The 230686-nt window shown below is 35.7% G+C and carries 224 protein-coding genes, 5 tRNA genes and 1 pseudogene (2 of these 230 running past the window's edge); 151 read left to right on the forward strand and 79 right to left on the reverse strand.

Translation table 11 applies throughout. From position 1 onward, the window contains the following. The 6 genes from ABXT44_RS01750 to ABXT44_RS01775 form a co-directional block, all read left to right on the forward strand. A protein-coding gene (locus ABXT44_RS01750; RefSeq protein ID WP_416687643.1) for a glycosyl transferase crosses the window boundary here: on the forward strand, positions 1-752 show its 3' portion. Its footprint begins 202 nt before the window's first position; the window shows 752 of its 954 coding nt (coding positions 203-954); its start codon lies beyond the left edge, outside the window; it ends in the stop codon at positions 750-752. Between the two features lie 2 nt (positions 753-754). Next, a complete protein-coding gene (locus ABXT44_RS01755) occupies positions 755-1114 on the forward strand; it encodes a sugar 3,4-ketoisomerase (protein WP_416687645.1) in 360 nt (119 codons plus the stop codon). After that, a complete protein-coding gene (locus ABXT44_RS01760) occupies positions 1114-2208 on the forward strand; it encodes a DegT/DnrJ/EryC1/StrS family aminotransferase (protein WP_416687648.1) in 1095 nt (364 codons plus the stop codon). Before ABXT44_RS01755 ends, ABXT44_RS01760 begins: the two co-directional genes overlap by 1 nt. A 102-nt stretch (positions 2209-2310) precedes the next feature. After that, on the forward strand, positions 2311-3108 hold the full coding sequence (locus tag ABXT44_RS01765) for a DUF268 domain-containing protein (RefSeq protein WP_416687651.1): 798 nt from the start codon (positions 2311-2313) through the stop codon (positions 3106-3108). 9 nt (positions 3109-3117) lie between these two features. Next, positions 3118-4005, forward strand: a complete 888-nt coding sequence (locus tag ABXT44_RS01770) for an alpha-1,2-fucosyltransferase (protein ID WP_416687654.1) — start codon at positions 3118-3120, stop codon at positions 4003-4005. A 206-nt stretch (positions 4006-4211) separates the two neighbouring features. Then, positions 4212-6092, forward strand: a complete 1881-nt coding sequence (locus ABXT44_RS01775; protein ID WP_416687656.1) for a polysaccharide biosynthesis protein — start codon at positions 4212-4214, stop codon at positions 6090-6092. Positions 6093-6180: 88 nt separating this feature from the next. Here ABXT44_RS01775 and galU read toward each other — a convergent pair whose 3' ends face one another. Then, positions 6181-7017, reverse strand: a complete 837-nt coding sequence (galU, locus tag ABXT44_RS01780; protein ID WP_416687659.1) for a UTP--glucose-1-phosphate uridylyltransferase GalU — start codon at positions 7015-7017, stop codon at positions 6181-6183. 190 nt (positions 7018-7207) lie between these two features. Between galU and ABXT44_RS01785 the strand changes: the two genes are divergently transcribed. Beyond that, entirely contained in the window at positions 7208-8221 is a 1014-nt protein-coding gene (locus tag ABXT44_RS01785) for a glycosyltransferase family 10 domain-containing protein (RefSeq protein WP_416687661.1), read from the forward strand. Positions 8222-8243: 22 nt separating this feature from the next. Here ABXT44_RS01785 and ABXT44_RS01790 read toward each other — a convergent pair whose 3' ends face one another. The 3 genes from ABXT44_RS01790 to ABXT44_RS01800 all read right to left on the reverse strand — a co-directional run bounded on the left by ABXT44_RS01790 (position 8244) and on the right by ABXT44_RS01800 (position 11794). Further along, positions 8244-10505 (reverse strand): hypothetical protein, encoded by a 2262-nt coding sequence (locus ABXT44_RS01790; protein WP_416687662.1) that lies wholly within the window; start codon positions 10503-10505, stop codon positions 8244-8246. 13 nt (positions 10506-10518) lie between these two features. Then, positions 10519-11115: a VTC domain-containing protein gene (locus ABXT44_RS01795; protein WP_416687664.1), complete on the reverse strand. Its 597-nt coding sequence runs from the start codon at positions 11113-11115 to the stop codon at positions 10519-10521. 103 nt (positions 11116-11218) lie between these two features. After that, entirely contained in the window at positions 11219-11794 is a 576-nt protein-coding gene (locus tag ABXT44_RS01800; RefSeq protein ID WP_416687666.1) for a DUF4956 domain-containing protein, read from the reverse strand. A gap of 348 nt (positions 11795-12142) precedes the next feature. Here ABXT44_RS01800 and rfbF point away from each other — a divergent pair, with 348 nt between their 5' ends. The 6 genes from rfbF (at position 12143) to ABXT44_RS01830 (ending at position 17648) form a co-directional block, all read left to right on the forward strand. Continuing rightward, positions 12143-12913, forward strand: a complete 771-nt coding sequence (gene rfbF, locus ABXT44_RS01805; protein ID WP_416687669.1) for a glucose-1-phosphate cytidylyltransferase — start codon at positions 12143-12145, stop codon at positions 12911-12913. Positions 12914-12919: 6 nt separating this feature from the next. Next, complete coding sequence (gene rfbG / locus ABXT44_RS01810) at positions 12920-13978, forward strand: CDP-glucose 4,6-dehydratase (protein ID WP_416687670.1); 1059 nt, start codon at positions 12920-12922, stop codon at positions 13976-13978. Continuing rightward, entirely contained in the window at positions 13975-15192 is a 1218-nt protein-coding gene (locus ABXT44_RS01815) for a DegT/DnrJ/EryC1/StrS family aminotransferase (protein ID WP_416687672.1), read from the forward strand. Before rfbG ends, ABXT44_RS01815 begins: the two co-directional genes overlap by 4 nt. A gap of 3 nt (positions 15193-15195) precedes the next feature. Then, positions 15196-15948 (forward strand): class I SAM-dependent methyltransferase, encoded by a 753-nt coding sequence (locus ABXT44_RS01820; RefSeq protein WP_416687674.1) that lies wholly within the window; start codon positions 15196-15198, stop codon positions 15946-15948. Between the two features lie 163 nt (positions 15949-16111). After that, positions 16112-17089, forward strand: a complete 978-nt coding sequence (locus ABXT44_RS01825) for a GHMP kinase (protein WP_416687677.1) — start codon at positions 16112-16114, stop codon at positions 17087-17089. A gap of 4 nt (positions 17090-17093) precedes the next feature. After that, positions 17094-17648, forward strand: a complete 555-nt coding sequence (locus tag ABXT44_RS01830) for a D-sedoheptulose-7-phosphate isomerase (protein ID WP_416687679.1) — start codon at positions 17094-17096, stop codon at positions 17646-17648. A gap of 14 nt (positions 17649-17662) precedes the next feature. Here ABXT44_RS01830 and ABXT44_RS01835 read toward each other — a convergent pair whose 3' ends face one another. Further along, positions 17663-18208, reverse strand: coding sequence for a D-glycero-alpha-D-manno-heptose-1,7-bisphosphate 7-phosphatase (locus tag ABXT44_RS01835; protein WP_416687682.1), 546 nt, complete (start codon positions 18206-18208; stop codon positions 17663-17665). 20 nt (positions 18209-18228) lie between these two features. Between ABXT44_RS01835 and ABXT44_RS01840 the strand changes: the two genes are divergently transcribed. The 4 genes from ABXT44_RS01840 (at position 18229) to ABXT44_RS01855 (ending at position 21334) form a co-directional block, all read left to right on the forward strand. Further along, complete coding sequence (locus tag ABXT44_RS01840; RefSeq protein ID WP_416687683.1) at positions 18229-18942, forward strand: nucleotidyltransferase family protein; 714 nt, start codon at positions 18229-18231, stop codon at positions 18940-18942. Positions 18943-19002: 60 nt separating this feature from the next. Then, positions 19003-19950: a glycosyltransferase family 2 protein gene (locus ABXT44_RS01845; protein ID WP_416687686.1), complete on the forward strand. Its 948-nt coding sequence runs from the start codon at positions 19003-19005 to the stop codon at positions 19948-19950. 147 nt (positions 19951-20097) lie between these two features. Next, positions 20098-20736, forward strand: a complete 639-nt coding sequence (locus ABXT44_RS01850) for a class I SAM-dependent methyltransferase (protein ID WP_416687688.1) — start codon at positions 20098-20100, stop codon at positions 20734-20736. A 58-nt stretch (positions 20737-20794) separates the two neighbouring features. Continuing rightward, complete coding sequence (locus ABXT44_RS01855; protein ID WP_416687690.1) at positions 20795-21334, forward strand: hypothetical protein; 540 nt, start codon at positions 20795-20797, stop codon at positions 21332-21334. A 139-nt stretch (positions 21335-21473) separates the two neighbouring features. Here ABXT44_RS01855 and ABXT44_RS01860 read toward each other — a convergent pair whose 3' ends face one another. Then, positions 21474-22136 (reverse strand): hypothetical protein, encoded by a 663-nt coding sequence (locus tag ABXT44_RS01860; protein WP_416687693.1) that lies wholly within the window; start codon positions 22134-22136, stop codon positions 21474-21476. A 458-nt stretch (positions 22137-22594) separates the two neighbouring features. On the opposite strand from ABXT44_RS01860, the gene ABXT44_RS01865 reads away from it, so the two are divergent. The 12 genes from ABXT44_RS01865 to ABXT44_RS01920 all read left to right on the forward strand — a co-directional run bounded on the left by ABXT44_RS01865 (position 22595) and on the right by ABXT44_RS01920 (position 34006). Then, positions 22595-23110, forward strand: a complete 516-nt coding sequence (locus tag ABXT44_RS01865; protein ID WP_416687696.1) for an HAD hydrolase family protein — start codon at positions 22595-22597, stop codon at positions 23108-23110. A gap of 5 nt (positions 23111-23115) precedes the next feature. Continuing rightward, the gene (locus ABXT44_RS01870; RefSeq protein ID WP_416687697.1) at positions 23116-24270 is read left to right on the forward strand and encodes a class II D-tagatose-bisphosphate aldolase non-catalytic subunit; all 1155 of its coding nucleotides are present in this window, start codon (positions 23116-23118) and stop codon (positions 24268-24270) included. A gap of 1 nt (position 24271) precedes the next feature. Further along, positions 24272-25099, forward strand: coding sequence for a hypothetical protein (locus ABXT44_RS01875; protein WP_416687699.1), 828 nt, complete (start codon positions 24272-24274; stop codon positions 25097-25099). Positions 25100-25110: 11 nt separating this feature from the next. Further along, positions 25111-25452 carry a cupin domain-containing protein gene (locus ABXT44_RS01880; protein WP_416687701.1) on the forward strand — a complete coding sequence of 114 codons (342 nt, stop codon included), beginning with the start codon at positions 25111-25113 and terminating at the stop codon, positions 25450-25452. Positions 25453-25456: 4 nt separating this feature from the next. Further along, positions 25457-27049 carry a phosphotransferase gene (locus ABXT44_RS01885; protein WP_416687704.1) on the forward strand — a complete coding sequence of 531 codons (1593 nt, stop codon included), beginning with the start codon at positions 25457-25459 and terminating at the stop codon, positions 27047-27049. After that, positions 27027-28169 carry a class I SAM-dependent methyltransferase gene (locus tag ABXT44_RS01890; protein ID WP_416687708.1) on the forward strand — a complete coding sequence of 381 codons (1143 nt, stop codon included), beginning with the start codon at positions 27027-27029 and terminating at the stop codon, positions 28167-28169. The genes ABXT44_RS01885 and ABXT44_RS01890 overlap by 23 nt, the downstream gene beginning before the upstream one ends. Then, positions 28170-29051 (forward strand): hypothetical protein, encoded by an 882-nt coding sequence (locus ABXT44_RS01895; protein WP_416687710.1) that lies wholly within the window; start codon positions 28170-28172, stop codon positions 29049-29051. A gap of 125 nt (positions 29052-29176) precedes the next feature. Further along, complete coding sequence (locus ABXT44_RS01900; protein ID WP_416687712.1) at positions 29177-30352, forward strand: pyridoxal phosphate-dependent aminotransferase; 1176 nt, start codon at positions 29177-29179, stop codon at positions 30350-30352. Between the two features lie 3 nt (positions 30353-30355). Continuing rightward, positions 30356-30826, forward strand: coding sequence for a thiamine pyrophosphate-binding protein (locus ABXT44_RS01905; RefSeq protein ID WP_416687714.1), 471 nt, complete (start codon positions 30356-30358; stop codon positions 30824-30826). Beyond that, complete coding sequence (locus ABXT44_RS01910) at positions 30817-32139, forward strand: thiamine pyrophosphate-binding protein (RefSeq protein ID WP_416687717.1); 1323 nt, start codon at positions 30817-30819, stop codon at positions 32137-32139. Before ABXT44_RS01905 ends, ABXT44_RS01910 begins: the two co-directional genes overlap by 10 nt. 137 nt (positions 32140-32276) lie before the next feature. Then, positions 32277-33335, forward strand: a complete 1059-nt coding sequence (locus ABXT44_RS01915) for an NAD-dependent epimerase/dehydratase family protein (RefSeq protein ID WP_416687720.1) — start codon at positions 32277-32279, stop codon at positions 33333-33335. A gap of 323 nt (positions 33336-33658) precedes the next feature. Further along, entirely contained in the window at positions 33659-34006 is a 348-nt protein-coding gene (locus ABXT44_RS01920; RefSeq protein WP_416687723.1) for a recombinase family protein, read from the forward strand. 9 nt (positions 34007-34015) lie between these two features. Here ABXT44_RS01920 and ABXT44_RS01925 read toward each other — a convergent pair whose 3' ends face one another. After that, complete coding sequence (locus ABXT44_RS01925) at positions 34016-34405, reverse strand: DUF2306 domain-containing protein (protein WP_416687725.1); 390 nt, start codon at positions 34403-34405, stop codon at positions 34016-34018. A gap of 35 nt (positions 34406-34440) precedes the next feature. Continuing rightward, a complete protein-coding gene (glmS, locus tag ABXT44_RS01930; protein ID WP_416687727.1) occupies positions 34441-36288 on the reverse strand; it encodes a glutamine--fructose-6-phosphate transaminase (isomerizing) in 1848 nt (615 codons plus the stop codon). A 158-nt stretch (positions 36289-36446) separates the two neighbouring features. Between glmS and ABXT44_RS01935 the strand changes: the two genes are divergently transcribed. Genes ABXT44_RS01935 through prmA form a run of 6 tightly spaced genes read left to right on the forward strand, consistent with a single transcriptional unit; the run spans position 36447 to position 42018 of the window. Then, a complete protein-coding gene (locus ABXT44_RS01935) occupies positions 36447-37271 on the forward strand; it encodes a PHP domain-containing protein (RefSeq protein WP_416687729.1) in 825 nt (274 codons plus the stop codon). Next, positions 37271-37885 (forward strand): L-threonylcarbamoyladenylate synthase, encoded by a 615-nt coding sequence (locus ABXT44_RS01940; RefSeq protein WP_416687731.1) that lies wholly within the window; start codon positions 37271-37273, stop codon positions 37883-37885. Before ABXT44_RS01935 ends, ABXT44_RS01940 begins: the two co-directional genes overlap by 1 nt. Before the next feature lie 41 nt (positions 37886-37926). After that, the gene (locus tag ABXT44_RS01945) at positions 37927-38139 is read left to right on the forward strand and encodes an AbrB/MazE/SpoVT family DNA-binding domain-containing protein (protein ID WP_416687734.1); all 213 of its coding nucleotides are present in this window, start codon (positions 37927-37929) and stop codon (positions 38137-38139) included. Continuing rightward, positions 38121-38450, forward strand: coding sequence for a type II toxin-antitoxin system PemK/MazF family toxin (locus tag ABXT44_RS01950; protein WP_416687736.1), 330 nt, complete (start codon positions 38121-38123; stop codon positions 38448-38450). Before ABXT44_RS01945 ends, ABXT44_RS01950 begins: the two co-directional genes overlap by 19 nt. Before the next feature lie 48 nt (positions 38451-38498). Then, the gene (alaS, locus tag ABXT44_RS01955) at positions 38499-41096 is read left to right on the forward strand and encodes an alanine--tRNA ligase (RefSeq protein WP_416687739.1); all 2598 of its coding nucleotides are present in this window, start codon (positions 38499-38501) and stop codon (positions 41094-41096) included. Between the two features lie 43 nt (positions 41097-41139). Then, the gene (gene prmA / locus ABXT44_RS01960; RefSeq protein ID WP_416687742.1) at positions 41140-42018 is read left to right on the forward strand and encodes a 50S ribosomal protein L11 methyltransferase; all 879 of its coding nucleotides are present in this window, start codon (positions 41140-41142) and stop codon (positions 42016-42018) included. A 28-nt stretch (positions 42019-42046) separates the two neighbouring features. Here prmA and thiS read toward each other — a convergent pair whose 3' ends face one another. Further along, positions 42047-42247 carry a sulfur carrier protein ThiS gene (gene thiS / locus ABXT44_RS01965; RefSeq protein ID WP_416687744.1) on the reverse strand — a complete coding sequence of 67 codons (201 nt, stop codon included), beginning with the start codon at positions 42245-42247 and terminating at the stop codon, positions 42047-42049. Positions 42248-42369: 122 nt separating this feature from the next. Here thiS and carA point away from each other — a divergent pair, with 122 nt between their 5' ends. The 6 genes from carA to ABXT44_RS01995 all read left to right on the forward strand — a co-directional run bounded on the left by carA (position 42370) and on the right by ABXT44_RS01995 (position 49626). After that, a complete protein-coding gene (gene carA, locus ABXT44_RS01970) occupies positions 42370-43491 on the forward strand; it encodes a glutamine-hydrolyzing carbamoyl-phosphate synthase small subunit (protein WP_416687746.1) in 1122 nt (373 codons plus the stop codon). A 25-nt stretch (positions 43492-43516) separates the two neighbouring features. After that, positions 43517-46726, forward strand: coding sequence for a carbamoyl-phosphate synthase large subunit (gene carB / locus ABXT44_RS01975; protein ID WP_416687748.1), 3210 nt, complete (start codon positions 43517-43519; stop codon positions 46724-46726). 5 nt (positions 46727-46731) lie between these two features. Beyond that, positions 46732-47208, forward strand: a complete 477-nt coding sequence (gene greA, locus ABXT44_RS01980) for a transcription elongation factor GreA (protein WP_416687749.1) — start codon at positions 46732-46734, stop codon at positions 47206-47208. 114 nt (positions 47209-47322) lie between these two features. Continuing rightward, positions 47323-48453, forward strand: coding sequence for an aminotransferase class V-fold PLP-dependent enzyme (locus tag ABXT44_RS01985; protein WP_416687751.1), 1131 nt, complete (start codon positions 47323-47325; stop codon positions 48451-48453). Then, positions 48453-48896, forward strand: coding sequence for a GNAT family N-acetyltransferase (locus tag ABXT44_RS01990; RefSeq protein WP_416687753.1), 444 nt, complete (start codon positions 48453-48455; stop codon positions 48894-48896). The genes ABXT44_RS01985 and ABXT44_RS01990 overlap by 1 nt, the downstream gene beginning before the upstream one ends. 16 nt (positions 48897-48912) lie before the next feature. Next, positions 48913-49626, forward strand: coding sequence for a GNAT family N-acetyltransferase (locus tag ABXT44_RS01995; RefSeq protein WP_416687755.1), 714 nt, complete (start codon positions 48913-48915; stop codon positions 49624-49626). 16 nt (positions 49627-49642) lie between these two features. On the opposite strand, the gene xerD is transcribed toward ABXT44_RS01995, so the two are convergent. After that, positions 49643-50524 (reverse strand): site-specific tyrosine recombinase XerD, encoded by an 882-nt coding sequence (xerD, locus tag ABXT44_RS02000; protein ID WP_416687756.1) that lies wholly within the window; start codon positions 50522-50524, stop codon positions 49643-49645. 83 nt (positions 50525-50607) lie between these two features. After that, positions 50608-50958: a 50S ribosomal protein L19 gene (rplS, locus tag ABXT44_RS02005; protein ID WP_271541566.1), complete on the reverse strand. Its 351-nt coding sequence runs from the start codon at positions 50956-50958 to the stop codon at positions 50608-50610. Positions 50959-51120: 162 nt separating this feature from the next. Here rplS and ABXT44_RS02010 point away from each other — a divergent pair, with 162 nt between their 5' ends. The 4 genes from ABXT44_RS02010 to dsrK are packed head-to-tail and all read left to right on the forward strand — an operon-like array spanning position 51121 to position 55257. After that, the gene (locus ABXT44_RS02010) at positions 51121-52560 is read left to right on the forward strand and encodes a glutamate synthase subunit beta (RefSeq protein WP_416687758.1); all 1440 of its coding nucleotides are present in this window, start codon (positions 51121-51123) and stop codon (positions 52558-52560) included. Positions 52561-52576: 16 nt separating this feature from the next. Further along, on the forward strand, positions 52577-52900 hold the full coding sequence (locus ABXT44_RS02015; protein ID WP_271541570.1) for a TusE/DsrC/DsvC family sulfur relay protein: 324 nt from the start codon (positions 52577-52579) through the stop codon (positions 52898-52900). A gap of 48 nt (positions 52901-52948) precedes the next feature. Then, positions 52949-53722 (forward strand): respiratory nitrate reductase subunit gamma, encoded by a 774-nt coding sequence (locus tag ABXT44_RS02020; protein WP_271541572.1) that lies wholly within the window; start codon positions 52949-52951, stop codon positions 53720-53722. Between the two features lie 2 nt (positions 53723-53724). After that, positions 53725-55257, forward strand: coding sequence for a sulfate reduction electron transfer complex DsrMKJOP subunit DsrK (dsrK, locus tag ABXT44_RS02025; protein WP_416687760.1), 1533 nt, complete (start codon positions 53725-53727; stop codon positions 55255-55257). Positions 55258-55275: 18 nt separating this feature from the next. Here the strand turns inward: dsrK and ABXT44_RS02030 are convergent, their stop codons facing one another. The 3 genes from ABXT44_RS02030 to ABXT44_RS02040 are packed head-to-tail and all read right to left on the reverse strand — an operon-like array spanning position 55276 to position 57796. Beyond that, positions 55276-56418 (reverse strand): N-acetylmuramoyl-L-alanine amidase family protein, encoded by a 1143-nt coding sequence (locus tag ABXT44_RS02030; RefSeq protein WP_271541577.1) that lies wholly within the window; start codon positions 56416-56418, stop codon positions 55276-55278. After that, a complete protein-coding gene (gene tsaE, locus ABXT44_RS02035) occupies positions 56403-56861 on the reverse strand; it encodes a tRNA (adenosine(37)-N6)-threonylcarbamoyltransferase complex ATPase subunit type 1 TsaE (protein ID WP_271541579.1) in 459 nt (152 codons plus the stop codon). The genes ABXT44_RS02030 and tsaE overlap by 16 nt, the downstream gene beginning before the upstream one ends. Next, positions 56852-57796, reverse strand: a complete 945-nt coding sequence (locus ABXT44_RS02040) for a calcium/sodium antiporter (protein WP_416687761.1) — start codon at positions 57794-57796, stop codon at positions 56852-56854. The genes tsaE and ABXT44_RS02040 overlap by 10 nt, the downstream gene beginning before the upstream one ends. Before the next feature lie 147 nt (positions 57797-57943). Here ABXT44_RS02040 and ABXT44_RS02045 point away from each other — a divergent pair, with 147 nt between their 5' ends. The 7 genes from ABXT44_RS02045 to ABXT44_RS02075 all read left to right on the forward strand — a co-directional run bounded on the left by ABXT44_RS02045 (position 57944) and on the right by ABXT44_RS02075 (position 62894). After that, positions 57944-58663, forward strand: a complete 720-nt coding sequence (locus ABXT44_RS02045) for a uroporphyrinogen-III synthase (RefSeq protein ID WP_416687763.1) — start codon at positions 57944-57946, stop codon at positions 58661-58663. Between the two features lie 60 nt (positions 58664-58723). Continuing rightward, complete coding sequence (locus ABXT44_RS02050; RefSeq protein ID WP_416687765.1) at positions 58724-59164, forward strand: hypothetical protein; 441 nt, start codon at positions 58724-58726, stop codon at positions 59162-59164. A 124-nt stretch (positions 59165-59288) separates the two neighbouring features. Beyond that, complete coding sequence (gene infA / locus ABXT44_RS02055; RefSeq protein ID WP_018402165.1) at positions 59289-59507, forward strand: translation initiation factor IF-1; 219 nt, start codon at positions 59289-59291, stop codon at positions 59505-59507. A gap of 110 nt (positions 59508-59617) precedes the next feature. Next, positions 59618-59704, forward strand: a tRNA-Leu gene (locus ABXT44_RS02060). A gap of 22 nt (positions 59705-59726) precedes the next feature. Then, a complete protein-coding gene (locus tag ABXT44_RS02065; protein WP_416652782.1) occupies positions 59727-59960 on the forward strand; it encodes an OadG family protein in 234 nt (77 codons plus the stop codon). Positions 59961-59964: 4 nt separating this feature from the next. Then, entirely contained in the window at positions 59965-61761 is a 1797-nt protein-coding gene (gene oadA, locus ABXT44_RS02070; protein WP_416687766.1) for a sodium-extruding oxaloacetate decarboxylase subunit alpha, read from the forward strand. 2 nt (positions 61762-61763) lie between these two features. Further along, on the forward strand, positions 61764-62894 hold the full coding sequence (locus ABXT44_RS02075) for a sodium ion-translocating decarboxylase subunit beta (protein WP_416687768.1): 1131 nt from the start codon (positions 61764-61766) through the stop codon (positions 62892-62894). Positions 62895-62941: 47 nt separating this feature from the next. Here the strand turns inward: ABXT44_RS02075 and ABXT44_RS02080 are convergent, their stop codons facing one another. Together ABXT44_RS02080 and ABXT44_RS02085 are read right to left on the reverse strand one after the other, a co-directional pair. Beyond that, positions 62942-63619: an ABC transporter ATP-binding protein gene (locus ABXT44_RS02080; protein ID WP_416687770.1), complete on the reverse strand. Its 678-nt coding sequence runs from the start codon at positions 63617-63619 to the stop codon at positions 62942-62944. Continuing rightward, a complete protein-coding gene (locus tag ABXT44_RS02085) occupies positions 63612-64847 on the reverse strand; it encodes a lipoprotein-releasing ABC transporter permease subunit (protein WP_416687771.1) in 1236 nt (411 codons plus the stop codon). The genes ABXT44_RS02080 and ABXT44_RS02085 overlap by 8 nt, the downstream gene beginning before the upstream one ends. Positions 64848-64900: 53 nt before the next feature. Here ABXT44_RS02085 and lpxK point away from each other — a divergent pair, with 53 nt between their 5' ends. The 6 genes from lpxK to ABXT44_RS02115 are packed head-to-tail and all read left to right on the forward strand — an operon-like array spanning position 64901 to position 68370. Beyond that, on the forward strand, positions 64901-65869 hold the full coding sequence (gene lpxK / locus ABXT44_RS02090; RefSeq protein ID WP_416687772.1) for a tetraacyldisaccharide 4'-kinase: 969 nt from the start codon (positions 64901-64903) through the stop codon (positions 65867-65869). After that, the gene (locus ABXT44_RS02095; RefSeq protein WP_416652793.1) at positions 65866-66036 is read left to right on the forward strand and encodes a Trm112 family protein; all 171 of its coding nucleotides are present in this window, start codon (positions 65866-65868) and stop codon (positions 66034-66036) included. The genes lpxK and ABXT44_RS02095 overlap by 4 nt, the downstream gene beginning before the upstream one ends. Further along, the gene (gene kdsB, locus ABXT44_RS02100; protein ID WP_416687773.1) at positions 66036-66773 is read left to right on the forward strand and encodes a 3-deoxy-manno-octulosonate cytidylyltransferase; all 738 of its coding nucleotides are present in this window, start codon (positions 66036-66038) and stop codon (positions 66771-66773) included. Before ABXT44_RS02095 ends, kdsB begins: the two co-directional genes overlap by 1 nt. After that, the gene (gene folD / locus ABXT44_RS02105) at positions 66770-67603 is read left to right on the forward strand and encodes a bifunctional methylenetetrahydrofolate dehydrogenase/methenyltetrahydrofolate cyclohydrolase FolD (RefSeq protein WP_416652795.1); all 834 of its coding nucleotides are present in this window, start codon (positions 66770-66772) and stop codon (positions 67601-67603) included. Before kdsB ends, folD begins: the two co-directional genes overlap by 4 nt. After that, a complete protein-coding gene (locus ABXT44_RS02110; RefSeq protein ID WP_416652796.1) occupies positions 67600-67971 on the forward strand; it encodes a glutathione S-transferase N-terminal domain-containing protein in 372 nt (123 codons plus the stop codon). The genes folD and ABXT44_RS02110 overlap by 4 nt, the downstream gene beginning before the upstream one ends. Positions 67972-67992: 21 nt before the next feature. Further along, the gene (locus ABXT44_RS02115; protein ID WP_416652798.1) at positions 67993-68370 is read left to right on the forward strand and encodes a hypothetical protein; all 378 of its coding nucleotides are present in this window, start codon (positions 67993-67995) and stop codon (positions 68368-68370) included. On the opposite strand, the gene ABXT44_RS02120 is transcribed toward ABXT44_RS02115, so the two are convergent. The 6 genes from ABXT44_RS02120 to ABXT44_RS02145 all read right to left on the reverse strand — a co-directional run bounded on the left by ABXT44_RS02120 (position 68367) and on the right by ABXT44_RS02145 (position 73644). Next, a complete protein-coding gene (locus ABXT44_RS02120; protein ID WP_416687775.1) occupies positions 68367-69452 on the reverse strand; it encodes a 5-(carboxyamino)imidazole ribonucleotide synthase in 1086 nt (361 codons plus the stop codon). The two genes, ABXT44_RS02115 and ABXT44_RS02120, sit on opposite strands and share 4 nt — an antisense overlap. A 3-nt stretch (positions 69453-69455) precedes the next feature. After that, positions 69456-69944 carry a 5-(carboxyamino)imidazole ribonucleotide mutase gene (gene purE, locus ABXT44_RS02125; RefSeq protein ID WP_416687776.1) on the reverse strand — a complete coding sequence of 163 codons (489 nt, stop codon included), beginning with the start codon at positions 69942-69944 and terminating at the stop codon, positions 69456-69458. An 85-nt stretch (positions 69945-70029) separates the two neighbouring features. Beyond that, complete coding sequence (locus ABXT44_RS02130) at positions 70030-70728, reverse strand: alpha/beta fold hydrolase (RefSeq protein WP_416687777.1); 699 nt, start codon at positions 70726-70728, stop codon at positions 70030-70032. Then, the gene (locus ABXT44_RS02135) at positions 70715-71824 is read right to left on the reverse strand and encodes an aminotransferase class I/II-fold pyridoxal phosphate-dependent enzyme (protein WP_416687779.1); all 1110 of its coding nucleotides are present in this window, start codon (positions 71822-71824) and stop codon (positions 70715-70717) included. The genes ABXT44_RS02130 and ABXT44_RS02135 overlap by 14 nt, the downstream gene beginning before the upstream one ends. A gap of 18 nt (positions 71825-71842) precedes the next feature. Continuing rightward, on the reverse strand, positions 71843-72625 hold the full coding sequence (locus tag ABXT44_RS02140; protein WP_416687781.1) for a thiazole synthase: 783 nt from the start codon (positions 72623-72625) through the stop codon (positions 71843-71845). 77 nt (positions 72626-72702) lie between these two features. Then, on the reverse strand, positions 72703-73644 hold the full coding sequence (locus ABXT44_RS02145; protein WP_416687783.1) for a Gfo/Idh/MocA family protein: 942 nt from the start codon (positions 73642-73644) through the stop codon (positions 72703-72705). A gap of 130 nt (positions 73645-73774) precedes the next feature. On the opposite strand from ABXT44_RS02145, the gene upp reads away from it, so the two are divergent. Beyond that, a complete protein-coding gene (upp, locus tag ABXT44_RS02150) occupies positions 73775-74404 on the forward strand; it encodes a uracil phosphoribosyltransferase (RefSeq protein ID WP_416687785.1) in 630 nt (209 codons plus the stop codon). Positions 74405-74410: 6 nt separating this feature from the next. After that, complete coding sequence (locus ABXT44_RS02155) at positions 74411-75319, forward strand: aminotransferase class IV (protein ID WP_416687787.1); 909 nt, start codon at positions 74411-74413, stop codon at positions 75317-75319. 23 nt (positions 75320-75342) lie between these two features. Here the strand turns inward: ABXT44_RS02155 and ABXT44_RS02160 are convergent, their stop codons facing one another. The 4 genes from ABXT44_RS02160 to trpC all read right to left on the reverse strand — a co-directional run bounded on the left by ABXT44_RS02160 (position 75343) and on the right by trpC (position 78152). After that, entirely contained in the window at positions 75343-76767 is a 1425-nt protein-coding gene (locus tag ABXT44_RS02160; RefSeq protein WP_416687789.1) for a cryptochrome/photolyase family protein, read from the reverse strand. A gap of 16 nt (positions 76768-76783) precedes the next feature. Beyond that, positions 76784-76875: transfer RNA gene (locus ABXT44_RS02165), tRNA-Ser, on the reverse strand. Between the two features lie 66 nt (positions 76876-76941). Continuing rightward, the gene (locus ABXT44_RS02170) at positions 76942-77355 is read right to left on the reverse strand and encodes an OsmC family protein (RefSeq protein WP_416687791.1); all 414 of its coding nucleotides are present in this window, start codon (positions 77353-77355) and stop codon (positions 76942-76944) included. Beyond that, positions 77352-78152: an indole-3-glycerol phosphate synthase TrpC gene (gene trpC / locus ABXT44_RS02175; RefSeq protein WP_416687792.1), complete on the reverse strand. Its 801-nt coding sequence runs from the start codon at positions 78150-78152 to the stop codon at positions 77352-77354. Before trpC ends, ABXT44_RS02170 begins: the two co-directional genes overlap by 4 nt. Positions 78153-78229: 77 nt before the next feature. On the opposite strand from trpC, the gene kdsA reads away from it, so the two are divergent. The 11 genes from kdsA (at position 78230) to ABXT44_RS02230 (ending at position 87528) form a co-directional block, all read left to right on the forward strand. Then, a complete protein-coding gene (gene kdsA / locus ABXT44_RS02180; protein ID WP_416687794.1) occupies positions 78230-79069 on the forward strand; it encodes a 3-deoxy-8-phosphooctulonate synthase in 840 nt (279 codons plus the stop codon). Then, positions 79062-79793: a 4-hydroxy-tetrahydrodipicolinate reductase gene (dapB, locus tag ABXT44_RS02185; protein WP_416687795.1), complete on the forward strand. Its 732-nt coding sequence runs from the start codon at positions 79062-79064 to the stop codon at positions 79791-79793. Before kdsA ends, dapB begins: the two co-directional genes overlap by 8 nt. 9 nt (positions 79794-79802) lie before the next feature. Beyond that, on the forward strand, positions 79803-80102 hold the full coding sequence (locus ABXT44_RS02190; RefSeq protein WP_416687796.1) for a YciI family protein: 300 nt from the start codon (positions 79803-79805) through the stop codon (positions 80100-80102). A gap of 78 nt (positions 80103-80180) precedes the next feature. Beyond that, complete coding sequence (locus ABXT44_RS02195; RefSeq protein WP_416687797.1) at positions 80181-80957, forward strand: ABC transporter ATP-binding protein; 777 nt, start codon at positions 80181-80183, stop codon at positions 80955-80957. Then, a complete protein-coding gene (locus ABXT44_RS02200) occupies positions 80957-81661 on the forward strand; it encodes an ABC transporter ATP-binding protein (protein ID WP_271557194.1) in 705 nt (234 codons plus the stop codon). Before ABXT44_RS02195 ends, ABXT44_RS02200 begins: the two co-directional genes overlap by 1 nt. Beyond that, positions 81662-82696: a branched-chain amino acid ABC transporter permease gene (locus ABXT44_RS02205; protein ID WP_416687798.1), complete on the forward strand. Its 1035-nt coding sequence runs from the start codon at positions 81662-81664 to the stop codon at positions 82694-82696. Next, on the forward strand, positions 82689-84062 hold the full coding sequence (locus ABXT44_RS02210) for a branched-chain amino acid ABC transporter permease (RefSeq protein ID WP_416687800.1): 1374 nt from the start codon (positions 82689-82691) through the stop codon (positions 84060-84062). The genes ABXT44_RS02205 and ABXT44_RS02210 overlap by 8 nt, the downstream gene beginning before the upstream one ends. 177 nt (positions 84063-84239) lie before the next feature. Continuing rightward, complete coding sequence (locus tag ABXT44_RS02215; RefSeq protein ID WP_416687801.1) at positions 84240-85421, forward strand: ABC transporter substrate-binding protein; 1182 nt, start codon at positions 84240-84242, stop codon at positions 85419-85421. Positions 85422-85563: 142 nt separating this feature from the next. Continuing rightward, on the forward strand, positions 85564-85923 hold the full coding sequence (locus ABXT44_RS02220; RefSeq protein WP_416652833.1) for a DUF4282 domain-containing protein: 360 nt from the start codon (positions 85564-85566) through the stop codon (positions 85921-85923). Positions 85924-85985: 62 nt separating this feature from the next. Then, on the forward strand, positions 85986-86849 hold the full coding sequence (gene rarD, locus ABXT44_RS02225) for an EamA family transporter RarD (protein ID WP_416687803.1): 864 nt from the start codon (positions 85986-85988) through the stop codon (positions 86847-86849). A gap of 46 nt (positions 86850-86895) precedes the next feature. Beyond that, positions 86896-87528, forward strand: coding sequence for a class I SAM-dependent DNA methyltransferase (locus ABXT44_RS02230; protein ID WP_416687805.1), 633 nt, complete (start codon positions 86896-86898; stop codon positions 87526-87528). Positions 87529-87564: 36 nt separating this feature from the next. Here the strand turns inward: ABXT44_RS02230 and ABXT44_RS02235 are convergent, their stop codons facing one another. Next, positions 87565-88428 carry an NAD(P)-dependent oxidoreductase gene (locus ABXT44_RS02235; RefSeq protein WP_416687807.1) on the reverse strand — a complete coding sequence of 288 codons (864 nt, stop codon included), beginning with the start codon at positions 88426-88428 and terminating at the stop codon, positions 87565-87567. Between the two features lie 18 nt (positions 88429-88446). Next, positions 88447-89190, reverse strand: coding sequence for an SDR family oxidoreductase (locus tag ABXT44_RS02240; RefSeq protein WP_416688398.1), 744 nt, complete (start codon positions 89188-89190; stop codon positions 88447-88449). Positions 89191-89306: 116 nt separating this feature from the next. Between ABXT44_RS02240 and ABXT44_RS02245 the strand changes: the two genes are divergently transcribed. Then, positions 89307-89837 (forward strand): HPP family protein, encoded by a 531-nt coding sequence (locus tag ABXT44_RS02245; RefSeq protein WP_416687809.1) that lies wholly within the window; start codon positions 89307-89309, stop codon positions 89835-89837. A gap of 32 nt (positions 89838-89869) precedes the next feature. Here the strand turns inward: ABXT44_RS02245 and ABXT44_RS02250 are convergent, their stop codons facing one another. Continuing rightward, positions 89870-90451, reverse strand: a complete 582-nt coding sequence (locus tag ABXT44_RS02250) for a malonic semialdehyde reductase (protein ID WP_416687811.1) — start codon at positions 90449-90451, stop codon at positions 89870-89872. A gap of 90 nt (positions 90452-90541) precedes the next feature. Here ABXT44_RS02250 and ABXT44_RS02255 point away from each other — a divergent pair, with 90 nt between their 5' ends. The 9 genes from ABXT44_RS02255 to ABXT44_RS02295 all read left to right on the forward strand — a co-directional run bounded on the left by ABXT44_RS02255 (position 90542) and on the right by ABXT44_RS02295 (position 103001). Further along, the gene (locus ABXT44_RS02255) at positions 90542-90880 is read left to right on the forward strand and encodes a histidine triad nucleotide-binding protein (protein WP_416687813.1); all 339 of its coding nucleotides are present in this window, start codon (positions 90542-90544) and stop codon (positions 90878-90880) included. Between the two features lie 113 nt (positions 90881-90993). Beyond that, complete coding sequence (parC, locus tag ABXT44_RS02260) at positions 90994-93231, forward strand: DNA topoisomerase IV subunit A (protein ID WP_416687815.1); 2238 nt, start codon at positions 90994-90996, stop codon at positions 93229-93231. Between the two features lie 127 nt (positions 93232-93358). Beyond that, the gene (gene queD, locus ABXT44_RS02265) at positions 93359-93727 is read left to right on the forward strand and encodes a 6-carboxytetrahydropterin synthase QueD (RefSeq protein WP_416687816.1); all 369 of its coding nucleotides are present in this window, start codon (positions 93359-93361) and stop codon (positions 93725-93727) included. A 6-nt stretch (positions 93728-93733) separates the two neighbouring features. Continuing rightward, positions 93734-94525, forward strand: a complete 792-nt coding sequence (gene folE2 / locus ABXT44_RS02270; protein WP_416687818.1) for a GTP cyclohydrolase FolE2 — start codon at positions 93734-93736, stop codon at positions 94523-94525. Positions 94526-94530: 5 nt separating this feature from the next. Next, positions 94531-95586 carry a 3-deoxy-7-phosphoheptulonate synthase gene (locus ABXT44_RS02275; RefSeq protein ID WP_416687819.1) on the forward strand — a complete coding sequence of 352 codons (1056 nt, stop codon included), beginning with the start codon at positions 94531-94533 and terminating at the stop codon, positions 95584-95586. Between the two features lie 104 nt (positions 95587-95690). Then, the gene (gene gyrA / locus ABXT44_RS02280; protein WP_416687821.1) at positions 95691-98351 is read left to right on the forward strand and encodes a DNA gyrase subunit A; all 2661 of its coding nucleotides are present in this window, start codon (positions 95691-95693) and stop codon (positions 98349-98351) included. Positions 98352-98548: 197 nt separating this feature from the next. Beyond that, the gene (locus ABXT44_RS02285; protein ID WP_416687822.1) at positions 98549-99559 is read left to right on the forward strand and encodes a glycine betaine ABC transporter substrate-binding protein; all 1011 of its coding nucleotides are present in this window, start codon (positions 98549-98551) and stop codon (positions 99557-99559) included. A 242-nt stretch (positions 99560-99801) separates the two neighbouring features. Further along, on the forward strand, positions 99802-101970 hold the full coding sequence (locus ABXT44_RS02290) for an ABC transporter permease subunit (RefSeq protein WP_416687823.1): 2169 nt from the start codon (positions 99802-99804) through the stop codon (positions 101968-101970). Next, positions 101967-103001: a quaternary amine ABC transporter ATP-binding protein gene (locus ABXT44_RS02295; protein WP_416687825.1), complete on the forward strand. Its 1035-nt coding sequence runs from the start codon at positions 101967-101969 to the stop codon at positions 102999-103001. The genes ABXT44_RS02290 and ABXT44_RS02295 overlap by 4 nt, the downstream gene beginning before the upstream one ends. Before the next feature lie 3 nt (positions 103002-103004). Here the strand turns inward: ABXT44_RS02295 and ABXT44_RS02300 are convergent, their stop codons facing one another. From ABXT44_RS02300 to ABXT44_RS02315, 4 genes are read right to left on the reverse strand one after another with little or no spacing between them, the layout of a single operon-like run. Next, positions 103005-104573 carry a peptide chain release factor 3 gene (locus ABXT44_RS02300; protein ID WP_416687827.1) on the reverse strand — a complete coding sequence of 523 codons (1569 nt, stop codon included), beginning with the start codon at positions 104571-104573 and terminating at the stop codon, positions 103005-103007. Positions 104574-104578: 5 nt separating this feature from the next. After that, positions 104579-105145 (reverse strand): dCTP deaminase, encoded by a 567-nt coding sequence (gene dcd, locus ABXT44_RS02305; protein ID WP_271537365.1) that lies wholly within the window; start codon positions 105143-105145, stop codon positions 104579-104581. Between the two features lie 33 nt (positions 105146-105178). After that, positions 105179-106264, reverse strand: a complete 1086-nt coding sequence (gene mraY / locus ABXT44_RS02310; protein ID WP_416687829.1) for a phospho-N-acetylmuramoyl-pentapeptide-transferase — start codon at positions 106262-106264, stop codon at positions 105179-105181. Positions 106265-106266: 2 nt separating this feature from the next. Further along, positions 106267-107259, reverse strand: a complete 993-nt coding sequence (locus ABXT44_RS02315; protein ID WP_416687830.1) for a peptidylprolyl isomerase — start codon at positions 107257-107259, stop codon at positions 106267-106269. Between the two features lie 140 nt (positions 107260-107399). On the opposite strand from ABXT44_RS02315, the gene ABXT44_RS02320 reads away from it, so the two are divergent. Continuing rightward, positions 107400-107645 (forward strand): YfhL family 4Fe-4S dicluster ferredoxin, encoded by a 246-nt coding sequence (locus tag ABXT44_RS02320; RefSeq protein WP_271537370.1) that lies wholly within the window; start codon positions 107400-107402, stop codon positions 107643-107645. 4 nt (positions 107646-107649) lie between these two features. Here ABXT44_RS02320 and ABXT44_RS02325 read toward each other — a convergent pair whose 3' ends face one another. Further along, entirely contained in the window at positions 107650-108759 is a 1110-nt protein-coding gene (locus ABXT44_RS02325; protein ID WP_416687832.1) for a pyridoxal-phosphate-dependent aminotransferase family protein, read from the reverse strand. Positions 108760-108961: 202 nt separating this feature from the next. On the opposite strand from ABXT44_RS02325, the gene ABXT44_RS02330 reads away from it, so the two are divergent. From ABXT44_RS02330 to ABXT44_RS02350, 5 genes are read left to right on the forward strand one after another with little or no spacing between them, the layout of a single operon-like run. Next, a complete protein-coding gene (locus tag ABXT44_RS02330; protein WP_416687834.1) occupies positions 108962-110392 on the forward strand; it encodes an FAD-linked oxidase C-terminal domain-containing protein in 1431 nt (476 codons plus the stop codon). Positions 110393-110394: 2 nt separating this feature from the next. After that, positions 110395-110958: an FAD-binding protein gene (locus tag ABXT44_RS02335; protein ID WP_416687836.1), complete on the forward strand. Its 564-nt coding sequence runs from the start codon at positions 110395-110397 to the stop codon at positions 110956-110958. Continuing rightward, complete coding sequence (gene glcF / locus ABXT44_RS02340) at positions 110958-112112, forward strand: glycolate oxidase subunit GlcF (RefSeq protein ID WP_416687838.1); 1155 nt, start codon at positions 110958-110960, stop codon at positions 112110-112112. Before ABXT44_RS02335 ends, glcF begins: the two co-directional genes overlap by 1 nt. Next, the gene (gene rlmD / locus ABXT44_RS02345; protein ID WP_416687840.1) at positions 112105-113427 is read left to right on the forward strand and encodes a 23S rRNA (uracil(1939)-C(5))-methyltransferase RlmD; all 1323 of its coding nucleotides are present in this window, start codon (positions 112105-112107) and stop codon (positions 113425-113427) included. Before glcF ends, rlmD begins: the two co-directional genes overlap by 8 nt. Before the next feature lie 53 nt (positions 113428-113480). Next, positions 113481-113894, forward strand: coding sequence for a rhodanese-like domain-containing protein (locus tag ABXT44_RS02350; RefSeq protein ID WP_416687841.1), 414 nt, complete (start codon positions 113481-113483; stop codon positions 113892-113894). Here ABXT44_RS02350 and ABXT44_RS02355 read toward each other — a convergent pair. Beyond that, entirely contained in the window at positions 113891-116059 is a 2169-nt protein-coding gene (locus ABXT44_RS02355; protein WP_416687843.1) for a UvrD-helicase domain-containing protein, read from the reverse strand. The genes ABXT44_RS02350 and ABXT44_RS02355 overlap by 4 nt on opposite strands. Positions 116060-116217: 158 nt before the next feature. On the opposite strand from ABXT44_RS02355, the gene ABXT44_RS02360 reads away from it, so the two are divergent. Continuing rightward, the gene (locus tag ABXT44_RS02360; protein WP_416687845.1) at positions 116218-117159 is read left to right on the forward strand and encodes a KamA family radical SAM protein; all 942 of its coding nucleotides are present in this window, start codon (positions 116218-116220) and stop codon (positions 117157-117159) included. Here the strand turns inward: ABXT44_RS02360 and ABXT44_RS02365 are convergent. Next, positions 117140-117667 (reverse strand): TlpA family protein disulfide reductase, encoded by a 528-nt coding sequence (locus ABXT44_RS02365; RefSeq protein ID WP_416687846.1) that lies wholly within the window; start codon positions 117665-117667, stop codon positions 117140-117142. The two genes, ABXT44_RS02360 and ABXT44_RS02365, sit on opposite strands and share 20 nt — an antisense overlap. Positions 117668-117678: 11 nt before the next feature. Here ABXT44_RS02365 and arsC point away from each other — a divergent pair, with 11 nt between their 5' ends. Continuing rightward, complete coding sequence (gene arsC, locus ABXT44_RS02370) at positions 117679-118026, forward strand: arsenate reductase (glutaredoxin) (RefSeq protein ID WP_416687848.1); 348 nt, start codon at positions 117679-117681, stop codon at positions 118024-118026. Between the two features lie 2 nt (positions 118027-118028). On the opposite strand, the gene rlmH is transcribed toward arsC, so the two are convergent. From rlmH to ABXT44_RS02390, 4 genes are read right to left on the reverse strand one after another with little or no spacing between them, the layout of a single operon-like run. Then, a complete protein-coding gene (gene rlmH, locus ABXT44_RS02375) occupies positions 118029-118496 on the reverse strand; it encodes a 23S rRNA (pseudouridine(1915)-N(3))-methyltransferase RlmH (RefSeq protein WP_416687850.1) in 468 nt (155 codons plus the stop codon). Continuing rightward, positions 118486-118821, reverse strand: a complete 336-nt coding sequence (rsfS, locus tag ABXT44_RS02380) for a ribosome silencing factor (RefSeq protein WP_271537391.1) — start codon at positions 118819-118821, stop codon at positions 118486-118488. The genes rlmH and rsfS overlap by 11 nt, the downstream gene beginning before the upstream one ends. Further along, positions 118811-119419 (reverse strand): nicotinate (nicotinamide) nucleotide adenylyltransferase, encoded by a 609-nt coding sequence (gene nadD, locus ABXT44_RS02385; protein WP_416687852.1) that lies wholly within the window; start codon positions 119417-119419, stop codon positions 118811-118813. Before nadD ends, rsfS begins: the two co-directional genes overlap by 11 nt. Continuing rightward, positions 119416-120138 (reverse strand): MBL fold metallo-hydrolase, encoded by a 723-nt coding sequence (locus ABXT44_RS02390; RefSeq protein ID WP_416687853.1) that lies wholly within the window; start codon positions 120136-120138, stop codon positions 119416-119418. Before ABXT44_RS02390 ends, nadD begins: the two co-directional genes overlap by 4 nt. 83 nt (positions 120139-120221) lie before the next feature. Here ABXT44_RS02390 and ABXT44_RS02395 point away from each other — a divergent pair. The 7 genes from ABXT44_RS02395 to cysC all read left to right on the forward strand — a co-directional run bounded on the left by ABXT44_RS02395 (position 120222) and on the right by cysC (position 124434). Continuing rightward, positions 120222-120297: transfer RNA gene (locus ABXT44_RS02395), tRNA-Ala, on the forward strand. A 17-nt stretch (positions 120298-120314) separates the two neighbouring features. Continuing rightward, positions 120315-120389: transfer RNA gene (locus ABXT44_RS02400), tRNA-Glu, on the forward strand. Between the two features lie 68 nt (positions 120390-120457). Further along, positions 120458-120534 (forward strand) — tRNA-Glu (locus tag ABXT44_RS02405). A gap of 197 nt (positions 120535-120731) precedes the next feature. After that, positions 120732-121685, forward strand: a complete 954-nt coding sequence (locus ABXT44_RS02410) for an HpcH/HpaI aldolase/citrate lyase family protein (protein ID WP_416687855.1) — start codon at positions 120732-120734, stop codon at positions 121683-121685. A gap of 2 nt (positions 121686-121687) precedes the next feature. Continuing rightward, positions 121688-122869 carry a malate--CoA ligase subunit beta gene (locus tag ABXT44_RS02415; RefSeq protein ID WP_416687856.1) on the forward strand — a complete coding sequence of 394 codons (1182 nt, stop codon included), beginning with the start codon at positions 121688-121690 and terminating at the stop codon, positions 122867-122869. A 2-nt stretch (positions 122870-122871) separates the two neighbouring features. After that, complete coding sequence (sucD, locus tag ABXT44_RS02420; protein ID WP_416687858.1) at positions 122872-123759, forward strand: succinate--CoA ligase subunit alpha; 888 nt, start codon at positions 122872-122874, stop codon at positions 123757-123759. Between the two features lie 75 nt (positions 123760-123834). Continuing rightward, positions 123835-124434, forward strand: a complete 600-nt coding sequence (gene cysC, locus ABXT44_RS02425) for an adenylyl-sulfate kinase (protein WP_416687860.1) — start codon at positions 123835-123837, stop codon at positions 124432-124434. Positions 124435-124442: 8 nt separating this feature from the next. Here the strand turns inward: cysC and ABXT44_RS02430 are convergent, their stop codons facing one another. Genes ABXT44_RS02430 through ABXT44_RS02445 form a run of 4 tightly spaced genes read right to left on the reverse strand, consistent with a single transcriptional unit; the run spans position 124443 to position 131542 of the window. Next, positions 124443-126263: a tetratricopeptide repeat-containing sulfotransferase family protein gene (locus tag ABXT44_RS02430; RefSeq protein ID WP_416687862.1), complete on the reverse strand. Its 1821-nt coding sequence runs from the start codon at positions 126261-126263 to the stop codon at positions 124443-124445. Positions 126264-126308: 45 nt separating this feature from the next. Next, a complete protein-coding gene (locus tag ABXT44_RS02435) occupies positions 126309-128780 on the reverse strand; it encodes a tetratricopeptide repeat protein (RefSeq protein ID WP_416687864.1) in 2472 nt (823 codons plus the stop codon). After that, positions 128780-130843, reverse strand: a complete 2064-nt coding sequence (locus ABXT44_RS02440; protein WP_416687865.1) for a tetratricopeptide repeat-containing sulfotransferase family protein — start codon at positions 130841-130843, stop codon at positions 128780-128782. The genes ABXT44_RS02435 and ABXT44_RS02440 overlap by 1 nt, the downstream gene beginning before the upstream one ends. A 9-nt stretch (positions 130844-130852) precedes the next feature. Beyond that, positions 130853-131542: a tetratricopeptide repeat protein gene (locus ABXT44_RS02445; RefSeq protein WP_416687867.1), complete on the reverse strand. Its 690-nt coding sequence runs from the start codon at positions 131540-131542 to the stop codon at positions 130853-130855. 195 nt (positions 131543-131737) lie between these two features. On the opposite strand from ABXT44_RS02445, the gene rluD reads away from it, so the two are divergent. Next, the gene (rluD, locus tag ABXT44_RS02450) at positions 131738-132679 is read left to right on the forward strand and encodes a 23S rRNA pseudouridine(1911/1915/1917) synthase RluD (protein ID WP_416687869.1); all 942 of its coding nucleotides are present in this window, start codon (positions 131738-131740) and stop codon (positions 132677-132679) included. Between the two features lie 22 nt (positions 132680-132701). Next, positions 132702-133424, forward strand: a complete 723-nt coding sequence (gene pgeF, locus ABXT44_RS02455) for a peptidoglycan editing factor PgeF (RefSeq protein WP_416687870.1) — start codon at positions 132702-132704, stop codon at positions 133422-133424. On the opposite strand, the gene ABXT44_RS02460 is transcribed toward pgeF, so the two are convergent. The 3 genes from ABXT44_RS02460 to ABXT44_RS02470 all read right to left on the reverse strand — a co-directional run bounded on the left by ABXT44_RS02460 (position 133421) and on the right by ABXT44_RS02470 (position 135409). Beyond that, positions 133421-133828, reverse strand: a complete 408-nt coding sequence (locus ABXT44_RS02460) for a S24 family peptidase (protein ID WP_416687872.1) — start codon at positions 133826-133828, stop codon at positions 133421-133423. The two genes, pgeF and ABXT44_RS02460, sit on opposite strands and share 4 nt — an antisense overlap. After that, positions 133816-134628 carry a bifunctional DNA-formamidopyrimidine glycosylase/DNA-(apurinic or apyrimidinic site) lyase gene (mutM, locus tag ABXT44_RS02465; RefSeq protein ID WP_416687874.1) on the reverse strand — a complete coding sequence of 271 codons (813 nt, stop codon included), beginning with the start codon at positions 134626-134628 and terminating at the stop codon, positions 133816-133818. Before mutM ends, ABXT44_RS02460 begins: the two co-directional genes overlap by 13 nt. 220 nt (positions 134629-134848) lie before the next feature. Beyond that, on the reverse strand, positions 134849-135409 hold the full coding sequence (locus tag ABXT44_RS02470; RefSeq protein WP_416687876.1) for a chalcone isomerase family protein: 561 nt from the start codon (positions 135407-135409) through the stop codon (positions 134849-134851). A gap of 125 nt (positions 135410-135534) precedes the next feature. On the opposite strand from ABXT44_RS02470, the gene ABXT44_RS02475 reads away from it, so the two are divergent. The 13 genes from ABXT44_RS02475 to ABXT44_RS02535 all read left to right on the forward strand — a co-directional run bounded on the left by ABXT44_RS02475 (position 135535) and on the right by ABXT44_RS02535 (position 150894). Beyond that, positions 135535-136125 carry a urate hydroxylase PuuD gene (locus tag ABXT44_RS02475; protein ID WP_416687877.1) on the forward strand — a complete coding sequence of 197 codons (591 nt, stop codon included), beginning with the start codon at positions 135535-135537 and terminating at the stop codon, positions 136123-136125. Between the two features lie 365 nt (positions 136126-136490). Next, positions 136491-137360 (forward strand): hypothetical protein, encoded by an 870-nt coding sequence (locus ABXT44_RS02480; RefSeq protein ID WP_416687879.1) that lies wholly within the window; start codon positions 136491-136493, stop codon positions 137358-137360. A gap of 141 nt (positions 137361-137501) precedes the next feature. Then, the gene (locus ABXT44_RS02485) at positions 137502-138326 is read left to right on the forward strand and encodes a YgfZ/GcvT domain-containing protein (protein ID WP_416687881.1); all 825 of its coding nucleotides are present in this window, start codon (positions 137502-137504) and stop codon (positions 138324-138326) included. Further along, a complete protein-coding gene (nhaD, locus tag ABXT44_RS02490; RefSeq protein ID WP_416687883.1) occupies positions 138323-139702 on the forward strand; it encodes a sodium:proton antiporter NhaD in 1380 nt (459 codons plus the stop codon). The genes ABXT44_RS02485 and nhaD overlap by 4 nt, the downstream gene beginning before the upstream one ends. Continuing rightward, positions 139689-140381, forward strand: a complete 693-nt coding sequence (locus ABXT44_RS02495) for a type III pantothenate kinase (RefSeq protein ID WP_416687885.1) — start codon at positions 139689-139691, stop codon at positions 140379-140381. Before nhaD ends, ABXT44_RS02495 begins: the two co-directional genes overlap by 14 nt. Before the next feature lie 36 nt (positions 140382-140417). Next, complete coding sequence (locus tag ABXT44_RS02500; RefSeq protein ID WP_416687887.1) at positions 140418-141617, forward strand: tryptophan--tRNA ligase; 1200 nt, start codon at positions 140418-140420, stop codon at positions 141615-141617. Between the two features lie 16 nt (positions 141618-141633). Then, positions 141634-142368: a pseudouridine synthase gene (locus tag ABXT44_RS02505; RefSeq protein WP_271537910.1), complete on the forward strand. Its 735-nt coding sequence runs from the start codon at positions 141634-141636 to the stop codon at positions 142366-142368. 111 nt (positions 142369-142479) lie between these two features. Beyond that, positions 142480-145248, forward strand: a complete 2769-nt coding sequence (gene ileS / locus ABXT44_RS02510; protein WP_416687889.1) for an isoleucine--tRNA ligase — start codon at positions 142480-142482, stop codon at positions 145246-145248. Continuing rightward, the gene (gene aroB / locus ABXT44_RS02515; protein WP_416687891.1) at positions 145248-146336 is read left to right on the forward strand and encodes a 3-dehydroquinate synthase; all 1089 of its coding nucleotides are present in this window, start codon (positions 145248-145250) and stop codon (positions 146334-146336) included. Before ileS ends, aroB begins: the two co-directional genes overlap by 1 nt. A gap of 16 nt (positions 146337-146352) precedes the next feature. Further along, complete coding sequence (gene gatC, locus ABXT44_RS02520; RefSeq protein ID WP_416687893.1) at positions 146353-146640, forward strand: Asp-tRNA(Asn)/Glu-tRNA(Gln) amidotransferase subunit GatC; 288 nt, start codon at positions 146353-146355, stop codon at positions 146638-146640. A gap of 2 nt (positions 146641-146642) precedes the next feature. Then, positions 146643-148085: an Asp-tRNA(Asn)/Glu-tRNA(Gln) amidotransferase subunit GatA gene (gene gatA / locus ABXT44_RS02525; RefSeq protein ID WP_416688399.1), complete on the forward strand. Its 1443-nt coding sequence runs from the start codon at positions 146643-146645 to the stop codon at positions 148083-148085. Positions 148086-148097: 12 nt separating this feature from the next. Further along, positions 148098-149525, forward strand: coding sequence for an Asp-tRNA(Asn)/Glu-tRNA(Gln) amidotransferase subunit GatB (gene gatB, locus ABXT44_RS02530; protein ID WP_416687895.1), 1428 nt, complete (start codon positions 148098-148100; stop codon positions 149523-149525). Continuing rightward, positions 149509-150894, forward strand: a complete 1386-nt coding sequence (locus ABXT44_RS02535; protein WP_416687897.1) for a protein adenylyltransferase SelO — start codon at positions 149509-149511, stop codon at positions 150892-150894. The genes gatB and ABXT44_RS02535 overlap by 17 nt, the downstream gene beginning before the upstream one ends. Here the strand turns inward: ABXT44_RS02535 and ABXT44_RS02540 are convergent. Beyond that, on the reverse strand, positions 150886-151521 hold the full coding sequence (locus ABXT44_RS02540; protein WP_416688400.1) for a site-2 protease family protein: 636 nt from the start codon (positions 151519-151521) through the stop codon (positions 150886-150888). The genes ABXT44_RS02535 and ABXT44_RS02540 overlap by 9 nt on opposite strands. Before the next feature lie 42 nt (positions 151522-151563). Here ABXT44_RS02540 and ABXT44_RS02545 point away from each other — a divergent pair, with 42 nt between their 5' ends. Together ABXT44_RS02545 and asd are read left to right on the forward strand one after the other, a co-directional pair. After that, positions 151564-153267: a proline--tRNA ligase gene (locus ABXT44_RS02545; protein ID WP_416687899.1), complete on the forward strand. Its 1704-nt coding sequence runs from the start codon at positions 151564-151566 to the stop codon at positions 153265-153267. A gap of 47 nt (positions 153268-153314) precedes the next feature. Beyond that, complete coding sequence (asd, locus tag ABXT44_RS02550) at positions 153315-154079, forward strand: archaetidylserine decarboxylase (RefSeq protein WP_416688403.1); 765 nt, start codon at positions 153315-153317, stop codon at positions 154077-154079. Here asd and ABXT44_RS02555 read toward each other — a convergent pair whose 3' ends face one another. From ABXT44_RS02555 to ABXT44_RS02590, 8 genes are all read right to left on the reverse strand, one after another. Next, entirely contained in the window at positions 154080-155069 is a 990-nt protein-coding gene (locus ABXT44_RS02555) for a putative transporter (protein ID WP_416687900.1), read from the reverse strand. A 50-nt stretch (positions 155070-155119) separates the two neighbouring features. Next, positions 155120-156367, reverse strand: coding sequence for an HlyC/CorC family transporter (locus ABXT44_RS02560; protein WP_416687902.1), 1248 nt, complete (start codon positions 156365-156367; stop codon positions 155120-155122). 81 nt (positions 156368-156448) lie between these two features. After that, positions 156449-157726: a phosphopyruvate hydratase gene (gene eno, locus ABXT44_RS02565; protein WP_416687905.1), complete on the reverse strand. Its 1278-nt coding sequence runs from the start codon at positions 157724-157726 to the stop codon at positions 156449-156451. An 81-nt stretch (positions 157727-157807) separates the two neighbouring features. Then, positions 157808-158914 (reverse strand): molecular chaperone DnaJ, encoded by a 1107-nt coding sequence (gene dnaJ, locus ABXT44_RS02570; protein WP_416687907.1) that lies wholly within the window; start codon positions 158912-158914, stop codon positions 157808-157810. A gap of 75 nt (positions 158915-158989) precedes the next feature. Beyond that, complete coding sequence (gene dnaK, locus ABXT44_RS02575; RefSeq protein WP_416687909.1) at positions 158990-160897, reverse strand: molecular chaperone DnaK; 1908 nt, start codon at positions 160895-160897, stop codon at positions 158990-158992. A gap of 73 nt (positions 160898-160970) precedes the next feature. Continuing rightward, on the reverse strand, positions 160971-161453 hold the full coding sequence (gene coaD / locus ABXT44_RS02580) for a pantetheine-phosphate adenylyltransferase (RefSeq protein ID WP_416687911.1): 483 nt from the start codon (positions 161451-161453) through the stop codon (positions 160971-160973). Further along, positions 161450-162025 carry a 16S rRNA (guanine(966)-N(2))-methyltransferase RsmD gene (gene rsmD / locus ABXT44_RS02585; RefSeq protein WP_416688406.1) on the reverse strand — a complete coding sequence of 192 codons (576 nt, stop codon included), beginning with the start codon at positions 162023-162025 and terminating at the stop codon, positions 161450-161452. Before rsmD ends, coaD begins: the two co-directional genes overlap by 4 nt. 25 nt (positions 162026-162050) lie before the next feature. Further along, on the reverse strand, positions 162051-163124 hold the full coding sequence (locus tag ABXT44_RS02590; RefSeq protein ID WP_416687913.1) for a ribonuclease D: 1074 nt from the start codon (positions 163122-163124) through the stop codon (positions 162051-162053). Positions 163125-163192: 68 nt separating this feature from the next. Between ABXT44_RS02590 and ABXT44_RS02595 the strand changes: the two genes are divergently transcribed. Genes ABXT44_RS02595 through ABXT44_RS02610 form a run of 4 tightly spaced genes read left to right on the forward strand, consistent with a single transcriptional unit; the run spans position 163193 to position 168701 of the window. After that, positions 163193-165271, forward strand: coding sequence for a sensor histidine kinase (locus ABXT44_RS02595; protein ID WP_416687915.1), 2079 nt, complete (start codon positions 163193-163195; stop codon positions 165269-165271). After that, positions 165268-165843, forward strand: a complete 576-nt coding sequence (locus ABXT44_RS02600; protein WP_416687917.1) for a response regulator — start codon at positions 165268-165270, stop codon at positions 165841-165843. Before ABXT44_RS02595 ends, ABXT44_RS02600 begins: the two co-directional genes overlap by 4 nt. Beyond that, entirely contained in the window at positions 165840-167210 is a 1371-nt protein-coding gene (gene trkA / locus ABXT44_RS02605) for a Trk system potassium transporter TrkA (RefSeq protein ID WP_416687919.1), read from the forward strand. Before ABXT44_RS02600 ends, trkA begins: the two co-directional genes overlap by 4 nt. A 39-nt stretch (positions 167211-167249) precedes the next feature. Then, complete coding sequence (locus ABXT44_RS02610; protein ID WP_416687921.1) at positions 167250-168701, forward strand: TrkH family potassium uptake protein; 1452 nt, start codon at positions 167250-167252, stop codon at positions 168699-168701. Positions 168702-168748: 47 nt separating this feature from the next. Here ABXT44_RS02610 and ABXT44_RS02615 read toward each other — a convergent pair. Next, positions 168749-170763: pseudogene (locus ABXT44_RS02615) on the reverse strand (sodium-translocating pyrophosphatase). 154 nt (positions 170764-170917) lie between these two features. Here ABXT44_RS02615 and ABXT44_RS02620 point away from each other — a divergent pair. Then, positions 170918-171790, forward strand: coding sequence for a DMT family transporter (locus ABXT44_RS02620; protein ID WP_416687923.1), 873 nt, complete (start codon positions 170918-170920; stop codon positions 171788-171790). A 50-nt stretch (positions 171791-171840) separates the two neighbouring features. Here ABXT44_RS02620 and ABXT44_RS02625 read toward each other — a convergent pair whose 3' ends face one another. Continuing rightward, entirely contained in the window at positions 171841-172305 is a 465-nt protein-coding gene (locus ABXT44_RS02625; RefSeq protein WP_271556742.1) for an Lrp/AsnC family transcriptional regulator, read from the reverse strand. 136 nt (positions 172306-172441) lie between these two features. On the opposite strand from ABXT44_RS02625, the gene ehuB reads away from it, so the two are divergent. The 13 genes from ehuB to argJ all read left to right on the forward strand — a co-directional run bounded on the left by ehuB (position 172442) and on the right by argJ (position 187325). Next, positions 172442-173284, forward strand: coding sequence for an ectoine/hydroxyectoine ABC transporter substrate-binding protein EhuB (ehuB, locus tag ABXT44_RS02630; protein WP_271541642.1), 843 nt, complete (start codon positions 172442-172444; stop codon positions 173282-173284). A gap of 121 nt (positions 173285-173405) precedes the next feature. Next, positions 173406-174074 carry an ectoine/hydroxyectoine ABC transporter permease subunit EhuC gene (ehuC, locus tag ABXT44_RS02635; RefSeq protein ID WP_416687925.1) on the forward strand — a complete coding sequence of 223 codons (669 nt, stop codon included), beginning with the start codon at positions 173406-173408 and terminating at the stop codon, positions 174072-174074. Positions 174075-174076: 2 nt separating this feature from the next. Then, positions 174077-174742: an ectoine/hydroxyectoine ABC transporter permease subunit EhuD gene (gene ehuD, locus ABXT44_RS02640; protein ID WP_271541644.1), complete on the forward strand. Its 666-nt coding sequence runs from the start codon at positions 174077-174079 to the stop codon at positions 174740-174742. Beyond that, positions 174739-177021 carry a molybdopterin-dependent oxidoreductase gene (locus ABXT44_RS02645; protein ID WP_416687927.1) on the forward strand — a complete coding sequence of 761 codons (2283 nt, stop codon included), beginning with the start codon at positions 174739-174741 and terminating at the stop codon, positions 177019-177021. Before ehuD ends, ABXT44_RS02645 begins: the two co-directional genes overlap by 4 nt. Before the next feature lie 46 nt (positions 177022-177067). Then, positions 177068-177844, forward strand: coding sequence for an ectoine/hydroxyectoine ABC transporter ATP-binding protein EhuA (gene ehuA / locus ABXT44_RS02650; RefSeq protein WP_271537677.1), 777 nt, complete (start codon positions 177068-177070; stop codon positions 177842-177844). Between the two features lie 29 nt (positions 177845-177873). Then, the gene (locus tag ABXT44_RS02655) at positions 177874-179082 is read left to right on the forward strand and encodes a diaminopropionate ammonia-lyase (RefSeq protein WP_416687928.1); all 1209 of its coding nucleotides are present in this window, start codon (positions 177874-177876) and stop codon (positions 179080-179082) included. Between the two features lie 19 nt (positions 179083-179101). Then, on the forward strand, positions 179102-180268 hold the full coding sequence (locus ABXT44_RS02660) for a M24 family metallopeptidase (protein ID WP_416687930.1): 1167 nt from the start codon (positions 179102-179104) through the stop codon (positions 180266-180268). A gap of 83 nt (positions 180269-180351) precedes the next feature. Next, entirely contained in the window at positions 180352-181002 is a 651-nt protein-coding gene (locus tag ABXT44_RS02665; protein WP_416687932.1) for an ABC transporter ATP-binding protein, read from the forward strand. A gap of 83 nt (positions 181003-181085) precedes the next feature. Then, positions 181086-182483 carry a DUF4856 domain-containing protein gene (locus ABXT44_RS02670; protein ID WP_416687934.1) on the forward strand — a complete coding sequence of 466 codons (1398 nt, stop codon included), beginning with the start codon at positions 181086-181088 and terminating at the stop codon, positions 182481-182483. Then, entirely contained in the window at positions 182476-183357 is an 882-nt protein-coding gene (locus tag ABXT44_RS02675) for a sterol desaturase family protein (protein ID WP_416687936.1), read from the forward strand. Before ABXT44_RS02670 ends, ABXT44_RS02675 begins: the two co-directional genes overlap by 8 nt. 45 nt (positions 183358-183402) lie before the next feature. Then, positions 183403-184422, forward strand: a complete 1020-nt coding sequence (locus ABXT44_RS02680) for an extracellular solute-binding protein (protein ID WP_416687937.1) — start codon at positions 183403-183405, stop codon at positions 184420-184422. 30 nt (positions 184423-184452) lie between these two features. Continuing rightward, positions 184453-186051 (forward strand): ABC transporter permease, encoded by a 1599-nt coding sequence (locus ABXT44_RS02685; RefSeq protein WP_416687938.1) that lies wholly within the window; start codon positions 184453-184455, stop codon positions 186049-186051. A gap of 89 nt (positions 186052-186140) precedes the next feature. Beyond that, on the forward strand, positions 186141-187325 hold the full coding sequence (argJ, locus tag ABXT44_RS02690) for a bifunctional glutamate N-acetyltransferase/amino-acid acetyltransferase ArgJ (protein ID WP_416687940.1): 1185 nt from the start codon (positions 186141-186143) through the stop codon (positions 187323-187325). Positions 187326-187328: 3 nt separating this feature from the next. Here the strand turns inward: argJ and ABXT44_RS02695 are convergent, their stop codons facing one another. Next, complete coding sequence (locus ABXT44_RS02695; RefSeq protein WP_416687942.1) at positions 187329-188225, reverse strand: LysR family transcriptional regulator; 897 nt, start codon at positions 188223-188225, stop codon at positions 187329-187331. 103 nt (positions 188226-188328) lie between these two features. On the opposite strand from ABXT44_RS02695, the gene ABXT44_RS02700 reads away from it, so the two are divergent. The 7 genes from ABXT44_RS02700 to ABXT44_RS02730 all read left to right on the forward strand — a co-directional run bounded on the left by ABXT44_RS02700 (position 188329) and on the right by ABXT44_RS02730 (position 195621). Next, positions 188329-189750: a form I ribulose bisphosphate carboxylase large subunit gene (locus tag ABXT44_RS02700; protein ID WP_271537666.1), complete on the forward strand. Its 1422-nt coding sequence runs from the start codon at positions 188329-188331 to the stop codon at positions 189748-189750. A gap of 49 nt (positions 189751-189799) precedes the next feature. Next, positions 189800-190159 (forward strand): ribulose bisphosphate carboxylase small subunit, encoded by a 360-nt coding sequence (locus ABXT44_RS02705; RefSeq protein WP_271537665.1) that lies wholly within the window; start codon positions 189800-189802, stop codon positions 190157-190159. A 78-nt stretch (positions 190160-190237) separates the two neighbouring features. Further along, a complete protein-coding gene (locus ABXT44_RS02710) occupies positions 190238-191041 on the forward strand; it encodes a CbbQ/NirQ/NorQ/GpvN family protein (protein WP_271556431.1) in 804 nt (267 codons plus the stop codon). A 9-nt stretch (positions 191042-191050) separates the two neighbouring features. Beyond that, positions 191051-193414, forward strand: a complete 2364-nt coding sequence (locus ABXT44_RS02715; protein WP_416687944.1) for a nitric oxide reductase activation protein NorD — start codon at positions 191051-191053, stop codon at positions 193412-193414. After that, complete coding sequence (locus ABXT44_RS02720; RefSeq protein WP_416687946.1) at positions 193411-193671, forward strand: hypothetical protein; 261 nt, start codon at positions 193411-193413, stop codon at positions 193669-193671. The genes ABXT44_RS02715 and ABXT44_RS02720 overlap by 4 nt, the downstream gene beginning before the upstream one ends. Before the next feature lie 12 nt (positions 193672-193683). After that, positions 193684-194217 (forward strand): hypothetical protein, encoded by a 534-nt coding sequence (locus tag ABXT44_RS02725; protein WP_416687948.1) that lies wholly within the window; start codon positions 193684-193686, stop codon positions 194215-194217. A gap of 96 nt (positions 194218-194313) precedes the next feature. Beyond that, the gene (locus ABXT44_RS02730; protein WP_416687949.1) at positions 194314-195621 is read left to right on the forward strand and encodes a malonyl-CoA decarboxylase domain-containing protein; all 1308 of its coding nucleotides are present in this window, start codon (positions 194314-194316) and stop codon (positions 195619-195621) included. Here ABXT44_RS02730 and ABXT44_RS02735 read toward each other — a convergent pair. From ABXT44_RS02735 to ABXT44_RS02750, 4 genes are read right to left on the reverse strand one after another with little or no spacing between them, the layout of a single operon-like run. Next, positions 195615-197543 carry a sodium:solute symporter family protein gene (locus ABXT44_RS02735; protein ID WP_416687950.1) on the reverse strand — a complete coding sequence of 643 codons (1929 nt, stop codon included), beginning with the start codon at positions 197541-197543 and terminating at the stop codon, positions 195615-195617. The genes ABXT44_RS02730 and ABXT44_RS02735 overlap by 7 nt on opposite strands. A 48-nt stretch (positions 197544-197591) precedes the next feature. Beyond that, positions 197592-199007, reverse strand: coding sequence for an ABC transporter permease (locus ABXT44_RS02740; protein WP_416653008.1), 1416 nt, complete (start codon positions 199005-199007; stop codon positions 197592-197594). Positions 199008-199041: 34 nt separating this feature from the next. Further along, positions 199042-201195 carry an ABC transporter permease gene (locus ABXT44_RS02745; RefSeq protein ID WP_416687952.1) on the reverse strand — a complete coding sequence of 718 codons (2154 nt, stop codon included), beginning with the start codon at positions 201193-201195 and terminating at the stop codon, positions 199042-199044. 42 nt (positions 201196-201237) lie between these two features. Further along, positions 201238-203391: a sugar ABC transporter ATP-binding protein gene (locus tag ABXT44_RS02750; RefSeq protein WP_416687954.1), complete on the reverse strand. Its 2154-nt coding sequence runs from the start codon at positions 203389-203391 to the stop codon at positions 201238-201240. Positions 203392-203689: 298 nt separating this feature from the next. On the opposite strand from ABXT44_RS02750, the gene ABXT44_RS02755 reads away from it, so the two are divergent. Together ABXT44_RS02755 and ABXT44_RS02760 are read left to right on the forward strand one after the other, a co-directional pair. After that, on the forward strand, positions 203690-204703 hold the full coding sequence (locus ABXT44_RS02755; RefSeq protein ID WP_416687956.1) for an ABC transporter permease: 1014 nt from the start codon (positions 203690-203692) through the stop codon (positions 204701-204703). 84 nt (positions 204704-204787) lie between these two features. Further along, positions 204788-206848 carry an ATP-binding protein gene (locus ABXT44_RS02760; protein WP_416687957.1) on the forward strand — a complete coding sequence of 687 codons (2061 nt, stop codon included), beginning with the start codon at positions 204788-204790 and terminating at the stop codon, positions 206846-206848. Between the two features lie 21 nt (positions 206849-206869). On the opposite strand, the gene ABXT44_RS02765 is transcribed toward ABXT44_RS02760, so the two are convergent. From ABXT44_RS02765 to ABXT44_RS02775, 3 genes are read right to left on the reverse strand one after another with little or no spacing between them, the layout of a single operon-like run. After that, positions 206870-208411: a sugar ABC transporter ATP-binding protein gene (locus ABXT44_RS02765; protein ID WP_416687959.1), complete on the reverse strand. Its 1542-nt coding sequence runs from the start codon at positions 208409-208411 to the stop codon at positions 206870-206872. 32 nt (positions 208412-208443) lie between these two features. After that, positions 208444-209688: a TMAO reductase system periplasmic protein TorT gene (gene torT / locus ABXT44_RS02770; protein ID WP_416687961.1), complete on the reverse strand. Its 1245-nt coding sequence runs from the start codon at positions 209686-209688 to the stop codon at positions 208444-208446. A gap of 11 nt (positions 209689-209699) precedes the next feature. Continuing rightward, entirely contained in the window at positions 209700-210392 is a 693-nt protein-coding gene (locus ABXT44_RS02775; RefSeq protein ID WP_416687963.1) for a response regulator, read from the reverse strand. Positions 210393-210690: 298 nt separating this feature from the next. Here ABXT44_RS02775 and ABXT44_RS02780 point away from each other — a divergent pair, with 298 nt between their 5' ends. The 6 genes from ABXT44_RS02780 (at position 210691) to ABXT44_RS02805 (ending at position 218000) form a co-directional block, all read left to right on the forward strand. After that, positions 210691-211863, forward strand: a complete 1173-nt coding sequence (locus ABXT44_RS02780; protein ID WP_416687965.1) for an ABC transporter substrate-binding protein — start codon at positions 210691-210693, stop codon at positions 211861-211863. 149 nt (positions 211864-212012) lie between these two features. Continuing rightward, positions 212013-212720: a bacteriorhodopsin gene (locus ABXT44_RS02785; RefSeq protein WP_271556574.1), complete on the forward strand. Its 708-nt coding sequence runs from the start codon at positions 212013-212015 to the stop codon at positions 212718-212720. A gap of 43 nt (positions 212721-212763) precedes the next feature. Continuing rightward, a complete protein-coding gene (locus ABXT44_RS02790; RefSeq protein WP_271556576.1) occupies positions 212764-214758 on the forward strand; it encodes a flotillin domain-containing protein in 1995 nt (664 codons plus the stop codon). Positions 214759-214798: 40 nt separating this feature from the next. Next, a complete protein-coding gene (locus ABXT44_RS02795; protein ID WP_416687967.1) occupies positions 214799-217177 on the forward strand; it encodes a N,N-dimethylformamidase beta subunit family domain-containing protein in 2379 nt (792 codons plus the stop codon). Between the two features lie 26 nt (positions 217178-217203). Continuing rightward, positions 217204-217572, forward strand: a complete 369-nt coding sequence (locus ABXT44_RS02800) for a hypothetical protein (protein WP_271541123.1) — start codon at positions 217204-217206, stop codon at positions 217570-217572. Positions 217573-217592: 20 nt separating this feature from the next. Further along, positions 217593-218000, forward strand: coding sequence for an inner-membrane translocator (locus ABXT44_RS02805; protein ID WP_271541124.1), 408 nt, complete (start codon positions 217593-217595; stop codon positions 217998-218000). A 157-nt stretch (positions 218001-218157) separates the two neighbouring features. On the opposite strand, the gene ABXT44_RS02810 is transcribed toward ABXT44_RS02805, so the two are convergent. From ABXT44_RS02810 to glp, 6 genes are read right to left on the reverse strand one after another with little or no spacing between them, the layout of a single operon-like run. Continuing rightward, a complete protein-coding gene (locus ABXT44_RS02810) occupies positions 218158-218844 on the reverse strand; it encodes a heparan-alpha-glucosaminide N-acetyltransferase (RefSeq protein WP_416687968.1) in 687 nt (228 codons plus the stop codon). A gap of 9 nt (positions 218845-218853) precedes the next feature. Then, the gene (gene mog, locus ABXT44_RS02815; protein WP_416687970.1) at positions 218854-219384 is read right to left on the reverse strand and encodes a molybdopterin adenylyltransferase; all 531 of its coding nucleotides are present in this window, start codon (positions 219382-219384) and stop codon (positions 218854-218856) included. A gap of 8 nt (positions 219385-219392) precedes the next feature. Continuing rightward, on the reverse strand, positions 219393-219629 hold the full coding sequence (locus ABXT44_RS02820) for a MoaD/ThiS family protein (RefSeq protein WP_416653028.1): 237 nt from the start codon (positions 219627-219629) through the stop codon (positions 219393-219395). Then, positions 219626-220621: a GTP 3',8-cyclase MoaA gene (gene moaA, locus ABXT44_RS02825; protein ID WP_416687971.1), complete on the reverse strand. Its 996-nt coding sequence runs from the start codon at positions 220619-220621 to the stop codon at positions 219626-219628. Before moaA ends, ABXT44_RS02820 begins: the two co-directional genes overlap by 4 nt. Further along, the gene (gene moaC, locus ABXT44_RS02830) at positions 220618-221097 is read right to left on the reverse strand and encodes a cyclic pyranopterin monophosphate synthase MoaC (protein ID WP_416687973.1); all 480 of its coding nucleotides are present in this window, start codon (positions 221095-221097) and stop codon (positions 220618-220620) included. Before moaC ends, moaA begins: the two co-directional genes overlap by 4 nt. Continuing rightward, positions 221094-222356 (reverse strand): gephyrin-like molybdotransferase Glp, encoded by a 1263-nt coding sequence (gene glp / locus ABXT44_RS02835; RefSeq protein ID WP_416687975.1) that lies wholly within the window; start codon positions 222354-222356, stop codon positions 221094-221096. Before glp ends, moaC begins: the two co-directional genes overlap by 4 nt. 93 nt (positions 222357-222449) lie before the next feature. Here glp and mobA point away from each other — a divergent pair, with 93 nt between their 5' ends. Then, positions 222450-223028: a molybdenum cofactor guanylyltransferase MobA gene (gene mobA / locus ABXT44_RS02840; RefSeq protein WP_416687977.1), complete on the forward strand. Its 579-nt coding sequence runs from the start codon at positions 222450-222452 to the stop codon at positions 223026-223028. Here the strand turns inward: mobA and ABXT44_RS02845 are convergent. Together ABXT44_RS02845 and ABXT44_RS02850 are read right to left on the reverse strand one after the other, a co-directional pair. Next, positions 223025-223477 carry a molybdenum cofactor biosynthesis protein MoaE gene (locus ABXT44_RS02845; RefSeq protein ID WP_416687979.1) on the reverse strand — a complete coding sequence of 151 codons (453 nt, stop codon included), beginning with the start codon at positions 223475-223477 and terminating at the stop codon, positions 223025-223027. The genes mobA and ABXT44_RS02845 overlap by 4 nt on opposite strands. A 60-nt stretch (positions 223478-223537) precedes the next feature. After that, complete coding sequence (locus tag ABXT44_RS02850; protein WP_416687981.1) at positions 223538-224233, reverse strand: YczE/YyaS/YitT family protein; 696 nt, start codon at positions 224231-224233, stop codon at positions 223538-223540. A gap of 167 nt (positions 224234-224400) precedes the next feature. On the opposite strand from ABXT44_RS02850, the gene ABXT44_RS02855 reads away from it, so the two are divergent. From ABXT44_RS02855 to ABXT44_RS02865, 3 genes are all read left to right on the forward strand, one after another. Next, the gene (locus ABXT44_RS02855; RefSeq protein ID WP_416687982.1) at positions 224401-225198 is read left to right on the forward strand and encodes a phytanoyl-CoA dioxygenase family protein; all 798 of its coding nucleotides are present in this window, start codon (positions 224401-224403) and stop codon (positions 225196-225198) included. A 4-nt stretch (positions 225199-225202) separates the two neighbouring features. Beyond that, entirely contained in the window at positions 225203-225964 is a 762-nt protein-coding gene (locus ABXT44_RS02860; RefSeq protein ID WP_416687984.1) for a TSUP family transporter, read from the forward strand. Positions 225965-226051: 87 nt separating this feature from the next. Continuing rightward, the gene (locus ABXT44_RS02865) at positions 226052-227449 is read left to right on the forward strand and encodes an aspartate ammonia-lyase (RefSeq protein WP_271541147.1); all 1398 of its coding nucleotides are present in this window, start codon (positions 226052-226054) and stop codon (positions 227447-227449) included. Positions 227450-227489: 40 nt separating this feature from the next. Here ABXT44_RS02865 and ABXT44_RS02870 read toward each other — a convergent pair whose 3' ends face one another. From ABXT44_RS02870 to ung, 5 genes are all read right to left on the reverse strand, one after another. Then, positions 227490-228059, reverse strand: a complete 570-nt coding sequence (locus tag ABXT44_RS02870) for a DUF4389 domain-containing protein (RefSeq protein WP_416687986.1) — start codon at positions 228057-228059, stop codon at positions 227490-227492. 19 nt (positions 228060-228078) lie between these two features. After that, on the reverse strand, positions 228079-228297 hold the full coding sequence (locus tag ABXT44_RS02875) for a helix-turn-helix transcriptional regulator (protein WP_416653046.1): 219 nt from the start codon (positions 228295-228297) through the stop codon (positions 228079-228081). A gap of 9 nt (positions 228298-228306) precedes the next feature. Beyond that, positions 228307-228726, reverse strand: coding sequence for a hypothetical protein (locus ABXT44_RS02880; protein WP_416687987.1), 420 nt, complete (start codon positions 228724-228726; stop codon positions 228307-228309). Between the two features lie 100 nt (positions 228727-228826). Continuing rightward, positions 228827-229870, reverse strand: coding sequence for a 4-phosphoerythronate dehydrogenase (locus tag ABXT44_RS02885; protein ID WP_416687989.1), 1044 nt, complete (start codon positions 229868-229870; stop codon positions 228827-228829). Then, positions 229867-230538: a uracil-DNA glycosylase gene (gene ung / locus ABXT44_RS02890; RefSeq protein WP_416687991.1), complete on the reverse strand. Its 672-nt coding sequence runs from the start codon at positions 230536-230538 to the stop codon at positions 229867-229869. Before ung ends, ABXT44_RS02885 begins: the two co-directional genes overlap by 4 nt. Before the next feature lie 50 nt (positions 230539-230588). Between ung and ABXT44_RS02895 the strand changes: the two genes are divergently transcribed. Then, positions 230589-230686: the beginning of a thiopurine S-methyltransferase gene (locus ABXT44_RS02895; protein WP_416687993.1), read on the forward strand. 559 nt of this gene lie beyond the right edge of the window; the window shows 98 of its 657 coding nt (coding positions 1-98); it begins with the start codon at positions 230589-230591; the stop codon falls past the right edge of the window.

Raw genomic sequence — 230686 nt, forward strand, 5'->3', positions numbered from 1 at the left:
ACGTCAAGGGTGATAGATCTATAGCCGAATACTGTTGGACATGCACACCTTCTATTATTAAATACTCCATAGAGAATTATGGGCTAGATAACTGTACTTATGTCGATGCAGATATATACTTTTTTAGTAACCCATCTGTACTCATTGATGAAATGGGAGGCAAGTCTATACTGATTACGGAGCATAGGTTTACACCTAAGTATGATGCAACTAAGGCAAGTGGTAAGTATTGTGTACAGTTTATGACATTTAAAGATGATGTAAATGGAATGCTAGCTTTAAATTGGTGGCGTGAAGCATGTCTTGACTGGTGTTACGCTAAATTTGAAGATGGGAAAATTGGAGATCAGGGGTATCTAAATGATTGGATGACAAGATTTGAAGGAGTTCATGAGCTGCAGAATTTGGGTGGTGGTGTTGCGCCTTGGAATGTGCAACAATATGATTTAAGTGATAAATCTTTTGGACTTGTGTTCTATCATTTTCAAGGCTATAGAATGTGGAGTGGTAATAAAATCGCTTTGAGCGTTTATAAGCTTAGTGATAATGACATTAATCTACTATATAGACCATATACAAAACACCTTGATCGAATAACACAAGATTTACTTAAATTTGACAATGTTAGTGATTACAATGGAATTGCAAAAAAGAGGTTTAGTTATTTAAGGGTATTTGTAAGGTGGCTGTACTTTAAGAGTAAGGGTTTTGAAAGTACTGTTGTTAGTAAAAAGTATTTATTAAAGGGCTGAGAATGGCATATATTATTGATTTACCAACATTTTCAGATGAGCGGGGTAGTTTGACAGTTATCGAAAATTTACTTCCATTTGATGTAAAAAGATTTTATTATATTTATAATGCCGTGGTGAAGAGAGGTGGGCATCGACATAAGAAAAATATGCAAGCTTTGATATGTTTAAGTGGCAGTTGTGAAGTATATGTAAACATCAGAGGTGATGAAGAAATTTTTTTGCTAAATGTCCCTGATAAATGCTTAATATTGAATCCTGAAGATTGGCATATTATGGACAAATTTTCTGAGAGTGCAACACTCCTAGTTTTTGCCTCTGAGTTTTATAATTCTGATGATTATATTGACGAGCCATATTGATGATTGAGTATGAAAATCTCAAGAAAGTAAACGAGAAATTATTTGATAAATATAATAATTGCTTTAATGAATTTATTGAGAGTGGTTGGTATATATTAGGCGGACAAGTTGATAAGTTTGAAAGTGAGTTTTCAAGGTTTATTGGTACAAATCATTGTATTGGTGTAGCATCAGGATTAGATGCTTTAATACTGGCAATTGATGCATTTGATTTCCCTTGTGGCAGCGAGATAATCGTTCCATCTAATTCTTACATAGCAGCTATTTTAGCAATTGTTCGGAATGGTTATACACCTATATTAGTAGAGCCAGATATTGCGACATATAATATTGATCCAAGTTTGATAGAAGATAAAATCACAGAAGATACAGTGGCTATATTGGTAGTACATCTTTATGGAAAGTCTTGTGAGATGGATAGAATCAGTCAAATTGCTAGTATGTTCGGCTTGGAGGTTATTGAGGATTGTGCACAGGCTCATGGTGCGGAGTTTAAAAGTCAAAAGGTTGGTAGCTTTGGTGTAGGTTGTTTTAGTTTCTACCCAACAAAGAATTTAGGAGCTTTAGGCGATGCTGGTGCTATTACTTGTAATAATCAACAGTATAGCAATAAGATAAAGTCTTTGAGAAATTATGGAAGCTCAAAAAAATATTATAATAATGACTTGGGATATAATTCAAGATTGGATGAAATACAAGCTGGATTTTTGTCTAAAAAGTTAGAAATTTTGGACGACATTACAGCCCATAAAAGAGAATTGGCAAGGACTTACTTTAATAACTTGGATGATAGGTTTATCAAGCCTATTGTTAACGAGAATTATTTTGATGTTTATCATATATTTAATATACGACATCAGCAAAGAGATGAGTTAAAAGAGTATCTATTAGAGAACGGTATAAAAACAGAAATACACTATCCTATTCCACCGCATAAACAGAAGGCAATGGATGGCATGTTTTTGGATAAGTACCCTATAAGTGAAGAGATTCATGCTACAACATTAAGTCTTCCTATATCTTATTTCCATACAAAAAAAGATATACTAAAGGTCTGTGAGATTGCAAACAGTTGGATAGCACGTATATTATGAAAGGAATAATTTTAGCTGGAGGCTCAGGCAACTATCTCTATGATGACGGGCATGAAAGAACATTACTCTATGTTGCATTAAAAGATAGAAACTAGGATTGTCATGAAATACTTTTTCAATACAATGTTCATCTTACTAGTTAAATTTGGTATAAATCCAATTTCTATGTGGAGGTTTTTTTTGGGGTTGCCATTTTTTGTTAAGGATGCTTTTGTGTTTTACTGGCAGAAGCGAGAGAGTAATGAAAAACAACATTTTTCTTTTGGTTTATTATTTCCAATTTTAGATGAGAGATTCAAGTCAAGCGGTTCTGCTAGTGGGCATTATTTTCATCAAGATTTGTTGGTGGCTCGTAGGATTTATGAAAACAAACCTGATGTTCATTTGGATATAGGTTCGAGAGTTGATGGCTTTGTGGCACATGTTGCTTCATTTAGAAAAATCGAAGTTTTAGATGTTCGACCAATAGGACAAAAAGTTCAGAATATTACTTTTAAAAGAGCAGATTTAATGCAGCTTGATGACAGTATGTCAGAGTATTGTGATTCATTATCTTGCTTACATGCTTTGGAGCATTTTGGGTTAGGTAGATACAATGATCCAGTCAACTATGATGGCTATCTTGATGGCTTAAATAGTATATATCAGATCTTAAAAGCAGGCGGTAAGTTTTATCTTTCAGTTCCAATTGGAAAACAGAGGGTTGAGTTTAATGCACATAGGGTTTTTTCAGTAGAGTATTTGTTAGGGTTGTTTGATGATAAATATACTGTTGATTATTTTTCTTATGTTGATGATAGTGGTGATTTACACACAAATATTGCGTTAGGAAAAGTAGATATAAGTGAAAGTTTTGGGTGTAGTTATGGTTGTGGTATTTTTGAAATGACCAAAATATAATAAATTTAGATGATAATAGTCAATATTGTTGGTGGGCTTGGCAATCAAATGTTCCAATATGCATTTGGGTATGCTATGTCAAAGGAAAATAATACAAAGATCAAGCTTGATATTCGTGGTTTTGATGCTTATAGCCTTCGTACCTATGAATTAGACTTATTTAATATTGAAGAAAATCTAGAGCTTCAATCGACATATAGTTTTCTTTTGAATCAGCTTAATGGTAAAAATAATTCCCCCCTAAGTAAGGCTTCTCGTAAGGTGTTAAGAAGGTTGTTAAGATTTACTAAATTTTATTACCAAGAGAATAAAGATTATACTTTTGATGAAGGTGTTTTTAATATAAAAATAGATACTTATTTTCATGGATATTGGCAAAATGAAAAGTATTTTAAGAAATATCGTAAAGAGCTTTTAGAGGTGTTTACGTTAAAGAATATTCATTCTAAAACTATAGAATACCAGCAACAAATTATCAAAAGTGATGCAGTAAGTTTGCATATTAGGCGCGGTGACTATGTAACTGATGCTTTCACAAATAGTGTTCATGGAGCTTGTGATATAGAATATTACAAGAGGGCAGTAGCGGAAGTTCTAATAAGTAAAAAACAGGCGCACTTTTTTATTTTTAGTGATGATTTGGATTGGACGAAAGGTAATCTCGATTTTATTGAAAATAAAACATTTGTAAGACTTGAATCTAATATTTCAGATCACGAGGAGATGTATTTAATGAGCCAATGTAAGTATAATATTATTGCAAATAGTTCATTTAGTTGGTGGGGTGCTTGGCTTAATCAGAATTCAGATAAAAAGGTAATTGCACCAAAAAAATGGTTCAAGGAAGGCAAGCTTAATTCAAAGAATATTATTCCTAATTCATGGATGCGATTATGAGTAATTCAAAAATTTTTAGAAGTAATATCTTTGTTCGATTAATACAAAAAAAATGCTTAAAAGATTAAAAAAACTATGCACGCTAGAGCAGTTTAATCCAAAGATAATTGGATTAGTCCTTAATCCATTTTATTTTGCAAGAAAAAGTTTGTGGGTAAATACCCTTATCAACTTTAAAATAACTCATTTAAACTGACTGATATACTGTGTTAAATAAAATCATTAATTTGTCACGGCGTATCAAGCAGCTTGTTTTAGTTTTTATTGATTCTTTGCTTCTTGTGTTAGTTCTTTTGATATCGTTTTCGATTCGTCTCGGACACCTTTACTTTCCAAGTGGTGATTTGATTTGGCTAATATTTGGTGCGCCTGTTATTGCCATTCCTATCTTTGCTAACTTTGGGCTGTATCGAACAATTATTCGTTATATTGGCCTTAAGGCCCTATGGATGGTTGTTCAGGCGTCAACGTTATATGCCTTGATTTGGAGTGTGCTTGGGGTTTTAGTTGCGATTGAGGGCTTACCACGTTCAGTTATATTAATAAATTGGCTATTGATCATGATAGCTATAGCTGGTTCGCGGATGTTCGGGCGCTGGCTTCTCTCAGAGACTCACTATAGAACAAATATTGCAGAGACCAGTAATGTAATGATATATGGTGCTGGCTCCGCTGGCAGGCAGTTGTCGATTGCCTTAACACAGTCGACTGAGTACAATCCAGTGGCTTTTATTGATGACAACAGTGAACTGCAACGTCAATCCATTAATGGCATTATTATTATCTCTAGGGGTGACTTAGATCAACTGATTGAGAAAAAAAATGTCACTGAAGTGTTGATAGCGATTCCGTCATTGAGTCGCATTAAGCGTAATGAGGTTATCAATTTTTTGGAATATTATCCGGTACTTGTTCGCTCATTGCCAGGTGTGGCAGAGTTAGCGCAGGGTAAGTTTAGAATTTCTAATCTAAGGGATGTGAGCATTATAGACTTGCTAGGCCGTGATTCTGTTACTGCCAACAAGGAGTTATTGAGTAAAAATATTACTAATAAAGTGGTAATGGTAACTGGAGCTGGGGGCTCTATCGGTTCTGAGCTTAGTCGGCAGATATTGGTTTTAAAGCCAAAAGTGTTGCTACTGTTTGAGCAGAGTGAGTTCGGCCTGTACAGAGTTAATCAAGAACTCATAAATGTTGGTATGCCCAATGTTGAGATATTGCCAATGTTGGGCTCTGTTACCAACAGAAAACGCTTAAATCATATCATGCAGCGCTTAGATGTAAATACAATTTATCATGCGGCAGCTTACAAGCATGTGCCGATGGTTGAGTCGAATAATGCCGAAGGGGTGAGTAATAATATTTTTGGCACCCTTACTTGTGCCCAGGTTGCAATTGAGAATGGGGTTGAGGCTTTTGTATCGATTTCTACTGACAAAGCCGTGCGACCAACCAACACCATGGGGGCAACAAAGCGCGTGGCTGAGATGGTATTGCAGGCCCTGGCAGGGCAACACAGAACTCGCTTTAGCATGGTAAGATTCGGCAATGTTTTGGATTCCAGTGGATCGGTGGTGCCGCTGTTCAAAGAACAGATTAAAAGGGGTGGGCCGATTACAGTGACCGACCCTGAAATTTTGCGTTATTTCATGAGCATACCCGAGGCTGTTGAGCTAGTTATTCAGGCAGGTGCTATGAGCAAGGGGGGAGATATGTTTGTACTTAATATGGGTGAACCTGTGCGCATTGTTGATCTGGCTAGAAAGATGGTTCGTTTAAGCGGCCTAGAGATTAAGGATAAGCTTCACCCGGATGGCGATATTGAGATTCAATTCACCGGACTAAGGCCAGGTGAAAAGCTTTATGAGGAGCTGCTGATTGGTGAAAATGTTTTTGAAACCGATAATCCAATGATCATGCGCGCAGAGGAAGAGATGATGGTGTGGGATGATTTAAAGTTAATTATTGATGAGTTGGAAAAGGCTGTTGATAACAACGATCAGAATATGCTGCGGCAGTTATTAATAAAAGCTGTGCCGAGTTTTAAGCCACAATGTGATATTACTGATATTTTATATAACGATTAAGCGCTGGACGATAAGAGATTTCCAAAGCTAGGGTTGAGCATTTTCTTTAGTTGTTATACTGCACTTGCCATTTTTTTTTGTTTAAGGCTTAGATCAGATCCTGTTGCTTGGCAAAGTAATTTGTAGCCTCTACAAAGCCCTTAATTCCTCCGCAATCATAGCGCGTTCCTTTAAACTTATAGGCAATCACCTTGCCTTTTTTAGCTTGAGTGAGAAGTGCATCGGTGATTTGAATCTCACCGCCTTTGCTCGGCTTCGTATTTCTAAGAATATCAAAAATATCTGGCGTTAGTATGTAACGTCCAATAATTGCCATGTTGGTTGGGGCATCTTTTGACTCAGGTTTTTCGACCATATTCGTTACACGAAATGTATCCTCCATCTCATTGACTAAGTTACCAGCGATAATTCCATATTTGCTAGTTTGATCCATTGGGATTTCTTCAATGGCCACGATTGAACATTTATGTTGGTTGTATACTTCAATCAATTGCGAAATAACTCCACTTTCATCGTCATCATTCACGCACAGATCATCTGCAAGAATTACAGCAAAGGGCTCATCACCAATTAGAGGCTCACTAGTTAGTATAGCGTGACCTAGCCCAAGCATTTCTTGTTGGCGAACATAAGTAAAAGTAGATTTTTTTAGAATTTCTTTTATTTCTGTTAAATAGTGTTCTTTTGGAGTTCCTTGAAGTTGTGATTCTAATTCAAATGAGTTGTCGAAGTGATCTTCTATTGCACGTTTACCTCTACCAGTCACTATAGCCATATTGTTGATCCCAGCTGATAAAGCTTCCTCCACTCCATATTGAAGTAGTGGTTTTGTAAGAATGGGTAACATTTCTTTAGGAACTGCTTTTGTAGCTGGTAAAAATCGAGTTCCATATCCTGCAGCAGGAAAAAGACATTTATTAATCAATTTAATTACCTATTGTTTCAAAAATTCAATTATAACTAAACTAAGTGATAGTAATAGAATGACTAGTAATATTTAATATGATTTATAAATATATACGATGATGATGTTTTTATATAATATATTCAATAGTCTTTTTCTTAGGTTAAAATAAACAATAGTAATTCTTAAAACCATCTAAATCCTAACTTTTATGTTAAGAATTAAAGTTTCTGCAGCTAGTCAGCCTAATAATTTATATCTTAGACACACCCCTGGAATGAGTGGTATTTGGGGAGATTGCGAGTTTTTTATTAATACTGATGTTGAAGAGTGTGATTGGTGGTTTGTATTGCATGGCTCGGGACTAGCTAATACTGAAGAATGCTTATGTGATCCAAATCATATAGTTTATGTCTCCATGGAGCCAAATGAGACAATTAGCTCAGTTTCAAATAAATTTATGGATCAATTTTCACATTTGGTAATTTGTGATCGCCATATCAAACATCCAAATATAACATACATGAATTGGCTTACTTGGTGGGTAGGAATATCTGTGAAAATAGGTAAAGGCCATCATTTTTCTAAAAATTATAAATATAATTATGATGATTTTAGTAATATGAAGCCATTTACTAAAGAAAATAAGGTGTCAGTTGTTTATTCACCTAGAAATGTTTCAAGTGGACATCAAAAAAGAATTAATTTTTTAGATAAATTAATTAGCTCCTCTATTTCAAAATATATAGACGTTTATGGCGTTGGCTATAAGCCAATTTCTGATAAATGGGATGCTATAGCTAGATACAAATATCATTTAGTAATAGAAAATACCAGATCTAAAGATTATTGGTCAGAAAAATTAGCTGATGCCTATATTGGTTTTGCTCTTCCAATATATTTCGGATGCGAAAATATCCATGATTACTTTTCAAAAGATTCGATAATACTAATTGATATTGATGATTATGATAAGTCAATTGCATCAATAAAAAATGCAATTGAAGGGTGTCTTTACGATACAAAAATTGATTCAATCAAAGATGCTAGAAATATGGTTTTAAATAAATATAATATATTTCAATTGATGGCAAACATGGCTGTCACTAAATCAAATAAAGCTAAAAAAGTCAAGCTCTATACAAATTATTATTTTAAAGATAATTGGTTAAAGAAGATTGCAAGATATTCTCTGAATTTTTTTAAAAATATAAGGAAATCTTAAAATAAAAAAAAGCATCATTCAATTAATAAATGCGAGAATTTTTTTGGATAAATGATGGTGCTCCGTCACATTTTATATCATTGCCAACTTTAATCGATCCTCCTCCATACTCTTGCTTTTTGCGATAAGCAGACAAACATATTTTAACGCCGGTAATTGCTGCCTCATTAACCTCTATTTCAGAACTATCTTTAGAAACTATGCCAAAGAGTGCTTCATTCAATACTAGACTACTAATTTGTACTTTAGCTCCTTCACCTGCAGACACTCCTTTATCCCCACAATAAGCAAGTTGAGCTTCTTGAAATCTATAGAGGCCAGAAGAAACATCTAAGCAATCATTTCCTGCATTTGTAACTTGTATTTTTTCAAATGCTAATTGTGAAAAATCTGCATCAATAGCATCAGATTTTGCATCAACAACAATCAAGTTATTAAGGCTGCCAGTCGATCTTACAAAATGAACTGCATCTTCACATTTTGATTCGCTCAATTGAATTGTCATGTTTATCAAATTTATATCATTAAAAGTGATACACCCAGTCAATCCAAACTCGGATGATCTATCACCTTCTTGTTTAATATAACCAAGATTAGCATCTTCATCAATAACCAATATCCAATTTTTAAGTGTTCCTCCAGATATCTTTATTTGAGCTGTTTGGTCGTTAAATTCTAGACGTCTAATAAATATACTTTTATTCACCTTATCTATTTTTGGTTCTAGATTCGAAGTATGCTCCAGAACTGCCCCACTAAAACCTATATTAACGGAATTTTTTTCTAATGGATTGAAGTACATTTTATTTTTTGCTACTATATCAAAACCATGAATGAACAGCCCATCATTAAGGTTTTGTGGGTGAAATGGATAATCTTTAGAGAAAAATGAACCATCTACTTTTTCTAACGCACATTCAAAGTAATCATTATTAATTAAACACGTTTTCAACTCACTTTCATTATGTTTCCAAGAAACTTCGATCTTTCGACCAATTTTTTTAGCAGCTTTTTTGAGGTAACTATCCCCATTAAACTCCTCAAGCAGTTTTTTATGTTCCTTGTAGCTACTTGCTATGCTTACATTTTCTAAAAAAATAACAGCATCATTAATAAGTTTGATGATTTCATTATCTTTAAAACTTACGCCACGATCTTTCAGCAATGATGACAGCTCTTTTATGTTTATTTTTTTTAAATTATTCGATACAAAGTCTTTTTGGATTTTTGTAAATTTAAAATTAACATCGACAGGATGGCGGGCATTATGATGCCCATCATAGTATATTGGGAAGAATTCACGAGATATAAGATCATAGATAATTCGATGATCATCTCGACTTAATCCATCCGCATTTTTTAGAGCAAAATTAAGTAAATGAAAATGTATGAATCTATTTTGACTATTGCTTGGCAAGAAATCTATCGTTAAAGCAGGGTCAGAGTAATCAATTAAGGACAACCTATTTGTTTTTAAATAAACTGGACTAATTAGATCTAACATGTCTCTAGCAATTCTATTAACATTTTCACTTTTAATAAGCTTAGTGTTGACGATTTTTGGATTTGCAAGCTCGTAGTACCCTTCATCACCTTCAATAATAAATCCGTCATGAAAGTCATTGGTTTCAAGTAGTGATTTTGAAATATCTTCTTGAAATAATGCTTGAAACATTTCACCTCCAATTTGCACATTAACCATTGCAGTTTTAGGCGCCATAAATCCCATTTTTTTGTGTATGAGTGCGATTAGTATTTCATACTTAAACGCCCGTGAACGTGGTACTAGAAGTTTAAATTTAGTAATATTATGAATCCTTCCATTTTTTAGTTTAATTTTGATAGAGTGTTTAATTGCTCCACCTCTTCCCATGTGATCATGCATATCTCCAGTCAGTCTATATTCCCCAATAAGCTTGCATTGAGAGTTATTGAATTGCACTTCAACTTTTCGGTATTTTGACCATCCTCTGTTAGTCAGATTGCTTACGCCTTCGACCTCTCTGAATTTCTTTAAGATACTCTTATAGAATTTTTCTTCATTCAAATTTAATTTTATTACTTTAACCTGTTCTAGCCATCTATTTGAATTTAAGTCTTCATAAATCTCCTCACATTCTGGTTCGATATTTGGAACGACAGTCAATATTTTCTGAAATTCATCATCAGATAGGAGTTGACTTTCCAAAAATATCTCTTGGGCACTTACTGCTATTGGAGCAATCAAAAACAAAATTAAAAAGCCATAAATAAGTAAAATTACTTTATTAATTGATTTAATCACAATCCCTGTCTTATTAGTTTCTATCAAAGCACAACAAGCCACGTGAGTACTTTGAAAACCTTGATGTAGGTTGTGAAATAATGCTTTTGATATAATCATCACCATAGTTAATAGGTGATTTCACCTCCATGACGTCCTCATTGTCCCTAGCAACAATATTAGTCTTATACTTAAGAGATTTGTAAGAAATATTTCGATCAAAAGTAATGCGCAATGATTTAAAACTGAAATAATGTCGCTCATAACTTACTATCAAGGATGGCTTTAAAATACCATAAGAACTATCAAAATACCGAGTCTTTAGTACAGCATCAAGATGTTGTAATTTAGGCTTTTTTTGTACAGATTTAAAGCGCCCTTCAATAGACGAAATTTTGGTTTCTTTTGTGAAATCTTGCCTATTATCATACCATCTAATACGTATTTTTTTTCTTGGCAAAACACCTTCTTCTGATTCCTGGAAGAGCGATAGACTTTCATTGTCAAAATAACAACTGTTAACAACTCTACATGGATATAACTCTTCCATACCAAGAGTTATTAACTGATCTTGTAGTTGTGCCATATCACTATGAGAAAGTCGAAACTTATTTTCTTTTCTAAAGCTCATTAGTTATATTAGGAAAATTAAAAGTTCCATATTTTACTAATCCATAATAAGTAATTATTAAATAGTCTTTAAAATGCTAAAGAATTAAAACCTAAAATTTAACTTATTTAGAAAGTTGATAGCTAATAATATCATTATTATCTTTAAAACTTTTTTGGATATTTAATAAATCGCTAAATTTATGTGCAGTTAAAATATATTCAACATTTTCTTCTGAAACACGTTTAAGCGTGAGATGTTCATTGTGCTCTAGAATAGCGAGAGTTTTTGTAGACGTTATTTCAAGAGTACTTAAGGCATTTCCTTCTATGAACGACGTTGTAAAAAATGGCTTTCGAAATATCATAAGTGACAGATAATAACAAAAGACAAGGGCTATCGTAGCAAGAATAATGGAGCCAGCTAAAAAGAAAAGCCATTTAATGCTAACTGACGCAGCAATACCCATCGTAATTGCACCAAAGTAAACTGAAAGCTCAAATGGAGAGCGAACTGGATGTCGAAATCGAACAATCGAGAGAGCTCCAACCATACCAAGTGAAAGTGCAATATTACCAGCAATCACATTAGTTATAACGTAAGTTAAAATTGGCAGCAATACCAAAGTGGCTGTGTGTGCAGTAGTTGTAATCCATCGCTGCCCAAGTAATTGAAGTGCAAGTCTTATTGCTATTGACATTAAAATCAATAGTAAAATTTCTGTTAACTTTTCGCCTTGTTGTAGCAGTATGTCATTCATATGTGTCAAAAATTATACTGATTTTTCAATCATACGATAATTAATATACTATTAATATATAAAAGAGAAATAATAATTTATAATTACTCAATATCTGATCAAGCTTTATCAATATTAATGAGATGTCTTAATGAATGATATGATAAATTGGGATAGATGGATTTTGTTGACGCGACTTGTGGAGATTTTAATCCCCAAACATAATGCACCCAATGAAATTAATTGTATTAATTGAAATGGTATTTAAGATTTTATTATTCAAAATTTTTAAGAATTAATGGGTAAATTATGAAAGCAGTTATATTAGCAGGTGGTCTTGGTACTCGCTTAAGTGAAGAAACAACTTTTAAGCCAAAACCGATGATTGAAATTGGTGGTAAACCAGTTTTATGGCATATTATGAAAATGTATTCTTCACATGGTATTAATGACTTTGTAATTTGCTGTGGCTATAAAGGCTATGTTATTAAAGAATATTTTGCAAACTATTTTCTGCACCAATCAGATGTAACCTTTGAAATGAAAAGTAATTCTATGGAAGTTCATCATAAGCGTGCAGAACCTTGGACAGTTACTTTAATTGATACAGGTGAAAAATCAATGACTGGAGGTAGATTGCTTAGAGTTTCTGAATATATAAAAAATGAAGAGGCTTTTTGCTTCACTTATGGTGATGGTGTTTCAGATATTGACATAACAAAATTGATTAAATTTCATAAAGCTCATGGTAAGGATGCAACACTTACTGCAACATATTCTCCAGCAAGGTTTGGTGCTTTAGAAATACAAGATAATAAAATAATGAAGTTTACTGAAAAACCCATAGGCGATGGCGCCTTAATCAATGGTGGTTTTTTTGTACTTTCTCCAAATGTTTTAGACCGCATTTCAGGAGATGATTGTATATGGGAGCAAGCGCCATTAAAAAGTCTATCAACTGATCTTAGTCTTATGGCATTTAAACATGAAGGTTTTTGGCAACCAATGGACACACAAAGGGATATGGCATATTTACAGGAATTATGGGATAAAGATGAAGCACCATGGAAAACCTGGTAGATCAGAATGGTTGATAAAGAATTCTGGAATGGTAAGAGAGTATTTTTAACTGGGCATACAGGATTTAAAGGAAGCTGGCTCTCTATTTGGCTAAATCACTTAGGATCCTCTGTTAAGGGCTTCGCATTAAATCCTCCCACATCACCATCTCTATACGAAACTGCAAAAATAGATAGTCTAGTTGATTCAAAAATTGGAGATATAAGAGACCAAGAGCTGCTGCATAAAAGTATGGTGAGTTTTAATCCTGATATTTTAATCCATATGGCCGCTCAGCCATTAGTTAGACTCTCTTATGATGAGCCAATTGAGACTTATGAAGTAAATATAATAGGTACTGCTAAAGTACTAGAAGTTGCCCGCTATTGCTCAAATTTAAAAGCTATTATTAATATTACATCAGATAAATGCTATGAAAATGTAGGGTTTGACAAAAGTTATAGTGAAACTGATCCTATGGGCGGTTTTGATCCTTATAGTTCCAGTAAAGGGTGTGCAGAATTAGTTGCATCATCATACAGACGTTCTTTTTTGAATGATGCAGGGATTGGGATTGCGTCAGTCCGTTCGGGAAATGTAATTGGTGGAGGTGATTGGGCTGCTGATAGACTAATTCCAGACATCTTAAGGTCTTTTGAATTAAATAAATCAGTTGTAATTCGAAACCCTAATGCTACACGCCCATGGCAGCATGTTCTTGAGCCACTATCAGGTTATCTTTTGCTTGCACAGAAATTATATGATGACAAGGCATATTCAGAAGGCTGGAACTTTGGTCCTGATGAGAAAGATATAAAGCCAGTTAACTGGATTTTAGATAAAATGATTTTAAACTGGCCAAATTCAAGCTGGAGTTTGGACGATAATGTGAATCCTCATGAGGCTAGTTTTTTAAAATTAAATATATCTAAAGCTTCGGAACTCCTGGGCTGGACTCCAACTTGGGATTTACAAATGACGCTGGGAAACATAATTCGATGGCATAAACTCTGGCTGGATGATGCTGATATGCAAAAAGTATGTATTAACGAAATTGATAATTTTACTAAGGATATGAATAAATGAAGAATGATACTGGTGATTTAGAACAAATCTCTTATGCAAAAACTGTTTATGGCCAGGAAGAAATTAATGCTGTAGTTAAGTGTTTGTCCGAATCAACCCAGTTTGGTAATTACTCTAGGCAGTTTGAGCGAAAGATTGCTGATCTATTTAATAAGAAGCATTGTCTATATGTTAACTCTGGATCTTCTGCGCTCTTTATTGGAGTAGAGGCGTTTAGCTTTTCCAAAGGTGGAGAAGTTATAACTCCTGCACTGACTTTTTCTACATCCATTGGATGTTTGGTTAAAAATGATTTAATTCCTGTTTTCGTTGATGTTGAGCCATTAACTTACTGTATAGATGTTAGTCAAATTGAAGCGCAAATTACTGAAAAAACTGTGGCTATTTTAGCGCCAAATTTGATGGGTAATCTTTGTGATTGGCCTGCAATTAGGGAAATAGCGGATAGATTCAATTTAATAGTCATTGAGGACTCTGCTGACACCCTTGGAGCAACAATAAATGGTCAAGGATCTGGCTTCTATTCTGATATGTCAATAACTAGTTTTTATGGTTCTCACATAATTAACTGCGCTGGTAATGGTGGAGCTTTAGCGATTAATGATGAAAAAGCTATGGAAAAAGCAAAGTTATTGAGATCTTGGGGTCGAAGTTCTTCATTGTTCGATGAAAAAAGTGAAGCTATTGAAAATAGGTTCAATGTTGATCTTGATGGCATTGATTATGATGCTAAGTTTGTTTTTGAGACTGTTGGTTATAATCTTGAAGGTAATGAGCTTGGTGCATCTTTTGGGATGGTTCAGCTTGAAAAGTTGGATCAAAATATTACTTCACGACAAGCCAACTTTGAAAGGCAGTGTAAGTTTTTTGATAACTACCCTGACTATTTTTCAAATCCTCAAGAGATTCGAAGTTGTAATACAGCCTGGTTGGCTTTCCCCATTCTTATTAAAGATGATGCGCCATTTACTCGTAAGGAATTCCAAATTTTCTTAGAAAAGAGGAATATTCAAACTAGAGTCGTTTTCACTGGCAACATCTTAAGACAGCCAATGTGTCAGAATATCTCCAAAAAGGTTTTGGAGGAGGGCTATCCAAATGCAGATAGAGTTATGGCTAGAGGTGTTTTACTTCCATTACATCATGGTATGACAGAATCTATGTTTAACCGTTTACACGCTACTATTGATAGGTTTATTGAGCAATATGACTAGTTAATGATATTAAGTAAACTAAATGCCACATTAAGAAGCAACGGCATGGTAGAAACTTTAAAAATAATAATGAAATATCCATTTCATTTGTGGAAGATAAAAAACTTTGAAAAGCTTTTAGGAACTATGAGTAATCCAGAAGATAAATTTACCTGGATTTATAAAAATAATTATTGGGGCATTGATGAGAGTTTAAGTGGACCAGGCTCAACATTAGAATATACTGAAAATCTCCGCCTAGAACTTCCTAAGCTCTTAAAGGATTTTAATATCTCTAGTATTCTTGATCTTCCGTGCGGTGATTTTAATTGGATGAAAATTTTAATGCCAACATTAAATGTGAATTATATTGGAGGAGATATAGTTCAAGATTTGGTTGATTCAAATAATTCAAACTATAAGAATGATTCAATTGAATTTATTAAATTAAATTTAACGAAGGATAGCTTGCCTTATTCAGATTTAATGATTTGTAGGGATTGTTTATTCCACTTATCATTCGAAGATATTCAGAAATTTTTGATGAATTATGTGGATTCAAAAATACCTTACTTACTAACTACAACCCATAAAAATAATAACAATTTTCAAAATACAGATATTCAAACTGGGGACCATAGAAGTATTGACTTATTTCTTCATCCATTTAATTTTCCAAAAACACCACTAGTGAGGATAGATGACTTTTTATTGCCAGAGCCAGAAAGGGAAATGTGTCTTTTTAGTAGAGAACAAATACTATCAGTAATAAAGTAATTTAAAATATCATTTACTTATGAAAATAAGGTTGTTTATTTGAAGTTTTATATTATTGATTGGATTAATAATCGGGGCATAGTTGCATCGGTTATAATTTAAAAATATTTTTTTATCATTTTTTTATTTTTTAGATGTTTCGTCTTTTTCCATATATGTGGTTATGATTTTAAGTAGAACCCCTTTTAGAGTTAGTTTTGTTGGTGGTGGTAGTGATTTGCCTTTTTACTTTCAAAAACATGGTGGTGCAGTCATTAGCACCACAATCAATAAATATATGTATATTACTCTTCATCAAAGGTTTGATAAGGGTTATAGAGTTTGTTATTCAACGACTGAAGATTGTGAGTCTGTAGATTTAATCAAACATGATATTGTTAGAGAATTAATAAAAAAAAGTGGAATTGTTGATAGTCTTGAAGTTACATCTATTGCTGATATACCAGCTGGAAGTGGATTAGGCTCCTCTAGCAGCTATACTGTTGGATTGGTAAGTGTTTTAAGAGCCTATAACCATAAATTGGCATTAAAAAATGAACTGGCAGAGATTGCATGTGATTTAGAAATAAATATCTTAAGAAAGCCGATTGGAAGACAAGATCAATATGCGGCTTCTTATGGAGGTCTTAATCTTATAGAGTTTAAAAAAAATAATCAAGTTTCTGTATCACCAATAGTAATGGAGAAAGGTCATCTTAAGGAAATGGAAAGTAGGTTTTTAATGTTTTATACAGGTGAAAAGAGGTCAGCAGACGATATATTAAGTGAGCAGGCTTCAAATCTTGAAAAAAATCAGTCTTACATTGATTCTACAACTAAGCTTGTTAAGTTGACTTATGAATTATTTGATCAATTAAATAATAATAACATTAATAATATAGGCAATATACTGGACCAAGGTTGGCAAATCAAAAAAAGTTTGGCTAATGGTATAACAAATGACTATGTTAATAGCCTTTATGATAGAGCTATGAATGCAGGGGCTGATGGTGGGAAGTTACTTGGTGCAGGAAAGTCAGGGTTTATTTTGCTTTATGCCAATAAAAAATATCATGCATCCATTAGGAATGCATTAAAATTGCGCGAACTAGTCTTTAGTTTTGAAAATCAAGGCTCTTCTATTATCTACAATCAAAATTAATATTATGAAAATAATTAACCCACAGGATTACATTGCTAATTATATTAAGGCCCAAAGTGAGGTTGATTATAGTGAAGTTGTTAATGCCGTTGAGTTAATTAGAAAAACATGGATTGCAGGCCATAAAATAATTGCATTTGGAAATGGTGGTAGTGCTTTAAATGTCCAACACTTTATGAATGATTGGGTAAAAAGCTCTTTTGTTAATAAAAATATCCCCTTTAATGGAGTTAGTCTTGTTGATAATGTGGGTTTGTTATCAGCATATGCGAATGATTTTTCTTACGAGGAGGTTTTTCTAATGCAATTAAAAGCAATCCTTGCTCCTGGTGATATTATCATTGCCGTATCAGGAAGTGGAAGCTCTGAAAATGTTATAAAAGCAGTTGAGTTTGCGAATGAAAGAAAAAATAAGGTAATATCGTTAACTGGATTCAATGGAGGGTCTTTAATAAAGTTATCCAACTTTGCTGTTCATTTTCCTTTGAATGATATGCAAATGACTGAGGATTTTCATTTACAATTTGGCCATATTGTGATGAAAAGTCTTTTTGAGTAATAGAGGTCTTTTTTTTAAGTATTTTGATGTGAGGTTTCAATAAATTTTTCAATTTTTAGTACCCTAAGTAATTGCATTGGGTTCTTTGCATGATAGGTTGGAAGGATATTTATTTTACTTTTTCCTATATATATACTTTTGCATTTTGCATTTCTCGCACACTGAATATCAGTTTCTGAATCTCCTATAAATATTGATTCTTTTAGATCTATTAAATAATCCCTGGCAATCTTTAAAATCATTTCTGGTTTAGGTTTTCTACAACTACAGTTATCACTCGCTAAATGTGTACAACTATAGATTTTTTTAATGTAAATATTACGTGACTCTAAATGGTTTAAAATTTTTTGATTTATTGTGTTAAGTTCTTTTTTTAACATCAAGCCTTTTCCAACTCCCTGTTGATTTGTAATGATAAAGATTGGAATATTTTTTTTTAGCTTACTAAATATTTCAATATTTTCTTCTAAATAATCAACTTCAATCAATTTTGTAATATATTCATGAGGAGGCATACATTTGTTAATGACACCATCTCTGTCTAATATAATTGCTTTCATAATACTTTATAATTAAATTTATGATTAAAAAATGTATATTACTAGCTGCAGGTCGAGGAACTAGGTTGCAACCAATTACTAATTCTACTCCTAAATGTCTTGTAAAAATAAAGGGAAGACCTTTACTTGAGTATTGGTTAGTGCTTCTAGAAAAACATGGAATTAAAGAAGTCTTAATAAATACTCACCATCTTCATCAGCAAGTTTCAGATTATATAGATTCAATTACCACTTCTATTAACATTACAATATCTTATGAGGAAAATTTACTAGGGAGTTATAGTACATTAGTAAAAAACAAAGCATATTATAAAGACCAAGAAAGTGTTCTTATTGCAAATGCAGATAATTTAACCAACGTTAATTTATCAAATCTCTTTGAATTTCACTATTCTAATTCTTTTGGTGCAACGCTAGCTTTAATTAAAGCTAAAAATCCAACTGAAGTTGGAGTTGTAGAAATAGACTCTAATAATAAAATTGTAAGCTATGCAGAAAAGCCAAGTTACCCGAAGTCTAATTTATCAAATGCTGGGATATATATTTTTGATACAGCATTATTAAGTAAGTTTGAAAAAAATGCTCTTTTGCAAGATATAGGGTACAATCTTTTGCCCAGAATAGTTGGGTTTTCTGGTGGGTATGTTTTAAATGAGTTATTAATAGATGTCGGCTCTCACTTATCACTTGATATAGCGAATAAATTACAATATGACCCCATTGTAAAAATTTGAATCTTAATGCATTTTTTGAATAAAATTTTTAATAAAATAAAAACTATATAGGCTAACAATATGGCTAATAAAGCCCCAGTTGTATTAATCATATTCAATAGGCCTGACCTTTTAAAAAAAACTTTCGAGAAGGTACGACAATATCAGCCTAAAGAATTGTTTATTATTGCTGATGGGCCTCGTACAGACCACCCTGGTGAAGCTGAGAAATGTATTGAAACTAGAAATGTTGTATCTAATATAGACTGGGAATGTAAGGTCTACCAAAACTATAGTGCTGATAATATGACGAGCGCTAAAAGAGTTCGTACTGGGTTAAGTTGGGTTTTTAAAAAGGTAGATCGTGCAATTATTCTTGAAGATGATTGTGTTGCAAATTCTGATTTTTTTGATTATTGTTCAACTTTACTTGAATTGTATAAAAATGAAGAAAAAGTATGGACAATTACAGGTGATAATTTTCAATCTGGTAGGAAAAGAGGTTCTGCAAGTTATTATTTTTCAAAGTACTTCCATGGTTGGGGGTGGGCAACGTGGGCAAGATGTTGGAATATCGCAATTGATGAAAATCTTTCATTTTGGCCATCTTTAAAAAGCTCAAAGGATTGGGAAATGATGCATCCCAATAAAAATGAGAGGAAATATTGGGGTGATATCTATGAGGATATGTATAACGGCAAGGTTGATTATTGGGACTACTGGTTTTCAGCATCAATAACGAATAACTATGGGCTTAATGCAACACCCAACGTTAACTTAGTTACCAATGAAGGTTTTGGACCCAATGCTACTAATACATTATTTGCTAAAAAAATGCCTGGGCTAAAAAACTATTCAATTGGTAATTTAACTCATCCTGAAGTAATAAAAAAAGATAAAAAGGCAGATTCCTATGTGTTCAACTATCATTATGGTGGGAAAAGTCAGTTCTTCTTCAGAAAGCTATTAAGGTTTTTTATGGTAGAGAAATTTGTGAAAAATATTTATTCAGTCTACTTCAAACATTAGATTGTCTTAAGTTGAAATTATTTTCATTTTATATATAATTAAAATGAGCAGTTTTTGTTAGAAACACTTAACATTGTTCAAAAATAAAATGACAAATTAGCTGTATTAACGCTAAATTTGATTATGCAAAAAAAAAAGGATTAATAAATGAATTTTAAATCAAATCTCAAAGAATTATTGGTATTCGAGTTACAGAGTTTCGTTGGTAGAAATTTTTTTAGGAAGAGGCCAATACTATTCAATGAAAAGAATTATTTGAATTTAGGCTGTGGGCATAATTTAATTGATGGCTTTGTGAATGCTGATTTTTTTTATAAAGTATGGAACAAAAAAATACCAAAAAGGCAATGGATGTTAGATTTAAGATACAACTTAGAATGTGAAGATGAAACTTTTGATGGTGTATATTCTGAGCATACTTTTGAGCATCTAACATATTTGACAGTAGATAATCTTTTAAAAGAACTTCATAGGACAGTTAAAAAAGGGGGAATTATTAGAATTACAGTTCCTGATTGTGATAAGTTTGTGAAATATTATAATGGAGACTATCAAAATAATAATTTTAGTGGTGCTTTTGATTCAAAATGTTTAGCTATGCATCATTTAACACAAGCCAGTGGACATATGTCAATCTGGTGCTTTGAAGAAATGAAATCTGCATTAGAAAAAGCAGGTTTTACACAGGTAAAAGAAATGTCGTTTCAGAAAAGTCAAGATAATATGTTAATGCATGATATTCAAGAAAGAGAATGGGAGACGGTTTACGTAGAGGCTAAAAAATAATAAGCATGAACTTCAATACTCAATCAAGTAATAGCTAAATTCCTCAGTAAACTTACTTATGAAAATAAAGTTATTTATTTGTATTTTTATATTATTTATTGGATTAATAATCGGTGCACAGTGGCATCGTTTATATATTTTTCCTTTTCCACAGCTGCATGAATGGAAGTATGGACCTTCAGTTAAGGTAAGTAATAAATTAGTTACCACTATTTATTCAAAACACACACCTGTATTTCTTGACAGGTTGTATTTTGATTCAATTAGCGATCATCGTTTAGAAGGCTTATATCTTTTGCAAATTCCTAGGCACTATAATGACAATATAAGAATTCAATCAAATAAGGATTTGGTTATTTATAGGGCAATATCAGATACTAATAATAATTTATATTATGATAATAATAATTGGGATTCATCAGATATTCAAATCAACATTGAAGGTATTTCTACTTCTCATATTAAAGTTATAAAAAAACTTTTCCCTGCCAATAATTTAATTGATCTGATCCCAGGTGGGCCGATTGCATCTGACCCTATTTTTATTATGGTCAAAAATTATGTTACACCTTCTTTAAAATTTAAAATTTTGAATTGATTAGTTAGAGGCTATTTTTAGCCTACCTCAATTAAGTGTAAAGCCGAAATCATTTTACATTAACGTAGTAGTATTGAGGATATTCTTAACATTCCCCACTGATAAACTCACAAATAAATATAAACCGCTCTTTCTATTTTCATTTTTTACACTTTACAAAATCTCCCTTATTTTGTTCTTTCCCAACAACGTAGGTTCCATCCGGATTTTGTTTCCAACTATTGTACATTCCACCTAGAACGTAGGTTCCATCTGGATCTTGTTTCCAACTATTGTACATTCCACCTAGAACGTAGGTTCCATCTGGATTTTGTTTCCATCTATCGAACATTCCCCCAACAATGTAGGTTCCACCCAAATTTTGTTTCCATCTATTGAACATTCCCCCAACAACGTAGGTTCCATCTGGATTTTGTTTCCAACTATCGTACATTCCACCTAGAACGTAGGTTCCATCTGGATTTTGTTTCCAACTATCGTACATTCCACCTAGAACGTAGGTTCCATCCGGATTTTGTTTCCAACTATTGTACATTCCACCTAGAACGTAGGTTCCATCTGGATTTTGTTTCCAACTATCGTACATTCCACCTAGAACGTAGGTTCCATCTGGATTTTGTTTCCATCTATCGAACATTCCCCCAACAACGTAGGTTCCATCTGGATTTTGTTTCCAACTATTGTAACAAGATCCTAATTCATAGGTTCCATCTGGATTTTGTTTCCAACTATTGTAGTTACCAAAAACAGAGGTTGAACTAAGAAAGATTAGTGAGGATAGAAGTATGAGTAGCTTTTTCATTATTATTACTATTTTAACTTTAATTTGACTCTACTTCTGAAGTTCTTCAAAAGTTTAGTATTTGACTGAGAGCTTGCCTATCTTGACTGGGAAGACCTTGTCTCTTATCGCTTTGACTATTAGACTCTATCTCAATAGTGAACTCTAGATGTGGAATTGCTCCCTCTAAATACGTACACCCAATTCTATTCCACAGTCGCGGAGTAGAACAGTTCGTTTCTGTTTGTGACCACCCTAAATCCGATGGTTTTTTTTAGCAGTATTTCCACGACTACCTTTTTGTATTTAAAGCATTCCAATATCAAGTTTCTTCTTTCCATTGAAATCATTGTATCCATCCGACTTCTTATCAGTAAGGTATTCAATCCCATCATCAACTATTGGTTGATTGAAGTTAATCATTAGTTTGAGACCAACTTGTTTCTCTATAATTATAATTTTATAAGTCTAAGTCAATTATGAAAAATAATCCAAAATGTTTTATATTAGATGTTGACGGTGTTATGACAACTGGCCATTTTTTATATTCTGCCGATGGAAAGCAAATGAAAATATTTGGTCCTGATGATAATGATGGACTAGCATTACTTAATCCTCATATTGAGATTAGATTTATTACTGGTGATAGAAAAGGTTTCCCAATAAGTAATAAACGTATTAAAGAGGATATGAAGTTTGACCTTGATCTAGTTAGTACTATAAAAAGAGTGGAATGGATTAAAGAGCGCTATGACCCAAAAGAAGTGATCTATATGGGTGATGGAATTTTTGACCATTATGTTATGAATGAAGTTGGATATTCTATCGCTCCAGCAAATTCTGATAGAGTTGCTAAAGAGTCTGCAGACTTTGTAACAGAGCGAACTGGTGGTGATCGAGCTGTTGCTGAAGCTTGTCTCCATATTATGAGTGAATTTTTTAATGCATATGAGCCAGATAAATTACCAGCTGATCAACTTGATCAAGGCGAATAGACAATATGAAGCTCCAAAAACGTTTAGAAGATTACAGAAAAAATAAAAACTGTACCCTCCTTGGAGTTGGTCCAATGAGTAAAAATTGTGTCGATGCCTCTATTGAACTAGCAGATCAATATAAGACACCATTGATGTTAATAGCAAGTCGAAGGCAGATTGATTCTGAGCAATTTGGTGGTGGGTATGTAGAAAACTGGACAACAAATGAGTTTTCAAATTATGTAATAGCAAAAGACACTAATCAAAATATTATTCTGGCCAGAGACCATGGTGGGCCCTGGCAAAACGAGATCGAAAAAAATAAAAAAATGAGCTTAAAAGATGCTATGCAATCAGCCAAAGACTCTTATCGTTCAGATATTGATTCAGGATTTCACATGTTGCATATAGATCCAAGTATTGATATACATTCTCAACCTTCAGCAGATCAAGTTTTAGAAAGAGTATACGAGTTGTATGATTTTTGCTGGACATACGCTCAACAAAAAAAAAGAGATATTATCTTTGAGATTGGCACAGAAGAACAGAGTGGTGGAAATAATTCCAAAGACGAAGTTGAATATACTCTTGAATGTATGCGTAAATTTTGCAAAAAAAATACTATTCCATATCCAACATTTATTGTTATTCAAGTAGGAACAAGAGTAATGGAAACTTCTAATGTAGGATCTTTTGATTCACCAATAAGAGTAGCCAATGAACTTCCACCTGAAATTCAAATTCCTAAAATGATAGAAATGTGCAATAAGTATGGTATTTATATGAAAGAGCATAATACTGATTATCTTTCAACTGATTCTCTGAGTTGGCAACCTAAGCTAGGTATTCATGCTGCAAACATTGCACCTGAATTTGGAGTTGCTGAAACGAAAGCTTTTATTGAATTATTGGAAAGAAATAATGAGAATAAACTTTTAGAAGAGTTTTTAACTATTGCTTATGATTCTATGAAGTGGAAAAAATGGATGCTAAAAAATTCAACTGCAACCTATAGAGATAAGGCAATTATTGCTGGCCATTATGTTTTTTCATCAACTCATTTTATTGAATTGAAAGAAAAGGCTAGTCATAAAATTAATAACCTTGAACTATATCTAAAACAAGAAGTAAAAAAAAGTATTTTTAGATATATAAAAGCTTTTAATCTATCTAACTGATATGAAAAAAACAGCAACAATCATATTGAATAGAAATTTACCCAAAGAAACAGATGCTTTAGTTGAACATCTAATCGAAAATGATGGGGAATGTACTGATATTTTTGTAGTTGAGGCAGGATCGGATAAAAATAATTTATCAAAATACTCTACTTGGCACATCAACACCAAGGATGTTTCAAAATATGGCCTAAGATACCTCAGAGGTATGAATTATGGCTTATTAGAATTATGGAAGGGTAATAATTGGGATAATTATGAATCATTTTTTCTTCTTACTAATGACACTAAATTTCCTGCAGGCCAAGAAACTATTAAAACTCTTCAGGGCCTATTAAATAAAGACCATAGACTTGGTCTTGTATCGCCTTGCTCAGAAAAATGGGGTGAAAAAAACTTGATAGGAGAAAATTCAACTAGATATTTTTGGTTTATTCATAACAATGCTTATTTTTTACGTCGAGAATTTATCGACCAAATAATAAATACTAAAGATACGTCTTATATGGATTTTTTATTTGATGGTAATAACTTTAGAGGTTATTTATCTGAAAGTGAGTTTATTGCTAAAACTTATGCTAATAACTGGGCAGCTGCAATTACAACTAAAGTATTTGCTGAGGAGGATGAGTCATACTTACTCGACAAAAATTCTATTATTAAAACAGAGTCATATGAAGAGAATTTGCATCTTTATATCGATGAAGGCATGATGTGGATGAAGAAAAAATATGGCTTCAATAGCAGATGGCAAATGATGCAATATGCGAAGCTATTCTATGAAAAATTTTTTGAGTATTATCCAGATAGTAAAAAATATAAAATATAAAAGGTAATTTTATGAAAATAATTGAAAAACCATGGGGATGTGAAGAAGTCATTGAGATTAATGAGAATTATATGATGAAGAAGCTTACAATGTTGAAAGGACATCGGTGTAGTCTTCAGCTACATAATATTAAAAAAGAAACTATTTATGTCCTAAGTGGTAAGTTAAATATAATTTCAGGACCAGATAAAGACAATCTTACAGAGCGCATATATTCATCAGGTGATACTATTACTATTGATCCTGGAACTGTTCACCGAATGGAAGGAGCTGAAGATAGTGTTTATTTAGAGGCTAGCACTCCAGAGGTGGATGATGTCGTTCGCTTAGTAGACGACTACCAAAGGGATTAAATAGGTGGGTTATCGTGTTGTTATTCCGACTGCTGGTATAGGCTCTAGACTTGGTAGACTGACAAAATATATAAATAAATCATTAGTAAGCATTGCTAATCGACCAACTATTTCTCATGTAATAGAACAGTTTCCAGATGATTGTGAGTTTGTTATTGCTCTGGGTCATAAAGGTAAACTTGTCCAAGATTTCCTTGAGCTTACTTATCCTGATAAAGTGTTTTACTTCGAAAATGTTGTACCTTTTGAGGGGCCTGGATCAGGACTAGGTTTAAGTCTTATTGCATGTAAAAAATATTTACAGGAACCCTTTGTATTTATCTCATGTGATACATTAGTAAAGGGAATAATAAAAAAACCTGACCATAACTGGATGGGATTCACAAAACTAAATAATCATTCACAATACAGAACCATATCAATTGATAAAAATATTGTAGCTGAAATTTGTGAAAAAGGCATTGTGAAAAAAAATAATTATGCTTATATCGGCCTTGCTGGAATTTATAACTATAAACTTTTCTGGGATAAAATGCTAACTAATAATCCTGATGTAATTGAACAAGGTGAATCATATGCCATGAGGTTTCTTATAGAAGATTCAAAGGTGTTACCCTATGAATTTAAATGGTTCGATACTGGAAATACTTCAGCTTTAACTAAAACACGAAAAGCGTATATTGAGCCTCATTCACCTAATATTCTTGAAAAGGAAAATGAAGCAATTTGGTTTATTGGTAGCAGTGTAGTCAAATACTCTGACGACAAAAGTTTTATTTCTAATAGAGTAAAAAGGGCAAATGAGTTAAAAGGATTTGTACCAGAGATATATAGTTTTAGAGAAAATATGTACTGCTATAAAAAAATAGAAGCCAAGGTGTTGTCAGATGTAGTTACTATTCCTATTTTTGATAAACTTATGAAATTTTCTGAAACATTTTGGACTAGGAAAATACTTGATAAGAATCAAGAAAGAGAATTTAGAAAAAACTGCTCAAAATTTTATAAAGATAAGACAAATGAAAGGATTGAATTATTTTATAAAAATTTTAATAAATTTGACAATACTTTGCCGATAAATGGTGAAAAAATGCCACTACTTGATGATATTCTTAATACAATTGATTGGGAGTCACTTAGCAGAGGATTGGCAGGGCGATTTCATGGAGATTTTCATTTTGAAAATATTTTATGGTCAGCAAAAGAAAATAAATTCACTTTTTTAGATTGGCGACAAGATTTTGCTGGCGATTTAGAGATTGGGGATATTTATTATGATCTAGCTAAATTATTACATGGCATTATTGTTAATCATGGTGTTATTGCTTCAGAAAGATATAATGCTACCTGGGAAGATAATCAGATAAATTACCAATTTGACAGAAAAAAAATTTTAGTCGAATGTGAATATAAATTCGCTAAATTTATATTATCTATGGGGTATGATTTAAAAAGAGTTCGAGTTTTAACTGCTTTAATTTATTTAAATATAGCAGCACTGCATCATTATCCTTACTCAGTTCTTTTATATGGGCTAGGTAAAAAAATGTTAAAAAACGAAATGGAAGTTGATTATGGAATTAATTCCAAGAACTAAAAATGTTGTAGATGGGAACGAAGATCTTTTAACGCTTCATAATCTAAAAAATTTTCCAGTATTCATGGGATGTATTAATCATGAATCAGATAACGATTTACGTGCTGACATGTCGTGGGCTATTTCAAGAAATACTGGTGTTATTCAATTAAAATCATTGATACCTCTCAATATATTGTACCAATCAGAACACGATTCAGGTGTTATTGGAAATATATGGCTTCAACATCATCAAGAATTTGCTACTTTCATTCAAAAATTTCGGCCAGAGTCAATATTAGAGATTGGAGGTGCGCATGGAATATTAAGTAGAGAGTATAGAAAAGAAAATTATATTGATTGGTCAATTCTGGAGCCAAATCCCTCACCAGCTGAAGGAGTAGATGCAACCTTTATTAAAGGATTTTTTGATGATAAATTTACATTTGATAAGAACGTTGACACAATAGTTCATTCTCACTTATTTGAGCATGTCTATTATCCTGATAAATTTATAAACCATATTTCAAGATTTTTAAGTGAAGGTCAAAATTTGATTTTTAGTTTGCCAAATATGGAAGAAATGCTTAAACGTAATTATACAAATTGCCTTAATTTTGAACATACTGTCTTTATTACAGAGCCTTACATTGAGTTTTTTTTATCAAAATACGGTTTTCGTCTAATTGAAAAAAAGTATTTTAAAGATGATCATAGTATCTTTTATGCCTATGTGAAAGATAAAAAGATCAAGAAAACTGATTTACCTAAAATGTTATATGAACATAATAAAAAGATTTTTCTTGATTATATTCATTATCATCAAAAACTAATATCAGATCTCAATATAAAAATTTCTAACACTAAAATCAATCAACCAATATATTTATTTGGAGCACATGTTTTTGCTCAATCATTAATTCAATTTGGATTAAACACTTCTCGAATTATCAACCTTCTTGATAATGACATTAATAAGCAAGACTTAAGACTTTACGGTACTAATTTGGAAGTAAAGTCACCAAAAATATTAGCTAAAATTAAAAATCCGATTGTAATTATGAAAGCTGGTATTTATAATAATGAAATAATTGAGGATATTTTAAAAAATATCAATTCTAATACAATTTTTTGGGATTAAATGAGCTATTCTTCTTTAACAGTTTTTGCAAACTTCAGAATAGATAATAAAGAAAGATTTGAAATTATGAAGATTTCATTTAATTCATTTAGTAAGATTTCTACTTCCAAATGGGTAATTAATGTTAGGGGTAAATTTAAGAATGAAGTTGTTGAATTTCTTAGAAGAGAACTTGGGGAGAAATTATCTGCAAACCAGCTTGAATCTAAAAAAGGGTGGTTTAGTGATTCAGCTAAAATATTGCCACAAATAGAAACTGAATATATTCTTTTTTGGGTTGAAGATCATATAAATTTAGTTAGCGTATCAAAGTATGAGACTATTTTAAAAGACATGAAAGAATTTGATGTTGATTATTTACTTTATAGTTGGTTTCATAAAGAAATTAAAGATATATATTCACATATTGATAAAATAGATACCAATAATATTAGCATTTATAAAATGAATAAAGAAAATGCTAATATTGTTAAAAAGAAACGTGGCAGCTTGTTCTATATGATATCAATGCAAAGTATTACCACATCAAAGTTTTTTAAAAATATTATCTTAAAGCCACCAAAATTTAGAAGTTGGCCTAAAGAAACACCTTTCGATTTTGAAAAAATTTCTAGTGTTAATAGTTTCTATCCCTTTAAGTCGGCACTTCCAAAGTTTGAATTATTTGCTTGTCTTGATGATGATAATGGGGTTCATGGATATTCATTAAAAAGTCGAGGTTATTATGAGGAAATTGAGAGCAATGATTCCTTGAGAGAACTTAGATTAAGTCAGTCTAAGGGAAGAAATGTTTTATTAAAAAAAATAGTTCCTAATTTAATCTATGTTTACTTAAGTAAATTTAAACAAATAATCAATAGAATTATATATTCATTGAATTAACCTTATTAAAATTTAATCTTTGCAATTCTTCTATAACCATAACTCTTATCGTGCAATTGTTTGCATAAGTCATAGAGAAATTGTTGATATAATGACTGTTGAAACCTTTAAATAATTTTATATTTATGCTAAAACTTTCAAATGCAGCATATCAAATTGATGGTCAACCAATGTTTAAAGTACTTGACCAGGTTCAAAAACTTGAGAGAGAAGGAAAGAAAATTCTTCATTTTGAGCTAGGTGAGCCTGATTTTGACACCCCTACAAACATAGTTGATGTAGGTATTGAATCTTTAAGAAATGGTGATACTCACTATACTAACTCAATGGGACTTTTTGAGCTGCGAGAGAGTGTTGCTGAAACTACTTTAAAATCTAGAGGCTTTAAGCCAGATTTAAGCCAAGTTCTTATAACCCCTGGTGCAAATGCAATAATATACTATGCTATAAGATGTATAGTTAATGAGGGAGAGGAGGTCATAGTCCCTGATCCAGGTTTTCCAACTTATTTCTCTGCCATTAAGTTTTGTGGCGCAAAGGCAATCCCAGTTCCATTAAGAGAGAAAAATAAACATCAATTAAAGTTCGATGATTTAAAAAAATTAATTACTGAAAAGACTAAACTTATTATTATTAATTCTCCAAGTAATCCCACTGGTTCAGTTATAGCCAAGGATGATATTAGCAAAATTTATGAACTATGTCATGAAAAAGGTATTTTTATTCTCTCTGATGAAATCTATTCACGCTCAGTTTTTAAAGATCAAGGAGAATTCTATAGCCCTTCAATGATTGATCATTGTAATAATAATGTACTTATTCTTAATGGTTTTAGTAAAGCTTTTGCAATGACTGGATGGCGAATTGGAGTTGCGATTGGCCCACAGCACTTAATTAAAAAAATGGGTTTGTTATTGCAAACAATTAATTCTTGTGTTCCTCCATTTATTCAAAAAGCTGCAATCGAAGCTATTAATGGTGATCAGTCTTCAGTTAGAATGATGACTGAAGAGTATTCAGAAAGGCGAAAGGTATTAGTTAATGGGCTAAACTCTATTGATGGTATAAGGTGTCATATGCCTAGTGGTTCGATATATGCTTTTCCCAATGTATCAGGACTTGGAATGACAGGAGAAGAATTTGTAGATCTTATGTTAAATAATGCCGGTATAGCACTATTACCAGGAAGTAGTTTTGGTAAGAATGCAGATGATTTTGTGAGGATTTGTTACGTAAATTCAATTAAAAATATTCAGCTTGCTCTTTCTAAGATGAAAGAGACTTTAAAAAATAGAGGGTAGATAATGAGAAAAAGAGTTGCAGATATTGTTGCTTCATTCCTTGTTGAAAAAGGTATCAAGGATGTTTTTACACTTACAGGTGGTGGAGCAATGTTTTTAAATGATGGTATAGAGTTGAATAGAGATATTAATGCTATTTGCAATCATCATGAACAAGCATGTGCAATGGGCGCAGTGGGTTATGCGAAGTATAAAAATGGATTGGCTGCAGTAATGCTTACTACAGGTTGTGGAGCTACTAACTCAATTACCGGACTTCTAGATGCCTGGCAAGACAATACTCCTATAATATTTATATCAGGCCAAATTAAACGAAAAGAAACATCAAGGAATTCAAAAACTGATCTTAGACAGTTTGGAGTTCAAGAGGCTGATATAGTTTCTATAGTAAATCCAATAACTAAATATACAGTAATGATTAATGAGCCAAATGATATTTTATATCATTTAGAAAAGCATCATATTTGGCTTTAAATGGAAGACAAGGGCCAGTTTGGATTGATATACCACTTGATGTTCAGGGTGCTTTTGTAGTCGAAGAAAGTTTAAGGCATTTTATGCCAGATAATTCTATTTCTAATAAAGAGATCCTGGGCATAGATAAGTTTATTAATCTTTACAATAATGCTAAACGACCATTAATATTGGCGGGTAATGGAGTTCGGCTTTCAGGATCAATTGATAAACTTAGAAATTTTTCCAGAAAAAATAATATCCCTTGTGTAGTTTCTTACTTAGCAATAGATTTTTTTGAGCAAGATAACCCAAGTTATGTTGGAAGACTTGGGATTAAAGGTGATCGAGCGGGAAATTTTGCAATACAGAATAGTGATTTAATCATTTGCTTGGGTTCTAGACTTAGTGTCTGTTTAACTGGTTTTGAGTATGATTTGTTTGCAAGAGATGCCAAGCTTATAGTTATAGATATTGATGAGAATGAACATAAAAAAGATACAGTGAGTATCGATCAATTTATAGATGCTGATGTTGGTAATTTTTTAAACCAAGTAGATCAAAAAAATGTAAAAAAACAGCCAAATGATTGGCAAAAAAAATGTATTCATTGGAAAAATAAATGGCCAGTTTATCAAAAAGGCTATGATGTTAATTCAGTGAATATGTATGAATTTATAAAGGCATTGTCTGAATTGGTGAATGAAGACTCGATTGTTGTTGCAGATGCTGGCTCTTCATTCTATGTTACTTCTCAATCTTTTACGTTTAAGAATATTAAACAGCGATATATTACTTCTGGAGGTCAGGCTGATATGGGCTTTTCATTGCCAGCAGCAATTGGAGCTTGCGTATCTTCAAATAAGCCAGTAATTGGAATTACTGGAGATGGGTCTTTCCAACTTAATATCCAAGAGCTGCAGACAGTAAAACATTACAACCTCCCAGTCAAACTTTTTGTTTGGAATAATAATGGTTATTTATCGATAAGATCTACTCAAGATAAATTTTTTGAAGGCCGAAGAATTGGAACAGATCCAACTTCAGGGGTTTCATTTCCAGAGGTAGAAAAAATTGCTTATGCCTATGATCTGCCTTATGTAAAAATTAATAATGTTTCTGAGCTCAGAAAAAAAATTGCTGAAATTATTGATTCAGAAGGACCAGTCCTTTGTGAAGTAATGTGTCCTGAATTCCAAGAGATAATTCCTGCAGTTAGTGCTATAAAAAATGATGATGGATCAATGACATCCAAACCAATTGAAGATATGTACCCCTACCTTTCTAGAGATGAGTTTCTTCATGAGATGATTAATAAGCCTTTACCTGATTGAAATAGACAGATAAAAGATTGTACAATATAATCCATTATGACCTGTATTTAAAAACATAGTTTTCTCAACAAATCGCAGTAAAGTAATACTGTATATTTGCAAAAAATTCTTTTTTTAAATAAAAATTAAAGTTAAATATGACATTAAAAGTTAATAATATAATCAATAATGACTTAGAGTCTATATCACAATCTTCATTGCCATGGGAAAGATTGCATAGTAAGACAATTATGATAACTGGAGGAGGCGGCTTTATTGGCTCTTATTTAATAAAATCTCTTCTTTATGTTAATAAAAAATATAATTTAAACCTCCGTGTAATTTGTGTAGCAAGGAAAATAGAAAGTGTAAATTATCGATTGATTGATTACTTAGATAACGAAAATTTAAAAGTTTTCTTACAAGATGTTTCAAAACCACTTTTAAGCAACTTTCCTAAGGCAAACATCATAATCCATGCAGCTAGTCAGGCTAGTCCAAAGTTTTATGGTATTGATCCTGTTGGAACATTATTAGCTAATTCAATAGGCACCATGCATCTTCTTGACAATGCTTTAAAAAATAAATCAGAAAATTTTTTATTTATTAGTAGTGGAGAAGTTTATGGCACTCCAATAAACTCTAATTTGCTTGTTAATGAGAAAGACTATGGTTATCTTGATCCTATGAATGTTAGATCTTGTTATGCAGAATCTAAACGTCTTGGTGAGACAATGATAGTTGCTTGGGGGAATCAATATAATATTCATGCGAACGTTGTTCGTCCATTTCATACTTATGGCCCTGGACTATCTTTTAATGATGGAAGAGTATTTTGTGACTTTGTTTCAGATATTGTTAATAATAGAGATATTGTTTTAAAAAGTAATGGAGATGCGCAGAGATCATTTTGCTATTTAAGTGATGCAGTAATAGGTATTTTTACAGTACTTCTGAATGGTAAAAAAAATGAAGCCTACAATATAGGTAATCCAAAAACTGAAATAGCTATAAAAGATTTAGCATCTATTCTTATTAATTTATTTCCTGAAAAGAAGCTTAAAGTTAAATTTGAAATACAAACTGAAAATATTAATTATTTAAAAAGCAATGTATCGCGCTGTTGTCCTTCGATAGATAAATTAAATGAGTTAGGATGGAATCCTGAAGTTGGTATTAAAGAAGGCTTTAAAAGAACAGTGGAGTCATACTTTTAGGCATGCTTCATAAAAGATGCTATTAATGCTGATAAATCAGCATATTAGATATAACTTGTTATCTAAAATTAAAAATAAGATTTCCTTTTTTTGGCAATTCTTCTATAACCATAACCCTTATCGTGCAATTGTTTGCATAAGTCATAGAGAAATTGTTGATACTTTGTGTAAGTGTTCCCTTGATAGGTAAGGTTATTAGACTATATTTCTAATGTGAATTGTAAGTGTGGAATTATTCCAGAGAGAACGACATCTTTATTTGAGGCTGGTGTTGAACGAAATTTTGTAAAGGGGAACGAGCGAAACTACTCAACAGTTACAGAATGAATTTGGATGGACCCTTTAATGAAAACGTTATCCCTTGTCTTGAATTCACAATGGAATTTCAATCCAACCAACTCATTTACCAAAAAGAATACACGAAACGACAACAGATCATTTATGTTCTTATACAATATCTTCATGATAGAGAAGGGTGGGGTTACAGAAAGATATCACAATGGTTGAATCAGACTGGAATAAAGACCCTTAGAGGGAAGAAGTGGTTCTCTTCATCAGTTATCTCAGTCTTAAAGAGAAAACACGAAAGAGACCTAATGAATGAACAGATTAGAAATCAATATTTTCCAAGTAAGGTCTCAAAGTTTGAGGTGAATTACTATATTTTTTGATTGATTCTACTAAAGAAATAATAAACTATGAATTATTCTTCCTGGCATTAATGTAAATGTTCCAGCAGTTATTAATGCACCTAAATAAACCCCAATCATTGTGTATATGTGAGAATAACGGTATTTTATTTTTTTTGTTTCCTTAAATTTTCTTATACTCCATATAGCATATATTAATGAAATTAAAGTAAATGGTATTAGCAAATGAATTGTTGAAAATTGACCAGGATTTAATGTTTGAATAAAAACTGCTGATATTGAAACAATTACTAAGAAAAGTATCCAAATCCATCCTAAACGTTTATGTAAAAAAGTACCTTTCTTTTTTAAGAAAATTAATAAACCAAGAGGTATTGCTAGTATTGCAAAAATTGCATGAAAAAAGATTATTGAATTCATAACTTATTAATCAACTAATAGGGTGCCATAAGGAGTCACTCAACAGTGACAGATTTAGCTAAATTTCTTGGCCTATCTACATCAGTTCCTTTAGATAATGCAACATGATAGCTAAGTAATTGAAGAGGAATAGTAAAAATAATAGGAGCAGTAATTCGTCCCACGTTAGAAGTAATTGAAATTACCTCCATGGCTTCCATTGGCTCTATCAAAGAGTTTTCATCCTCAAAAACAATCATTTGAGAGCCTCTAGATTTAACTTCTTGTAAATTTGATTTTAATTTTTCTAGAAGTTCATCATTTGGCGCAATGGCAATTACTGGCATATCTTTATCGATTAGTGCAATTGGCCCATGTTTCAATTCACCAGCAGGGTATGCTTCAGCGTGAATATAGCTAATTTCTTTTAGTTTAAGAGCTCCTTCCATGGCAATAGCATGCATAGTCCCTCTTCCAAGGAAGAGCGCACTATTTTTGTTTTGAAAGCGTGTTGCTAGCTTTTTAATTTTTTCTTCTTGATGTAATGCTTTATGAATTAGGCCAGGCAATTTTTTTAATCCATTAATAATGCTTTTTTCTTGACTCCTATTTATTGTATTTTGTAATTTACCAATAGAGCAAGCCAAGAGTGCTAAAGAAACTAGCTGAGTAGTAAATGCCTTTGTGCTTGCAACTCCAATTTCAGGGCCAGCATGTGTTAAAAAGGTTAAATCAGAAAGCCTGGTAAGACTAGATTCTGCAGAATTTGTAATACAAAGAGTGCAAATATTGCAATTAATTATCTTGGCAGCTTTTAGGGCTTCAACTGTGTCTGCGGTTTCACCACTTTGAGACAGTGTAACAAAGAGAGTGTCATTCAAAATAATAGGGCGACGATAGCGATATTCACTTGCCACTTCAACATTGCATGGTATTTTTGCTATATCTTCTAACCAGTATTTTGCTACCAAGCCTGCGTTATAGCTTGAACCACAGGCAATAATTTGAACTTGCTTCACTTTATTAAATTTTTTCTCAGCCTTGAATCCAAAAGCAGAAATCACAATAGAATCATTTGTTATGCGCGACTCTAATGTATCTCTTATTGCCTGTGGCTGCTCAAAAATTTCTTTTTGCATAAAGTGATCATAATTACCTAAATCTACTGATCCCGCCTTTAGCATAGAAATTTTAATTGGGCGAACCACCAAATTACCATTCAAATCATAAATCGTAATTTTGTCTATTTTTATTTCAGCTACATCCCCCTCTTCAAGAAAAATAAATTCTTTGGTTACGGAGAGAAGAGCCATTTGATCTGAGGCAATGTAATTTCCGTTAGTTCCAATACCAATTACTAGAGGAGAGCCTTTCCTTGTAGCAATAATCTGATCTGGGTATTTAGATGAAATCACTCCTAGTCCATAAGATCCAGAAAAAGATTTAATCGCCAGCTGGACTGATGAGATTAGGGTGTTGCATGATTTCATTGCGAAATCAATCGCATGAGCAATTACTTCAGTATCTGTTTCAGAAGAAAATGAGTAGCCTCTATTTAATTGCTCATTTTTAAGATCAATGTAATTTTCAATAATTCCGTTATGAACTAAGCTTACTGAATTCATTGATATATGAGGATGAGCATTGTCAATAGAAGGTTCTCCATGAGTTGCCCAACGAGTATGAGCAATTCCAATATTCCCACTAATTTTTTGTTCTCTTGCTTTTAAAATATTTTCAAGGTTTCTAACCTTACCAACTGATCGTATCCTATCAAAAGAATTATTTTTAGATAAGACTATAAGTCCAGAGGAGTCATAGCCTCTATATTCTAAGCGGTTTAATCCTTCTAATAATAGTGCTGTAATGTCTTTATTTGTAACGCCACCAACAATTCCACACATAATATAATATTAATAAAATAATGATTAGTATTATAGTTAATAATAAGTTTTTGGAGCTATTGTAAATTAATTTGAAGTTTTTTAGTTTTTTAGCTGCATCCTCAGAAATTAAAGGGCTTCCGAGCTAAATCAACTTTTAGATTATAATAAATCACATAATGAAAGCAGACCTTCATAATCATTCATACTATTCAGATGGCGTATTGTCTCCAAGCGAGGTTGTTAGGCTGGCTAGCCAAACTGGGTGTGATTTATTTTCATTAACAGATCATGACACTACTGATGGAATTGCAGAAGCTCAATTAGAGGCGGATTCATTAAACTTAAGTCTTATTAATGGCGTTGAAATATCTGCATTTTGGCGAAATATGGCCATTCATATTTTAGGGCTCGGAATAGACATTAATAATGATATCTTACAAACTGGCTTAGAGCATAATCAAAAATTACGAAAAGAAAGAGCAGAAAAAATAGCTCTTAGCCTTTGGCGCTCTGGAATTAAGGATGCACTAGAGAAAACTCAAAGCTTTAGTAAAACTGAAATGCTAACCCGCACACATTTTGCTCAGATGTTAATTAGTGAGGGTTATTGCAAAGACATGAAAGCAGTATTTAGGCGCTATTTAACGGGTAAAAAGCCTGGGGGAGTTAGCGTTGAGTGGAAAGGTTTTGATGAGGTTGTTCATTGGATTCATGCTGCTGGTGGTAAAGCCCTTATTGCTCATCCCTTAAGATATAGAATGACAAATACTAAAATTAAAAAGTTGCTAATTGATTTCAAAGGGGTTCTAGGCGATGGTCTAGAAGTTGTTACTGGTACAAGTACTGAAGAAGAGGTTAAATTGAGTAGTCAATGGGCAAAAGACTATAATTTGTTAGCATCTTGTGGATCTGACTTTCATGGATGGCCAAATCAAAGAGTTCGGATAGGTAGTTTAAGAGATTTACCGGACCCTGAAAAGGCTATTTGGAGATACCTATAATGTCAGCTGTTATTAGTATTCACTCTGAAAACCCTCAGTCACGATTCATTAAGCAGGTTATTGATATTTTAGAAAGGGGAGGCGTTATAGCTTACCCCACAGATTCAGGTTACGCCTTGGGCTGCACCCTTGGAAATAAAAAAGCTATGGATCAAATTGTTAATATACGAAAGTTGAGTAAGCATCACCACTTTACTTTGATGCTAAAAGACTTGTCTCACGTTGGCGAATACGCAAAATTAAATAATGCAGGTTTTAGACTATTAAAAAAAATATTACCTGGCGCTTATACGTTTATTTTGGAAGGGTCAAAAGATATTCCTAATCGTTTACTCAATGGAAAAAGTAAAACTATTGGCATTCGAGTATCAAATAACCCCATAGTTCAGGCAATACTCGAAAATTTGACGGAACCTATGATGAGTGTTTCATTAATAATCAAGGGCTATGAGTTTTATAATTGTAATGATGTTAAGGTTGCTCTTAATGGTTCGACCGATCTTATAATTGATGCAGGTCATTGCCCGCCAGAGCCTACTACTGTCATTGACTTGACAGGTAATGGAGTTGTAATTTTAAGAGAAGGCGCCGGTAGTATTGATTTTTTAAATTAATTCAACTTGTCTTTGCAATGTAATTACAATATAATTACATTATGGCAAAAATAATTAAAATAGGCAACTCACAGGGGATAAGGATTCCTAAGCCAATAATTGCGCTGGCTAATCTGGAAAACATTGAGTTAGATTTTGTTGTTTTGGACAGCGGATTACTGATTACTCCTGATAAGAAAGCACGTGTAGGGTGGAAAAATAATAGTAATCAAGATCAGTTAACTGCCACTTGGGAATGGCGAAAAAACCAATGAAACGTTTTGATGTTTGGCTAGTCATGAAAAACCCTGAACATGGCAGGGTGGTTGATAATCTTGGCTTATGCACCATTGTCACTCCTGATGAATTAATTGACTTGCCAAGCCTTATGGTTGCTCCAATGACAACTTCGAGTGAAGAGCTTCCAAGCAGAGTTGAATGCCAATTTGAAGGCTTAAAAGGGTATATTATGGTTGACCAGATTAGAGCTGTAGAAAAATTTTGCTTCATCAAGAAATTAGGCAAGCTTGAATTAGGTGTTCAGGTAAATCTATGTGACTGTCTTCAAGAGTTTTTTGCCCTCTAATAGAGCCGTGAGTATAATAATCTTTATTTTTAATAAATCAATTTTGAAATGAAAACTGATGAAATAAGACAGAAATTTTTAAGCTACTTCGAAAGTCATGGCCATTCAATTCAGCAGAGCGCTTCGTTGGTGCCGCATAACGATAATACTTTGTTATTTGTTAATGCCGGGATGGTGCCCTTTAAAGACATTTTTACTGGAGCGACAAAAAGCTCATTCAATCGCGCGGTATCATCTCAAAGGTGCGTTAGGGCAGGCGGAAAGCACAATGATTTAGATAATGTTGGCTATACAGCTCGCCACCACACATTTTTTGAAATGCTTGGTAATTTTAGCTTTGGTGACTATTTTAAAAGTGAGGCGATTCGCTTTGCCTGGGACTTTTTAACAGTAGAGCTTGAACTCCCAAAAGATAAGCTTTGGGTTAGCGTCTTTGAGGATGATGATGAGGCAGCCGATATTTGGGTCAACGAGATAGGCTTCCCTAGAGAGAGAATTTCACGCTGCGGAGCTAAAGATAATTTTTGGCAGATGGGCGATACGGGTCCATGCGGACCATGCAGTGAGATTTTTTATGACCACGGTGAACATATACAGGGCGGACCTCCAGGAACGCCAGAGGAAGATGGTGACAGATTTATTGAGATTTGGAATTTGGTCTTTATGCAGTTTAATCGCCAGCAAGACGGAGAATTGGCGCCCCTTAAGTCAACAGGAGTTGATACAGGAATGGGTCTTGAAAGATTAGCCGCTGTTTTGCAACACGAAAATAATAACTATGATATTGATGTTTTTAAAGAGCTAACAAGTGCGATTGTAAATCTTATACCCAAGGCGCAAAAAATCCAAGCTAGTAATGCATCCGTTAGAGTAATTGCGGATCATATCCGCTCTACTGCATTTATGATTGTTGATGGTATCATTCCTTCTAACGAAGGCAGAGGCTACGTACTTCGAAGAATAATTCGAAGGGCGATAAGGCATGGCCATAAGTTAGGAATTGAAGAAATATTTTTTTATAAACTCGCTTTAGTCCTAGCAAAACAAAATGAGAACGCCTATCCAGAATTGAGCGCTAATCAATCTCACGTTGAAAAAGTTCTCAAAAAGGAAGAAGACAGATTTATACAAACTTTAGATATGGGCATGGGAATTCTTGAGTCCGCAATCGAGGGAATTTCTGGAAAAGAAATAAGCGGAGTCGTGGCCTTTAAACTTTACGACACTTATGGTTTCCCAGTTGACTTAACGGCAGACGTAGCAAGAGAGCGAGGCCTTACTGTCAATATGGACGGCTTTGAGGCTGAAATGACGCTCCAGAGAGTGCGCGCCCGTAAAGCGGGTGATTTTGACTCTAAAAAATCCACGATAACCATCGAAAATTCAACTGAGTTTTTGGGTTATGAGCAATTTAATAATAGCGCAATTATTAGCGCTATTATTAAAGACAATAAATCTGTAGATTCTCTCAATAGGGGTGAAGAGGCCATTGTGGTTATCGATAAAAGTAGCTTCTATGGAGAATCTGGTGGCCAAAGTGGTGACCATGGGACTTTGTCAAAAAATGGTGCACAATTTAACGTTACTGATACTCAAAAGCAGGCTTCAAATGCATTTGAACATCATGGCATCCAAGCAAAAGGCGCGCTCCAAGTTGGAGACGCAGTTGAAGCATCAATTGATCAAGATAGACGCAAGAAAATCATGAATAATCACTCAGCAACGCATCTTTTACATGAAGCTTTAAGGCAGGTTCTTGGTGATCAAGTAAACCAAAAAGGTTCTCTGGTTGAATCTGAAAAGCTACGATTTGATTTCTCACATGATGAGGTCGTATCAAGAGCTAATTTAGACAAAGTTGAGGTGATAGTTAATCAGCAAATTTTAGGCAACACACAAGTGCTAACTGAAGAGACTGATATCAAGACTGCCAAGAAGAAAGGCGCAATGGCTCTCTTTGGTGAAAAATATGGAGATAGGGTTAGAGTTCTTTCAATGGGCGATGATAATTTTTCTGTTGAGCTTTGTGGGGGCACCCATGTTCAAAGGCTAGGAGATATTGGTAGGTTTAAAGTTATATCTGAGAGCAGCATTGCTGCAGGTATTAGAAGAATAGAGGCAGTTACAGGAGTTGATGCTTATCAGCTTGATAAAAAGAATGAAGACACTCTTAGTAGGATTGCAAGTCTTACAAAATCAAGTAATTCAATGGCTTTAGACAAAGTAAAGCAGTTAATTAGTAATCAAAAAAACCTTGAGAAGCAGATAGCAGTTTTTCAGAAACAATTAGCAAGTGATCAAGGTGACTCACTTTTATCCAAAGCTACAGAAGTTAAAGGTGTTAAGGTTTTAGCGACTGAAGTGAAAGGCGTTCCTGCAAAAGATTTAAGAGATTTGGCAGATAAACTAAAAGATAAGCTTGGCTCAGCTATAGTTGTATTGGCAGTTGTTTCTGACAAAAAAGTGTCTCTTGTTGCAGTGGTTACAAAGAACCTGATGGATAAATACCAAGCGGGTAATATTTTGAAGCATGTTGCTACTCAGGTTGGTGGAAAGGGCGGCGGCCGAGCGGATATGGCTCAAGGCGGTGGCACAGAGCCTGAAAAATTGCCAATGGCATTAAGTTCAATTAAAGATTTACTCTAAGCGGATTAATTAAGCCAAACATAATGCTAGATATAATTTTTTTATGATTTGGAAACAAATATCTTTTGAAGTTAAAAAATCTGAAACAGATCTTGTTTCAGAGGTTTTGATGGGTTTGGGAAGTGTATCAATAACTTACTCTGACGCTCTTGATGATGCAATTTATGAGCCTCCAGTTGGGCAAACGCCTTTGTGGGATAACGTTAAAGTAAATGCTTTATTTCCTTCAGAGGTAAATCAAAAATCTATTGAAACTTCAATTTCAGACATCTGTAACATTGTTGTTATAGATACTGTAACGCTTAAAGATAGAGTTTGGGAAGAGGAGTGCCAAAAAGATTTTCCTTCAATGCGCTTTGGTAAAAGACTTTGGGTTTGCCCTTCATGGGATACTGAATCTATCCTTTCAAATGACTCTATTGTAATTCATATGGATCCAGGGCTGGCTTTTGGAACTGGAACACATCAAACAACCAGTCTATGCCTTGAATACTTAGATTCAAATCCACCAAAAAATCTTCATGTTATTGATTTTGGTTGCGGTACTGGAATATTGGCAATAGCAGCTGCAAAGTTTGGCGCTAAAAGTGTTATCGCTATTGATAATGACCCTCAAGCAGTGCTGTCAAGCAAAGAAAATGTAGCTAAAAATAAGTGTGAAAATACAATTACAACAATTCATTCAATAAACCAGGGGAGTGATAGGAAATGTGATTTATTAATAGCTAATATTTTGGCCAATCCATTGGTTGAGTTGGAGCCATTATTTTCAGATTTAGTTCATACTAATGGAATGCTTCTACTATCTGGAATTTTAAAAGAACAAGTTGATAGGGTGGTTAAATGCTATTCAATCAATTTTTCTAATATTGAAGTTGCCAATAAGGGTGAATGGTTTAGAATTTCCGGAAAAAGAAAATAAAAACCATCGTTAAATTTATCACCTCTGCCTAGCCACCACCAACTGCATTAATCACCTCAACCTTGTCTAGGTCTTTAAGTAGAAAAGAAGAATGCTTAGATTTTGGAATAATTGATTCATTGATTTCGATTGCAATTCGCTGATTTTGATAACCTAGATGAACAATTAGATCTTCAATACTTGAATCTTCAGGGAGTGATATTTTTTCACCGTTTACTAAAATTTCCACAAATACATTAAGTTGTTATAGGCAAGCTAATTATAACATTGGATTACAAAATTCAGGATAAGTTAAGCTTAAACACATGGTAAAATTTGCGAAGTTTTTTGACCCCTATTAGGAGTAAAGTTTTGCCTCAAACTGCCATATTAGCTCTCGAAGATGGTACTGTTTTCTGGGGAGAATCTATTGGATCAATTGGCGAAACAGTTGGCGAGGTGGTCTTTAATACTGCAATGACGGGGTATCAAGAAATACTCACTGATCCATCCTATAGTCAGCAAATCGTTGCGCTCACTTATCCTCATATCGGCAATACTGGAATAAATATAGTCGATGAAGAATCATCAAGCGTTTATGCCTCTGGTTTAATTATTAGAAACTTACCTCTTGCGTATAGTAATTGGCGCTCTGAGATGAGTCTTGATAACTACCTATCGAGTAATAATATAGTTGCAATTTCAAACATTGATACAAGGGCTTTGACTCGCCACCTAAGATCACATGGAGCACTTAAAGGCTGCATAATGGCCTCTAATAAAATAGATTCGAGCAAGGCCATTCAAAAAGCAAAAGATTTTTCTGGTCTTAAAAATATGGATTTGGCTAAAGTGGTATCCACTCCTAAAACTTACTCCTTTAACCAAGGATCTTTCAACATAAAAAATTCTACTTTTAACAAGACATCTTCAAAATTTAAAGTTGCAGTTTATGACTATGGAGTCAAGAAAAATATTTTAAGAATGTTGGTTGATAGAGGTTGTGAGCTTACAGTCTTTAATGCAAAGGCTCCTCTTGAGGACTTACTAGCAAAAAATCCTGATGGTGTTTTTCTTTCAAATGGTCCTGGAGATCCTGAGCCATGCGATTATGCGATTACAAGTATTAAACAATTATTAGAAAAAAATATTCCAATTTTTGGAATATGCCTTGGCCATCAGCTCTTATCAATTGCGTCTGGGGCTAAAACAGAGAAAATGAAATTCGGTCATCATGGGGCAAACCATCCAGTCCAAGACCTTAAATCAAAAAAAGTGATGATCACCTCCCAAAATCATGGCTTTGCGGTTTCAGAAAAGGGCATTCCAGATAATATTGAAGTAAGTCATAGATCATTGTTTGATAAAAGCATTCAAGGCATTAAGGTGAAAAATAAGCCTGCTTATAGTTTTCAAGGTCATCCTGAAGCTTCTCCTGGGCCCCATGACGTAAGTTACCTGTTTGATGAATTTATAGATCTTATGTCAAAATGAAATTAAATCTTATATTTAAATAAACATGCCAAAAAGACACGACATTAAAAGTATTTTAATTATTGGAGCAGGGCCAATTGTTATTGGGCAAGCTTGTGAGTTTGACTACTCTGGCGCACAAGCATGTAAGGCTCTTCGAGAAGAAGGATATCGAGTAATCTTGGTAAATTCAAATCCTGCAACCATTATGACTGATCCTAAAATGGCTGACGCGACTTATATCGAGCCAATCGAGTGGAGGACAGTTGAAAAAATTATTGAAAAAGAAAAGCCTGATGCCTTGCTACCAACTATGGGTGGCCAGACAGCACTTAATTGCGCCCTAGATCTGGATCGTCATGGCGTATTAGAAAAGCATAATGTTGAGATGATTGGTGCAAATAAAGAGGCCATTGATAAGGCAGAAGATAGAGAATTATTTCGCCAAGCCATGTTAAAAATTGGCCTTGATATGCCAAAGGCAGCCATTGCGCATACTATTGATGAAGCTCTTAAGGTTCAAGAGCAAGTTGGCTATCCAACCATTATTAGGCCGTCATTTACAATGGGCGGGTCTGGTGGTGGAATTGCTTACAATAAAGAGCAATTTATAGAAATATGTCAGCGAGGACTTGATTTATCACCCACTAATGAACTCTTAATTGAAGAATCAATCTTAGGTTGGAAAGAGTTTGAAATGGAAGTTGTTAGAGATAGTAAGGATAACTGCATTATCATTTGCGCTATTGAGAATTTTGACCCAATGGGAATCCATACAGGTGACTCAATCACAGTTGCCCCAGCCCAAACTCTAACTGATAAAGAATACCAAGTAATGCGAAACGCTTCACTTATGGTTCTTAGGGAAATTGGAGTCGATACAGGAGGCTCTAATGTTCAGTTTGCTGTCAATCCTGAGAATGGAAGGTTAACAATTATTGAGATGAACCCAAGAGTTTCAAGGTCATCAGCGCTTGCATCAAAGGCAACTGGATTTCCTATTGCAAAAGTAGCTGCTAAACTAGCAATTGGGTACACGCTGGATGAATTAGATAATGATATTACAGGCGGTAAAACACCAGCGTCATTTGAGCCATCTATTGATTATGTTGTTACAAAAATCCCAAGATTTGCTTTTGAAAAATTTCCACAAGCCGATGACCGGCTTACAACTCAAATGAAGTCTGTAGGCGAGGTGATGGCAATGGGCTCAACTTTTCAGGAGTCTTTTCAAAAAGCCATAAGAGGTCTTGAGACAGACAAATCAGGTTTAGACCCAATTGTAGATATTAATGCTGAAGATGCTAAGGGAAAAATTAGAAGTGAGCTTTTGTCTGCTGGAGCAGATAGAATATTTTATTTAGCTGATGCATTTAGGATGGGTATGAGCTTAAAAGATGCATTTGATCTTTCTAAAATTGACCCTTGGTTTTTATCCCAAGTAGAAGATCTTGTCCTATCAGAAAAAAGAATCGAAGGCTCTGATTTAGGTAAACTTAGCTCTGAAACAATATATAAATTAAAGCAAAAAGGTTTTTCGGATAAACGATTATCTGATCTCCTTCAATGTACTGAAGGAGCTTTTAGAGATAAAAGATTATCTTTAGATATCAAGCCAGTTTTTAAGAGGGTGGATAGTTGCGCTGCAGAATTTGATACACAAACGGCTTATCTATATTCCACCTATCAGTTAGAGTGTGAGGCAAAACCTACCAATAATAAAAAGATTATGATTTTAGGTGGCGGTCCAAATAGAATTGGACAAGGCATAGAGTTCGATTATTGTTGTGTTCATGCCTCCCTTGCTCTTCAAAAAGATGGATTTGAAACTATTATGGTTAACTGTAATCCTGAAACTGTATCTACGGATTATGATGTTTCAGATCGGTTATATTTCGAGCCACTAACGCTTGAAGACGTTTTGGCAGTAATAGACATTGAGAAGCCTGAAGGTGTTATTGTTCATTATGGTGGGCAAACGCCGCTCAAACTTGCAGCAGCACTTGAAAAAAGTGGGGCAAAAATTATAGGCACTAGTCCAGACTCAATAGATCTTGCTGAAGATAGAGAGCGCTTTCAAAAAATGATTCAAAAACTAAGTCTTAAGCAGCCAGTTAATGGAACTGCTCGATCACAAGATGAAGCAGCTAAGATTGCAGACTCTATTGGTTTTCCTCTGGTTGTTAGGCCTTCATATGTTCTTGGTGGCCGCGCAATGGAGATTGTTTATAACAAGGAGAGTTTAGAGCGCTACATGAAAACTGCGGTTCAAGTTTCTAATGATTCTCCAGTATTGCTAGATTCATTTTTAGATCATGCAATCGAAGTTGATATTGATGTAATAAGTGACGGCAAAGATATTGTTATTGGCGGAATTATGGAACATATTGAGCAGGCGGGAATCCATTCTGGAGATTCTGCATGCTCATTACCACCTCACTCACTTCCTGATGACGTTCTTGATGAGATGAGAAGGCAAGTTAAGCTAATGGCTAAGGAACTTAATGTAGTTGGCTTAATGAATACTCAGCTTGCATATCAAGATGGTGAGATTTACGTAATTGAAGTAAACCCAAGAGCTTCAAGAACTGTTCCATTTGTTTCTAAAGCAACTGGAGCTTCAATTGCAAATATTGCAGCACGCGTAATGGCTGGAATATCCTTGAAAGAGCAAAACTTTACAACAGAAATCATTCCCAAGCATTACTCAGTTAAAGAGTCAGTTTTTCCATTTAATAAATTTCTAGGAGTCGATCCATTTTTAGGCCCAGAAATGAGATCAACTGGAGAAGTCATGGGAGTTGGTCCAGATTTCCCTTCAGCATTTGATAAAGCATTTCTTGCAGCGGGCGATATAATTCCTACTAGTGGTAAAGTGTTAGTAAGTCTTCGAACTCTTGATAGGAATAGGCTTGTGGAGTTAGGCCAAAGACTAATTAATCAAAATTTTGAAATTGTTGCAACACGCACAAATCAAGAAATTCTCAAACAAGCTGGCCTTGAATGTACAATGGTTAATAAAGTTTCAGAGGGTTCGCCGCATATTGTTGATGCGATTAAGAATGATGAAATCAGTTTAATTATTAATTCAACTGATGACTCCCAAGGAATAGAAGATGCCTCAGTTATTCGTTGTCAAGCGTTGATTCATAAGATTCCATGTACGACAACAGTTGCAGCAGCTTTTGCTATGCTTGATGGTTTAATGTCTCCAAATAAACTTGAAGTTCGCTCTTTACAATCAATTCACAAATAAGTTTTATGGATACAATACCTATAACAGTTAGTGGAGTCAAAGCTCTTGAAGTTGAGTTGTTAAGACTTAAAGATGAAGAGCGCCCAAGAATAGTAAGTGACATTGCTACGGCCAGAGAGCATGGTGATTTAAAAGAGAATGCTGAATATCATGCTGCTAAAGAAGAGCAAGGCTTCATTGAAGGAAGAATTCAAGATATTGGATCTAAGTTATCTCGATTACAAGTCATAGATGTTAGGCAGCTTAGCCAGGATGGTCGTTGTGTATTTGGAACCACGGTTAAACTTTTGAATCTTTCTGACGATACTGAAACTACTTATCAAATTGTTGGAGAAGACGAGGCTGATATTGAGATTGGTAAAATTTCTTGTCATTCACCAATAGCTAATGCTCTATTGGGAAATGAAGAGGGCGATGAGGTCACTGTTAAGGCTCCTAAAGGTGACATCCTTTATGAAATTCTTGAAGTTCTTTATATATAGTTTAGTTCATCTTTTAGCTCTCTAGTTATTTCAGTTTTTTCCTCATATTTTTTTTTCAATTCTGTGTAGAATTGTTGTATTCTTTTATTTAATTACAATTAATGGAGTTATAAAATGCCAGGTTTATTACCAAATATTGATCCTGATGGACTCTTAGAATACTCAGTAGTCTATACTGATAGATCGCTTAATCACATGTCTAATTCATTCCAAAGCGTAATGAATGAGGTTTCTGCATCACTAAAGAAGGTCTACAGCGCTGAAGCAGTTGTTTTAGTTCCTGGCGGAGGCACCTATGCAATGGAAGCTGTAGCTCGACAATTTGCAACTGATAAAAGTTGTTTAGTTTTGAGAAACGGATGGTTTAGCTATCGTTGGTCACAGATTCTTGAAATGGGTGATATTCCTTCTGAGCAAGTAGTCTTAAAAGCTAGCAAAATCAGTAATGGATCTCAAGCTCCATTTGCGCCTGTTGACGTCAATGAAGTTGTAAATCAAATTAAAAGTCAAAAACCAACTATGGTTTTTGCACCTCATGTAGAAACATCAGCCGGAATTATTCTTCCTGATGACTATATTCAAACTGTTGCAGAAGCGGTTCACTCAGTTGGTGGAATGTTTGTTCTAGACTGCATTGCTTCAGGCGCTATATGGATCGATATGGAGAAACTTGGAGTTGATATTTTAGTGAGTGCCCCTCAAAAAGGTTGGAGTGCATCGCCATCATTTGGAATGGTAATGCTTTCATCAAATGCCTCTAAAAAGATACATGAGACACAAAGTACAAGCTACTCATGTGACCTTCTTAAGTGGCTTCAGATTATGCAGGCCTATGAAAATGGTGGGCATGCTTATCATGCGACAATGCCTACAGATGCAATTAAGCACTTTCGAGATACCATTAATGAAACTGCTGAATTTGGTTTTGATACTGCACGTCAAAAGCAGCAAGAGCTTGGAGATAGAGTAAGAAGCCTACTTAGTAAATATAATTTTATTAGTGTTGCAGCTGATGGCTTTCTTGCTCCAGGAGTTGTTGTGAGTTATACCTCTGATAAAGAAATACACAATGGTGCAAAATTTAAAGATATGGGCATGCAAATTGCAGCTGGAGTTCCTCTAAAGTGTGATGAAGGAGATGATTATCAAACATTCAGACTTGGTTTGTTTGGACTAGATAAACTTAAAGATGTTGATGCTGCTGTGGACAGGCTTGAGGTTGCCTTTAAACAATTAATGGCATAATGAGAGTAGAGAGTCTAAAAATAAATGATAAAAAGCAATGGCGTAAACTTTATCAAGGTTATGCTGACTTTTATAAAATGCCAATGAATGATGATATTCTTGATACAGTCTGGTCATGGATATTTGATGAAGAAAATAAGTTTTATGCTATTGGCGCTAGATCTTCTCAGGGAAATTTAGTTGGTTTTATGCATTTTAGAGAAATGCCATCTCCATTAAGAGGCTCATTAATTGGTTTTTTAGATGACTTATATGTTCATCCAGATCACAGGGGGACTGGTGTAGTTCAGTCTTTATTTAAAGAACTTAAATCACTTGCTGACAAGAAAGATTGGCCGTATGTTAGGTGGATTACTGCAAGTGATAATCATAGGGCACGAGCAGTTTATGATAAGATTTCAGGAACAATCGATTTTGTAACTTATCAAATGCAGTCAAAATAGTTTCAAGGACTTATTTATGAAATTTGGTAAAATTGTAAATAATTTTTCAGAGCCTCCACATCCAAGAGGCATCTCAATTGAAGGAAACTTGGTTAGTCTAAAGCCTTTGGTTGCAGACAAGTTTTCTAAAGACCTTTTTTTGTCTAATGCATTAGATAAGGAGAATATTAACTGGGCTTATCTTCCCTATGGACCCTTTAAAGCTGAGCCTGATTATCATAAATGGATAGAATCATTTGAAAAAAAAGATGATCCTGTCTTTTTTGCAATTATTAGTAAAAAACTCAATAAAGCAATTGGTATTGCAAGTTATTTAAGAATTAATCCAGCTGATGGTTTAATTGAAGTGGGTCATATAAATTATTCCCCACTTCTTCAAAGAACGACTGAAGCAACTGAAGCAATGTTTTTAATGATGAAGTGGGCATTTGATAATGGCTATAGAAGATATGAGTGGAAGTGTAATGCTCTTAATCTAAGATCACGAAATTCTGCCCAAAGACTCGGTTTTTCATACGAAGGCGTTTTTAGGCAAATGGCTATCGTAAAGGGTCAAAATCGTGATACGGCTTGGTTTGCAATTATTGATAAGGATTGGGAAAAAGTTGAAGATTGCTTTAAGAAGTTCCTATCCAATAGCAATTTTGATAAACAAGGGCGGCCAATAGTCTCACTTTCAGCTTTAACAAAGCCCCTACTATACAAGTTAGACAATCTTGATTGCTCGTAAACTTTAGTCTAATGATTTATCCTCTTGGGTGATGCTTTTGATGCTGCGCCTTAAGCTGTGCATTTTGAATATGTGTATAGAGTTGAGTGCTTGAAATATCGCTATGTCCAAGCATCAATTGAACAGAGCGAAGGTCAGCACCTTTTTGAACAAGGTGAGTGGCAAAGGCATGCCTTAGAGAGTGAGGCGAGAGTGGCTTATCTATTCCTGCTTTTGATGCATAATCTTTAATAATATAGAAGAAATTTTGTCGAGACATTGCCCTTCCTCTATTTGATAAAAAGTAGCTATCGCTCTGACCATTTTTTAATAGTGCTGGCCTTGAATTGAGCTCATATTTTGTTAAATAATCAATTGCAATTTCGCCCATTGGCAGTAATCTTTCTTTATTTCCTTTCCCATGAATGCGTATAAATTCATCTTTTAGATTAATGTTATGATAACTTAAATTAATTAGCTCAGAGACGCGGAGCCCGCAAGAGTATAGCAATTCAAGCATTGCTCGATCCCTCTGACCAAATAATGATTTACTATTTGGCGCCTCTAGCAAGTGTTCAACTTCTTGAACATTTAAAAATATAGGTAATTTTTTTTCTAATTTTGGATAATCTAATTGTTCAGTTGGGTCAATTTTTAAGTTCTTTTTGTCAGATAAAAATTGATAGAAAGAATGAAGACAAGTTAGCATTCTAGATTGAGTTGAGGCACTTATATTTGAATCTTTTCTATATGAAAAATAATCTTGTATCTGTTTCTTGTCAACATCTATAAGCGAAATATTATTAAGCCACTTACTAAAAATTTTAAGATCAGAGCGATACGCACTTAAGGTATTTTTACTGGCGCCAGTTGTTAGCCAGTAGAAATCAATAAATTGGTCTATCAGATCACTATTCATTGGGGATTATTCTACGTGAGTATTCTGTAAATGGGGCAAAAAAAATGCCAGTAAAACTGGCATTTAGAACTTAAATAAAATGATTATTTCTTTTTAAGTTTTTCTTTAATACGGGCAGCTTTACCTGTAAGTCCTCTAAGATAATACAATTTTGCTTGGCGAACTTTACCACTTCGTTTAACTGTTACGCTATCAATCATAGTTGAATGAGTTTGAAAGACTCTTTCAACTCCTTCACCATGAGATATTTTACGGACAGTAAACGCAGAACTTATACCACGGTTTTTTATTGCAATAACAACACCTTCAAAGGCCTGTAATCTCTCACGAGTTCCTTCTCGGACCTTTACCTGAACTACTACAGTATCTCCTGAAGAAAATTCAGGAATGTCTGATCTTAGTTGCTCACTTTCGATTTGATCAATTAAATTCACGTTTCCACCTTTTAAGGGTTTCTGAAAAAGCCGTAATTATACATATTTTTTCTATCCTACACAAGAAGCTAAGGGGTATTAAATAGATATTAATCATATTATTTTTTAAATGCTTTAACCATAATATGAGATAATTAATATAATATTTTTAAAAAACAAATAATGGGTAAAGTAACGGGATTTTTAGAGCTAGATAGGCAAGTTGAATCCTATCGTGAAGTAGAAATTCGTATAAAGGATTTTGGTGAGATATTTGCTGATACCCATAATTTAGATCAGCTTAAAGAGCAAGGGGCTCGTTGTATGGATTGTGGAGTTCCATTCTGCCAGTCTTCAAGTGGATGCCCAATAGATAATTTGATTCCTGAATGGAATGATCTTGTTTACAATAATGAATGGAAAGAGGCATTACAGCGATTAGAAAAGACAAATAACTTTCCAGAGTTTACAGGAAGAGTTTGTCCTGCTCCTTGTGAGGGTTCATGTGTTCTTGGATTAAATAGTCCAGCGGTTACAATCAAAAATATTGAGTTAGCTATAGTTGACAAAGGATTTGAAGAGGGTTGGATAAAGCCGAGACTAGTTAATACTCGAATTGAAAAAAAAGTTGCTCTAGTAGGGTCTGGGCCAGCAGGCTTAGCTGCTGCAGATGAGCTTAATCAAATAGGTTACTCTGTAACTGTTTATGAGCGAAGTGACCGCATAGGCGGTCTTCTAATGTATGGCATTCCTAATATGAAGCTAGGCAAAGATGTTGTTGATCGCCGCGTAGATTTATTAAGACAAGAGGGCGTTGAGTTTATTACTAATACTGATATTGGTAAAGATATATCAACGAAAGATTTGAAAAAATCATTTGATGCTGTTGTTTTTACAACTGGCGCAACAAAGGCAAGAGACTTGCCAGCTGAAAATCGAAATGCTATTGGTATTTATCCTGCTATGGAGTACTTGACTTCAAATACTAAAAGTCTTTTGGATAATGGCTATGCAGACAACAGTGAGCTCTCTGCTAAAGGCAAAAATGTCATTGTAATTGGTGGCGGCGACACTGGAACTGACTGCATAGGCACCTCTCTTCGCCAGGGTGCTAAGTCTATAACCAATTTTGAATTAATGAGTCAGCCCCCAGAAGTTCGCTCTGAAACTAATCCTTGGCCAGAGTGGCCGGTAATTTTTCGTGTTGATTATGGGCATGAAGAATCTAATAAAGTTTTTGGTAAAGATCCAAGGCAATATCAACTTCTCACAAAGTCTTTCATTAAAGATAAGGATGGACATGTGAGTGGAATTAAAACAGTTAATGTTGAAGTTGTAGATGGTAAATTAAATGAAATTGATGGAACTGAAAAAACCTGGGATGCTGAGCTGGTTCTCCTGTCAATGGGCTTTCTTTCTCCCGAGCACTATCTAAGTGAAGATGCAAATATTGATATTGATGAACGTGGAAATTACAAAGCTGAGCACGGTGAGTATACTACTTCCCAAAAAGGAATTTTCTCTGCTGGAGACTGCCGAAGAGGTCAGTCACTAGTGGTTTGGGCAATCAATGAAGGCCGTGGGGTTGCAAATAGTGTAAATAATTTTCTAGTAAACTCTTAAAGGATTGAGAAATACTATGGCTGAAATACTAGGCGCGGAAGTAGATGAAGAGGGTTACTTATTAAATGTTTCAGATTGGAGTGTTGAGATTGCAAATGCGATGTCTGAAGAGGATGGTATAAATCTCTCTACTGAGCATTGGGAAGTTATTAATTTTCTTCAGGCGTATTATAAAGAATATGAGTTTGCCCCTGCAGTAAGAGTTCTTACAAAGGCAATAGCTAAAAAACTGGGTAATGACAAAGGAAATTCTCGTTACCTCTACTCGCTTTTTCCATATGGTCCTGCCAAGCAGGGATGTCGATTCGCTGGCCTCCCTAAACCAACAGGCTGTGTTTAGCATGAAAAATTAATCTTGACTTTCATTTTGAGATAAAAAATAAGTCATATGTCATCAATCAGCATTTTTTTTACACTCTTTTTCTACTTTTCTGTATTAATCTTTATTACAGGACTTTCTTATAAGATTGTTCAATATTGGAATACCCCTGCACCGCTTAAAATACCTATTGCGCCTGCTCCATTAACAAAATCTGGAGTATTTTTAAGGCTCACTAAAGAAGTTTTTTTATTTGCAACTCTTTTTAAATCAAGTAAGTGGACTTGGCTTTTTGGCTGGAGTTTTCATCTTGCTCTAGTCCTTCTTTTTTTTCGTCATTTGGTTTATTTTTGGCCTGGTGAAATTCCATTAATATTACTTAAAACTGAACCATTAAAATACGCTGCTTATCCGCTTATTTTTGGGTTACTTGGATTACTAGGCAGAAGGATTTTTGTGGATAGGGTTAGATATATTTCAGCGCCATCAGATTATCTTATGTTGCTATTAATAATTTTGATTGGTGCAAGTGGAATGGTAATGACCTTCGCAAATAATCATCCAAACATGCTCCTTGTGAAAAATTTTGCAGAAGGTTTAATTACTTTTAAGTGGTCTGAATTGCCATCAGAAGTAATTTTCTTAGTTCATATTTTTCCAGTCTTCTTTCTTATAGCTATTTTCCCAATATCAAAATTATTACATGGTCCAGGTATATTCTTTGCTCCAACGCTTAATCAAGTTGATGATGCACGTAAAAAGAGACATATCTCCCAGTGGGCTATGCAAAAAGAAAAAAATACCAAAATTGATCTCGAGCACAACAAGGATAAAGGGAGCTAATTATGTCTAAAAATAGTATCGAAAAACTTCCTACCTATCTTGCGATTCCGCCATTAAAAAAAGACTCAATGGCTGGTAAAGGTCCTTTTAAGGCGAGTATAGATATTCAAAAAGACCTAGGATTTCCAGGTGAAAAAATAGATAACTGGCAGCAAGTAGCAATCAATAAAATTGCGGAAACTAAATCCAAATATCGGTCTGTCCAAGTATTTTTGGATTCCTGCATGAAGTGTGGTGTTTGTACTGATAAGTGTCACTATTATTTAGGAACGGCTGACCCTAAAAATATGCCAGTTGCTAGGCAAGATTTATTTAGAAGCGTTTATAGGAGACACTTTACTTTTGCTGGGAAGTATTTTCCAAAACTAGTAGGTGCTAAAGAATTTGATGAGGATATGTTAGATGATTGGTATAACTATTTTCATCAGTGCTCGCAATGTCGAAGATGTGCGGTATTCTGCCCAATTGGAATTGATACTGCTGAAATTTCAATGGCAGCTCGTGAAGTAATGAATGCAATTGGTGTGGGACAAAAATACCCGAACCAAATTTTAGGAAAAATTAATAAAATTGGCAATAATTTAGGGATGCCAGAGCCAGCTCTTAGAGATACTTTAGCTGACCTAGAGGAGGAGATTGAAGAGGAGACTGGTGTCAGTGTTAAGTTGCCTCTTGATCTTAAAAATTCTGAAGTTTTAATGGTCACTCCTTCAGCAGACTTTTTTGCTGAACCTCATATTGATGGGCTTATTGGCTATGCTAAAGTTTTTCATCAAAGCGGCGTAAGCTGGACATTAAGTTCTTATGCCTCTGAAGCTGCAAATTTTGGGATGTTTATTGGTAACTATGATGTTATGAGGCAGGGAGCATTGCGAATTCGTAAGGCAGCACTTGACTTGAATGTTAAACGTGTTGTGGTTGGTGAGTGTGGACATGCATGGCGAGTAGCTTACAGTTTTTGGAATACCCTTACTGGCTTGGGTAGGGGAGGGAGTGATGAATATTCATTAAAACTTCAAAACCAATTAGATAGTAATTATCCTCAGCCACAACATATGATTGAATTTACGTATGATTTAATCCAAAGAGATAAATTATCATTTGACAAGTCCAAAAATGATCATCGAGTTGTAACTTTTCATGACTCGTGTAATGTTGCGCGTGGAAGTAATATGGGCGATATTGAAAATGGCCAGTTTATTCTTCCAAGAGAGGTCATTAAGGCCGCATGTAATAACTTTTCAGATATGCATAAATCCACAATAAAGTCTGCTACCTTTTGTTGTGGCGGCGGCGGCGGACTTCTTACCGATGATCTTATTGATTTAAGAATAAAGGGAGCAAAACCAAGAATGCACGCCCTAAAGCAAAGTGAACAAGACAATGGCGTAAACACATTGGCTGCTATCTGCGCTATATGTAAATCACAGTTTTCTAAGGTACTGCCTAATTATGATTTTGATCCATACATGATTGTAAGTGTTCATCAATTAGTAAGTGATGCAATTATTTTAACTAAAGATTCAGAAACTTAAGCTAGAAGCTATAAATAACTATTCTAGTTTTTGGTAGTAATTAAGTATTCCTTGATATATTGAGACTGCAATCTTTTGCTGCTGCTTGTTATTGGTTAAACGTTTCTCTTGAGTTGGGTTTGATATGAAGGCAGTTTCAACTAAAACTGAAGGTATGGCAGGAGATTTTAGAACTACAAAGTTAGCCTTTTGAGGTACTTTTTTATGGATTGGCCCAATTTTTTCAAGTTCACCGATTATCTCCTTGGCAAGGTTAAATGATTGCATGTCTCGATCTTTTCTTGAAAAATCTGTCAAAATATTTTTCAAAAATTGATCATTATCAATTACAGTTTCAACGCCTCCAAACTGATCCACTAGATTTTGAGATTGTTCTAATTGTTTAGCTAGTTTGCTGTTATTTCCTTTCTCACTTAAGGTGTAGATAGAAGCACCTTTCGCAGTTGTACTTTCTACAGAATCTGCGTGAATAGAAATAAACATGGTGGCATTTTCTTTTTGCGCTATTGTTATTCTTTTAGTCAGCGGTATATAGTAGTCTCCACTCCTAGTCAGAATAGCTTTTAGATCGCTATTTTTATTAATAATTGCTACAAGTTTTTTGGCAATTGCTAAATTTACAGACTTTTCTTGTGATTTATTTTTACCAATAGCTCCTGAATCTTCGCCGCCATGACCAGGATCAACTAAGATAATTTTTTGACTTATTTGAGCTGATTTTTCTATATTTTTTACTGCTTTTGTAACTTTTATGTCTTGTGTTTTTTCCTGAGACTCGAGGTCAATAATATCTACTACGAGTCGATGAAACTTATATTTTGTGTTAGGCTTAAGGGTGAAGTGCTTTACTCTGAATTTTTTATTAATATGCACGATTAACTTAATAGTTTTTTTATCACGTTTTATAAGAACTTTTTTTATCCTGTCATCCTTAAAAAAAATATTTGAAAAAGTTTCAGACAATACTTCAGCATCATCAAAACTGATAATCACTACCTTGTCAGTGTTGGTTATATTAAAGAGAGTGTCCTGCTCTTTATCAATAACAATTCGAGTTTGATCTGGCGCTGTCCAGTATCTAAAATCATAGAGTGTAGTCTTTTCTTCACTAAATGAAGAGGTAGCAAATACAGCAATAATCAAACTTATCCAATAGCGCATTCTAAAATTAATTTTCCTATTTTAGTTTGAGACGTGATATTTACTGTTCTTATGTCGCCATTTCCACTAATATTGATAGATAAATCAGAGTGTGCAATAGCACCTTTGCCTAACTCTGGCCACTCGATCAGTTGAAGGCTTTTTGGTTTAAGGTATTCACGAATACCAATGTACTCTAATTCCTCAGGATCACTAAGTCGGTAGCAATCAAAATGATGAATATCTATTGATTCATTTTGATAACTTTCAACTAAAGTATAAGTGGGACTTTTAACTTTATCAAACCCAAAGTGCCCAATAAAACTTTGCGCTAGCGTGGTTTTTCCAGCCCCAAGATCACCAATTAAGTATATTACGCATGAGTTTTGTAAGTCAGAGCAGCATTGAGCAAGCTTTTTAGCAAGCTCTTGGGTTTCTTGAAGATTTTTGAGAACTAAATCCAAAACAATTGATATAAGTAAATAGCCAATGCAGTTAATAGAATGAAGCCACCAAAACGACTAATTTTAAGTCTCATCGAGAGAATGAGAACTAGAAGAGTAAACATTAGCATAAAGAGGTAGTCACGACTCATTACTTCTGTTGGAATTTGAAAAGGCAGAATTAAACCTGGAATTGCAAGGACTCCAAGAGTATTAAAAAGATTTGATCCAATAATATTTCCAATAACCATTTGATGTTGCTTTTTCAATGCGCTACTTATAGAAACTGCAAGTTCAGGAAGGCTTGTTCCAAGCGCTACAACTGTTAGGCCAATAATTAGGTCACTAACACCAAAGGATAGAGCAAGACTAGTTCCGCCCCAGACTACAAGACGTGCACTAGAAACTAATATAATAAGAGACACAATTAAGAGGAGCCAAGTTCTTCCCTTATCATTTTTCTGCGAGTTATTTTCGAGACTATCATTATCACTATCAGTTAGGTTATTTTTCTTAGATTCTCTAAATACATTAATAAGGAATAGTGTTAATAAGGATATGAGTATCAAGCCATCGGTAAAACTTAAAAAACCGTCTAATAATAAAAAACCTACAATTAGAGTTGATAAAAATAAGAATAACCATTCCTTTTTTAATACAGATTTTTCAACTGTAATTGGAAGGATAATTGCTGTAACTCCAAGAACTAAGCCTATATTTAAAATGTTTGAACCAAATGCATTTCCTATACTCATCTCAGGGTGACCATCATATGCTGCAAGGCCAGAGACTAACATTTCAGGAGCTGACGTGCCAAATCCAAAAATGAGTAGGCCAATGATTAGAGGCGAGATGTTAAATATTCGTGCAATTTTGGCGCCATTATCAGTGAAAGTATCTGCGCTCCACATTAGTAAGATAAAGCCCGCTAGCAGAGATAAAATTGGAAGTAACATTTAGTTATATAGAATGATTATGGTGTCTATTATAAAGTTATCTAAGTTAGAATTTAGAAAACAGAACTTCTAATTTAGTAATAATAGATTAATGTTTTTTAATAAACATTAAAGACAATCTCAAAAGCATGTATTTATAATGAGTCAATGATACTTATAACTCGACCATTAGCTCAGACTGCAAATCTTAAAATGCTTTTAGAAGCATCTGATATTGAGTATGCGTTTTTCCCCACTTTTGAAGTAAAAAAAATAAGATCTGAAGTTTTAAAGCAGCATTATGATGTCATTATTTTTATAAGTGTTAATGCGGTTAGCTTTGCCGAAGATTACTTTAATAAAATCTTTACTGGAATATTTAAAGTATTTGCAGTGGGGCCTGTTACCGCTAAAAGATTAATTGATAAAGATATTAAAGTTGATTGCTTTCCTAAATTTAATGCTTCAAGTCTGAAATTATTGGCAATGCAAGAGTGCTCAGAATTGATCGATAAGAAAATTTTAATTGTAAGAGGAAGGGGAGGATCAGAAACATTAAAGGATAATTTGGGAAAATTTAATCAGGTTGATTATCTCGAAGTTTATGAGCGAGTGCCTTGTGAGTTTTCATCACTTCATGCGCAGTCGATTGAAGTATTTTTAAATTCTACAAATGGCGTGCTAATGGCAGGCAGTAATGAAAGCCTTTACAATATTGTTCGCCTACTGAATCTTGATTCATCTGATACTTTTAATAAATTTAAGACTAAAAAACTTATTGTTTTTAGTCAAAAAATTAAGGTTTTGGCAGAGAGTCTAGGTTTTGAAAATATAAAAGTCACACTCAATCCTTCTGACCAAGATCTAATAAATGAATTAATAATTTAAAAAAAACTCACAAGTAGAAAATGATTGGGTAACATACATTAAACTATATCGGGAGTTCAAGTGATTAGATTCGGTATTTCATGGGTGGCACGCTTACTAGGCGTCAGTGGTTTTACCGTTCAACAACCAACAACTCGTGGTTCCCTCCAAGATCTAAATATTTCTGAAAGGATTATTCCTTTTAATCCTAGCAATTTAGCTGTTCATGATTTTGATGATTCAGAAGCTTCACGTCACTTAAGGCGCTTTCAAGATACTCAGGTTAAATTAAGTCATGGAGAGCAAGTTAGTGATGCCACTAATGATCAAGATCTAGTATCTGTAATTGCTACTTTGAAATCAAAATTATATCAAGAGTCTATTAAAAGCAAGCATTACACGAATGCTTTTAATGAGTTAAATGAGAGGCTAGTTGAGTTAGAAAAAATCGTACAGCCTGGCAAGAAAACTGACTTTCAAAAGCTCCAGGGCTGGGTTCATTCAAAAAGACACTTCCATTAACCTTTAATTTTTAGTTTTTATTACTATTGATGAGTCGCTCTCAAGTTGATTCATTTTGTAAAAATGAAAAGTAATTAGGTATAATGCTACTTGGTTTTTAAATTAATACTCTTATTAAATAAATATGTCAAAAAGTGATTACATTGAGTTAGAAGGCGTCGTAAAAGAAAAATTACCTAATACAACTTTTAAAGTTGAATTAGAAAATGGACATAGCGTTCTTGCTCATATTTCTGGAAAGATTCGTAAGCACTACATACGCATACTACCTGGCGACAAGGTAACTGTTGAAATGACTCCTTATGACCTAACTAAAGGAAGAATTACCTTCAGACACAAATAAATGTTTTCTAACATTGAGGTTTTTGACTATATATAATCTCAATTTGATATGAATTTTATTAAAAAAATAGTTTCAGAAATTCTGAGATAATATTTTCAAGCCATAGATAAGCCAGTGTGGTGGAATTGGTAGACACGCCGGATTCAAAATCCGGTTCCTTCACGGGAGTGCCGGTTCGAGCCCGGCCACTGGTACCAAACTTGTTTAGGACTAAATAAAATGGACAACAACTTTGTAAGTGAAGCGCTGAATTTAACCATGTTTGGGATGGGATTCGTTTTTGTTTTTCTTGCTTTGATGGTTGTCGTCACAAATGTAATGTCCTTGCTTGTTGCAAAAATTCAACCCGCAACTAACGATGCTTCAGCATTGGATTCTGATCCAATAATTGAGATTGATGAAAAAACAAGAGCAATTATTGAGGCAGCAATAAAAATGCATACACAGAGATAACTATATGTCTAACAAAGAAAATAATAAACCAGTTCAAATAACTGAGCTAGTTCTTAGGGATGGACATCAATCGCTTTTTGCAACTAGAATGCGAATTGATGACATGCTTCCTATTGCAGAAAAATTAGACAAAATAGGTTATTGGTCAATGGAGTCTTGGGGTGGTGCTACTTTTGATGCTTGTATTCGTTTTCTTGGAGAAGATCCTTGGGAGAGAATTCGTGAAATCAAAAAAGTTATGCCTAACACTCCTCAACAAATGCTCCTTAGGGCCCAAAATTTGTTGGGTTACCGTCACTATAGTGACGATGTAGTTAGAAAATTTGTTGATCGATGCGCCGATAATGGTGTTGGTGTCTTAAGAATATTTGACGCGATGAATGATACTCGCAATCTTAAAACTGCCATTGATCAAACAGTTAAAGTTGGCCAGCATGCTCAAGGCACGATTTCATATACAGTGAGTCCAGTCCATACAACTGAATTATGGATTGAGATGGCTAAAAAAATTGAAGATATGGGTGCACATTCATTGTGCATTAAGGATATGGCTGGCTTATTACAGCCTTATGTTGCATATGATTTAGTTAAAAAATTAAAAAAAGCGATTGATATTCCTATTCAGCTGCATGCTCATGCAACTACTGGTCTCTCTACTGCTTGCATTATCAAAGCAGTTGAAGCTGGGATTGATCGAGTTGATACCTGTATTGGTTCGATGAGTATGACTTACAGCCATTCTGCAACTAACTCTGTTGTTTCTATTTTAGAGGCGAGCCCACGTAAAACTGGCCTAGACTTAAAAAAACTTGAAGAAATTGATCAGTACTTTAAGCCAATCAGAGCTAAATATGCTAAGTTTGAGGGGTCACTTAAGGGTGTCGATTCAAGAATTCTTACATCTCAAGTTCCAGGCGGTATGCTGACTAATATGGAAAGCCAATTAAAAGAGCAAAATGCACTTGATAAAATGGACGAAGTTTTGTTAGAGATACCTCGAGTTCGAAAAGATTTAGGTTACATCCCTTTAGTAACTCCTACTTCTCAGATTGTAGGTACTCAATCCGTGCTCAATGTTCTAACTGGCGAGCGCTATAAAACTATTACCAGAGAGTCAGCTGGAATACTTAAAGGTGAGTATGGTTCTGCTCCTGCCCCAGTAAACAAAGAACTTCAGGAGAGAGTCTTGGAGGGCGCAGAAGCAATTACTTGTAGGCCTGCAGATAATATTGAGCCTGAGCTGGATGTTCTTGAATCTGAGTTTGATAAGCTTGTTTTAGAGAAGGGTATTAGAGTAGCAGATGAGAAAATTGATGATTTATTGACTTATGCTCTATTTCCTCAGGTGGGAATTAAGTTCTTAGAAAATAGAGATAATCCAGATTTCTTTGAGCCAGTTCCTCAGGCGCCAATCAGTTCTTCAACTTCTGAGGAAGATGAAGGAATATATACTGTTTCATTTAAAGGGCAGTCTTACACAGTTAATGTTTCAGCAGGCGGCACGATAAAATCTGTGGGCACTTCCTCAGATACTTCAGAATTAAGTTCCGAAGACTCACAAGTCAGTTCAGAGCCTTTGGTGAATGGAAAAGAGGATATTTCAGCGCCACTATCGGGCACTATTTGGAAAATCTTAGTTAGTCCTAATCAGAATGTTAAAAAAGGTGATACTTTGCTTATTTTAGAGGCTATGAAGATGGAAACTGAGATCAAAGCAACACAATCTGGTGTCGTCTTAAATGTTGGCGTTAAAGAGGGTGATGCGGTAACTGTTGGTCAACTCCTTCTTTCTTTAGGTTAACTATGGAACAACTAAAGCTACTTTGGTTTAATACAGGCCTTTATCAGATGGATTGGGGCCAAGGTCTTATGCTTCTTGTGGGCATCCTGTTAATCTATCTAGCAATTGTAAAAAAGTTCGAACCTCTTTTACTTCTGCCTATTGGGTTTGGTGCTCTTTTAAGCAATATTCCAGGCGCTAATTTAGCTATTGATGGTGGAATTTTGCATCTATTCTACGTTGTCGGTATTGAGTCTGGCGCGTTTCCTTTGATCATTTTTATGGGTGTTGGCGCTTTAACAGATTTTGGCCCACTTCTTGCAAATCCTAAAACTCTTTTACTTGGAGCTGCTGCTCAGTTTGGAATTTTTGCGACACTTTTAGGGGCAGTAGGATTATCAGTAATTGGAGTATTTGACTTTAGCTTGAAGCAAGCTGCTGCAATTGGAATTATTGGAGGCGCCGATGGTCCAACATCTATTTATGTTGCTTCAATTCTTGCGCCAGAATTACTTGGAGCAATTGCTGTTGCTTCGTATTCATATATGGCATTAGTTCCTCTAATTCAACCGCCAATTATGAGAGCGATGACTACTGAAAAAGAAAGAAAAATTAAGATGGTTCAGTTACGTGAGGTCTCTAAGGTTGAAAAAATTATATTCCCAATTATTTTGTTATTACTTGTTGCTCTTCTTCTGCCTGCAGCAGCTCCTTTATTAGGTATGTTTGCTTTTGGTAATTTAATGAAAGAATCTGGAGTTGTTGATCGCTTGAGCGATACTACTCAGAATGCTTTGATTAATATAGTAACGATTTTTCTTGGTCTTGCAGTAGGGTCAAAACTTATGGCCGATAAGTTTCTTCAACTTGATACTTTAGGAATTTTATTGCTTGGCCTAGTTGCCTTCTCTATTGGCACTATGTGCGGACTTCTCATGGCGAAACTAATGAACGTATTTAGTAAAAATAAAATTAACCCATTAATTGGCTCTGCAGGAGTTTCAGCAGTTCCAATGGCTGCACGTGTCTCTAATAAAGTTGGCCTTGAAGCTGATTCAAATAATTTCCTTCTTATGCATGCAATGGGGCCTAATGTTGCAGGTGTTATAGGGTCAGCAATCGCTGCAGGTATAATGATTCAATTTCTAGGTTAGTAAAAAATTTAGAACCCTTACGTTTAACCCCCTAAAACAAACTAGCTTTACGTTTCGTTTATTTCGCCATTGGTTAAGGTAAGCTTTCTACTCATTTTATTTGCAATAGACAGGTCATGAGTAACAATTAACAGTGCGGTAGTTTTATCTGTGTTTAGCTCTATGATAAGTTCTAAGACGTCCTTTGCATTTGCCGCATCTAGGTTACCTGTTGGCTCATCTGCCAAGAGACAAGTTGGCTCAGTTATCATAGCTCTTGCAATTGCAACCCTTTGCCTTTCTCCACCTGACAGCTCTGACGGCTTATGATTCAATCGATTTTCTAGCCCAACCTTTGTTAATATTTTTTTAGATTTTAAGAGTGCACCGCCTTTATCAACACCCATGATTAACAAAGGTAAAGCCACGTTATATACTGATGAAAAATCATTTAGTAAGTGATGAAATTGATAAACAAAGCCAAGATTTTTCGCTCGCAACTCTGTCCTATCTTTTTCGCTAATTTTTGAAATATTGGTATTAGCGATGAGCACATCACCATCAGTAGGAGTATCAAGGCCAGCCATTAAATTAAGTAGCGTTGATTTTCCACATCCTGATTGACCAATAATTGCAGTTGTTTCTCCAGACTTAATTTTAAAATTTAAATTTTTTAAAACAGATGTTTGATCGTTGCCCTCATTATATGAAAAGCTAACAGAGCGACATTCAATTATATTACTCATGCCTTAAAACCTCTGAAATATTAACCTTTCCAGCACGTTTTGCTGGATAAATAGCAGCAATAATTACTAATATAAAAGCTCCCAGGACTATACTAACCAAATCGCTAAGTAGGATTTTTGATGGAAATCGGCTAATATAAAATAAATCTTTAGGGAAAAATTGGAAGCCAATAATACTTTCAATTCCAGAAATTACAGACTCGATATTAAGAGCCAATAGTAACCCAAGAATTGTTCCTATAGTAATACCAATAAAACCAATACTGAGGCCTTGGTAGAAGAATATCCTAACAATTCTTTTCGGAGTCATTCCGATGGTTCTTAGAATTGCAATGTCAGACTTTTTGTCATTAACCACCATAACCATCATAGAGACTATATTAAAAGCAGCAATAGCAATTATCAAAGAAAGAATAATTGCAATCATTTGCTTTTCAAGATTTAAAGCTCTGATAAAGTTTCGTTGTTGTTGCATCCAATCAACCCCATAATAACCATTGCCGAGCGATTTAATTACACTATCTGTAATTTTATTAGCTTCAAATAAGTCTTCTACTTTAAGGCGAATTCCAGACACTTGATTTCCAAGAGCGAATAAATCTTGAGCGTCATAAAGGTGGATAAATGCAAGATTATTGTTGAAATCATTTACGCCAGCATTAAATATACCGCTTACTGTATAAGATTGTGACTGGGGGACTAGTTTACCAATTGAATTTCTAGAGGGAGCTATCAGAGTAAGCTTATCTCCAATTCCTGTTCCCATAAGTGTTGCAAGGCCAACACCAATTAATATTGATGAATCGTCTTCATTCAGGCTAAGACTTCCATATTTAATATCATCTAATAAGGCAGAGGTTGTTGATTCTAAATCTATAAGGATGCCTCTAACACTAATGCCTTGTGAGGCATTTTTTGAAGTCATTAAGGCAAAGTCTTCAACAAAAGGCGAGGACGCAATAATCTGGTCCTGTGTGTCAATTTTTTTTCTAAGATCTTGCCAATTATCAAGAGTATCATCAGTTTCTGTTATGTAGGAGTGAGAAATCGTGTTTAAAACTCGATTTGTTAACTCTTCATGAAAGCCGTTCATTACTGACAAGACAGTAATAAGAGACATAACAGCTAGAACAAGACCAACCATAGAAACGCCAGAAATAAAAGAAACAAAGCCTTTTTTTCGATTGGATCTTAAATATTGGTTAGAAATATGAAATTCAACACTCATGGTCGGAATATTTTGTCATAATTAATGTTTTAAAAGTGATTAAAATTATCAAAATGCTAAGTATTATAAGTTTTATCAATCACAGTAAGTTTGGCTTGGTTAATTTTTTGCTTTTGCCTTTTTCCGCTATTTTCTTCATTTTTAGTTATATACGTCTTTGTCTTTACAAAGTAAGGTTATTAAAAGTAAGCGTGTCATCAGTTCCAGTTATTGTTATAGGCAATATAACAGCAGGTGGAACTGGAAAGACGCCAATTGTAATTGCAGTCGCTAATTATTTTGCATCTCGCAATAAAATGGTAGGAGTTGTTTCCAGGGGCTATGGGGGAAAGTACGCTCAAGAATCATTAGAGGTTACTTCGACAAGTGATCCAATTGATTGCGGTGATGAGCCTTTGTTAATAAAGCAACAAACTGAAGCTTTTGTTGTAGTGGCTAAAAAAAGAAGCAATGCAGTAAAATTTTTAACTGAAAACTATTCAGTAGATTTAATTATTAGTGATGATGGTCTTCAGCATTATGCTATGGGACGCGATATTGAAATCGCAGTTATAGATGGACACAATCGATTAGGAAATGGGTGGTTTCTTCCAGCAGGACCTCTAAGAGAATCAAAAAAAAGGCTCAAGTTAGTTGATTTTATTATCAATAATGGTTCGCATATGGAAGGAGAGATATCAAGCAAAATTGAAGCAAACTGTTATATTAATCTAGCTACCAATGAAAAAAAAGATCTTGATTTTTTTAAAAGTAAAAAATGCTTTGCTATCGCTGGAATTGGAAATCCAGATAATTTTTATTCATTGCTTGAGGAGCTTGGAGTTAATTTAATTACTAAAACATTTGCAGATCATCATAAATTTATTGAGAAGGATTTCGAATTTAAGGGTAATTATCCAATCTTAATGACAGCCAAGGATTGTGTAAAATGTAAACAGTTTGCAACAAGCCAAATGTGGTATTTGTCTGTGGATGCAAAAATTAGTTCTGACTTTTATCAGCAACTCGAGTCTAAATTATGATTGACGAAAATTTATTAAAAATGTTAGTTTGCCCAGAAAGTAAAGCGCCTCTTAAGTTAGTTGGTGAAGAATTAGTGTGTGAAAAAAGTCAGTTAGCCTACCCTATTATTGATGGCATTCCAATTCTGCTTTTAGAAGAGGCTCGAAAAACTAATTCTGAAAAGTAATGGAATTTTCAGTAATTATTCCTGCTCGATATGCCTCAAGCCGTTTACCGGCAAAGCTACTAGAAAAAATAAATGGCAAAACACTTATTGAGCATACTTATTCAAATGCAGTTATGAGTTCTGCCATACGTGTAATTATTGCAACGGATGATGAAAGAATAAGTAAGGTTGCTAAGGATTTTGGTGCCGAGGTTTGTATGACTGACTCAAGTCACACATCTGGTACTTCTCGCTTATCAGAGGTAGTCACCTCTCTAAATTTTAATGAGGATGAAGTGGTTGTTAATGTTCAGGGTGATGAGCCCATGATGAGCCCTAATGCAATAAATCAGGTTGCCTCTAACTTGATTAAAAGTGGAATGAGTGTTGCAACATTGTGCGAAAAAATTGAAAGTGAAGAATCTTACTTTGATCTAAATTGCGTTAAAGTCGTATATAATTCGCGCGGCAAAGCATTGTACTTCTCAAGATCACCGATTCCTGCTTTTAGGAATAGTAGTGAGATTAATTTGGATTTTTGTTTTCGCCATGTTGGCTTATATGCATATCGAGTTAGTTTTTTAAAGCAATATTTGCAAATGGGTAAATCTGAGCTAGAACTCGCTGAGAAATTGGAGCAGTTAACTATATTAAACCAAGGAATCGATATTAATGTTGATATTTCTTGCGCTCCAACTGGCTATGGTGTTGATACAGAATTTGATTTGAAAAAAGTTAAAGAGGAATTAAAAAAATGAATATTATTGACGGAAAAGAGATTGCAAAAAATCTGCGTTTAAAAATTGCTGAAGAAGTAAAAATGCTTGAACGACCTCCTGGTCTTGCTGTAATTCTAGTAGGTGAAGATCCTGCCTCAGCAGTCTATGTAAGAAATAAAGAGCTAGCATGTAAGCAGGCAGGATTTTTTTCAGATAAGATTATTAAATCAGAGAATATCACAGAAGAACAGTTATTAGAAGAGGTGGAGAGACTTAACAATAATCCTTATATAGATGGCATTTTAGTGCAGCTTCCGTTGCCTAAACATATTGATGCAAATAAGGTTATTGAGCACATCTCACCATATAAGGATGTTGATGGATTCCACAGTGAAAATATTGGAAAGTTAATGCAGAATAAATCCCATTTAAGGCCATGCACTCCAAAGGGCGTTATGACTATGTTGGCATCAGTTGATTGTAAGGTGGAAGGTATGAATTGTGTAGTTATTGGTGCTTCAAATATTGTCGGTAGGCCAATGGCAATGGAGCTTCTAAATGCTCGTGGAACTGTAACTATTTGCAATAGTAAAACTAAAAATGTTGCTGAAAAAGTTAGGCAAGCTGACATTGTTGTTGTAGGTGTGGGAATTCCAGAAATGGTCAAAGGTGACTGGGTTAAAGATGGAGCTATTGTTATAGATATAGGCATTAATCGATTGGAAGATGGCTCTCTAGTTGGAGATGTAGACTTTGATGCAGTCAAAGATAAAGCTGGAGCTATAACGCCAGTTCCTGGTGGAGTTGGACCAATGACTATTGCAACGCTTTTAGAAAACACATTGATAGCATACAGGCAAAGTTTATGAGATTTTTTCTAAGATTATTAAGAGAAGGCTCTGGTAGAGTATTGATATTAATTGACTGGTTATTTAAGCCTTCAGTAGTAAAAAGAAATGATGAAGAGCAAGCTAAGGTTGATCAAGAAACAAAAATTCTAAAGCTTTATCAGTTCTATGCTTGCCCATTTTGCGTTAAGACTAGAAGAGCAATTAAACGTTTAAATCTTAAAGTTGAGACTCGTGATGCTCAAACTGCCGGGAAATTCAGAAAAGAGCTGGAAATAAGTGGTGGAAAGATTAAGGTTCCATGCTTAAAGCTAGAGGGTGCTGGTGAAGCTACTTGGATTTATGAATCGAATGATATTATTAAGTACCTGGATGAGCGCTTTTCATAAACCATTTAATTTTTTATAAAAATGCTTTATATTCGTGGCGGTAATAAAGAGCAAATAGTGCTTTCGCAGCAGTTATTTAGTTTCTGCAGTAACGGCTTGTTTCAAGCAAATAACATTCCAAATATTGATCTAACTATCCAAAAAGTAGATGATGCGCTTGCTTGGACAGACTATGAGGGCGATGGCAAGTTCTTTATAGAAATTGAAGAATCATTAGATAGAAAAAAATTCATTATTACCCTGTGTCATGAAATGATACATGTGTGTCAATTTTTAGCAGGTGTTGAAGTCAGTGAGCTATCAGCATATCACTATGAAGAGGAGCTAGCAGAGCAGTTTTATCAAGAAGAGCTAGGCGGTAGTATTAATGGAAGTCTTTCAGATCTAAAAGAGGATTAAGGTAAATACTCTTTTAAGCTTCCTATCGTTTTATTTAATTCATCAATTGAGTTAGAAGTTAAAGTTATATGGCCTAACTTTCTTCCAGTTCGCTCTTCTTTATTATATAAATGAAGGTGAGCATTTTTAGTTTTAAGTACTTTTTGGATTGGTCCGTGGACTCCAATTATATTGATCATAGCACTGAACTTTGAAGTAATAGTTGTTTGTCCTAAGGGAGATTCAGTAATAGCTCTTATATGATTTTCAAATTGAGAGGTTTGTGCGCCTTCAATGGTCCAATGGCCAGAATTATGAACTCTTGGGGCTATCTCATTAACTAGAAGGTCATCAGATTCAAAGAGTTCAATGGTTAAAACTCCAACATGTTTAATTTCTTTAAGAATAGAGCTCATATACACTTCTGCTTTTTTTTGAAGAGACGCTGAGATATTTTGTGCAGGCGCTATAGTTAATCTTAGTATCCCCTCATGATGAGAATTTTCAACCAAAGGATAATATTCAAGGCTACCATCTATACCTCTAACTGCAATCAACGATAGCTCTCGCTTAAAGTTTATAAAGCCCTCGAGAATTGAGTCAGCACCAGCCATCTTTTCCCATGCTTCATGGATCTGGGTTTCAGATTTAATTAAAAACTGTCCTTTACCATCATAGCCATCTGATGCTGTTTTTAGTATAGAAGGGATTCCAATATTCTTAATTGCACTTTTTAAATCATCAAGACTATTTACCATTTGATAGGGCGCACAAGGTATTTTTAATGCATCTAGAAGTGCTTTTTCTCTGCCGCGATGTTGAGAAATATATAGAGAATTGTCACTAGGAAAAACTTTGGTATTTTTACTAATTTCATTAACAATAGTTACGTCAGTATTTTCGCTTTCATAGGTCACAATGTCCGAACTATCAGCAAAATTACTAACCATTTCTGGATTATCATTATGGATAAATGTTTTCCCAAGAAGTGAAGATGGGTCTTCTTCAGATAACGCTAAAAATCTCATTTGGTGACCTAACGGATAAGCCGATAGCGCAAGCATTCTCCCCAATTGACCCGCGCCTAGAACTCCAATTTTCATAAGTTATTTGTCTGGATTAGGATTGTTGAGAACACTTCGAGTCTGCTCTAAACGAAATTTAGTAACTTTTTGTCTTACTTCTTCATTATGGTTGCCAACGATCTGGGCTGCCAAAATTCCAGCATTTTTTGCGCCTGCTTCGCCTATGGCAAGCGTGCCCACAGGAATTCCACCAGGCATTTGAACAATTGACAATAAAGAGTCGTGACCACTTAATGCCTTGGACTGAATTGGCACCCCTAAGACTGGAATAATTGTTTTTGAAGCAACCATCCCTGGTAAGTGGGCAGAGCCGCCAGCACCAGCAATAATTACTTCAAGTCCTCTTGCTTGAGCTGTTTCGGCGTATTCAAACATTAAATCAGGAGTGCGATGGGCTGAGACAACCTTGACTTCATATGGAACACCTAATTCTTCAAGCATCTCTGTGGCAATTTTCATTGTGGGCCAATCTGACTTTGATCCCATAATAACTCCAACTAGTGCGCTCATTTTGATTTTGGTGAGGAAATTGCTTGAATTATACCAAAAACAAGATAGTTATTAGAATTGAAACTAATCTTGAAAGAGCTGGTGATTAAAGTTTAAAGTCTTTATCAACAAAAGGAAGATGACCAGAGTGAATAATAGAGGTTTGTGAGCCAACTGCCTCATACCATTCTTTAATTTTTACTGGGACTAGAGTATCAAGTGTCCCAAGGATAGTAGTTTTAGGTACTGCAATATCTTTATAAATATCTCGCAAGTCAGAATTAATAATTATTTCTAATCCAGTATTTAGTGCACTATGTGAGGCTGGATATTTTTGAATTGATTTGTAAAGCTCTTGAAGTTGAGACTTGTCTTTGCTTTGAAGGCTTACGAAACGTTTGAGTGATTTTGTACTATCATTTTTTAAATTAATTGCAAATTGATCAAATACCTCACTACTTATTCCATAATTCCAGTTTTCATTATTTATAAGACAGGGTGTTGCGGCAACTAGAATTAACTTGCTAATCTCAATTTGACTTGCAATATAGGTTGAAAGTAAGCCACCTAAAGACCAGCCAAGTAAGATAGATCGCTCTGGGATTATCTTAATTAGTTCATTGCACCAGCTTTCAATATTTCCATCTATATCTCTACTTCTTCCGTGGCCAGGAAGATCAATAACTGTTATTCGATAGTTTGCCTTATATTTATCTATCAAGCTTTGGAATATATCGCTATTAAAGGCCCATCCATGTAATAAGACTAGACTTGGGCCATCGCCTATAGTTTTATGCCATAACATCTTTTACCTTTTTTAAAAGTGTTTCAATTTGCTTTTCACTATGACCCGCTGATAATGTAAATCGAAGTCGGGCGGTGTTAGGAGGAACTGTAGGAGGCCGTATAGCACTTACAAAAAAACCTTCATCAAATAGCTTGTTACTAAGCTTAAGAGCTTCATTACTTGAGCCTACAACAAGCGGATGAATTGCACTATCAGAGTCTTCAAATTGAAGATCTAACTGACTATAAATATTCTTAAAGTGACTAATATTAGCTAATAACTTATTTTTTTGTTCACCCTTTTTAATTAACTCTAAGCTCATAAGGCCTGCATGACAAAAACTAGGGGGGATGGCAGTAGTGTAGGTATATGGCCTTGATTTTTGTATTAAAAATTCTATAAAGTCATCGTCTCCAGCTACAAAGGCCCCCATAACCCCAGCAGACTTTCCTAGCGTAGCCATGTAAATCGAATGCTTAGGGATTGTTGGGTTAAAAACGCCAAATCCATGAGCATCATCTTGCATTAATATTGCATCAGTTTGATTTAGAGTTTTATCAATTTCTGAAATATCTGCTTTGTCCCCATCCATACTAAAAATATGATCAGTTACAACCAGACCAGAGCCAGTTTGTTTTTTTAATTTCTTTTGAAGTGAGACAAGATTTTTATGGAGATACCTTTGAATTGGAAGGCCAATTAGTCTGGCGCCATCGATTAATGATGCATGATTTAATTTATCTTGAAGTGACCATTTGATTTCATCCCTAAGAGCGGAAAATATTCCTAGATTTGCACTATAGCCTGATGAAAAAAGCAGTGCTCTTTGCTGGCCAGTATGTTCAGCTAATGCTTCTTCAAATATATGATGTGATTTTGAGTGGCCACTTACTAGATGAGACGCTCCTGATCCAACTCCATATAGCTTTACCCCTTCAATTAGCGTCTCTTTAATTTTAGGATGATTAGCAAGAGATAGGTAATCATTTGAGCAAAAATTCACAATTTTCTTGCCATCAATTTCCATAATAGCGCCTTGGGCACCATTAGCAATTCTTCTTAAACGTAGTAAGTGATTCTGCTCAATATCACTTATTTTTTTTGAGAAGTTCATTGCACTAACATCTTAAGGCTATATTAAATTTTCCATAGGTGAGGAAGCGCTTGCATAACTTTTCTTAATCATTCTGCCCGCAAGATAGGATTCACGCCCAGCTATAATAGCATGCTTCATTGCACTTGCCATTAGTATAGGGTTTTCTGCATTTGCAATTGCAGAATTCATAAGTACGCCGTCACACCCGAGTTCCATTGCTTCTGCGGCATCACTTGCGCAGCCAATCCCAGCATCAACTAGGACAGGAACGTTGGCCTGATCTTTAATTATCTTAATATTAAAAGGATTAGCTATTCCCTGGCCTGATCCAATAAGAGAGGCTAATGGCATAATTGCACAGCAACCAATCTCTTCAAGTTCTTTAGCTACTATAGGATCATCCGAAGTATAAACCATGACATCAAAACCTTCTTTTATTAGTATTTTAGATGCTTCAAGAGTTTCTACAATATTAGGATAAAGTGTTTTTTCATCACCCAGAACCTCTAATTTAACGAGGTTATGTCCGTCTAATAATTCTCTTGCTAGAAGTAGAGTTCTAACTGCATCTTTTGAGTTGTAACAGCCTGCAGTATTTGGGAGGATTGTATATTTTTTAGGAGAAACAGCATCAAGAAGGCTTTCTTCGTTTGGATTTTGGCCAATATTAACACGACGAATTGCCACAGTAATAATCTCTGAGCCAGAGGCTTCAGTGGCTAACTTAGTTTCTTCTAGATCTTTGTATTTTCCAGAGCCAACGAGGAGTCTAGAGTTAAAAGTTCTGCCTGCTATAGTAAATGGAGTGTCTTTTTTCATAGCGTTATAAGATACCATGTGATGCAACAAAAATTATTCTATCGCATAGTATTCTTTTGAAGTTTCAAATGATTTATTTATATGATTAAACCAGCTTTGTGTTGGATCTCATTTATAGCCTTCGTAACAATCTGAGAAATTAAAAAATCAGACTTAGATTTTGATTCTGCAAGCGATACAAAGTCATCAATCATAAGTTTGTACTGATTACATGGTGGAAAGCTAACTTTAGTACCTTCCTGCAAACCTCCATTTGCCCAATAAGCGTGAGTAACTTCAGGTGGGTTAACAGGGACGCTTAGTTTTGCCCAGCCACTTGACCCTAAAACCGTCAATGCTTGACAAAGTGCTGCATTACCTGAAACAGTGAAGCTTAATGTTTGGCCATTTGGCCATTGAAGTGTTGCATCAACTTGCTTCTCAATATCATAGTGATCACTCATTATTGCAGTTGCTGAAAGAACCTTGGGGATACCTGTAAATAGCATACATCCTGATAATATTGCATAACAACCAATGTCGTATAATGGACCGCCACCATCTACTTTGCGATTTCGAATATTGCCTTTAGGCTGGTCAGGATAGCTAAAAATAAAGTGAGATGACTGATGATCTCCAATGTCAAGCTCTTTGAGCCATGCCCATTGTGGGTGACTTCTTACCATGTAGGCTTCATAAAAAAAAGATTCACTGCTTGCAGCTGCTGATTCTAATTCCTTTAATTCGTTCATATTAAGGGCAACTGGCTTTTCACAAAGAACATGCTTGCCTAATTTAAGTGCTTGAATAGAGTAGGACACATGCAGATGATTTGGGAGCGGGTTATAAATTGCATCTATTGATGGTTCTGATAGAAGAGCATCATAGTCAGTCTCAATAGCATCTTTATAGATACTTGGTAATGGTACTTGACCAGGATTTCTTCTTCCAACATGGGTAACCTCATGTCCTGCAGCTAAGATTGCTGGAACAACATATTCGCGAGCAATTTTTGCTTCACCTAAAATTCCAAATTTCATTTAAACCTTTTATTTTTTTTATGATGAGACAATAATACTTGTTCTTTTTATATGATTTTTAGAAAAATATTACAAATTGTATTAACATGTAAAATTAGTTTCTTAATAAGTTTTTTTTGAAGGAATACTAATGCCCTTAAATGCAATTAAACATCCTCTTTTAGCCCATAAAATTGCCTTACTTAGGCAACATGGAATTAGCACAAAACAATTTCGTGAACTAGCTAACGAAGTTGCGAGTCTATTGACGTATGAAGCTACTCGGAATTTACCACTCGAAGACCGTGAAATTAATGGCTGGCAAGGAGAGCCAATCAACACTCAAATGTTATCTGGAAAAAAATTGTCAATTGTTCCTATTTTGCGAGCTGGCTTGGGAATGCTTGATGGTGTGTTGACTTTGGTGCCAAATGCTAAAGTTAGTGTCGTTGGTCTTTACAGAGATGAGAAAACTTTAAATCCAGTTGCATACTTTGATAAAGTTATTACAGATATTGATCAAAGAACTGCCTTAATTATTGATCCTATGCTTGCAACTGGAGGAACCCTCCTTGCTACAATTGACCTTCTTAAACAGAAGGGCTGTAAAAAAATTATTGGTTTATTTCTAGTTGCCTCTCCTGAAGGGTTAGAAAGGGTAACTAAACTTCATCCTGATGTAGATCTTTTTATAGCTGCAATAGATGACTCTTTGAATGAGCAGGGCTATATTCTTCCAGGACTAGGCGATGCTGGTGACAAGATTTTTGGAACTAAGTAAATAATCTTGGAAGAAGATATTTTTCCAAAAGGAGCAGCCTGGATGAATGGTGAATTCATTCAACTATCTGAAGCTCATATTCCGATTTTAGATTGGGGATTTTTAAGGTCTGATGCAACTTATGATGTTGTTCATGTTTGGAAAGGGCGTTTTTTTCGCTTAGATAAGCATATTGACAGATTTTTTGAATCAACAGAAAAATTAAGAATGCCTTGTATAGTTAGCCGTGATGAACTTAAAAAAATACTTGCTGGTTGTGTCCATCGATCTGGACTGGATGATGTCTATGTAGAAATGATTCAAACTAGAGGAATGTCCCCTAAATTTGACAGAGATCCACGTAAATCTAAGCCTCGGTTTATTGCTTTTGCTGTTCCATTTGGTTGGATTCTTAAGCCCGAAGATTTTGAGAAAGGATTGGACGTTTTAGTAAGTGCTAGAAGGAGAATACCAACTAATTCTATTGATTCAAGAATTAAAAATTATCACTGGCTTGATTTGGTAAGTGGAATGTATGAAGCTTATGACTTAGATCATGACACGGTAATCCTTGTGGATGAAGAAAATAATATTTCAGAAGGGCCAGGTTTTAATATTTTTTGTGTAGATAAGGATGGGCTTCATTCCCCTAGTCAGGGAGTTTTAGAAGGCATAACTAGGCATACAGTTCTTGATTTAGCAAAAGAATTAGGCGTTCCTTTTCAGTTAAGCTCAATATCACTTGAAAAGCTTCAAGATTCAAATGAAGTTTTTGCAACTTCAACAGCGGGTGGAATAATGCCAATTACAAGAATAAATGATAAATTAGTTGGCAAAGGTGTCCCTGGAAAAATTACCAGAATACTTCATCAGAGTTATTGGGACAAACACACTCACCCTGACTGGAGTCAGTCAGTTAGTGATTTTTTAGAGTAGGGGCTTTAACAGAGCTTTGATGATTAATCATCCACTTTTTTTAAAGTTTTAAACGCTTCAAGCGCATTCTGGCGAGATAATTTTAAATCTATAATAGGATTTGGATAGTCTTTTCCAATAACAACTCCAGCCCTATCTAATTCTTCTTGGGGCGCTTCCCAAGGATTAAATAAGTATTTGTTTGGCAGCTCACTTATTTCAGGGATGTATTTACGAATATATTCCCCATCCGAGTCGAACTTTTGCCCCTGCGTGACTGGGTTAAAAATTCTAAAGTAGGGCGCTGCATCTGCGCCGCAACCTGCAATCCATTGCCAGCTTGCACTATTGCTAGCTAAATCTGCATCTACTAAACAGTCCCAAAACCATCTTTCACCATGATGCCAGTGAAGTAGAAGATTTTTAACTAAAAATGAACCTACAACCATTCTTACACGGTTATGCATTGCGCCAGTTAGCCATAACTCCCTCATGCCTGCATCAACCATAGGTATTCCAGTTTGACCTTTTTGCCAAGCAATTAATTTTTTCTCATCTTTATCCCATGGGAATAGATCAAACTTGGGTTGCAAATTCTTTTTAGGAAGTTCAGGATTAAAGTAGAGCTGCGTGTATGAAAATTCGCGCCAACCGAGCTCGCTACAGAAGTGGTCAATATTGTTGTCATCGCCTTTTTTCTGTGCAGCATGCCAAGCTTGATTGGGAGAAATCTCACCAAAATGAAGATGTGGAGATAGCCTAGAGACAAAAGGTTTTGATGGAATATTTCGGCCTTCTTTATAATTTTCCACTCCATTATTTAGGAATTCGGTTAATCGATTATTTGCTCCAAGCTCACCAATATTCCAAAATGATTTCATTTTAATATCCCATTTAGTGGATGGTAATAAAGATAAAGCATTGATATCTTTTAAACTATTGTTATCATTAAAAAGATCTAGATTTATTGGAGTAGAAATTGGCTTACGTGGCTCGTCAGATAAAAGACACCCTTTTCGAAAGTAGGGCGTAAAAACTTTATATGGAGTCCCGTCTCCTTTTTTTATTGTCCAGGGCTCCCAGAGTAATGAACCATTTAAAGTATTAACTTTAATTCCTTTAGACTCAAGTTCTTTTTTGATATGAGTATCACGATTGATGCGCCATGGCTCATAACAACGATTCCAAAATATCTCTTTAATATCTAATCGATCAATAATATCCAATATTACTGTAATGGGATCTCCCGAGTAAATTGATAAATTTTGATCTAGGCTTTTGTTAAGAGAATTTAGAGAGTGATGCAGCCAAAATCGACTTGCTTCTCCCATCGCAAGTTCTTTTGAATTTATATCGTCCAGAATGTAGATAGGAAGTATTGAACTATTTTTTGCTGCCTCAAATAGTGCAGGGTTGTCAGATAACCTTAGATCTTGGCGAAACCAATGGATAACTTTAGGTGTATTCATAGAGCATTCAATATTATGGCGGAGAGAGAGGGATTCGAACCCTCGATAGGAGTTAAAGCCTATACTCCCTTAGCAGGGGAGCGCCTTCAGCCACTCGGCCATCTCTCCGAAGATGGAATATTATACTGGAATTATTTTCAATGAGTATTTTAGTAATAAGGGTTTTATTAAATATTATTCAGTGACTTCAAAGTCATGGGTAATGTTTGCCGTTTTACCAAGCATGATAGATGCAGAGCAGTATTTTTCAGCTGAGAGTGAAATTGCTTTATCAACTTTTTTAGAGTCTAAGTCTTTTCCTTTAACAATAAAGTGAATATGTATATCGGTAAACACCTTTGGGTGTTCATTGGCTCTTTCAGCACTTATCTTTGTTTCACAATGTGATAGGTCTTGACGCATTTTTTGAAGCGTTGTAACGACATCAATCATAGTGCAGCCCGCCACTCCAAGCAGAAGCATTTCCATCGGTCTAACACCAAGATTTTCACCGCCAATCTCTATCGGACCATCCATCGTAATAGAGTGACCACTATGAGACTTACCAACCATTAACATGCCATCAACCCAATTTACAGAAAGATTCATTTAAAAAACTCCTTAAGTTTTTGGCCAGGATTTGAGTGCTTCATAAATGCCTCGCCAATTAAAAAACCAAATACATCATTCTTGTGCATCAACTCAACATCAGCTTTAGATGCAATTCCTGACTCAGTTATCACAAGTTTATCACCACTAATTTCACTAAGCAAGTCAATGGTGGTTTGAAGGCTAACTTCAAAGTTTCGAAGATTCCTATTATTAATTCCAATCATTGGTAAATCTAATTTAAGCGCACGACGAAGTTCATTTAAATCATGAGTTTCAACTAATACATCCATATTGAGAGATAAAGCAAGGTCGCTTAAATGTCTGATTTCATCATCCTCTAGACAAGACACAATTAGTAAAATACAATCTGCCCCCATCGCTCTTGATTCATAGACTTGATAGGGCTTAATAATGAAATCTTTACGAATAACTGGTAATGAAACTGCAGCTCGCGCTTTTATCAAATATAAAGGATCACCTTGAAAAAAATCACGATCTGTTAATATAGAAAGGCAGCTTGCACCTCCATCTTCGTAGCTTTTTGCAATTTCGACAGGCTCAAAATTCTCTCTTAAAACGCCCTTACTTGGAGAGGCTTTTTTAATTTCAGCAATTATTCCACTTTGACGCTTTTTTACTTTTTTGTTTAATGAGTTGAAAAATCCTCGGGGGGTATCTGCACTATTTGCTAGCTCAATCATTTTTTCAATCGGAAGCCGCTTTGTTGACTCTGCGATTTCTTCTTGCTTTCGAGCAACAATTTTTTTAAGTATGTCAGGTGTTTTTTGTGCCATGGTTTTAATGAATTTATAACAATGCTTATTTTAAACGAATATAATTTACGTATATATTTAAGTAATGAGTGAAGTACATGAATTTACTAGATTTTCAGGCTGGAATTGATCACCCATTTTTTTTGATTGCTGGCCCATGTGTTGTTGAGTCAGAGTCTTTAGCAATGGAAAGTGCAAGCTATTTGAAAAAAGTTTGTAGCGAGCTTAATATCAATTTCATCTATAAGTCTTCCTATGACAAGGCCAATCGAACAAGCGCAGATAGTTTTCGTGGTCTAGGTATTGAAGAAGGGCTTCGTATTTTAGAAAAAGTAAAGTCTGAAGTTGGGGTCTCTGTTTTAACTGATGTTCATGAAGATTCGCCTCTAGATGAGGTCTCTTCAGTAGTTGATGTCCTTCAAACTCCTGCTTTCCTTGTAAGGCAGACTAATTTTATTCAAAATGTGTGTAGTCAAGGTTTGCCTGTAAATATTAAGAAAGGCCAATTTCAAGCGCCCTGGGATATGGTCAATGTTGTTGAGAAGGCCAAGGCAACAGGAAATCAACAAATTATGGTTTGTGATAGAGGGACATCTTTTGGATACAACACACTTGTTTCAGATATGAGAGGCCTTTCAAGTATGAGGTCAACAAACTGTCCAATTGTTTTTGATGCAACTCACTCTGTTCAGCAGCCTGGTGGAGAGGGTACATCCTCTGGTGGGCAAAGAGAAATGGTACCAGTTTTAGCTAGAGCAGCTGTTGCAGTTGGCGTTTCTGGTGTCTTTATGGAGACGCATCCAAATCCCGAGCTTGCAAAAAGTGATGGCCTTAACTCTATGCCAATGAACTTAATGTTTACATTACTTGAAACTCTCAAGAAGATTGATGAAGTAACTAAAAATAATGATTTATTAGAGGATTCTATCAATGACTAGAATTGCAATAAACGGTTCTAAAGGAAAGATGGGGCAAACCCTTGTTGAGGCAGTCAATTTAAATAATATTGCGATATTAGGCGCAGCTGTTGATAAAGGCGATAACCTTAATGATTCACTCCAAGATTTCGACGTTTTAATTGATTTTTCAAGACCCAAAGCTTCCCTGAAGGCCATCTCAATTTGTAAAAATTCTGGAAAAGCTATGGTCATTGGGACTACTGGGTTTAGTGATGATGAGCTAAAAGTAATCAAGCAAGCTTCAACTCAGATACCAATTGTTTTTGCTCCTAATATGAGTGTTGGAGTTAATTTAACGCTTAAGTTGTTGGAGACTTCTGCAAAAGTTATTGGGCAAGATTCTAGTATAGAAATTATTGAAACCCACCACCGTTATAAGGTTGATTCGCCTTCAGGCACGGCTCTTAAGATGGGTGAGGTTGTTGCAAACGCTCTTGGAAGAGACTTAGCTAACTGCGCAGTATATGGCCGTGAAGGTATTGATGAGCCTAGAGATTTAAATACCATTGGATTTTCATCGATTAGGGGCGGTGATGTTGTAGGCGATCATACTGTTACTTTTTTTATGGAAGGTGAGCGCGTTGAAATAACACATAAAGCATCATCTAGAATGATTTATGCAAATGGTGCTGTAAGAGCAGCTAACTGGCTTTATGAAAAGCCTAGTGGGCTATATTCAATGCAAGATGTTTTAGAAATTTAGGAGTAATTAATGTTGTATGCAATTATTTCTCAAGATGTAGAGGATAGTTTTAAAAAACGCATAGGCGCTAGACCTGATCATGTTGCTCGTTTAATTCAATTAAAAGATGAAGGACGCCTTATTTTGGCTGGACCTCATCCTGCTATCGACTCAATAGATCCAGGTGAGGCAGGTTTTACTGGATCACTTATTGTTGCTGAGTTTGAAAATCTTAAAGAGGCGCGCTCCTGGGCTGATGAAGATCCTTATGTTGCTGCCGGCGTATATTCAAGCGTTGTTGTTAAAAATTTCAATAAGGTTTTGCCTTAAATGATTTCCATAAAGGAGATTCTTTGCTGGATAATTTAGACTTTTTTGACAAATGTAGCTCAATCAAAAACTTAAATAATGATAACAGTTAAAAATTTATCAAAACATTTTGGTGGAATCAAGGCAGTTGATTGTGTTGACTTGCATATTGAGCGAGGCTCGATAACTGGTTTAGTGGGTCCAAATGGTGCTGGAAAAACCACAATGTTTAATTTGATTGCTGGACTTTATCAGCCTACAGAGGGTGAAATAATTCTTGATGGTGAAGACGTAACAAACTTAACTTCTCACCAGCTTTTTCATAAAGGACTCTTAAGAACATTTCAAATAGCTCATGAGTTTCCAACACTAAGTGTTTTGGAAAACTTAATGATGGTTCCTGCCAATCAGCTGGGTGAAAATTTGATGAATACTTGGTTAAAGAGAAGGCAAATTCAAGAAGAAGAAAAGTTACTTCAAGAAAAAGCAGAAGAAGTAATTGACTTTCTTAGTATTAGCCACCTTAAGAATGAAAGAGCGGGTAATCTTTCTGGTGGACAGAAAAAATTATTGGAGTTAGCTCGAACCATGATGGTTGATGCTAAGGTTGTTCTTTTAGATGAGGTTGGAGCAGGTGTTAATCGAACACTCCTTAATCAGATTGGTGATGCCATATTAAAGCTTAATTCAGAAAGAGGGTATACATTTTGCATGATTGAGCACGATATGGATTTTATTTCAAGGCTTTGTAATCCAGTAGTAGTTTTAGCTGAAGGTAGAATTTTGACAAGTGGCACCCCTGATGAAATTAAAAGTAGTGATGCGGTTATTGAGGCCTATCTTGGCAAAGGAATTAAGACCGAGGCTATGAGTTAATGGCTTATCTTGAAGGTAAAAATTTAGTTGCATCATACGGAGTAGTTCCAATACTCCATGAATGCTCTGTTGAAGTTGAAAAAGGCGAGCTTGCAGTAATTGTTGGCCCAAATGGTGCAGGAAAGTCTACTGTAATGAGAGTATTGCTCGGGATGCTGGAGGCAACTTCAGGTTCAGTAACGCTAGATGGAAAAGATATTTCAATGCTTTCTACTCAGGACAGAATTAGCCATGGATTAGCATTTGTTCCTCAAACAAAAAATGTTTTCCCTTCAATGACAGTTGAAGAAAATCTTCAGATGGGTGGTTTTATTAGGCAAGATGACATTAATAAAACAATTGAAGAGGTCTACGCGCTTTTTCCAATTCTTTATGACAAACGCAAACAACTTGCAGAGCAGCTTTCTGGCGGCCAAAGGCAACAGGTTGCATTTGGAAGGGCTATGATGACGAAACCTTCAATTATGCTTTTAGACGAGCCAACAGCAGGAGTTTCACCAATAGTGATGGATGAAATTTTTTCTAATATTTTGGACGTTAGAAATGCTGGCATGGCTGTTCTTATGGTTGAGCAAAATGCACAGCAAGCTCTTAACATAGCTGATAAGGGCTACGTTTTAGTATCTGGACGTAATGAGCATACTGGAACTGGTAAAGAGCTCATAAATAACCCTGAAGTTAGAAAAAAGTTTTTAGGAGGTTAGATGACGTCAGACTCAATTGATATTATTAATGCATTTGCCTTACTAACTAATTTTGTAATTCTTCCTGCATTATCTTATGGCTCACAATTAGCATTGGGAGCACTAGCTGTAACTTTAGTTTATTCAGTTTTGAGGTTTTCTAATTTTGCCCAAGGTGATAGTATGGCTTTTGGGACAATGATTGTTATATTACTTACTGGTTTTATGATTAGTAGGGGTTGGACAATTTCAGGAATTCCCACTGCTCTATTAGTAATCCCAATAGCTATAGTATTTACCTCAATGTATCTGCTTACAATGGATAGGCTGATTTATCGGCACTATCGAAAAATAAAAGCAAAATCAATTACGATCGTTATGTCCTCAATAGGAGTTATGTTTGTTACTGGCGGAATAGTCAGGTTCGTATTAGGCGCGACTGCGCAAAAATTTGAAGATGGTGAGAGGTTTATTTTTTCTGTTAGAGAGTTTAAGGCTTATACCGGTCTTGAACAAGGAATTGCCTTCAAAACGTCTCAATTTTTAACTATTACCATCGCTTTTTTATTAGTGGCTTTTGTATTTTACTTTTTACAAAAAACTAAAACAGGTAAGGCTATGAGGGCTTATTCTGACAATAAAGAGTTGGCACTTCTTTCTGGTATTGATCCAGATAAGATGGTTCAAATAACTTGGTTAATAGTTGCTGCTCTTACTACAATAGCTGGTGCGCTCTATGGACTAGATAAAGGCTTTGCGCCCCAACAATATCACTTATTACTCTTACCAATTTTTGCCTCTGTCATTGTAGGTGGTATTGGCTCTCCAATAGGAGCAATTGCAGGTGCTTTCTTAGTAGCATTTTCTGAAATACTCCTTACTTATGCCTACAAAAAGTTTTTAATATACTTATTACCACTATCGATGCATCCTTCGTCTTTAGTTCAGCTTATTGGTACTGAGTATAAATATGCAATATCCTTTGTTATTTTGGTTATTGTTCTTTTAATAAAGCCTACTGGGTTATTTAAAGGTAAGGTGATAGTTGATGAATAATCTAAATAATATTTGGCAATCGTATCGAGCAATTATTACTTTCTCCCTTATGGGTTTTGTACTTTTATTTGTTGGTTTTAATCAGTCATGGGCACTTGTAATAGGCATTATTAACATGTCTTTGATTTCAGCTATTATGGCCTTAGGTGTAAATATCCAATGGGGTTATGCTGGATTATTTAATGTTGGAATTATGGGGTTTGCCGCCTTGGGAGGGGTTAGTGTTGTTTTAATTTCTCAGCAACCTGTAACTGAGGCGATAGATGCTGGCGGTATAAAGATGCTTCTTGCTTTGGCTCTAGGAGCTGCAACGATTGCCGCAGGAGTTTTATTAAACAGAAGGGGGGTTAATAAGTGGTTAATATCTTTAATCGTAGTTATTGGCTATCTCTTTACAAGATTTTATTTTTCTGAGGCTTCAAAATTAATTGAAAAAGTAGACCCTGCAATTTCAGGCTATTTAGGCGGTTTTGGACTTCCTATAATGCTCTCTTGGATAGTGGGTGGCATAGCTGCAGCTGGAGCCGCATGGTGGATTGGAAAAATTACCTTGAGTTTGAGGTCAGATTATCTTGCGATAGCAACTCTTGGAATTTCTGAAATTATTATTTATGTCATTAAAAATGAAGACTGGTTTGTAAGGGGACTCAAGAATGTTTATGGACTTCAAAGACCTGTTCCTTATGAAGTGGATATGCAAAAATCAGAATGGCTTCAAAATCTTGTTGCTTGGATTCACAAGTCAGAGTTGCAGTTTTTGTCTCAATCAGAACAAATTAGTAAGCTAAGTGACTATGTTAGAGAGGCATCGGTCGTTTTTGTTAAGCTTAGTTATTCAGGTTTATTTCTTATAATTTTAGTCGCCTTTATTATTCTTTCTAATCTTGCTTTAAATTCTCCATGGGGTAGAAAAGTAAGGGCAATAAGGGATAATGAAGTAGCAGCCTCTGCGATGGGTAAGAATATTACGCGTCAACATCTACAAATTTTTGTTATTGGATCAGCAATTGTCGGTGTCGCTGGTGCATTATTAGTGACTTATGATGGGATATTTATTCCTACTGCATATCAGCCCCTTCGATTTACTTTTTTGATATGGGTGATGGTTATTGTTGGAGGATCAGGTAATAATCTAGGGTCAGTTCTAGGGGCTTTTATTATGTGGTTTATTTGGATTCAGTCTGGCCCTATAGGTCTTTGGGTGGTTGAAATGCTTGGTAATTATGTTCAAGAAGGAAATACATCACTAGAATTTATAGAAGATCGAGTCCACTATCTAAGACTTATCTTTATGGGCAGCATAATGCTCTTGATAATGAGATTTTCTCCTGGCGGAATTCTTCCAGAGAAAAATAAAGAGCTGTAATATGTTCTTTAAGTTGGGCTGAAATGAACTATTCTAGAAAGGTTTAGTTCATTTTTTTTTATAATATTTTTAACACAAACTACAGGAAACTGTTTATCATTAACGAGATTCCCATAAGAAATACGCTTTAATACTTTATTAGGTGTAGGGACTCTTTTTTATATTTTAGGAGACGAAATGAAAGGTTATTTAAAAACAACAGCTGGATTTGTATTATCAGCTACGATGGCATCAGTATCACATGCTGATGTAACTATAGGAGAGCTACAGGGATTTACTGGACCGCTTGAATCAATGATTGGTGCGATGTCTGGTGGTGCAAACTTAGCAGTAACTGAGGCTAATGCTTCTGGTAACTACCTCCAAGGAACAATCAATGTTGTGCAGGGCGATTCAGTATGTATCGATCCAGCCGTTGCGATTGCTCAAGCAGAAAAAATGATTAATGATGATAATGTTATGGCGATTATGGGTCCTAACTGTTCAGGTAATACTGGTGCAGTTATAACCAACGTGCTTGTACCTAATGGTGTTGTTTCAATTTCACCATCAGCTACTTCACCTGCTTTAACAACTCTAGAAGATGGTGGATGGTTCTTTAGAACTGCTCCTTCAGATGCTAGACAGGGTCCAGTACTTGCAAGTATTGCAATGTCAAGAGGACAAACTGATATGGCTGTAACTCACTCAAATAGTGACTATGGTAAAGGTTTGGCTGATGCATTCGTAACTGCTTATGAAGCTATGGGTGGAACTGTTACAGTTATGGCTGGACATGACGACGACAAGGCTGACTATTCAGCTGATGTTGCTGCATTGTCTGCAGGTGGCTCAGCTACTTTAGCTGTATTAGGTTATGCTGATACTGGTGGTAGAGGAATTATTGCTGCTTCTGAAGATACTGGTGCATTTTCTGACTATGTATTTGGTGATGGTATGATAAGTGCATTAACTTCAGGCGCGGTTGCAGATGGTTCTTGGGGAACAATTGCATCTCCAGATTCAGATCTAGTTGATGTCTGGACAGCAGTAGCTGCTGCTGGTGGTGTTGATGGTTCTGGTGCATATGCAGGTGAATCTTATGATGCTATGGCATTGATTATTCTTGCTTCACAGGCTGCAGGTTCAACAGATAGAGCGGCAATTCAAGCTCAAGTATTGAATGTTGCTAATGCTCCTGGTATTCCATGTGCTGCTGGTGATTTGGCTACTTGCCTTAAATATATCTCAGGCGGCTTAGTGGTTGACTATGTTGGTGCTACTGGTGTTGAATTAGACGCAGGTGGAACAGCTAATGGTTCATATGCAGAGCGTGAAGTTATTGGTGGTGCGTTCACTAATATTAAGATTCATAAGTAATAAACTTAAATTTTGAATAAAAAGCCCGTCTTTATGACGGGTTTTTTTTATTTTTAAAATTTCTATCTAATTATGAATTTACAACATTTTCTTAGGCTGGTATTATATTAACTTAGATTGAAGAAAAATAAGGGCAATCAAAATGAATAATAATGAGATCTTAGAAGGTATAAAAAAAGCTTTTAAACTTTCAATAGATAAGCTAGATAACCATTACATGTTTTATCTAGATGAGATGGTGACTCCAAAGCTTATAACGCTTTTCTATTGGATACTGTTATTTGCCTTTATAACAAAAGGGCTAGGAGACATATTCCTTGAAGGTGATTTCTGGCGTGGCCTAGTCTGGGTAATTGGAGGCTCTTTAGCCTCTCGAGTAGCCTGTGAAATGGTTGTAATTCTATTTAGAATTAATGAAAACTTAAATGAAATTAATGAAAAAACTAGTGAGAATGACTCCCTAAGTAGCACTAGTTTTGAGAAAGATTACTATAAGCATTAATAAAAATAACATTAGATTATTTAGTCTACAATAGGCGTTTTTCTTACGTAAGTTTTTGCTTTATGAATAAAGGCATCTTACTTGTTCTTTCAGGGTACCTAATGTGGGGAGCATTTCCTCTTTATTGGGCACTCCTTAACCATGTTAACCCATCCGAAGTTCTTGTTCACAGAATCCTTTGGTCAGTGCCTGTATTATTTATATTGGTCTACTTTAAGCCATCTTGGCTAGCAAATTTCAAATCTTCAATATCTTCAAAAAAAGAACTACTTTTCTTATTTTTAACTGCTATCCTCATCACCATTAATTGGGGTGCATATATTCTTGCAGTAAATTTAGAAAGAGTTGTGGAAGCATCTATGGGTTATTTTTTATCACCTGTAATAAGTATGTTGGGTGGTTATATTTTTTTCCATGAAAGGATTTCAAAACTTAAGCAGTGGGCTGTTTTTTTTGCAACAATAGGCGCCCTTTATTATGTTTTCAGTGGTGACTCTTTCCCATGGCTTGGCCTTCTCATTGGACTTACTTTTTCATCTTATGGGGTTGCTAGAAAAGCAATGGTGACATCAGCAGTTCCAGGCCTTTATATCGAGACACTTCTACTCTTGCCATTTATTTTGATATTTAGTTTATGGTTTTATGTAAATTATGACTTGGCTATTTTTAATGTAAATCTATCAACAGATATTTTATTAATTTTGGCAGGAATTGTTACTGTGATACCTTTGGCATTATTCACTGCTGGAACAAAATTGCTTCCAATGACAACTGTAGGTATATTATTCTTAATTACCCCTTCGTTACAATTTTTAGTTGGCTATGTGTTGTATGATGAGTCTGTAAATTTCAATCAATTATTAGGATTTATGGCTGTTTGGATTGGACTTATTGTTTATTGTTATGCGCTTATAAAGGAAAAATAGTTAATTTAATAAAGCTTTTGGACATTCACCTTATATTGAGAATTTGATGAAAAATACTAAAAATATGATTCCTACAATTTTTAAAACATTGCATGTGTCAAATCTAGATGAATTGGGAGAGCTTTATAAAAATTGGGACAACTATGAGCATGACGTTATTCAATTGGCTGGTTACGTTGGCCATCTTGTCACAACTGAAATTTTACTTAGATACCTTGATAATAAAAAAGCTAAAATCTTAGATGCAGGTTGTGGAACCGGACTGGTAGGTCATATTCTTTATAACAAAAACTATAAAAATATTGTTGGCATAGATTTTTCACAGGAAATGCTCAATAGGGCGCTCAAAAAAAATGTTTATCAATCACTAAGTCTAGGTGATTTAACTCAAAAACTTCATTTTGACGATCATACTTTTGATGCAGTTATTTGTGCGGGTACTTTTACATGTGGCCATGTTGGCCCTGAAGCACTTAGTGAGATTATAAGAATAACCAAAAATGGCGGTTATATAAGTTTTACTGTTCGTAAACAAGAATGGGATGCTTCTCCCTATGAAAAAATTATTAAAGATATAGAAAATTCTGGGTCATGGATTCAAATTGAGCGTCACACTTCAGAATACAACACTCAAGAAGGTATAAACTGTCAATTATGTTTATTTCAAGTAACTAAATAAATAACATGATTTCAATTCTTACTTGTTAAAGTAAAGCTACTTATTTTCAAGTCGAGCACTTAAGAATGAGTCCTGCATTCCTGCATTGGCCGCATTTTTATAAATTTCTAAAAATACCTCAGTAATAGCAGAAGCATCAGGCTGATTTTTCAAAAGATCCGATATATATTCCATATCTTTAACTGTATTAGCAATAGTAAAAACATAACCATCATGCGTTCCTGCAATTGCCTTGGGCGCGATTCGATCTAGGCTCATTGAGTGTCCAGAACCTTGTGATGCAAGTTTATAAAATTTCTCCCAATCAACTCCAAAGTTATGAGCAACCTTCATAGCCTCAACAACCAAAGTTGCAGTACCAAGTGCTAGAAAGTTAGAGATGAGTTTAGTTTTTGCTCCCATTCCTAATTCACCAAGTCGCTCAATTTGTGCACAGCAAGGATTAAGAATAGAACTTACCATTTCAAAATCACTCTCATCACATCCAACGATTGCACCCAGCATAGCATCCCATGACTGTTTTTGGCCACCCGTAAGAGGTGCCTCAACATACCTTAGTTTAGCTTTTTTAGCTTTTTTACCCAACTCCTCTACTGATACTAATTCATTGGTTGTGCAATCAATAATTAGAGTTCCTGAAGAAAGTAAGGGAAATAATTCATCACATACTGAGAGTGCAGTTTTTGAACTTGGAAGACATAAAATAAAGCAATTACAGCAACTTACCATATCAGATAATGACGCCATCTCCTTCGCACCTAATGCCACAAGCTCTTCGATAGGACGCCTATTTTTATTAGCAATAATACTTACCTCATTACCAGCTTTAAGTAGGTTTTGAACCATGCCTTGGCCCATAATTCCAGCACCAATGAATCCAATTTTATTTTTTTTATCCATTTTTTTATATGATTTTTACTAAAGACTCCATCCACCATCTACAATCTGAAACGTACCAGTGGTGAATTTTGACTCATCACTCGCAAGGTGAATAAGAATGCCTGTCACCTCTTCTGCAGAAGCAAACCTTCCAATTGGTTGGCGGGCTAAAAACTCTTTTCTTGATTTTTCATAGTCTCCACTATCATGCATTCGTTGTTCTATAGAAGGTGTCAATATTGTTCCTGGGCAAAGTGCATTGCATCTTATGCCTTCACTAACATAATCAGCAGCTACAGCACGTGTAAGTCCAAGAATAGCAGCCTTTGTCGAGCCATAAAGACAGCGGTTTGGAGCGCCCTTTATTGATGAGGCTACAGATGCCATATTAATAATAGAGCCATCTTTTTTTTCAAGCATTCCAGGTAAGTAGGCTTTGATAAGTCGGAATTGTGATCTAACATTTAGAGTAAATGAGAAGTCCCAGTCATCATCAGACATATCCATCACAGTGCCATTATGTACAAACCCTGCGCAATTAAATAAGGTAGTCAAAGTCCCTGTTCTTGCTGGAGCTTTAGCAATTGCATCTGGATCCATAACATCTAACTCAAAAGTTTCTATTTCTTTATTTTCTTTAGATAGAGTTGCTAAAGCATCTGTATTTATATCTGTCGCAAAAACCTTAGCACCTTCATTAGCCATAGCGATTGCAGCAGCGCGACCCATTCCTTGTCCAGCAGCTGTTATCAAAACTTTCTTATCCATCAGCCTATTCATCAGGTTAACTCCTTAACAATGTTAGTTTAAATTTTCTTTTAATATTATAAGTACTATTTGATTTTTATTAAAGTAAGTAAATAATATATAATTTATTTATTTTTCTCATAGGATGGACTATGTCTTATCTTACTAAGCTTAAAGGCTCTCCAGCATCCATTCCACCAAGACCATCATTAAAAGAAATAAGCTTTATTTCTTTAGGTGTTTTCCTAGCTGCTAGTGTAATTGGATTCTTAGCGTACTTCACCAATGAGCCTATTATTATGGGCTCATTTGGTGCGTCAATCTTTGTTTTATTTGTACTTCCTGATTCTCCATTTGCGCAACCTCGAAATGTCATTGTTGGTCACTTTGTTACAACTCTTGTGGGACTTATTTTTTACCATCTTGTTAGTTCTGATTGGTGGAGTATGGCAATTGCATTGGCAATAGCTATTGCAGCAATGCAGGTCTTAAGAGTGCCTCATCCACCAGCAGGATCGAATCCTTTTATCGTTTTTTTATTAGGCGCTAATAATGACCCAATGATTATAGGTTCTTGGGATTTCTTGTGGATGCCAACCCTCATAGGCTCTGTATTAATCGTAATGGTAGCACTTCTTTATAACAACTTATCTAAAAATAGAAGTTACCCTAAATACTGGTAACAATTTTTTTAAATATTATTTTGACTTAGTGTTTATATAATGTTACAAGCTTCTTCAAAATCTAGTCGTGGTGCTCGGGGGCGTAATTTTGAGTCATCTCCATAACCAATTCCACAAATAAAAATAGCTTTATTCTTATTATCTGGGAAGAATTCCTGATTTAGTGTCTCCTTGTTAAACCCAAGCATTGGACAGCAATCAAGACCTACAGAGCGAGCAGCCATCATAAAGTAGGCGCCTTGGAGTGCTGAGTTAAATTCCGCAGTATTTTTTATTATTTTATCTTTGCCTTCGTAAAAAGATTTGGCATCATTATGTGGAGATAGGATTGGCAGTGATTCATAAAATTTAGTGTCATAGCTAATGATTACTACAGATGGAGCTTGCATAGTTTTGTCGATATTTCCCTCATCCAATGACGGCTTGATTCTATTTTTTGCTTCAGTACTTCGGATAAATGTAAATCTTGCAGGACAGCAATTGCCAGAGGTTGGTGCAAATTTTAGTAAATCATAGATTTGATGAATTTGATCACTAGTAATATCTTTATTTAACCAGCCCTTGTGACTTCGTGCTGTTTTAAAGAGTGTATCTAAAGTTTCAGTGGGAAGCATAGAGCCTGTCCTTATTAATTATTAATTATTAATTATATGTTCTTCTAGTGTATCTTTAATAATAAGATTTGAAAAATATAAAATTGAATTATGACAAACTGTATTTTTTGCTCAATTATTAAGGGTGATATACCTGCTGAAAAACTTTATGAAGATGACAAAGTGTTGGCTTTTAAGGATGTAAATGCACAAGCTCCTGAGCATTTTTTAGTAATACCGAAAGAACATATTTCTACACCGAATGATGCGACTGATGAGGCTCTGCTTGGCAAACTAAATACTACTGCAGTTATGATTGCTAAAGAGCGTGGATTTTCTGAAAGTGGTTATAGACTTGTAATGAATTGTAATAGTGATGGCTGTCAAAGTGTATTTCATATACACCTTCACTGCTTGGGTGGAAGACAGTTGAATTGGCCTCCAGGTTAGGCCTTTTAAGGAAGATAAATAATTAATCTTAAACGGGTTCAGAGTTGAATTAAAATAACGCCAACTCTAACTCTTTTTTGAGTTAAATTTTCGAAATATAAACTAAGGAAAGAATGAGCCAAAACGGCATTGAGCGACAAAGCGTTGGAGAATATAGTGAGCGCGCTTATCTTGATTACTCAATGTATGTCATACTCGATCGTGCGCTACCCTTTATTGGAGATGGTTTAAAGCCAGTCCAAAGAAGAATCATTTATGCGATGAGTGAGCTTGGACTGAAATCGACTGCAAAATTTAAAAAATCTGCCAGAACTGTTGGTGACGTCTTAGGTAAATTTCATCCTCATGGTGATAGTGCGTGCTATGAAGCCATGGTCTTAATGGCTCAGCCTTTTTCTTATCGCTATCCATTTATTGATGGACAGGGTAACTGGGGAGCGCCAGATGACCCTAAGTCTTTTGCAGCGATGCGTTATACCGAGTCTAAATTATCGCCTTATGCAGATTTACTTCTTGCTGAAATTAATAAAGGCACAGTAAGCTGGACTGATAATTTTGATGGCACCATTCAAGAGCCCCTTCAACTTCCTGCTCAGGTGCCAAATTTACTGCTTAATGGAACATCTGGAATTGCTGTTGGTATGGCGACTGACGTCCCGCCACACAATCTTCTGGAGGTTATAGCTGCGTGTATTCAGCTCCTAGAAAAACCTTCAACTGAGCTTGATGAGCTTATGCAGATTATTCCAGCTCCAGACTATCCAACGGATGCTTATATTGTTAGTTCAAAAGAAGACCTCCGCCAAATGTATGAAACTGGAAATGGCTCAGTCAAAATGAGGGCTGGCTATATTAAAGAGGATGGAGAAATTGTTATTGAGTCTCTTCCCTACCAGACATCAGGAGCTAAGGTTATCACTCAAATTGCTGCTCAGATGCGCAATAAAAAACTTCCATTGGTTGAGGATCTTCGCGATGAGTCAGATCATGAAAACCCAACTCGATTAGTAATTGTTCCAAGGTCTAATAGAGTCGATTGTGAGCAATTAATGCTTCATTTATTTGCAACTACAGATCTTGAGAAAAACTATCGAGTCAATATGAATGTTATTGGTTTAAATGGTAAGCCTCAAGTGAAGCCATTGATTCCTTTACTTAAAGAGTGGCTAGAATTTAGAATGCAGGTTGTTGTTAATAGACTCCAATCTCGGTTGGATAAAATTTTAGATCGGCTGCATATTCTTGATGGCTTACTGATAGCTTATCTTAATATTGATGAGGTTATTGCAATCATTCGCCGTGAAGAAAAACCCAAGCCTGTTTTAATTGAGCAATTCAAAATTAGTGAAATACAGGCTGAAGCGATATTAGAATTAAAGTTACGTCACCTAGCTAAACTTGAAGAAGTTAAAATTAAAAGTGAAGCAGATGAGCTTGGAAAAGAGCGAAAGTCAATTGAACTTTTGCTTTCAAGTGAAACAAGGCTAAAGACTTATATCAAAAAAGAACTAAGAGTAATCCTTGAGGAGTTTGGAGATAAAAGACGCTGTCAAATTATTTCTGATGTCTCTTCTGCTCAGGCATTTAATGATCAAGACATGATTCCAGCTGAAAATGTTACTGTCGTTCTAAGTGAAAAAGGCTGGGTTAAAGCAGCTAAAGGTCATGAAATTGATTCCTCTTCACTAAACTACAAGTCAGGAGACACATACTTAAAAGATGCCAAAGGTAGAAGTAATCAAATGGCATTTTTTATTGACTCTACAGGAAGGTCATATTCTATACTGGCCAACAGCCTTCCGAGTGCTAGGGGTCAGGGAGAGCCTCTAACTGGAAAATTAACACCTCCATTAGGCGCTGAATTTATAGATGTAGTTATGGGAAAAGATGAGCAAGCTGTAATTCTCTCGTCAGACGCTGGCTATGGTTTTGTGTCAACCTTAGGTAATTTAAATTCAAAAACTAAATCTGGCAAACATCTAATTACATTATCAAAACAAGCAAGAGCAAATAGGCTTGCTATGGTTGAAGATGTTGATAATCATTATGTTGCAGTAGCTACTAATAGAGCTAGATTATTGATTTTTCCAATATCTGAATTGCCACATCTTTCTAAAGGAAAGGGTAATAAGCTTATTCAGATTGCAAATGAGGACTTCATTGATCGAGAAGAGTTTGTTATTGGCGTTTGTGCTATTAAAGATAATCAAAAATTAAGAGTTCAATACGGAAAGAAACATAAAAAATACTCTTTTGAAGAGCTAGTTAATTTTGTAAGCCATCGCGCACGCAAAGGTTTAATTCTTCCAGGCGTTTTCAAAAAAGTTGATAGCATTGAAGCTGTTGATTAGTTACAGTTAAATATAGCTCAAAAAGCTTTACACTTAGTATCTACCGGGTTAATTTCATAGTTCATGAAGTTGGTAATTTACAATCAAATAGGTATAATTCGTATTTTTTTTATCAATTTTTCCGAATATGTTCGTCCTAAAAATTGTTACAGACTTTGCATCCGCCCATTCACTCAGAGATTACCCTGGTGATTGTGCAAGACTTCATGGCCATAACTGGCAAGTGGAAGTTTCTGTATGTTCACAAGTTCTTGATGATTCTGGTATTGCAATAGATTTTCGTGAAATTAAAAAACAAACGAAGTTGGTGGTTAAAAGGCTGGATCACCAATATTTAAATGAGATAAAGCCTTTTGATGTTCTTAACCCTACTGCTGAAAATATTGCTAAATATTTTTTTGATGAAATTGCCTTGTTAATTACCAATAAAGATGTCAAGGTTAAAGAAGTTATGATTTGGGAAACACCTAGGTCTGCAGTTACTTATTCGGAATAATAAATAATGAAAAATACACTACTCCCTGATACTCAAAACATTAAAGATCTTCGTAATATCGTTATTAATCAAGTTGGAATTAAAGATATTTTGCATCCAATTAGCTTTGTAAATAAAGCTAATGAGGTACATCCATCAGTTGCTAATTTTACAATGACAGTAAGGCTTCCTGAAAATGTAAAGGGAACCCATATGTCTAGATTTATTGAAATCTTAAATGCTAAAGAATGCAGCTTTAGTGTTGAAAGTTTTATGGAGCTTGTTCAAATGGTTGCTGAAAAACTTGATTCTTCAAGTGCTCGTATCGTAGTAGATTTTCCATTTTTTCGAAAAAAATCAGCTCCATCGTCTGGTGTTCAAAGTTTACTTGATTATCAGGCAACCTTAATTGGTAATATTGTTGATGGTAAGGCAGATATGTCTGTGAAAGTTGTAGTTCCAGTTACTAGTTTATGTCCATGCTCTAAAAGTATTTCAGAGTATGGTGCTCATAATCAAAGATCCCACATAACTATCGAAGCAAAACCTTCTGAGGGATCAGTTGTTTTTTTAGAAGATTTAATTGATTTAGCTGAGCAAAAAGCATCAAGTGAGCTTTATGCAATACTTAAGCGAGATGATGAAAAAGTTGTCACTGAGAGGGCTTATGAAAATCCTGCTTTCGTTGAAGATATAGTTAGAGATATTGCTGTAGAATTGAATGCTGATAATAAAATTAATTACTACTCTTTAGAGTCAGAAAATTTTGAATCAATCCATAATCACTCTGCGTACGCCGTTATTACAAATCAAAAGTAAGGTTTATGCATCATAATACTGATAATGTTCGAATTGTATCTAGTGCGCCGATGGTCTCGCCTAATGCTCTTATAGAGAAATTACCTCTATCTGAAAAAGCTGCATCAGGAGTTGTAAACTCTAGAAATGCTATCAAAAATATTCTATATGGCAATGATAACCGTCTTATGGTTCTTGTTGGCCCGTGCTCAATTCATGATACTAAGGCTGCAATGGAGTATGCAAATAACCTCCTTAAACTAAAAGAAGAGCTATCTGAAGATTTATTGATAGTTATGCGTGTATATTTTGAAAAGCCAAGAACGACTGTTGGCTGGAAAGGTTTAATTAATGATCCGTATCTAGATGAAAGTTTTGATATTGATAAAGGCCTTGAGACTGCGAGGAAACTTCTAGTCGATCTAGGTGAAATCAATATGCCAGTTGGTGTTGAGTACTTAGATGTGTTAACGCCGCAATACTTATCTGATTTGATTTCTTGGGGTGCTATAGGCGCTAGAACAACGGAGAGCCAATCTCATAGGGAGTTAGCGTCAGCATTATCATGCCCTGTTGGCTTTAAAAATGGTACTGGTGGCTCTTTAGAAATTGCTTTTGATGCAATTCAGTCTGCCAATAGTCCTCATCATCTCTTGTCTGTGAACAAGGATGGCGGTATTAGCCACTTTACTTCTTTAGGCAATGATACTGCCCATATTATTCTTAGAGGCGGGAAAGATGGGCCAAATTATTCCAAAGAACATATTGAAAAAACCTGTGAGAAGCTCAAAGAAAAGGGATTAGTCTCTAAAGTTATGGTAGATTTCTCTCATGCAAACTCTGAGAAGCAGTTTAAAAATCAATTAAAAGTAGGTGCAAATATTGCAGCTCAGATTGAAGAGGGTTCAGAATCAATCTTCGGCGTAATGATTGAATCTCATATCAATGAGGGGAATCAAAAAGTTGGACCATTGCCATCTTTAAAGTATGGCGTTAGTATCACTGATAGCTGTATTGGCTGGGACGATACAGAAACTCTTTTAAGAGATCTTGCAAAATCTATAAAATTTCGAAATTCTTAGGGATTTTTTTGTAGTTTTTACCCTTCAAAAAGACCCAAATTATTGGTGTGTTTTTACCTCATCTAGGGTACAATTAAAACTAGTTATTTTTATAGGTTTATTGTATGTCTGACGATATCGATTCTAAAGAAATTCTCGAGCAAAAGTTCCCAATAGTTACTATAGAAGACGAGATGCGTGACTCCTATCTGGAGTACGCAATGAGCGTAATTGTGGGAAGGGCTTTGCCTGATGTTAGAGACGGCTTAAAGCCAGTTCATAGACGCGTTCTTTATGCCATGGAAGTACTTGGTAATGACTACAATAAATCTTATAAAAAATCCGCCAGAATTGTGGGTGATGTGATTGGTAAGTATCACCCCCATGGTGACACAGCAGTTTATGACACTATCGTAAGAATGGCTCAGCCATTTTCGATGAGATGTATCCTAGTAGATGGCCAAGGAAACTTTGGCTCGGTAGATGGAGACCGAGCAGCTGCTATGCGTTATACAGAAATACGCATGACAAAGCTTTCACATGAGCTTTTAAGAGACCTAGATAAAGAAACAGTAGACTTTATTGATAACTATGATGGCTCTGAAAGTGAGCCTTCAGTATTGCCTACTCGAGTCCCTACTTTATTAGTGAATGGCTCTTCAGGAATTGCTGTGGGAATGGCTACAAATATTCCACCTCATAATCCAACTGAAGTTACTGAGGCTTGCCTGAGGTTTATAGATAATGAAGATATAACTATTGATGAGCTTTTAGAAATTATGCCTGGACCTGATTTTCCTACAGCTGGAATAATTAATGGCGCTTCTGGTATTCGAGAAGCTTATGAGACTGGTAAGGGGAAGATTTATATGCGCTCAAGATCTCATGTTGAAGGCGAAGATAAATTAAGTATCGTTGTAACTGAGCTCCCGTATCAAGTAAACAAAGCAAGGCTCATTACTAAAATTGCAGAGCTTGTTAAAGACAAAAAGATTGACGGAATAACTGGTCTTAGAGATGAGTCAGATAAAGATGGTATGCGAATGGTGGTTGAGCTTAGGAGAGGAGAGGTTCCTGAGGTGATGCTAAATAACTTATATAAACTAACAGAGATGCAAACTGTTTTTGGTATCAACATGGTTGCAATTGACCAAGGGATGCCAAAATTAATGAATCTAAAGGCTATCTTGAGTGCATTTATTGCGCATAGAAGAGAGATAGTAACTCGTCGCTCTATTTTTGAGCTTAATAAGGCAAAAGATAGGGCCCATTTATTGGAAGGACTTTCCGTTGCTCTTTTTAATATTGATGAGGTAATTGCACTTATAAAGGCTGCACAGAATCCTAGTGAGGCAAAAGAAGGCTTAGTTGCAAGAGTCTGGAAGGGCTCTGTCATTCAAGAGCTTATTGGTGATAGAGACATGGCTCAGTTCAAACCGCAAGATTTAGGCGCTGATCTTGGCCTTCAAAAGAATGGGGATTATCAATTATCTGAAAAACAAGCGCAAGCTATTCTTGATTTAAGACTCCATAGATTAACGGGCCTTGAAAAGGACAAAATATTTAATGAATTTAATGGATTACTTGAAGAAATCAAAAAGTTACTTGATATTCTTCAAAATCCCGACCAGCTAATGGATGTTATTCGTCAAGAAATTGCTGAAATTCGAGATAATTTTGGCGCTCCTCGAATTACTGAGATTATCGAAAACAAAATCGACCTTACACTTGAAGATTTAATTGCTCAAGAAGATAGAGTGGTAACTTTATCTCATGGAGGTTACGTCAAGGCACAATCGCTTAGTGATTATCAGGCGCAAAGAAGAGGTGGCAAGGGTAAAGCTGCCACTAAGATGAAAGATGAGGATTTTGTAGATCAGTTGTTTGTAGCAAACTCCCATGACACGGTTTTATGCTTCTCATCTAGAGGAAGAGTTCACTGGCTTAAAGTTTATGAACTGCCAATGGCCTCAAGAATTTCTAGAGGAAAGCCAATTATTAACCTGCTTCCTTTAGAGAAGGATGAGTCGATAAACGCAATATTGCCAGTCAAAGAGTTTACTGATGATCAGTTCGTGTTTATGGTTACCAGTTCAGGCACGTGTAAAAAAACATCACTTAAAAACTTTTCACGCCCAAGAAATGGCGGGATTATTGCAATTGAGCTAAGAGATGATGACAAGTTGGTTGGTGTTGAAATCACTGCCGGCGAGCATGATATCCTGCTTTTCTCTTCAGCAGGAAAATCTATCCGTTTTAAAGAGTCTGATGTCCGCTCAGTTGGCCGAACAGCCATAGGAGTAAGAGGAATTCGTTTAGCTGATAAAGATCAAGTAGTCTCCTTGATCGTTGCAGTGTCGGGTGATCCTATTCTTACAGCAACTGAAAAAGGTTATGGCAAGAGAACTCAATTAGATGAGTATCGCTCCCAAGCAAGAGGTGGCTCAGGTGTTATCTCAATAAAAACATCAGATAGAAATGGTGAAGTAGTTGGCGCTATTCAGGTTACCGATGAAGATGAAATGATGCTAATTTCCAATAAAGGCACTTTGGTTAGAGCGCGCGCAGTTGATGTTTCAATTATTGGAAGGAATACTCAGGGCGTTACTTTAATTAACATTGCTGATGATGAAAAATTAGTTTCAGTAGCTAAAATAGCGGAAACAGATGACGAAGAAGAGGGTGAGAATCAATTAGAAGTTGACGGCGCTCCATTGTTAGAGGGTGGAAATCAAGAACAAGATGCTCCTCCTCTGGCAAACGATGATACACAAGAAGATGAGTAGATAGAAAGCAGGGATTTATTTAAATACATTATGTGAATTTTAAAAAAATAGTTCATTGTGAATTATTGTTTTTAATTTTGATAAAAAAATAAAAAAAAACACCACGTTGTATGCTCTCTGTTGCTATAATTCGGCCAGAGTTTGAATTAATTCACTCTATTTTATATGTTTAAAATCAATCCTTAGGAGAAACAAGTATGAAAATTAAGTTTACCACTAAGCTATTTGGAGCTATTGCTGGAGCATTATTGCTTAGCACATCTGCAAATGCTGCATGTGGAAAAATAACAATCGCAGATATGAATTGGTCGTCAGCCTCGTTGATGGCTAATGTTGATAAAGCTATGTTGGAAGCAATGGGCTGTGAAGTTGAGCTAGTTGCTGGCTCTACTATGCCAACATTTACTTCAATGAATGAAACTGGTTCACCAGATGTTGCCCCGGAAATTTGGGCAAATGCATTTAAAGATTTAGTTGCAAGTGCTACTGGTGCAGGCCGTTTACATGTTGCTAATCCTGAGCCAATGAGTGGACTTGGAGAAGGTTGGTGGGTTTTACCTGCTACGCTTGATGCAAATCCAGAGCTAACATCTGTTGAAGCTATCCTAGCACGTCCTGACTTATTCCCAGACAAAGAAGACCCTTCTAAAGGTGCATTCCATGGTTGTCCTTCAGGTTGGAGTTGTCAACTTATAAACCAAAGTCTATTCAAGGCATGGGATATGGAAGCTAAAGGCTGGAAATTAGTTGATCCTGGCTCTAACGCTGGTCTTGATGGTTCAATTGCTAAGGCTGCAGAGAGTGGCGGTAACTGGTTCGGTTACTACTGGAACCCAACTGCGATAATTGGTAAGTATGATATGCAACAGGTTGAGTGGGGTGTTCCTTATGCTGGTGATGATAACTGGCATAACTGTATCGCACTTGGCGCTGATAACTGTTCTGATCCTGAGCCTTCTGCATGGGTTAATTCCGTGGTTATTGCTCTTGTTAGTGACAACATGTTCTATAACGGTCCAAAAGAAGCTATGGGGTATTTTAAAGCCCGCACATGGCCTGGTACGGTTATGAATGAAATGCTTGTTTGGATGCAAGACACAGGCGGAACTGGAGCTGATGCTACTGTTGAGTTTCTAACTAATCATGGAGATCTTTGGAAGACTTGGGTTAGCGCTGATGTTGCTGCCTCAGTTGAAGCTTCTCTATAAAGGTTAGAAGAAATTAGTTAACGATTAATTTGTTCTAGTTTCAAGTAAATACTAATTGCCCGTAGATTTTATGATTACGGGCAATTTTTATGATTAAAGAGTAAACATTAGTCTTTAATCATAAAAATTATTTTTTAGTGTTTCATTTTGTTTGACAAGTTGTATAAATATTAAGTTCAAATTAGATATCAACTTGAACTTAAAAAATGTTTAAATTGTGAGAGTTTAAAAGGAGTTTTACTATGGCGGCAGTTAGGCCAATTCCACAACAGTCAATAATAGAGTGTATTCCCCCAGCATCTGAAATTGCAGATTTACGAATACTTGGTAAAGATTTAAACTTTATTCAAGCAATGTCAAAAAGAGCTGACGATTTAACAACTCAGGCTCTAAGCACCACAGATTACTCTCAGTTGGTTAAAATAACAGATAGCTTTACAAAGCTCACTGAGCGTGCAGAAGCTAAAACGAAAACGCTAAAAGAGTTAGCGAATGATTCTAACCCCTTGACTGAAGTCAACAATTCTGCAGAGTTACTTGAAAAAGTTCAGCTACTAGCTCAAGCACTTGAAACTAAAACTCAAGAACTTTCAAGTCAATATAAATCAAATGAAAATTTTTTAATTGACACATATGGAGGCTCACTTAATGAGCTCATCAATAGAGTTGATTCAATCAGCTCAGCTGATGGTGTGATTTCAGTATTTCCTGAACTAGAATCTTTATTTAAGACCATTGATGAAAATATTCGCTATTTAAATAATAGTGCTGAGTCACAGGTTATTACAGATAAAGTTCAAGAACTTTCAAAAGATTTTGCAGATAAAGCAGAGCAATATAATGATGCTTTTTTAAGTGAGATGGGCTCGCAAATAGCATTATTAAATGAAAAAATCTATACATTAAAAGCTAATATAGACTACCTTAGCTCCAACTATAATCTTCAGTTGCATTTAGATCAGCTATCTCAAATAAGAGAGCAAGCTAACGCTTCAGCGCCAATGTATAAAAATTTTCCTGGTGTTAGGGATATGATCTTCAATCTAGATACATTAAGTATTTCAACGCATGCCAAAGTTACAGAAATGGTAAGTAGCAATCAAATTGTATCTGACTTAATGCCCTTAATAAACGATCCTGAGGCTCTAGCTAGAGGCGTAAAGGAGGCTGCCATTAGAACTAATGTTAGTACAGTTGAGAGTGTTCTAATGCCACTAACATCAAAAGGTAATGAGCTCAGTGCAAAAGTAATTGAATTAGCAAGTAGATATGATGCTGGTAATTATGGTGACATAAAGCTAAGAGCGGTAGCTAATTTTGATAAAACTGTAGAAAGGCTTGACAGGCAGTATATATCGGTTCGATCAACAGATCCTGAGGCTCTTGGCATAAAAATTGAAGCTCTTTCTAACACCATAGAGTCTAACATGGGTTCTATTCTTTCTGTTGATCCAGAATCTCAAGCAGAGTATTTTTCCTCTATGAGTTCACGAGTTGGTGAATCAATAACTACTTCAGACTTTACCTTGTTTGTTAATAATGTAATATCAATTCCAGGTGACGTGATGATGAGCTCTCGTAACTGTGTTGATTCCGCCTTTAAAGACTTTACAAGAGAATTTGGAGGTAATATTGAGGCATTTTTTGATCCACTATTAACTTTTTTAGTAATAATAGAGAAGCTACTACTGGCAACACCATGGCCAATTTTTTTGGCTGTTGCAGGTGTCCTTGCTTGGCTTGGTGCTCGAAGTATTAAAGTTTCAATTGGTGTTATGTTGGCATTCTTTGCAATTGGATTCTTCAATATGTGGACCCCTATGGTGTCAACTGTCACAATGATTTCAGCGGCAACAATAATTTGTTTAGCTTTTGGTATACCTCTTGGTATTTGGATGTCAAAGTCTAATAGAGCTCAGTCATGGATAACACCAGTGTTAGACGTTATGCAAACGATTCCGTCCTTTGTTTATCTTATTCCAGTTGTAATGATGCTCGGAATTGGAAAAGTTCCAGGATTGATTGCAGTTTGTATTTATGCTATGCCTCCAATTGTTCGCTTAACAAATCTGGGTATACGACTTGTGGATAAAGAAGCAATGGAGGCTGCAGATGCTTTTGGCGCAACCTATACGCAGCGATTATTTATGGTACAAATTCCGCTTGCACTTCCGAATATTTTTGCAGGGATTAACCAGACTATTATGATGGCACTAGCGATGGTTGTTATTGCTTCAATGATCGGAGTTGCAGGACTTGGGCTTCCTGTGCTGCAAGCTGTTCAAAATCAATACTTGTCTATGGGGCTGCTAAATGGTCTTGCAATTGTTGCCTTAGCAGTTATATTCGATAGGGTTTCACAAGCGTTTGGAACCCGGATTCAAAAACACCGTTCTGGAGATGTTCTATGACGAAAGATATTAAAATTAAGATCACTAATTTAACTAAGATTTTTGGTCCAAAAGCTAAATCTGTCTTAAAGCATGTTGATAACGGTATGACCAAGGATGATCTCCTTAAGGAGCATCAGCATGTCCTTGGTTTGAGCAATATCAATCTTGACTTAGCAAATAAAAATATTGAAGTAATTATGGGGCTTTCAGGGTCTGGTAAGTCTACTTTAATTCGACATATTAATCGCCTCATTGAGCCTACATCTGGTTCGGTTATGATTGGTGGTGAAGATGTAATACAAATGCCTAAGGAAAAACTTAGGCAATTTAGGCAACAAAAAACTGCAATGGTATTTCAAAGCTTTGCACTCCTTCCGCATAAAACGATTTTGGATAATGTTTGTTTAGGTGTCCATTTGCAAGGGGTAAAGGGTGATGAAGCAGTTGCAAGAGCGAAGAAATGGATTGATCGAGTAGGTTTATCTGGCTATGAGGATCGTTATCCGTCTCAGCTTTCAGGTGGAATGCAGCAGCGTGTTGGTTTGGCGAGAGCTTTAACGTGCGATACTGAAATTTTAATGATGGATGAAGCCTTTAGTGCGCTTGATCCGCTCATACGAAGTGATATGCAAGATTTGTTACTGGAGCTTCAAAAAGAACTTCACAAGACTATTGTATTTATTACTCATGACCTTGAAGAGGCCCTAAAGATTGGAGACCGTATTGCTATTCTTAATGGTGGTGAGCTGGTTCAGCATGGAACAACACAGGAAATTATAATGACTCCTGCTGATGATTATGTTAAGGACTTTGTCAAAAAAGTAAATCGCTCTCATGTCCTTCAAACAAAATCTGTGATGACTGATCAGAAGCCGGCAAAAGCTTCTTCAAGTATCGCTGTTAATGAGACGGACTCAGTGGACTCCGCTTTATGTGAGATGCTTCGTGAAAATGCTGATTGCTGCATAGTTCAAGACTCAGGTGGCTCAGTTGTAGGCTATTTAAATAAGAAAGATATAGCTGAAGTTGTTAAGCCATTAGAAGCTTAAGAGTCAGTGCTCTCTTGTAGAGCTAAAGGTTAAGTCTGGGTGACGCTCGATTGTAAGCTGAAGATTTACCATGCTTGGGGCTAAATAAGAAAGCATTCCTGCGCTATCAATTGCAACATTATTCCCAGCTTTTATTTTGAGCTGGTCGATATCTTTATCGAGGCCGGTAACCCATCTTGCTGTTGCTACATTTATCGTTTCGAATTGACAATCAACTCCGTACTCATATTTGAGTCTATGAGCAACGACGTCAAATTGCAGAATACCTACAGCCCCTAAAATTTGAGAGCTATTAGAAATTGGTCTGAATACCTGAGTTGCCCCTTCTTCTGAAAGCTGATCAAGCCCTTTTTGTAATGCCTTAGCTTTGAGAGGATCTTTGAGCTGTGCTCTTCTAAAAAGCTCTGGAGCAAAGTTAGGGATGCCTTGGAAGTTAATTTTCTCGCCTTGAGTGAATGTATCTCCAATACTTATCCCGCCGTGATTATGAATACCTATAACATCGCCAGCATAGGCCACTTCAGTTGAGCTTCTTTCACGAGACATAAAGGTTACAGCGTTTGCAATTTTTATCTGCTTACCTGTTGGAACTTGAAGGACCTTCATCCCTTTTTGATATTCACCACTGACAATTCGCATAAATGCTAATCTGTCATGATGCTTAGGATCCATATTTGCTTGAATTTTAAAGATAAATCCAGTGAGTTTTCCTTCTTCAGGAGATACTTTTCTAGTATCACATTGCCTGCTTTGAGGTAAAGGGGCATATTTAATAAACCCATCTAGTAAGTTTTCGATACCAAAATTGTTGATTGCTGATCCAAAAAATACGGGCGTCTGTTTGCCCTCAAGAAAATCTTTTAAATTGAAAGGGTTTGTTGTTCCGCTAATGAGTTCAATTTCTTCTCGGGCTTCTTGTGCAAAATCTTCACCCAGTATTTTATCTAATTCAGGATTATCAATTCCCTTGATAATTGTGTTGTCACCAATATTTGCATTTTTACCACTTTCAAATAAATAAACTTTATTTTCAAGCAGGTGAAAAACTCCTTTAAAACCCTTTCCCATTCCAATTGGCCATGTGATCGGCGAGCATTCGATATTTAGTACAGATTCAACTTCATCCAAAAGATCAATAGGTTCACGTCCTTCGCGGTCCATCTTATTGATAAAGGTTATGATTGGCGTATCACGAAGTCTGCATACTTCCATTAATTTAATTGTTCTTTGCTCAACACCTTTGGCTACATCAATAACCATTAAAGCAGAGTCCACAGCAGTTAAAGTACGGTAAGTATCCTCAGAAAAGTCTTCGTGTCCAGGTGTATCTAGTAGATTGATAACGTGATTATCATAAGGGAACTGCATCACTGATGAAGTAATAGAGATGCCTCTTTCCTTCTCCATTTCCATCCAGTCACTTGTAGCATGACTATCAGCTTTTCTTGCCTTTACGCTTCCAGCTGTTTTAATAGCTCCACCATAAAGGAGCAACTTTTCAGTAACTGTAGTCTTGCCAGCATCGGGATGTGAAATGATCGCAAAAGTGCGACGTTTGGAGGTTTCAGACATATTTCCTAAGCCTTTGGTAAAGTTACGCCAGTTTGGCCTTGGTATTTTCCGTCTCTATCTTTATATGAAGTTTCACATACCTCGTCAGACTCAAAAAAGAGCATTTGAGCAACGCCCTCGTTGGCATATATTTTTGCAGGTAAAGGTGTTGTATTAGAAAACTCTAGAGTTACGTGTCCTTCCCATTCTGGCTCAAGTGGAGTGACATTAACAATTATGCCGCACCTTGCATAAGTGGACTTCCCAAGGCATATAACTAGCGTAGAGCGAGGAATTTTAAAGTACTCAACTGTTCTTGCGAGTGCAAAAGAATTTGGAGGGATAATGCATTCATCTGAGTCAATTTCAACAAAGCTTTTGGCATTAAAATTTTTAGGATCAACAATATTGTGATTGATATTGGTAAATATTTTAAATTCAGTTGAGCAGCGAACATCATAGCCATAGCTAGAGGTGCCATAAGAGATTATTTTTTGATCGTTTGATTGTCGAACTTGTTTTGGCTCAAATGGATGAATCATCCCATTTTCTAGGGACATTTTACGAATCCACTTGTCTGATTTTATACTCATGAATTTTATTTTACAGTGCGTAAACAATCAACATTATCGAATCTTTATACTGGCTAAACTAATTAAAACCAAAATCAGGGTAATTATCCAAAACCTTACAATAATTTTTGGCTCTTTAAGTCCTTTTTTCTCATAGTGATGATGCAGTGGCGCCATTAAAAAGATTCTTTTTTGAGTGCGCTTAAAGTAGCTTATTTGGATAATTACTGATAAGGTCTCAGCAACAAATATGCCGCCCATTAGAATTAACAGTATCTCCTGGTGAACAATAATAGCAATAACCCCTAAGATTGCACCTAAAGAGAGCGATCCAGTGTCACCCATAAATATTTCAGCTGGGTAGGTATTAAACCAAAGAAAGCCAAAGCCAGCTCCTACTAATGCTGCGCATAGAACGAATATTTCACCTGTTCCTGGCATGAATGGCATATTCAGATAGCCTGAGAAATTATAATTTCCCCCAATATAAGCAAAAACTGCAAGTGCTCCACTGATTAAAATTACAGGCATTATTGCTAAGCCATCTAGACCATCTGTAAGATTGACAGAATTTGAGCTTCCAACAAGTGCAAACCAGCCAATAATTAAAAAAGAAAGCGTATTAAGCGGAATAATAAGGTCTTTGAAGAATGGAATCAATAGCTCTGCGCCAATAGTTTTAGAATTTAAGCTCAGTAGCCACACACAAATTAATATTGCGCTAATCGACTGCGCCAGGATTTTTTGTCTTCGACTTAGACCATCTGAGTTTTGTTTTTTAATTTTTAGATAGTCATCGATAAAGCCAATTGTACTAAAAAGAAGAGCTGTAACAATTACTATCCAGAGAAATGGGTTGTCCCAATCTCCCCAAATAAGGACACTGATAAAAAAAGCAAAAAGTATTAGGACTCCTCCCATAGTTGGAGTTCCTGCTTTTTCTAAGTGAGTTTCTGGGCCATCATTACGAATCACTTGACCAATTTGATAATGCTGAAGTTTCGAAATAATCCATTTGCCAAGAACTAATGTAATAAGAAGGGCGGTCATCATTGCAAATACAGCTCTTACAGTTAAATAGCTTAGAACATTAAAGCCAGTATCTAATGAGGATAGAAAGCTTAATATTTCTAAAAACATTATTATTTATCCTTTGCAGAAATCAGAATTAGTTCAAATATTATGAATGAGTCTTGAGGTATGTTGCCACTTGGAGCATCACCAAATACATATTCATAGGTTGCAATAATAGTACGATCTTCTCCAATGGACATTGCTTGAGTATTTTCCTCAACAATTCTAATTATTTCACCACTTCCAAGCGTGAAGTCAATTGGGCTTCCTGGCGCACGCATTATTTGTCCACTGTTAGCTTTTAATGCTATATCTACTGAAACAAGCTGACCTTGATTTGCTAGATTGCCATCACCTTCCTTATTAATTCTTGTGAAGTAACCTAAATCATTTTTTGTAGCATCTGGATAAGCGGAAGTAGCAAAGTCTTCAAAGTCAACTTGTCGCAAAGCTTGTTGAGCAATAATTCCTTCATTTGCTTTTGCTAGTAGATCATTAAATGAGCCTTCATTAGCAATAAATTCATTTGCATTGTCACCAATACGCTCAATTTTTACAGTCTCCAAAGTATCACCTTTTTGAATGGAATTTACAACGTCCATGCCCTCAACGACATGACCAAAAACTGTGTGCTTGCCATCTAGCCATGGAGTTGGCACATGAGTAATAAAAAATTGCGATCCATTCGTTGCCGGTCCAGAGTTAGCCATTGATAGGATTCCAGGTTTGTCATGCATTAAATCGGTAAATTCATCTGCAAATCGATAACCAGGGCCACCAGTGCCATCTCCCTTGGGATCTCCACCTTGAATCATGAAGTCATCTATTACTCTATGAAAAAATATGCCATCATAAAAAGGAACGCCAATATCCTTGTTACTTTTTTTAGTGCCTTCTGATAATGCAATAAAGTTGATTACAGTTAGCGGCGCGTTTTTATAAGCCAACTCAACAACTATTTTTCCTTTATTGGTCTGCAAATGTGCATAAATTCCATCATTAGTTGCAGCAAATGACATAGAAGAAAATAATAATGAAAAAACAACTAAAAGTACTCTCATAATAACCCTAGAAATAAAATGATTAATGATACCCAAAATCATCTTTATTTTTACTCTGATACGTTAAAATATCCATCTATTGAATACAGGATACAGCTGGATTGGTTGTATTAAATTATTATCTAACTTGAGGATCGTTTATGTCTTTGCTTATTACAGATGAATGCATTAATTGTGATGTCTGTGTTCCTGAATGCCCGAACGAGGCTATTTATATGGGCGAAGAGATCTACGAAATCGATGGCGATCTTTGTACTGAGTGTGTAGGGCATTTTGATACACCGCAGTGCGTTGAGGTATGCCCAGTTGATTGTTGTCTCCCAGATCCTGACAGGGTTGAGACCGATGAAGTGCTTTTAGCAAAAATTAAAGATCGGGAAAGCTAAAGGCCTATAACGTCTTTTTTAGTGCGGACAAACAAAGTTCTATATTCTCTTTTCTTGAAGTATAGCCCATTAATCCAATTCGCCATATCTTTCCTGCCAAATTACCAAGGCCAGCGCCGATTTCCATATTGTAATCATTTAATAAAGTGGTGCGAATCTCAGCGTCATTTGCTCCTTCAGGAATGAATACGCTATTAAGCTGAGGCAGTCTGCTAGACTTTTCAACTAAGTAACTAATCCCAAGTTCACTTAAACCATCTCTAAGTAACTGGTGATTTTGTTGGTGTCGATTCCATGAGTTTTCAAGTCCCTCTTCACAAAGCATAACTAAAGATTCATGAAGGCCATATAGAGTATTTACTGGAGCTGTATGGTGATATGCACGCTTTGAGCCTTTACCCCAATAACCCATCACTAAATTAAGATCCAAAAACCAGCTTGTTACAGGCGTTTTTCGATTACTAATTTTATGAATTGCTTTTTCACTAAAGCTAACTGGTGACAACCCTGGCATAGCAGAAAGACATTTTTGAGACCCAGAATAGATTGCGTCAATACCCCAGTCATCCACTCTTAATTCTGAGCCTACTAGTGAGGTCACTGCATCAACAATAGTTAAGCAATTATGCTTATTGGCAATCCCACAAAGTAATTTTGCATCCGACAAGGCGCCTGTTGAAGTTTCTGCATGAACAAATGCAACAATTTTAGTATCAGGATTTTCAGTCAAGCACTGCTCAAGTTTTTGAGGGCTAACGGGTGCTCCCCAGTCATCCTCAATGATTATTTCTTGGCCACCGATTCGAGTTACATTTTCTTTCATTCTTGACCCAAAGACACCGTTGATACAAACTATAACTTTATCTCCAGGCTCTACAAGATTTACAAAGCAGGCCTCCATTCCAGCTGAGCCGGGCGCTGATATTGGCATTGTTAATGCATTATCAGTCATGTAGGCATACTGCAGCATCTCTTTAATTTCATCCATCATGTTAATAAAAGCAGGGTCTAGATGGCCAATGGTTGTTTTTGCCATTGCATTAAGGATTCTTGGGTGAACATCTGAAGGACCAGGGCCCATAAGAGTTCTTGAAGGGGGGGTAAATGATTTCATATGTTTTTTTAGGAAATATAATTAATAACTCTTTATAATGTTTTCAGTCATGAGCATTATCATAGAAGCTGTGTAAATAGTTTTTAATAATATTCAAAGCAACTTGAACTATATTAATTGAGCTTCTATTTAATTAAGCTACTATAGGCATAAGTTAATAGAGTGCATCAATATTAACAATAATTATTTAAATGTAAGTTATATGCCTATTATTTCAGAGTTAACCAAGGCTTTGCCCAAAAATTCAGTCATATCTGGTGAAGAGAATACTCGTCCTTTCGAATGCGATGGCCTAAGTGTTTATAAACAAAAGCCCTTAGCTGTTGCTTTACCTAGTAATGTTGATCAAATTAAAAAAGTTTTGGAAATTTGTAAGAAAAATAATACTCCTGTGGTTACAAGAGGCGCAGGGACAGGGCTATCTGGAGGCGCTTTACCGCTTAAAGATAGTGTCGTTCTGGGGCTTTCAAAGCTAACTCGCATCCTCTCTATTGATCCAGAAGCTCAAACAGCAATAGTTGAGCCAGGAGTTCGTAATATTGCAATTAGTGAGGCAGTTGAAGAATATGGTTTGTATTATGCGCCAGACCCATCTTCTCAAATAGCGTGCACTATTGGTGGAAATGTTGCAGAGAATTCTGGTGGTGTTCATTGCCTTAAGTATGGACTAACAGTTCAAAACTTAGAGGCAGTAAAAATATTGACAATAGATGGCCAAGAGTTGCTTTTTTCGAGGCAAGATGAAGGCATGGGTTTATTGGCATTAATGACCGGATCTGAAGGTCTTTTGGGTGTTATATCTGAAATTACTGTTAAGCTGACTAAAAAGCCACAAGTAGCAAAACTTGTAATGGCTGGTTTTGATAGTGTTAGAGATTGCGCTAACACAGTAGCAGAAATTATTAAGATTGGAGTTATCCCAGCCGGGCTGGAGATGATGGATCAATTTGCCATTGAAGCTTCTGAGGCCTTTGCTCAGGCAGGATACCCATTAGGCGCTAAGGCACTATTACTGTGTGAGTTAGATGGCTCTGAAGACTTGGTAAAGGAAGATTTAAATAAAGTTATTAATATACTTTCTAAAGCCTCTTCTGTAAGAGTGTCAGAAAATGAAGAGGAACGCTTACTTTTTTGGAAAGGAAGGAAGTCAGCATTTCCTGCGGTTGGAAGGTTATCTCCTGACTACTACTGTATGGATGGCACAATTCCAAAAAGATATCTTGCTGATGTTCTGGAAAAGATAAGCAGTCTTTCAGAACAATATGATCTAAGAGTTGCAAATGTTTTTCATGCCGGTGATGGTAATTTACACCCTTTAATTCTATATGATGCCGCTCAGCCAGGAGAGCTTGAAAAAGCAGAAGACTTTGGTAATGACATCCTTAAGTTATGCGTTGATATGGGTGGATCAATTACTGGTGAACATGGCGTGGGAATTGAGAAATTAGATGCCATGTGTCATCAATATAATAGTTCAGAGCTAGAGATTTTTCATCAAATTAAGGCGGTCTTTGATCCTCATTCTCTTCTTAATCCTGGAAAGGCTGTGCCTACGCTTCATCGTTGTGCTGAATTAGGAAATATGCATGTTCATAATGGCAATTTACCTCACCCTGAATTGGAGCGCTTCTAGCTATGAGCTCAATTTCAGAAATGCAGCATAAAGTAAGGCAAGCTAATAAACTCAGAATTACTAATAATGTTAAAGATAATAAAGAAGAGCAATTAAATATGTCTTCATATTCAGGGATAGTCGAATACTTCCCAGAAGAGTTAGTCATTACATTAAAGGCGGGAACAACTATTGATGAAGTTAATAAAATTCTCTCAAAAAATAATCAAGCTTTAGCTTTTTTTACCGGTGACTCTAAAAAAACAATTGGGTCATTGTATGCAACATCTGGAGCAGAATTTTCAGATAGTGTTTTAGGCGTTCAGATAATTAATGGTAAGGGTGAACTGCTAAATTTTGGTGGCCAAGTTATGAAGAATGTTGCTGGTTATGATGTATCTCGCCTCTTGGTTGGCTCAATGGGTCGTTTGGCAATAATTACCCAAATTAGCTTAAAGATCTTGCCTGAAAAGGTAGCAGTGCAGTTTCATAAAAAACCATCAATAAAAAATAAAGAGTCTTCATTAAGAGAGCAAGTTGAAATTAAGTTAAAAAAAGTATTTGATCCTTATGGAGTTTTTATCTAATGCATGCAGAGCTTAAACAGCCATCGATCACACAACATGAAAATGACATTGCTAGCCAAGTAATTGCCTCATGTGTACACTGTGGTTTTTGTTTACCAACCTGTCCGACCTATCAAATTTCAGGAGATGAGCTTGATTCTCCAAGAGGTCGAATTTATTTAATAAAGTCAGCACTTGAAAATAATGAATATAGCTCTAAATCTCTAAAGCATTTGGATCAGTGCCTTACGTGTCGATCCTGTGAAACCACTTGCCCTTCAGGTGTTAAATATGGCAAGCTGCTTGAGGTTGGCCGTAATTTTATAGAGCCTAAAAGATCAATCCTGCAAACACTTTATCGATTTGCAGTAAGAAAGGTTCTATCAACACCTTTAATTTTTAAACCAGTAGGTTATTTTTTTCGACACTCTAAAATTATTTCAAAACCAATAAAACCTGAAAAGGTAAAGTCCACAGTACTTCTTTTAGGGGGGTGTGTGCAGCCAACACTAGCTCCTAATATTAATCATAGTATAAAAAATATATTAGCTAAATTAGATGTAAGAGTTCTAGATGACAGGCAAAGTGATTGTTGCGGCGCATTAGATCAGCACTTAGCTGCGCCAAAAGATGCTTTATCAAAAGTGAAACGTAATATTGATAAATGGACTCTAGAACTTGAGTCAAATGCAGAAGCTATTATTTCCAGTGCAAGTGGATGTGGGGTTATGGTAAAGGATTATCCAAGCCTATTTGAAGAGTCAGACCCATATTTTGAGAAAGCTAAAAGAGTTTCATCAAAAACTCAAGATATTGCAGAATATCTAGCAAATCAAGATTTAAGTGGACTGCAATTATCAGAGTTAAATGTTTCTTATCATGAGCCATGCACTTTACAACATGGCCAAAAATTAGGCGGACTTGTTGAGTCAATCCTCTCTCAGTTTGGCTATCTTAATACTCCAATTAAGGATTCACATATCTGCTGTGGCTCTGCGGGAGCATATTCAATCTTTGAAACGGAAATAGCGAATAAATTAATGATAAATAAACTTGAAAATTTAAATGCTTCTCAGCCAGAGATGATAGTTACTAGTAATATAGGCTGTTTGATGCATCTTCAAAAAGGCAGCTCAATTCCTGTGAAGCATTGGGTGGAGTTATTAGATGCCTAGAGGTAGAAAGTTAAAGAGTAAAATTTATGAAATAGAGATTGAGTCATTATCCCATGAAGGCAGGGGGATTTCTCATAGTGACAACAAAGTTATCTTTACTAGAGGAGCTTTACCTGGAGAAAAAGTTATTGCATCCCGTACGCTCTCCAGAGCAAAGTTTGAAGAGGCTGATGTTGTCGAAATAATTAAATCATCACCAGATAGAATTGAGGCAAAGTGCGCTGTTTATGGAATATGTGGTGGTTGCTCATTTCAGCACCTTTCATCTGAAAATCAAATAATTGCAAAGCAGAGCTGGCTTCAAAGTGCGTTTATTGGTCAAGCTAAGGCTGAACCTAAAAACTGGCTCGAGCCCATGCAGGTTGAGAGCTGGGGTTATCGCCGTAAAGCCAGATTAGGCGTTCGCTATGTTGCCAAAAAAGAAAAAGTTCTTGTTGGTTTTAGAGAAAGAAAGTCTTCATTTATAACTGTGATGAGCCGCTGTGAAGTTTTACATCCGTCGCTTGGTGACAATCTAGAAATAATTGCAGACTGTATTGGTAAGCTCAGTATTAGGGAGCATATTCCTCAGATTGAGGCTGCAATTTCGGAGTCACATACAATATTAATTTTAAGGCATCTACAACCTTTAACTGAGGCTGATGAAGCTATACTTAAAAAGTGCGGTGAAACATTATCAATAACTTGGTATACGCAGAGTGGAGGCCTAGAAACCATCAAGCCTTTGATTGGAGCTGTAACTCTAACTTACTCTATTCCTGATCATAAGATTGAAATGGCATTTTTACCGAATGACTTTACTCAAGTTAATTTTGCGCTTAATCAAAAAATGATTAACCTTGCGATTGAATTGCTCGAATTGAATGATCAAGATAGCGTTCTTGATCTTTTCTGTGGGCTTGGTAACTTTACGCTTCCTATTTCAAAATATGTTGAAAAAATAGTTGGTATAGAGGGTGATAAAGGCTTAGTAGAAAGAGCTAAAGCAAATGCTGATGCTAATGGAATTACTAACGCCTCATTTTATAAGGCAGACCTGTCTGAAGATGTATCAGGCTCTGAATGGTTTAGAGGTCAAAAATATAATAAAGCTTTAATTGACCCAGCTAGAACTGGGGCAATTGAGATTGTTGAGCTTCTTCCAAAATTAAACATTGAGCGATTAGTTTATGTTTCTTGCAATCCTGCTACTCTTGCTAGAGATACTGCTCGTTTGATTGAATTAGGCTTTACTTTGATGAGTGCAGGCGTGATGGATATGTTTCCACAAACTGCACACGTAGAGTCAATTGCACTTTTTACTCGTAAAAAATGAGTATTAACGTATGATAATATTAGATAAAATTTTAATTTCGATAGGAAAGAGAAATGAGCTATAAGCGAAATTTGTTGCCAAATATGGCTATGGAAAGACTTAAGGAAAATCCAAAGGCTGTATTGATTGATGTTAGAACACGTGCTGAACATAAGTATGTAGGCTATCCAGAAAATTCAATTCTTATTCCTTGGTTTGATGAGCCGGATCTAAAATCTGATCCAAAGGCTTTTTACGAATCAGTTCTGAATGAACTTGGAGACCAAAGTGAAGTATTGAATACTGAACTGATTTTTATATGCAGAAGTGGATTCAGATCAAATGAGGCTTTAAAATGCCTTCAAAGTAATGGTTTTACTTGTCTTTCCCATGTTGCTAGTGGATTTGAGGGTGACTTGGATGAAAACGATCATCGCGGCAACCTTAATGGTTGGAGGCATGATGGTATGCCTTGGTCTCAAGGCTAAACTATCTCTAGGTTAGCGTAAGAGCTAATCAACCATTTCGTTCCAGCTTTTTGAAAGTTAATTTGCAGTCTCATTGAGTCACCACTTCCCTCATAATTTAAAATAGTGCCAAGTCCAAATTTTGCGTGCTTAACAACTTGACCTATTGAGTAAATTGAATCTGAAGTTGCAACCATCTTCTTACTAACGTTGGTATTTTTTTCATATCCTTGATGAGTGTTTTCACTATTAGTGTTTTTAATATAGTTTAAAAAACTTTTTGGAATTTCATCAAGGAACCTTGATTGCATTGAATAAAAGGATTGCCCATTAATAAAACGTCTACTTGCATAGGTGAGGGTAAGAGACTTCATTGCTCTAGTCATACCCACATAACAAAGACGCCTTTCTTCATCAGTATTAGGAGCCTCTCCCTCGCGTTGTCTGGATGGAAACAAATCTTCTTCCAGACCTACCAAAAAGACTACAGGAAACTCTAATCCTTTGGCTGAATGGACAGTCATTAGCTGAACAGACCCTTGATTACTTTTATTAGACTCACCACTTGAGTCAAGAGTTGCAAGAGCAATAAAGCCCTGAGTTTCATTTAGTTCATTATCTTCTTCATGTGTATATTTAGTTGCTGCTGTAACTAGTTCACCTAGGTTTGCTTTTTTAGTGCCAGCCTTATCAGTCTTATCATTAGCATAGTGTGCCATTAATCCAGATTGAAGTAGAATAGAGTCAACTTTTTCACTAAGCATTAGATTTTTAGTGCTGTCACTAATTTCTTCAATTAAATGGATAAACAACTGTAAAGCATTTGCTGCCCTAGCTGGCAGGCTATTAATAATAGCAATTGATGACTGAAAAAGGTCAGTATGGTTTTCAATAGCGTGAGATCTGATTTTTTCAATAGTTGACAGTCCAATCCCACGAGTTGGAAAGTTCACAATCCTCTCAAAAGCAATATTATCAGAAGTGTTTTCAATGAGTCGAACATAACCCATTGCATCTTTTACTTCTGCACGTACAAAAAATGGCAAACCCCCATAGATTTTATAGTTAAGATTTTGCCCTCTAAGTGCTTGTTCAAATTCTCTAGATTGGGCATTTGATCGATAAAGTATGGCGCATTCATCTAGGTTCCTACCATGATTAAATTGGGTCTGGATTTCACCAATTACATATTGAGCTTCCTCTGTTTCGGTTCTTGCATTAAATACATTGACAAGATCGCCATCTCCTGACTCCGTCCAGAGTGATTTTTCAAGCCTATTCTGGTTGTTTGCAATTAGGGCATTTGATGCGCTAAGAATATTTCCTGTTGAGCGATAATTTTGCTCAAGCTTGATAACTTGAATTGGTTTAAAGTCACTCTCTATTTTTTGAATATTTTCAATTCTTGCACCCCTCCAGCCGTAAATTGATTGATCATCATCCCCAACACAGAAAACATGGTTGTTTTGATTATGAAGTATTTTTATAAACTGATATTGGACTCGGTTAGTATCTTGAAATTCATCAACTAAGATATGACAAAATTTATTTTGGTAGTGATCTAAAAGGGATTGATTATTCTTTAAAAGATCGTAACTTTTAACTAGTAAGCCTGCAAAATCAACCAAGTCATTAGCCTGACAATGCTTCTCATAAAGATCAAAAACTTTAGTGCTTTGCTTTACAAAAAAGTTATAACCTGCATCAATTTGATGGGGCAATATGCCTTCATCTTTCTGTTGGTTAATAAACCATTGTACTTTTTTTATAGGAAGCTTTGTTTCATCAATTCCATTCTCTTTCATCAAGCGCTTAACAATTCGAAACTGATCTTGAGCATCAAGGATTTGAAATGTGGGCGAAAGATTTGCCTCCATAGGATGAGTCCTAAGTAGTCTATGAGCAAGCGAGTGGAAAGTGCCAACCCACATCCTGCCAATTGGCTGTCTCAGTAAATCACCCAATCTCTCTTTCATTTCATTTGCAGCTTTATTTGTAAAAGTCACTGCAAGTATGTCGTTAACATGATGATTCTTTGTTGTCACTAAATAATGAATTCTTTGAGTTAATACGCGCGTCTTTCCGCTCCCGGCACCTGCAAGGATTAATGCATTTGTGTCTTCACTTAGTGTTACTGATTGTTGTTGTTTTTCGTTTAGTCCGTCAACTATTTGCGCTGAATTCATATTAGGTATTAAATTTAATTTGGAGTTTTTTTTGTTCTGATTATTTGAAAAAGGATATTACTGTATGGCAGTATAGATAAATTATAATCAGTTTGTGAGACATTATAATGATGACTGATTTCTTTGTCACAGTTAAGCTGGCTTACTACTAAATTAATATGAATAAATCTTGGAATGAGAGTGCGCGCTTATCATTGAAAAGCGCTAATGCGTGCAATGAATATTTTGAAGGAAGTACTTTTAAAGATTTTCACTTTCCCATCAAAATACCACTTGAATTTGCAGAAAGAATTGATAAGTCTAATCCTTTAGATCCTCTAATGCTTCAAGTTCTTCCAAAAGAAGCCAAAGCTACTGAGGGCTTTTTTGATTCACCTGTTTTAGATGAAGAACACTCTCCAGTTAAGGGATTAATTCATAAGTATCCCTCACGAGTTCTCCTAACAGCAACTAGTGTGTGTGCAATTCATTGTCAGTACTGTTTTAGGCAGAATTTTGATTATATATCACATGATATTTTAAAAAACTGGCTCGCCATTGATAATTATTTAATGAATAAAAAAGAAGTGAGTGAAGTTGTTTTGAGTGGGGGTGATCCTTTAACATTGAGTGATAAAAAAATTAGTAAAATACTAAATAAAATTGAGGTTATTGGTCATATTAAAACAGTTAGATTTCATACTAGAACAGCTGTAGTAATTCCATCAAGAATTACTCAGGAGCTGGTTGATATGCTTAACAAAACTAAGTTAAAAGTCGTTTTTGTTTTTCATATAAATCATGCGAGGGAAATATCTGATGAGTTTATGAAAAATGTCGAGAGCTTAAAGACTCATACTTTATTAAATCAGTCAGTATTACTTAAGGACGTGAATGATAGTGCTAAGGTTTTATCTGAACTGTCTAACAAGCTTTTTGAATTTAATATATTGCCATACTATATCCATCTTCTTGATAAGGTTTCCGGAGCTGAGCGTTTTTTAGTTACAGATAAAAGAGCAAAAGAGATTTATAAAACACTTCAAACCTTATTACCAGGTTATTTAGTTCCAAGAATGGTTCGAGATGAAGGCGGTCACTCTAAGAGGTTGGTACTATAAATTTGCCCAAATCGTCTATTGTAATTTCACCCATAAAAGTATGAAGTAATTCACCCTCTGGGCTATATATTTGAGTAGTTGGCATGCCTATAATTTCGCCAAAATTTGAATATTCAGAGTCATTATCTTCGTTATAAAGTACGATAGGATAGTTAATCGAAAAGCGCCCCACATAGTCATTAATTATTTCTAGATCTACAGGCTCAAAATCAAGTCCAAGGATTTCAACATAATCAGAATTTTCTTCATAAAATTTTACAAATGCAGGAATCTCTTTTAGGCAAGGAGTACACCAAGTTGCCCAAAAATTAATAACAAGATATTTTCCGCGAGTATTTTTCTCTGTAAAAATGACACCTTTTGTATCTGTTAGGCTAAATGAAAGCTCTGGAACAGATTCATACCATGGCATTAGAGGTTTCGCCCAGTCTACTATATCGTTAAAACTTAATGCTTGGCTTGCATGAAATGGAGTTATTAGCCAGAGTATAATTAGAATTTTTTTCATTAGTCAGTTTTATGAATGCAAAGATTTATCACAATTCTCGTTGCTCCAAATCAAGAGCAACTGTCGCTATTTTAGAACAAAATGAAGTTGACTTTGATGTTGTTAATTACTTGATTGAGCCTCCCAGTGAATCAGAGCTCAGAGCAATTTTGAGTGATTTGGGTATAAGCGCTAGAGAACTTCTTAGAAAGGGTGAATCGAAGTACAAAGAATTGGAGCTATCTAATAAATCTTTAAGCGAAGACGAGTTAATTAAAGCAATGCATGAGTTTCCAATTTTAATTGAGCGACCAATCGTCAGAACAGAGAAAGGGGTTTCTATTGGAAGACCTCCAGAGAACATTCAATCAATTCTCTGATTTTATTCTCTATGGTACGGGCGATTATTAAGTAGGCTATATCCACGGTAGATTTGCTCTACTACTAATAGTCTTGCCATTGAGTGCGTCATTGTTAGATTGGACAGCCCCCAAACCTGATGACATTTTTGTTTAACTTCTGAAGAAAGTCCATCTGCGCCTCCAATGAAAAGTGCAACACTCTCACCATCAAGCTGCCAGCTTTCGATTGACTGAGAAATTTGTTTACTAGTTTTTTGAGTCCCAGTCTCATCAAAGGCCACCAATAGTGTTGCCTCGCTGGCGGCTTCTAGAAGTAATTTTGCTTCAAGGTTTTTTGAATTTTCTGAGCTGCTTGATTTTCGGTTTTGAGATTCTAAGCTTGTAATTGTGAAATTATAATAACTAGGAAGTTGTTTTTGATAGTGCTCAATACCAAGATTAATCCAATTAGGCATTTTTTTGCCAATCGTAATTAGGTTAATCCTCATCTTCCTCGGTAGACCATAATTTTTCTAATTTATAGAAGTCTCTTGTTTTTTCAGTCATTAAGTGAACAACAACCTCACCTAGATCAACTAAGGCCCACTCACTTTGTTGTTTGCCTTCGATTCCTAGGACAACCATGCCAACTCTCTTAGCTTCCGTACTGACATTTGTAGCCATACTTTTGACATGTTGTATTGATCTGCCGGTAGCTATAATAATTGCCTCTATATCATCACACTGTTTCATAACGTTTAGGGTTATAACATTTTCACCTTTTAAATCATCAATTACGTTTTCAACAATTTTTGTTTGTTTGTCAAGTGTCATATTTTTTTATAAAGCTAATTATGGAAGTAGGTAAAAAATTATCAAGATTTTGATTGGCGGCAATTTTACCTCTAATATCACTCGATGAAATATCTATCATTTGAGAATTGGAAAAATATAAGTATCCATTTGGTTTTGCTTTAAGTTGATGAGCATTCTTTGCTATGTCAAAAGTTTCTAGAGTTTTACTAATTGGTTGATCGCCAATTCGTGGAAGCACAGCTAAATGAACCAACTTTGAAAATTCATCCCAGTTTTTCCAAGTTTTAAAATTGATAAAGCTATCCATTCCAATAACTAAGCAAATTGATTCATCTTTAAATGACTCTTTTAAGTCGAGTAGGGTGTCAATCATGAAAGAGTTTCCGCCGCGTAAAATTTCTCTCGTATCTATTTCAAGACTCGTGAACTCTTTAATAGCCAGATTTAGCATTTGAAGTCTTTCTTTGGAGGTGTAATTTAGAGAATTTTTATGGACAGGCACGAAGCAAGGCAGCATAAATAGTCGATCAATACTGAGTTCATTTTTTATTGATGAAGCTGTTTGAAGGTGTCCAAGATGAACGGGATCAAAGGAGCCGCCATAAATTCCTATCATAGTAAGGCATTTACTTCGTCTAGTGTCATTGGAGACATAGGGTACGTTCTAGTTGAATCATGAACATGCATTCTATAGCGAACAAACGTATCTTGATCTTTGATAAGTAAAAAAGGGTTTGCTTTTTTTTGATCTGCTATTGTCGTCGTTATTTCTGATCCATAATTATGTCCACATAATAAGTGGATATCATCTCCCACTTCAGTCAATAATTTTTTAAGTGAATGAAATAATGTCACTGGATTAGAGCCTGCAAGGCTGCATATACCAACGCCATAAACGAATAATGTGTCACCAGCAATAAGATGCTCATCTAAAAGGTAGCAAATACCACCAGCAGTATGTCCAGGCGTTTCAATAATTTTTATTTTTGTTTCACCTAGCTTGATGATTTCACCATCTTTAACTGTGTGAACTTTATTTTCAATATTTAAGTAAGGAATTTCATTAACGCCAGCAGTAATTTTTGCACCTGTTTTGTTAGCTAGGTCATCGACCGCATTTGTATGATCTCCATGCCAGTGCGTAATCCAAATATCTGTAAGGGTATAGCCTTTACTCTTTATTTTCTCTAAAAATAAGTCTGGCTCCCATGCAGGGTCTACGATTGCACATGTTTTGGTTGCTTCATCAAAAATAAAATGAATTGAATTTTCATAGGCGCCAATATGATAAAGCACGTCGATTGAGTATTGATTGCTATTGTATGTTTTTTCCATAATGCATTATTTTACCAATTTTGACTTGACTGAAATGAGATACAGATTATAATTTACGCTTTTGCTAAACATCCTAGTTTCTTGGGGCTATAGCTCAGCTGGGAGAGCGCTTCGCTGGCAGTGAAGAGGTCGGCGGTTCGATCCCGCCTAGCTCCACCAAGCAAAATAGTTTTAATGTCGCGTTCGTCTATCGGTTAGGACTCCAGGTTTTCATCCTGGCAAGAGGGGTTCGATTCCCCTACGCGATGCCATTTTTTTTTTAATTAAAAAAGGCAAATTTTAATTTAATGCTCTAAAGTAATACCATCTAAAACCCTTTGTCCCGTTCGTCTAGTGGCCCAGGACGCCAGGATTTCATCCTGGAAACAGGTAGTTCAAATCTCCTACGGGACGCCACTTCAGCTGAATTGAAATCAGAATTCTAAGCTAATTAAATTTGAGAGTTGATTTGACCTATATCTCATTTGATAATTACTCAACTCGCTAAGTTTTTTTATCGCTATAGTATTTTATTAACAAGCTTAAAGCTCTAAATATAAATAAATAGTTTTTTATTTAAAAGGGTTTTTAAAAATTATTTAAAAGGAAATACTATGAGTCATATTATTTATGAACCAGTAAAACAGCGGCTTCAGCGAAGCGAATTAGCAGTTCCAGGATCCAGTCCTAATATGTTTGAAAAAGCACTGGCAAGCGCAGCAGATTTTGTATTTTTAGATTTAGAAGATGCTGTAGCGCCAGATGATAAAGTGACGGCACGTAAAAATGTTATTGGAGCTCTTCAAGATCTAGATTGGCAAGGTAATGGTAAGACTATTTCTGTCCGAATCAATAGTATTGATACACACTATATGTATCGCGATGTAGTTGAGGTGGTTGAGCAAGCAGGCCAGCATCTTGATACTATCTTACTTCCTAAAGCAGGCACAGCATCAGATGTTTATATGCTGTCAGCAATGCTTAATCAAATTGAGACTTCTAAGGGCTTTAAACATCGAATTGGAATTGAAGTACTCATTGAAACTACGTTAGGTATGGCTAATGTTATGGATATTGCTAAATGTGGCCGTGAAGAGCGACTTGAGGCGATGCACTTTGGTGTTGCAGACTATGCTGCAAGTTGTCGAGCGCGAACAACTGTTATAGGTGGTTTAAATCCTAATTACCCAGGTGATCAATGGCATGCTGGCCTATCTCAAATGTTAGTGGCCTGTAGAGCTTATGGTTTGAGGCCGATTGATGGACCTTTTGGGGATTTTAATGATCCTGAGTCTTATAAAGATGCTGCAAGAAGAGGGGCTGCTCTTGGCTTTGAGGGAAAGTGGGCAATTCACCCTTCACAAATTGAGTTGGCTAATGAGATTTATACCCCTCCAAAATCTGAAGTCTCGCATGCGAAACAGATTCTTATTGCATTAGATGAGGCAGCTAAAGAGGGTCGAGGTGCGGCTCAACTAAATGGGCGAATGATTGATGCTGCTTCTGCAAAAATGGCTGAAAATATTGTCAATACAGATAATGCAATAAATGGGAAAGTTGTCACGTAATTATGAATATTCATGAGTACCAAGCTAAGAAGCTATTGGGTAAATATGGAGTTCCAATTCCCAAGGGTGGCATTGCGCACTCTGCAACTGAGGCAATTTACCAAGCCAGTGAGTTGGGGGGGAGCAAGTGGATTGTTAAAGCTCAGGTTCATTCAGGTGCACGTGGAAAAGCTGGCGGCGTAAAGCTATGTAATAGCCATCAGGAAATTGCTGATTTTTGTCATAATCTTCTTGGTAATAAGCTTGTAACTCTCCAGACTGGTCCAGAGGGAAAAATGGTTTCAAGTATCTATGTTGAAGAAGCGAGTGATATTGCTAAAGAGCTTTACTTTAGCATTGTTCTTGATAGAGCAACTCAAAAAGTCACTTTAATTGCCTCTACTGAAGGCGGTATGGACATTGAAAAAGTTGCTAAAGAGACACCAGAAAAAATTTCAAAAATTATGATTGACCCTGCTGTTGGTATGCAACCCTTTCAGGCTCGTCAGTTAGCTTTTACATTAGATTTACCTAATGAGGTTATTGGCGCTGCCAGTCGAGCAGTTATGAAATGTTATCGTGCGTTTCGTGATACTGACGCTAATTTATTAGAGATCAATCCATTAATATTAACAACTGATAATAAGGTTATGGCTATTGATGCGAAGATGACATTTGATGAGAATGCACTTTATCGTAGACCAGAAATTCTAGAATTTCGTGATAAAACACAAGAAGATCCTCGTGAAACAAATGCTGCTGAGCATGATTTAAGTTATGTTGGCTTAGATGGAAATATTGGATGCCTCATTAATGGAGCAGGTCTTGCTATGGCGACAATGGATATGATTCAGCATGCGGGTGGAGAGCCTGCAAATTTTCTAGATATTGGTGGCGGCGCATCTGCTGAGAGAGTAGCAACATCTATAGAATTAGTATTGTCTGATAAGTCTGTAGAAGCTATCTTGATTAATATTTTTGCTGGAATAAATCGATGTGATTGGGTTGCCCAAGGTATTGTAGATTTACTAAATAAGCGAGATATTGACATCCCATTAGTTGTTCGTCTATCTGGAACAAATGTTGAAAAGGGACAGAAAATATTAAAAGATAGTGGTAAAAAAGTTATTACAGCTGACACCTTATCTGATGCAGCACACAAAGTAGTGTCTGCATGGAAGCAAGCAAATGGGAGTAAAAATTAAAAATGAGTATTTTTATAGATGAAAAAACTCCGGTTTTAGTTCAAGGTATAACTGGCCGTATTGGCTCTTTTCATACTCAAGAAATGATTGACTATGGCACAAACATTGTAGCAGGGGTTACTCCAGGTAAAGGCGGCACAATGCATTTAGGAAAGCCTGTGTTTAATACAGTCGAGGAGGCTGTCTTAGTTACAGGCGCAGAAGCGAGTATTGTTTTTGTACCGCCAGCTTATGCTGCTGATGGAATTATGGAGGCGGCCGAATCAAATATAAAGTTTTGTGTAAGTATTACTGATGGAATTCCAACACATGACATGATAAGAGTGAAGCGTTATATTAATAGCGCTCCCCAAGAAAAACGTATGGTTTTAACTGGTCCTAATTGTGCTGGCACGATTAGTCCAGGAAAATCATTATTAGGTATTATGCCTGGTCATATATATAAACAGGGTAAAGTTGGCTTGATTGGAAGGTCAGGAACTTTAGGTTATGAGGCGGCTTCTCAAATGAAGGAGCTGGGTATTGGTATTAGCACTGGTGTTGGAATTGGTGGTGATCCAATTAATGGGAGTTCTTTTTTAGAGATCTTAAAATATTTTGAGAGTGATGATGAAACCGAAGCTATTATGATTATTGGAGAAATTGGGGGGCCTCAGGAGGCTGAGGTAGCTGATTACTTTCAAAACCATATGAACAAACCAATGGCGGCTTATATAGCAGGCCTAACAGCCCCCGCTGGACGTACGATGGGACATGCAGGTGCTATTGTTAGCTCAAGTGGTGAAAGTGCGGCTGAGAAGGTAGTAATTCTTAAAGATGCTGGGATTATGGTTGCATCGAATCCGTCTGATATGGGAACAACAGTCGAAGCGCTCTTAAAAGGTTGCTAGATATCTAAATATATTTATCTGATTGAACTATATAATAACTTTATTTAAATTAATACTTTTTATCTAGTATTTAAAATGAAGCGCTCGAATATAATTTATCATCAAGCATCCGTAACCCGGCAGAGACGTAATAAATTAAACAATCATCGTTCAATTGTTCTTTGGTTTACTGGTCTTTCTGGCTCTGGTAAGTCTACTTTAGCACATGCTTTAGAAGAAAAATTATTTAAAAAGGGCTGCAGGACTTTTGTATTGGATGGTGACAATGTTCGTTATGGTTTAAATTCTAACCTTGACTTTAGTGAGAAAGGCAGGACTGAAAATATTCGTAGAATAAGTGAAGTTAGTAAGCTAATGCTGGAATCTGGCTTAATAGTAATGACAGCGTTTATTAGCCCGTTCAATAAAGATCGAGAGGATGCTAGAAAATTAATTTCCAGTGATGACTTTATAGAAATCTTCTGTAAAGCCAGTCTAGAGGCTTGTGAGGCTAGAGATGTTAAAGGGCTTTATAAGCGAGCAAGGGCTGGAGAGATTAAAAACTATACAGGTATTGACTCACCTTATGAAGTTCCAGAAAAACCAGAGTTAATAATTGACACGGATAATCAAAGTCTAGAAGAGTCAGTATCTATTATTCTTAACTTTTTAGAATTAAATGGAATAGCTAACTAGTTTAACAATTATTTTAAATAAGCTTTAAGGCCATCAATCATTGGTTGAATATGCATTTCATAATTTTTCCAAGCCTCAGAGCTTCCTTGGTACATCTTTTCTCTGACTTGTAATGAGCTAGCTGTTTTTACTGCGCGTTTATTTTTATGGAAGTTTAGACAGTTTTCATCCCAATCTAATTCACAATAATCCAATAATTTCTTGGTTTCTTCTTCTTGATTAGTGGTTAAGTCTTCGTAGCAAATATCATAAATTTTTCCTGGAAACATTGTGCGCCAATAATCCATCAATTCAGAATACAGGCTATAGTATTTAACTAAATCATCGGTATCGTAAGAAAATCCATAACCCTTGCCACTCCACTTAGATTTATAAATTGACCAGCATATTGCTCTAGGATCTCTATTTAGATGAATAACTTTTGCCTCAGGAAGTATAGAAAAAATTAGACCTATGTGCTGGAAATTTGCTGGCGTTTTATCTGTAATAACATTAGCAGTGGTATTTAAATGATTAAGGGAGTCTAAATATTTTTCACGAAGTAACATCAGATTTTTTTTAGAAAGTATTTTTTTATCTTCTGTACTAGAAAGTTTGTTCTCTAATATTGGGTAGTAGAGTTTCATTAAAGTGCTTAATTCTCCAGCGCCATAAACATTTTTATGGCTAGAAATAATTTGCTCAACTAGGCTTGTTCCAGATCGGGGCATACCAAGAATAAATATGGGGCGTTTAGCAGGTGTTTTATATGAAAGTGATTTATTAATGGAGTTTGAGTCTATGGCAAAGATCTCATAGATAATTGAAAATAACTTTTGGGACGTACTAAAAGAATAATTTAGTTCTTTTTTGCGTAAGCGATTACCTTCATTAAGATAATTAAAAAACTGATTATTATTTCCTAAATCTTCATTAGCATTTGCTAATGCAAAATTAATTGCAATTAGATCAGATTCATTGACATTTTCTTCACTTAGAAGTAATTGCATTTTTACAACTTGCTCTTTACTTAAAGAGTATTGCTTGAATAGACTTAAATTATAGTATGCATTTGCATAATTAGGATCGACTGATAAGGCTTTTTCAAAATATTTTATTGCACTATCAGTGCTATTTAATTCTTTTTTAGCAAGTCCAATATTATTATAAGCATCAGCAAGTTGTGGGTTAATCGCTAGTGATTTTTGATAATATTTTATTGCATTTTCAAAGTCCCCACTATTTTGAAAAATAACGCCTCGCTGATTAGCAGCTTCAGCATAATCTGGTTTAATGACTAATGCTTTATCAAAGTTTATGCCAGCTTCAAAATCTTTTTCGAGTAGTTTATTTGCAAGACCTAAATTATTAAAAGCTTGAGCAAATTTAGGATTAAACTTTACTGCCAGTTTAAAGTGCTCAATGGCAAGATCATATTTCTTTAGACTTAAAAGTGCATTGCCAAGATTATAATGCGCATTTGGATAAGTAATTTTGATATTAATAGCATTTTTATAGCATTCAATAGCCTCTTCAATTTGATTAAGCTCACTAAGAGTGACTCCAAGGTTATAATGAACTTCCGCATAGTTACGGTTTAGGGATAAGGCTTGTTTAAATTTTTTAACGGCTATATCGAGCTGGCCGATTGATTTATAAAAAGAGCCACTAACATTAAATAATAAAGGCGATAAAGGGTAGTCCTTGAGTAATTCCTTCAGTTCAATAATTGCCTCATTTTTTTTTCCGCTTGAAAAAGTATCAATTATTGATTGAATAATTTCTCTAGGTGGGCCTTGCTTATTTTTAATATTTGTAAGGTTATTAAGAGTTTTTTTTTGTTTCTTCATTTTGAGTCTAGGTGAGGTTTAAAAATAAATATAATCCGACTCTAATTATTGTTGAGATTGATCATAGATATCCAAATAAACACTCTCAAGTTGCTTTGTAAATAATTGAGCATTATACAATGAAGAGGTAAGTAAATTTTTCTTCAGCTTATCTTTAATATCTTTTAATTTCTCTGAATCTGTTGCTAATTTAATCGCAAGCGATTCATAATGATCTTGAGTAGTTGTAATCAACTCTGGTAAGCCAACACTCTGAAGTAGGGATGATGAAACTCTAGCTGTGAATGAATCTCCAATATAAGTCAATACTGGCAAGCCAACCCTAAGGGCGTCACTACAAGAAGTGTGAGAGGCAAAAGGGAAGGTATCAATAAATAAATCAGCCAACTGAATTCTATTTAAATGATCTTTCTTAAGAGTTAAGCGAGGAGCAAAAAACAATCGATTTTCATTAATACCATAATTTTTTGCTTCTTTCTTCAAATTATTCATTGCAATAGTGTTCCCATCAGGAAGCCATAGAATAGAGCTATTAACCTTAGATAAAATAGCCATCCAACTTTTAAAAACAATGGGATTAATTTTATAATAATTATTAAAACAACAAAATACAAAACTTTCACTTGGTAAGCCTACATCTTTTTTGGTTAGTTTGTTTTTTGAAACTCCAATTTTTGTATCATTCGCCATATAGCAATTTGGTAAGTAAGCAATTTTTTCAGAATAATTTATTTGTTGGTCTTTGGGGATAACTATTTTATCTGCAATCAAATAATCTATAAAATTTGATCCCATTGTATATGTGTATCCTAAATACCCTGCCTGAATTGGTGCTAAGTACATGGAGAAAATTCTCGCTCTATTATTTGCAGAAAATCCTCCTAAGTCAATTGCAATATCAATTTCTAAAGATCTTGATAACGTTACAATATCTTTATCTGACATCATCTGAACATCATAAAAATTATCAACTCCCGCCTTAATTCGAAGATTCATTTCATCCAGAGTATTAGGACCAAAAGAAAATGCATAAATTTCAAATTGACTTCTATCATGAAGCTCGTAAAGTTCAGCGGACAAATCAGACACTGGATGCTCTCTAAAATCCGCAGAAAAATAACCTATTCGAATTTTTGTATGATTTGAATAGTTATTTATTTTTGATAAAGCATTATTGGTTGGAATATAATTTTTAGAATAAGTTTGAGAATTTTTTAGCTGAATTTGCGAATCACCAGTCAGAGAAGACAAAGAAAATGGGTCAATAACCATTTCATTATGATTTATTTTTTGTATTAACTCCTCAAGATCTTTAGAAAAATTATCCCAAATACACAATTGCATTCTTGTATGAAATAAATTTCCAAAGTTACAATCTATTCCTGGCTTGAGATTAAGAGAAAACTCGTAATTCAATACTGCTTGATCTAGTCGATTGAGATCGAACATAAGATTTCCAAGATTGAAGTAAACCTCTGCAAAATCTGGATTAATGGAAAGTGCCTTCATATAGCTTTTAAGTGCTTTATCAACTTGCCCAACCTTATTAAGTCCAATCCCAAGACTATTATGAGCCTGGGCAAAATCAGGCATTATATAAATGGCTTTCTCAAAACTTTCAATAGATGCATCGAGGTCACCAAGTTGCATAAATATTAAACCAATATTATAATATAATTCGGCATGATCTTGCTTGTTTAAAAGTGCCTTCTGATAGCATTCAATTGCCTCATCTAATAGACCCATATCTTGCAAAATATTTCCTAGTTTATAATGAGCATCAGCAAAGTTAGGATTAATTGCTACTAGATTTTTATAACAATTTATGGCTTTATTAGGTTGATTTAGTTCTTTATAGACATTACCAAGATTATTGTAAGCTTCAGCAAATTCTGGCATTATTCTTATTGCATTCTTAAAATATTTTAAGGCGGAATCTATTTCATTAATCTCTTGAAATATTACTCCTAAATTATTATGTAATTCTGCAAAATCTGGTTTAATTATTAATACTTTCTCATAGCTTATGATTGCCGATTCAATATTATCGAGGTCTTGGAATATTTTGCCTAGACTGTAATGAGCTTCAAAATAATCAGGATTTATTTCTATTGCCTTTCTAAAACTCATAATAGCATTATCAAATTGACCTAGCTCTTTAAAGACATTTCCTACGTTATTATGCGCCTCAGCATAATCAGGCATTATAGAAAGAGCCCTCTCAAAACTTTTAACAGAGGCATTCAGCTTACCTAGATCTTGCAATACACCTCCGAGATTATAATGCGCTTTATAATAATTAGGATCAATGATTACTGCCTTTTCATAATGTTCAGCGGCAGTCTCTAGTTGTCTAAGCCCTTGATAACATATGCCACTTAGATTAAATAATAAAGATTCATCTGGGTATTTTTGGCTTAGAATAGTAGTTTTTTCTAATGCTTGTTGAAATTTTCCAATAGAAATAATTGAAACTACAGATTCAATTTGCTTTTTTGAAGGACCTACATTACCCATTATGATGAGTAATCAAGTGAGTTGATAAGTGGCTTTAACTGGACCTCATATTTTTTCCAGACCTCAGAGCTGCCCTGGTACATTTTTTCTTTAACTTGTAATGAGCTGGCTGTTTTTACAGCTCGCTTATTAGTATAAAAGTTCAGACAGCTCTCATCCCAATCTAATTCACAATATTTTAATAATTTTCTGGTTTCCTCTTCTTGACTTGTTGTTAGGTTTTCATAACTAATATCATATATTTGATTGGGAAACGATTCATGCCAAAAAGCCATTAATTCAGTATAGGATTTATAAAAGAGTGCTAAATCTTGCATATTATATGGAAAGCCTATTTTTTTATCAGGAAAATAACGCTGATAGTTTGACCAGCAAATTGCCATAGCATCCCTTTTAAGATGAATAATCTTTGCCTCTGGAAATGCACTTAAGATAAACCCTATATGTTCGAAATTTTGAGGCATTTTGTCAGTAATAATTCTTTCGGAGGTATTAAGGTTGGATAGGATTTTTAAGTATCCAAGTCGGACTGACATAAAGTTTTTTTCTGAAAGGACATTGTGGTTTAATAAATAATCATTCGTTATTGGTGTAATCAGATTACCTAAGGCAGTAAGTTCACCTGCACCATGAACTTCATGATGACTGGAAATAATTTGCTCAACTAGAGTGGTTCCAGAACGAGGCATGCCAACAATAAAAATTGGTTTAATGGATAGTGGCTCATAGCTCGATGTTTCTTTAATAGACGATATAAAAAGCTTTCTATGTACTGAATGATTTTTTAGATCCTTATCAACAGAATAATTCAATTCTTCTTTACGCAGTTGATTTCCTTCATTTAATACTTTAAATAATTCATCTTTCTCATCTAAGTCTGTGTATGCTTTCGCTAAAGCAAAGCATAAGTTAATTCGATCCGATCGACTAAGATTATTAGCAGATAAGAGAGACTGCATTTTAATAAGCTGTGTATCACCTTTTTTATAATTCTTCATTAAGGCTAGATTTCGGTGAAAATCAGCATTATCATGATCAATAGCTAAAGCATGAATATAGCTATTAAACGCATCATCAAATTGACCTAATTGTTGAAGAATGTTACCTATATTGTTATATGCGTCCGCATAGTCTGGATTAATTAGGAGTGCCTGTTTATAGGAATTTAGTGCTTCATCACTTTTTCCAAGTTGGTAAAAAGTAACACCTAGATTGAAGTACGCCTCATCATAGCTTGGATTAATTGCTAGAGCCAGTTCATAAAAATTAACTGCCTTATGAAATTGAGTAAGTTTATTAAGGGTAACACCAAGGTTGTTATGCGCCTCAGCATTCTCAGGATTAATAGCTATTACTTTTTCATAACATTTAATTGCTTCATCTAATTGGCCCGTTTCGTGGTAAATAATTCCTATATTATTATGCACATCAGCATAGTTCGGATTAATGGACAGTGCCTGTTGGTAAGAATTAAGCGCCTCATCAGTCTGTCCGAGTAAATTGAGGGTATTGCCAAGGTTATTGAGGACCTCAACGTAATCTGGCTGAATGGCTAATGCTTTCTCATAGCACTTGGTTGCCTCATCCAGTTGCCCCAGTTCATGGAGGGTAGTACCTAAATTGTTATGCGCCTCTGCATAGCCTGGCTGAAGATTTATTGCTTCCTCATATGACTTAACTGCATCTTCCATTTGTCCAAGCTCTTTATAAATAATACCCAAGTTATTATGTGCTTTAAAATAGCTTTTTTGAAGATCTAATGTGACTTGATAGCTATTAATTGCAGCTTTCAGTTGATTGAGCTCTTGTAGCGTTAGACCAAGATTATAATGAGCATCAGCGAAGTCGGGCTGAATTACTACAGCACTCTCAAAAGATTTTACCGCTAACTCTAGCTGACTCGCTGCCTTATAAAAAACACCACTGATATTGTAAAGTAATGCTTCGTTAGGATGCTGACCAATTAAAGCTTGAACGGCATCCTGTGCCTCACTTGAATGTCCAGAAGAATAAAGCTCAATAATAGAATTAATTTTAATATTTAAATCAGTAGGTGCATTCATATTAAAAATTTATTCAGGGCTGAGTTCTTTTAATTTTTCATGCGCAAGAGAGTTATCAGGCTCTATAGATAAGACCAGCTCAAACGATTTGACAGCATCATCTTTTTTCCCAAGATCTACAAGAGCAATACCAAGATTTAAATGAGCCAGAGTATAGTTTGGATTAATATCTATAGCTTTTTTAAAATTTTTAGCTGCATTTTTGATTTGACCAAGTTTTCTATTAGCAACCCCAAGGTTATTATGAGCCACAGCAAAATCATACTTGTATGCCACTGCCCATTCTAAATGTTCAATTGCATCCTCATATTGGTTTAAATCTATAAACGTAACTCCTAGCTTATTATGAGCTTCAAAGTAACTTGGTAGAATTTCTACTGCTCTTTTAAAGCTTTTGGCTGCGTGATCAAGCTTACCAACCTCTCTCATGACTATGCCATGATTTAAAAATGCTTCAGCGTAGTCTGGCTTTATTGAAATTGCAGTTTCAAAGAACTGTGCAGCAGGATCAAATTGCCCTAATTTTAAATAGCATGCGCCTAGTAAGTTGAATAGTAATGGTACATTAGGGTAGTCTTCATTTAAGGCTTTAATCATTTCGATAGCCTCATTTATTTTGTCATTAGAATACATACCTAAAACAATATCAACTTTCTCTTTGGGAAGATTTTGCGGAGTATTTTCTTTTTTATTTTTCATATTTAGAGTTTTTAAACTTAAAAAATAGATTTATATTTTGAATTTTTTTATTTATTTTACATATTATCTGAATTCTTGATGCCTATTTAATTATCTTATGAGGTTAAATTTAAGCCTCTTTTATTTATATTAAATCTTAGCGTCTAAATTATCAACAAGGCTAAGTTTATTATGGATATCAATTAAAATAACGATATGAAATCACTAAATATAATCATTCCAGAGAGGATGACAGGAAGTAGGCTAGATGCTTCTCTGTCAGAAATGCTTCCTGATTATTCACGCTCAAAAATAACAACATGGATTAAATCTGGAGATGCATTAATTAATCAAAAGACTTTTAAGCCAAAGGGCAAAGTGAGCGGCTCTGAAATTGTTTGTTTAACTTTAAACCAGAAGCAAAGTAATGACTGGATTGCTGAAGAAATCCCACTAAATATTGTTTATGAAGATGAGGATATTATTGTAATAAATAAGCAATTCGGGCTTGTTACCCATCCAGGTGCAGGAAATTGGAGTGGGACATTGGCAAATGCTCTACTTTATTATGATCCGGCTTTAGTGTCTCTTGATAGGGCTGGTATTGTTCATCGTTTAGATAAAAATACTTCAGGCTTAATGGTTATTGCTAGAAATGCAAAGTCACAAAAATATTTGGTTGAGCAGCTCCAAAATCATTCTATTGATAGGGAATATTCTGCAATAGTTTATGGTCATATGATTGCTGGAGGAACTGTTGATGAGCCTATTGGCCGCGATCCTAAAGACAGGATTAAGCAGGCTGTCTCAATGAGTGGAAAAGACGCGACAACTCACTACAGAGCAATTGACCGGTTTAAAAGTCACACCCATGTGAAAGCAATTTTAGAAACTGGCCGAACTCATCAAATACGTGTCCACCTTTCTCATGTTGGACATTCTCTGATTGGTGATCCAATGTATGGAGGCCGTGTACGCTTTCCAAAAAAAGCAAGTGAGGAGCTAAAAGATGCCCTACTTAATTTCAAAAGGCAGGCGCTTCACTCAAAAAAATTAACTCTAACTCATCCTTTTTCAGGAGAGTTAATGTCATGGAAAGCACCACTACCAGATGACATGTTAAGGCTTTTGGAAGTCTTAAAAAAATTCGATTCCTGATAATTTTGACTTGTCTATATTAATGAATTTTTTCCCGAGCAATATTAAATTACTTTCAACACCACGACTTATAGATGGGGGGCACAGTAAGGGTAACTTTGCTAACTTTAATTTGGCACTTCATGTTGGTGATGAGCAGAGCTTGGTATTGGCAAATCGTGACTTATTATTGAGGCGCTATAATCTACCCTCTGCTCCAGTATGGATTAATCAAACGCACTCTAAAATGAGCATTGATGCAGACTCAACATCATCAATAGTTAATGCTGATGCAAGTTATAGCAAAAAATCTGGAACAGTTTGTGGGGTTCTTACGGCAGACTGCCTACCAGTTTTTATCTGCAATAAAGAGGGCACTGCCGTTGGAATTGCTCACGCTGGCTGGAGGGGTTTAGTTGACGGAGTAATTGAATCTTTAATTGAATCTTTGGATTGTAATGGAGAGGACTTAATAGCTCATTTAGGCCCGGCAATCTCTCAATTATCTTTTGAAGTAGGCGGCGAAGTTAAATCTCAATATCTTTCTAAAAATAAAAATTTTAAAAATTGCTTTGCTTATTTAAATAATAAATATTATCTTGATTTGTATGACGCAGCAAGGGTAGTTCTTAAAAGCCTTGGAGTAACTTCAATTAGTGGGGGCGATAGGTGCAGCTATAAAGAGTCAAATCAATATTTTTCATACCGAAGAGATGGTGAGTGCTCAGGAAGGATGGCGCACCTAATATGGATGGGGCGGCCTTAAGGGGTTATTTCTTTCTCTTTACCTTTGCCACTAAATTTCATTTCTCCACTCTCTTTTTCAAGTAAATAATAGTGAAGTGATTTCTGTTTACGCTGCTTTTGCTGAGTAATACAACCACGAACTTCAAAATCATCAGTCAGGTTTATATCCTCATAGGAAAAGTTAAGACATCGCATAAGCTGGTTATTGTTTTCGATAACATACTGACGAAAATAAAGCTCATCATTAAAATCAATTATTACATAAGCCTCATTATGAATGGGCATTCCAGGATCGACAATGATAATGCAATTTTCACTGAATTCAGGCGACATCATATCACCAATATTCTGAAGTGCATAAGGCTCTGAATTAGTTGAGCAAGTACTTTGAAATAAGGCTTTGGGATTATCTAATGCTGACATTTAGGGCAATAATAAGTGGCTCGTTGATTTTGTACAATTTTTTTAATTGTACCACTGCATCTATTACATGGCATATCTTTACGGTCATAGACAGATAAGATTTGATAAAAATAACCAGCCTCACCATCAACATTAGAAAAGTCATTTAGAGTAGTGCCACCATTATTAATTGATTCTGATAAAACCTCTTTGATACAATTTACAAGAATCTTATAGCGCTTCTTCGACGTTTTACCCGCCTCTCTTTTAGGGGATATGCCGGCTAGAAATAAACTTTCTGATGCATAAATATTTCCTACCCCCACAACGATATTACTATCCATAATGAATGTTTTTATGTTTTTTGTTTTGCCAATTGAAGCATTGAAGAGAGAGTTTTCATCAAACTCATAGCTTAATGGTTCTGGACCTAATTTTTTGAGAAGCGAAAGCTCCTCATCATTTTTTTGCCAAAGGATTGAGCCAAATCGACGAGGATCATGAAAACGCATGCTCGAACTATTATCTAATTTAAGTTCAAAATGATGATGTTTTTTTAGCGGTTCAATAATAGGGACAACACTTATTGATCCAGTCATTCCAAGATGCATAACCAGTTGTCCATCACTAAAGTCAATTAGTAAATATTTCGCACGTCTCGATATTTTCCGAATAGTTTGATTTTTTAAGGTAGCTATAAGATGTTGAGGAATTTCCCAGCGAAGCTTTTTTTTATAGATATGAACAGATATAATTTTTTTATCAACTATTAGAGGTTCTAGTCCTCTTCTAGTAGTTTCAACCTCTGGTAGTTCAGGCATGACTTTTATTCCTGATCGGTAACTAATGCAATTTTTTTTGAGAATAAAAGAATCCCAGTTAAAAATTTTTTATGAGATATCTCTACTCCTTCTATGTCAGCAAAAGCAAAGGCAGTGTTTGATTTTTTGGCATTTTTAAGCCAAGCTATATGAATAGGATCAAGCGTTAAAGGATAATCTTGCCACTCTGCAAAAGAATTAGGGGGATTCGATATAATGACTAACCTCCAAGCATCGCCTTTTTCAAATTTTTCTGAATTGGGTTGTTAGATAGCCAGATCCCAAAGAAAGCTTTTTTGAATTCAATTCCAGGAATTGTATCGATATATGCTGAATTTTTAAGTACATTAGTTCCTGCATCTGGCATATAGATAAATTCAAAAAAATCACTATCAGTAACATCACTATTAAAGGTAGAGATGAGTTGCTCAATTTCTTCAGTAATAGGGCCGGTATTGTTTCCAGTTGATTTAACTAATCCTGTATTCAATGCATCCTTCATAGCATCTGTAGTAACCATAGTGGACGTCACGTCGAGACGAATAGCCATTGCCTCATTACTGCTTAGTATTTCTTCAGAATTACTACTCTGAGAGCCAAGATAAAGACTTGTATCATAAACTTTCATGAAGAACTTTACACGGGTACCCTGACCATTAAGCATTAGCTTTGTCCCTTGGTACTCCATAGAGCTGGGAGCTTCTGCAGCATTAATTGGCGATAATGCAAATGTGCTAATTAGGATTAATAATGGTAATAGTACTGTTGATTTAATTGACATGAGTTGTTCCAAGGTTTTATTTAAAATTGAGTATATATTATAATAAGATATAAATTATAAAAAAACATTTACCTGTTAGCGAACTATTTATAATGATAACTTTATTAATCAATTAACTATATATTATGAATCCATTAACCTCTGTTAAAGGCACCATCGTTTCAGGCTTTGTTTTAGCAATTCTTGTGGCGTTCTACTTGTCACCTGAAGGCTCATCTTTGATTCAACGTAACCTAAGTGTGTGGCTTCATGCTCTCGCTGGTGTTACTTGGGTTGGACTGCTCTATTACTTTAATTTTGTTCAAGTGCCGGCAATGGCAGATGCTCTTGCTGATGAAGGCGGACCAGGTCCTGCTGCAATTGGTAAGTATATTGCGCCAAAAGCTTTATTATGGTTCCGTATGTCTGCTGCTGTAACGTGGCTTACAGGTGCATGGGCTCTTTCATTGGGCTACGGTTTTACTAATGCATTCCTTTTGAAGCCTGGTGCTGAGATGATTGGATTAGGCTCGTGGCTAGGAACGATTATGCTATTTAATGTTTGGGTTCTTATCTGGCCAAACCAGAAAAAAATTCTAGGTATGGTAGAAGCTAGTGCTGAAGAGATTGCTAAGGCAAAGTTCACCGCGGCCATGGCCTCAAGAACTAACGTGGTGCTTTCGGTTCCAATGCTTCTTTGTATGATTGGTGCTGGTCATGGAGGGTATTTGTTTTAAGTAGCCGAGATTAAGTTTAGCTTTAAGACCGGGCATGCCCGGTTTTTTGTTGGATGTGTGAAAAACACAACAAAACTGTAATAAAGTAACAAAAAGCCACATAATTATAAGAATAGAAAATAATAGTAAGGGTTTAATGGATTAATATCTGTAATAAAATATTGGAGCAAGTACCTATCTCTTTGGGTTTAAAGCTAAAATATGAATGAGTTGTTGAAAAAAAACAACTAAATGTCTTATTTTTACAAATAGTTGTTGACATTGGCATAGGAAGTGGTTATTATAGTTCTATTGTTATTCGTAAGGGTAGCAAAAGGCTGCTAAGGAAGACCTTAGCAATTAATATATTCTAAATGGAGAATAAAATGAAAAAACTAATCGCATTATTCGCAGTATCTGCAGTAGCTTCTACTTCAGCTGTTGCTGCAATTGCATTAAGTGGAACAGCTTCTGTATCGTATGACGATAACGGATCAAGCCCTTCTGCAACTTCTTATGACGCTGACTTGTTATTCACAGGTACTGCTGGTACAACTACTGTAACTGTCGGTATGGACGTTGATGGTAGTGGTGGTGTTAACACTGCAGGTTCAATGACATCAGGAGCTATGGGCATGACAAGTGCTACTATGGCAACTACAATTGGTCCAGTAACTATTGCTGCTGATATGTTCAACGAAGCTTCAATCGGAACAACTGATGGTGGTAACCTTCTTGAAGGTACAAAATCAATGGATACAGGCGTAACTATTAGCCTAGATGCTCCAATCGGTGACGCTACTGTTGGTGTTGATAACTCTGGAAACGTAACTATTTCAGGTACATGGTCTGGCGTTACTATGAGCCATACTTCTAAATCAGCGGGTGACACGACTACGGCTTCTGCAGCAATTGCTGGTATGGATGTAAGCGTAACTAATAAAGCTGGCGCAACTACTTGGTCATTAGGTACAACAGTTAGTGGTGTTGGTCTTACATTAGCTAGTAGCCAGAAAGTTACTGCTACATTTGGTCTAGCTGGAAATACAATGGTTGTAACTTCTGTTCCTAAGAGAGCTTCTGCTGTATCAGTTGCTGGTGTACATGGTACTTCACATGGTACGATGGCAATCTCTGAGAAGGCTTCATACGCAACTGTTGCTATATCGCGTGCTCTAACTTCAGGCGCAACATTAGCTGCGACTTATAACACGTTTGATGATTCACTTACACTTAAGGCTTCTGTAGCATTCTAAATTCGTTTAGACTGTTCGGTTGACTTAGTAATAAGTTAATATTCAGAAAACCCAGAGCTTGCTCTGGGTTTTTTATGTCTAATTGAAAATAAGCTCAGTGAAATTAGATAAAATATAGCTATTTATCCAGTTACTTAAGATATGTTTGTTCATTTAAAAAATCGAGCGCTTCTAAAAGTATCGGGCTTAGATGCTCAGAACTTCCTTCAGGGGCAGTTAAGCAATGACATTACAAAATTAAATAATTCAAGTGTTCAGTTGAGTGCCTATTGCCAGCATCAGGGAAAGATCCTGGCATTATTCTGGGTAATGAGACTTGAAGATAGTTTCTTGCTGTCATTTCCTTCAGACTTGCTCGAGGCAATAAAGCCAAGGCTTCAGATGTTTGTCATAATGTCTGATGTCTCAATTGAAGATGCAACAAAAGACTATATCCAGGTCGGATCTATTGGCCAGACTCACCAAAAATCACTGGTTATTAATGATAAATTATCACTAATAATTACTGACAAAAAAGATATTAATAAATTTAATATGGAACCAATAGAACATTGGGATATGGCTTGTGTTGACTCCTCTTTGCCAGAAATTTTTTCAATTACTAGTGAAAAGCTAGTGCCGCAGATGCTCAACTTGGATATTGATGAGTTTGGCGTTAATTTTTCAAAGGGCTGCTATCCAGGACAGGAGGTCGTTGCGAGGCTTCATTACCTGGGCTCAGCAAAGCGCCGTCTTTTTGCCTTTGTGCTAGATTCAGATGTAAATGTTGGTGATTCTCTTTACTGCGCCTCTTCAAAGTCTGCAAAAGCTAGAGGTGCCCGCTATAAATCAAGCGGAATAGTTATATTTAGGATAAAATATAATTCGAAATTTTATTGCTTAGCTACACTAGAGGTAGAGCTCAAAGATGAAGCAGTAACTCTTAATAATGAACATGGCCCAACACTAACAAGAATACAAAAATGAAAAAAATACTACTAATATTAATTGGCTTAATTCCAAGCCTAGCTTTCGCTTCAACGGATTCTGTAAATCTTGATCTAACGAGTCACTGGGCTGGCTATCTTGCCGTAACGCTATTTGTTATTGCTTATGCCTTTGTGATGCTTGAAGAGTTCACACATTTTCGTAAGTCAAAGCCAGTTATTTTGGTTGCTGGATTAATATGGGGAATTATAGGTTGGGTGTATGCCTCCAAAGGAATTCCACACGCAGCAGAAGCAGCTCTAAGGCATAATTTTTTAGAATATGCTGAACTATTTCTTTTTCTATTAGTAGCAATGACTTATATTGAGGCGATGCGTGAACGCTTTGTTTTTGAGAAATTGAAGGTATATCTTATATCAAAAGGATTCAGTTACAGGCAGCTATTCTGGCTGACAGGATTTATAGCGTTCTTTATGTCGCCTATTGCTGATAATCTTACTACAGCGCTTGTCATGGGCGCAGTGGTCTTGGCAGTTGGCGCTGGGAATGCAAAGTTTATTTCGGTTGCTTTTGTGAATATCGTTGTTGCTGCTAATGCTGGCGGCGCGTTTAGTCCGTTTGGAGATATTACTACGCTCATGGTCTGGCAAAAAGGCCTGGTTGACTTCCAGCAGTTCTTTGTCTTATTCTTTCCATCACTGGTTAATTTTCTTATACCCGCAGCTATTATGCACTTTGCAATTAAAAATGAGAAGCCAGAGGTTGTAGATGAAGTGGTTGTTATTAAGGATGGCGGTATTGTAATAACCTTTATGTTTTTGTTGACGATTGCAACAGCGGTAAGCTTTCATAATTTCCTGCATCTCCCACCTGCGATGGGAATGATGACAGGACTTGGATACCTTATGGTAGTTGGCTACTTTATTAAAGTTAGGCATAACTCGAATGACTCAATTTCAGAGAGGTTTGATGTATTTAGAAAGGTCTCTAGGGCAGAGTGGGATACGCTACTGTTCTTTTTTGGCGTTATTGTAAGTGTTGGTGGACTAGGTTTTATGGGTTACCTAGCATTAGTTTCTGAGGCGATGTATGTTCAGTTGGGCGCCACCTATGCGAATGTCTTGGTAGGCATCCTTTCTGCCATCGTTGATAACATTCCAGTAATGTTTGCAGTATTGACGATGACGCCCGATATGTCTCTGGGCCAGTGGCTCTTGGTAACACTCACTGCAGGTGTTGGAGGAAGTATGCTTTCTATCGGATCGGCGGCAGGTGTTGCATTGATGGGACAATCAAAAGGGCACTATACGTTCGTCTCACACCTTAAATGGATATGGGCAATTGCTCTAGGCTATGTGGCAAGTATTTTTATGCATTTATGGATCAACGCAGCCCTCTTTGATGTCCCAATCTAGTCTCTTTATTGATATAGGTAACTCTGCTGTTAAGTGGCGTACGTGTGACCCTGAGGTTTTTACTGAAGGCGTAGATCTTTTTTCATTAGAATTATTGCCCAAAGCGGATTCAGTTTGGGTGAGTGCTGTTGCGCATTTAAGTATTATTGCAGAGATAAAGGCTAACTTTGGTTCCGTTAATCTTGTTGAGCCATTAAGGCAGCATGGAAAATTAACCCTGTCCTATGATGATCCGTCAAATTTTGGCGTGGATCGGTTTCTTGCTATGCTGGCAGCTCTTGAGCGCTTCCCAAATGCACCTTTACTAGTAATTGACGCTGGAAGCGCAGTTACCTTTGACATTATTGACAATAAAGGAATACACCAAGGTGGCCTAATAATGCCTGGCATTAAGGCCCTAAGAGAAAGCTTTGCTAAGTTTTCAACAAATGATTTATCTATAAACACTTCTGAGCTGAAAAATAATACTGAGGGGTCATGGCAAAGCGGAACTCATGCAATGCTTGTGTCAGCTGTTAATTCTCAAATACATAATTTTGAATTAAAATACCCAGACGGCGTTATAACTATCTGTGGCGGCATTATAAAAGAAATAATCAAAGAGCTTCCTATGTCAGTTAAATCCTATGATAATTTGGTTTTAGATGGTTTAGAAAGCTATAGCCAATCTATGGGATAATTGACTCATTAACATTTAAGTCTTCTATTAAGCACTATGAAAGATCATCGAGTATTATCTGGAATGCGGCCCACAGGCCAATTACACCTTGGCCACTATCATGGGGTCCTAAAAAATTGGATTCAACTTCAAAATGAGTATGACTCTTATTATTTTGTTGCTGATTGGCACGCCTTTACAACACACTATTCTGATAGAATTAATTTAGAAGAAAATGTTTCGGATATGGTTGTTGACTGGCTGGCAACTGGTCTTAATCCTAATACTTCTACAATTTTTGTTCAATCTAAAGTGCCAGAACATGCAGAACTTCACTTGCTGCTCTCAATGACAACCCCTCTTAGCTGGTTAGAAAGAGTGCCATCTTATAAAGACCAGCAAGAAAAATTAAAGACTAAGGATCTATCGACCTATGGTTTTTTGGGCTATCCTCTTTTACAAAGTGCGGACATATTAATTTATAAAGCTGGCCTGGTTCCAGTTGGTGAAGATCAGGTCGCGCACGTTGAATTTACCCGAGAAGTTGCAAGACGCTTTAATTTTATTTATGGTCGCGAAGCTGATTTTGAAGAGAAAGCCGAGGCTGCTGTTACTAAGATGGGTAAAAAACAATCAAAGCTCTATAGAGCATTAAGAAAGTCTTATCAAGAGACGGGTGATGATGAGTCTTTGGTTAAGGCAAAAGCTTTGCTTGGTGAGCAGCAAAATATTACTCTTGGAGATAGAGAAAGGCTTTTAGGTTATGCAGAAGGCCTAGGGAAGATAATTTTAACTGAGCCTGAGGCTCTTTTAACCAAGGCATCTAAAATGCCTGGCCTGGATGGACAGAAAATGTCAAAATCTTATAATAATATGATTTCCTTGAGACAGGAGCCTGAATCAGTCAAGCAAAAGATTAATAGAATGCCGACAGACCCTGCTCGCGTTAAATTAACTGACCCGGGTGATCCAAAAAAATGCCCAGTATCGCAGTTACATCAAATATATTCATCAGAAGAAACTCTCAAGTGGGTAAATGAAGGATGCACAAAAGCTAAAATAGGGTGCATTGAATGTAAGATGCCTGTTATAGAGGCAATTAATGCTGAGTTAGAACCTATCCAAGAGAATATAGCGAAGTATCAATCCAATCCAAACCTTATACAAGAAATCATCTTTGAGGGTTCAGAGAGTGCAAGGGCAGTTGCGCGAAGTACGATGGAAGAGGTTCGAGATGCAATGGGTATAACCTACTAAAAAGAGATAAAACTAAATGTCAGAAAGACTACAAAAACTTATTGCCAATGCTGGCTATGGGTCAAGACGTTGGGCGGAAAGGCTTATTGAGCAGGGTAGAATTTCTGTCAATAACAAAGAAGCGACGCTTGGCGATAAGGCAACAATCGCCGACAAGGTGACAATTGATGGAAGGTTGATAGACCTAAAGCGATACTCAGAAGAAGAGACTAAGGTATTGATGCTTAATAAGCAAGCAGGCGTTATTTGTTCAAACAAAGATGAAGAGGGCCGTAAAAGTGTATTTGACTTCCTGCCCGAAAATACGCGTTGGGTTATGGTGGGTCGACTAGACCTTAATACATCTGGGTTATTACTATTTACTAATAATGGAGATCTAGCGAACAAGCTAATGCATCCGAGCTCAGAAATAGATAGAGAATATGCAGTGCGCGTCTTAGGAAGGGTTAGTGACGAGGATATAAAACAATTAATTAGTGGAATAGAGCTTGATGATGGGTTTGCTAAATTTCACAAAGTAACCCTTGGGGGTGGTGATGGTGCAAATCGATGGTATCACGTTGTTGTAAGGGAAGGCAGAAAAAGGGAAGTTAGGAGACTTTGGGAGGCTCTAGATTTTAAAGTTTCAAGGCTAATTAGAACAAGATTTAGTGACATTCGGATGCCAGATAACTTGCGCGCAAATCAATCTGAACTTCTCAAACCCAAACAAGTCCAAGCGTTACTTAATGCAGTTAAATTGAAAGGCTAATTTAATGTTTTTTTATATGCTTTAATTTACTTTTCAAAAGCATTATCAATCTTGTTAAACCATATGTGTCAAGTATAATGGCGATTTAATATAGAAAAAATTAACGCCTTAATGTCTGACTATAAAAATACCTTAAATTTACCTGCAACTGATTTTCCGATGAAAGCCAATTTAGCAAATCGCGAAGGTGGTTTCCTAAAAACATGGCAGGATCAGGATTTATACCAACAAATTCGTCACAAGTTTAAAGGGAAGCCATTATTTGTGCTTCATGACGGCCCACCCTATGCGAATGGAGATATTCATATTGGTCACGCAGTAAATAAAGTGCTAAAAGATGTTATTGTCAAAAGCAAAACCTTGTCAGGTTTTGACGCTCCGTACGTTCCAGGTTGGGATTGTCATGGACTCCCTATTGAGCACATGGTGGAAAAAAAGAAGGGAAAGGTTGGTCATAAAATAAATGCTGATGAGTTTCGAGCAGCATGTAGGGTCTACGCAGATCAACAGATTGAAAAACAAAAGGTTGATTTTAAGCGTTTAGGGATTCTTGGAGACTGGGACAACCCATATCTAACTAAGAACTTTAAGTATGAAGCTGATATTGTCCGCTCACTTGGGAAAATTGTTAAAAATGGACACATTGCTAAGGGCTTTAAGCCAGTGCATTGGTGTACAGAGTGCTCTTCAGCGCTTGCAGAGGCTGAGGTTGAGTATAAAGACAAAGGTTCTGATACGGTAGATGTGGCTTTTAAGATTATTGGTGATTTTTTTGATCTAGATAAGCCTATTTCTGTTGTTATTTGGACAACAACGCCTTGGACTTTACCTGCAAATGAAGCGGTTGCTCTTAATCCTGAGTTGGACTATGTTTTAGTTGATGTAGGGGAGCAATACTTTATTCTTGCTGAAGATTTACTTGAGTCTGCACTTGAAAGGTTTGACCTGAAGTCAAAGAATAAGATAGATAAAGTTTATAAAGGCTCTGACCTTGAAGGCATAATGCTTCAACACCCATTCTATGATAAGCAGGTGCCAATTATCTTAGGTGAGCATGTAACAACTGAAGCTGGTACTGGTGCAGTTCATACGGCTCCTGCGCACGGCCAAGATGATTACGTAGTTGGCCTTAAATATAACTTACCCGTTGAGTGCCCTGTTGATGGAAGGGGCGTTTTCATAGAGACAACTAATGGTGTTGCTGGAGAGTTTATCTTTAAAGCTAACAGCACTATCATTACCCTGCTTCAAAATAAAGGCACTTTAGTCAAACACGAACCCATTACGCACTCTTATCCTCATTGCTGGAGACATAAGACGCCTGTAATATTTCGTGCGACACCTCAGTGGTTTGTCTCAATGACTCAAAAGAAATTAAGAGATAAAGTCAATGAAGAGATTCTAAATGTTAAATGGATCCCTGATTGGGGTCAGAAACGCATTGAATTAATGGTTGGAAATAGACCTGACTGGTGCATTTCACGCCAAAGGTATTGGGGAACTCCAATTACTTTATTTGTTAATAAAAATTCTGGAGAGTTGCATCCTGAGACAGAATCACTATTTGAAATTGTCGCTAAAAAAATTGAACTTGAGGGTATAGAGGCCTGGTTTAAACTTAAAGTTGAAGATATTTTAGGTGATGAAGCGCCTGATTACGAAAAAACTACCGATACATTGGACGTTTGGTTTGACTCTGGCGTAAGTCATTATGCAGTATTGAAGGCAAGTGATCATTTAAGTGATGTCGCTGATATGTATCTAGAGGGCTCTGATCAGCATCGAGGTTGGTTTCAATCATCTCTGTTAACTTCATGCGCAATTAATGGCAGGGCCCCTTATAAGCAAGTTCTTACTCATGGCTTTACTGTGGATCAAAATGGTCATAAAATGAGTAAATCGGTTGGTAATGTAATTCCCCCTCAAAAAGTTGTTAACTCGCTTGGCGCAGATATTTTAAGACTCTGGATTGGAAGTACTGATTACTCTGGTGAAATGACGGTGTCTGATGAAATTCTTAATAGAAGTGCTGATAGTTATCGTAGGATTCGAAATACAATGCGCTTTATGTTGGCAAACATGGAAGGCTTTGATCCAAGTAAAGATCTTGTAGAGATAGATCATATGCTCGTTTTAGATAAGTGGATTGTCTCTAAGACTGCTGAATTACAAAAAAATGTTATTAGTGAATATGATGAGTACAATTTTCACTTTGCAATGAAGGCAATATTAAATTTTTGTACAAATGATCTAGGTGGTTTTTATTTAGATATTATTAAAGATAGACAATATACTACTCAATCTGATTCTTTAGCGAGACGCTCTGCTCAGAGTGCACTATTTCATATTTCCCATGCCATGGTTCGTTGGTTGGCTCCTATTTTGACGTTTACCGCCGAAGAGATATGGCAATTTTTACCAGGTGCTCCAAACGAAAGTATTTTTTTACAGACCTGGCATGAAGGGCTGGAAGCTAAATTCAATAATCATTCAATTGATGTTTCTAGAGACATCAATGCCTATCTAAGAAAAGAACTTGAAGAGATGAGGCGCGCTAAAACCATTGGCTCATCACTAGATGCTGAGGTCGATATTTACTGTGAAGATGAAAATTATCAGGCTCTGTTAGAACTAAAAGATGAATTAAGGTTTTTGTTTATTACTTCAGATGCAAAAGTTCATCAGCTGAAGGATAGGCCAGCAAATGCTATTAATATTGATAACTCACTGGCAATCTTAGTTAGAAAAAGTGAGTATGAAAAATGCGTTCGATGTTGGCATCATAGGCCTGAAATAGGTCAAAATAAATTGCATAAAGAGCTATGTAGTCGCTGCATAGAAAATGTTACAGGTGACGGAGAAACTAGGATATTTGCTTAATGACGAATGATCAAACAATTCTAAATGTAGAACTTGGTGATAAGTCATATCCAATCTATATTGGATGTGACTTATTGTCTCAAAAATCTTTTTTTGAAGACCATATAAGCGGTCAGCAAGTTATGGTTGTTTCTAACACAACGGTTGCCCCATTGTATTTAGATAGAGTGACTAAGTTACTAGATAACTTTACTGTGAAGGTAGTTATATTGCCTGATGGCGAGCAATATAAAACACTTGAAACTACAAACCTTATATTTGATGCACTTCTTCAAGAAAAGTTTGATCGGAGTGCCACTTTGATTGCTCTTGGCGGCGGTGTGGTTGGTGATATAACCGGTTTTGCTGCAGCGTCATACCAGCGTGGTATTAATTTTATTCAGGTTCCAACGACTCTTCTATCTCAAGTAGATTCTAGTGTAGGCGGTAAAACGGGTGTTAATCATGAGTTAGGTAAAAATATGATTGGTGCATTCTATCAGCCGCAAGCAGTTATCATTGATGTTGACACCCTAAGTACATTGAATGATCGTGAATACTCAGCAGGAATGGCTGAGGTTATAAAATATGGATTACTGGGTAATATTGATTTTTTATCCCATCTTGAAGCCAATATTGATCCAATTATGAAGCGTGATAATAGTTTGATTATTGATTTAATTTATCGCTCGTGTAAAGACAAGTCGATCATCGTTTCTCAGGATGAATTTGAGCATGGGAAGAGGGCGCTATTAAATTTTGGGCATACTTTTGGGCATGCTATAGAGAATACTTTTGGTTATGGGGTCTACTTGCATGGGGAGGCTGTTTCTATTGGTATGTGTATGGCTTCAATGCTATCGCAGTTCGAAGGAGAATTGTCCCAAACTGACTTTGAGCGAATTCAGAGTATTCTTAGTAAGGCTAATTTACCAATTAGCATAAGCAAGGGAATTAAGAGTGAAAGCTTAATTCAGGCAATGTCAGTCGATAAAAAGGCAGTTGATGGTAGTTTGCGTCTTGTGCTTTTAAATAGTGTAGGAAGCTCTTTTGTTACTGGATCGTATTCAAAAGAAAACTTTCAAAAAGTTATATCAAATTTTTGTTAATAAATATTAATTAAACATGTCATTAGATAAAAAACAAGTTAAAGAGATTGCCTATTTAGCTAGACTAAGTATTGAAGATGAAGAGTTAGAGCAAAGTACGTCAGAATTAAATAATATACTTAGCTTGATGGATGATCTTAATGAAATAGATACTGGCGATGTTGAGCCTATGGCGCATCCACTGCATATGTCTCAGCGCTTAAGAGATGATGAAGTGACTGAAGAAAACTTAGCTGAAGAATTTCAAGCAATTGCCCCCAAAATAGGCAAGAGTCACTTTCTTGTCCCAACGGTAATTGAATGATGATGCATAATCTATCTGTTGCCGCTCTAATCAAAGGACTCAAAAATAAAGATTTTTCATCTGTAGAGTTGACCCAACATTATCTAAATCGAATTAATAAATCTAAGCTCAATGCATTTATCTCAGTGACTGAAAATCTTGCGCTTGCACAGGCAAATGAAGCAGACTTGAAAATAGCCAAAGGAGACAATACTCCTTTGACCGGAATTCCATATGCACATAAAGATATTTTTTGCACTAAGGGCGTAAAAACCACTGCAGGCTCTAAGATGCTAGATTCATTTATTTCTCCATACGACGCAACACTGAGTCATCAATTTAATTCAGAAAATATGGTAATGCTTGGAAAGACAAATATGGATGAGTTTGCTATGGGGTCATCAAATGAAAATTCCTATTATGGGCCAGTAAAAAACCCTTGGAACTTAAAGAAAATCCCAGGAGGGTCTTCTGGAGGTTCTGCTGCTGCTGTTGCATCTCGTATTGCCCCATTTGCAACTGGAACTGACACTGGAGGCAGTATTCGCCAGCCTGCGAGTTTGTGTGGCATTACTGGGCTCAAGCCAACATATGGAAGAATTTCTAGATATGGGATGATTGCTTATGCTTCGAGTCTTGATCAAGCTGGCCCAATGACCCAGACTGCTGAAGACGCAGCAATCGTTTTAAATGCTATGGCAGGCTTTGATAATAAAGATTCAACCAGTGCTGCTAAAGAAACCCCTGATTACACTAATCAATTAACAAACTCTTTGGATGGATTAAAGATTGGACTTCCTAAAGAATTTTTTTCCAGCGGCCTAGACGAGGGAGTTGAAAAAGTTGTTATGCATGCAATCAAAGAATATGAATCGATGGGTGCTAAGATTCAAGAGGTCTCACTTCCTAATTCAATGCATGCAATTCCAACTTACTATATTGTGGCGCCTTGCGAATGCTCTTCTAATCTATCTAGATTTGATGGAGTAAGGTATGGGTATCGATGTGAAGATCCTAAAGATTTAGATGATTTATATTTAAGGTCTCGCTCAGAAGGGTTTGGTAAGGAAGTTAAAAGACGAATTATGATTGGCGCTTATGCTCTCTCTGCTGGTTATTATGATGCATATTATCTAAAAGCTCAAAAAGTTCGACAACTAATTAGTGAGGATTTTAAAAAAGTTTTTCAAAGTGTTGATGTCATTATGGGGCCAGTTGCCCCGACACCTGCTTTTGACTTAGGCTCTGTTAAGGACCCTGTCTCGATGTATTTAGCGGACATTTATACTCTCTCAGTAAACTTAGCAGGACTCCCTGGAATGAGCATTCCTGCAGGCTTCTCAAAAGAACTGCCAGTAGGACTTCAGTTGATAGGTAATCACTGGTCTGAAGAGCTTTTGCTTAATACCGCCCATCAGTTTCAATTGAAAACTAATTGGCATACTTCCTTACCAATTGAGTTATAGGGGAGATTTATTATGACCTGGGAAACTGTAATTGGACTGGAAATACATACGCAATTAAAAACAAAATCAAAAATATTTTCTGGTGCATCTACTGAGTTTGGTGCAAAAGCAAATACTCAGGCATGCGCTGTTGATCTAGGCTTCCCTGGTGTTTTGCCTGTTTTAAATAAAGAGGCAGTTCGAATGGCGCTTAGATTTGGCTTGGCAGTTAATGCGACTATTAATAAGCACTCTATTTTTGCGCGAAAAAATTATTTTTATCCAGACCTCCCAAAAGGCTACCAAATTTCACAGTTTGAAATTCCAATTATTGGAAATGGAGTAATTGATATCCCACTAGATAATGGCGAAAAGAAGATGGTAGGAATTACCCGTGCACATTTAGAAGAAGATGCTGGAAAATCAATCCATGATTTATATGATGATTACACAGCAATTGATCTGAATCGAGCAGGAACACCATTATTAGAAATAGTATCTGACCCTGATATGAGTAATTCTAAAGAAGCAGTTGCATATGCTAAAAAAATTCATGCGTTGGTTCAATATATTGATATTTGTGATGGAAATATGCAGGAAGGATCGTTTAGGTGTGACGCTAATGTTTCTGTTAGAAGAGTGGGCGAGGATTTAGGTACTAGAGCTGAAATAAAAAACATTAACTCATTTAAATTTTTAGAAAAAGCTATTAATCTCGAGGTTGAAAGGCAAATAGATATTTTAGAAGATGGAGGCTCTGTAGCTCAAGAAACTAGACTTTATGATTCAGTTAAAAATGAAACACGGTCTATGCGTTCAAAAGAAGAAGCCAATGATTACAGATATTTTCCTGATCCTGACTTGCTGCCTGTTGTGATTGATGATGAGCTTCTTAAAGCAATTAAAGATAGACTGCCTGAACTTCCCTCTGAGAAGAAGGCTAGGTTTATAGATAAATTTGGGTTGAGCGAATATGATGCTGAGAACCTAACCTCGCAAAAAGCAATGGCTGATTACTATGAAATTATTATTGATAAGGGCGCTGATGTTAAGCTTTCAGCAAACTGGGTTATGGGCGAGCTTTCAGCCTCCCTAAATAAAAATCAAATTGATATTCAGGATTCACCAATATCAGCCTCTGAGCTTTTTAATCTAATTTCAAGAATTACTGATAATACTATTTCAGGAAAAATAGCTAAGGATGTCTTTAGGCTCATGTGGGATGAAAAAAGAAGTGTAGATGAGATAATTAAAGACCAAGACTTAGAGCAAATGACAGATATTGGCGCTTTAGAGTTAGTCATTGATCAAATCATTGCAAAAAATCTTAATCAAGTCGAGCAATTTAAAAATGGAAATACTAAGCTTTTAGGTTTTTTTGTTGGCCAAGTCATGAAAGCTACTCAGGGAAAAGCAAATCCAAAACAAGTTAATCAAATTTTAAATGATAGGCTCTCTTAAATACTTAAGTTTAGGTGATGATTACTTTGCTCAAGTTGAGACTAAAAAGCTTGAGAATAGTAAATTAGTTCATGTAAATCAAAGCCTTAAAAAAGATCTTAACTTAGACATGAGTGATGAAAATCTTTTAAGTATTTGCTCAGGTGAAAAAAAATTGGGTGATGTAAATCCTATTTCTACAGTTTATGCAGGTCACCAGTTTGGCTACTTTGTGCCACAGCTTGGGGATGGCCGCTCATGCCTTATTGGTGAAATTAGTAACTATGAGGTTTCTTTAAAAGGCGCTGGAACTTCCCCCTTTTCTCGAGGTGCTGATGGACGCGCTGTCCTTAGATCAAGTATTCGAGAGTATTTATGTTCAATAGCCATGGAGGCTTTAAATATCCCAACCACGAAGGCTCTAGCTCTTGTTGCAAGTGATACCGGTGTTTACCGTGAGCACCTAGAAAATGCATCAATTGTGACTCGTGTTGCAGAAAGCCATATTCGTTTTGGTCACTTTGAATTCTTTGCAGCAAGAGGTCAAACAGAAAACGTAAAAAAATTAGCTGATTTTGTTATTACGCATCACTTGCCTCATGTCGATCAAGAAAATTATTTAGAATTATTCAAGGAGGTAGTTAGGTCAACTGCATTAATGATTGCGCGGTGGCAAGGCCAAGGATTTGCTCATGGCGTAATGAATACGGATAATATGTCAATCCTAGGCTTGACTATTGATTATGGCCCATTCAGCTTCATGGAGACTTATAGCCCTGGTTTTATCTGTAATCATTCTGATACTCAGGGCCGCTATTCATTTGAAAAGCAGCCATCAGTCGCATTATGGAACTTACACCGCTTGGCTGATGCTTTTAAGTCGCTTGTTGATGAAACTCAGTTGAAAGAAGCTATTACAGAATATGAGTCGTCATTAGTTAAAGAGTACTCTTCATTAATGAGAAGAAAGTTTGGATTATTAGAGGCTAATGATGAAGATAACTCATTAATTAATGAGTTTTTAGAGTTGCTTTATACTAATAAAAAAGATTACCACCGCTCTATGAGACAACTTTCAAGTAAGAGTGAGCATACATTGGGGAATAATTTTGATTCTTGGTTTGTTCGTTATAAGGCTAGGCTTGAGAAAGAGACTTCAAAGATGAATCAAAGGGTAACTATGATGCACAAGGTTAATCCTAAATATGTTTTAAGAAATTATTTAGCTGAAGTTGCAATTCGAAAAGCAGAAGATTTAAATGAATACGATGAAATTGAAACTCTTTTTCAATTACTCAAAAAACCATTTGATAACCATGAAGGATATGAGTCTTATGATAGTGAGCCTCCTGAGTGGGCTCAAAACTTAGAGCTTAGTTGCTCATCCTAGTAATACCAAAGCGAACTGAAACCAGCTTAGGAGTAGTCCCACTACTGGAAGAACTAAGTAATTAAAGCCACCAATAAACATAAGCCCAAGTAATATAAATAATCCATATTGTTCAAGTTGATTATATTGATAGGCAAGACGATTTGAAAGAAGGGCACTGATTACTCTAGATCCATCAAGTGGAGGTATTGGTAGGAGATTAAAAACAGCTAAAACACAATTTACCATTATTCCAATGCGGCCCATTTCTATTAAAACAGGAATGTTTATATTAATTGCGAGAATCATAATTAACAGCCAACACACAGCCATAAATAAATTTGCTCCTGGGCCCGCTAAAGCAACCCAGATCATTCCAGATTTTCCAGAGCGCAAGGCATTAAAATTAATGGGAACTGGCTTAGCCCAGCCAAAGATAAATCCAGATGAAGATATTAATAAAAGTAACGGAATGGCGATTGTACCTACTGGATCGATATGTTTTACTGGATTAAGGGTAACTCTCCCCATCATTCTTGCAGTATGATCACCTAATTTACTTGCTACCCAACCATGAGCTGCCTCATGAAGGGTTATTGCAAAAAGAAGAGGAATAATATAAATTAATAAAGTTTGAAAATCAGGCATTAGGTAAAATTGCATTATTTATTGATATGAAAACCATTTTATATGAAAAGCAGTGATTTTTTAATCTCAACAGTCAAAGAAGCACCTAATGATGCTCAAATCATATCTCATCAATTAATGATAAGAGCTGGTTTGATTTCTAAGTTAGCGTCGGGACTGTATTCGTATCTCCCAATGGGTTTAAGAATAATCCAAAAGGTAGAAAAAATAATACGTGAGGAGATGAATAAATCTAAAGCATTGGAAGTATTAATGCCAGTTGCACAGCCTGCAGAAATATGGAAAGAATCAAAAAGATGGGAAGAGTATGGTCCTGAGTTGCTTCGATTTAAAGATAGGCATGATAGAGATTTCTGCTTGGGTCCAACTCATGAAGAGGTTATTACTAAAATTGCTAAACAGTACCTTAGAAGCTATAAGCAACTTCCAATAAATTTGTATCAAATACAGACTAAGTTTAGAGATGAAATTCGTCCTCGTTTTGGGGTAATGCGCTCTAGAGAGTTTATTATGAAGGACGCTTATTCGTTTCATATTGATGAGCAATCACTAAATGATACTTATCAATTAATGCACCAGACTTACTGTAATATTTTTGATAGAATTGGTTTTGACTATAGGCCTGTTTTAGCAGATTCAGGAACTATTGGAGGAGACAGCTCTCATGAATTTCATGTACTTGCAGAATCTGGAGAAGATGCGATTTGTTTTTCTGATGGCTCTGATTATGCTGCTAATATTGAGCGAGTAGAGACTCTGCCTCAAGGAGAGCCAAAATCAGCTGAGAAAGCTTTAGAACTTGTTGAGACACCAGGTGTTAAAACTATTGCTGATGTTTGTAATTTGCTAAAAGTTGAACCAATTAATTCTATTAAAACATTAATTGTTGAAGGAAATGATAATAATCTAGTTGCACTGGTTTTACGAGGTGATCATGAGTTAAATGAAGTTAAGGCTTCAAAGATTGATGGAGTTAAACAACCTCTTCAAATGGCAGAAGAAGGAGTGGTTAAGAAGCAATTAGGTTGTTCTTTCGGTTCAATTGGTGTTGTTAATCTTGAAATTCCAGTTATTGTTGACTTTGCGGCAGCAGCTTTGTCAGACTTTATTTGCGGTGCTAATGAAGATGATAAGCACTTTGTCGGGGTCAACTGGGGGAGAGACACTAAAAAAATTATTGCAAGTGATTTACGTATTGTTGTCTCGGGTGATCCTTCTCCTGATGGAAAGGGTAATCTTGAAATTAAAAGAGGCATTGAAGTAGGACATATTTTTCAATTAGGTACTAAGTATTCAGATTCAATGAATGCCAACGTTATTGGAGAAGATGGTCGATCAGTTAATATGAATATGGGCTGTTATGGTATTGGTGTTACAAGAATTATTGCAGCAAGTATTGAACAGAACCATGATGATAGGGGGATTATTTTTCCAGAGGCTATTGCTCCATTCCAGCTTGTTATTGTTCCAATTAATTATAACAAGTCATCACGAGTTAAGGCTTTGGCAGATCAGCTTTATATGGACTGTATAGAGCAAAATATTGAAGTATTGCTTGATGATCGAAAAGAGCGTCCTGGAATAATGTTTGCAGATTCTGAGCTTATTGGTATACCGCATCGACTGGTCATTAGTGACACCCATGCTGATAATGGGAAAATTGAATATAAATCAAGAAAAATGCCCGATAAAGTTGAAGTGGATTTTAAGGAAGTAGTAAGCTATATTCTTGATAAGCTTGATTGATGGCATTTTTTCAATATCTTCTTCCTCAGCATTTTTTATCAAGGCTGATGTTCCGATTTGCCAGAATAGAAAATTCTTGGGTTAAAAATAATTTTACTCGCTGGTTTATTAAACAATATCAAGTCAATCTCTCAGAAGCTGAAATCGAAAATATCGAGGATTTTATTTCCTTTAATGATTTTTTTACTCGTGCAATTAAGCTAAGTTTGAGACCAATATCAGAATCGGATATTATCTCGCCCGTTGATGGTGTTGTCTCTCAGGCAGGTAAGATTAATGATTCACAAATTGTCCAAGCTAAAAGTCACCACTATAGTGTTACATCATTAATTGATGATATGCCGTCTAAAGAAATACAAAATGGAAGTTTTGCAACAATATATTTATCGCCTAAAGATTATCATCGCATTCATATGCCATGCGATGGTGCTTTGATTTCGATGAAATATATACCTGGTGACCTTTTTTCAGTTAACCAGAATACTGTAGATAATATTGATGGGGTTTTTGCTCGAAATGAACGTTTAGTTTGTTTATTCGAAACTGATTTTGGCGTTATGGTTTTTGTATTAGTTGGCGCTATTTTTGTAGGATCGATGCAAACTTCATGGGAGGGTTTAATCACCCCGCCTTATTCTAAAGCAGTTAAAAACTATGATTATAAGGATCGTCAGATTAAGTTATTAAAAGGTGATGAATTGGGCCGTTTTAACATGGGCTCTACAGTTATCATGTTGATGCCAGAGGATTCCCCTGAGCTTAATCTTGAGGTCGGACAGGCCCTTAAAATGGGCCAATCAGTTACAGGCTAACTACACAGTTTCTAACTTATCCATAGCCTCAATTTGCGCCTCAAACTCCATTAAACGCTTATAGACACTTGCGAGCTCAATAATAGTAGGCCATGCTTTAAAAAGGTATTGGAGAGAGCCTTCTACTCTTCCAAACGCCCTAATTATTTGCTGCATTACTCCTAATGTCATAACTCCAGCAACTATAGCAGGGGCTAAAATAACATAGGCAACTAATACATTTGCTTGAAGATAGGCAAGCCTTACAATATTAAAGTATAGGTAATACAAGTAATTCTTATAATTAATCTTTCGAACACCTTCAAAAAGTTCATCAATATCTTTTGGCCTAACGGTGCCATCATCTTCAGCAATAACAAGTATTTTTCGATAGGAGGCCTCTCTTTTTTGAAGGTCATACTCAATACCTACAAGACCTAAAAACCATGAGGCTGCAATCATAAGTATCGTTCCACCTACAGCCCAAATAAGGGCACCAGTTACTAGACCATATTCCCAGTCACCAAACCACATAATTGGAATACCGACTGCCAATCCCATTAATAATGGAAAGTACTCTATCAAAACCATGATAGATTCAATTAGAGCTGTTCCAAGACTTTCCATGATTCTAGAAAATCTAACAGTGTCTTCTTGAACACGCTGAGAGGCTCCTTCAATAGTTCGTGCTTTTTCGTAAACACTATGGTAGAACTCAACCATTGACGCTCTCCATCTAAATAAGAAGTGAGCAGTAAGGAATGAGGTTGCAAGGCCTAAAGCAATAGCTATTGCAGCAAGTTTTGCAAAGCTCCATAATCCACCAGTATATTCATCCATAGTAATCGCATTTGGAGCTCCAAGAGCTTTTTGAATCATGTCATAAAATTCACCAAACCATTCATTTATCATCACGTCAATTTGAACTGTTATCCATAATGAGCTGAGGATAATTGCAGAGCCAAGATAGGCCCAAAGAAACCATTTTTTTTCAGTAAAAAATTTAAACATTGATATTCCTTTTTGATTTGGAGGTAGTTATTTGTTGGTAACGATAATACCTAATTAACTTTGGTGATTCTAACAAGTTTTATACCTTGTTTGTTTACTTGAACAATCTCAACAATTAGTGAGTCTACTTTAAAAGAAACATTGTGTTGAGGAAAGCTTTGAAGTTGCTCAAGGATAAGACCATTAAGTGTTTTTGCATTGTCAAAAGGAAGGCTGACTTTAAGCTCTGCATTTAACTCGCGAATACTTATTCTAGGATCCACAAGGTAACTTCCATCAGATTGAATATTGATTTCATTTATACTTTCGCCTTGGGAGGAGGTGAACTGGCCAACTATTTCCTCCAAAATATCATCTAAAACAACCATGCCTTTAACCTCTCCATATTCATCAACAACAATACCAAGCCTACGTTTTTGCGTTTTAAAATGTTCAAGTTGTTGAGATAAAGGGGTGCCTTCAGGAATGAAGTAAGGCTCTCTTATTGCCTCTTTAATTTTAGCTATATTGATTTCATCTTTGGCATATATATTCACAACATCTCTCATATGAATAGTACCAATAATATTATTTTCAGAGCCATCAAAAATTAACAGGCGTGTGTGTTGAATTCTTTTCAGTTGCTCAAATAACTCCTCTTCATTATTAATGTCTGCACTTACAAGTTCGTGATGAGGAATCATAATGTCATCAACTTTAACTTTCTCAAGGTCAATAATATTAAGCAGCATATTTTGGTAATTCATAGATAATACTGATTTTGAATCAACAACAGCCATCCTGAGTTCTTCAGAGTTGAGAATATCTTTACTAATGTTCTTCAATCCAAGAAGATTTAGAATAGATTTTGATATAAAAGATATTAGATAAATTAGTGGCTTAAAAATTTTGATTAGAAGCTCAAGAAACCAAGAGACAGGTAAGGCAATTTTTTCTGGATTTTTTGCTGCAAATGTTTTTGGGGTGTTTTCAGCAAAAATTAAAATAACCAATGTTAGAACTAAAGATGCAATAATTACTGATCCCTCGCCCCAAATCTTCAGAGCAAGAAGCGTTGCTATACTGGCAGCAAGTATATTGACAAAGTTATTTCCTAGAAGGATTCCACCAATTAAATAATCAATGTTTTTAAGGAGTCTTTCTACTCTTTGTGCTTGAAGATTATTTTTTGAACTAAGAGTCTTGAGGCGATAACGATTCAATGCCATCATCGAAGTTTCAGAAGCAGAAAAGAAAGCCGAAGCTAGAATTAGTATAAACAGTAAAAAACTAAGCCAAAAAGTGGAAAGTGATTCCAATTAGTCACCCAAAATAGTCAATAAAAGTTTATTTTAACCTTAAATTAGTCAAAAGTCTCCGAACAACTTTTTCTGAGAGATTTATGAAAGGTTTTTGAAAGATGATATTCCAGGATATTTAGCATCATCACCAAGTTCTTCTTCAATTCGAAGGAGTCGGTTATATTTAGCTAATCTGTCAGATCTAGACAAAGACCCTGTTTTAATTTGACCACAATTTGTTGCAACTGAAAGGTCTGCGATTGAAGTGTCTTCTGTTTCGCCGCTTCTATGCGACATAACACATGTATAGCCGGCATCTAGAGCCATTTTCATTGCATCAAAGGTTTCAGTCAGAGTTCCAATCTGGTTAACTTTTATTAGAATAGAGTTTGCTATATTATTTTTAATACCTTTCGCAAGGATCTTACTATTTGTTACAAATAAATCATCACCAACAAGTTGAACAGAATTGGATAATTTTTGAGTAAGCATATCCCAGCCCTCCCAATCATTCTCATCCATACCATCTTCGATCGAAATAATTGGGTACTTCTCAACCCATGATGCAAGGTAATCCGTAAATTCAGAGTTAGTAAGTTTTAAATCTTCTGAGGTTAAATTATAAGTCCCATTATTATAGAATTCTGAGCTTGCTGCATCGATACCAATAAATATATCTCTTCCAGGGGTGTAACCTGCATTATTAATCGCTTCAATAATAACTTCTAATGCCTCTTCATTTGATTTTAGATCTGGAGCAAAACCTCCTTCATCACCAACTGCGGTATTTAATCCTTTTTGTTCAAGCACTGCTTTTAAATGGTGAAATACTTCAGTGCCATAGCGTAATGCTTCTTTAAAACTAGGAGCGCCAGCAGGAATTATCATAAATTCTTGAATATCAACACTATTATTAGCGTGCTCACCACCATTAATAATATTCATCATTGGAACAGGCATTTGGTAAGTCTCTGAAAAATTAAATGAACGAAATAGTGACTGGTTTTTATTTTGTGCATTTGCATGAGCACATGCTAAAGAAACAGCTAATATTGAGTTTGCGCCTAATCTAGATTTTGTATCAGTGCCATCCATATCAATCATTTTATGATCAATGGCTTTTTGATTTGATACGTCCATACCCTTAAGTGACTCGCTAATCTCAGTATTAATAAAATTAACAGCTTTTAAGACACCTTTTCCAAGGTAGCGACTTTTGTCACCATCCCTAAGCTCTAAAGCTTCTCTTTGGCCAGTAGAAGCCCCTGAGGGAACTATAGCTCTTCCAAGAATACCATTAGTTAAAATAACATCAGCTTCAACAGTAGGATTGCCTCTAGAATCAAGTACTTCACGTGCAATAATTTTTTTAATCATCTTTTAAAAAGGTTATTAAGTTGGAGAAAAAAGAAATTTTATACTTTAGCAATTAACATATTGTGACAAATTGTTTCAAGTTTACTCAAAGAATGACTTCATTTTACTAAAAAATGAATTTGACTCTGGGTGATGCTTTGCTTCACAAGAGTCTGAAAACTCTTTTAATAATTTTTTCTGTTTAGAGTTTAGATTAATGGGAGTTTCAATTTTCACCTGGCAAAGTAAATCACCTGATCCATTATGCCTCATAGCAGGCATGCCTTTACCTCGCAGTCTAAATAATTTCGAAGATTGCGTTCCTGCAGGGACTTTAATTTTGAGTTTCCCTTGTAATGTTGGAACTTCTATTGAGCCACCAAGCGCGGATGTTGCAAAATCAATAGGGACTTCACAATATAAGTCATTACCATCACGCTCAAAAATTGAATGCTCTTTGATATGAATTTGAACATAAAGATCACCATGCGGTCCACCGCGTAATCCAGCTTCACCTTCACCGCTCAATCTAATTCTATTTCCAGTATCTACGCCCGCAGGAATCTTAACTGAAAGAGTTTTTTGACTTCTTACAACGCCTTGTCCACGACATGTACCGCACGGAGATTCAATTTTTTCACCAGAGCCATTACACTGGTTACAAGGCCTTTGGACAGCAAAAAAACCTTGCTGCATTGTTGTTTGCCCTGTGCCGCGACAATTTACACAAGTTTTTACTGAAGTGCCAGGTTTGGCACCACTTCCAGAGCAAGGCTCACAGGTATCATTTTTAGGAACTCGAATTTTTACTGTGTCACTTTCTGCAGCTTGCTTTAAATCTATTTCTAGGTCATAACGAAGATCAGATCCTCTATTATCTGGCTTTGCGTTGCCTCCACCAAAAATATCTCCAAAAATATCACCAAAACCACCACCGGACCCACCAAACGGATTTCCACCACCAAAGCCATTACCACCTTGCTCAACTCCTGCGTGACCAAATTGATCATAAGCCGATCTTTTTTTGGGGTCAGAAATTACATCGTATGCTTTACGTACTTCTTTAAATTTTTTCTCAGAGTTTTCTTTATCATCAGCATTTCTATCTGGATGATATTTCATTGCAAGACGCTTGTAGGCTTTTTTAATTTTGGCTTCATCTGAGCCTTTATCAACGCCTAAAATTTCGTAATAATCTCTTTCTGCCATGTGTCCCTTATATTATTAAACCTCCCATGCACAGGACAAGGGAGGCTTTATTTTTATTTTTGCTTTCTATATTTCTTACTTTTCTTCATTAACCTCTTCAAAGTCAGCATCTACAACATCATCCTTTCCTTCAGAGTTTTCAGCTTCACCACCTTCTGCGGTAGCTTTTTCTTGAGCTTTTTGAGCCAAAACTTGTGCTTTGTCACTTAAATTTTGAACTTGAGTATCAATTGCTTCTTTATCATCACCTTTGATGCTTTCTTCAAGTTCACTAAGCGCCGTTTCAATTGCACTTTTTTCATCCTCAGAAATTTCATCTTTTAGCTCTTCTAGAGATTGTTTTGTTGAATGAACAAGAGAGTCAGCCATATTCCTTGATGTTACGAGTTCATGAAATTTCTGGTCTTCTTCAGCATGCGCTTCAGCATCTTTAATCATTTTATCAACCTCTTCATCAGAAAGGCCACTTGAAGATTTGATTGTTATAGACTGCTCTTTTCCAGTATTTTTGTCTTTGGCAGATACGTTCAAGATACCATCAGAGTCCAAATCAAGGGAAACTTCAATCTGAGGTTGGCCTTTAGGCGCATTTGGAATACCTTCAAGATTAAACTGACCGAGTGATTTATTTGCGCTCGCAACCTCTCTTTCACCCTGAAGAACATGAACCGTTACAGCCGATTGATTATCTGCAGCAGTTGAAAAAACTTGAGATTGGTTGGTTGGAATTGTTGTATTCTTCTCAATCAACTTAGTCATTACGCCGCCCATCGTTTCAATACCGAGTGACAGAGGCGTTACATCAAGAAGTAGGACATCTTTAACATCTCCACCTAAAACACCCGCTTGAATTGCCGCACCCATAGCAACAGCTTCATCAGGATTTAAATCTTTCTTGGGCTCTTTTCCAAAAAAATCTTTTACCATTGCTTGAACTTTAGGCATTCTAGTTTGTCCACCAACAAGGATAACTTCATCCACGTCACCACTTGATAGTCCAGCATCTTTAAGTGCTATTTTGCAGGGATCAATTGACCGCTTTAATAAATCAGCAACTAGAGATTCTAGCTTTGACCTTGTCATTTTGATATTAAGATGTTTTGGACCAGAAGCGTCCGCAGTTATGTATGGCAAGCTTACTTCAGTTTGCTCTGATGAAGATAGTTCAATTTTTGCTTTCTCTGCTGCTTCTTTAAGTCTTTGAAGCGCCATCGCATCTTTGGAAAGATCTAAACCCTGCTCTTTTTTAAACTCTTCTACTAAATAGTTAATTATTCTATGATCAAAATCTTCACCACCTAAAAATGTATCACCATTCGTTGAAAGAACTTCAAAGTGCTTTTCACCATCAATATCTTCCATCTCAATGATAGAGACATCAAATGTTCCACCACCTAAATCATAAACTGCAACTTTTTTATCGCCCGTAGATTTATCAACGCCATATGCCAATGCAGCAGCAGTAGGCTCATTTATAATTCTTTTAACAGTTAGTCCTGCGATTTTTCCAGCATCTTTTGTTGCCTGACGCTGAGAGTCATTAAAGTAGGCTGGGACAGTAATTACTGCTTCGGTAACTTCTGAACCTAAATAATCTTCAGCCGTTTGTTTCATTTTCTGAATTACACGAGCGGATATCTCTGGAGCTGCCATTTTTTTACCCTTGACTTCAACCCAGGCGTCACCATTTTTAGCTTTTATGATTTTATAAGGAACAAGATCAATGTCTTTTTGAACTGCTTCTTCATCAAAGCGTCGCCCAATTAATCTTTTGATAGCATAAAGCGTATTTTCTGGATTTGTAACAGCTTGTCTTTTAGCTGGTTGCCCTACTAAGATCTCATCTGAATCTTTAGGGTAAGCAATAATAGAGGGTGTTGTACGATTTCCTTCTGAGTTTTCAATTATCTTAGCAACACCACCATCCATCACAGAGACACATGAGTTTGTTGTTCCTAAATCAATTCCAATTATTTTTGACATTCCATATACTCCTTATATTTTTATATAAACCCTATTTAGGGGTTTAAAATATTATTTCAAGACATTAATGAAATTATTTTTGAAGTGTATTAATGAGTATTGTTTTGACTTGGGCTGGAACAAATGGGCTAATATCACCACCAAGAGATAGAATTTCACGAACCAAGGACGATGAAATATTAGCAAACTCTTCAGAGGGAGTCATAAATAAAGTTTCAATTTCAGAGTTAAGACGCTTATTCATTCCGCTAAGTTGAAACTCATATTCAAAATCTGATACAGCTCTAAGACCTCTAATAATTATTTGAGCATCATGATCTCTTGCAAAGTCAACTAGAAGAGAATTAAAACTTAATACTCTGGTGTTACTTAGAGATTTTATTGAGCTTTCAACTGCCCCAACCCTCTGATCAATTGATAAAAAGCTAGATTTATTAGCATTTTGAGTAATTGCAATAATTACTTCATCAAAAATTTTTGATGCACGCTTTATGAGATCAACGTGTCCATTAGTAATTGGATCAAAAGAGCCGGGATATATTGCAATTTTTTTCATATTACCTCCAAGCTTATCAGACAATAGTGCACATTGCCTGATTTTTTCTGTTTTCTGATTCTACAATCATATCCAAGATGATTTTCTAAGAGTTTAGGTGTTATTTCGAACTCAGACTCAATATAAATCTGGCTTTCATTATGTAAGTAATTTTTTTGAGATAACAGCTCAAGAGTTATCGGTATTAAATTTTGGTTAAATGGAGGGTCTAAAAAAACTAAATCGAAAGGACTATTGTTTTGTTTATCAAGAAAGATAATTGAATCACTATTATTCAGTTGATATTGAAAGGTATCAAGGAGCTTAAAATTAGATTCAAGACTTTTAAAAACTATTCTATTTTTTTCAATTAAGCAGACTTTTTTGGCTCCTCTAGATATCGCTTCAAGGCTAAGAGCGCCGCTTCCAGCAAAAGGATCAATAATGGTCTTATCAGCAATATTAAATTGAAGCCAATTAAAAAGGGTTTCCCTTGTTTTGCCAAGAGTAGGGCGAAGCCCTTCAGCATCAGGAAAGTTAAATTTCCTTCCTTTAAGATTTCCTGCAATTATTTTAAAAGTATTATCTTTGATAAGGCTAAACTAATTAAATGGTAAATTAAGTTTCTAGATATGATTTTAGTTTAAATATTTTTGATCTCCATCCTCTGTTAATAGGAGCCTCTTTATCACCTCTAATGAATTTAACAAGATTTTTTGAAGAGCAAATAAGTTCAGGAGCAATATCATATTCAATCGATATTTTTTTAATATACTCCTGGGCATGATTTTTTTTTAGCTTCTCATCTGCAGATAATGGTTTTTGAGATAGAAGAGGGGCTTGAAGTTTTTTTTCAGTTTGGTTAGCGTTTAGAAATTCTTCAAAAAGCTCTTGAGAGCTTGAAGTTAACTTATTTTTTCCTGTAGCATAATCTAATAAGCGCTCATCAGACATTATCCATTTACGAGGTTTATTTTCTTTCCTCGCAGTATCTTCTCGCCATATTACTAAATTTATTGCCTGTTTTTGTGACTTAGAATCTATTTTTGAAATCCCACTAGTTTTTTTAATAATTTGCTTAAAATTAGGCTCATAAAGACTTTGCTCTAACAGGAAGCCAACTTCTTCACTAAGCCACTGAAGTTTTTTACTTTCAATTAACTCAGTTTTAAGCATTTCATAATGAGGAAGTAAGTATTTCACATCATCAAGTGCATACTGTAATACATCTTCTGGAAGAGGTCTTGTTTTCCAGTCGAATCGTGTATGCTTTTTTTCTAAATAAACATTTTGTAATGTTTCTGTTAATGCTTGATATGATACTTGAAGAGGATAATTTAATAGTGAGGCCGCAATTTGAGTATCAAAAATTGTATGAGGTATTCTTTGAGAAAGGTAATAAAGAGCCTCAATATCTTGTCTAGCGGAATGAATAACCCAAATAGTTTTACTATCGTATAGTTTTTCAAAAAGAGGTTCTAAATTTTTAATTGCAAGAACATCTATACACTCTAAATAGTTACCAGCTGCAATTTGAATTAAGCAAAGTTCTGGGAAATATGAATCAATTCTTCTAAACTCAGTATCAATTGCAAGAAGAAAGTCATTTTGAATACTTTGCAGATATTTGTTAAGTTGTAGCTCGCTTGAAATCAAAGGAATTGTCTCAGATAGATTGTCGTATTTTATCAACAACTCATGCTAGTAATAATTCATTTATGAGATAATCAAAACACTTTAATATTTTATCAACAAAATTTATGTTGCTAAATCAAGCTTTTTCTATAAAAGAAGCTCCTCGTGCCTTGTTTTGGGTTGGTGTCTTTGTAATTTCATTTTCTGGAATGTTTTATCTTGGTTTAAATCCTGAGTTAATTGAAAAGTGGTACCTAGTTTTGGTTGGATTTAATATTCTAATGAGCTTGATTGCAATATATTATATTGTGCTTTCTATGAGAAAGTTAAAGCTAAATACCGAGCAAGGAGTAATCGGATCAAAATTTACGTGGTCTTTTATAAAAATTGTTCCAGTTTTGGTTTTACTTCCAGTTTTATCATTTTATTTGTTTTCTTTTGGATCAATCAGAGATAACCTTCAAATTGCTGAAATTCAATTTGATGAATTTAACTTAAAGGTGGGTGGTGAGGTTGATGAACTCTACAGGAATACTAATAATGTTGCTAGTAAGTATTATGAAGATAAAACTCGCAATATAGGAAAGCTTGTCAATTATTTTGATGCACCTAGAAAGCCTGCTGAGGAAATGCAATCCGTGCTGAATCTTCTAGTTAGTGATTTTTGGGCTTGTGAGCTTAAGCTATATGACTCTCAAATGAATCTTGCTGCAACAAGTAAAAGAGATGATTCTTTTTGTTTACTGGATGGCTATACGGCGTCAACTGATGAGTTCACTTTAATCGCTCATTATTCTTCAGATATTAATATTGAAAGTCTCGTTACTCGGATGACTCGTTTTCGTGCTGCTGCAAAAGATGCTGAGTTGACACTTAACTCTTCTATTATTAAAACTCGTTTTTTGATCGACTTTACCTCAACAATTTTATTATCAGTCTTAAGCGCTTTGCTTATTGTTTTTCGTATGATTGACCAATTGATGAGGCCAATGCAAAACTTGTCAGTTGCTACAAGAGAAATTTCTTCTGGAAACTATGACGTAGAAATTAAGCTAGATTCAAAAAATAAGGATATGCAAGATTTAATAGGACATTTTAATGAAATGAGCAGTAGAATAAAGCAATCTAGAGAGGGTCTTGATACACATAATCTTTATTTAGAAACAATTCTAAAGTACTCTTTTGGTGTTATTGCTCTTAACCAAGATAAGAAGATACAAATTATTAATCCAGTTATTGGCAAAATACTTCAAATTGCAGATGAGGTCAAATTTATTGGGCAGTCATATGATGATGTTGTTAAAAATTATGAGAATCTAAGCCCACTTTTTTCATTTATTCAAGGGGAGATTGAGAACGAGTCGTTAGAGTGGAGTAAAGAAATTGAATTAACACTTGATGACAGGAGTCGGCTTATTTATTGTCAAGGCGCAGTCTTGGAGGTGGAAGGCAAAACACTTGGTTACGTAATTATAATCAATGATATCTCCAAGCTAAATAGAGCACAAAAGAAGGCAGCATGGGGAGAGGTTGCTGTTCGTATGGCGCATGAAATTAAGAATCCACTTACCCCTATATTACTTTCTGCACAAAGGCTTAGGAATTTATTTTTAGAAAAGCTAGATAAGAAGGACTCTGCAATTATAAATAAAACAACTCAAACTATCATGGATCAGGTTGCATCTATGGATTCTATGGTTAGTGCTTTTGCGAATTATGCAAATACTCCTGAAATTCAAAAGACTCTTTCTTCACTAAATTCTCTAATAAATAAGTCAGCCGCACTATATGATAACCTCAGTGGCATAAGGGTTGACTTAGATTTGAGTGGAGATTTACCTAAACTTCAGCTTGATAAAGATGCTATTTCTAGAGTATTAATTAACTTAATTAAAAATGCAACCGAAGCGAGGAAAGAAAAAAATAAGCTGAACATTAAAATTAAGTCAAGAGTTTTGAAAAAAGATGGAATCGTCCGATTAACAATTATTGACGATGGCAATGGGTTTCCTGAAGATATTATTGATAAAGTATTTGAGCCTTATATTACAACAAAAGAAAAAAGTGGAGGGCTTGGTCTTGCCATAGTTCAAAATATTATAGAGCAGCATGATGGTCAAATATTTGCAAGCAATGTAAAACCCCATGGGGCTAGAATAACAATTGAATTCAGTATAATTAATGCCCTAAGGGAGATAAAATGACACAAGATTCTACATTTGGCAAAATATTGATTATCGATGATGAGAAACATAATACTGAAATTATTAAAGATATTCTTGAAGATGTAAGTTATACGACCATGCTAGCTAGAAGTGCTAATGAGGCAAAAGCAATAGTAGCTGCTAACACTTTTGATTTAATACTAATGGACGTTTGGATGCCTGGTCAAGATGGTATTTCACTTTTATCAGAATGGTATTCTGAGGGCTTATCAACTCCTGTTGTAATGATGTCAGGGCATGCTGAGCCAAGTGATATTGTTAAAGCGATGAAGCTTGGTGCTGTAGATTTTTTAAAAAAACCCCTTCATGATTTTTTACCAATATTGCGAAATATTATGACACGTAAAGAGCCAGAAAAATCAAATCAGCAAGTTAGTGGTATTGACTATTCTCTTAAGCTTAAAGAAGCTAGAAATATTTTTGAAAGTCAATATTTACTACATCATCTTTCAGATAATGATAATAATATTGCAGTTGTTGCAGAGATTGCGGGCCTAGAAAGAACAACGCTATATAGAAAACTTAAAGATTTAGGGATTGACAAGAAATGAAAATATTAATTCTAGGCGCTGGTCAAGTTGGGTCAACTCTTGCAAAGTACCTTTGTTCAGATGACGATAACGATATTACAATTGTTGATCAAAAAGAAGAAATGTTGACCCCATTGCAGAGGCATTTAGATATAAAAACTGTTATTGGCTATGGTGCATATCCAAGTGTGTTAGAAAAAGCTGGCATTAAATCTATGGACGTAGTTATTGCTGTAATGCGCTCTGATGAGCGAAATATGGTTGCTTGCAGGATGGCGCATACCTTATATAACGTAAAGAAAAAGATTGCTCGAATAAGGACTACTGAATATTTACTCAGACCGGAAATATTCTCTAATGATGCGTTACCAATAGACTTTTTAATTACCCCTGAGAATTTAATTACCGAATATATCCAGGGTATTGTTGAGCAGCCTGGGGCCTCTCAAGTATTTGATTTTGAAAATGGGCTGGTGCAACTTGTTGAAACGCGTGCTTTCATTGGAACGCCAATTGTCAATAGGCCTATTAAAGAGCTTCATGAGCATATGCCTGATGTCAAAATACGCATAGTAAGCCTTTATCGAAATGAAAAAGCTATCCCTGCCAAAAGTGATACTATTATAAGAGAGGGAGACCAAGTCTACTTCCTAGCTAAAAAAGATCATATTTCTAGAGCTTTAAAAGAGTTTAGGCGTGCTGAAAATACTTATCAAAAAATCTTCATTGCTGGAGGAGGAAGTATTGGTATTAATGTTGCTAGACTTCTTGAAGATACTCACAATATAAGGATTATTGAGCTAAGTGAAGATAGAGCTAAGTATTTAAGTGAGAAGCTTAATAATACCTTAGTACTGCAAGGTAACGCTTCTGATGAAGACCTGCTAAAGGAAGAAGGCATTGAAAATACAGATCTATTTTTAGCTTTAACGGACTCAGATGAAGTAAATGTTATTGTATCAATTTTAGCTAAGCGTCTGGGTGCTCATAAAACTATTGCACTAGTCAAGCGTGATGTTTATGCTGCTCTCGCTGAGCAAAGTGGAGATGTAGATATTATTGTTTCTCCTGACCAAATTACAGTAAGTGGAATCTTATCTCATCTTAGGAAAGGTGACTGTATGAAGGTTCATTCCTTGCAGCATGGAAAAGCTGAAGCGATAGAGATAGTGGTTCATGGCAATGAAAAAACATCTGAGGTAGTTGGAGTTCAAATTAAAGATTTACCTTTACCTGAAGATGTGGTTGTTGGAGCTATTGTAAGAAATGATGAATTATTAATGGGCTCAAAAAAACTAGTTATAGAAGAGGGAGACCACGTTTTAATGGTATTAATGGATGTTGGTAAAATTCATGAAGTTGAGACTTTATTCCTTGAGAATGATTAGTTATTGCTTTCAATCAAATACTAAAAAGGTATGGACTAAATGCAGTTAAGTATTGTTGCAAAAACTTTAGGCCTTCTTTTAATGGTTTTCAGTTTTGCCCAGGTACCTCCAATATTAGTAGACTTGATATACTCTGAAGGTGAGTATCTAACTTTTGTATTTTCATTTATCCTTACTGTATTTGGAGGTCTTGTATTATGGTGGCCATTTAGAGCAATAAAGAAAAGCTTTCGACTTAGAGAAGGCGTTTTAATAGTCGTTAGTTTTTGGATTGTTTTGTCTCTTTTTGGAACGCTTCCTTTTCTAATTAGTGAATCGATTAGTAATCTTTCATTTTCAAATGCATTTTTTGAGTCAATGTCTGGCTTAACAACAACGGGCGCTACTGTTTTAAGCCAACTTGATGAATTGCCAAAAAGTATTCTTTTTTATAGGCAGCAACTTCAGTGGCTTGGAGGCATGGGAATTATTGTTCTTGCTGTTGCAGTCCTGCCTCTGTTAGGTGTTGGAGGAATGGAGCTTTATCATGCAGAGTCTAGTGGTATTGCGAAAGATAGGCTCACGCCAAAGTTGCGAAATACTGCGATAGCTCTTTGGAAAATTTACCTTTCGTTGACTGTTTTATGCGCACTTGCTTATTTCTTTTCAGGAATGTCTATTTTTGATGCGATTAGTCACAGTTTTTCTACGGTTGCAATTGGAGGTTTTTCAACCCATGACAGCTCTATTGGTTATTTCAACTCGATACCAATAGAAATGATTGCTATGTTTTTTATGTTTTTAGCAGGTATTAATTTTTCATTACACTTTGTAGCGTGGAATAACCGCTCACTTATTGACTATATTAAAGATTCTGAATTTAAAACTTACGCAATGGTTTTATTTTCTGCATCCACTATTGTAATAATTGCACTTTCTCTAAATAGTGAATATGGCTCAACTTCAGAAACAATAAGGCATAGCTTATTTCAAACTATTTCAATAGCTACCACAACTGGCTTTACTTCACAAAATTATAGCAACTGGCCAGCAGCAATACCCGTTTTCCTAATAATGGTTAGTTTTATTGGCGCGTGTGTTGGATCTACTGGAGGCGGAATTAAAGTGGTTCGGGTGCTTGTCATGTTTAGATTAGGAATGAAAGAAATACATAAGTTTATCCGCCCTAATGCTCAGGTTAGTATTAAGTTAAATAAGGCAAGTATCAATGAAAAAGCCCTAGTTTCAGTACTTGGCTTCTTTTCACTCTACGCTATTTCTTTTATTTTTATTATGATGTTGTTAATGTTTGCGGGTTTAGATCAGGTAACTGCCTATTCTGCAACAGCAGCAACGATGAATAATCTTGGACCAGGCCTTGGAGAAGTGGCACAAAACTATGGATCTGTGGGCGAAACAGCTAAGTGGATTTTGAGTTTTTCAATGCTGATTGGCCGGCTTGAGGTTTTGACCATTATTGCCATTTTCCATAGAGCTTTTTGGAGGCATTAGCAAGTTTATCAGCCCCACCAGGATGGCAGGGCCGATAGAGTATCTTTCTACAATAACGGCGCAATAACTAAACTTACAATCGCCATTACATTGATAAGAATGTTCATCGCTGGACCAGAGGTATCCTTAAACGGGTCGCCAACAGTATCACCTACAACAGTAGCTGCGTGAGTGTCAGTGCCTTTGCCGCCTAAGTTTCCTTTTTCAACATACTTCTTAGCGTTATCCCAAGCGCCGCCCGCATTAGCCATCATTAGAGCCATTAAAACACAACCAAGAAGTGCGCCACCAAGCATTCCGCCAAGTGCCTCAGGACCAATAAGGAATCCCACTATAACTGGGGCTGCTACTGCAATGACTCCTGGAAGAATCATTTTCTTAAGTGCTGCGGTTGTAGCAATATCAACGCATTTAGCAGTATCTGGCTCAGCCTTACCTTCTAGAAGTCCTTTTATCTCTTTAAACTGCCTTCTTACTTCTTCAATCATTTCAAAAGCAGCATCACCAACAGCAGTCATCGTAAGAGAGGCAATTAAGAATGGAATCGTACCACCAATAAATAAGCCAATTAAAACGTCTGCACTGTTTAACTCGAGTATGAAGTTCATTCCCATTGCTGCGTAATTAGCACTAACGGTCTCAGTATAGGCAGTAATAATCGCAAGAGCAGCAAGAGCAGCAGCGCCGATTGCAAATCCCTTACCAATAGCTGCAGTTGTATTGCCAAGCTCATCAAGAGAGTCTGTAATCTTACGAGTATCCTCTCCGAGTCCAGCCATTTCTGCAATGCCTCCTGCATTATCTGCAATTGGTCCATAAGCATCAATTGCCATAGTCATACCGACCGTTGCAAGCATTCCTATTGCAGCAATACCAACACCATACAAGCCAACAAAAAGATTAGAGACATAAATAATTAAGCAAATCATCAATACTGGAATTACAACAGATTGCATTCCAATTGCTAAGCCTTTAATCATTACTGTTGCAGCGCCTGTTTTTCCAGATTCCGCAATATCTCTAATCGGCTTTCCAGCAGTATAGTATTCAGTAACAAGACCAATAATGATTCCACCAAAGCTTCCCATCAGGACAGCTACCCAAATAGAATTTGAGACATCTAAAAAATCGATTAGAAAATAAGATGTAATAATAAATAATAAAGCAGAGCCAATTGTTCCCATTCTCAAAGCAGATTCAGGTGATTTATTTGAAGATAATTTAACAAATAAAATTCCAAGAATTGAGCAAATTAAGCCAAGTGATGCAAGTGCTAAGGGAAGAGACATTAACTCAGCTCGGTTTCCACCAAGTGAAGTAAGACCATCAATAGCAAGAGTAGAGGCAATTGCTATTGTTGCAATCATTGAGCCACAATATGACTCAAAGATATCTGAGCCCATACCAGCTATATCACCTACATTATCACCAACATTATCCGCAATAACTGCAGGGTTGCGAGGATCGTCTTCTGGGATCCTGCTTCTAATTTACCAACTAAGTCAGCTCCAACATCAGCACTCTTGGTAAAGATACCGCCGCCAACTCGAGAGAATAGTGCAACAACTGACGCGCCCATTGCAAAACCATGGAGAGCTTCTGAATGCTCTGCACCAAAGAAGTAGTAAAGTCCGCCTAATCCTAATAAACCAAGAGCTGCAACCGATAAACCCATTACTGAGCCACCAAAGAATGCAACAGTTAGGGCAGCAGAGCTTCCACTATCATGAGCCGCTTGAGCTGTTCTTACATTAGCAATAGTTGCTGTGTTCATACCTATATAACCAGCTGTGGCAGAAGTAACAGCTCCGACAAAGAAACATAAGGCACTTAAAGGGCCAAGGAATATATAAAGTAATACTAATAGGGCTAAAGCAAACATACTTAGCATTTGATATTCACGCTTCATGAAAACAATCGCGCCAATATGAATTTGTTCACCAATTTTTTTAACGTCACCACTTCCGCCATCTTGTTTACTTATCCATTGATATATAAATACAACAATAAGTAAACCCAGAACACCAAGTGCAGGCGCTATTAAATTTTGATCAAAATCCATTTCCTCTCCTTAAAATAAAATGAAGCGGCAATGATATCCTAAAGTGTTTAAAAATTGGAAAAAAAATACCAGTTTTGAATTGAAATGAACTAAATTAGCTATAAATTTATCTTATAAAATTAAATTTATAAATTTCTGTTGTTTTGGATTCAAAATGTTTGTAATTCGATTTGCACTTCTATCCTCTTTTTTTTATGCACTTAATGTAAGTATGGTGCCGTTAATTTATACTTTTGAGATTAGCGCTTTTTTATTTTTATTTGTTCGCTTTGGCACAACTTTTTTTACTTCACTGCTTGTTACCAAAAGTCTTTTCTCTTTTAACGAAATTAAACATCAAAAACTGGGTATTTGGATTCTTATTCTTTCTGTTTTATTCGGAGTGCAGTCCTGGCTTTATGTTGAAGCAGTAAAATATATGTCGGTAGGGCTTGCTAGTGTTGTGCTTTTTACTTATCCCTTAATTACTTATTTAATAGTTTCACTGAGAAAGCGAAGATCTCTCGATTTAATAACAATACTTATGTTTATACTTGCAACTCTAGGAATTGCTGCGCTCTCTCAGAGCTCAGAAGGCTTTTACACAATGGTAATTGGGATAGTTTTAGCCTTACTTTCAGCAATGACCTATTCTTTAATTTTAATTACAACGCCAAAAGTGAGTGGCTTAAAAAACTGGGAAATTGTTAAATACACTACTCTTATTCCAGCGCTTACCTTCTTATACTTATTTATAAATGAAACTGGTTTTTATTGGCCGCAAAATGAAGGAATAATTCTGTCTCTCATTTCGGGAACTTTTTTTGCTACAGGAATGATGTTTTATCACATGTCTGTTCGTAAATATGGCCCTATAAGAACCGCTAATATTGGCTATACAGAACCTCTATTGGTGTTAGTTTTTGGTTTTATGGCATATTCAGATGCAATAACTACTACTCAGGGAATAGGGGTAATCATGGTAGCAATTGCTTCAATTACAATTGAGAGGAGGCAATTGAAGCAAGATAAAAGACTTAAGATGTAAACTATCCTTTAGAGACCAATAGCTCATTTATCTTTAACTGAGAAACAAAGCTAGTCAATTGGAATAGATAAATTTTCTTTAACTTTATTCATAACCACCATTGAACTAAAGCGTTTGATATTTGGATTTTCTAAAAAATATTTTTTTGTAAAATCTTCATAATCCCCCATTTCTTTAAAGGTGGCCATTAAAACATAATCATAATCACCAGTAACGTAGTAACACTGCATAACTTCTGGGGCATCAAACATTGTTTTTTTAAATTGAATATCAGGCGCTGTGCCCTCTATATCACTCAGTATCTGAACTATAATGGTAATTTTTCTATCCAGTTGATTACGATCTAAAACTGATATATCTCTTTCTATAATGCCAGTTTTACGCATTGAATTTAATCTTCTTTGACAGGCCGAGGATGATAATCCCACTTCTTTCGCTAACTGCTGAGAAGTAATCTTATTATTTTCTTGGACAATTTTTAGAATTTTGTAATCAAAACTATCTAATTTATTCATAATGCGATGTTATCACATAATTTATTTAAAAAAATCAAAATAATGCGTAAGTTATGCAAATTTTAGCAAATCTAAATCTTTCTAATCTTAATGATAGTGTTAAACTCTCCCTTCATAAATAAAAAAGGAGAACTTTATGAAAAAAATCATTTCGATTTTTACATGTTTTTTTCTTGTTTTGGGTTTAGCACAAACATCTTCTGCTGAATCTGATACATTAAAAAGACTTAAGAAACAAGGATATGCAACAGTTGCTGTTGCAAATGAACCACCTTACAGTGATATTAAATCTGATGGCTATGTTACTGGTGCTGCACCAGATGTTGCGCGTGCTGTTCTTGCCGTTCTAGGTGTTCCAGAGTTAAAAGCTGAGGTTATTATGTATGGCGCTATGATTCCTGCTCTACAAGCAAGAAGAGTAGATATGGCAACTTCTGGTCTTTACATTAAGCCTGGCAGATGTGAGTCTATCATTTATTCTGAGCCTGATTTATGTGGTGCTGAAGCTTTTGCTGTTCCAGCTGGAAACCCAAACAACCTATTAACTTATGAAGACATTGCTGCTAACCCAGCTTTAAAAATGACTACATGTGCTGGTTGTGCTGAAGAAAAATATGCTTTAGAGCGCGGTGTAAGTGCTGATCAGATTGTTTATTTTGATGCGCCTCCAAGTGGTATTAAGATGCTACAACAAGGTAGAGTTGACGTTTTTGCTCTATCAGGTTTAGGTACAGCAGATCTACTTAATAAAACTAATGATCCAAACCTTGAGTTAATAATGCCTGTTACAGGTGTTCCAATGGGTTGTGCTGGTGCAGCATTTAACAAGGATGATTTAGAGTTCAGGTCTGAATACAATATGGCTTTAGCTATGTTAAAGGCTACTGGAGAGTTTGAGGCAATTATTGCGCCTTATGGTTTCTCTGCAGCTGCAACTGCTTCGAAGTCTTATTTGACTCAATGTCCTGATGGAATGTAAATTTATTCTTTAACCTTATTCTGCCCTGTAAATATTAGCGGCAGTGTTTGTTTTTAGAGTTTATTTAGTAACCTAATCTGCCCTGTCGTTTTTTACAGGGCAGTTTTTTTTAGAGTTTTTTATGAATGAAGTTTTAGAGTTTTACCCACTACTTATTAAAGGAACTATCACAACGATACAGTTGACTGTAATGGGCGCAATCTTAGCACTCATTGTTTCGTTTATTGTTGGAATTGCACGAATATCTTCATTTGCCTCAGTAAGAGTAATAGCAATTGTTTATTTAGAATTTTTTCGTGGCAGTTCAGCTCTTGTTCAAATGTTTTTTATTTATTTTGTTTTACCAATGTGGGGCATTTATTTTGATGCCATAACTGCCGGTGTCATTGCTTGTGGCCTGAATGTTGGCGCCTATGGATCAGAAGCTGTAAGAGGAGCTATACTTGCTGTTAGCAAGGAGCAACATGAGGCATCAAAAGCTTTAAACTACTCAAGTTACGAGAAATATAGATACGTTATTATTCCTCAAGCAATTCCAATTATGATTCCTACATTTGGGAATCTACTTATTGAGCTGATGAAATTAACAGCAGTATGCTCTCTTATTACTATTTCAGATCTTACTTTCATGGCCCAAATAATTAGGGTTCAGACTGCTTTAACATTAGAGCCATTCCTATTAATTCTCATTATTTATTTTATTATTGCTACAGTCTTAGTTCAGATAGTAGACATGATTGCTAAGAAGTTTTCTAAAGGTAGAAATATTATGACTGCAGGAGATAAGTAGTCATGGAATGGAATTGGGATCATGCATATGCTGTCTTACCTCAGCTTCTTAAAGGCTTAGTCATTACAATTGAAGCTACGATTGTTGCATCCTTAATTGCTTATATTTTAGGATTAGCGATAGCTATTTTCAAGATGTCTAAAAGCAAGTTTGTGCGTGTTTCCTTATATTGGATGACGGAGTTTGTTAGAAGAACACCAATCCTAGTGCAGTTATATGTTGTATTTTATGTCCTTCCTGATTTTGGAATTTTCCTAGAAGCCTTTACATGCGGGGTAATTGTATTAGGTATTCACTTTAGTACATATACGTCTGAAGTTTTTAGGGCCGGCATTGATAATGTTTCTAAAGGGCAGTGGGAAGCTGCAAAGTCTCTAAACTATAATCCATATCAAGCTTGGAAGCATGTTATTTTGCCTCAAGCTATCCCCCCTATGATTCCGCCACTTGCAAACTATTTGATCACAATGTTTAAGGAGACGCCATTGTTGGCATTTATTACAGTAGTTGAATTATTTAGAGCAGCGGATCAATATAGTAATAGTTATTACACTTATCTTGAACCTATGACCCTTGTTGGGGTGTTCTTTTTAATCGTATCTATTCCCTCAGCAATGCTAGCAATGAAATTAGAAAAGAAATTTAAGCCAATAAAGGTGACTCGATGAATTTCGTAAGTTCGCACTGGGGAACTTATAATTTTTCAGTAGATAAGAATAAAAAAATACAATTAGATAATTGGGGGTTAGATTCTTCTCCAACAGAATTTGGTTTAGGTCTGGCTGATGCTGCTATCGATAATCTAAGAATCACTCAGCCTCATGTAAGAAAAGGATGGCTTGATAATATAGGTAAAAGTGATGGCAAAAGAGGTCAAGATGAGTTTATACCTGTTAGTTGGGATGAGGCATTTGAGCTTGCATCTAAAGAGCTATTAAAAACTAAAAATGTCTATGGTAATTCAGCTATTTATGCTGGGTCGTATGGATGGGCAAGTGCTGGAAGATTTCACCATGCTAAAAGCCAAGTTAATCGTTTCTTTAATTTATTTGGAGGTTTTAGCTCATCATTTCAAAGTTACTCATACGCTGCAGCGCAGACCCTCCTTCCTCATATAATTGGTTTAGACTTATATACAACACTTGAGGAGCATACGACCTGGAATGCTTTATCTGAGGAGTGTGAGTTAATATTAATGTTTGGCGGAATGCCATTAAAAAACTCTAAAGTTTCAGCTGGAGGCGTAGGAAAGCACGTTACCAAGTTAGGCATAAAAAAGTGTTTTGATAAAGGGGTTGAATTTATTAATATTAGCCCTCTTATAGATGACGCACCTAAATTTTTAAAAGCACAGCAAGTTCCTATTCGGCCAAATACTGATACCGCTTTAATGTTGGCACTAGCACATATTTTGATTAAAAATCAATCTTATGATAAGGATTTCATAGATAAATATACTGTGGGATTCGATAGTTTTTCTGACTACGTACTAGGCAAAAAAAATAATCAAGAATGCAGCCCTGAATGGGCATCAAAAATTACAAATATTCCTGTCAAAACAATCTACGAGCTAGCAAATAAAATAATAACAAAAAAAACCATGATTTCTTTATCTTGGAGCCTACAAAGAGCATCGAGAGGGGAGCAGCCTTTGTGGATGGGAATTACTCTTGCGGCAATGCTAGGCCAAATTGGAACTGCTAGTGGTGGCTTTGGATTTGGATACTCTAGTGTAAATAGTACAGGTGATTCATTTGATAAAATTCCTTGGCAAAGTCTACCTCAAGGTAAAAATAAGATTAAAGATTTTATTCCAGTTGCAAGAGTAACCGATATGCTGGAAAACCCAGGAGGGGAGTTTGATTATGATGGAAAGAAATTAACATACCCAGATATAAAATTAATTTATTGGGCGGGAGGAAATCCCTTTCATCATCATCAAGACTTAAATCGACTGACTAAAGCTTGGCAAAAACCCAATACAATTATTGTTAATGAAATTTGGTGGAATTCTCAGGCTCGTCATGCTGATATTATTTTCCCAGCTAACACCGCTTTAGAGAGAAATGATTTAATGTTGAATCCAAGAGACCCAACAGTTGTAGCGAATAAAAAAGCCATGAAAAGCTATAAAAATTCAAAAACTGATTTTGAAATATTTTCAGGGTTATCAAAAAAACTGGGCTTTCTAGAATCATTTACTGAAGATAGGAGTGAATTGGATTGGATAAAATTTATATGGAATAACAGCTCAAAAACGAATCAAAAAAATATAAGTTTTCCAAGTTTTGAAGAATTCTGGGAAAAAGGGTATTTTGAACTTCCAGCCCCAAAGATTGAAAAAATTATGTTTAATGATTTTAGAAAAGATCCAATTAATTTTCCTCTAAAGACCCCTTCAGGAAAAATAGAAATATCTTCTGAAACTATATCTAACTTTCAATTAAGTGATTGCTTCTCTCACCCTTACTGGTTTGAGCCATATGAGTGGTTAGGAAACATAGATGAATATCCATTACATTTAATTTCAAATCAGCCAACGCATAGACTCCACAGTCAGCTTGATAATGCTGCTAATAGTCAAAATAGTAAAATAAAAGGCAAGGAGCCAGTGATGATTAATCCATCAGACGCTCTAGAAAGAGATATTCAGGATGGTGATATTGTGATGTTATTTAATAAAAGAGGAAGGGTATTGGCTGGCGCAAATATTTCTGATAGTGTTATGCCTGGAGTTGTTGTACTGTCAACTGGCGCCTGGTTTGATCCAGACTATGCTTTAAATTTAGAGAGACATGGCAACCCTAATGTTCTCACAAAAGATGTTGGAACTTCGTCTTTAAGTCAAGGACCAACTTGCCATACAACATTAGTACAAGTGAAAAAAGCAAAGAGAGAGGAAATTGTGGATGTGAATATTTTTAAAACTCCAGAAACCCTTAATTGATAAAAATACTTAAACAAAATTAATAACTAACTAAAAATTTAATACTATGAATAATATTATACAGTTTGAAAATGTTTCAAAATCTTTTGGAGATTTAAAGGTTTTAGATAAGTTAAATTTGGAAGTGAAAGATGGTGAAAAATTAGCTTTGATAGGGCCAAGTGGTTCTGGAAAGACAACAATCTTACGAATTTTGATGACACTAGAAACTATTGATGATGGTTTTGTTTCAGTTAATGGTGAATATTTATGGCATGAAAAAAATAATGGAAAAATTATCCCGGCCTCTGAAAATCATCTTCACAAAATGCGTGATCATATTGGGATGGTCTTTCAGCAATTCAATTTATTTCCTCATCTAACTGCTATTGAAAATGTTGAACAGCCCCAGATCTTAATAAAGAAAAGATCAAAGCCTGAGGCGAAAGATAAGGCTGAAGAATTATTTAATTTAATTGGGCTAAACGATAAAAAAGATCATTATCCTCATGAATTATCAGGTGGCCAGCAGCAACGCGTAGCAATAGCTAGAGCTTTAGCTATGGAGCCAAAAATTATGTTGTTCGATGAAGTTACCTCAGCTCTAGATCCAGAGCTTGTTGATGAGGTATTAACTGTTCTTCGTAAGTTAGCATCTGATACGGATACTACGATGTTAACGGTTACTCATGAAATGAACTTTGCAAGAGAATTTGCAGATAGAGTTTTATTTTTTGATGCAGGTCAAATAGTGGAGTCTGGAAAGCCTGAGAATATTTTTGCAAATCCAGAAAAGAGACGAACTAAAGAATTTCTTAAAAAATTTATTAACAACGTCAATTAATACTAAACCTACCAAATATTTTTACGATTATGATTAAACAATACAAACACTTAGTTCATTCAACAAAACATTTTGAGAATTTAAACATTCAAGCTGACTTTGAATACAAGCATCAGCATATATTGAGTTTAGAGGCATTTGAACGAGCAAATAAAGAAATCACTACGTGGGATAATTATAAGCCAACACCACTCCATTTTTTCTCTGATATGGCCAAAGATGCCGGCGTTTCATCAATTGCATACAAAGATGAAAACTTTCGTTTCTCTCTCAAAAGCTTTAAAGCCCTTGGAGGTGCGTATGCAGTAGCCAATCTTTTAATTAAGAAACTAAAGGATATTGGAATTACAGCTAGCTCAAAGGATCTTATTGCTGGTACATATAAACATGAAACTTCAAAAATTACTGTCTGCTGCGCAACTGATGGAAATCACGGCAGGTCAGTTGCTTGGGGATCTCTTCATTTTGGGTGTAACTGTGAAATTTATATTCATCGAAATGTCAGTGCTGGGCGAGAAGAGGCAATTGCTAAATATGGAGCACAAGTTAATAGAATTAAAGGGAACTACGATGATTCAGTTCGTTTAGCTGCTGAAGTAGCGGATAAAAATGATTATACGGTTGTGTCTGACACCTCCTATGAAGGTTATACGGATATTCCAAAAGATGTAATGCAGGGATACACTGTAATGGTGGACGAGTCTCTCAAGCAGTTGGATGAAATGCCAACACATGTTTTTTTACAAGGAGGCGTTGGAGGTTTCCCAGCAGCTGTTGTTTCCTTCATAGTTGAGAGCCTCGAGTTTCCTCCTATTTTCGTGATGGTAGAGCCGACAAATGCTGATTGCTTATTTCAGAGTGCGGTTAATGAAAAGCCAACTGTTATCCACGGTGATCTAGATACCATAATGGCCGGTCTTGCTTGCGGAGAAGTATCTTTATTAGCATGGTCTATACTTGAGAGTTATGTGCCCCACTTTATGTCAATAACGGATGAATCAATCCCTAAAGTGATGCAACTTCTTGCCAATCGAGACAAACCTATTGTTGCTGGAGAGTCTGCTGTTACTGGACTGGCAGGATTCCTCATAGCATGCAATGATAGTGACCTTAAAGAAAAACTGTCAATTAATGAGAGTTCAAAGATTTTATTTTTTGGGACAGAGGGCGACACCGACGAAACGATGTACGAAGAATTAGTGGGCAGGTCTTCATCCGAAGTTTTAAGCGGCCTTTAATTTGACAGGAGATAAAGAAATGATTATTCCAACTAGAGGCTTTGAAGTTTCTGAATATGAAAATAGGCTCAATAAAATTCAAAAACTTATGTTTGAGTCTAAGATGGATGTTATCTTATTGACTACTCAGGTTGATATTGAGTATTACACAGGCTTTAAAACTCAATTCTTTCAAAGCCCAACAAGGCCTTGGTATGTTCTGATTCCAGCCAGTGGCAAACCTCAAGCAATTATTCCTACGATCGGTGAGTCTGGAATGAGAGAAACATGGGTTGATGATATAAAGACGTGGACTTCTCCCAACCCAAAAGACGATGGAATTAGTATTCTCTTGTCTTCAATAAACTCCTTAACGAAGACTCATAAATGTCTTGGTGTTCCTAAAACCCTCGAAAGCACTCTAAGGATGCCACTGGGTGATTACGAATATTTAATAAACGCTTTAAATGGTATTGAGATTAAAGATGCAAACAAAATTCTCAGAAAAGTAAGGTTTGTAAAATCAGTAGCAGAAATTGCAAAGATTAAACATATCTGTCAGTTAACTTCACAAGGCTTTATAGATTTAGAAGGGTTTCTTAAGGCTGGTGAAAGCGAGCGTGAAAATTGCAAGAGATTCAAGCAGCACCTTCTATCTTTGGGGGCAGATGACACTCCTTATATTGTTTCAGGTTCTGGACAAGAAGGATATGGCTCAATTATTATGGGGCCAACAGAAAAAATCATTGAAGAGGGCGATCTTTTTATAATAGATACTGGCTCAGTTTTTGACAGCTATTTCTGTGACTTTGATAGAAATTATGCATTTGGACACATAGGAGATGAAGCTAAAAAAGCTTATAGAGTTGCCTATGATGCTACTGAGGCAGGATTTAATGCTGCTCAAGTCGGAAACACAACCTCAGATATTTTTAATGCAATGAATGATATCCTCCAAAAAGGTGGAGCTTTAGGCAACACAGTTGGCAGGCTTGGGCATGGGCTTGGAATGCAGTTAACTGAGTGGCCATCAAATACTTCAACGGACAATACTGTTCTTGAGCCGGGTGTTGTTTTGACTTTAGAGCCAGGAATGGCGTTTCTTCCAGGTAAAGAAATGGTTCACGAAGAAAATATTGTCATTACTGAAAACGGACCTGAGTGGCTCAGTATAAGAGCTGCGGATGAATTACCAATCATTCAGTAGATTTAAATTTTTGCTTCATAAGCTTACATAAAGAGAATTACTCTTATATAATAATGAGAATCATTATTATTTGTATTTAAACAATGCTCAGTGTAAGTAATTTATCAGTCTCATTTGATGACAATCATGTTCTAGATGGCTTTAATTTAGATCTCCAAAGTGGCGATATATTTGCACTTCTAGGCGATAGTGGAAGCGGAAAAAGTTCTGCCCTTAGGTTCATAGCTGGACTTGAAAGCGCTAGTAACGGACGAGTCGCTTTAGATGGTAATAACTTAAGTTTAGATGGAAATCATTCTGTCAAACCAGAACTAAGAGAAATCGGAATGGTTTTTCAGGATTATGCTCTATTTCCTCATATGACAGTCTTTCAAAATATTAGTTTTGGAATTGACTATCTTTCTAAAAAGGAAAAAATCGAAAGAGTTCAAACCCTTTTAGAGTTAATTAGCCTTCAAGGAATCGAAAAAAAATACCCTCACCAACTCTCAGGTGGAGAACAACAACGTGTTTCTCTTGCAAGATCACTTGCAACCTCTCCAAAACTATTACTACTTGATGAGCCTTTCTCTAGTTTAGATAAATCTCATCGTGATCAATTAGTCCAAGAAGTTAGGGTTATTTTAAAAAATGCTGGGGTCACATCTATCCTTGTGACACATGATGAAAACGAAGCAGAAGCCTTTGCAGATAGGGTTGGAGTTATTCATAAAAAGAAGTTGCTTATTAAATGAAAATAGGTATCATATGCAAATGATATTGATTATCATTTGCAATAAGAAATACTTTAACTTTAACTTTTTTTAAGGAATAAGCAATGTTTATAAAGCGATTTACCGCCAAAGCGGTTCCACTAACTGTCGTTCTTACGTCGGCAATTTTGATTTCATCAGCATCATTTGCTAGATCAACTGTCTATGCTGATTTTCCAATTACACTTAAAGACTACTCGGGAAGTGCAACAACCTCTACATCATATAAAGGGCAAATGGCGAGACATGCTCTTGAAAGCTCTCTTAAGAAATTAATTTCTAAGGGAGATATGTCTGCAATGCAAAGTTATTATTCTGGTGGAAGCGCAGATCGAGTGATTATTGCTCCAGCAACAAAAGGTGATTTTGTTATTATGCAGTCTACCATTGGTGAACTCTCTAGTAAAAATCTTAGTGGAAAAACATATAAAGGTTTGATTCCAGGCTGGCCTGGTAATATGACTGGCCCTGAAGTAGTTGCTTTTATGTTTGAGAAAGCTGCTGATGCTGAGGGTGGTTATGACGCTGCACATGCCTATGACTATACTCAATTAGTATCTAAATTTTTAATGGGTGCTGTTATGTATAACCAAGCAGTTGATAACTATCTTGATGAAAAGCTTGAGGCAGATACTAAGCCTAATAATAAGCCATACAAAGATGGTGCTGCCTATACGGGTAAAGAGCATGTTTGGGATGAGGCATTTGGTTATTTTGGCGCTCCATCGCACACACTAACTCTTTCAGCTCAAGATGTTTACAATATTGCTAAACAAAAAGATGTATCTGCTGCTGACTATAACTATGACGGTAAAGTAGACTTGTATAAAGAAATGGCTTTTGGTCATGCCTATTATGCATCTTCATTTGATAAGGGTGGAAAAACAACTTACCTTCATGACATTGTCGGCGCATACATGGATGGAAGAGACATGCTAGTGGCAGCAGATGCTAATGCTCTTAGTGATTCTCAACGTGATCAACTTAAAGCTTACGCTAAAATAATTAAGACTAACTGGGAAAAAGTAATAGCTGAGGCAGTATTCAAGTACGCAGGTGAGACTTATGAGGACATGATTAAAATTGAGGCAATCCTTGAATCTAATGGAGATGTTGCTAAAGCATGGCGTAACTATGCGAAGCATTGGGGCGAGCTAAAAGGTTTTGCGTTAGCACTTCAAGTTGGCGGAAAAGACATGGGCGCAGTATCTGTTAGGCTAAACCGTTTAATTGGCCACAGCCCACTACTTTTAGGTAACACCCAAGTTACTGGAGTTGATTCAAATGGAGAATATATCCAGAGTAATTCTGAGTCATGGGGTGGCTATATGGCGCACATGTTGAAAGTTCAAAACCTAATGGTTGATGAGTTTGCAGTTGTTGCAAAATCTCACGATCAGACTGCAGGTTTAGCTGAATTGGTGAAAACTCTTGGTGGAAAATCTAGCGCGGAGAATGACTGACTTTTTCGCAAATTTTCTTAATCCTGAAAAGCGCTTATTTGTTGGATACCTAATAAGCGCTGCCTTTATAGCAGTAATTTGGCTTAGGGCAGTTCAAAAAAAACCACTGACAACTATTGTCAGTGGTTTTTTCAATTCTAAAATTTGGTTTTCTAAATCAGCAATTGGCGACTATAAATTAATGGTTCTCAATCAATTTTTCATAAAGCTTTTAGCGCCTATCTTACTAGGTCAGCTTGCTCTAACCTTATTTATCTTTGAAAATATGCACCTGCTATTTTCGAGACCTTCAGAATCAATTCCTGTTTGGATGGTGATGATAATTTTTACTACCACTCTTTTTGTTGTAGATGATTTTTCAAGATATTTAGTCCATAGACTGATGCATCGTGTTCCTATATTATGGCGATTTCATAAAGCCCATCACTCGGCAACTAATTTAACCCCATTAACAGTTCTTAGAACTCACCCTATTGAGGCAGTTCTTTTTAGCTTTCGAGCTTTAGTGGTTCACTCGTTATGTCTAGGAGTTTGTTTTTTCTTTTTCTCTGGAAGCGTTTCTCTGATCGAAATTTTTGGAGCAAGCTTATTTGTTGTAGTATTTCATGCCCTAGGTTCTAATCTTAGGCATTCTCATGTGAGTATTAGTTACTGGAATTGGCTAGAAAAAATTCTAGTCTCTCCCGCTCAGCATCAACTGCACCACTCAATTAACTCAAAGCATTTTGATTGTAATTTTGGTGCAATTCTTTCAATATGGGATACTATTGGAGGAAGTTGTTTAACGTCCAATAAAGATCAGCAAATTGAATTTGGACTTAAGGGGCAATCTGAAGCAGCCCATAACCTTAAGAATCTAATTGTTGGATCATAAATTTACCTTTTAAAGTTATTTAACTTAACCTTTTTGGAGTGCAAAGTGACAAAATTAAAACTAATTCTTTCTGTACTGGTTTTTGCAATTTTTTCTACCTCTTTTTCAACTGCTGTTTTAGCAGCGACTAGCGATAGTATTACCGTTTATAGCACTAGGAAAGAGCACTTAATTAAACCACTATTTGATGCTTTTACTAGTAACACTGGAATTGAAGTTAAATATCTAACAGGCAATGGTGGAGCTTTGATTGAACGTATTAAACTAGAAGGCAAAAGAACCAAGGCAGATATGTTTATTACTGTTGATGCGGGTAATCTTTGGTATGCAGCTTCACAAAATTTATTTCAGCAAGTAAAAAGTGAAATTATTAATAATAATATTCCAGATCATCTTAGGGATCCTGAGGGATTTTGGACAGGCTTATCGGTTAGAGCAAGAACAATTATTTATAGTACTGAAAGAGTAGACCCTACAGAATTATCTACATATCAAGACTTAGCGGATAAAAAATGGAAAGGTAGGCTTTGTTTACGAACAAGTAAAAAAGTTTATACCAAATCTCTCGTAGCATCTTTAATTTATCATGACGGACAAAAAACTACTACAGACGTTGTAAAGGGCTGGGTTGATAATTTGGCCGCAACTCCAAACGCAGAGGATAATCATGTTATGAGTGCTATCCTTGCAGGTCAGTGTGATGTTGGTATTGTGAATACCTATTACTTTGGACGCCTCCAAGCTGAAAAGCCAAATGTTGCGCTTAAACTATTTTGGGCGAACCAAGGCTCTACAGGAACTCATGTAAACATTTCAGGAGCTGGAGTTACAAAACACTCTAGTAACAAAGAAAACTCCATTAAGTTGTTAGAATTTTTATCTTCAATCGAAGCCCAAAAGATTTATGTAGACTTAAATAAAGAGTACCCAGCAAGTCAAAAATTAAAAGCCGATAATTTAATTGCACAGTGGGGTGATTTTAATCAGGATAAAATGAATTTGTCTGTTGCTGGAAAAAATCAAGCAGATGCGGTTGCCTTAATGCAGAGAGAAGGCTATAGATAATTAGGTAGGTATTACAATTTAAATAGCCCAATGAGTATTAAACAGAATAATTCAAATATCTTAATGGGCTTCCTAGCATTTTCGGTTGCTTTCCCAATAATAGTTGTATGTTCTGCCTGGTTATTACCTGGGACAGAGCTTTGGGGGCATTTTTCAGAAAATCTTCTTCCTGAACTAATTAGCTCTACTTTAATATTGCTTCTAGGCGTTGGCATTGGAGTTAGTGTCCTTGGGACAGTTCTTGCATACTTAGTCGTCATGGTTGAGTTTCCAGGAAGAAAGTGGCTTGAGTGGGCTCTTTTTCTTCCTTTTGCTATACCCGCTTATGTCTTAGCTTTTGTATATCTTGGAGTTTTTGACTATTCAGGGTATGCACAGGTATGGTTACGAGAGCTTACTGGAGTTTCAGGATTTGATATTCGTTCTGGTCATTGGGCGATTATCTTAACATTCGTATTGGTTTTCTATCCGTATGTTTATATGATGGCCAGGGCTTCATTTAAGCGACAAAAGATACAGATGATTGAGGCTGGTAAGATGTTAGGCGCATCTCCTATCAGTGTTTTTTGGAAGATTTCTGTCCCTTTGGCAAGGCCTGCAATAGCTGCTGGATTGCTTGTTACGTTAATGGAGACTTTGGCGGATTTTGGGGTTGTTTCATTATTTAATTACCCAACTTTCACAACAGCAATTTATTCTGCCTGGGGTGACTTTAGATCAATTGAAGTAGCTGCTCAGCTGGCATCCTTATTAGTATTGGTTGCATTCCTTCTTATTTACTTTGAAAAAAAAGCGCGTGGTAAGGCCAAGTATTACTCATCAGATGTTTCTAATATAAAGCCATATCATGCAAATGGCCTAATTGGATGGTCGCTTTTTGTATTTGTATTTGGCGTATTTATGCTTTCATTTGCACTGCCAATGCTTCAGATCATAATTTGGAGTTTTGAAAAATTCACCCAAGAGTGGAACCCAAGGTATCTTGATTATTTATCTTCTACAGGTATATTGACAATTAGCGCAACAGTTTTGACAGTTTTTGTTGCAACACTTCTGGCTCTCCCTAGCAGAAGAAAGTCTAATAGCAAAGTCCTCCAGATATTAATTAGATTCTCAACACTTGGTTACGCTTTACCAGGTTCAGTAATGGCAGTAGGTCTTCTTTATGGAGTCCAAAATATTTCATTAATTAGTATTTATTTTGGTGGCTCATCAATCAATCACATACTTTTTGGCTCTGTTGCGTTGTTGCTCTTTGCGTATGTATCTAGATTTATGGCGATTGCTTTTAACTCAACTATCGCTTCTAGTGAGCAAATCAAGCCTATTTTTGAGCAAAGTGCAAGATTACTGGGCGCTAGTCGCTTCCGTTTAGTTAAGGAGGTGTATTTGCCGATGATGACTCCTGGAATATTAGCAGGAGCTTTATTAGTTTCAGTAGACGTCATGAAAGAGCTGCCCGCAACTTATTTATTAAGACCATTCGGGTGGGATACACTAGCGATTCGGGTTTACGAGTTAAGCGCTGAAGGTTTATATGAAAGGGCGGCGATTCCAGCTCTGATTATGGTATTTCTAGGGGCAGTCATTATGCTTCTATTTAATAAACTTGATAGAGATAATAAATAAAGCCTAGCTCTATAAATTTTTTAAAATGATTAGCTGATATATGAATTGGGTAAAATACTAATAATTATTTTTTCCATAATATTTTTTATATGATTGGTGATTTGCTCGAAGTAAGAGGCGTTAAGTTCGCTTCAATCTCAAGTGGCATAAAGCAAAATAATGCTTTAGATTTGTCACTAATTTCATTTACCAAAGGCACGCAAACTGCTGCAGTTTTTACACAAAATATTTTTTGTGCTGCCCCAGTTATTGTTGCAAAAAATCACTTGAATTCAAATGTAAAAGCTCTTCTTATCAATAGTGGAAACGCCAATGCAGGGACCGGTCAAAAAGGCTTAGAGGCTTGTTTGAAGACGTGTGAGATTTTTGCAGGAAAATTGGATATTAATTCAGATCAAATTTTGCCATTTTCAACTGGAGTAATTGGACAGTTATTACCCTTAGAGCCATTTGAAAACAATACAGAAAAGCTAGTTGATGGCCTCTCATCAAGTAATATGAGTGATGTATCTAAAGGCATATTAACTACTGATTTAGTAGAAAAATCTTGCTCTATTTCCTTTGTTATAAATGGAAATAATGTCACGCTATCAGGGATTGCTAAGGGCTCAGGAATGATTCGACCGGATATGGCAACGATGCTAAGTTTTATAGTTAGTGATATTGGGGCTTCAAAAGAAGAGCTCTATGACTGTTTAGATATTGCAGTAAATCAGTCTTTCAACCGGATTACAGTTGATGGTGATACTTCAACAAATGATGCCTGCACTTTAAGTGCTACCGATCAATCTAGCGTTCAGCTCAACGATTGTAAAGAAGAGTTTCAAAATGCACTGAATGAAATAACAAAAATATTAGCCCAAATGATTATTAAAGATGGAGAGGGCGCTACTAAATTTGTAGAAATAAAAGTTGGTGGTCTGTCTTCAGTCGATGATTGTTTGGAAGTTGCGTATACCGTTGCCCACTCTCCACTAGTTAAAACTGCATTATTTGCAAGTGATGCAAATTGGGGCAGGATCTTGGCTGCGGTAGGAAGGTCAAAAGTAGATGGAATCTCTATTGAAAATATTGATATTTTCTTAAATGATTTACAAATTATCTCCTCAGGTGAGATAAGTAAAGACTACACAGAGGCCGCTGGAAGCTTGGAAATGCAAAAGCCTGAGATCACAATTAGGATTAGTTTGGGGGCTGCTCACACTAGTGAGAGTGTATGGACAACAGACCTTTCGTATGACTATGTCAAGATTAATGCAGAATATCGCAGTTAAGGTTTATAGATATTTTTCAGTCTTCGTATTCTCAATTACAAACTGTTTAAACTTTCTTGCAATTGGAGACAGCTCTGCCTCTGCATGATGAACAATATGCCACTGCCTTACAATCGGAAAGGGGGCAACATTAAGCTGCCTGATAATATTGTTTTTAAGTTGAAGATTCACAGAATGCATCGAAACAAAACCAATCCCTAATCCTGCTTGAACCGCCTCAACAATAGCTTCATTCGAGTTAATTTGAATATCTGAATTAAAGTTTAAACCAGTAAACTTTTCAATTGTTATGCGAGTGCCTGAACCAACTTCCCTCGTAAGTAAAGTTTCCTTGGCTAAATCTTTAATTGTTACTCTTTTCTTATTTAGCAGCTCATTCTCAGGGTGAGCGATTGCAATCAAAGGATTTTTCATAAATGCTTGAGAAATTAATGGAATATCTTTTGGAGGCTCTCCCATAATTACCAGATCAGCATTGTTATTTTTTAGGTTGTTAAGAAGCGACTGCCTATTTGTAACATCGATATAGAAAGTCATTTTAGGGAACTCTTTTTTAAACTTTGCAAGTAATGCGCTAATAAATGAATTTGCAGTTGTTGCAACTGCTATTTGAAGATGGCCAGAATCTGGACTGAGTATTTCATCCATTTCAAGTTTTGAATTTTCAAGTGTACTGATCGTTTTTACTGCAGTTTCATAAAGCTTTTTTCCAATAAATGTAGCGCTGATTTTTTTTCCATTAATATCAAATAATTTTGCTCCAATACTATCTTGAAGCTGCTGTATCTGCATATATACTGCAGGCTGAGTGATATGAAGCTCTTTACTCGCGCTTGTAAATCCGCCTAATCTAATGACTGATTCATAGCTATAGAGCTGTTTTAATGTATAATTAATCATAATATAAATTGATGATTATTTAAATAAATATTATTTTACATTATTTATTTCACCTACTATAATGATTTCATTTTTATATTAATATTAAACAGGGAGTGGGACTATGGCTAAGAAAGGTTACGATGCAGGTGTAAAGGAATACCGCGATACATATTGGATGCCCGAGTATGAGCCAAAAGATACTGATATTCTGGCATGCTTTAAAATTACGCCCCAACCAGGCGTTCCAAGAGAAGAGGTTGCCGCCGCTGTTGCAGCTGAATCTTCAACAGGAACTTGGACTACAGTTTGGACTGATCTGTTAACAGATCTTGACCACTACAAGGGACGCGCCTACCGCATTGAAGACGTGCCAGGATCAGATGATGCAATTTACGCTTTTATTGCATACCCAATTGATTTATTTGAAGAGGGCTCAATCGTTAACGTTCTTACCTCTCTCGTAGGAAATGTATTCGGCTTTAAAGCATTAAGAGCTCTTAGACTTGAAGATATTCGTTTTCCGATAGCTTACGTTATGACGTGTGGAGGCCCCCCAAATGGAATCCAGGTTGAAAGAGACAAAATGAATAAATATGGCCGGCCGATGCTGGGATGTACCATTAAACCCAAACTTGGCTTATCAGCTAAAAATTATGGACGTGCATGTTACGAGGGACTACGTGGTGGATTAGACTTTACAAAAGATGACGAAAATGTAAATTCACAGCCTTTCATGCGCTGGAGAGATCGTTTCGGTTTTGTTCAGGATGCAATTGAAAGGGCTGAAAGAGAAACAGGTGAAAGGAAAGGCCACTACTTAAATGTAACAGCTCCTACGCCAGAAGAGATGTACAAAAGAGCTGAGTATGCGAAAGAGTTAGGAACTCCAATCATTATGCATGACTTCTTTACGGCAGGCTTTACAGCAAATACAGGTCTTGCAAATTGGTGCCGCGATAACGGCTTACTGCTTCATATCCATAGAGCAATGCATGCTGTTGTAGATAGAAATCCAAATCACGGCATTCACTTCAGAGTGCTTGCTAAGTGTTTACGCCTTTCTGGAGGTGATCATATGCACTCAGGAACGGTAGTAGGAAAACTTGAAGGTGACCGTGAATCCACTTTGGGCTGGATTGATTGCATGCGCGATAGCTTTATTAAAGAAGATCGCTCAAGAGGTATTTTCTTTGATCAGGACTTTGGGTCAATGCCAGGGATGCTACCTGTAGCTTCAGGCGGAATTCATGTCTGGCATATGCCAGCACTTGTAAATATATTTGGTGACGACTCAGTCCTCCAATTTGGCGGCGGAACACTTGGCCATCCATGGGGTAATGCGGCAGGTGCTGCTGCGAATCGAGTTGCTGTTGAAGCATGTGTTGAAGCAAGGAACGCTGGAAAAGACTTAGAAAAGGAATCTAAAGAGATTCTTACTAGTGCAGCAAAACACTCACCTGAGCTTAAGATTGCAATGGAGACATGGAAAGAGATTAAATTTGAGTTCGATACAGTTGATAAGCTGGACATAGTGCACAAGTAATGCATCAATCAACTTTTATTACAAGAAAAACTACTATAAGGAAAATATTATGAGCAAAGTTCAAGATTACCCATCACGCCTTGGCGATAACTCGAGCAGAAAGTTTGAAACATTTTCATACTTACCTGCAATGAATGATAAACAAATTCGACAACAAGTACAGTACATTGTTGATCAGGGTTATAACCCTGGCGTAGAGCATACTGAAGTTGAAAATGCTATGGAAAATTACTGGTATATGTGGAAACTTCCTTTATTTGGTGAGACAGATGTTGATACAATTCTTGCTGAATGTAAGGAGTGCCATGATGCTAACCCAGATAATCATGTTCGACTAATTGGTTATGATAATTACGCTCAATCACAGGGCGCTTCAATGGTTATTTACAGAGGCAAAGGATTTAAATAATCAAGTAAAATTAGGTAAGCTTGATTGGATAAACCCCTGTCTAAGTGCAGGGGTTTTTTTTTTGAAGAGGATATAAAAATGAATGAATTAGATCAATACAAAATTGCAAAAGAACCTTTTTACCAACCTCAAAATGATGAAATAGATATGTATACCGCTGCGTATATGAATCGTATGCCGGTTATGTTGAAAGGCCCCACTGGGTGCGGTAAGTCTAGGTTTGTAGAATATATGGCGTATAAATTAGGTAAGCCTTTAATTACAGTTGCTTGCAATGAAGATATGTCAGCCAGTGATTTAGTAGGGAGATTTCTTCTTGATAAGGAAGGTACAATTTGGAAAGATGGTCCTCTTGCAATGGCCGCTCGTTATGGCGGTATTTGTTATCTAGATGAGGTCGTAGAGGCCAGGCAAGATACAACCGTTGTGATTCACCCTTTGACAGATTATCGCCGTACTTTACCGCTCGACAAGAAAGGCGAGTTGATTGAAGCGCATCCTGATTTCCAATTGGTTATATCTTATAACCCTGGCTATCAAAATTTAATGAAAGACCTAAAGCAATCGACTAAGCAAAGATTTTGTGGTTTTAACTTTCAATACCCAGATGAAAAAACTGAGGCACATATTATTTCTAAAGAGTCCGGCGTTGATCCAAAAATAGCATTGAAACTAGTCCAAATTGCTCAAAGAGCTAGAAATCTTGTCGGCCATGGGCTGGATGAGGGAATATCTACTAGATTATGTATCTATGCAGGACAATTAATTGCTAACAAGGTTAATGAAAAGTCTGCCTGTAAAATTGCAATGGTTAATCCTATTACGGATGACTTAGATATTGTCGATACTCTTAATGCTGCAATCGATACTTTTTTTGACTAAGGATTAGTAATGAGTGCGGTTCAACTTTCCGATTTTGAACAAAAGTTTCGAGATTCCTCTGACATTCTTCATGATGCGCTTGCAGGGAGCTTTGTTGAAGCCTCTAAGGTTATGTCCCCAAATGGACTTAAAGTCTATTTAGATGGTGCTGGTGCGCTTCATGCAATGGGTAAAGGTGAAGACATGGTTATCTCTTTCTTGGAAGAGACACCTATGGTCGTTAGGGAGGTTGGCGAGTCCATAATTGGTGAGATTGTATTTTCAATTATGAAAATGTCTTCACAAACATCCTCTTCTGTCTTGGTGTTGATGATTGCAAGCCTTCCAAACGTTGCAAGGCGGATGAGTGACTTTGATTTATTAAAAGGCTACCTTAGGTTAATGGAGCGAATGATAGCTCTAGCCCCTAGAGGTATGAGGCCAATGCTAAATAATATTGATCAGTTGACTAGTAAGCTTACTCTTGGCGGCCTAAGAAGATGGGTTCTTTATGGAGCTGAATCTTTCAAACGAGATTTTAAAGCCCAAATCGCCTATTTTGAATTAAGTAGTGCAGAATCAATGCAAATACTTGAGCAGGAGAGGCGAGGAACGCTATTTATTGATAATCAAAGAAAGTTGCAGTTTTATCTTAGAGCGTTTTATAACCGTGATTTTTTTCTACGACCGACTTCAGGTGACTACGAAACTAAGAAAGGTCTAAGGCCTTATATTGAATATGGAGTTATGCATATTCCAGATGCTTATGATGACTATAAGCATGCTTCTGGAAGAATTATCCCTGGTATAGATTGTTATAGGGCGGTTTGTGCTCATGCCGCAGCTCATATTATGGAAACTAGAGTGGCTTTTAAAGGGGATGACTTAAATCCTTTGCAAGTTGCATGCGTTTCTCTAATAGAAGACTTAAGGGTTGAGCTTAATACATTAAAAAAATTTCCAGGTATGAAGAAAACTTGGATTGCGCTTCATCCTGAAGATGAGGACTTAAAAGATTTAAATCCTTTCATAGTAGATCTGGTTGATTTCTCAAGGGCTGCATTAGATCAAAAATACACAGTAAAGCAGTCATTTAACAGTGATTTTCTTAAGTTATTTATTAAAAAAATGACCAAAATGCCTGAATCATCAGCAATGAGCTATGAGTTGGGTATGAAGTATTACGAGCTACTTAAGACTGAAACAGATGTGAAAATAAGCGCTTCCGCTCTTGTATCAACGCCAATTATATATAGAGATGATAATAGATATATTTGGGAGTACGAAGAGCTTGATTGGTTGTCAGAGGGCAATGATTATGTCCCTGTTAGTCAAAGACAGGTACGTAAAAATGTCAATATTATGGAGATGTATAACGAGCTTGATGTTGAAACCGCAGGTGATGATGCGCAGGAAATTTGGACTTTAGAGTCAGAGTACTTTCCTGATGAGCTCGATGGCGTAAGTATTAATGAAATTGAGGGTAAGGAGCCAGTAAGTGAGCCTTTTCATTACAATGAGTGGGATTATCAGCTTCAGCTCTATCGGCCAAACTGGGCAACTCTGTATGAAAGACGTTTGAGAAAAGGGGATCCAGAGTTAATTAATAAAATTTTAAAAACTCACAAACCTATTGCCAATCAACTTAAAAATGCGATTGATCGAATGCAGCCTCAAGGTCTCGTAAAACTCAAGAAGCAACAAGAAGGAAGTGAGCTTGATCTTGATGCATGCGTAACAGCTTTAGCAGATATTAGATCTGGCATAACCCCATCTGACAGGATTTATGTAAAGAAAGTGCAGCATGTTAGAGATGTCTCTGTGAACTTATTAATGGACTTATCTGAATCTACCAATGATATGGTTATTGGAAGTGATAAAACAATTTTGGAGCTAATGAAAGAGTCAACTTCATTACTTTCATGGGCAATTGACAAGATTGGAGATAATTTAACTATTTCAGGGTTTGCATCGGATTCAAGACACGATGTTCAGTACTATCGCTTTAAGCCATTTCATTATAGTTTTAATGATGAAGTAAAGGGCCGATTGGCTGGAATAAAAGGTGGCCTATCAACCAGAATGGGGGCTGCAATAAGGCATGCTGGGGTCGATTTATTGACTCAATCTTCAGCTAAGAAAATTCTTTTGATCTTAACGGATGGAGAGCCTGCAGATATTGACGTTGATGATCCACAGCATCTTCGTATGGATGCAAAAAAAGCGGTTGAAGAGTTACGAAGTCATGGAATTGTAACGTTCTGTATTAGTTTAGATCCTCACGCTGATGAATATGTTTCGAGAATTTTTGGTAAAAATCGTTTTATGGTAATTGATAATATTCAAAAATTACCTGAGAGACTTCCTCAATTGTTTATCTCATTAACTAAATGATGGTTGCTGAAGAAGACGATAATTTAATAGATTTTGATCCAAAATATCCTTATATTTTGCCAGATGATTGGAAAGAAAAGAATTCCCCAAGTGTTTACGAAATATTAGCTACAACAAATACACTTAAAAGAATGTATGCTGACAAAGTAAAAGAGATTGAAGAGGGCGTTACTAGCAATAAACTAGGAGAAGAAGCTTTAAGAAATATTGCTACAAATTATCAGACTATTAAGTCGCTCCTTTTTCAATCACGCTAGGATGAAAAAATTATGAATCTAAGTCAGTTCAATGAAGAGATAAGAAGTTTAGACAAAGATTTTTTGCAATCGATACTAGATGGCTCTGCGCTGTTGATGGTTGAAGACCAGTCATTGGGTCTTGGCAGTTCAAATGGTGCATTTGTAATTTTTTGGATTGAAGATGAGGTGTTTTCTTCAGTTGAAGATTTAAGAAGTTATTTGGCTGAAGAGGCTGAAGATCTTCACGTGAATTATTACAAACATAGCCCTATTAGTAAGGAGTATTTCGAAGCTAAGTTATCTAGCTTAATGGATGAATACGGCCAGACTGCATTTGTATCTCAGCAAGGAGGTATGCCAGAGAAAACCCTCATTAGTTCAAATGGTGATTTATTAGTCTTAACCGAAGAAGACTATACTTTTAAATATGGCTTATACTTAAACCTTGAAGATAATTTAAGCCCTAAAATTTCAGCCTTAAAGGCAAAAACTTGGCTTCAATCAGGTGCTGCATATAATGACTATATTGCTGTTAATGTTTTTCGATTTAGTTCAATTGAATAGTTATTAAGTATATATTTTCATTTTTTTCAACCAATTCTTTCTAAGAAGCTAGAAAGAAAAAGTAGTATAAAATTAAACGAAAATTATTATTTAGACATGACTCAGCATCAAAACTTTTTAAACTCTCTTATTCAGCGTATCCGTATGGGCCGTTCAAATAAGAAAGTATCCAGTCCTGAAAGTATCATCACGCTTTGCAATCAGTTAGTAAGTAAAAATGGAGAGGCAACATTATTTTCTCTTGCAAAAATAATTTTGGAAGATTTTAATACTCTTTCAGAAGAGCAAAAAAAGTCATTTTTTTTACAGTTTCTTGATCAGTTTGGCGTCGATCGGCCTACTCTCAAAAAAGCTCTCATTGAATTAAATATTGATGATGAAGGCCAGCTCAGGAAACTTCATCAATTAATTGAACCTAAGAGTCATGAGCTTCTTAGAAGGTTAAATCAAGTCCCAAATGGAACATCAGTGCTTTTAAAGATGAGAGAGTCCTTGTTAGAGTGCATTAAAGCCTCTCCAGAGCTTAAATCACTTGATTCTGATTTTGTTCATTTATTTAAGTCTTGGTTTAATAGGGGGTTTTTAAGACTTGAGCGCATTGATTGGTCGACAAGTGCTAGAGTGTTGGAAAAAATCATGCAGTACGAAGCTGTCCATGATATTTCAGATTGGGAGGATTTACAAAATAGGGTGGCTGCAGATGACAGAAGGTTATATGCTTTTTTTCACCCAGCACTTCCAGATGAGCCTCTTATTTTTATTGAGGTTGCATTGATGGACGATACGCCAAATTCAATTATGCCAATACTTGATACAAGCGTTAAACCAATTGATCCTTTTAGCGCCACAACAGCAGTTTTTTATTCTATCTCTAATTGCCAGATGGGACTAAAGAGCGTTTCTTTCGGGAGTTTTTTAATTAAGCAAGTAGTCACTGAAATTGAGAAGGAATTCAAACAAATCAAGCATTTTGTTACTCTCTCGCCTGTTCCTGGGCTGAAGAAATGGTCTAACAAAATTAACCTATTAGAAGATAAAGATTTGCCTGAAAATATAATTAATGATATTAGCGAATGTTGTAAAGATAATAAGCCAAATCCTTTAGTATTGAGTCGACTAACTTATTATTATTTAACTCAAGTTAAACGTAAAAATGGTCAAGCTATTAATCCAGTTGCTCATTTTCATCTTGGTAATGGCGCATCTCTTTATAAAATTCATACAGATGCCAATGTTAATCAAAGTGCTCTAGATGATTCTTGGGGAGTGATGGTTAATTACTTATATGACCTAGAGTCAGTTGCTAAGAACCATGAAGACTATGCAAATCAAGAGCCGGTTGCAGTGTCACCAAAACTTACAAAATCTATTCAAAATAATAAGAAAAAAATCTTAGCCTATTGATTTATTGATTCAATTTCTTTTTCAGGCTCAGTAGACATTTTTAACTTATTAGCTAAAAACCAAATTAATCCTACACCTAGTGCCCACCAAATAATTTGCCATGCCCAAATTGATGGCATTCCAAGCATCCAAGAATCATATCCGGCATTAGGCTTGCCAAAAGTGAAGTTTCCAAATATTGATCCTGGGCCAATAGCAAAAAACATCCATACCATTAACAAAAGCCCTCCAACTGGCTTAGACCAGCGATCATTAGAAGCTGTTACAGAGTGTTTTTGGAAAAATGAGTGAAATGTATCCCTATGTTGTTTGTCGGGATCTTGACTGGTCATTAAAGAGATAATTAAGCAGATTGAAATATTAAAAAACATACCCCATACAGCTGAATGAATTGTCCAGGGCCACACTCCCCAAGGTAGTCGTCCGCCAGTTATTTTCTGTCCTAATGTTTCAGTGAAGATAACTACAATAATCCCAATAATTACACCTGCAATTGCTGCATTTTTTGTAATCCATGGAAACCATGTGACACCTAATAATGATGGCCAAAGTTGGAATGAGCAAGCAATTGCTAGACTTCCAAGAATGAGAGTGGCTTCCATCGAAAATGAAGCTAATAGCATTCCACAAAAGAACACTAACGCTGTAAGGAGTTTTGCAGCTTTAATTTGAGTTTTATAATCCGCATCTTTATTAAAATAATGAACATAAATATCTCGAGATAAAATATTTCCAGTAGTAGACATAAATGCAGCTGCAGTGACTTGTAATGCTGCTATAGCACAGATAGCAAGGAAGCCAACCATCCATGGTGAAGTGCTTCCTACAAGTTTAATATAATGCATTACCAGTTCAGTATATTGCGCCTTAGATAGTTCTGGCAAATGCTGTGCAATTGCAAATCCTGCTTGATTAACCGCACTATTTGCTCCTAGTAGATTTGCGCTTACTCCTTGAAGAGTGGAAAATAAAAACATGATAATACCCACACAGGCTGCCGCGCCCCATATCTGATGAATTGAAAAGCCTTTGGTCGATTTACTGGTAAACCCAAGCATTGTGAACGTTGGTGAGGATTGAATTCCCATAACTGACATCATAAATGTAAGAGTCATAATTGCAGTCCATGGTCCTCCCTTTGGGGTTTCAATTCCTATGCCATCTGTAAATTGAATTACACCAGGAATTGCGAAGTATCCTGGGAAGTTTCCTCCACCCATGCCTTTAGTTTTTCCAAGATGACTGGTTATATTTTTTGCAATGTTTGCTAAGCCTTGGTTTAATGAATCAAAGCCTCCAGCAAGATCAAGAGCAAATAAGCCCAAAATAATCATTCCAAGGAAAAATAGTATAGTCTGCACTACTGAAATTTTTGCTATTGCTTGCATTCCACCCATGATTGAATATAAAAGAACAAATCCAGATAATGACCACATAGCTACATTTCGTGAAAAAATACCATTAGTTAATTCACTTATTAGGAATCCTGAGGATCCAAAGAGCAATGCAGCAAATGGAATACCAAATAAAAGTGCAATACAAACTGAAATAACTCTTAGGGTGTCGTCTTTAAAATATGCTGAAAACATTTCACCAGATGTAGTAAATCTAAAACGCCTTCCAAGCATCCATTGTCTTTTGAGAAGAACAACTCCAGAAATTGCAACAGCTATGGCGAAAAATGAAGTATTTGCAAACTGAAATCCATCTCTAAAAATCAGTCCAGGATGGGCAATAAAAGTCCATCCTGCAAAGGATATTCCTGTTGCTGCTATAGCAAATACCCATGGCGATAAACTTCGACCAGATAGGAAGTAGTCATCTGCAGATGCTATTTGCTTTGAAGCTCGAACTCCCCAAAAAAAACAGTAAGACCAATAAAGGACTAAAAATATAAATATCCATGTTATTGCGCTAGTCATTTTATTTGTATCCTTGAATTATTTTTAGACATCATGATTAATTTATATTTAAATTTGTGTTCTTATATGAGGTGATCTGGCATATAAAGCTACCATAGGGAGGATTAACAGGCCAAAAACAAATTGTTGCCCTTCATAGCTTAATCCAATGCCTACTAAAAATGACGATAGAACTTGTAAAACAAGAACACCAATAACTGTAAATCCATATCCTCCTTTTCCTCCAAGAAGTGAAGTACCTCCAACTACAACAGCAGCTATAGTTTGAAAAAGATAAGGACCACCAACGCCAACAAACCCACCACCACTCCATCCTAAAAGTAAAATACCAGTTAGTGCAGAAACAAACCCCCCTATTGCAAATGCTCCTATCCAGTAAGCCCTCTCTGATATTGATAATCTTGCTGCAGCTGTCCGGTTTCCACCTACTGCATATAGGTTTCTTCCCCAAGTTGTATTTGATAGTGCGATAATCATAAGGATTGATGAAACAACCCAGATTACAACAACAGGTGGGATGCTAATGCCAATAAAAGTTCCATTTGTTGCGGCTATATTAGACAACCACTTTGGCACAACACCAAAAACGCTTCCTCCAAAATCTGAACCAATAGTTGTTAAGGCTTGAACGGCGCCAGTAACTACAAATCCAACACCCAGAGTTAAGATAAGTGCTTGACCTTGTATACGAAAACTTAATAAGCCATTAACTATTCCAACACCTAATCCCATTAATAAAACAGCAACTATGCAGATCCATGGAGGAATTCCTAGCGTGATTAAATACATTAAGCCAATATTTGCAGCTCCAATTACAAAGCTGACTGATAAGTCTAATCCGCCTAGTAATACTACAAGTGTTTGTCCAATACAAGCAAGCCCAAGGAATGATGCAAAAAGAAGCATTGATTTCAGATTCAAAGTTGAGATAAAGCCATCTACAATTAATGAACCCATAATAAAAAGTCCAATTAATACTGCTAATCCCATAAGCGCACTTTTATTATTTTTCGCAACTGAGTTGGTGATGATTAATATTAAGAGAGTTAGAAAAAATACCACCAATGAAAGTATGTTTTGCCATTGAAGAAAATCATCCATAGCAAAGGCAAGTCCAACAAATGCAATAATCATTGCTAATATGCCAATAATGGCACCCTTGTTACTCTTGATAAGGAAACTAAAATAGCTTTCAGTAGACTCTTTATCTTGGATTTCTATATTTTCTACTAATTGTAGATCTTCCTCTTCAAGGCCGTCAATGTATGTCCATCTTACTGAAAGGTGATGCCAGCCCCATAAGATTGAACCAAAGATTGCAACTGTATAAAGCATAACAAGTTGTGAGGGGGTGTTATCAATAAAACCTAAAACAGCACTGATAACTGAAACTATTAAAGCAACAATAAAGCCCAGCCATTTATAAAATGAAAAGGCAGCTTTTCCCATTCTATTAATGCGCATTTTTAACCCAATTATTTTTAAATATTTTCATTATTTATCCTTCCCATTTGCTTATTGCATCATCTTTATGATCGCCAATAATGTATGTGCTTATTATGTGCATTACATTTGGAGCTGAAATAATTGTGATTCCAATAATGACAATGAGTTTCCATACTGGCACACCTATTGCATAAAATAAACTACCCCAAGCTAGAATAGCAAAAGCAGCTATATACCAATATTTCCAAAAACTATTAAAACTAGTTTCTCCCATAGCAATACGTAAAAATACTTGTAATAAAATAATAATAATGGCAATGTAGGCAATTTCAGTAATTAGTGCCATTCCACTGGCATCAACATTCATCCTTATTGGCGCCATATATTCGATAAGCTTGACTGGTAAACTTTCTATTCCAGTAGGGATAATTGGGATTGAATAGTTCGTTAATACGCCTATATTAGGGTCAGTTGTGCCCATGCTATTACCTATAAAGAAATACATAACAATTAAGAAAGTAATTGAGATTGCCCCAATAAAAATGTTGTTGATATTTTTTATTTTTGTATGAACTAAAGGTATGGTAATTGTGAAGAGAAGTGCTGAGACCATTAGTATTGCAAAAACTTCACCTGAGAAACTACTTGTTAAATATCCCTTATTTGCATCTTGAAAAAATATAGCTCCAATTGCAATAACTGGAACAATAGCGATGCACATTATCATTGCTAAACGCTTGATACTAGTTTTTATTCCTGGAAGCATTGTCAGAATTATTAGTGATGACAATAGCACTACACCTACTAGACCGATTAATAGATATGTTGTCTTACTTAGTGCATTAATAGAGAGGAATGATGAAGAGCTCGAGATTTCCTCCATGCTAAATATCATTGTAGAATAATCAATCATAGTTGGTGAGAAAACTACTTCTGAAGTAGAATCAGGATTAAATATTAGACCAAAAGCAGTAATTATTACAATAATCATAAGTCCAATCATTGGGCCATTTATATGTTTAAAAGCAACTTTAATAATATAGGCAGCCAATGCCACACCAATTATTATGAGAAACATAATTGTTCCTGCTGACATAGTTTCCTGCTCAACAGCAGCTACAAATGCCTTATATCTTTTTACTCCGAATGATTTGTCCATCGATACACTTACCATTACACCCAATGAAACGATCCCCATTACTAAAAACACTAGGGATGGTGAAAGTCCTCGAGCACGTTTTTGAAGAAATGGAATTGCAATACTAATTAATAATGAAACCACCAGCATAAGTCCATATGAGAAATCGGTAACGAAACTCTGCATTTTTCCAAAGTTAAAAGTTGAAAGTGCAAAGGTAATTAAAAATATGTTTAGTGAACCTAGAAGGGCGCCAAATGCACTTCCTCGACCACCTGCTAAATTTGCTCCACCCAGGACAAGTGCAGTAACAGCCATTAGTGTGTAAGTTGTTCCCTGACTTGGATCACCAGAGCTAATTAGAGACGTAAATGTAATCGCAGCAAGTCCGGCATAAATACCACCTATAACATGAGCTCCAATACGAACCATATTTATATTAACTCCGCTTGTGTAGGTCGCTCGCTCATCAGAACCCATCATTTTTAAATTACCCCAAAAAGCTGTTTGAGCAAGCAAGTACCATCCTGCTGTTGCAACTATTAGTATTACTAAAACGGGAGAAAAAATAGTAGTACCAGCTCCCCAGCTATACATCCAATCAGGCGCTAAGCCAGATGGTCGAGGCATAATTATAAGATTCAACCCAACAAGCGAGAGGTAGCCACTTAATGACACAATAATTGGCTGCACTCGAACAAATACAATTATTAAAGCCATTAGAACTTGATAAGCAATACCCACACCAATGGCGTATAAAAATATTGCAATTGGTGATTCAATTAAACCTAACCCAATTAGCTGAATCATACCAACATTGATAAATCCAATTAATGGTCCAATTGATAAATCAACTCCTGCTCTTCCGGCCATAACTATTACTGTTAATGCATAGGTTGCAAGTATTAGTGGAGCCACAACAATTATTAAACCACCAAATCCAGTACTTGAAACCAAATATGGGCCTCTAATAACTGCAAATATAAGCAATAGGAAGAATATGACTATAGGAACTATAAGATATGTACTAGCCCCAGAATTTGATTCTTGTTTTTTTATTAATTCCATTATCGTTAAAAGTTCATTTAGTGATATTTATATTAAATTGCCCTATTCTTTAGAGAATAATTTTTCAAATTTTTCTAAATCTTCCTTACTATATTCCTGAGTATTTGACTTAACGCTCTTATGATCTATATTATTAGAGGAGGCGATTTTTTGACTATTTAAGCCTCTATCTTTCTCATTTTTAATTTCATTACTATCTTCTTCAATTTCAAATTTTTTGAATAGCTCTTCATCGGCTGCTGAGTAACCATCTGCCTTATTAGTCTGACCCAAAGTAATTTTTTGGTTAGGATTTTTTTTAAATTTCATTAACTTTTCAAATTGATTTGAGTCATCTTTAGAATATTCAAAAGACTCGGTTAATTCCTCAGCTGTTTTCTTTTCAACTTTTTTGCCATCATTATTTTGATTTTCAGAAGAATTGATAATTGAATTAAAATTTTCTTCATCAGAAGGTGAGAAATCCTGCTTTGAAGATTTAGTTGAGGCTTCTGTTTTGATCTCATTTTTGAAATATTTACTTACGTTATATTCACTCATTTCATTCTCCATTTTTGTGTTTTCAGGATATTTTGAGTTCACCAACTCTTTATGCTCTATATCAGAGTTATCTTGATTTTGAATATGTCCAAACATTGATTCAAGAATTCCATCAGCATTAATTTTTTGATCTAAAAATGTTTCAAAAATGCTGCCATTGCGAAATACAATTACACGCGAACAAAACCCTATGAATTCTTCAAGTTCACTTGACATGTAAATTACTGAATTTCCTTCATCCGCAAATTCTCTTAGTTGTTTGTAAAGATCTCTTTTAGTTTGTAAATCTATTCCACGGGCAGGATCTAATAAAACCAAAGTCTTGGGATGGGTGGAAAAAGCACGTCCTAGCATTACTTTTTGTTGATTACCGCCACTTAAAGATGTAATCAAATTTTCTTTGGCGCCTGCTTTAATAGCTAATCTCTCTACTTCCCAATCATAAATGTCATTTATTGCACCCCATTCAATAAGGCGAACGCCGGGTATATTGGTATTTTTGTCGTACATAGAAATTGCTAAATTTTCAACAATACTTAGATTTGGTAAAATTCCTTCTCTTTTTCGATCACCTGAAACAAATGCAATTCCAAATTTTTTTGCATCGGCAAGAGTGTTAATCGAAGAAAAATCAACACCATGGTTTGTGCTGACTTCAGCTACTCCTTCTGCAGCTGGTGCAATACCAGCTAATATTCGAACAAAGTCATCTTGACCATGGCCATCTAGCCCAGTGATTCCAACTATTTCGCCTTTATTTAATTCAAAATTTGAAGAATCACTTGTTGGCCAAACCCTCATATTTTGAGTTCTGAGAGCTACTTGTGAGTGAGATGATTTGTGAGCATCTTGTTTAGTTGAGTCTTTGCTTTGATCTTTTCCTGTCATCAGTTGTAAAAGATTTTTTTCAGTAATTTGACTTTTTTCTAAAACACCAACATCTTTCCCATCTCTCATAACTGTGCAACGATCACTGATTCTTACTAACTCTGCAATTCTATGAGTTACTATTATTATTGCTGTCCCCTTATCACGTAGTTCTCTCATCTTATTAAAAAGACGCTCAGTTGAGTCGAAATCTAATGCAGCTGATGATTCATCTAATATTAGTAAATCTGGCTCACTTAGTAATCCTCTAGCAATGGTAATCCAGGCTTTAGTACTTAGTGGAAGATTTCCAGCTGGCATTAAGGGGTCGATATCTTCATCAGCTAATTCACTTAATAAAATTCTAGCTTTATCTTGTTTATCTTTATCCGACATTGATTTTGAGAAAAAACCATCAATACCAATAAATAAGTTATCAACTATCGATGCTTCATCTGCTACAAGAACCTCTTGAAATACCATTGAAACTCCTAAATCGCGAGATTCCTTTGGTGTAGATGGGTGATGGCCATTAATTGACACTTTCCCTGAATCAATTGGCAAGACACCCGCTAGCACTTTAGCTAATGTACTTTTCCCACAGCCATTTCCACCAATAATTGCATGAATTTCACCAAAATATCCAGTAAAGGATACATTATCAAGAGCTTTAGTTACCCCAAAGGATTTGCTTACATTTTTAACATGAAGCTCACCCGGAAATTTTGTTAATATTTCTGGGAAATCTGAAGGATCATCTTCTAATGTCTTTTGTACTTGTTCGGTCAATTAAATACACCTCTAAATTGAAATAGGATTCACTTCAGACTAATGGTTATGTGTTTATTTAGAAATTTATATATACAGAAATTCTATTTTAAAACATCCAAAAGTATAGGTGCAGTTTACTACTATCACATACCATAGTCAATAGTATGTATTAATTCTTATATTATTAGTAAAGCAATGTTTATTAATGTTACAATCATGTATAAAAATTATGGTTAATAGGTTTTTTTTAAAACTATTTTTTTTAACTTTCTTTGATATATTGTCATATTCTTGGGTTTATTAAGTAAATATAAATATGAGTGAATTTTTTAATTATTTTTCAATACTCAAGAAATTCTTGTCCTCTTCATTTATTAAAGCTGGAGTATTACCCTGGTTTCTTGGTGTTGCTCTAATTACTTTCTCATTTGCTAGTGATAATTTTTTAACTACACAAAATATTCTAGGCGTAGCAAGACATTCTTCAGATCTTATTCTTGTGGCTATGGCTCAGATGGTAGTTATGCTCACTGCAGGATTGGATTTCTCTGTTGGTGTAATTCTTGCAATGACTTCTGTAGTTGCTTCGATGACAATGGTGGCTTTGTGGTCTGGATATGGTTCCGGCTGGGAGGCAATTTTTATAGGCTGCTTAGCAGGGCTTCTAGTTGGAGCGCTTATTGGTCTAGTCAATGGCCTTGGTGTTGCTTTTTTACGAGTGCCTCCATTCATAATGACTCTTGGCATGTCTTCAATTATATTTGGGTTAGCTCTTACTATTACTGGAGGAATTCCAATCTATGGAATGCCCGAATCATTCACGAATATTTTTGGCTATGGAACGTTTCTAGGTATTTCGTTAACTATATGGATCACTCTATTTTTTATTATTTTGGTTTATATTTTTATTAATATGACAAAGATGGGGAGGTACTTTTATGCTATAGGAGGAAACATAAGAGCAGCAGAACTTTCTGGCATTAATGTTCGTTTTTATATTGTGAGTGCTTATGTTTTTTCTGCAGTTATAACTAGTATTGCGGCTTTATTGATTACTGCAAGGCTGGAAACTGGAGAGCCTAACATTGGTGCAAGCTATCCATTGCTATCTATTGCCGCTTGTGCGATTGGAGGGGTAAGCCTTCTTGGCGGTGTTGGCAGAGTTCAGAATGTTGTTTTAGGGGCATTTTTTATTATCTTAATACAAAATGGAATGAACCTAATGAGAGTTGGTTCATACTTACAGATGGTTGTTATAGGTGTGTTGCTTATAGTAGCCATTAGTGCTGAGTATTTTAGGCAGCAAATGTTATCAACCATAAAGAAATAATGACCGAATAAGAATGATTTTTTATAATTCATTAAATTTGAATGTTTTCTTAGATTCTGAGATCTAGAAATTCATAATTAATATATGAGAAAAATTAAAAAAAATCTCTTTAATAGGTTATCTCTTAATCAAAAAATCTTAGCTTTAATATTTATTGAAATTATTGCTTTTATTTCATTAATGCTAGTTGCTTTTTCGCAAATCTACACAGTTGGCAGCGAAACCAAACAAATGTCTTCTATCACAATTCCATTAATCGAGTCCGTTCATAGAATTGATGATAGCGTTTATAGTCAAAGGCTTAGTCTCAATGAGCTTTATATAACGGTTACCCAAATCGTTAACCAAGATGGTGATAAAACAAGTTTTTACGATAAATATGTGCAGCTCTTAGGCGGCAAATCAATCCAGGATAAATTTTTATTAGCTAGTCAAAAATTGAAGGATTCAATTGCTGATACTGAAGATTTTATTAGAAAAGTTAAAAATGACGAAGCCTCAAACAACGACATAATTTTAGATAATCAAGAGCAATTACTTTTAGAGCTCTATGCCCTGAGAGTAGTTTCTCAAAAATATAATCAAACAGTTGTAAGTAACTTATTTCTTGAAAACAATTTACAAATACTTACTCTAAATATCAAAAACCTCAATGAAATTTTATCTACTGAAGAGTCTCTTATTATTCAGGCAGAAAAAGTAAGTAAAGAATTAGAAAATGTTATTAATGCCTCTAAAGCAAAAATAATTTATGTTGAAAGAATCGCTATTAGTTATATAGTTATAACAACAATTATTTCTATTTTATTCGCTATATCAATGATTCTTCTTATTGTAAGGATGAATATTTCAAAGCCTTTACAGTTACTTACTGACTCAATAAATAGATACACCCCGTTAAGAAAAGTGACAAGGTTAGAAGATGAGCAAAATATATTAGAAAGAGAGGATGAGCTTGGAAGAATGGGGCGAAGTTTTAACAGGCTTAAAGAGGACTTATGGGAGCAAGGAGTCGGACTTCAAAATGCTAAGGAAGATGCTGATAGAGCCAATAAAGCCAAATCACTATTTCTAGCTTCAGCTAGCCATGATTTACGTCAACCTTTAAATGCAATGCAGATGTACATAGCCGCGTTAAAATCTAAAGTTAAAGATGAAAAAATTCTTACAATTATTGAAGATATAAATTCAGTTTCAGCTTCAACTGCAAGACTTTTAAATGCTCTTTTAGATGTTTCTGAATTGGAGGTTGGAGCTATTAAGCCTCGATATGAAGACTTCTCAATTAATAATATTTTTACTAGTATTTTTCAATCATTCGCACCTTTAGCAAAAGATAAAAACTTACAGTTTCGAATCGTTCCTTCTAGTATTACTGTTAGAAGTGATCCTGATTTATTGGAACGTATATTAGGTAATTATATGTCAAATGCCATTCGTTATACTGAAGCTGGATCTGTAATGATGGGATGCAGAAAGAGGGGCAATAAGGTTTTAATTGAAGTCTGGGATACGGGCTGTGGAATCTCAGAAGATCAAATGCCAAATATTTTTGAGGACTTTTATCAGATTGAAAATAAAGAGCGAGATAGAAGCAAGGGGCTTGGTCTTGGTCTGGCTCTAGCGAAGCGTTTATCTCTAAGCCTTAACCATACAATAGATTGTAAATCTACTCTCGGAGGTGGCTCATGCTTTTCTGTATTAGTTGAAATTGGTGAAGCGAAGAATAGTGAAGTTCAACTTGAAGCTATTTCTAACATTATGGATTTAACTGGTGCTAGAATTTTATTAGTTGAAGACGATATTGATGTCTTAAAAGCTTCAATTCAGTTAATGGAATCTTGGGGCTGTATTGTCGATTCTGGAAGAGACCTGAACGAAATCAAAAATATCATTAGGTCTCCAGATTACCAATTGCCAAACATTATTGTGGCTGACAATCGATTACCAGGAGATGCTTCAGGTGTTGATGTAGTTAAACTAGTTCAGCAAGAGTTAGAGTCTGTAATTCCGAGCATAATAATAACTGGAGATGTAGAAAGGTCTCATATACAAAGCATTAAAGAAAAAGGGCTGCCAGTGTTATTAAAACCAATTCAACCTGCAAAGTTCAGAGCTATTCTTTCACATTTGATTAACTCTTAGCTCTCAATTTATTTTTAAAAGTTAGACTTTGATTTCAGTTTCTCTAGATTTCAAAAAATAGTTTTGGATTAGAAGTTCGCTTGACTCTTCAGAGTTTATTTCAGCACTTAAGCTGCCTTCATTAATAATATAGATTCTATGAGATAAGTTAACTAGTTCGGTTAAATCAGAAGAGATCATGAGAACTGCTCCTCCTGCATCACAAAAGTCACTTATCAGTTCATAAATTGACACGCGAGTACCAATATCTACTCCTATTGTTGGTTCATCAAGAATAAATAATTGAACGTCTCGAGCAAAACTTTTAGCAAGCATTACTTTTTGTTGAGTACCACCAGATAGCTGCTCTATTTTATTTTCGATACCCTTATTGAAGTTTAATCGTTGCCCAATCTTTTCAACAATATCTTTTTCGTTTTTTCTATTTACCATGAAGCCAGTTGAAAATTTTGGAAGCCCTAGTGATGGTAAAGAAATATTTTCTCTGATATTGTGTTCCATTACAAGTCCTTCAGCCCTTCTATCAGAGGGTACATAAAGCATTCCTCTATCAAGCATTGCTCTTGGACTAATGTCATTGATATTTTTAGAACTGTCATATACAACATCATCTAAGTAAGTTATGTTGCCTGAATTAATTTTATTAATACCAAAGCATGCCCGACCAATTGCAGATTTTCCTGATCCAGCAAGTCCTGCAAGTCCAACTACCTCTCCAGCTCTTACATTGATTGATACATCCTTTAAGAAACTATCTGGAATGCTTAGGTTTTTTACATCTAATAGCCTTCTGCCAGGATGACTTTTTATCTCAGGAAAAAAGTTTTTGATTTTTCGGCCAGTAGCAAGCTCAATTAATTTTTGCTCATCAATTTTAGAGACCTTATCAGTCTCAACTACTTTACCATCTTGAAGAATTGTTACGCGATTACATATTGTATAAATTTCTTTCATTCGGTGAGTAATATAAATTACACCAATGCCTTCTTCTTTTAAAATTTTAATCATTGAAAAAAGATGGTTTGTTTCATTTTCCGCCAAAGAAGCAGTTGGCTCATCAAGAATCATTATTGAGGGTCTTGTATGGAATGCTTTTGCAATCTCAACCATTCTTTTTTCGGCATGAGATAAGTTAATTATTTTTTCTTCAGGTTTAATAGAGAACTCGAGTCTATCCATGGTCTCACAAGCCATTTTATGCAATTTTTTCTTGTTAAGAAATAGCCCTTTTGAAACATTAGAGCCTAGAAATAAATTTTCTTCAACAGTGAGTTGAGGAACTAATGAGAACTCTTGAAACACTGCACTAATTCCAAGCTCCCTCGCATTATGGACAGAATGAATTTTCAATTCTTCATTGTTCAGAATAATTTTTCCACTTGTAGGCTGTAAATCACCAGTAATAATTTTAATTAAAGTAGACTTTCCAGCTCCATTTGGACCAAAGATGGCATGAGCTTCACCAGGGTACAAATCAAAATTGACTTCATTCAATACAGAAGTTTCAAAAAATTGTTTTGATATATTCTTAAGCTTTAATAGAGGTATTGATGATTGATTCATAATTTAGTTTTTTTAATTACTAAGATTATCTTTTAGTTTACTGAAAAAACAGGAGACCACCCCTTAGGGGCTAGTGTTGTTGAGGAGTCAAACTTACTAAAATTTTTAGGTGTTACAATTAATATTGGTTGCTGTATGTGCTCTGTAATTCGACCCGTATTATATTCTGGGCGACCTCCTGTTGCCATTTCAATTCCCCCTAATAGCCTTACTGCCTGGTCAACGGCAATTCTGGCTTGAGAAATCATTTGATCTGATGGCGCCATTGAAATTAACCCTCGTTTTATAAAAAGATCAATACCAGGCGTATAGTATGTGGACACTAATTTAATTTTGTTTTGAAGTTTTCTGGCTCTTAGGGCTCCTGCTGCAGCTTCAATTGTTGTTCCAGTCCCTACAATGTATTTAAATTCTGGCTCAGGCCCTGAAGCTAAGTTCTGAAGGGTCTCTTCAACCAACTGCAATTGGATTGATTTCCCTGTATCCCCCCAATTTGTTTCAAGTATTTTAATTTTTGATCCATTTAAAGCTTTTAAACAGCCTACGTTTGAGGCAATAGACCATCCTGCGCCAGGCGGTCCAGGAAACCAAACTATATTGGTTTCATTTGGATTATCTTTTTCTTGATCTAAAACCCATTTGCATGAGGTGTAACCCATATCGATAAAACTTTGTAAAGAATTGGCATCAACAGCTGTATTTATTCCAGTAACAAGAACAACAACAGGAATTCCTTTTTCTCTTATTATTTCTATCTGTTTGGCGTTACCATTACTTGAGATTGGTCCAATAATTAAAGCCTCTCCTCCGTTAGTTATACAATCATCGACTTGATTTAGTTGTGCGTCTAGATTTGTATATCCACCGGCTTCAAATAATGTGATTTTTTGACCTAGACGACGACCTTCAGTAATAATCCCATAGGCTACTCCAACCCAATAAGAGTCTTTAAGGTGAGGAAATGAAACACATATGTGATGTTTATTATTAACTTGGTTTGGTTTTAAAGGAGCATAAATTTGAAGGGGAAGCGTTTCTAGGGAGTTTCTTTTGTCTGTCCAGCAATCAACGTCACCATCTGTACAAGAATAATTGAATACGTTTACGCTTTGAGACCAATAAGCACCTTCATTAGCCTGAGTGGGTGAAATATAACTTATTAAGAACAATAAAAAAAATAAAGACGCGCAAGGAAGTCTTGAATATTTTATGAATATATTTTTAAAATACTCTACTAAAAAGAAAATATAGTTGTCATTTTTAAAAATAGAACTCAATAAACCTCCCTCTAGGTAATTAACTCCGAAACTTTTTGGATATTGGAATATTTAGCAACTGCTTCAGTTCTATTTTTAACATTGAGTTTTTTAAAAATTGCTGATACGTGCATTTTAATTGTTGGAATGGTAAGACCCAATTCAGTTGCAATAGACTGGTTTGAGTTACCAACCTTTATAAGATTAAAGACTTCTTCTTGTCTCTTTGATAGGATGCTGGACTTTTTAATAATATTTGATACTGGTTGGGAGGCATCATTCTTGATGTCAATTCTTGATTGCAAGACATGCGGAGGAATGTAAACACCCCCAGCCAAGATAAGCTTAATAGCGCTAATAGTAATTTCTGGTAGGGAGGTTTTTGGAATGTAACCTGATGCTCCAGAAGAGATGGCCATATGAATGGAATCAAAATCTTCTTTAACAGAAACAATAACTATTGGGACGCCAGGATGCAAATTGATAATATTGAGGATGCTTTTTTCTCCATCCATTCCAGGCATCATGAGATCTAGAAGCAATAAATCAATAGAAGGCTTTTCTGAGAGAATTTTTATTGTTTCATCAAAGCTATTCGTTTGAAATATATCTGAATTTGGTACAGCCATTTTTACAACTAATTCTAGCCCACCTCTGACTAATGCATGGTCATCCGCTATAACGATTTGATGACGAATTGAATTATCTTGAACTTGATTTGGCATATTTATTTATTCTCTTAGTAATTGAATTTTAAAGCTTTAATGAGGCATTCTCATTAATTGTACATTATTTTACTGGTTAATAAGAATGCAGGGCTGCATACTTTAATCCCATATACATACTAATGTAATGTAATAAATAAAATATACATACTTTTGTTGACTAATATATACAATATGCTATACTCACATATACTTTAGACTATGTAAATTTGCTTTAAAAGCGTACCTAGCTTATAAATCAAAGTTTTTTAAAGTATACAAAACAAGTAATGATACTTGTCAAAAAAAGGAGATAAAAATGCAAAAATTTATAAAATTTACTTTAGCATGTTTTTTATCATTAGGATTTTCAACAATGACTCTTGCTGGTCTAGATGAAATTCCAAAAAGTATTACTGATTCAGTGTATAACCCAGATCTAATGGATTCAATGCAGCCATTAGGTGAGAGTGCTTTTAGGGAATGGAAGAGTGACCGCTCTCCACCTTGGACAGTAGGTTATGCAAGTACTTATGCTGGAAATACTTGGCGTAAAGGCGCAATGGACCGGTTATTGAATGAGATCAAGCCAAAATGGCAAGAGCTCGGACTACTTAATGATATTGTTGTTACACAGTCAAATCTTAAAGATTCTTTACAAATCCAGCAGATTAGACAGCTAGTTGATCAGGGCGTAGATGCAATTATTATTTGTTGCTCGAACCCGACAGCTCTTAATCAAGCTATTCAGTATGCATTTGATAGAGGCGTTCCCGTCTTTTCATTTACTGGATATACAACATCGCCACTTTCAGTCAGTTCATCAGTTAACTATCATCAGGCAGGATTTGATGTTGGTACATGGATGGCCGAAGAGATTGGTGGAGAGGGTAATGTTCTTGTAGTAGAGGGTATTCCTGGCTATTCTGCTTCTGATTCTCAGAACCGTGGAGTTTTGGATGGTTTGTCTCAATATCCTGGAATTAAGGTTACTGGACAGATTGCCCATATGTGGACATCACAAGTTGGTCAAGCAGAAACACAAAAATGGTTAGCAACTCATCCTGGTCAGCTTGACGGTATGGCAGTTCAGTCTTCTGGTGAAACAGGAGTATTAGCTGCACTTCAGCAATCAGGTCGTGAAATGGTTCCATTATCAATTGGTGGTGAGTTAGGTGCTTTATGTTACTGGCGTAATAATCCAGATTACATAAGTGCGGCAATTCAAACATGGCCTCCGGGTGATGATGTTGAGCTTGGCTGGAACATCATGATGCGCACATTGCAAGGTCAAGGTCCTAAGATTCAATCAATTTTAGTACCACCTCGCAAAATTACTTACTCTGATGTTGAGGCAATGATGGGTACTGATTGTGATAGAGGTTCTACTGGTTGGTACAACCCAGGGATAGATATTTGGGGTGGTAAAGACTATCTTGATAATTTCTTCCTGAGACCTGCGGATCCAGAGGCATACGATCCAAATTCATAAGTAAATAAACTTCATAAAGCCCAGAAACTTTTTTCTGGGCCTTATGGATTTTAAGCTCGACATTTAGTTTTTAGAGTTATTAAAAATATTTTTTAAAATGAATTAAAGATTGAAGTAATAAAAATAGAATTTAAAACCAAGGATATTTTATGAACAGCACATTATTACCAACAGACATTGTAGGAGGTACTTTTTGGCTCCTATCTATGGCAATGTTTGGTGCATCTATTTTCTTTCTTCTTGAAAGAACAAAGGTTGCTACTAAGTGGCATACAACTATGACATTACTAGGTGTGGTAATGCTGGTTTCAGCAGTCTTCTACCACTATATTAAAACAATGTGGGTGGACACTGGTTCAGCACCAATTATTCTACGATATTTAGACTGGATACTCACACATACGATGCAAATTGTATTGTTTTATGTCATCTTGTCTGCAGTTACAAAAGTTTCATCAGCTTTGTTTTGGAGATTATTAATTGGATCATTAGTAATGGTGATTGGCGAATTTCTAGGGGCAGCTGGTTATATGAGCGCTACGTTAGGATTTATTATAGGAGTTGTGGGTTGGCTTTATATTCTCGGTGAACTGTATATGGGAGAAGCAGGACGTGCAAATTTAGAGAGTGGTAATGAAGCCACACATATGGCATTTAATGGCCTCAGATTAATTTTAACTATTGGATGGGCAATTTACCCACTTGGTTATTTTATAAACAATCTTGGGGGCGGTATTGATGTGAATAGCTTAAATATTGTTTATAACTTAAGTGATTTTTTAAATAAAGTAATTTTTGGATTCGTAATTTATAAAGCTGCAATGAATGATACTCAGCTAGTAAATGAAAGCAATTAACTATGAAAAATAATACATACAAATTTTATAAGGAGAAATTATTATGACTGGTGCAGATATTATTGCAGCCATTATTCTTACGGCATTAGCAATTGCAATTTTTGTATATTTGCTGCATTGGCTTTATCGCAGATCATCCAAAGAGGTTTCTTTTGTGAGAACTGGACTTAGAGGTGAAAAGGTTATATTAAGTGGGGGAGCATTTGTATTACCAATAATTCACAATATAACTTCTGTTGGAATGCGAACATTGCGTATAGAAGTTAAGCGTGGTGGTGATAAATCATTTATTACTAAAAATAGAATGCGAGTTGAAATAATTGCAGAATTCTATGTACGCGTAACTCCATCAAAGGAGGCAGTATCAATTGCAGCGGGTACTTTAGGTAAGCGAACAATGGAGCCTGAAAGTTTAAGAGAATTAGTCCAAGGTAGATTTGTAGACGCACTAGGTATTGTTGCAGCACAAATGACAATGGAAGAAATACAGGAGAAGAGGGGCGAATATATAAAGGAAGTAAAGGTTATTGTTGCTGAATCTTTAAGTGCGACAGGACTAGAGCTTGAAGCCGTTTCTCTAACTAGTTTAGATCAAGCTGGACTAGAGGTATTTAACCCATCTAACGCGTTTGACGCGGAAGGTCTTACTCAGCTTACAGAGCAAATTGAAGCAGGAAAGAAAAAGCGTAATGATATTGAGCAAGATACAACAATAAGAATTAGAGCAAAAAATCTGGAAGCTGAGCAGAAAGCTCTGGAAATTGATCAACAAAGAGAGTTTTCAAGGTTATCACAGGAGCGTGAAATTGCCAAACAACGAGATAGAGAGCGTACTGATATGGCTATTGAAACCTCAACACAGCAGCGCTTAGCTGAAGAATCCAGAATCCAGTCTGAAGAGGATATTGAAAAAGCACGTATTCAACAACAAGATACAATTGAAGTTGAGCGTTCATTGAGGGAGCATGAGCTAACACTTCAGATTGAAGAGCGAAAAAGATTAAGAAACGAAATTGAAAGACAAACTGAAACTGACATTAAGCAAAAAAATCTTGAGGCTGAAATTAGAGCATTAGATATTCAAAAAGAAAATGAGTTTGCAAGACTCCAACAGGAAGAAGATATTGCTTCTCAAAGGGCAAAACAGAAAACTGAAGTTCTTAAGGTTGAGTCTGAGCAATATATAGAATCTGAACAGGCCCAAATAAAAGCAAACGAAGAAGTTAAAAAGATGGAAATAGATCAAAAGAGATCTCTTGAAATCTCTCGAATTAATAATGATCAATTGTCTCAAGCTTCTGAAATACAAAAGAGAAAAAATCTTGAGATTGAAGAGAAAGATCGTGAGCTTGAAATTATAGCCAAAACTGTAGAAGTATTAAAGGCAGTAGAAAATAAAGAACATATTAGGGCTCAAGTTGTTGTCGCAGAGGAGCAGGTTCAATCAGCACAGGAGGTTGAAGTTGCAGAGCGACAAAAGAAGCTTCAGATAATTAATGCTGAAAAAGAGGGTGAGAGTGAAGCAATACAAATTACCACCCTTGCTAGAGCTGAAAAAGAAGCAGCACAGGAGCAAGAGCAAACTGATAAATATGCCTCCCTTGCAAGTAAGCTTCGATATGAAGTAGATGCAGCAGGAAATTTGATGCTAAATGAGGCTGAAAATGCTCGAAGTGATGAAAGTCGTCAAAGCGATCTAAGAATGGAGATTGCTAAGAATCTTGACTCAATTATTAGAGAAGCTGTTAAGCCAATGGAAAATATTGATGACATAAAAATTTATGAACTTAATGGAATGCCTGGCTTCAATTCAAATAGTTCCAATGGAGATTTTGTTGGACCAGTAAATGGAGGCGGAAATTTTTCTGAAAATGTAGTTAATTCCGCATTACGTTATCGCGCACAGGCTCCTTTTGTTGACAATCTTCTTGATGAAATTGGAATGTCATCTAAAGAGATAAGCAATATTAAAAACATTCTTGGGGATTATAAGAAGGATGAAAAAAAAGGCGACGATATAGAAGGCGATAAAGCCTAAAAAGTTTAACTTTAAATTAATAAAAAATTAAGGAAATATTATGTTGAGAATTACTGGTTATAGCGACAAATACTCTGTTTGTCCTGGAGATAACATACAATTTTATATTAACTCTGAAGATAGTGAAGTTTACGAAACACAAATAGTCCGATTAATACATGGTGATACTAACCCTGACGGTCCTGGATACAAAGAAGAAGAAATTCAGGCTGAATGTAATAAAAATTATCCAGGAAAAAATCAAAAAATACATGGTGGCTCTTATGTGATCGTCCCTCAAGATGAGCGTCTTAATTTAGAAAGCTTTACACTTCAGTGTTATATATTCCCAACAACACCTGTTGTTGGTCTTGGTACTCCACAAAAAGGACGCCAGGGCGTTTTAACTAAATGGGTTGAAGAAACTAAAAGTGGCTATGGGTTGTTTATAGACGAGCATAATTGTTTGTCTGTCGAAATAGGCGATGGCAGTGGCCAGATTATGAAGCTTTCAAGTGATAAAAAACTTTTAAGAAAGGTTTGGTATCTTGCAGCAGTTAGTTATGATGCGCGCACAGGTAAAGTTACGTTATTTCAAGAACCTGTTGTAACATCAACTAATGGCGGATTAGGCCAAGGCTTATTAAATCCAGCAGAAGAAACTACTGCTGTGGTGGAGTCTATTAATAGTATAAAGCCGGGTATCAATGATGCCCCTTTTTTAATGGCAGCAAGTACAAAATATCAGAGGTCAGGAAGACATATTTCTGGAGGACATTTTAAAGAGGTGTTGGAGCCTATAGAATTGCCAGAGCAAATTCATACATATAACGGAAAAATAGATCGCCCAAGACTCTCAAGAAGAGCTTTAACTAGGTCTGAAATAGAATCTTTGGCACGTGGTTACCAGGGTTGTAAGGCAGAATTACGTAACGACGTTGTTGGAGCATGGGATTTTCATGCAAATATAACTACAAACATCGCCTCAACTTGCATAATTGATACGTCACCTTCTATGTTAAATGGTGTCATTATTAATATGCCTGTTAGGGCTATGACAGGCTTTAACTGGACTGGAGATGAAATTGTTTATCATCATAAGCCTGAAGAGTATGGTGCAATTCATTTTCATGACGATGATATAGATGACGCACGTTGGGAAGTTGATTTTGAACTGAAAATTCCTGATGGCTTAAAAAGTGGTATTTATGCTGCTCGCTTAAGGATTGGTGGTGAAGACTCTCCAGAAACAGAAGATTATATTCCTTTTGTTGTTCGTCCTCCAAAAGGAAAAACTACTTCAAAATTGGCTTTTATTTTGCCTACAAATTCATACTTAGCCTATTCAAATGATAATCTTTGTACCAACTGTGTTGTGGCTGAGTTATTAGCTGGAAAGGTTCCTGTAATGACTGCAGCTGATCTATATTTAAATGAGCATAGAGAATATGGACTTTCTACTTATTCACTTCATTCAGATGGAAGTGGCGTTTGCTACTCATCAAGACTTAGACCAATTTTAAATATGCGCCCTAAATATCGTCATTGGCTCTCTCCGTCTTTATGGCAGCTTAATGGCGATCTTCATCTTGTTGACTGGCTTGAAGAAAAAAACTTTGATTTTGATATTCATACTGATGAAGACTTGCATCGAGAAGGAGTTGGGTTATTAAATAAATATCAAACTGTACTTACTGGAAGTCATCCAGAATATACTTCAGAAAAAATGTTTTCTGCTTATGAAAAATATCAACAAGATGGAGGTCGATGGATTTATTTAGGTGCAAATGGTTTCTACTGGTGTAGTGAGTATCATCCTGATAATTCTAATATTATTGAAGTTCGTAAAGGAGAGGCTGGAACTAGAGCCTGGACAGCAAATCCTGGAGAATATAATAATGCTTTTGATGGAAAATATGGAGGCATGTGGCGCGCTCGAGGAAGAATTCCAAGTAAGCTTTGTGGACTCACTTTTACGGCTTATGGTTTTGATGTTTCATCCTACTATGTTAGAGATAAGGATAGTGAAAGACCAGAGACAGCTTGGATAATGGAAGGGGTAGGGAATGGTGAAAAAATCGGTGATTTTGGGCTTGTTGGCGGTGGGGCTGCAGGTGTAGAGTTGGATCGGTATGACATTGAATTCGGAACCCCACATGATTCATATTTATTAGCGCATTCAGTTGGACATACCAATTTAATGTTGCAAGTTAATGAAGAGATTCACTTTTCTGTTCGTGGGTATCACGGAAGTGGTACTGAGAATCCAATGGTTCGAGCTGATATGGTGTTTTATAAAACACCAAATGATGGTGGAGTTTTTGCTCCAGGATCTTTGTCGTGGTGTGGAAGTCTTTCGCATAATAATTACAATAATAATGTTTCTCGTATTACAGAAAATGCAATAAGAGGATTTTTAAAAGATGGACCTTTGCCTTAATAATATAGATAAGGAGTTATATTAAAATGATTACTAATAAACACCCTAATATGATGGATCCACCTGTTGGTAAGTCAGTTGTTGGAACAAGCACTGAGCCTCTTAATGAATTAGAGAAAAGAGTAATTAGCCCTCTAGATGAGGATAAAGTTAATGATTTGTCAGAATATTTATTTACACTTAATAATAGACACATTGGGCCAATTGCAGGTGCTTATGTTGCAGTTTGCATTGTTGAAGGAAAAGAGTGGTGTGTTGGCCAGTTGAATGCAGATCGAGCAAAGCCATTAATACTTTTTGAAGATAAGATCTTTAACACCCCTGAAGGCGCCCAAATTGAGGCAGGACGATTAAAAGAGGAGCGAGGAGAGTCAGTGCCTTGTCGCAACCATTAATTACAAAATAGGAATATATTATGACAAATAAAGAAAAAGGTGTAATTGCAAACGAATCTTATGCTGAGACAGATGATTATATTACGAGGACTTATGTAATGCCTCTTTTGTTTGATGATGAATCACGCAGAAAATTGATTTCAGAGCACAGAAATAGTCCTGTTGGAACTGCTCCATCAAATGGAAGGGCCGCGATCGAACATAGTCATGACCTTAGAAAAGTTCTTGATAAATTACGAAGAGCGCCAATGGCTGGCAAATATGTTACTGTTTGTATTCGTATGTTTGAAAAATATAAGATAGGAATTGTTTCAGGAATTCGCGGTGTTCCAGTTGATATACAAGAAGAAATATATTCTTCAGAAGAAGCCTGTGAGCATGCAATTTTTTTAAAAAGAATTGCTAATTTAATGAATCACTACGGTTAGGTTTTGGTTTCTTGTAATCGTCTCTCTTTTTAATATACTATTTTTAATTACAGTAATGATCTTACTGAATAGTCGCTTTCTCCTGCAGAAATATTAACTACGATTACAAGAATCACCAATTCAAAGCTTCAATCAAGCTAGAGTATTACAAAGCCAATTAATTCAATAGGTTGTATGCCAAGCTCACAACACTAAACAACACTAACTGATGAGTCAGATAGATAATTAGAGCATGCTTTCCGATTACTTCAAGCCAATTTAATCGAAAAATAAATATTTTCTGATAATAGGGATTGTGCCCTAGATAAATTCCAATAAAGACAAAAGATAGCCACGGGAATAGAGGGTAATAATCAACACTTCCAAACGGTAAGTAAGGTTCAAGGAGGTATGAAATAAAACTAAGGTTAGGTTGATCAAAAATCGCACCAATAAGAATTAATGCAGCAATTAGCAAGGAGGTCTTAGGAAGATTTACAAAAGAAATTGCTATGATAGTAGAAAACCAAATTAAATGAAGGATTCCAAAATAGACCCATCCATCAGGAAACATTACATAAGTTCCAGCTGAAACAAAAAGAGCAGCAATTCCTAAATATAATAAGCGTTTAAGGAATTTTTTAAATTTAATGCCTTTGCTATGAGCAATAACCAAGCTAATTCCAACAGCGCTCAAGAAAAGAAAAACAATTAAGCAGCGCCATGCTATCCCAGCCCAATGAGTAAATAATGGAATATCAGAAAAGCCAAAAGAATTGAGATCATAAATAAAGTGAAAGGCAATCATCATAATGATTGCAATGCCGCGCATTAAATCAAGTGCTGAATCTCTTGTATTGATCATCAAATAAATTTACTCAAACACTTGAGAGACATAATTTTTATCGATTGTTATGACGGACTCATCAAGAAGCTCAAGACATTTCGGTACAGCTAAAAAAACTGCTCCAAGACATACAGAAATTGCGACTGGCTTGCCAGGAAGATTGATAATTAAGCTATTACCTCGAGTACCTGCGATTTGCCGTGAAAGAATTGCTGTAGGAACGGTCCTAAGTGAAACAATCCTCATTTGCTCTGCAAATCCATCAAAGATTCTTTCACAAACTTCTTTAGTAGCCTCGGGCGTTACGTCTCGAGTAGTTGGACCAGTTCCACCTGTTGTAAGAATTAAATTACAACCAAGACTGTCACTCATCTCTTTGAGAGTATTCTCTATTAAAGGCTGCTCATCTTCAATTATTTTTGAAACTACCTCATATGGGCTAGTTACTGCTTTTGATATCCATTCCTGCATGGCAGGTCCACTAATATCTTCATAGATTCCACGTGCAGCTCTATCAGAAATAGTAAGGAATCCAATTTTAATTTTAGAATCGGTCATATAATCTTCTAGCCTCCCGTAACGGGTGGGAAAAAAGCCACCTCATCATCTTCTTTAACAATGGTATCTGACGCCGCCATTTCTTGATTAACAGCGCACAAAATGTTATTTGGAAAGTGTTCGCTCCCGTGTTTTTCAATAAGTTTTTGTTTGATAAAAGATATTGAAACTGGCGCGTCAAAGTTCATCAAGTCATGACTTGTCTTTAAGTTTTCTTTTAGAGAAGCAAAGTAGATAATTTTCATCCACCAATCTCCACCATTTGACTACTACTAATATTATCAATTACGGAGTCAAAGAAATGTTTTTCTGGTTTTTTTGTTATGGCGTCAACGATTAATTGCTTAATTTCTGCATCAGTCATTCCTGATCTTAGGGCATCACGAAGTGATACTGAGTCTTTTTGACCAAGGCATAAAATTAGCTCACCTTTAGCCGTTAATCTGACGCGGTTGCAGCTACTACAGAAATTATTAGATACAGCTGATATTGTAGCTATACTGGTGTTGGTACCTTTAATATGAAGAGCTTTCGCTGGCCCATCAGTTTGCTGGGCTTTCTGGGATTTAAGCTTACTTCCAAACCTTTTAAAGACTCTTTCAAGAATATCTTTTTCACTGTAGTGTCTATCGACTGCTTCTATGCCAGCAAGCCCAATAGGCATTGTTTCAATAAAACGAATATCAATTCCTCGGCCAATAGCAAAATCTATCATGGACTCAATTTCATCATCATTAACACCCTTCATGACAACCATATTAAGTTTGATAGGACTCATTCCTGCAGATATCGCCGCGTCAATTCCTTTTATAACTGTTACTAAGTCACCGTCCCTCGTAATTTCTTTAAAGCGCTCTGGGATAAGAGAGTCAATTGAAATATTGGCTCTATTAACGCCATTAGCCTTTAACTTGGCTGCTAGTGGCGGTAGAAGATGCGCGTTAGTTGAGAGCGGAATATCATTAAGCCCAGGGATATCTCCAAGCATTTTAGTTAGCTCAAGTATATCTTTTCGTAGCAGGGGTTCTCCGCCAGTAAGGCGCACTTTTGTAACTCCTAGCTCTGAAAATAAACGAACAATTTTTGCAGTCTCCTCAAAAGAGAGGACCTGAGATCTTTTAGTGTGGGTTTGGTGATCCTCATCTCTACAATAATGGCATCTATAGTTACAGTGGTCTGTAACTGAGACCCGTAGATAAGTGATTTCTCGATTGTATGGATCAATTAGTTTGTTCATTTTGGTAATATCCAGTGCCCAGACTTGCCGCCTTTCTTTTCTATAAGCTGGACATTATCAATGAGCATGAAGCGATCAACCGCCTTACACATATCATAAACGGTAAGAGCAGCAATACTTGCAGCAGTTAGCGCTTCCATTTCAACACCAGTCTTGCCAGTTAGTTTTGCTGTAGCAATAATATCAATGCAGTTATTTTGAGTATTAGGAGTAAGCTCTACACTCACTTTAGATAGCATTAGTGGATGACAAAGTGGGATTAGATCTGAGCATTTTTTTGCAGCTTGAATCCCAGCAACCCTAGCAACAGCAAGGACATCACCCTTTTTATGGGAGCCAGAGACAATTAAGTCAAGCGTTTCAGCTTTCATTACAACTCGCGCGCAAGCCTTAGCTTCGCGTGCAGTCTCATTCTTATCGGAAACATCTACCATTTGCGCTTCACCATTTGCGTTGATGTGGGTTAATTTACTCATCTTGTTAATTCACTCATTGAGTAGTAGTTGAGTATAGTCCCAGTTTCAAAGGTTGTATTTTCAGGTATCTCAACAATTCCATCAGCCCAAACAACCGAGCTCATAACATCTGAACCTTGTTTTGGGAAGAGACTCGCTAAAGGAGTCTCCGTTGAATGGTCAATACGAACGCGCGCATATTCACGCCTAGGCTTAGCACGTTTGCAGTCAAAGTTTGTTTTCACCTTTAAAATTTTAGATTCATAGTTACTGTTTCCTTGCATTTTTTTTATAAATGGCAATGAAAAAATACAAAAAGTTACGAAGCTTGATACTGGGTTTCCTGGCAGCCCAATAAATGGAGTCTGCTTAACTTTACCATAAGCCAAAGGTTTTCCAGGTTTCATTCGAATTTTCCAAAGATTTAACTCTCCAAGTTTTTCAACAGCAGGTTTAACGTGATCTTCTTCGCCTACTGAGACCCCGCCAGTTGTCATAATTAAATCACACTGACTCTCAAGTGCTTCAAGTGCTTCGCAGGTTGCGTCCAACTTGTCCTCTATATTTCCAAGGTTTATCACATCACATCCAACCTGCTTTAGAAGCGCTACAAGAGCGTAACGATTAGAGTTGTAAATTTTTCCAGGTGTCAAAGGGTTTCCAGGCTCAACCAATTCATCACCTGTGAAAAAAACACCTACTTTAATTTTTTTAAAAACGACCAGTTCACCAACACCAACTGAGGCGGCTAAAGAAATATCTTGAGGCTTGATTTGCCTTCCTGAGCTAAGAATAACGTTATCTTTAAGGATGTCGTTCCCAGTGGGGCGAATATTCTCATTTAAATTAATAGCTCTTTTAACCGTTATCTGAGATTTATCCTTAGAGAGTGTACATTCTTCCTGCATTACAACCGTATTAGCTCCATTTGGAATTGGAGCGCCAGTAAATATTCTGGCAGCGTTGCCTATCTTTAAGTCATTTCCAGTTGAGCCTGCAGCAATTCTATCGACAACATCAAAGCTTAAGTTTTCTTGTGCTACTTGGTTGTCATTAAGTGCAATAGTGTAGCCATCCATTGCGCTATTATCAAAACCGGGAACATTTATTGTTGAATGTATATCGCTTGCTAAAATTCTACCGAGTGAGTCATCCAAAGACACGGCTTCTGTCATTGCTGTAACACTAGCAGAGTCTATTAGAAAGGACAAAGCATCATCTGCACTCATCAGTGAATCACTAAACATTGCTGAGCTTGAGTTAGTGCTTTGACTATTCATTAGGTTCTATGGATTTAATATTCATACGGTATATTATACAATTGTAAGTAAATTTTCTAATTAAAAATAACTTGAAAAAAGCACAAGCATTAAGTGAATAAAATATCAAAAAAAGAGATTTCAGCTGTCATCTTAGCTGGAGGGATGGGCTCAAGAATGGGCGGAAAAGATAAGGGGCTCATTGAGTTTCGAAACCTTCCATTAATTTCATATGCAGCCAGTGTTGCTAAGGATAGGGTAAGTCAAATATTTATAAGTGCAAATAGAAGTTTAGAGGATTATTCTAAATATGGAAAAGTAATAGAAGACGACTTAGAAGGCTATCAGGGCCCGCTAGCTGGAATTTCTAAAGCTTTAAAAGTTTGTACTTCTAATTATTTGTTAGTTCTCCCCTGTGACAGTCCAATGATTGATGTGACCTTAATCGATTCTCTTATTGAGAGAATGGAGTCTAGTGAGTGTAATATTTGTGTTGCTCATGACGGGCAAAGAATGCACGCAACCTTTGCGCTTATGAAATCAAATCTTAATGAAAGTCTTGATCAATTTTTAGCAGAAGGGGGTCGGAAAATGGCTCTTTGGTATCGTCAGCAGCAAACTGAAAGAGTTAATGTCTCAAGTCATTTAGAGCTGTTAACTAATTTAAACAGTCCAGAAGACTTTAATATTTAAGATTTCCAGCGTTTTTTTTGCTTTTCATCTTTGGTTCTCGCACTAACCCACTCTTCATTATTTTCTGTTACTTCTTTTTTCCAAAAAGGGGCATCAGTTTTAAGGAAATCCATAATGAAATTACATGAGTCAAAAGCTTCTTGACGATGCTTACTAGTTGTTATAACCAAAACTATTTGATCGTTAACATTAAGAGTTCCAATGCGGTGAATAATCGTGACATTTTCAATATCCCATTTATCTCGCGCCTTTTTAACAATTGACTCTAAAGATTTTTCAGTCATCCCTGGGTAGTGCTCAAGAGTCATAGAGCTAAGCGATTTCGGTTGAAGGTCTCTAACTGTTCCAACAAAACTTACAACAGCGCCAATACTAGAGTTATTGGCCTTAGCAAGCTTAACTTCAGTAGTTAAGTCAAAGTCATCGGGTTGAATGAGAATTTTATCCATTATTTGATTTTATCTTTATTAAGATTATTACTGGAATTAAATATTTAAAAATGACTCAAACTAGTTTTGCTTTGATAATTTTCCTACAAGAGTTATTCCTAGTGCAACTGATGGCCCAATTCCAAGTGCAAACAATGCCGTTCCAAGCCCAACAACCTCACCCAGTAATTTGTCAATGTTATTAAGGAGGCAGAGAGAGCCAACTACTACTACGCTGATTTCAATCGTTGTTCGAATTGAATATATTGGCATATTAGTTATTCTTTGTAAGCCAATCATTAATCCATCCCTCGGACCGGCGCCTAAGTTTGAAATCAAATAAAACCCACTACCAAGTCCAATAACAAGAATACCAATAATGACCTGTAAAACCTGCATTGGATACGCTTCAGGATATGGCAAGTAATAAACTGAAAACTCAATTGTTAGTGCTATTATGAAGGCATTGAGAATTGTTCCCATCCCAGGTTTTTGTTTAAGTGGAATCCACATGAATAACACAAATATGCTGATAACAAAAGTAGAAAAGCCAATTGACCAATCAGTAAGGTTTGAAATCCCTTGGGCTAATACAGTATATGGGCCAACACCAGCACCACTGGTTATTAAAAGACTTTCTCCAAGACCAAATAAAAATAATCCAAATACTAAAAATATAAAAGTTAGTGGCTTAGGCTTAAGATTAAACGAGTCTTCAGAGCTCCAAGCAACTTTAGGAATTGTTTTAATAGTAAAGGTCTCAGAAAAAAGTTTCATGGATCATTGAGGCTGTAAAAAATTACAGTAATAATACAGTTGTTTATGCCAACTCTCGTGCTGTGTATTAATTATTATATTTATCTTCTAAGTTTCAAGTTTTAATGATTATCATAGGTTTATTGAAAATGAACTCATAAATTATCAATACTAACCAGTCAACCCTCATGAAAACACTTCTTACTCAATCAGAAATACAAGACTTTAAAGATGATGGTGTTGTGGTTCTTAGGGGTGTTTTTAATGAGTGGATTGATACTTTATCTAAGGGAGCTGACTTTCATATTAAGAATCCAAGCGAAGGTGCATTGGTACATAAAGGAAAAGATTTTCAAGGTAAGTTTTTGGAGGACTTTTGTAATTGGCAGAGGATTCCAGAGTATAAAGACTTTGTATTGAATTCACCCCTTGCTTCAATTGCAGCAGACTTAATGGAGTCAAAATCAGCGCAATTTTTTCATGACCACTTTTTTTATAAAGAGGCGCTCTCAGGAGCCCCTACTCCTTGGCATCAAGACCTTCCTTATTACTGCGTTTCAGGGCATCAAACGGTCAGTTTTTGGCTGCCTCTTGAGTCAAGAAAGAAGAGTGTTTCATTGAGATCACTGGCAGGAAGTCATCATTTAAATAAAGAGATTCGACCAACAAGCTGGGCGAACAATGAGAGCTTTTATGAAGATAATAACACTTTTATGGACATGCCAAATACTGATAATGGTGATTTTGAAATCAAACAATGGGAAACTGAGCCAGGCGATGTTGTTGCCTTTAACTTTAAGACAATACACGGTGCAAATGCTAACAAAGTGGATGATGTCAGCCGCACTCTTTCGTTTCGTTTTCTCGGGGATGATGTGGTTTATCGTAATAGACCAGGGCGAACTTCACCTAATTTTCCAGGTATTAACCAGAAAGATGGTGAACGAATAAGGGAGGACTGGTTCCCTGTTATTTGGGGTAATTAAGATTATGGATTTAGCAAATTACTCTTTGGAGATTCTAACTTTTTTATTTTTCGTTGCCATGATTGCAGGATTTCTTGATACCTTGGTTGGGGGAGGCGGTTTGTTAGCAGTTCCTGCATTACTATTAAGTGGGATTCCGCCTATCTACGTCCTGGGAACAAATAAATTTCAAGGTAGTATGGGCACTGGAGTTGCAACACTCCTACTTTTTCGTAAAAAAAAGCTGAATTGGAGTGCTATTAAGTATTTAATGTTAGTGTCTTTTGTTGGCTCGGTAATAGGCGGGGTTATAGTTCAGTTTATTGACACCAAGGCGCTCTCTTTTGCAATACCAATAGTGCTGGTATTTATTTCAATCTATTTTATTATCTCACCTAAGCCTAAAAAAACCTCGAAGAGCTCGGCATCCAGCAAAAGTTTTGATAAATATGCTGTTCCAGCAGTTGGTTTTTACGATGGCATGTTTGGACCTGGCGCTGGATCTTTTTTTGTAATGACAGCAGTTATGCTTAAAAAACTTGAAATTATTCAAGCAACAATTCTAGCAAAGCCATTAAATTTTGCATCAAACATTGCCGGATTTATAGTTTTCTTTAGTTTTGGCCATATAGCCTTTTTAATTGGCCTGGTAATGATGGCAGGACAATTAATAGGTGCTTTTTTTGGAACCCATTATTTATTGAAGGCTAACCCACTTGTTATTCGGTTTTTAATTGTTATTATGTCAATTTCAATGCTTGCTCGGTATTTGTATTCTCTTGTTTAGCATTAATGCTGTCAAAAATAAGATTCTCTTAAGCGTATCATTTGCTCAATCTACTGATTAAGGTAATATTTTTCAATATTAAAAATTATGGAATACAGAATAGAAACAGATTTTTTAGGTGAAATGAAAATACCTTTTGATGCTTATTACGGAATCCATACTAAGCGCGCTGTTGAAAATTTTCCGATAGCGGATGTTGCGATTTCAGTTTATCCAAATATAGTTATAGCCTATGCAATGGTTAAGCTTGCTTGCGCTCGAGCAAATAATAAATTGGGCCTATTAGAGGATGAAATTTTTGAGCCTATAGTCAGCGCTTGTGAGAGAATTATTAATGGTGAATTTCATGATCAGTTTATTGTGGAGATAATCCAGGGAGGCGCCGGCACTTCAACAAATATGAATGCAAATGAAGTCATTGCTAATGTTGCACTAGAAATGATAGGCAAAGAGAAGGGTGATTACGAGTCCATCTCCCCGCTTATGCATGTAAATATGTCACAGTCAACTAATGACACCTATCCTACTGCCTTGCTGGTTGGATTTTTAAAAGAATATGACCCTTTATTGGAGGCAATTAAAGCCCTCTCTGATTCTTTTCATGCCAAAGGCATTGAATTTTCTGGGGTCATTAAAATGGGGCGAACACAACTTCAAGATGCTGTGCCAATGAGCCTTGGTCAGGAATTTACTGCTTTTGGTAATACTTTGTTGGATGACATTAAAAGGCTTAATGAAATGTCACAATTATTTTTAGAGGTTAATTTAGGTGCTACCGCTATTGGAACTGGAATTAATAGCCATTTAGATTATCCAAAAATAGCAGTAGAGGCTTTGGCAGAATTATCTGGACTGCCTTTAGTGCTGGCTCCAAACCCAATTGCTGCAACCTCTGATACTAGTGCCTTTGTGTCATTCTCGTCTGTTTTAAAGCGAGTAGCTATAAAGCTTTCAAAAATATCTAATGACTTAAGATTGTTATCATCAGGCCCAATTGCTGGGTTTAACGAAATTAATCTTCCCGCCGTGCAAGCTGGATCATCAATTATGCCTGGGAAAGTTAATCCTGTTATCCCTGAGGCTGTTAATCAAACTGCTTTTCAAGTAATTGGAAATGATTTAGTAATTACTTTGGCAGCTGAAGCTGGTCAAATGCAGCTCAATGCTTTTGAGCCTGTTTTAGCCGTAAATATATTACGCTCATTACGCTATATGACAAATGCGATGGTTATGCTAAGGACAAAGTGTGTGGACGGAATTACAGCTAACGTTGAAGTTTGTGCAAGATATGTTGAACAAAGTCCTGGTATAGCAACATTTTTTACGCCTCATTTAGGCTATAAAGAGTCAGCTCGTATTGCCAAAAAAGCTCTAAAAGATGGAATGACTGTTCGAGAAATTATTATTCAAGAGGGGCTTATGACGGAAGAGCAAGTGAATGAAGTTTTGCATGTAGACAATCTTACAAAGCCTAATATTCGTTGAGTTATTGAAGCTTAAGGGGCCAAACTTTAAAGACTTTAAGTTAACCAAGTTTAAATGGTGGGTACTGATCTGTTGTTAATAAAAATGCGTAAGCATTTACTCTCAATGACCAGCGCAGGAAGCCTTCAACAAAATCAAATATGCCCTTAGGATATCGTCCTGTAAATAGAATCGCAAACCAAGCAAAAATAGTGCAAAAAACAACAGCAATAAACATGAGTACTAAAACGATGTAGTGAGGGATAGCTAGAAACCATTTAATAAGTGGCATCCATCTATTTAAGTCTTTCTTAACGTCTGGATATGGTAATTCAACTTGTACTGCTTGGTCAGTTTCGGTTGAAGGGTATTCGTCCCTCATTAACAAAGCATAGGCTGCAATCCTAAGCCAGAATTTAGTAAGAGCAAGATTCCAATCAAACCACCACTTTGGGTATTTTTCTTTAAAAAGAATCATTAAAACTACTGCTAGCGATAAAGCCTCAGCATAAGAAGAAATAATAGAAAGAATAATAACAATTGGAATTATTAATACTAATCTAAAAAGAGCCGTTAATTTGTTAGATTTTTCTGGGTAATCAATCTTTAGATTTACTGGATATTGCTTCATTTTTAATCCTCTTAGAAAATTATTTACCAATATAAAAAACTTCTTGTATCTCTTTGTTGAATGCTAATGCAATTTTGAACGCTAACTCTAGAGATGGGGTGTACTTATATTTCTCTATTGCAACAACTGTTTGTCTGGAAATACCAACCAAATCAGCAAGTTCTTGCTGTGTCATCTCGTTATTGTTAAACCTGAGTTTTCTGACAGAATTTTCTATATTGATTTTTTTCTTAGCCATTGTAAATAACTATTTATAGAGATATATTTTCAAAAAAGTACTACAAATGCTTGCTAAGAACACTGACAAAGTTATAGCAATTATTCCAAAGTTTATAGGTAGGTTAAACCATCCTAATAGAGCAAGAATAATTACAAGGGAGATACCAAATATGACATTACTTAATCTCAAAGCATAGAACTCAATCATATTGTCCCTTTCATCTATTACATTTTTTTCTTTGCTCTTAGTAATGATTGCTGAAACTATGTGGATAGCTATGGCAGAAAAGATAGCTGCAAGTATAGATATTCCAATGCTTTGAACAAGCACTTGAGTAATTGAAGCGATACTCATATTAGCGGCTCCATTTAATTTAGAGTACATCCAAGTAATTGCTATTGCTACTGCAATTATTTCGGTTAAAGTATTTCTAATTTTTATATTCATATCTATATTTATAAGTTATTTAATATGTAAATTATAACATACTTAATGTAATGTATAACATACTTTATGTCAATAACATATTACATAATTGGGGATGAGCTTACTTTAATTTATGAGGAATAATAAAATTTGTATGAAAATGCTTCCATTCATAGCGCTCAGGATAATGACGTCTATAATCTTCAAACTTTGAACTGTCTTTGAGAGCTTCATGGTCATCAAAGAATGAGTATATTGAGTTGAGTGTTTCATGAAGAGAGCTTTCATTAATGGGCCTTATTTGAGGGTTAATCAGTGACTCAATTTCTTTATTAAATGGAGCTTTTGTAAAGCTACATAGCTCTTTATAAATCATAAAACTACCCATAAATTTTGCATCTATTGAGTGCCCTGCAATGTGAGGTGTCGCCCAGTATGCGTTACTTTGTAGTTTATTATTAATATTGGGCTCGTTTTCCCAGCAGTCTATTATATTTTCTTTTGTTTTGGTCTTTTCCCATAGACTTTCATCGACTATGCCTCCTCGAGCTGCATTGATTAATATCGTATCTTCTTTAATGAGGTTAAAGTTTTGACTTCCAAGAAGGTTGAAAGTAGGGTGGGCGCCAGAGAATGTTAGAGGCGTATGGAAAGTTACAATATCAGCACTGAGGGCTATATCAAGATTAACAAATTTATCTTTCCCTTCACTGGCCTCACGAATAGGATCATTAAGAAGAGTCGTTATCCCAAGTTGTTTTGCTTTAAAGTCTAACCTAGAACCAACATTCCCAACACCAATTATTCCAAGCGTTTTAGTTGATAAATCAAAGTTATGATCATTCGCTAGATTGGAAAGAGCACTAATGACATACTCAGTTACTGCATTGGCATTACAGCCCTGGGCAGATACAAATGAAATAGCATTTTCTTTTAAATAATTTTCATCAACATGATCAAGCCCAGCTACTGTCGAGCCAACAAACCTGACTTTAGTTCCGTCAAGGAGCTGTTTGTTGACTTTGGTTCTTGATCTGACAATAAGTATCTCGCAATCTAATAAACTCTCTCGGGTAATTAGCCTACCTGGAAGGGTGGTAATTTCACCAAAACTAGAGAAGATTTCTTTATAACCCCATACTGCATCATCAATCATTAACTTCATGGGCCAATACTCCAGTCAATGGCTTCTTGATTCGTTGATACAAGGTAATTATTCGTTTTAGAGAAATGCTTAGAGCCAAAGAAGCCTTTGTAAGCTGAAAAGGGAGAAGGGTGGGGGGCGCTAAGTATCAGATGTTTATTGCTGTCAATTAATTCAGATTTCTTGTTTGCATAAGCGCCCCATAAAATAAACACTAAATTTTTTTTATGACTACTTAAAATTTTAATGACTTGGTCTGTAAAGTTTTCCCAGCCCAGACTGGCATGAGAAGCAGGGCTATTTTTCTCGACTGTAAGAACACTATTAAGAAGAAGTACGCCTTGGTTAGCCCACGAAACTAAATTTCCATGCTCAGGTTTACAGAAACTCACATCATCACTTTGAAGCTCCTTAAAGATATTTCTAAGTGACGGCGGAATAACAATACCTTTTGGAACTGAAAAGCTTAAGCCTTCTGCCTGACCTTCTCCATGATAAGGATCTTGTCCTAGTATGATTACTTTGGTTTTTTCAAAGCTTGAATACTCTAGTGCTTTGAACCAAGAGTCTTTGGGCGGGCAGATATTTAAATTCATTTTTGATTGAAGATAAGAATCTAAAGCTATGAAATATTGCTTTTCTTTTTCAGGATTTAAATAATCTGACCAGCCACTTTTAAAATGGGTCATAATGTTTGATGATTAACTAATATGACTCTCTATTATATCAAGGAATAAATATGACAGACTGGCACAGTAGATGGGAGAGCAATAAAATCGGTTGGCATGCAGACCAAGTTAACCAGAATTTGATTGATTATTTTTCAAAGCTCAACTT

This window comes from Candidatus Pseudothioglobus sp. Uisw_041, from assembly GCF_048087625.1.
Classification (GTDB): domain Bacteria; phylum Pseudomonadota; class Gammaproteobacteria; order PS1; family Pseudothioglobaceae; genus Pseudothioglobus.

Excerpts from the sequence above, each read along its gene's own strand:
- glp (WP_416687975.1), bottom strand. The coding sequence starts at position 222,356 with ATGAATAGTCAAAGCACTAACTCAAGCTCAGCAATGTTTAGTGATTCA.
- ABXT44_RS02110 (WP_416652796.1), top strand. The coding sequence starts at position 67,600 with ATGAGATTTTTTCTAAGATTATTAAGAGAAGGCTCTGGTAGAGTATTG.
- ehuC (WP_416687925.1), top strand. The coding sequence starts at position 173,406 with ATGAATGAAGTTTTAGAGTTTTACCCACTACTTATTAAAGGAACTATC.
- ABXT44_RS02480 (WP_416687879.1), top strand. The coding sequence starts at position 136,491 with ATGAAAAAACTAATCGCATTATTCGCAGTATCTGCAGTAGCTTCTACT.
- ABXT44_RS02065 (WP_416652782.1), top strand. The coding sequence starts at position 59,727 with ATGGACAACAACTTTGTAAGTGAAGCGCTGAATTTAACCATGTTTGGG.
- ABXT44_RS02715 (WP_416687944.1), top strand. The coding sequence starts at position 191,051 with ATGAGTGCGGTTCAACTTTCCGATTTTGAACAAAAGTTTCGAGATTCC.
- ABXT44_RS02710 (WP_271556431.1), top strand. The coding sequence starts at position 190,238 with ATGAATGAATTAGATCAATACAAAATTGCAAAAGAACCTTTTTACCAA.
- ABXT44_RS02330 (WP_416687834.1), top strand. The coding sequence starts at position 108,962 with ATGCCTATTATTTCAGAGTTAACCAAGGCTTTGCCCAAAAATTCAGTC.
- ABXT44_RS02365 (WP_416687846.1), bottom strand. The coding sequence starts at position 117,667 with ATGAAAAAAATTCTAATTATACTCTGGCTAATAACTCCATTTCATGCA.
- ABXT44_RS02430 (WP_416687862.1), bottom strand. The coding sequence starts at position 126,263 with ATGAAGAAACAAAAAAAAACTCTTAATAACCTTACAAATATTAAAAAT.
- ABXT44_RS01985 (WP_416687751.1), top strand. The coding sequence starts at position 47,323 with ATGCCAGGTTTATTACCAAATATTGATCCTGATGGACTCTTAGAATAC.
- ABXT44_RS02870 (WP_416687986.1), bottom strand. The coding sequence starts at position 228,059 with ATGAAGCAATATCCAGTAAATCTAAAGATTGATTACCCAGAAAAATCT.
- ABXT44_RS01785 (WP_416687661.1), top strand. The coding sequence starts at position 7,208 with ATGTTAAGAATTAAAGTTTCTGCAGCTAGTCAGCCTAATAATTTATAT.
- ABXT44_RS02595 (WP_416687915.1), top strand. The coding sequence starts at position 163,193 with ATGTTGCTAAATCAAGCTTTTTCTATAAAAGAAGCTCCTCGTGCCTTG.
- ABXT44_RS02700 (WP_271537666.1), top strand. The coding sequence starts at position 188,329 with ATGGCTAAGAAAGGTTACGATGCAGGTGTAAAGGAATACCGCGATACA.
- ABXT44_RS02470 (WP_416687876.1), bottom strand. The coding sequence starts at position 135,409 with ATGTCAATTAAATCAACAGTACTATTACCATTATTAATCCTAATTAGC.
- kdsB (WP_416687773.1), top strand. The coding sequence starts at position 66,036 with ATGGAATTTTCAGTAATTATTCCTGCTCGATATGCCTCAAGCCGTTTA.
- ABXT44_RS02085 (WP_416687771.1), bottom strand. The coding sequence starts at position 64,847 with ATGAGTGTTGAATTTCATATTTCTAACCAATATTTAAGATCCAATCGA.
- ABXT44_RS02145 (WP_416687783.1), bottom strand. The coding sequence starts at position 73,644 with ATGAAATTTGGAATTTTAGGTGAAGCAAAAATTGCTCGCGAATATGTT.
- rfbG (WP_416687670.1), top strand. The coding sequence starts at position 12,920 with ATGGTTGATAAAGAATTCTGGAATGGTAAGAGAGTATTTTTAACTGGG.
- ABXT44_RS02445 (WP_416687867.1), bottom strand. The coding sequence starts at position 131,542 with ATGAAAAATAAAAAAGAAAATACTCCGCAAAATCTTCCCAAAGAGAAA.
- kdsA (WP_416687794.1), top strand. The coding sequence starts at position 78,230 with ATGAATTTACTAGATTTTCAGGCTGGAATTGATCACCCATTTTTTTTG.
- pgeF (WP_416687870.1), top strand. The coding sequence starts at position 132,702 with ATGAATTTTTTCCCGAGCAATATTAAATTACTTTCAACACCACGACTT.
- ABXT44_RS02675 (WP_416687936.1), top strand. The coding sequence starts at position 182,476 with ATGACTGACTTTTTCGCAAATTTTCTTAATCCTGAAAAGCGCTTATTT.
- ABXT44_RS02045 (WP_416687763.1), top strand. The coding sequence starts at position 57,944 with ATGATACTTATAACTCGACCATTAGCTCAGACTGCAAATCTTAAAATG.
- ABXT44_RS02315 (WP_416687830.1), bottom strand. The coding sequence starts at position 107,259 with ATGAGAGTACTTTTAGTTGTTTTTTCATTATTATTTTCTTCTATGTCA.
- ABXT44_RS02300 (WP_416687827.1), bottom strand. The coding sequence starts at position 104,573 with ATGTCTGAAACCTCCAAACGTCGCACTTTTGCGATCATTTCACATCCC.
- ABXT44_RS02135 (WP_416687779.1), bottom strand. The coding sequence starts at position 71,824 with ATGAACTTCTCAAAAAAAATAAGTGATATTGAGCAGAATCACTTACTA.
- ABXT44_RS01830 (WP_416687679.1), top strand. The coding sequence starts at position 17,094 with ATGAAAATAATTAACCCACAGGATTACATTGCTAATTATATTAAGGCC.
- ABXT44_RS01890 (WP_416687708.1), top strand. The coding sequence starts at position 27,027 with ATGGAATTAATTCCAAGAACTAAAAATGTTGTAGATGGGAACGAAGAT.
- ABXT44_RS01935 (WP_416687729.1), top strand. The coding sequence starts at position 36,447 with ATGAAAGCAGACCTTCATAATCATTCATACTATTCAGATGGCGTATTG.
- ABXT44_RS02880 (WP_416687987.1), bottom strand. The coding sequence starts at position 228,726 with ATGAATATAAAAATTAGAAATACTTTAACCGAAATAATTGCAGTAGCA.
- ABXT44_RS02845 (WP_416687979.1), bottom strand. The coding sequence starts at position 223,477 with ATGGATAAAATTCTCATTCAACCCGATGACTTTGACTTAACTACTGAA.
- ABXT44_RS01755 (WP_416687645.1), top strand. The coding sequence starts at position 755 with ATGGCATATATTATTGATTTACCAACATTTTCAGATGAGCGGGGTAGT.
- nhaD (WP_416687883.1), top strand. The coding sequence starts at position 138,323 with ATGAAAAAAATACTACTAATATTAATTGGCTTAATTCCAAGCCTAGCT.
- nadD (WP_416687852.1), bottom strand. The coding sequence starts at position 119,419 with ATGATAGGAATTTATGGCGGCTCCTTTGATCCCGTTCATCTTGGACAC.
- ABXT44_RS02295 (WP_416687825.1), top strand. The coding sequence starts at position 101,967 with ATGACGAAAGATATTAAAATTAAGATCACTAATTTAACTAAGATTTTT.
- rarD (WP_416687803.1), top strand. The coding sequence starts at position 85,986 with ATGAATAAAGGCATCTTACTTGTTCTTTCAGGGTACCTAATGTGGGGA.
- ABXT44_RS02020 (WP_271541572.1), top strand. The coding sequence starts at position 52,949 with ATGTCATCAATCAGCATTTTTTTTACACTCTTTTTCTACTTTTCTGTA.
- ABXT44_RS02735 (WP_416687950.1), bottom strand. The coding sequence starts at position 197,543 with ATGACTAGCGCAATAACATGGATATTTATATTTTTAGTCCTTTATTGG.
- ABXT44_RS02355 (WP_416687843.1), bottom strand. The coding sequence starts at position 116,059 with ATGAATTCAGCGCAAATAGTTGACGGACTAAACGAAAAACAACAACAA.
- ABXT44_RS01860 (WP_416687693.1), bottom strand. The coding sequence starts at position 22,136 with ATGAAAAAGCTACTCATACTTCTATCCTCACTAATCTTTCTTAGTTCA.
- trkA (WP_416687919.1), top strand. The coding sequence starts at position 165,840 with ATGAAAATATTAATTCTAGGCGCTGGTCAAGTTGGGTCAACTCTTGCA.
- ABXT44_RS02200 (WP_271557194.1), top strand. The coding sequence starts at position 80,957 with ATGGCTTATCTTGAAGGTAAAAATTTAGTTGCATCATACGGAGTAGTT.
- dsrK (WP_416687760.1), top strand. The coding sequence starts at position 53,725 with ATGTCTAAAAATAGTATCGAAAAACTTCCTACCTATCTTGCGATTCCG.
- dapB (WP_416687795.1), top strand. The coding sequence starts at position 79,062 with ATGACTAGAATTGCAATAAACGGTTCTAAAGGAAAGATGGGGCAAACC.
- asd (WP_416688403.1), top strand. The coding sequence starts at position 153,315 with ATGTTCCGATTTGCCAGAATAGAAAATTCTTGGGTTAAAAATAATTTT.
- ABXT44_RS02435 (WP_416687864.1), bottom strand. The coding sequence starts at position 128,780 with ATGGGTAATGTAGGTCCTTCAAAAAAGCAAATTGAATCTGTAGTTTCA.
- ABXT44_RS02535 (WP_416687897.1), top strand. The coding sequence starts at position 149,509 with ATGATAGGCTCTCTTAAATACTTAAGTTTAGGTGATGATTACTTTGCT.
- ABXT44_RS01815 (WP_416687672.1), top strand. The coding sequence starts at position 13,975 with ATGAAGAATGATACTGGTGATTTAGAACAAATCTCTTATGCAAAAACT.
- ABXT44_RS02555 (WP_416687900.1), bottom strand. The coding sequence starts at position 155,069 with ATGTTTAAATTTTTTACTGAAAAAAAATGGTTTCTTTGGGCCTATCTT.
- glmS (WP_416687727.1), bottom strand. The coding sequence starts at position 36,288 with ATGTGTGGAATTGTTGGTGGCGTTACAAATAAAGACATTACAGCACTA.
- ehuA (WP_271537677.1), top strand. The coding sequence starts at position 177,068 with ATGAATAATATTATACAGTTTGAAAATGTTTCAAAATCTTTTGGAGAT.
- arsC (WP_416687848.1), top strand. The coding sequence starts at position 117,679 with ATGAATGCAAAGATTTATCACAATTCTCGTTGCTCCAAATCAAGAGCA.
- ABXT44_RS02440 (WP_416687865.1), bottom strand. The coding sequence starts at position 130,843 with ATGAATGCACCTACTGATTTAAATATTAAAATTAATTCTATTATTGAG.
- greA (WP_416687749.1), top strand. The coding sequence starts at position 46,732 with ATGGATACAATACCTATAACAGTTAGTGGAGTCAAAGCTCTTGAAGTT.
- ung (WP_416687991.1), bottom strand. The coding sequence starts at position 230,538 with ATGACCCATTTTAAAAGTGGCTGGTCAGATTATTTAAATCCTGAAAAA.
- glcF (WP_416687838.1), top strand. The coding sequence starts at position 110,958 with ATGCATGCAGAGCTTAAACAGCCATCGATCACACAACATGAAAATGAC.
- ABXT44_RS02665 (WP_416687932.1), top strand. The coding sequence starts at position 180,352 with ATGCTCAGTGTAAGTAATTTATCAGTCTCATTTGATGACAATCATGTT.
- ABXT44_RS01915 (WP_416687720.1), top strand. The coding sequence starts at position 32,277 with ATGACATTAAAAGTTAATAATATAATCAATAATGACTTAGAGTCTATA.
- trpC (WP_416687792.1), bottom strand. The coding sequence starts at position 78,152 with ATGGCACAAAAAACACCTGACATACTTAAAAAAATTGTTGCTCGAAAG.
- upp (WP_416687785.1), top strand. The coding sequence starts at position 73,775 with ATGCCCTTAAATGCAATTAAACATCCTCTTTTAGCCCATAAAATTGCC.
- ABXT44_RS02695 (WP_416687942.1), bottom strand. The coding sequence starts at position 188,225 with ATGATTAATTATACATTAAAACAGCTCTATAGCTATGAATCAGTCATT.
- ABXT44_RS02275 (WP_416687819.1), top strand. The coding sequence starts at position 94,531 with ATGCATCATAATACTGATAATGTTCGAATTGTATCTAGTGCGCCGATG.
- ABXT44_RS02220 (WP_416652833.1), top strand. The coding sequence starts at position 85,564 with ATGAATAATAATGAGATCTTAGAAGGTATAAAAAAAGCTTTTAAACTT.
- ABXT44_RS02290 (WP_416687823.1), top strand. The coding sequence starts at position 99,802 with ATGGCGGCAGTTAGGCCAATTCCACAACAGTCAATAATAGAGTGTATT.
- dnaK (WP_416687909.1), bottom strand. The coding sequence starts at position 160,897 with ATGTCAAAAATAATTGGAATTGATTTAGGAACAACAAACTCATGTGTC.
- ABXT44_RS02285 (WP_416687822.1), top strand. The coding sequence starts at position 98,549 with ATGAAAATTAAGTTTACCACTAAGCTATTTGGAGCTATTGCTGGAGCA.
- rfbF (WP_416687669.1), top strand. The coding sequence starts at position 12,143 with ATGAAAGCAGTTATATTAGCAGGTGGTCTTGGTACTCGCTTAAGTGAA.
- moaC (WP_416687973.1), bottom strand. The coding sequence starts at position 221,097 with ATGAGTAAATTAACCCACATCAACGCAAATGGTGAAGCGCAAATGGTA.
- dnaJ (WP_416687907.1), bottom strand. The coding sequence starts at position 158,914 with ATGGCAGAAAGAGATTATTACGAAATTTTAGGCGTTGATAAAGGCTCA.
- ABXT44_RS02820 (WP_416653028.1), bottom strand. The coding sequence starts at position 219,629 with ATGAAAATTATCTACTTTGCTTCTCTAAAAGAAAACTTAAAGACAAGT.
- ABXT44_RS02805 (WP_271541124.1), top strand. The coding sequence starts at position 217,593 with ATGACAAATAAAGAAAAAGGTGTAATTGCAAACGAATCTTATGCTGAG.
- ABXT44_RS02120 (WP_416687775.1), bottom strand. The coding sequence starts at position 69,452 with ATGAAAATTGGAGTTCTAGGCGCGGGTCAATTGGGGAGAATGCTTGCG.
- ABXT44_RS02540 (WP_416688400.1), bottom strand. The coding sequence starts at position 151,521 with ATGCCTGATTTTCAAACTTTATTAATTTATATTATTCCTCTTCTTTTT.
- sucD (WP_416687858.1), top strand. The coding sequence starts at position 122,872 with ATGAGTATTTTTATAGATGAAAAAACTCCGGTTTTAGTTCAAGGTATA.
- ABXT44_RS02705 (WP_271537665.1), top strand. The coding sequence starts at position 189,800 with ATGAGCAAAGTTCAAGATTACCCATCACGCCTTGGCGATAACTCGAGC.
- ABXT44_RS02685 (WP_416687938.1), top strand. The coding sequence starts at position 184,453 with ATGAGTATTAAACAGAATAATTCAAATATCTTAATGGGCTTCCTAGCA.
- ABXT44_RS02360 (WP_416687845.1), top strand. The coding sequence starts at position 116,218 with ATGAATAAATCTTGGAATGAGAGTGCGCGCTTATCATTGAAAAGCGCT.
- ABXT44_RS01875 (WP_416687699.1), top strand. The coding sequence starts at position 24,272 with ATGAAAAAAACAGCAACAATCATATTGAATAGAAATTTACCCAAAGAA.
- ABXT44_RS01825 (WP_416687677.1), top strand. The coding sequence starts at position 16,112 with ATGATTTTAAGTAGAACCCCTTTTAGAGTTAGTTTTGTTGGTGGTGGT.
- ABXT44_RS02030 (WP_271541577.1), bottom strand. The coding sequence starts at position 56,418 with ATGCGCTATTGGATAAGTTTGATTATTGCTGTATTTGCTACCTCTTCA.
- ABXT44_RS01795 (WP_416687664.1), bottom strand. The coding sequence starts at position 11,115 with ATGAGCTTTAGAAAAGAAAATAAGTTTCGACTTTCTCATAGTGATATG.
- alaS (WP_416687739.1), top strand. The coding sequence starts at position 38,499 with ATGAAAACTGATGAAATAAGACAGAAATTTTTAAGCTACTTCGAAAGT.
- ABXT44_RS02730 (WP_416687949.1), top strand. The coding sequence starts at position 194,314 with ATGACTCAGCATCAAAACTTTTTAAACTCTCTTATTCAGCGTATCCGT.
- gyrA (WP_416687821.1), top strand. The coding sequence starts at position 95,691 with ATGTCTGACGATATCGATTCTAAAGAAATTCTCGAGCAAAAGTTCCCA.
- ABXT44_RS02040 (WP_416687761.1), bottom strand. The coding sequence starts at position 57,796 with ATGTTACTTCCAATTTTATCTCTGCTAGCGGGCTTTATCTTACTAATG.
- ABXT44_RS02190 (WP_416687796.1), top strand. The coding sequence starts at position 79,803 with ATGTTGTATGCAATTATTTCTCAAGATGTAGAGGATAGTTTTAAAAAA.
- ABXT44_RS02725 (WP_416687948.1), top strand. The coding sequence starts at position 193,684 with ATGAATCTAAGTCAGTTCAATGAAGAGATAAGAAGTTTAGACAAAGAT.
- mraY (WP_416687829.1), bottom strand. The coding sequence starts at position 106,264 with ATGTTTTTAGAAATATTAAGCTTTCTATCCTCATTAGATACTGGCTTT.
- dcd (WP_271537365.1), bottom strand. The coding sequence starts at position 105,145 with ATGAGTATAAAATCAGACAAGTGGATTCGTAAAATGTCCCTAGAAAAT.
- ABXT44_RS01945 (WP_416687734.1), top strand. The coding sequence starts at position 37,927 with ATGGCAAAAATAATTAAAATAGGCAACTCACAGGGGATAAGGATTCCT.
- xerD (WP_416687756.1), bottom strand. The coding sequence starts at position 50,524 with ATGAATAGTGATCTGATAGACCAATTTATTGATTTCTACTGGCTAACA.
- rlmH (WP_416687850.1), bottom strand. The coding sequence starts at position 118,496 with ATGAGGATTAACCTAATTACGATTGGCAAAAAAATGCCTAATTGGATT.
- coaD (WP_416687911.1), bottom strand. The coding sequence starts at position 161,453 with ATGAAAAAAATTGCAATATATCCCGGCTCTTTTGATCCAATTACTAAT.
- ABXT44_RS02475 (WP_416687877.1), top strand. The coding sequence starts at position 135,535 with ATGAATCCATTAACCTCTGTTAAAGGCACCATCGTTTCAGGCTTTGTT.
- ABXT44_RS02215 (WP_416687801.1), top strand. The coding sequence starts at position 84,240 with ATGAAAGGTTATTTAAAAACAACAGCTGGATTTGTATTATCAGCTACG.
- purE (WP_416687776.1), bottom strand. The coding sequence starts at position 69,944 with ATGAGCGCACTAGTTGGAGTTATTATGGGATCAAAGTCAGATTGGCCC.
- ABXT44_RS01990 (WP_416687753.1), top strand. The coding sequence starts at position 48,453 with ATGAGAGTAGAGAGTCTAAAAATAAATGATAAAAAGCAATGGCGTAAA.
- ABXT44_RS02625 (WP_271556742.1), bottom strand. The coding sequence starts at position 172,305 with ATGAATAAATTAGATAGTTTTGATTACAAAATTCTAAAAATTGTCCAA.
- ABXT44_RS01770 (WP_416687654.1), top strand. The coding sequence starts at position 3,118 with ATGATAATAGTCAATATTGTTGGTGGGCTTGGCAATCAAATGTTCCAA.
- folE2 (WP_416687818.1), top strand. The coding sequence starts at position 93,734 with ATGAAAAATACACTACTCCCTGATACTCAAAACATTAAAGATCTTCGT.
- ehuD (WP_271541644.1), top strand. The coding sequence starts at position 174,077 with ATGGAATGGAATTGGGATCATGCATATGCTGTCTTACCTCAGCTTCTT.
- ABXT44_RS02080 (WP_416687770.1), bottom strand. The coding sequence starts at position 63,619 with ATGAGTAATATAATTGAATGTCGCTCTGTTAGCTTTTCATATAATGAG.
- ABXT44_RS02075 (WP_416687768.1), top strand. The coding sequence starts at position 61,764 with ATGGAACAACTAAAGCTACTTTGGTTTAATACAGGCCTTTATCAGATG.
- ABXT44_RS01820 (WP_416687674.1), top strand. The coding sequence starts at position 15,196 with ATGATATTAAGTAAACTAAATGCCACATTAAGAAGCAACGGCATGGTA.
- parC (WP_416687815.1), top strand. The coding sequence starts at position 90,994 with ATGAGCCAAAACGGCATTGAGCGACAAAGCGTTGGAGAATATAGTGAG.
- ABXT44_RS02610 (WP_416687921.1), top strand. The coding sequence starts at position 167,250 with ATGCAGTTAAGTATTGTTGCAAAAACTTTAGGCCTTCTTTTAATGGTT.
- ABXT44_RS01845 (WP_416687686.1), top strand. The coding sequence starts at position 19,003 with ATGGCTAATAAAGCCCCAGTTGTATTAATCATATTCAATAGGCCTGAC.
- oadA (WP_416687766.1), top strand. The coding sequence starts at position 59,965 with ATGTCTAACAAAGAAAATAATAAACCAGTTCAAATAACTGAGCTAGTT.
- ABXT44_RS02865 (WP_271541147.1), top strand. The coding sequence starts at position 226,052 with ATGGAATACAGAATAGAAACAGATTTTTTAGGTGAAATGAAAATACCT.
- ABXT44_RS02795 (WP_416687967.1), top strand. The coding sequence starts at position 214,799 with ATGTTGAGAATTACTGGTTATAGCGACAAATACTCTGTTTGTCCTGGA.
- lpxK (WP_416687772.1), top strand. The coding sequence starts at position 64,901 with ATGCTAAGTATTATAAGTTTTATCAATCACAGTAAGTTTGGCTTGGTT.
- ABXT44_RS02160 (WP_416687789.1), bottom strand. The coding sequence starts at position 76,767 with ATGAATACACCTAAAGTTATCCATTGGTTTCGCCAAGATCTAAGGTTA.
- ABXT44_RS01895 (WP_416687710.1), top strand. The coding sequence starts at position 28,170 with ATGAGCTATTCTTCTTTAACAGTTTTTGCAAACTTCAGAATAGATAAT.
- gatC (WP_416687893.1), top strand. The coding sequence starts at position 146,353 with ATGTCATTAGATAAAAAACAAGTTAAAGAGATTGCCTATTTAGCTAGA.
- ABXT44_RS01870 (WP_416687697.1), top strand. The coding sequence starts at position 23,116 with ATGAAGCTCCAAAAACGTTTAGAAGATTACAGAAAAAATAAAAACTGT.
- gatA (WP_416688399.1), top strand. The coding sequence starts at position 146,643 with ATGCATAATCTATCTGTTGCCGCTCTAATCAAAGGACTCAAAAATAAA.
- ABXT44_RS02010 (WP_416687758.1), top strand. The coding sequence starts at position 51,121 with ATGGGTAAAGTAACGGGATTTTTAGAGCTAGATAGGCAAGTTGAATCC.
- ABXT44_RS02655 (WP_416687928.1), top strand. The coding sequence starts at position 177,874 with ATGATTAAACAATACAAACACTTAGTTCATTCAACAAAACATTTTGAG.
- ABXT44_RS02170 (WP_416687791.1), bottom strand. The coding sequence starts at position 77,355 with ATGAATCTTTCTGTAAATTGGGTTGATGGCATGTTAATGGTTGGTAAG.
- ABXT44_RS02790 (WP_271556576.1), top strand. The coding sequence starts at position 212,764 with ATGACTGGTGCAGATATTATTGCAGCCATTATTCTTACGGCATTAGCA.
- rlmD (WP_416687840.1), top strand. The coding sequence starts at position 112,105 with ATGCCTAGAGGTAGAAAGTTAAAGAGTAAAATTTATGAAATAGAGATT.
- ABXT44_RS01900 (WP_416687712.1), top strand. The coding sequence starts at position 29,177 with ATGCTAAAACTTTCAAATGCAGCATATCAAATTGATGGTCAACCAATG.
- ABXT44_RS01835 (WP_416687682.1), bottom strand. The coding sequence starts at position 18,208 with ATGAAAGCAATTATATTAGACAGAGATGGTGTCATTAACAAATGTATG.
- ABXT44_RS02250 (WP_416687811.1), bottom strand. The coding sequence starts at position 90,451 with ATGCTTCCCACTGAAACTTTAGATACACTCTTTAAAACAGCACGAAGT.
- ABXT44_RS02115 (WP_416652798.1), top strand. The coding sequence starts at position 67,993 with ATGCTTTATATTCGTGGCGGTAATAAAGAGCAAATAGTGCTTTCGCAG.
- queD (WP_416687816.1), top strand. The coding sequence starts at position 93,359 with ATGTTCGTCCTAAAAATTGTTACAGACTTTGCATCCGCCCATTCACTC.
- ABXT44_RS02765 (WP_416687959.1), bottom strand. The coding sequence starts at position 208,411 with ATGAATCAATCATCAATACCTCTATTAAAGCTTAAGAATATATCAAAA.
- eno (WP_416687905.1), bottom strand. The coding sequence starts at position 157,726 with ATGATTAAAAAAATTATTGCACGTGAAGTACTTGATTCTAGAGGCAAT.
- ABXT44_RS01865 (WP_416687696.1), top strand. The coding sequence starts at position 22,595 with ATGAAAAATAATCCAAAATGTTTTATATTAGATGTTGACGGTGTTATG.
- ABXT44_RS01880 (WP_416687701.1), top strand. The coding sequence starts at position 25,111 with ATGAAAATAATTGAAAAACCATGGGGATGTGAAGAAGTCATTGAGATT.
- ABXT44_RS01765 (WP_416687651.1), top strand. The coding sequence starts at position 2,311 with ATGAAATACTTTTTCAATACAATGTTCATCTTACTAGTTAAATTTGGT.
- ABXT44_RS02245 (WP_416687809.1), top strand. The coding sequence starts at position 89,307 with ATGTCTTATCTTACTAAGCTTAAAGGCTCTCCAGCATCCATTCCACCA.
- ABXT44_RS02320 (WP_271537370.1), top strand. The coding sequence starts at position 107,400 with ATGTCTTTGCTTATTACAGATGAATGCATTAATTGTGATGTCTGTGTT.
- ABXT44_RS01905 (WP_416687714.1), top strand. The coding sequence starts at position 30,356 with ATGAGAAAAAGAGTTGCAGATATTGTTGCTTCATTCCTTGTTGAAAAA.
- ABXT44_RS02505 (WP_271537910.1), top strand. The coding sequence starts at position 141,634 with ATGTCAGAAAGACTACAAAAACTTATTGCCAATGCTGGCTATGGGTCA.
- ABXT44_RS02390 (WP_416687853.1), bottom strand. The coding sequence starts at position 120,138 with ATGGAAAAAACATACAATAGCAATCAATACTCAATCGACGTGCTTTAT.
- folD (WP_416652795.1), top strand. The coding sequence starts at position 66,770 with ATGAATATTATTGACGGAAAAGAGATTGCAAAAAATCTGCGTTTAAAA.
- ABXT44_RS02860 (WP_416687984.1), top strand. The coding sequence starts at position 225,203 with ATGGATTTAGCAAATTACTCTTTGGAGATTCTAACTTTTTTATTTTTC.
- ABXT44_RS01940 (WP_416687731.1), top strand. The coding sequence starts at position 37,271 with ATGTCAGCTGTTATTAGTATTCACTCTGAAAACCCTCAGTCACGATTC.
- ABXT44_RS02740 (WP_416653008.1), bottom strand. The coding sequence starts at position 199,007 with ATGCGCATTAATAGAATGGGAAAAGCTGCCTTTTCATTTTATAAATGG.
- ABXT44_RS02810 (WP_416687968.1), bottom strand. The coding sequence starts at position 218,844 with ATGATCAATACAAGAGATTCAGCACTTGATTTAATGCGCGGCATTGCA.
- ABXT44_RS01925 (WP_416687725.1), bottom strand. The coding sequence starts at position 34,405 with ATGAATTCAATAATCTTTTTTCATGCAATTTTTGCAATACTAGCAATA.
- ABXT44_RS01840 (WP_416687683.1), top strand. The coding sequence starts at position 18,229 with ATGATTAAAAAATGTATATTACTAGCTGCAGGTCGAGGAACTAGGTTG.
- ABXT44_RS02720 (WP_416687946.1), top strand. The coding sequence starts at position 193,411 with ATGATGGTTGCTGAAGAAGACGATAATTTAATAGATTTTGATCCAAAA.
- ABXT44_RS02760 (WP_416687957.1), top strand. The coding sequence starts at position 204,788 with ATGAGAAAAATTAAAAAAAATCTCTTTAATAGGTTATCTCTTAATCAA.
- ABXT44_RS01995 (WP_416687755.1), top strand. The coding sequence starts at position 48,913 with ATGAAATTTGGTAAAATTGTAAATAATTTTTCAGAGCCTCCACATCCA.
- ABXT44_RS02755 (WP_416687956.1), top strand. The coding sequence starts at position 203,690 with ATGAGTGAATTTTTTAATTATTTTTCAATACTCAAGAAATTCTTGTCC.
- ABXT44_RS02620 (WP_416687923.1), top strand. The coding sequence starts at position 170,918 with ATGTTTGTAATTCGATTTGCACTTCTATCCTCTTTTTTTTATGCACTT.
- ABXT44_RS02015 (WP_271541570.1), top strand. The coding sequence starts at position 52,577 with ATGGCTGAAATACTAGGCGCGGAAGTAGATGAAGAGGGTTACTTATTA.
- ABXT44_RS02335 (WP_416687836.1), top strand. The coding sequence starts at position 110,395 with ATGAGCTCAATTTCAGAAATGCAGCATAAAGTAAGGCAAGCTAATAAA.
- ABXT44_RS01800 (WP_416687666.1), bottom strand. The coding sequence starts at position 11,794 with ATGTCAATAGCAATAAGACTTGCACTTCAATTACTTGGGCAGCGATGG.
- mog (WP_416687970.1), bottom strand. The coding sequence starts at position 219,384 with ATGACCGATTCTAAAATTAAAATTGGATTCCTTACTATTTCTGATAGA.
- ileS (WP_416687889.1), top strand. The coding sequence starts at position 142,480 with ATGTCTGACTATAAAAATACCTTAAATTTACCTGCAACTGATTTTCCG.
- ABXT44_RS02785 (WP_271556574.1), top strand. The coding sequence starts at position 212,013 with ATGAACAGCACATTATTACCAACAGACATTGTAGGAGGTACTTTTTGG.
- ABXT44_RS02500 (WP_416687887.1), top strand. The coding sequence starts at position 140,418 with ATGAAAGATCATCGAGTATTATCTGGAATGCGGCCCACAGGCCAATTA.
- ABXT44_RS01850 (WP_416687688.1), top strand. The coding sequence starts at position 20,098 with ATGAATTTTAAATCAAATCTCAAAGAATTATTGGTATTCGAGTTACAG.
- ABXT44_RS01760 (WP_416687648.1), top strand. The coding sequence starts at position 1,114 with ATGATTGAGTATGAAAATCTCAAGAAAGTAAACGAGAAATTATTTGAT.
- ABXT44_RS01855 (WP_416687690.1), top strand. The coding sequence starts at position 20,795 with ATGAAAATAAAGTTATTTATTTGTATTTTTATATTATTTATTGGATTA.
- ABXT44_RS02415 (WP_416687856.1), top strand. The coding sequence starts at position 121,688 with ATGAATATTCATGAGTACCAAGCTAAGAAGCTATTGGGTAAATATGGA.
- ABXT44_RS02670 (WP_416687934.1), top strand. The coding sequence starts at position 181,086 with ATGTTTATAAAGCGATTTACCGCCAAAGCGGTTCCACTAACTGTCGTT.
- prmA (WP_416687742.1), top strand. The coding sequence starts at position 41,140 with ATGATTTGGAAACAAATATCTTTTGAAGTTAAAAAATCTGAAACAGAT.
- aroB (WP_416687891.1), top strand. The coding sequence starts at position 145,248 with ATGACGAATGATCAAACAATTCTAAATGTAGAACTTGGTGATAAGTCA.
- argJ (WP_416687940.1), top strand. The coding sequence starts at position 186,141 with ATGATTGGTGATTTGCTCGAAGTAAGAGGCGTTAAGTTCGCTTCAATC.
- ABXT44_RS02485 (WP_416687881.1), top strand. The coding sequence starts at position 137,502 with ATGTTTGTTCATTTAAAAAATCGAGCGCTTCTAAAAGTATCGGGCTTA.
- ABXT44_RS02460 (WP_416687872.1), bottom strand. The coding sequence starts at position 133,828 with ATGTCAGCATTAGATAATCCCAAAGCCTTATTTCAAAGTACTTGCTCA.
- mutM (WP_416687874.1), bottom strand. The coding sequence starts at position 134,628 with ATGCCTGAACTACCAGAGGTTGAAACTACTAGAAGAGGACTAGAACCT.
- ABXT44_RS02855 (WP_416687982.1), top strand. The coding sequence starts at position 224,401 with ATGAAAACACTTCTTACTCAATCAGAAATACAAGACTTTAAAGATGAT.
- ABXT44_RS02410 (WP_416687855.1), top strand. The coding sequence starts at position 120,732 with ATGAGTCATATTATTTATGAACCAGTAAAACAGCGGCTTCAGCGAAGC.
- ABXT44_RS02140 (WP_416687781.1), bottom strand. The coding sequence starts at position 72,625 with ATGAAAAAAGACACTCCATTTACTATAGCAGGCAGAACTTTTAACTCT.
- ABXT44_RS02660 (WP_416687930.1), top strand. The coding sequence starts at position 179,102 with ATGATTATTCCAACTAGAGGCTTTGAAGTTTCTGAATATGAAAATAGG.
- ABXT44_RS02095 (WP_416652793.1), top strand. The coding sequence starts at position 65,866 with ATGATTGACGAAAATTTATTAAAAATGTTAGTTTGCCCAGAAAGTAAA.
- ABXT44_RS02210 (WP_416687800.1), top strand. The coding sequence starts at position 82,689 with ATGAATAATCTAAATAATATTTGGCAATCGTATCGAGCAATTATTACT.
- moaA (WP_416687971.1), bottom strand. The coding sequence starts at position 220,621 with ATGAACAAACTAATTGATCCATACAATCGAGAAATCACTTATCTACGG.
- rluD (WP_416687869.1), top strand. The coding sequence starts at position 131,738 with ATGAAATCACTAAATATAATCATTCCAGAGAGGATGACAGGAAGTAGG.
- ABXT44_RS02800 (WP_271541123.1), top strand. The coding sequence starts at position 217,204 with ATGATTACTAATAAACACCCTAATATGATGGATCCACCTGTTGGTAAG.
- gatB (WP_416687895.1), top strand. The coding sequence starts at position 148,098 with ATGACCTGGGAAACTGTAATTGGACTGGAAATACATACGCAATTAAAA.
- ehuB (WP_271541642.1), top strand. The coding sequence starts at position 172,442 with ATGAAAAAAATCATTTCGATTTTTACATGTTTTTTTCTTGTTTTGGGT.
- ABXT44_RS02195 (WP_416687797.1), top strand. The coding sequence starts at position 80,181 with ATGATAACAGTTAAAAATTTATCAAAACATTTTGGTGGAATCAAGGCA.
- ABXT44_RS02235 (WP_416687807.1), bottom strand. The coding sequence starts at position 88,428 with ATGGATAAAAAAAATAAAATTGGATTCATTGGTGCTGGAATTATGGGC.
- ABXT44_RS02495 (WP_416687885.1), top strand. The coding sequence starts at position 139,689 with ATGTCCCAATCTAGTCTCTTTATTGATATAGGTAACTCTGCTGTTAAG.
- ABXT44_RS02775 (WP_416687963.1), bottom strand. The coding sequence starts at position 210,392 with ATGCCAAATCAAGTTCAAGATAATTCAATTCGTCATCAAATCGTTATA.
- ABXT44_RS02255 (WP_416687813.1), top strand. The coding sequence starts at position 90,542 with ATGACAAACTGTATTTTTTGCTCAATTATTAAGGGTGATATACCTGCT.
- ABXT44_RS02885 (WP_416687989.1), bottom strand. The coding sequence starts at position 229,870 with ATGAAGTTAATGATTGATGATGCAGTATGGGGTTATAAAGAAATCTTC.
- ABXT44_RS01920 (WP_416687723.1), top strand. The coding sequence starts at position 33,659 with ATGAATTTGGATGGACCCTTTAATGAAAACGTTATCCCTTGTCTTGAA.
- ABXT44_RS02545 (WP_416687899.1), top strand. The coding sequence starts at position 151,564 with ATGAAAAGCAGTGATTTTTTAATCTCAACAGTCAAAGAAGCACCTAAT.
- ABXT44_RS02350 (WP_416687841.1), top strand. The coding sequence starts at position 113,481 with ATGAGCTATAAGCGAAATTTGTTGCCAAATATGGCTATGGAAAGACTT.
- carB (WP_416687748.1), top strand. The coding sequence starts at position 43,517 with ATGCCAAAAAGACACGACATTAAAAGTATTTTAATTATTGGAGCAGGG.
- ABXT44_RS02230 (WP_416687805.1), top strand. The coding sequence starts at position 86,896 with ATGAAAAATACTAAAAATATGATTCCTACAATTTTTAAAACATTGCAT.
- ABXT44_RS02645 (WP_416687927.1), top strand. The coding sequence starts at position 174,739 with ATGAATTTCGTAAGTTCGCACTGGGGAACTTATAATTTTTCAGTAGAT.
- ABXT44_RS02850 (WP_416687981.1), bottom strand. The coding sequence starts at position 224,233 with ATGAAACTTTTTTCTGAGACCTTTACTATTAAAACAATTCCTAAAGTT.
- cysC (WP_416687860.1), top strand. The coding sequence starts at position 123,835 with ATGAAGCGCTCGAATATAATTTATCATCAAGCATCCGTAACCCGGCAG.
- ABXT44_RS02600 (WP_416687917.1), top strand. The coding sequence starts at position 165,268 with ATGACACAAGATTCTACATTTGGCAAAATATTGATTATCGATGATGAG.
- rsfS (WP_271537391.1), bottom strand. The coding sequence starts at position 118,821 with ATGACACTTGACAAACAAACAAAAATTGTTGAAAACGTAATTGATGAT.
- ABXT44_RS02130 (WP_416687777.1), bottom strand. The coding sequence starts at position 70,728 with ATGTTATGGCATAAAACTATAGGCGATGGCCCAAGTCTAGTCTTATTA.
- infA (WP_018402165.1), top strand. The coding sequence starts at position 59,289 with ATGTCAAAAAGTGATTACATTGAGTTAGAAGGCGTCGTAAAAGAAAAA.
- ABXT44_RS02325 (WP_416687832.1), bottom strand. The coding sequence starts at position 108,759 with ATGAAATCATTTACCCCCCCTTCAAGAACTCTTATGGGCCCTGGTCCT.
- ABXT44_RS01950 (WP_416687736.1), top strand. The coding sequence starts at position 38,121 with ATGGCGAAAAAACCAATGAAACGTTTTGATGTTTGGCTAGTCATGAAA.
- ABXT44_RS02780 (WP_416687965.1), top strand. The coding sequence starts at position 210,691 with ATGCAAAAATTTATAAAATTTACTTTAGCATGTTTTTTATCATTAGGA.
- ABXT44_RS02205 (WP_416687798.1), top strand. The coding sequence starts at position 81,662 with ATGACGTCAGACTCAATTGATATTATTAATGCATTTGCCTTACTAACT.
- ABXT44_RS02875 (WP_416653046.1), bottom strand. The coding sequence starts at position 228,297 with ATGGCTAAGAAAAAAATCAATATAGAAAATTCTGTCAGAAAACTCAGG.
- ABXT44_RS02745 (WP_416687952.1), bottom strand. The coding sequence starts at position 201,195 with ATGGAATTAATAAAAAAACAAGAATCAAATTCTGGGGCTAGTACATAT.